Here is a 223,309-nt window from a genome sequence, read left to right as displayed (position 1 = left end):
GGTCGCGGGAGATCACGACCAGTCCCTGCTGTCCGTCCGGGGACCCGACTGGTTCACCGACGCGTACTTCATGAGCCCGGGCGGCAAAAGCCTGCTCACACTGTTCGGTGCGGAGCACTCGCTCGGCGGGATCTCCGGATACACCGTCACGGAGACGACGGACGAGAACCCCGAACGGGTCGCGCTGCTTCAGCGGCTCACGTGGGCCTACCTCCGCGACGCGCTGGGTCTTGACAATGTCGCCTGGTCGGTGGCGCGCGCGGCTCTGGCGCAGGGCGCCGATCCCCTGGGCCGGCTCGAATCCCGATAGCCGGATGGCGGCGTCCAAGTAACTTGCATTAGCTAAGTTAGCATGTTAAGTTACAGGCATGGAGCGAAACCTAAGCCTCAACCTGCACGTGCTCATCGCCCGGCTGGACCGGGCGGCCGACCGGATCCTGCGGGCCGAGCACAACATCTCCTACAGCCGCTTCCTGGCGCTGACCCTGGTGGGCGAGCTGGGTGCCTCGACGCAGCGGACCCTGGCCGAATACCTCGGCGTGACCGAGCCGTCGGTGAGCCGCATGACCGGAATCCTCGCCGCCGACGGCCTTCTCGACGTCCAGCCCGACCCCGCCGGAGGGAACCGCCGGCAGCTGAGCCTCACCGGCGAGGGAAAGCGGGTGGTGAGCTCGATCCGGCAGGAGTTCGAAGACCGGCTGGCCACGGTCGTGGCCGAGAGCGGCGTGCCGTACGCCGAATACGCCGAGCACACCGCCCGGCTGCTGACGACGTTCGACCGGCTGGAGCGGGAGGCGGGCAAGTGAACCAGGACATCCAGACCACGCCGTTACGCGAGAACACGGCCGTGTCCGCCGACGGCACGGTGATCGGCTACCAGACGCTGGGCGCGGGACCCGACCTCATCGTGGTCGGCGGCAACCTCAAGACCTCCGACGACTATCTGCCACTGGCCCGGCTGCTGGCCCGCTCCTTCACGGTGCACGTCGTCGACCGGCGCGGCCGGGGCGCCAGCGGCCCCCAGGGGCCCGAGTACTCCCTGGCCAAGGAAGTGGAGGACCTGCGCGCCGTCCAGGCCGCGACCCAGGCGCGGCTGGCGTTCGGGCACAGCTACGGCGGGCTGGTCGTCCTGGAGACCGCGCGATCCTTCCCGCTGTTCGACCGCATCGCGGTCTTCGAGCCGGGGGTGCCCGTCGCCCCCGTCCCCACCGCTTGGATGGAGCCCTTCCGGGAACGGCTGGCCGCGGGCGACCACTACGGGGCGTTCATCCACTTCATCCAGGGATCGGGCGGTGCACCGGACTTCATGAACAAGCTGCCGCACTGGTATCTGCGCACGGTCTTCCGCATCGCCTTCCGCGGGCCCTCCTGGCAGCGGATGCGGCCCCTGCTGGGCGCCTGCCTGGCCGAACACGAGCAGCTCGCCGCCCAGTACGGCCGCCTCCCCGAGTTCGCCGGCGTCACCGCCCCCGTGCTGCTCCTGGTGGGCGCCCGCTCCAAGCCCCACCACCGGGAAGAGTTCGCGACACTGGCCGACACCCTTCCCAACGCCGTGCTCCGGACCGTGGACGGCCTCAACCACATGGGCCCCTCGGAGCGGAAGGCCGCCCCGGTCGTGGCCGAGCAGGCGCTGCCGTTCCTTCTGTGACGATGCGGGCCGTCGGCTCCCGCTCCACGGCGCGGCGGCCGCACGACGAGGTGCGGCCCCGGCCGGCTCCGGCTGGCTCCGGGGCCGCGCGGGCGGCGGGGCGCTAGCCTGGTGCGGGTCACGGAAAGGGGACGACCGGAATGGTGCTGGAGGGGACGGCCCGCGCGCTGCTACGCAGGCTGGCGGCCGAGCAGGCGGAGTCACGGGTGCCGTCGCTGGTGGCGGCGATCGTACGGGACGGCGAGATCGCCTGGTTCGGGGCGCGCGGCCGGATCGGCGAGGAGCAGCCCACCCGGGACACCCAGTACCGCATCGGCTCCATCACCAAGACCTTCGTGGCGACCGCCGTCATGCGGCTGCGCGACGAGGGCCGGCTCGACCTGCTGGACCCCCTGGACAAGCACGTGCCCGGCACGCCGCTGGGCGACGTCACGGTCGCCCAGCTGATGTCCCACAGCGGCGGGCTGACCGCCGAGTCGCCCGGCCAGTGGTGGGAGCGCACCCCGGGCGTGCCGGTGGGCGACCTGATCGCCGCGCTCGGCCCCGAGTCCGCCCGGCACCGGCCCGGCCGCCGCTACCACTATTCCAACCTCGGGTTCGCCCTGCTCGGTGAGTTGATCGCGCGCAAGCGGTCGGCGCCGTGGGACGAAGTCGTACGCGAGGAGATCCTGGAGCCGCTCGGCATGCGCGACACCACGCCCCGCCCCCGGGCGCCGCATGCCACCGGCTACGCCGTGCACCCGTGGGCCGACGTGCTGCTGCCCGAGCCGGAAAACGACCACGGCGCGATGGCCCCCGCGGGGCAGATGTGGTCCACCGCCGCCGACCTGGCCCGCTGGGCGGCCTTCATGGGCGGCGACACCGGCGAGGTGCTGCGCCCGGCCACGGTCGCGGAGATGCGCGAACCGGCCGTGGTGGACGACGGCGACATCTGGACCCGCGGTTACGGCCTCGGTCTCCAGCTGGCCCGGCACATCGGGCCCGGCGGCCCGCGGCGGCTGGCCGGCCACACCGGGTCGATGCCCGGATTCCTCGCCACCGTGTGGGCCGACCCCGCCGACGGCGTGGCCGTGCTGTGGATGGCCAACACCACCTCGGGCATGCGCAACCTCGACACCGCCCTGCTGGACATCCTGGCCGAGCACGAGCCGCCGCTGCCGGCCGAGTGGTCGCCCTCCCCGGTGGACGAGGACCTGCTCGCGCTGACCGGGCCGTGGTACTGGGGGCCGACGCCGTACGTGCTGCGGGTCCTGCCGCATGACGGCCTGTCGCTGACCCCCGTGAGCGGGCAGGGCCGCGCCTCCCGATTCGTCCGCCAGGCCGACGGCACCTGGCTCGGGCTCGACGGCTACTACGCGGGGGAGACCCTGCGGGTGGTGCGCTCCCCCGGCGGGGTGACCCACCTCGACCTCAACACGTTCGTCTTCACGCGTGAGCCGTACGACCCGGCGGCCCCGGTGCCGGGCGGCGTCGACCCGGCCGGCTGGCGGTGACCGGCCGGGTCGCCGGTCAGGTGGTGGCCAGCGCGACCGTCGGCGACAGGCGGGCCGCGCGCATCGCCGGGTAGAGACCCGCGAGGGTGCCGATGACGAGCGTGGCGCCGACGGCGCCCGCGAAGGCCCAGGCCGGCACCACCGGCGGCCAGTCGCGCGACAGCGCGTAGCCGACGGTGGCCAGGCCGCCCAGCGCCGCCCCCGCGATCCCGCCGAGCGCCGACAGCAGCAGCGACTCCGCGAGGAACTGCAGACGGACCTGTCCCCGGGTGGCGCCCAGCGAGCGGCGCAGGCCGATCTCCTTGCGCCGTTCCAGCACCGAGATCACCATCGTGTTGGCCACGCCGACCCCGCCGACCAGCAGCGCGACCGCGCCGAGGCCGAGCAGCAGGTTGGTGAACGCGCTCGCGGCCGCCGCCCGGGCCGTCAGTGCGTCCGAGGGTCTGCTGACCGTGACCTCCTCGGGGTTCTCCGGGTTGACCGTGCGCGGCAGCACGGCCCGCACGGCCTCCACCGCCTCCTCTGCGGATCGTTCGTAGATGGTCGTCGGGTGGCCGTCGAAGCCCAGGTACTTCTCCGCGGCCGGGAACCCGACGAGCGCCGAACGCTCGATCTCCGGGGCGAGCGGCATCGGGCCGAGGACGCCGACGACCGTGAACCACCGCTCGCCCATCCAGACCTGCGCGCCGGTTCTGTTGATGCCGAGCCGTTCCGCCGCCTTGGCACCCAGCACGACGGCGGGCCGCGCCTCGGTGACGGCGTTCAGCCAGGCGCCCGTGACGACCCGGCCCTCCAGGGTGGTGAGCAGGCCCGCGGTGGCGGCCTGGACGGCGATGCCGCCGGTCACGGCCTTGGGGATGCGATCGGTGCGCCGGATCGTGGTGTCGACCGATCCGGTGGCCGAGGCCGTGCGGACCGGCCCGATGCGCCGGACCATGCCGAGCGCCTCCTTGGGCAGCTGGGCCTCCCCGCCGAACACCGTCTGCCCCGGCGAGACGGTGAGCAGGTTGGTGCCGAGCCGGTCGAGCTGGCGCAGCAACTGCTCACGGGAGGAGGCCGAGATCCCCAGCACCGCGATCATCGTGGCGATGCCGATGGCGATGCCGAGCGCGGACAGCACCACCCGGGCCGGGCGGGTGCGCAGCCCGGCCGCGCCGGTCCGCAGGACGTCGGACGGCCCGAGCCTGGCAGGAGCCATGTGCTGCCGGATCATCGCGCCCCTTCCCCGGTCTCCCGAACCAGGTCGCGCCCGGTGCCGGTGGGGCACGCCGGTTCATCCGTCCGCGCCTTGGGATCGGGCCCGGGAGGCCGGCGTCCGGTGCCGTGCCCGGTGTCGGCGACGACCCGGCCGTCGCGTACGCGCACCTGCCGGGGGCACCACTCGGCGATCTCGGGGTCGTGCGTGATGACCGCGATCGTGGTGCCGGAGGCGTGCAGGTCGCGCAGGATTGCCAGCACCTCGGCGCCGGCCGCCGAGTCCAGGTTGCCGGTCGGTTCGTCGGCCAGCAGCAGCGGCGGGTCGCCCGCCACGGCGCGGGCCACCGCCACCCGCTGCTGTTCACCGCCGGACAGCTGGTTGGGGCGGTGGCCCAGCCGGTGGCCGAGGCCCACCCGCTCCAGCGCGGCGGCGGCGCGTTCCCGCCGCGCCCGCAACGGCGTGCCGGTGTAGAGCAGGCCGTCGGCGACGTTGTCCAGCGCGCTCACCCCGGGCGCGAGGTGGAACTGCTGGAAGACGAAGCCCAGGTGCCGGGCGCGCAACGCGGACAGCTCGCGGTCGCGAAGCCCGGCCACGTCGTGCCCGGCGATTCGCACGGTGCCCGTGGTGGGCCGGTCCAGTGTGCCGATCAGGTGCAGCAGGGTCGACTTGCCCGAGCCGGACGGCCCGGCGACGGCCACCAGCTCGCCGTGTTCGATGAGCAGGTCCACCCCGCGCAGGGCCCGCACGCCGCCGTAGACCTTGGTCACCTCGCGCAGCTCCACCACGTACGGCTGCTCGGACTGCGGGAGGTTCATGGGGCGGGCACCCCGACCTTCATGCCCTCGGCGAGGCCGGCGCCGGTGATCTCGACCATGCCGCTGCCGAAGGCGCCGAGCTCGACCGGGACCACGCGGGTGGAGGCGCCCTCGACCACCTCGACGCCGAAGCCGCCCTCCCGCAGGGCCAGCAGCGCCTCCACGGGCACGGCCAGCACGTTCTCCCGCCGCTCGCTGACCAGCTCCACCTCGACGGGGGCCTTGTCGAGGCGGGTCTTCGGGGTCGTGCCCAAGGTGATGTCGACGTCGACGGTGCTGCCCTCGTCCTGTCCCTGCCCGGAAGGGACGGACTCGGCCACCGTGCCGACCGAGGTGATCCTCCCGGTGACCCGCTCGCCACCGGGCAGTTCCACGGTGACCTTGGCGCCCTTCCTGGCCAGCGTCTGGTCGTCGGTGGACAGGTCCACGTGCACCAGCCGTCGTACGCCCGACACGGTGAGGGCCGGGCGTCCGGGCGTGGTCCTGTCGCCGACGTCGACCTTGGCGTCCGTCACCCGGGCGGCGGCAGGCAGGAAGACCACCTGGGAGGCGTCCACCTGCCCGGTCTCGGGCAGCCCGGCGTCGTCCTGCCACTGCTTGACGGCCAGATAGGTGGCGTAGCTGAAGTGGTCGTCCACGGTCAGGTCGTCTCCGTAGCCCAGGACCTTGAGGTTGCGTTCGAGCTGCTCGACGTCCGGGCCGTCGTCGACGCCCTGCCGCAGCGGGCGGTACATCGGCAGCGAGCCGTACATGAGGACCACCGGCCTGCGGTCGACCCTGAGCAGCGGGCGGCCGCGCCGGACGATCGCCCCCTCGGCGGGCACCCAGGTCACGATGCCGGTGGCGTCGGTGCTCACCTGCCGCTCGCCGGAGTAGGTCAGCGCCCCCTCCACGGTCTTGGTGTCGACCACGTCCTGCCGGCTGATCGACACGGTGGCGGGAACCCCGGTGGCGGGGACCGGGGGTGCGGTAGGCCCGGCCGCGCCGGCCCCGTCGCCGCCCGACAGGACCACTGCGGTTCCCGCGGCGGCCAGGGCGAGGACGCCGGCGCCCGCGATCACCAGGCCCTTCCTCACTGCCTGCTCCCCGGCGCGAGCTCCTCGCAGGCCTTCTGCGCCTCTTCCATCGCCTTCTCCTGGCCCGGCTTGAGCTTGAACTGGATCCCCTGTCCGGGCGCCGGGTCGGGGATGTCGATGCCGTGCTCACGCATGCACTGGGCGAACTTGACCATGCGGTCGCGCACCTGGGGGTCGTCGCCGCCGAGCTTGTCGCCGACCGCGTCCTTCATGAAGTGCTCGCAGGCCTGCATGGCCTTGCGCATCACGGCCTCCTCGCCCTTTTTGCCCATGATGCGGACGCGGCCGTCGGGGCCGGGGTCGGGCATGTCCACGCCGTGCTCGCGCATGCACTGGGCGAACTTGAGCTGGGCCTCCTGCCGGTCGACGGTGCCCGGTGACGGCTTCGTCGTCGCGCCCGTCGCGGTGCCGGTGGTGGCGCCGGGAGTGGCGCCGGGAGTGGCGCCGGGAGTGGCGCCGGGAGTGGCGCCGCCCGCACTGGCGATCCCGTCGTCCGCGGGGGCCGCGCCGCAGGCGGCCAGTGCCAGCGCGAGCCCGAATGCCGGGCCCAGGGCGCGCAGCGGTCGTAAGCGCATGGGTCGCTCCTTCTTTCCCGGGGCGTTCGCCCGGGACGGGGCCCAACTTCAGCGGAGGCGGTGCTAAACGCGGATAAGCGAGATCCGTTTATCCGCGGCTAACACCTCCTGCGCCAGTCTCGGAGCCGAGCGGGAGGTTGGAATGCGGGTGCTCGTGGTCGAGGACGAGGAACAGCTGGCCCACGCGGTCGCCCGCGGGCTGCGGCTGCACGCGATCGCGGTGGACGTGGCCTGCGACGGCCGGGAGGCGCTGGAGCTGGCCGCCTACGTCGACTACGACGTGGTCGTGCTCGACCGCGACCTGCCCGAGGTGCACGGAGACGAGGTGTGCCGGGAGCTGGTCGGCGCCGGCGGGGCGAGCCGCATCCTCATGCTGACGGCGGCCGGGCGGGTGCGGGACCGGGTCGGGGGCCTGTCCCTGGGCGCCGACGACTACCTGGTCAAGCCGTTCGCGTTCGCCGAGCTGGTGGCCCGGATCCGGGCGCTGGCCCGGCGCACGCCCCGGGCGGTGCCGCCGGCGATCGAGCGGGCCGGGATCCGGCTCGACCCCGCCCGCCGCACGGTCGTGCGGGACGGGCGGCAGGTGGCGCTGGGGCGTAAGGAGTTCGACGTGCTGCACGAGCTGATGAGCGCGGGCGGCGGGCTGGTCACCCCGGCCCGGCTGCGCGCGAAGGTGTGGGACGAGCACGCCGGCGCCGGTACCGGCGTGCTGCGCGTCACGATCACCTCGCTGCGCCGCAAGCTGGGCGAGCCGCCGGTGATCGAGAACGTGCCGGGCCGGGGGTACCGGCTGTGACCCGCGTCCTGTCCTTGTGGGGCGGGCTCGGTCTGCGGATGCGGCTCACCCTCCTGTACGGCGGGCTGTTCCTCCTGGCGGGGTCGGTGCTGCTGTGGTTCACCCACCTGCTGACCGCGCGGGCACTCAACCAGCGGTTCGTGGTGGCGGTGGCGTCGAAGGTGACCGGCGCGGGCGCCCCCGATGCCGTCCCCGGCGGCAGGCTGCCCGACGGCGACCTGCTCGCGCAGCGGGTGCGGACCAATGTCGAGCAGGGGGCGGCGGACGTGCTGAGCGACGTGCTCAGGTCGACGGTGATCGTCATGATCCTGGTCGGGGCCGTCGCGGTGGTGCTGGGCTACCTGGTGGCCGACCGCGCTCTGCGCCCGCTCGACCGCGTGACCGAGACCGCGCAGCGGCTGTCGGAGAGCACGCTGCACGAGCGGATCGCCCTGCGCGGCCCGCAGGACGAGGTCAAACGGCTCGCCGACACCTTCGACGCGATGCTCGACCGGCTGCACCGGGTGTTCGACGCCCAGCGCCGGTTCATCGCCAACGCCTCCCATGAGCTGCGCACCCCGCTGGCGGTCAACCGTACGGTCCTTGAGGTGTCGCTGGAGGAACCGGCCGCGTCGGAGGACCTCAAGGCGCTGGCCCGCGCGCTGCTGGGCACGAACGCGAGGTATGAGCGGCTGATCGAGGGCCTGCTCATGCTGGCCCAGTCGGAGCAGGAGGTGACCTGCCGCAGGCCGGTCGACCTGCGGCAGGTCGTCCGCACGGTGATGGAGCAGATCGACCTGCAGCCGCGACGCGGGAAGGTGGTCGTCCACGAGGACCTGCGCCCGGCGGTCGCGCAGGGTGATCCGCTCTTCCTCGAGCGCTGCCTGTTCAACCTGCTGGAGAACGCGATCAAGTACAACGTGCGCGACGGAGAGGTCTGGGTCCGGCTGCGGGAGGACGAGGCCGGGGTGAGCGTGACGGTGGAGAACACCGGGCCCCTCGTCCCGCCGTACGAGGTGGACGACATGTTCGAGCCGTTCCGCCGGCTCGGCGGCGACCGCGTGCGTTCCGCCCGGGGGGCGGGGCTGGGCCTGTCCATCGTCCGGGCCATCGCCGTGGCACACGGCGGCACGGCGGAGGCGCTGGCCCGGCCGGAAGGCGGCCTGGCGGTGACCGTGCGCCTGCCCGGGTGATCACGGGTTGCGCGCGCCACGGCGCGCCCCTGATGATCACGTGGCGCGGCCTGCTACCCACCCCGCCCGACTTGCCGCACTAAGCACCGTAAAATCTGACTTGGTCTAACTTGACCGGTTTGACCTGGTCTATTACCTTTTAGGCATCTCAGGGCGCACTTGCTCATCTCAATGGTCAAGAAGCCCTCCTCAGACCGACGCGGCCGGCCGATACCGGCCTGCCGCCCGGCCGCCGAGTCCGCGTCCGCGGAGCCGGGGACCCACCTCTCCTGGGGTGAATCGGCATGCCTGCCGTAGGGCGACTTCCAGCCCGAACCCGTCAGCTAACCCGGTAGGCGGCATGGAAGTAAGGGAGTTCGCCCCACCATGCACGTCCTCAACACCTGTATGCGCGCTGCCCTCGCGGGCGGGGCCCTCGCCGCCACCGTGCTGGTCGCGTCGCCGGCGGCGCACGCCGACAACCCGCACGCCGGCAAGGGCCCGGCGGCCTCGCAGTCCATGGCCGAGATCGCCTCCACGCTGCCCAAGATCAGCGCCGCGGACGTGCTGACCCTGGCCAGGAGCCAGGTCGGGATCAGCGAGAACGCGGCCGGCGGCGGAACCAAGTTCCAGCAGTGGTACATGTCCTCGCCCCGCGCCCGTGAGACCCTCGCCCGCGACGGAGGCACCCTGAAGGGCTACCTCAACGCCGCCTGGTGCGACATGTTCGTCTCCTGGGTCGGCGACCAGCTCGGCATCGGGCCCGTCATGGGCTCCGACGCCTACACGGTCGAGCACGCCCGCTGGTTCGCCGACCACGGCCGCTGGGGTCAGACGCCCAAGCCGGGCGCGGTGGTGTTCTTCAACTGGAACGGCAGCAAGGACATCGACGACATCGTGCATGTCGGCTTCGTCGTCAAGGACAACGGCGACGGCACCATCCGGACCATCGAGGGCAACACGGGCGACGGCGGCGCCGTCGAGACCCGCACCCGCCCCACCTCGCAGGTGGTCGGGTACGGCTACCCGATGTATCCCGCGGACGCCTCCACCACCGCCTCCGCCTGACGGGCCGGCGGTCCGGCACGGACCCCGAAGCGCGCCGGCGATCCCGGCGCGCTTCGCCGTCCACGCGAAGGACCGGAGTGCCGCCCGCTATCGCTGTGCATGCGCACGCCGCGATCCGCGACGGGTTCCCGAGCGGGGCCGTCCGGCCGGGTCGATCGGGGCAAGGATCGAGCCTCCAACAGACCCAGTGATCCTAGAAGGACAGGCGTTCCTGGTGGGGTCCGACTCGATCAAACCGGAGCGCGTCAGGTGGCCTCGCCCAACTGTTCGGCCAGCCGCTCCAGGCCGCCCCTGATGAGCCGCCCGTACTCGTCGTCGCCGAGTTCGCCGATCAAGGCCCGCGCCTGCTGGAGATGCTCACGGGCGCGGCCTGAGTCGCCCAGCTTGCGATAGCACTCACTCAGGTTCAGGTGCAAGGACGGATACAGGCCGGCCACGGAAAGTGGCACCCCGGCCTGGGCCACCCGCTCGTCGGTGACGAGATCGGCGGCGGCAAGCGCACGCAGATCCCACATCAGCTCCTGGTGCACGTCGTCCTGTACGTCGGCCATCGAGTGGGCGAGGACGCAAACATGCAGCGGGTCGCCCTGTTCACCGCCGATGTCGTCCCAGATCTGCGCGAACAGGTCGCGCGCGGCCTCACGCCGGCCCTGGTGGTGATGCAACTCCACCCCCTGACCGATCCGGGTCATCGTCGGGTCGGTGGTCATGATCATCTCCTTTTGCCGACGCAGGCGATCGCGGTCACCCTAGTGCCTGACGTGTCCTGACGACATGTTCCTGCGGGGGGCCGTCGCGGTGCCCGCGACGGCCCCGACGGCCCCGGTCAGGCGCCGACGTAGGCCGCGAGATGCTCGCCGGTGAGGGTGGAGCGGGCGGCGACGAGATCGGCCGGAGTGCCCTCGAAGACGATCCGGCCGCCGTCGTGACCGGCGCCCGGACCGAGATCGACGATCCAGTCCGCGTGCGCCATGACGGCCTGGTGATGCTCGATCACGATGACCGACTTGCCGGAGTCGACCAGCCGGTCCAGCAGGCCGAGCAGCTGCTCGACGTCGGCGAGGTGGAGGCCGGTGGTCGGCTCGTCCAGGACGTAGACACCCCCCTTGTCGCCCATGTGGGTGGCCAGCTTGAGCCGCTGCCGCTCGCCGCCGGACAGCGTGGTGAGCGGCTGGCCGAGCGTGAGGTAGCCGAGCCCGACGTCGGCGAGCCGGTCGAGGATGGCGCGCGCGGCCGGCGTGCGCGCCTCGCCGGAGCCGAAGAACTCCTGGGCCTCCTCCACCGGCATCGCGAGCACCTCGCTGATGTCGCGCCCGCCGAGCTTGTGCTCCAGCACCGCCGCCTGGAACCGCTTCCCCTCGCACTCCTCGCAGGTGGTGGAGACCCCGGCCATCATCGCCAGATCCATGTAGATGACGCCGGCGCCGTTGCAGGTGGGGCAGGCGCCCTCGGAGTTGGCGCTGAACAGCGCCGGCTTCACGCCGTTGGCCTTCGCGAACGCCTTGCGGATCGGGTCGAGCAGCCCTGTGTACGTCGCCGGGTTGCTCCGCCGCGAGCCGCGGATGCCGCCCTGGTCGACCGACACGACACCCGCGCCGGCGGGGATCGACCCGTGGATGAGCGAACTCTTGCCCGATCCGGCCACTCCGGTGACGACGACGAGCACTCCGAGCGGGATGTCGACGTCGACGTCGCGCAGGTTGTTCGCCGTCGCGCCGCGGATCTCCAGCGTGCCGGTGGGCGTGCGCACCGACTTCTTGAGGCCGGCCCGGTCGTCGATGTGGCGGCCGGTGACGGTGCCGCCGGCCCGCAGCCCCTCGACCGTGCCCTCGAAGCAGACCATGCCGCCCGCCGTGCCGGCGCCGGGGCCGAGGTCGACGACGTGATCGGCGATCGCGATCATCTCCGGCTTGTGCTCCACGACCAGCACCGTGTTGCCCTTGTCCCGCAGCCGCAGCAGCAAACCGTTCATCCGCTGGATGTCATGGGGGTGCAGGCCCGTCGTGGGCTCGTCGAAGACGTAGGTGACATCGGTGAGCGAGGAGCCGAGGTGGCGGATCATCTTGACGCGCTGCGCCTCGCCGCCCGACAGCGTGCCCGACGCCCGGTCGAGGGACAGATAGCCCAGTCCGATCTCCACGAACGAGTCGAGGAGCTGCTGCAACGTGGTGAGCAGCGGCGCGACCGACGGCTCGTCCAGGCCGCGGACCCAGTCGGCCAGGTCGCTTATCTGCATCGCGCAGGCGTCGGCGATGCTGACCCCCTCGATCTTGGACGACCGGGCCGCCTCGCTGAGCCGGGTGCCGCCGCACTCGGGGCAGGTCATGAACTTCACCGCCCGCTCCACGAACGCCCGGACGTGCGGCTGCAATGCCTCCTTGTCCTTGGACAGCATCGACTTCTGGATCCGCGGGATCAGGCCCTCGTAAGTGAGGTTGATGTTGTCGACCTTGATCTTGGTCGGCTCCCTGTGGAGCAGGTCGTGGAGTTCCTTCTTGGTGAAGTCGCGGATCGGCTTGTCCGGGTCGAAGAAACCGGAGCCGCTGAAGATGCGGCCGTACCAGCCGTCGACGCTGTAGCCGGGGATCGTGAGCGCGCCCTCGTTGAGCGACTTGGAGTCGTCGTACAGCTGGGACAGGTCGATGTCGGAGGTCCGGCCCATGCCCTCACAGCGCGGGCACATGCCGCCGGTGACGTTGAACTCGCGCCGCTCCTTCACGGTCTTGCCGCCGCGCTCGAATTTGACCGCGCCCGCGCCGCTGATCGAGGCGACGTTGAAGGAGAACGCCTGGGGCGAGCCGATGTGCGGCCGGCCGAGCCGGCTGAACAGGATGCGCAGCATCGCGTTGGCGTCGGTGACGGTGCCGACCGTGGAACGGGGGTTGGGGCCCATCCGCTCCTGGTCGACGACGATCGCGGTCGTCAGCCCGTCGAGCACGTCGACCTCGGGCCGGGACAGCGTCGGCATGAAGCCCTGCACGAACGCGGAGTAGGTCTCGTTGATCAGCCGCTGCGATTCGGCCGCGATCGTGCTGAACACCAGCGAGCTCTTGCCCGAGCCGGAGACGCCGGTGAACACCGTGAGCCGGCGTTTCGGGATCTCGACGCTGACGTCTTTGAGGTTGTTCTCACGCGCGCCGTACACGCGAATCAGGTCGTGGGTGTCGGCGACGTGCGGCGTGGCCGACCGCGTGTCCGTCCTCGGGGCCATGGTCATCGTGTCTCCATATAAGTTTCAGGCGGAGCCGTCCTCGCGACCCGCGCCGGCGTCGCCTGACTGATTCAACCAGCTTCGAGCGGTACGCCCGGTTCTGCGCGCCCTGCGCGGGCCGCCGCGGAACCGGCGATGCGGTAGGGCCGCCTCAGCGCAGCTCGTTGACGCGGATCATGTTGCCCGCGGGATCGCGGAAGGCGCAGTCGCGAACCCCGTACGGCTGCTCGACGGGCTCCTGAACGACCTCGGCGCCGCCGGCCCGCAGCCGTTCGAAGAGGCCGTCGAGGTCCTCGGCGGCCAGGGTGATCATGGCGTAGGTGCCCTTGGCCATCATCTCGGCGATGGTGCGGCGCTCGTCGTCGGTGACGCCGGGGTTGCCGGCCGGCGGGTACAGGACGATGGACGTGCCGGGCCGGCCGGGAGGACCGACCGTGATCCAGCGCATCCCGCCGTAACCGACGTCGCCCCGGACCTCGAAACCGAGGGTGTCGCGGTAGAAGGCCAGGGCCGCGTCCGGGTCGTCGTGCGGGAGGAAGACCGAGTGAATCCTGACGTCCATGGCCGTCACGCTAGCCGCGGCTCGGCGAGTGGCGCTTCTCGATTCCTGACCGGCCTGGTCACCTGTTTCGCCACACAGGGCGGCATGCCCGCGGTCGCGTCCGCCGCCTGGCGTCGGTAGGTGCTGGGCGGCACGCCGACCAGCTCGGTGAAGCGGGTGCTGAAGGTGCCCAGAGACGAGCAGCCCACCGCGAAGCAGACCTCGGTCACGCTGAGGTCGCCACGGCGCAGCAACGCCATCGCGCGTTCGATGCGCCGCGTCATCAGATAGCTGTACGGCGATTCGCCGTAGGCGAGCCGGAACTGGCGGCTGAGGTGCCCGGCCGACATGTTCACACCATGGGCGAGCGCCTCGACGTCCAGCGGCTGTGCGTACTCCCGGTCGATGCGGTCACGGACTCGGCGCAGCAGCGCGAGATCGCGCAGGTGCTGCGGCGAGGCGGTTCTGCTGGTCACCTGGGGATAGTACGTCGCGCCACCGACACTTTCGCGCGGCCACCGCCCGCCGGCATGGCCGTTTTCCGCCATGCCGGCGGGCGGTTGATGTCCGGCCCGCGCATCCGCGGGATGGCCGCCGCTCAGGTGAGATCAGTCGGCGGGCCTGCCGAACCAGCGGGAGAGGTGGTCGTCCAGGTCCTGCTGATCGTCGCCGATCCAGGCGACGTGGCCGTCAGGGCGTAGCAGGACGCACGGAACATCCAGCGCCGCAGCGGGATCCGCGAGGTGATCGACCCGGTCCGACCAGCCGCCGACGGTCAGGCGTTCGGTCCGGTCCAGCAGCAGGCCGCGGCCGCGATGCAGCAGGCTGTAGAGGTTGCCCTGTTTCACGTCGATGTCGGGCAGGCGGCTGCCGAGCAGGTCGGGCCCTTCGCCGAAGTCGTAGCGGATGCCGATGGCGGTGATCTTCTCGATCAGATGGCGGTTCACCTCGTCGAAGTCCATCAGCTCGGAGAGCAGCCGGCGCACGGCCTGGGCGCCCGGTTCGGCGGACAGCAGTTCCATCTGGGCGCGGGTGTTGTCCAGCACGTCCTCGGCGACCGGTCGGCGTTCGGCCTGGTAGGTGTCCAGCAGTGTCTCCGGCGCCCAGCCGCGGATCTGTGCGGCCAGTTTCCAGCCGAGGTTGAACGCGTCCTGGACGCCCAGGTTGAGGCCCTGTCCGCCGATGGGCGGGTGGATGTGTGCCGCGTCCCCGGCCAGCAGCACCCGCCCGACCCGGTAACGTTCGGCCAGCCGGGTGGCATCCCCGAAGCGGGACATCCAACGCGGGGAGTGCACACCGAAATCGGTTCCGGCGATGGCGCGCAGCGCCTGTTTGAAATCCTCGAGGGTGGGCGGCTTCGCGCGATCACCGACTCCCAGGGCGGGGACGACGACGCTGTAGACCCCTCCGCCGAAGGGCCGGAGCCAGAATCGCTGATGGGTCTCGCGGAGTTCGGCCACCTTGGCGGCGATCTCCTCCTGCGGCACACCCACTTCCATCTCGCCCATCAGCGTGTCGTTGCGTGAGGGCTCGCCGGGGAAGCCGACACCGAGCAGTTTGCGCACCGTGCTGCGCCCGCCGTCACAGCCGACGAGATAGCGCGAACGCAGCTGTTCCCCGTCGGCCAGCTCGACGGTCACGCCCTCGTCGTCCTGCTCGAGACCGGCGACCGCGCAACCACGCCGGACCTGCGCGCCCAGTGCGGTCGCGTGTTCTTCCAGGAGGCGTTCCACGACCGGCTGCGGGATGCCCAGCAGATAGGCGTACGCGGAATCCAGGCCCGCGGGCGCGGGTTTGGGGATGGCGGCGAAGAAACCGCCGGCCGGACGCCGTCTTCCATGCGGGAGAACGCGATCCAGCAGTCCGCGCATCGCCATCAGCTCGAGACTGCGAATGTGCAGACCGACGATGCGGACGAACGACTTGGGCTCGGTTTCCTTCTCCAGAACGAGCACCCGCACATCGTGCAGCCGCAGTTCGGCGGCCAGCATCGCGCCGGTCGGCCCGCACCCGGCGATGATCACGTCGAACGGAAGGGGTGCGTGATCGGCGCCGGAGGCCGGCGACCGGGGCCCCGGGACGTCGCCCACGGTGGCGTCGCGCCCGGCCCTGTCGTTCGACGACGGCCCGGCGGTGAACTGAGAGTCCATAGGTGTTGCCTTTCGGGAGTGCCTTGTTGGTGAGGCGCTCCCGGCGACACCTACGTCGATCGCCCGGCCGTGACGGGAAGGGGGAGCACCCACATCGATACAGCGTTCATGGGTCTCACCTCCTCGGGCGGCGTCACGGTCAGCTGCAAGCTACAAGTCCGAGCATCGGCCCGTCCAATCCTTTTCCCGCCACGGCCGAGGTGCCGCCGGCGTGTGCGGCGGGAGGGTCTCAGCTGGTGGGGCCCCAGGTGAGAGACAGGCCGGTGGCGGCGCGTTCGGTGCGGATCTCCATCATGCTGCCGAGGATGGTGGCGTGGTCGGACACCACGGGCGTGGCGTCGAGGGTGTAGGTGATCCGGGTGCTGAGGAGCACCGGGCCGCCCTGCGGCTCGTGCAGGTGGCGGGCGGCGGCGGGGCCGAGCAGACCGGGCCGGACCACCTCCGACGCCCGGGCGACCGCCACCCCCGCGTCGGCGAGGGCCGTGTAGAGGGAGACGGCGGTGAAGTCGCGGTCGCGGATCTGGTCGGCCACCGGCCGCCGGACCCAGGACACCTGGTGCACGGCGGGACGTCCCGCGAACTCGCGGACCCGCTCCAGCCGCAGGGCGGTGTCGCCGGGACGCAGCCGCAGCTCCGCGGCGATCGGGGCGGGGGCCCGGCGCACCGCCCGCCCGACCACCGCGGTGCGCACGTCGTGGCCCTGTTTACGCAGGTCGTCGACCAGGCTGCGGAGCGAGTCGAGCTGGTACGACAGGTGGGGCGGGGCGACGAACGTGCCCCTGCCGGGCTGCTGCACGATCAGCCTCTCGTCGCTGAGCTCCCGCAACGCCTGCCGCAGCGTCATGAGGGTCACCCCGTAGGAGGCGCTCAGCTCCCGTTGCGGCGGCAGGGCCTCCCCGGGGGCGTAGTGTCCCGACCGGATCTTCGCGGCGAGGTCGGCGGCGATGGCGCGGTATCTCGCCTCGTGCCCGGCGTCGGGGGTCATCGTGGTCGGTCACACTCCTGGTCGAGGGCTCGCCGCAGGGCCGCGAGGAAGGTCCGAAGGTCGTCCGGCCCGGCCCCGTCGAGCACCCGCCGCATGACGGCGGCGCCGACCACCACGCCGTCGGCGTGCCGGCGGGCTTCGCGTGCCTGGTCCGGGGTGGAAACGCCAAATCCTAGCAAGACCGGCCGGTCGGTCACGCGCCTGATCCGCTCGGTGAGCTCCGCCGCCGACGCGGCGAGGGCGGCCCGCTCACCGGTGGTGCCCATCAGGGACACCGCGTAGACGAATCCGCGGCTGCGGCACGCGATCTCCGCCAGCCGTGGCTGCGGCGTCGCCGGCGACGCCAGCAGGGCCGGCTCGATCCCGGCGGCGGCGGCCACGTCCATCAGCTCGTCCGCCTCGTGCACCGGCAGGTCGGGCACGATCAGGCCGTCGACGCCGGCCCCGCGCAGCGCGGCACAGAACGCCGCGGGGCCGTCGTGCAGCACCAGGTTGTAGTAGGTGCTGGCGACCAACGGCACTCCCAGGTCCGGCATGGCGGACAGGTCGGCGAGGATCCGGCGGGTGCTCGCCCCCCGCGCCAGTGCCGTGTCGCCTGCCTGCTGGATGGTGACGCCGTCCAGCGTGGGGTCGGAGAAGGGCAGGCCGACCTCGATCGCGTCCGCTCCCGCGGCGGCGAACGCCCGCAGGTAGTCCGTCCAGCCGGGCGTGATCCCGCCGGTGACGTACGGCATGAGCAGGCCGCGGCCGGCGTCCCGGCGGGCACGCAGGTGGCGCTCGACCGCGCCCGGGGCCAGGGTGGAGTTCGTCACAGCAGCTCCTTCAGGGTTGACACGTCCTTGTCGCCCCGGCCGGACAACGTCATCATCACCGTCGATCCCGCGGGCAACTCGCCGTCGCCCGCCGCGCGGATCACCCAGGCGAGGGCGTGCGCCGATTCGAGCGCCGGGACGATGCCTTCGGCACGCGCCAGCCGTACCGCCGCGCCGACGGCCTCGTCGTCGGTCACCGTGACGTAGCGGGCCCGGCCCAGATCGCGCAGGTGGGCGTGCTCCGGGCCGACTCCCGGGTAGTCGAGCCCGGCGGCGATGGAGTGCGCCTGGACGATCTGCCCGTCGTCGTCCTGCAGGAACAGCGAGCGGCAGCCGTGCAGGACGCCCAGCCGGCCGCGGGTCGCCCCCGCGCCGCCGTCGGCCTCGACACCGACCAGGCGCGCCGGGGTGTCGGCGAATCCGGCGAACGTGCCGGCCGCGTTGGAGCCGCCGCCGACGCACGCGACCACGTAGTCCGGCACGCCGGTCCGCAGCTCGGCGGCGCACTGCCCGCGGGCCTCGTCGCCGATGACCCGCTGGAACTCCCTGACCATCCACGGGTAGGGATCCGGCCCGAGGACCGAGCCGATGCAGTAGTGGGAGTCGCCGGTCGCGCCCACCCAGTGCCGCATGGCCTCGCTCGTCGCGTCCTTGAGGGTGCGGCTGCCCGTTGTCACCGGGACCACCTCGGCGCCCAGCATGCGCATCCGGAAGACGTTCAGCGCCTGCCGCTCGATGTCGCGCTCGCCCATGAACACCGTGGCCTCCAGCCCGAGCAGCGCGGCGGCGGTCGCGGTGGCCACCCCGTGCTGGCCCGCCCCCGTCTCGGCGATCAGCCTGCGCCGTCCCATCCGGGTGGCCAGCAGGGCCTGGCCCAGCACATTGTTGATCTTGTGGGATCCGGTGTGGGTGAGATCCTCGCGTTTGAGATACAGCCGCACGCCCAGCGTCTCCGACAGCCGGTGGGCCGGTGTGAGCGGGGTCGGCCGCCCGGCGTGCACGGCGAGCAGCCGCGCCAGGGCGCCGCGGAACCCCGGATCCACCCAGGCCTCCCGGAACGCCCCCTCCACCTCGCGGCACGCCTCCACCAGGGACTCCGGCGCGTACCGTCCGCCGTACTCGCCGAATCGGCCCCGTGTCTGAGGCTCGCCCATCGTCCCGTCCAGCGGGACCGGCTCACTCCACGGCAGCACATCTCGCATGCCATCCCCCAATCGTTCTATAACTCTACAAAGAGTTCTATAACAGTGAGTGTCGCATGGGCGGCACCGGCGCGCTACCACGGGTGCGCTACTCGTGTTTGACTAGCCGGCGCTAGTCGTGTTTGACGGACCTGCCGTCCGGGGTGCGGGCGGTGGGCGGTGACCTGGGCGAGCCGGCGTCGCTGGCGCCGGTGTTGACCGGCGTGGAAGCGGTGTATCTGTTCTCCGCCGGCCGGGCGGCCGGCGGGTTCGCCGCGGCCGCCGCGCGTGCCGGGGTCAAGCGGATCGTGGTGGTGTCCGGACTCGACGACGACCCGGCCGGCGTGGAGCGGCCGCTCGCCGACGCCGGGCTGGAGTGGACTCATCTGCGGCCCAACGCGTACGCCTCCAACGCCCTGCGGCACTGGGGCGGCATGATCCGGCACCAGGGCGCGGTGCGTGCCCCGTATCCGGACGCGGCGACCGCACCCGTGCACGAGGCCGACCTCGCCGCCGTCGCCGCGATCGCGCTGAGGGGCGGCCACGCGGGCCGGCGATACTCGCTCACCGGGCCGCAGTCGCTCACCTTCCGCGAGCAGGTCGCCATCCTCGCCCGCGCGCTGGGCCGTGAGCTCTCCTTCGTCGAGGAGACGCCGGAGCAGGCCCGCGAACGGATGGCCCGCTACGGCATGCCGCGTTCCGTCGTCGACGAGCTCCTGGCCATGTGGGCCGCCTCCGTGGGAGTGCCCGCCACCGTGTCACCTGCCGTCGAGCGGCTCACCGGGCTGCCCGCCCGGGGGTTCGCGCAGTGGGCCGACGAGCACGCAGACGACTTCCGCTGAGTGCCGTCATGCTGCGCAACCGCATCTTCGCCTGGCATCGGGAGTTGCAGGACGTGCACCACCGCCTGGAAAAGGCGCTGGAGGACGCCCGCAGGGCCATCCGCTGACTCAACGGCCTCCGGCGCTGGCGTACAGGACCTCCCGCATGCCGGGGAGGGCCTCGCGGTCGGCCCGCCACACCAGGCGCAGGCTCAGACCGCGGACATCGAGCGCGAGCCGGGCGAGAGCACCGGCGGCGACCCGATCGGCGACCGCGAACCACGGCAGCAAAGTGATCCCGAGGCCACGCTCGGCCCAGGCCCGCATGACGGGCACTCCCCCCGCCCGCACCCGCTCCACCCGGTCGCCCAGCAGGCGCTCCCCCGCCAGCCACAACGAGCAGGCGGGCACGTTGACCAGCAGCCGCTGGCCGTACAGGTCCTCCTCGCGCAGCCGCGACGCGGCGGCCAGCGGATGATCGGGTGCGGCGACCAGCGCGAGCGGCACGGGATCGAGGTCGAGGAAGGCAAGCGGCGTGTCCGGCGCGCCGAAGCCGAGCCCGCCGACGTCTTCTCCGGTGTCCAGCAGCAGCGCCGCGTCGAGGTCCGCGGCGGCGACCGCGTTCAGGAGTCGGTCGCGGACGCCGTCCGACCGCACCTCGACCACGAGGTCGGGCCGGCGCTCGGCCAGCCGGGACAGAACCTCGGGCACGTGCACGGCCGCGATCGTCTCCAGGGCGCCCAGCCGCAGCACCGGGCGCGTCCCGGCCACGTCGCGTCTGGCCTGGTCGGCCTGCTCGAGCAGGCGGCGCGCCCAGCCGCGCAGCCGCTCGCCCGCCGCGGTCAGGCGCATCCCCCGGGGTCCCCGGTCGAACAGCGCGACCCCGAGGTCCCGTTCCAGCGTCCTGATCTGCTCCGACACCGACGACGGCGCCAGATCCAGGGCGACGGCGGCGTCGGTGACCGTGCGATGAGTCACAACCGCCTCGAAGGTGCGCAACTGCCGCAGTTCCATGCCGCAGCGAACAGGCCGGGAGCGTTCGGTTATTCCGAACGCTCCCTGCGGCCGGGCCGGTGGAGCTCGTACGGCGGCCGGCTCCACAGTGAGGCCCAGGTTGATTCACCTTCCTGGAGATTCTCATGACGATCACCGCCTCTCCCCCGGACACGCCGGCCCGGGCTCGCGCGCTGACCGGGATCGCGCTCGGCTATTTCATGGTGCTGCTCGACACCACCGTCGTGTCGGTCGCCGAGCCCGATCTCGCGCGTTCCTTCGGCGGAGCGGGCGTCGCGGGGCTGCAGTGGGCCGTGACCGGCTACACCCTCGTGTTCGGCGCGGCGCTGCTGACCGCCGGGTCGGTGGCCGACCGGTACGGCGCGCACCGCGTGTTCCGGGCGGCGGTCACCGCATTCGGTCTGGGCAGCCTGCTGACCGCGCTCGCACCGTCGCTGTGGGCGCTGGTCGGGCTGCGGGCGCTGCTCGGCCTGGCCGCCGCGGGCTGCGTCCCCGCGTCCATGGCCATGATCGCCCGGCTGTATCCGGTGCCCGCAGAACGAACCCGGGCCGTGGCCGTCTGGGCGGCGACCAGCGGCGCCGCGCTCGTCGCCGGCCCGGTGGCCGGCGGGGCGCTGACCGATCTGGCGGGCTGGCGGGCGATTTTCCTGATCAACGTGCCGCTCGCCGCCGTCACCCTCGTGCTCACCGCCGTGCCCGCCGTGCGCTGCCCGCGCGGCGACCGGCGGATCGACTGGGCCGGCCAGATCCTGGCCTGCGCCGCGGTGGCGCTGCTGACCGACACGCTGATCGCCCTCGGCGCCCGGTCCCTCGTCCACGCCGCCTGGTCGGCGGGCGCGACGGTGCCGTCGGTGTGCGCCTTCGCCGTACGGGAGCGGCGCGGCCACGCGCCGGTTCTGGCGCCCGCCGTGCTCCGCGCGCCCGGTATGCCCGCCGCGCTGCTGGCGGGCGCTGCGGTCAACTTCGCGATGAGCGGGGTGCTGTTCGTGCTGCCGCTGCTGTTCCAGCAGGCGCTCGGCCTGACTCCGGGGCGGATCGGAGCGGCGCTCCTGCCCATGACGCTGCCCTTCGCCGTCAATCCGCTGCTCACCGGCAGGCTCGTGGCCAGGTCAGGGCCGCGGCCGCCGGTGCTGGCGGGGCTCGGCCTGCTCACTGCGGGCGGCGTCGCGTTCGGCGCGGCCGTCCGGGCGGGCGCCTCCTACCCGTTCCTGCTGGCCGGTCTGGTCGCCACCGGCTTCGGTGTGTCGTTCGCGCTGCCCGCGCTGGCCACCCTGGTCGTGACCGCGGCTCCCGAGGGCGCCGCCGGCGCGGCCGGTGGGCTGCTCAACGCGGCCCGGCAGTGCGGCGCCACGATCGGCGTCGCCGTGACGGGGGCGTTCGTCGCCCTCGGCGTTCCCGATCAGGGACACCGCGGCGCGGCGTACGCGCTGATCGTGCCGGGGGTGGTGTGCGCCGCGGCGGCCGTCGCCGTCGCACGGACGTCCCGGAGGGCCCGGCCGCCCGCCGGTTGAGGCGGTGGGCCCCTGCTCAGCTCCTGCCGAGGGTGACGGTTATCGGCGGCCGCCCGGCTCTGCGGGCCGGCCGCCGGGGAGCACGGCAACCGGCCGGATCCCGCGCCGGGCATGCGCGATCATGACCGGATGGACACTCGTTTCCTCGGCATCGCCGAGCTGGCCGAAGCCCCGTCCGCGGCGGTCGTGGTCGACGTCATGCGCGCCTTCACCGTGGCTGCCTGGGCCTTCGCCCGGGGGGCGGAGAAAATCGTCCTCGCCGAGTCGCTGGACGAAGCCCTGGCGCTCAAGGCACGCCACCCGGATTGGGTGGCGATCAAGGACGGTCCGCCGGCGACCGGGTTCGACGCCGTCAACTCGCCGGGCCTGCTGCGGTCTGCCGACCTGGGCGGGCGGACCGTTGTGCAGAAGACCACCGCAGGGACGGTCGGCGCCCTCGCGGTCAAGGAGGCGTCGTTCGTGCTGTGCGCCGGCTTCGTGGTGGCGGAGGCGACGGCTCGGCTTCTGCGCGCACGCGAGTGCGGCAGTGTCACGTTCGTGGTCACCGGCGACGACGGGCGCGCCGATGAGGATCTGGCGTGCGCTCAGTACATCGCGCGCAGGGCCACCGGGGCCGGGGCGGATGCGTCCGAGTTCCTCCGCCGAGCCGGCGAGTCGCGCGCGGCCGCCGAGTTGGCGGAGGGCGTGCGCCAAGGAGCCCATCCTGACGACGTCGCACTCTGTCTTGAACTCGACCGGTTCCCCTTCGCCATGGTGGCGGCCGTGGAGGGCTCGTCCATGGTCCTCCGCCCGTGCGCCGTGCCCCCGCCGACCGGCGAGGCTTCGACCTGATCGCCGGTGCGGCCCGCCGTACGAGACGGTGGACGGTCCTCGTGATGGCTGCCGGCGTCTTCATCTGCTTTTCCGTCACCCCTTCGGCGGCGGCCCCCGGTGACAGGCCGCCTCATGGGCATAGGAGACGACACGGCCGCCGGACGCGCGGCCGGGAGTCTTGCGGACTGCGGGGGCCGGAAGACAAGGTGCGGGAAAGGCACCGTGGTCATGAGGTCAGAGATCGACTATGAAGCGGTGTTCCGGGCCGGTCAGGCCCCGTCGGCGGTGCTGACCCCCGCTTTCGTCCTGGTCGACGTGAACGACGGTTTCCTGAAGACGCACGGGCGCGATCGCGACGCCTTCGTCGGCCGCGGCCTCTTCGACGTCTTCCCGCCCAATCCCGCCGCGCCGGAGGACTCCGAGCAGCAGGGGGCGCCGACACTGCGAGCCGCCCTGGAGCAGGTGCTGACCACCGGGCGCCGCGACTTCGTTCCGCTGCAGAGGTACGACGTCGAGGCGGCGGACCGGCCCGGGGCGTTCGAGGAGCGGTATTGGAGCACGGTCCTCACTCCCGTTCCCGGTCCGTACGGCCAGGTCAGATGGATCGTCCTCAGCACCGAGGAGGTCACCGACCTCGTCCGCGCGCTGCGCCGCTCCGGCGCGGACGAAGACAAGGAGGGCGGGAACGACTCCCTGACCCTGCAGTTGCGGACCCTCAACGACCAGCTCAGGCAGGCGCACCGGGAACAGCGCGAGACGACCTCGGCGCTGCGCGAGGCCATCGAACGGCAGCGACGGCTGGTCTACGACGCCTCCCACGACCTGCGCAACCCCATCACCGGCCTGCTGACGGAGCTGGAGGTCGCGCTGTCCGAACCCGGTTGCGACCTGCACCGGCTCCTGCGCAAGCTGCTGCGCGACGCCGAGCGGCTCAACGACATCGTGGCCGACCTGCTCGACCTGGCCCGGCTGGACAACCGGCCCCCCGAGGACAACCGCCTGATCGACCTCGCCGACTTCGTCACCGAGGAACTGGACCGCCGCACCCCCTCCGCGGCCGTCATCACCCGCCTCGATACGCACGTGTGCGTGCGTGCGTCGGCGATCCGCCTGGCCCGGCTGCTGAGCAACCTGATGACCAACGCCGAGCGGCACAGTCACACCAAGATCGAGGTGGTCGTCACCTCCGACCCGCCCGACGCCGTCCTGGAGGTCGTCGACGACGGCCCCGGCATCCCGCCGGAGGACCGCGAACGCGTCTTCGAACGCCGTTACCGGCGAGAGGATGCACGCCTACGGGATCCCGGCGGGTCAGGGCTCGGCCTGTCCATCGCGCGGGAGATCGCCCAGGAGCACGGGGGCCGGTTGTACGCCGCCGAGCAGAACGGCGGTGCCCGTCTCGTCCTGCGTCTGCCCCTCGCCGCCGAGCCCCGCACGTGACGGACTTCTCTTGGGGTCATCGAGGACGTCTTCAGCGTGGCGGCGTGACGAGTCCCGTCTCGTAGGCGGTGATCACGAGCTGGACCCTGTCCCGGGCGCCCAGTTTGGTGAGCAGCCGTGACACGTGCGCTTTGGCGGTGGCCACCGTGATGAAGAGGTCCTGCGCGATCTCGGTGTTCGACCGGCCGCGTCCGACCAGGGTCAGCACTTCCCGTTCCCGTTCGGTGATGCCGCCGAGCGGCCGCCGTGCGGGGCGTTGCGGGGCGGCCGCGGGGTTCCCGGCGAAGTCCGCGATCAGGCGGCGGGTCACACTCGGCGCGATCAGTGCGTCGCCGGCGGCGACCACCCGGATCGCCGCGAGGATGTCGTCCAGCGCCATGTCCTTGACCACGAAGCCGCTCGCGCCGGCCCGGAGCGCGCCGTAGACGTGGTCGTCCTCGTCAAAGGTGGTCAGGACCAGGACGCGGGCCGCCGACGGGCCGGCCGTGATCCGGCGAGTGGCCTCGATCCCGTCCATGCCGGGCATCCTGATGTCCATCACCACGACATCGGGGCAGAGGTCGCCGACGAGCCGGACCGCTTCGGCGCCCGTGGCGGCCTCACCGGCGACCTCCAGGTCGGGATGGTCGGCTATGAGCACCCGCAGCCCGGACCGCACCAGCGGCTGGTCGTCGGCGAGCAGGATCCGGACGGTCATCGGGCGTCCACCGCGACACCGGCGGGTTCGGGCAGCGGCAGCCGGGCCGCCACCCGGAAGCCCCCCTCGGGGCGCGGACCGGCGCTGAGGTGACCGTTGAGCAGGCCGGCCCGCTCCCGCATGCCCACGATGCCGAAGCCCTGCGCCGATCCGTTCCAGGGAGCGCCGCGCCCGTCGTCGACGACCTCCACGGACAGCTCCTCATCGCCGAAGTCGATGGCCACCCGGCAACAGCCGGTGTCCGCGTGGCGGACCACGTTGGTCAGCGCCTCCTGCACAATGCGGTAGGCGGCCAGATCGATGTCGGCGGGCAAAGGACGTCGCTCCCCGGTGCGGCGCACCTCGACGCGTACTCCCGCGTCCGCGGTCGCCGCCGCCAGTCGTTCGACGTCCGCCAGGCCCGGCGAGGGTTCGAGCGGTGACCGCTGCGAGGCGAGCGCACCCCGGTCGGCCTGGCGGAGCGCCACAAGCGTCCGGCGAAGGCTCGACAGGGTCTGTCTGCTGGTGGCCTCGATGGTGCGCAACGCCTCGCGGGCCTCCGCCGGCTGGGTCTGGATGACCCGGCTCCCCACACCGGCCTGGATGGCGATGATGCCGATGCTGTGGGCGACCATGTCGTGCAACTCCCGCGCGAGCCGCAGCCGTTCCGCGGTCACGGCCTCGGCCACCTCCTGCGATCGCAGCGCCGCCGCGTGCTCACGGCGCTGCCGAATCAGCAGACCGGCCATGCACGATGCGGCCATCGCCAGAAGGGCGAGCACCCCGTTGACGATCAGGTCGTTCCCGTACGAGAAGCTGCCCATCACCAGCAGTTGCACAACGAATGACACGGCCACGGCGCCGATCGAAGTCCGGCGTGCGCGGGTGGCGACGACGGCACCAAGGACGAGGTCCACGGCCAGGTACGACAGGAACCGGCCCTGATCCGACCCGTGGGTGGCGCTCGGCATGCCGGCCGCCACGGCGGTGGATCCGACCAGCGCCATCGCCAGAGCCAGGAGCGGCATCCGCCGCACCACACCGGCGAGCATACTCACGGCGAGCAGGGAACCGAGCCCGTGCACCATGCCCGGCGCCCGCGCCGTGCCCGCGACCAGCAGGCCCATCATGAGGAGGTAGAAGGCACCCCCGGCCCAGGCCACAGCCTTCGATCTCGTCATCGGCGGTGTGCCCTCCGGGTAACGAGGTCGCGGTAGGCGACGGGCGCAGTCGTCACGGGGTCCATGCCGCGAGACTAATCGCCCGCTGCCCCCGCGGCATCGGCCCGGAGACGTACGCCCACAGGCCAAGGCGGCGCCGGCATATCGCGAAGACCATTCAGAGCCTGGCTGCGGGGATGCCGGGCGCCGCGTACGCGCGGCAGCAGGCTACTGACCGTCAGCGCCGCGAGGGCCCAGCCAGCCGTAGGAACTTGGTGTCACCGCGGACGGTCTGGCCCTGGCAGTTCGGGAACTGCAGACCGCGCTTACTTGTCCGGGCGTTGATCGTGTCGGCCGCACCGGGGGTGCTTTCGTCGATCGTCAGGTGTGCGGAGGGGCCGCCCAGGTCGGTGCAAGGCGCGGGAGAACCTGCGGCGGCTGAGGGAGGCCTGGAGCCCTCTGCTCGCGGGAACCGTCACCGATGCCAACGAGATCGCCGCCGTGGTCTCGACGCTGCAGCGTATCGAGGCTCAGCTCGTCCAGAACCCGGACCCGCCTCGGCGAGCTCCGATAGCGCCGACACGGCCATTCCGAGACCGGCGGCGGAGGTGGTGAAGCTGTGGCGGCAGGCCGATGGTGCATGCCCCGAAGGCCGGCAGCGCGACCACCGAGGTGTCCCGCTGCTCACAACGGTGACGCCCTCGTCTCCCGTGCATCTGCGATGGCCCGGATGAACGGATAGTCGCCGGAAGCGGCCTCTTGCCGCCAGGGGTTGCGGGTGAGATGGGCCGCGCGCCGTGGGTGTTCGGCGACCGCGTCGAACGACGGCGGATCCGTCCTGGGGCGTGTCCACAGTTCTGCCGGCTGCGGTGGTTTGGCGGGCTGGGCCGAGTGCGAACCCGGCCCAGCCCGGACTGAACAAGGAAGTGGTCCGCCGCTTTTACCGTCGTCACAGCCCGGGCGGGGGTTCTGGCGCCTCCTGGCGCAGCCGCAGCTCGGCGGCGACCGCGCGTTCGCGCAGCTGGGCCGCCTCGGACCGGGCCACGTCGAGCTGCGCACGCAGGTCGGCCAGCCGGGCCCGTTCCAGCGCCAGCTCCGCCTGGACGCGCTCCCGCTCCGCTGCGGCGTCCCGGGCGTGCTGCTCGGCCCGTCCCGCCGCCGCGTCCGCCGCTCCGGCGCGCGCCTCGGCCTGCGCCGCCTCCGCGCGCACCCGGGCGGCCTCCGCGACGGCCTGCTCGCGAGCGGTCTCCGCCGCCTCGGCCCGGGCCAGCGCCCGGTCACGCTCGTCATGGGCCTGCGCCACGGCCCGGTCGCGTTCGGCCTCGGCCCGCGCGACCGCGCGGTCGCGTTCGGCCTCGGCCGCCTGGGCGCGGGCGAGGGCGGCGGCGCTGGACTGCTCGGCCTCACGGTGCGCACGGCGGGCCAGCTCCGCCTCCGCACGCGCCGCCCGCGCGTCGGCCTGCGCCGCGTCACGTTCCCGCACGGCCTGGTCGGCCTGGTCCCGCGCCAGTCCGACCTCGGCCGCGGCCCGGTCCACCCGCTCGGCCAGTTCTCGTACGGCCTGCTCGCGGGCGGTCTCGGCGACCTCGGCGCGGCGGGTGGCCTGGTCGGCCTCCTGCCTGGCGCGGCGTTCGGTGCTCGCCGCCTCCCGCAGGGCGGCCAGCGCCTGCTCGCGGGCGGTCTCCGCGTCGGCGAAGGCCGTGTCGCGCTCGGCGTAGGCCTCCTCCATCCGGCGGCGGGCATTCTCCGCTTCCCCGCGGGCCTCCTCGGCGGCCTCGCGGGCCAGCCGCACCTGCTCCAGCGCCTGCTCACGCTCGGCGCGGGCGATGGCGACGCTCGTGTGCGCCTCGGCCTGGATCGCGCTCAGTTTCGCCTCGACCCCCGCGGGGCTGAGCTCCTGGGCGAGCACCGTTGCGAGCGGCTCGATCGCCGCCGCCAGGCCTTTCTCCATGCGCTCGTACAGGTCCTCCACCCGTGCGAGCGCGCCCTCCAGGCCCGGTGTGGCACGGCGCAGCTCCCGCTCCCTCTTGGCCGCCGCCTGGCAGTCGCCGTCCGGGCAGTATTCCCGCGGCCTGCCCCGCCGTACCGGCTGCTCTATGGGGGCGCCGCAGTGCTTGCACGCGGTGATCGTCACGGAGCTCGTCACGGCGGCTCAGCATAGCCAATTTCTGATTTTCTGGAAATAGAAAATAGAAAATACTCATCCGTTGCGTGCTGGCGTCGTCCGGATAACTTGGGAGATGGGTAATTCTCGCAAGCTATCCGAACGCCTCGGGTTCCCGCCGCCGTGATCGGCTTTGAGAGCGTCGGCACCAACGGCCCTTCGGGGCCGCGAGCACGTGCTGGGCACCCGGCCACCGGCCCGACAAGGCCCTGCGCGAGCCGGTTCAGCTCTTACGCGCTCACCTGGGGGTGGCGGTCTTCTGGGGTTTTCTCCTCGCCCGCCGACGTGGAGAGCTTGTTCCGCGGACCGCGGACGGCGATGTAGACGAACAAGACGCCCATGACGACGACTCCTGCCCACATGGCCTGCTGCCAGCCGTGGACGAAGGACTGACGGGCGGCGTCGACCAGCGCCCGCGCGTGGGAGCCGGCAGTGCCCGCGGCCTCGATGGCGTTGGCGACGCCCTGGCGTGCGGCGTCCGCCGCGCCTTGAGGGATGCCGCCGAGCCTGTCCTCGATGGCACTGCGGTAACCACTCGCCAGGAGGGCGCCGAGCAGGGCGACGCCGAGTGCGGTGCCGAACTCGCGGGTGATGTCGTTGAGCGCGGAGGCGACACCCTGCTTCTCTCGCGACAGGGCACTGGTTATTGCCTCGGTGGAGGGGGCCATCGACAGGCCCATGCCGATGCCCATGGCGAGCATGCCGGGCAGGATGGACAGATAGCCGCCGTCGACGGAAACGATGCCGGCGATGAGGGCCAGACCGGCGCCGAACAACGCGATTCCCGCCGCCATGGTCGAGCGGGCGCCCACACGCGCGGCCAGCTTGTGCGCCGAGCCGGAGGTCATCATCATCAGCACGGCCATGGGCATCATCGCCAAAGTGGACAGCAGTCCCGACCAGCCGAGGACGGCTTGCAGGAACGGGAAGAGGACCACGAAGACACCGGCCTGGACACCGAAGACCACCAGCAGTGTGACGGAGCCGCCGGCCAGGCCGCGCTCGCGGAAGAGGCGCACGTCCAGCAGGGATGCGTCCCCGCGGCGCAACTCCCAGGCCACGAAGAAGATCAGGGCCACCAGACCGGCGACGAGACTGATCAGAGTGACAGGGTCGCTCCAGCCGCGCTCCGGGCCTTCCTGCAGGACGAAGATGAGGCCCACCACAGCGACGACGGAGGCCAGTGCGCCCATGGTGTCGAAGGAGTGCCCGGAGCGCTCGCGAGAGTCGGGCACGGACCGCATCATGCCGAGCGAGACGACGACAAGGACGACGGGCAGCACGAACAGCCACCGCCAGTCCGCCACGTCCACGAGCAGGGCGGAGAGGAACATGCCGATGATGCCGCCGCCTCCGGCGACGCCGGTCCACACGCCGATCGCCTTTCCACGCTGCTCGTCCGGGAAGGTCGAGGTGATCACAGCGAGGGTGATCGGCATGATCACCGCAGCGCCCACACCGCTGAGCACGCGGGCGGCGATCATGACCTCGGACGACGGGGCCAGGCCCGCCAACGCGCTGGCGATTCCGAAGATGCTCAGCCCGGTGATCAGCATGGGCTTGCGGCCCAGCCGGTCACCGATCGCGCCGAGCGGAAGCAGCAGCGCGGCCAGGGTGAGGGTGTAGATGTTGATGATCCACAGGATCATGGTCTGTGAGGCGCCGAATTCGACGGCCATGGCTGGCTGGGCGACGTTCAACCCGGTCACCGAGGCGATGACCGCCATCAACGCGACACAGACGGCGATCAGGATGGTGCACAGTCGGCGCGCGTCCGGCGCACCCCTGCCGCTTGCCTCGGCGGTTGCCCCCTGTACGGATTGGTTGGTGCTCATGAATTCCTCTCGAAAAGGCAGGTCAAAGGGCAGGTGAGGTCCGCGCCACGATGATGAGCCGGGGAAGGCGCCCGCGTGCCGGACGCGCCAGGAAGACGGCGTCCTCGGCGACACAGGCCGATCGGGCTGCGGACGTCGGCCCTACCGGATCAGGGCCGTCTACGTGCGACGATATCCGCGCCTTGCATCAACGGCATAGGCTGTTGCCTATGAAGCAAGAAGATGAGGGTCTGGACAGCCTCGTACGCAAGCGCATCCGCGCCCTGCGGGTCGCCCAGGGTTGGTCGCTGGAAGAGCTGGCCACCCGTGCCCGGCTCAGCCAGTCCTCGCTGAGCCGCATCGAGAACGGCCAGCGCCGTCTCGCGCTGGATCAGCTGGTCACCCTCGCCCGCGCCCTCGACACCTCCCTCGACCAGTTGGTCGAGACCGCCGCCGACGACGTCGTCACCAGCCCGATGATCGATGGCACTCACGGCGTGATGCGCTGGCCGATCAAGAGTGACCCCGGCATGACCGTGATGCGTCAGCGCATGACCGAGCCCCCGCCCGACAACCCCGCCCGCATGCGCGCCCACCCGGGCCGGGAATGGCTTGTCGTCCTGTCCGGCACGGCGATCCTCATGCTGGGCCACCGCCGCTTCCGCCTCGAGGCCAATCAGGCCGCCGAGTTCCCCACGATGATGCCGCACGCCATCGGCGCCGAAGGCGGGCCGTGCGAGATCCTGGGCATCTTCGACCGCGACGCGCGGCGCGGCCACCAGCGCGAGGACGGCGGCCGGGATGCCCGAGAGGGCGGTGACTGATGGCGCGACAGATGCCCGGTGCTGCTGGACGGTGCTGCTGGACGGTGCTGCTGGACGGTGCACGGATGCGCTTTGCGCACCCGGCAGCGTCGGCGGCTATTTTCTTGCGTCATACGAAAGGTGTTATGCCGCCAACGCATAGACTTCGTAATGTGACGTCATGACCCGAACACACCTGCACACCGGCCACGACCACAAGCAGGGCGCCGGCGGCCAGGAGGAGATCCTCGACCTGGACGCGGAAGTCCTCGCCGAGCACCTCGCCGCCATCACCGAGTGGCTGCCCCTGACCGCCGGCCCGCGTCATATCGTGGACGTGGGCTGCGGCACCGGAGCGGGCACCTTCGCACTCCTCGAACGCTTCCCGGAGGCACACGTCACAGCCGTCGACACCGCCCCCGGGCACCTGCAGCGCCTGCAGGAGAAGGCGTGCGCCCGTGACATGAGTGACCGCGTGCACGTCGTGCAGGCCGACCTCGACGACGCCGACTGGCCCGACCTCGGCACGCCCGACCTCGTATGGGCGTCGGCCTCGATGCACCACATGGCCGACCCCGAGCGTGTCATACGCAACGTCCACGACCTGCTCGCGCCCGGCGGCCTGTTCGCCGTCGTCGAACTGGCCGGCTTCCCCCGCTTCCTGCCCGCCGGCGCACCCGAGGACCGGCCCGGCCTGGAAGAGCGCTGCCACGCCGCGACCGGCCACCTTCACGCCGAACACATGCCCCACCGCGGCGCCGACTGGGGGCCGATGCTGACCGGCGCCGGATTCGCCCTCGATGGCACACGCACCATCACCGTGCACATCGAGGGCTCCCGCAGCGAGGCGATCGGCCGCTACGCCCTCAGCGCCCTGCGGCGCATCCGTGGCGCCGCCGTCCAGGCGCTCTCGCCCGAAGACCTCGCCGCGCTCGACCGGCTGCTCGACACCGGCAGCCCGCACAGCATCCTGCGCCGCGGCGACCTCGCCGTACGCACCGAACGCACCGTCTGGGCCGCCCGCCGCACCTGAGCTCTCCGAGTGCGCAGACGCGCATCGTCTAGTCTCCGGCCATCACGGTGAAGGTGAAGCCGGTGCTCCTCGGACGGCGCAGCGAGATGTCGCACTTGATCCGGCGCAGCACTTCGTTCCTGCTGAAGCCGAGACCTTCCGCGATGAGCCGTTCCGGGCGCACCGGTACCGGATCCTCGAAGACGACCTCCACCTGCACCGGCCACGCCTCGTCGAGCCATGGCGACGGGGTGTCCAGCCGCCAGGCCGCCGTCCAGTCCAGGGTGAAGCGGTTGCGCCGGGCGAGCAGCGGATCCAGCAGCCTGGACGCCACCAGTTCCGGATCGTTGACGCGGTAGCCGTGAAGTTCGGCAGGGTCGAAGGATCTGACCGGCGCCCGCTCGTGCACGGTGAGCTTGCTCGTCCGATCGCAGGACACGCAGCGGACCAGCAGCCACACGTCCAGCGACTTGCCGTTGGCGTTGACGCGGAACCTGCCCTCGCCGGTGGTGGCCGACTCCGACCGGCAGTCCACGCACCGCAGCGACAACAGAGGCAGCCGGGTCCGGCGGACGACCCAGGGCAGCACAGTATGAGGTTGTGAAGACATGATCTCTCTAGACCTGACACGAGGCCGATTGCGCGCGGCCTCAAACGCCGCATGACCGGGCGCGCACGGGCAGCCCGGCAGAGCCGACGGAACGGTCGGCTGGTGAATGAGCGGAAGAAGGTGTCAGATCTGAAGAGCAGGCGGGGTCACGCGGTCTTGTCCTCTGTCCTCACTACGACGGGCAGCAGGCAACGTACGGGAAGCGGAAGTAAGGTTCAACCGGTTTACCGGCCGCAGCGTCGTCAGTGCGACCGCGATGCAGTGGCGAAGGTGACGCCGTCGGCGAAGCTCCGCCGGTCGCCGTCGCCGGTGCCCACGACGAGGAACGGCAGGGGCTTCGCGTTCAGAGCGGGGTGAGGACGCAGAACTCGTTGCCTTCGGGGTCGGCGAGGACGACCCACGGGACGTCGCCCTGGCCGACGTCGGCGGGCGTCGCGCCGAGGGTCTGCAGCCGGGCCGCCTCCGCCGCCTGGTCGTCACCGGGGTACGGCCGCAGATCGAGGTGGACGCGGTTCCACACGGTCTTCACGTCGGGCGTGCGGAGGAACTCCAGATACGGCCCGACGCCCTTGGCCGAGCGCAGCACCGCGTGGTCGTCGGTCACCTCGTGCAGGGTCCAGTCCATCGCCTCGCCCCAGAACCTGGCCATGGCCCGCGGGTCGGCGCAGTCGACCACCACCGCGGCGATCGGACCGGTGTCCCGGTAGATCTCCCGGGGCTCCAGCACGCAGAACTCGTTGCCCTCCGGGTCGGCGAGAACGACCCACGGCACGTCGCCCTGGCCCACGTCGGCGGGTGTCGCGCCGAGTCCCCGGAGGCGTGCGACGAGGTCGGCCTGGTGGGCCGCGGAGGTGGCGGCGAGGTCGACGTGCACACGGTTCTTCACCGTCTTGGGTTTCGGATCGCGGACGACGTCGATGCAGACGGCGGCGGGGTCGGGATAGACGAAGCCCTCGGGTTCGAGGTTGGTCACGCCGGGCCCCTCGCTGGAGATGCCCCAGCCGAGTGCCTGCGCCCAGAACCGGCCGACCGCGGCATCGTCCCCGGCTTTCATGTGAATCTGCACGAGCCTCGTTGCCATCCGCCGATCCTATGCCCGCGGCCGTTCGCGGAGATCGCGGTCCCCGTGCCGCGGGGATGGACGACCAGCAGCAGCCGCTCGGCCGCTGTATCGGCCCAGTACAGCCAGCAGACACACCATGACCACACCGACGGCCGCCAGGCCGGCGCGGTCGGCCGCCGTGTCGGTGTTGGAGATCAGGCCGAAGGCGGTGTGGGCGACCAGGGCGCCGGAGGCCAGGGCAAGGCTGTGCCGGTCCGTCCACAGGCCGCCGGCTGTCCAGCGGCGCAGGAGCCACGCGGCGGCCACCGCCAGGGCGGCGGCGGCCGCCATGGGCACGACCACCCACCCGCCGTGAGTGAAGGCGGGCTGGGTCGCGCCGCCGAAGGGGAACAGCGCCGCCAGGTATACGAAGGCGGCCACGGCGCCGAACACCCCGGCCGCCGCGGGTGCGGGCGGCGTGATCGAGGGCCTTCCCGCAGGGGCCTTCAGCCGCAGCCCCGCCGCCACCAGCAGGGCCACGGCGGTCGCGCAGCCCGCGAGGATCGCCGGTGGCGCCTGGTAGCCGGGGTCGATGGAGGTTACCACCGTCACTCGCAGCAGCAACGCGCCGAGGACGAAGACCGTCCCGGCCAGCCAGGTGCCGAGCCTGCCCAGGTGGGGCCGGTCGCGCAGGGAGGGGACGATCAGGTCGGTCAGGAGGATCGGGATCGCGGCGCTGAAGACCGCGTGGTAGGGGATCTGCAGCTCGGTGTACGCGCTGTTCAGGCCCATCATCCGGGGTGCCCACCCGGCGGCGCCGTAGATCGTGGGGCTGCTCAGCGCCTGCAGCGCCAGACCTTCCTCGACGATGCCGTAGGCGGCGCCGAGCAGCAGCACCCCGGTCCAGCCCGTCCCGGCCCGCCGCACCAGCTCGCGCACCAGGACGACGCCGGCGCCGTATATCGGGATCCACAGCAGCAGGAGCCAGGCCATGCGCAGCGGCGGGTTGCCGAGGGTGAACTCGGCCACGAGCGGTGTGATCACCGCGAGCAGCAGTGCGGCCCGGCGGCCGCGCGTCTTGTTCGCTGTCATGGGGGCAGCGTGTGCCGCGCACCCCGCCCGCGTCTGCCGCCCCGGGTCCTGCCCGTGGCAACCCAGGTGACAATCCGGCGTCGACTTTGGGCGCTGCCGCCGGTGGGCCCGCCGTCGTTACGCTGGGCGTCCGTGACGGCAGACGTACGGCCGGGCCCTGTGAGGACCCGGCGGGACCGGGCGATCCGGGCGGGGGGTGTCGCCTGCGCGCTGGCCGCGGCGGCGGTCGTCGTGCGAGGCGACCTCGGCGCGGCTCCCGGCTGGTATCTGGTCGCGGACGTGTCCTGCGGCGCGGCGGCGTGCGCGGCGCTGTGGGTGTCACGCCGGTGGCCGGCCACCACCGCGCTGGCGGCCGTGGCGCTGGCGGTGCCCGCGGCCTCGGCGTCGGTCGCGGCCGGCATCGCCACCCTGATGACCGCCCTCTACCGGCGCTCGGCCGTCGCGATCGGGGTGGGCGCCACCTGGGTGGCGGCGATGCTGGCCCGGTTCTGGCTGCGGCCGCCCGGGCTGGCGCCGTACCCGGTGTGGGCGCTGGTCGCGGTGCTGTTCGGGGTGGCGCTGACCGGATGGGGGATGCTGGCGCGGGCCCGCCGCCAGCTGGTGCTGTCACTGGCGGAGCGGCTGCGCCGGGCCGAGGAGGAGCAGCGGCGACGCGTCGAGCAGGCCCGCCACGCCGAACGCCTGGCCATCGCCCGCGAGATGCACGACGTGCTGGCGCACCGGCTGTCGCTGCTGGCACTGCACGCCGGGGCGCTGGCGTTCAACGCGCGTGCCGACCCCGCCGAGGTGGTCGAGGCGGCCGCGGTGATGCGCACCAACGCGCACCAGGCGTTGCAAGAGCTGCGTCAGGTCATCTCGGTCCTGCGCGAGGCGCCCGTCCTGGCCGCACTCGACCTGCCGGCCCTGCTCGATGAGGTACGGCAGGCGGGGGTGCGGGTCGAGATGTACGACGGCGGCGTGCGGCTGTCCGATCTGCCGGGTGCGACGGCGCGGGCCGCCTACCGGATCGTCCAGGAAGGTCTCACCAACGCCCGCAAACACGCCCCCGGCCTACCGGTGACCGTACGCCTCGACGGCGGCCCCGGCCGGGGGCTGGCCATCGAGGTGCGCAACCCGGTCGCGGCGTCCGCCGCCGGTGCGGCGGCGGACTTCCTCGCGGGAGAGGGCGCCGGCCTGGCGGGTATACGGGAACGCGCCGAGCTGGCGGGCGGCCGGGTGGAGCAGGCCGGAGTGGAAAAGGGCACGGCGGAAAAGGGCACAGTGGAGAAAGACACGGTGGAGAAAGACACGGTGGAGCAGGCCAGAGTGGAGCAGGCCGGGGCGGAGAAGAGTGAGTTCCGCCTGGCGGTCTGGCTACCATGGCCGGGGTGAGCGCCATACGCGTGCTGGTCGTGGACGACGATCCGCTCGTCAGGGCGGGTCTGACGCTGATGCTCAGGGGCGCCGACGAGCTCGTCGTGGTGGGCGGCGTGGCCGACGGCGCCGACGTCGCAGCCGCGGTCGACGCGCACGCGCCCGATGTGGTGCTCATGGACATCCGGATGCCGGGCCTGAACGGGATCGACGCCACCCGGCTGCTGCGGCGGCGCCCCGCCCCTCCCCACGTCATCATGCTGACCACGTTCGACGCCGACGAGCACGTCTTCGGCGCGCTGCGCGCCGGGGCCAGCGGGTTCCTGCTCAAGGACACCCCGCCGGAGGGCATCGTGGAGGCGGTCCTCCGGGTCGCCGCGGGTGAACCGATCCTGTCCCCCGGCGTGACCCGGCGCCTGATCGCCCACCTGGCGCCCGAGGCGGAGGACCGCCGCCGCGACGAGGCGCGCAGGCTGCTGTCCAGGCTCAGCGACCGCGAGCGCGAGGTCGCCGCCGCGGTCGGCCGGGGCAGGTCCAACGCGGACATCGCGGCCGAGCTCCACATGAGCGTCGGCACGGTGAAGAGTTACATCTCGCGCATCCTCGCCAAGACCGATCTGGACAATCGCGTCCAGCTCGCCCTCATCGCCCACGACAATCGGCTCTAGCCAGGCGCGTCAGGGCCCGCGGCGCCCCGCGCACGGGTCCTCGCGGGCAGACAGCGGTGATCAGGCGGTCACCTTCTGGAGGAAGTCGCGCACGTTGGCCACGGTCCTGCTGATCTTCTCTTCGAGCGTGAGCGACTCGGGCATCCGCCCGCCGGGCCCGACGTCCTTCTTGCCGCGCAGATAAAGGGAGCAGGCCAGGTCGGTGCAGACGTAGACGCCGACGGAGTTGCCGCTGCCGGCGGCACGCCGGGCGGTCATCAGCGAGACGCCGTCGCCGGTGTGCGTGGTCAGGCAGAGCGAACACATGCTGCGCCGCACATGCCCGGCATTGGAAGTGGCCCGGCGTAGCGCCACCCCGACCAACCGGTCGCCCTGATCGGCGACCAGGTACGCCCGGCCCGGCGACGCGAGATCCTGCCAGCCCAGGAAGTCGAGGTCGTCCCAGGGGCGCGCGTCCAGGTCCCTCGGTACGGCGAGGCGTTTGGCCTCACCCTTGGTGCAGTTGACGAACGAGGCGCGAATGTCGCGCTCGGCGATCGGTTTCATAGGAACGAAGCTATCCCCTATCGATTTCAGTCGCAATTAATTAAGCTTCTGCCTAGGACCTCTAGGAAGCGGAAGGGCAATCGATGGCACGTGCGGGGGTGACGGCCGAACGGCTGATCGAGGCGGCGGCGGACCTGGCCGACGAGGTGGGGCTGGAGAACCTGACGATCTCAGAGCTGGCGCGCAGGTTCGGCGTCAAGGACGCCAGCCTCTACTCCCACATCAGAAACGCGCACGAGCTGCGGGTCCGGGTGGCCGGGCTGGCCCTGGCCGAGCTCGCCGACCGGGCCGCGGCGTCGCTGGCCGGGCGGGCGGGCAAGGACGCGCTGGTCGCCTTCGCCGGCACCTACCGCGACTACGCCAGAAAACACCCGGGCAGATACACGGCGATGCAGACCGACCTCGACCCGCAGAGCCCGGAGGCGAGCGCGGCCCGGCGGCACTCGGACATGACGCGGGCGATCCTGCGCGGCTACGCACTCGCGGAGCCCGACCAGACCGATGCGGTCCGCATGCTGGGCAGCGTTTTCCACGGGTTCGTCAGCCTGGAGATGGCAGGGGGCTTCCGCCATCATTCACGAGCCGCCGACGAGTCCTGGAGCAGGATGCTCGACACGATCGACGTCGCCCTGCGCAACTGGCCGGCGCCGCGCGCGTAGTCAGGTTCGAGCCGCGAAGCCTGACCGCGCGTCGCGACGCCGGCGTGCGAGCGGTCGCGGGTCGTTTCCGGCCTCAGCGGCTCAGCACGGTCTCCCGCTCCACATGCGAAAGCTTCTCGGGATTGCGTACGAAGTAGAGCCCGGTGACGAGACCGGTCTCGACCCGCATCGCCAGGACACCGTCGATCTCGCCGTCGATCCGCAGGAGGAGACCCGGCCAGCCGTTGACCTGCACCGGCTCGACCGACACCCCGGCGCCGAACTTGACCACGCCGGCCGCCAGCAGGCGGGCCACCTTGCAGGCCCCCGCGACGGGCCGCGGCACGGCGCGCTTGAGTCCGCCTCCGTCCGTCAGGAGGACGACGTCGGGGGCGAGGACGTCGAGCAGGCCCTGCAGGTCGCCGGTCTCGACCGCCCGCTGGAACGCCTGGAGGGCGTCGCGGGTCTCGGCCGGGGTGACGACGTCGCGCGGCCGGCGGGCGGCGACGTGTGACCGCGCCCGGTGGGCGATCTGACGGACCGCGGCCGGGCTCTTGCCCACGGCGTCGGCGATCTCGTCGTACCCGAGATCGAACACCTCCCGCAGCACGAACACCGCCCGTTCGGTCGGGTGCAGAGTCTCCAGCACCAGCAGCATCGCCATCGAGACGCTGTCGGCCAGCTCGACGTCCTCGGACACGTCGGGTGTCGTCAGCAGCGGCTCGGGCAACCAGGGCCCGACGTAGGACTCCCTGCGCCGGCCGAGCGTACGCAGCCGGCTCAGCGCCTGGCGTGTGGTGATCCGCACGAGGTACGCACGCCGATCCCCCACCGTGTCCAGGTCGACCCCCGCCCATCGCAGCCAGGTCTCCTGCAGGACGTCCTCGGCGTCGGCGGCCGAGCCGAGCATCTCGTAGGCCACGGTGAACAGCAGGTTGCGATGGGCGACGAACGTCTCGGTGGCGGAGTCCGTCCGGCCGCCCTCCCCGAGCGGCACAGCCGTGCCTGTGGTCCGCTCGCCGCACTCGGTCATCGCCGGCTCCCCCGTCATCGCTACCGACTGTGTCACACGCACAAGACGCCGTACCCCCCGGCCGTGTGACACCCGCGACCCGTGACATGCCTCACACGACCGTGCTGTCACAAGGAGCCGGTCGCCGGCGTCTCCATGGCAGTCAAGACGCCGCGCGGACGCACCGCGCGGCATGCGACTCCACGATGGAGGATTCGATGACGAACGCGGAACAGACCTCGGTGCTGATCACCGGAGGCAACAAGGGCCTCGGCCTCGAAACGGCCCGGCGCCTCGGGGAACGGGGCTGGACGATCTTTCTCGGCTCGCGCGACGAAGCCCGGGGACGAGCGGCCGCCGGTGAACTGACCGCCGGTGGCGCGAATGTGGTCCCGGTCCCGCTGGACGTGACCTCCGACGACTCCGTGGCCGGCGCGGTGCGGCTCGTCCGCGAGCACACCGACCGCCTGGACGTGCTGGTCAACAACGCCGGCGTACCGGGAAGAGTCGTCGCGCCCGCGGACGCGACGGCCGGCGAGATCCATTCCGTCTACGACACCAACGTGTACGGGCCGATCAGGGTCACGCACGCGTTCCTCCCCCTGCTGCGGGCGGCGGACAACCCGCGCGTGGTGATGGTGTCCAGCGCCGGCGGCTCCTTCGCGGTCGTGACCGATCCGGAGCAGGCCGTCTCGAAGATGCACGAGCTCGCCTACAGCTCGTCGAAGGCTGCGTTGAACATGATCACAGTCCGGTACGCGCAGGCGCTCCCGGAGATCAGGTTCAACGTCGTCACTCCCGGAGAGGTCGCCAACCACAAGTTCACCGCCACCGACATGAACAACCACACCGGCCAGCTGACGGTCACCGAGGGCACCGACCCGATCGTCGAACTCGCGACGCTCGGCGCCGACGGACCGACGGGGATCTTCATCGATCGCCTCGGCCCCGTCGCGTGGTGACCGCCGCACCCCCACCCCACCTGATCGCGGCGAAGGTGATCCGGCCGGGGCCGGTGAGCGTGGTGAAGCAGGTTGCCCACGCCTCTCCCACGCGGCACGCTCTACTGCGTCCACCGCGGCTGACCACATGCTCAGGCAATGAGGTGCGCCGCATCCAGCAGACGGCGCAGGTGCAGAGTGTTCGGGGCCAGAGCGGTGATCAGGATGGCGGGGCCGGCCAGCGGGGTCAGTACGGCCTGGCCGGTTGCCGGGTCGTCGCCGAACAGTCGGGTGTGGGGCGGTTGCCGGTCCAGGGCGGGGTCGACGATGAGGATCTGGCCGACGGCGCGGTGGCAGGCCACGACGGCGGGGCCGTCCCAGCCGGACGCTTCGGGGCCGTACCTGGTCTGCTGCTCCAGCAGGGGGTGCCCGTCGCGGCGGACGGTGAGGTGGGTGGACAGCCGGCCCGGCCCTTCGCCGGAGCGGCCGAGCACGATTTCTTCGCGAAGCAGAAGCCGGGCAGTCGGGGCCAGGTCGACGGTGCAGCTTTGACGCAGGTTGCTGCGTGCCGCCGAGATCAGGGGCTGGGGCACCCAGAGCAGGCTGGCGTGCTCGGCGACGTTCAGGTGCACATCGTAGGTGGCGTGGGCGGTGGTGGGGCCGCGCAGGGCGATGGTGGCGGCGGCGGTGGTGACGTGCAGGTGGGCGTTGCGGTCGGCGGTGGCCTCGATGCGCAACCGGTCGCCGCCGAGGGGGGCGCTCATGACGCCGAGGATGCACACCCGTGCCTGGTCGCCGTGCGGGCGGGCACGGCGCAGGTCGAAGGGGCCGTCACCGGCGAGCACGGGTAGGCCGGTGCCGCCTCCCATGCGGACCGCCCTGATGCGGGCGGTGGCGTGGACGCCCGGCCCGGCGCGCTCGGCCGGCGTTGGGGCGGGAGTGGGGGGCGGTGTGGGTGGCAGGGCCGCTCGGCTCATGCGGGGCCCGCGGTCCAGGCGGCCAGGCGCTCGCGGATCCAGCCGGCCACGGGCGTGATGCCTCCCGTGGTCTTGACCGCGGTCAGGACGGTGGGCAGGTCGCCGCGCTGGGCTTTGGCGTCGCGGGCCATGGCCTCCAGGTCGGCGCCGACGTGGAGGGCGAGGTCGGTCTTGTTGATGACGAGCAGGTCGGAGGTGGTGACGCCGGGGCCGCCCTTGCGGGGGATGTCGTCGCCGCCGGCGACGTCGATGACGAAGATCTGGGCATCGACGAGGCCTTTGGAGAAGGTGGCGGTGAGGTTGTCGCCGCCGGATTCGATGAGGATCACATCGAGCGGGGCAAAACGGTCCTCGAGGTCTTCGACGGCTTCGAGGTTGGCGGAGATGTCGTCGCGGATGGCGGTGTGCGGGCAGGCGCCGGTCTGCACGGCGGTGATGCGCCCGGCGGGCAGGACGGCCTCGCGCACCAGGAACTCGGCGTCTTCGCGGGTGTAGATGTCGTTGGTCACGACCGCTATGGACAGCTGCTCGCGCAGCGTGCGGCACAGGGCGGCGACAGTGGCGGTCTTGCCGGAGCCGACCGGTCCGCCCAGCCCGATGCGCAGGGCGCGATGACCGCCGCCGGGACGCTCGCGAGAAGAACCGCCGGGGCCGTGAGGGGAACCTTCGGGGAAGGTGTCGTCGTGATGGAGGTGCATGGCTGCTCCAGGCAAGGGGTCGAAGGAATGGTCAGGAGGCGAACAGGCGGGCCGGGCGGGTGACGTGCTGTTCGGCGGTGATGTCGAGCAGCGGCGCTGAGGCGGCCGGCAGCGCCGCGACTCCGTCGGTGCGGACACGCTGCGCGGCTTCGGCCGCCTGGGCGGCGACGTGGTCGATGTCGGCGGCCAAGCGCGCCAGGACGGCGGTGGCGTCGAAGGGGTCCAGCCTGAGCAGGCGGACGGTCGCGGTGACCGGGCCGCCGATGCTCTCGTACGCCGCCGCGTAGGCGGCGTCCATCGGCGCCAGTCCTGCGCAACGGGCGGTCAGGCCGAGCACCACGCTCTGGTGGGCGCCGCGCGGGCGGGCGGCGGCCAGGGCGTCGAGCTCGGCGCACGGCCAGGCGGCCCGGGCGGCGCGCATCAGTTGGCGGCCGAGCCGCCGCGAGGTGTGCCGCAGGGCGGGGGCGATGGTGCGGGCGTCGGCCGCCTCCTCCAGCAACAGCGGGTCGCACCCGGCGGCGGCCGCGGCCGCGAGCCCTGCCGCGACCAGGCCGGCCGTGTGCAGCCGGCCACGGCAGAACTCCTGCAGGCTCGCCACATTGCGCACCCGTCCGGCCGCGACGGCCTCCTCGGCCCCGCCGGAGTGGGCGTGCCCGCCTGCGGGGAATCGGCCGTCGGCCAGAACGAGTAGGGCGGCACTGTTCATCGTGCGCGGCTCACCTTCCGATCGAGTCCTTCATGGTGCGCTGGTCAGAAGAGGAAGTAGCGCTGAGCCATGGGCAGCGTCTCGGCGAACCGCCGGCCGTCCACAAGCTGATCGTCGATCTCCGTCTTGACGTCCTTGGCCTCCGCTCCGCCGATCACCACCTCGAAGGTGTCGGGATCGATGCTGATGTCGGGGCAGGCGTTGTTCTCCCGCATGTCGGCCTTGAACACCTTGCGGGTGTTGCGGATGGCCTTGAACGGCTTGCCCACGTTGACCCGTTCGGTCAGGCCGGCCTGGATGGCGTGTTCGGTGACGAAGTTGACCGCGTTGGCGGTCGGCGCCCGGCCCGTCGCTCCCCACATCGGCCGGGGCAGGATCGGCTGCGGGGTGGTGATGGAGGCGTTGGCGTCGCCGACTTGCGCGTAGGCGATCTGGCCGCCCTTGATGACCCGGTGTGGCTTGACGCCGAAGAACTTCGGCTCCCACAGCACCAGGTCGGCGAGCTTGCCCACCTCGACCGAGCCGACCTCGTGGTCGATGCCGTGCGCGATGGCCGGATTGATGGTGTATTTGGCGACATAGCGGCGGGCGCGGTGATTGTCGGCCCCGCCGTCGCCCGCCCGGTCGCCTTCCAGCGGACCCCGCCTGTCCTTCATGACGTGCGCGGTCTGCCAGGTCCGTATGATCATCTCGCCGATGCGGCCCATGGCCTGGGCGTCCGACGACATGATCGAGATGGCGCCGAGGTCGTGCAGGATGTCTTCGGCGGCCATCGTGGAGGGCCGGATCCGTGACTCGGCGAAGGCCCGGTCCTCGTCCACCAGCGGGTTGAGGTGGTGGCAGACCATCACCATGTCGATGTGTTCCTTGACCGTGTTGACGGTGAAGGGCCGGGTGGGGTTGGTGGAGGCGGGCAGCACGTTCGGCAGGCTCGCCATGGTGAGCATGTCGGGGGCGTGGCCGCCGCCGGCGCCCTCGATGTGAAAGATGTGGATCGGATGATCGCCGATGGCCTCGATGGTGTCGGCGACGGTGCCCGCCTCGTTCAGTGAGTCGGCGTGCAGGGCCAGCTGGACGCCGGTCGCCCGGCACACCTCCAGGCACCGGCGCAGCACGGCCGGCGTGGCGCCCCAGTCCTCGTGGATCTTGAACCCGAGAACGCCGGCCTCTACCTGGTTGTACAGGGATTCGGTGGACATGGTGCTGCCCTTGCCGAGCAGCCCGATGTTGACCGGGAAGGCGTCCAGCGCCTCGAACAGCCGGGCGATGTGCCAAGCGCCGGGCGTGACGGTGGTGGCGGTGGTGCCCTCGGCGGGGCCCGTGCCGCCGCCGATCAAAGTGGTGACCCCGGCGGCGAGCGCCTCGTGCACCTGCTCGGGGCAGATGAAGTGCACGTGCGTGTCGATGCCGCCCGCGGTGAGGATCTTGCCGTTGCCCGCGATGACCTCGGTCTCCGGGCCGATCAGGAAATCGGTGGCCCGCTCGTGCCCGTCGTGCAGCCGGTCCATGGTCTCGTCGTTGTAGGCCTTGCCGAGCGCGACGATCCGACCGTCGCGCAGGGCCACGTCGGCCTTGACCACGCCCCAGTGGTCGAGGATGACCGCGCCGGTGATGACCGTGTCGGGCGGCTGCGGGGCGCCGAACGTGGCGGAGTCGCGCGGTGCGCAGGACTGCCCCATCGACTCGCGGATCACCTTGCCGCCGCCGAAGATGACCTCGTTGCCGCTGCGTCCCGGGCCGCCGGCCCAGTCCTCGGTGATCTCGATGCGCAGGTTGGTGTCGGCCAGCCGGATGCGGTCGCCGGCCGTTGGGCCGTACCGGTCGGCGTACTGGACACGGGTCAGCGGCAGATCGATCGTCAGGATCTCCATATCGGACGCGGGCTCCCGCGGCGGTGTGTCCGCCACCAGCTCGGCGAGCGCGCCTGGCGCCTGGTCTGCTGCAGTGTCGGCCGATGCGTCCGGGGCTTCATCCATCGAGTCGCCCTCCGACCTGGCCGCGCAGGCCGGCGACGACGCGCTTGCCCTCGATGGGCACGAGCTTCACCCTCCGGGTGCACTGGGGTTCGAACCGGACCGAGCTGCCGGCGGGGATGTGCAGGCGCTTGCCGTAGGCGGCGGAGCGATCGAAGTCGAGAAGGGGGTTGGCCTCGTAGAAGTGGTAGTGCGAGCCCACCTGGATGGGACGGTCGTCGGTGTTGGTGACCGTCACCGTCGTGATCTCGCGACCTTCGTTGAAGGGCACCTGCGTGGCGCCCTCCGGATGGTCGATCTTCCCCGGATGAATCAGCGACTGCGTCCGCGCTTCCTTTGCGTCCTTCTCCCCGTCTCCCTCGTCGTCCGCGAAGGGGTTGCGGATGGTGACCAGCTTGGTGCCATCAGGGAACGTGGCCTCGATCTGGAGGTCGGAGATCATCTCCGCGACGCCCGGCATGAGGTCGTCCCGGGAGAGGATTTCGTTGCCGGTGGACATGAGCTCGTGGACGGACTTGCCTTCCCGGGCCGCCTCCAGCACGTGCGCCGTGATCAGCGCGACCGCTTCCGGGTAGTTGAGGGGAACCTCCCGCTCCTTGCGTCTACGGGCTACGTCCGCGGCCACATGGATCATCAGGCGTTCCTGTTCATGCGGGGTCAGATGCACCCGCCACCTCGCCTTCGCTCTGCCCCGAGGCGTATTCCCCGGGGGGGGGTCGTCAACGGCGGATCGCCTGGCCTGACCGGCCTACGATCACGTCGCCGCCCGCTGTTCGGCCAAGCGATGACCTCCCGTACCCAACGCCCCAAGTACGGTGACCACCACCTTGTCGCCCTACTGAAAGTAATTGGATGAACACCGAGAGTGATGTGACGCGCGAGTGAGGCATGCGTCACCTGTGACCTCGAAATCGCATCAGCTGCCGGACATAGTCCGGCCATGTCCCGTCCGGCTCACCGCTCGCCCCCGCCGGGCCGACTCGGCGGTGTTACCTGTCACATCACCCTGCGGAAAGAGCGTGAATAGACAGGTTTATTGACAGCTCGGGGTTCGTGCGCCGTTTTTACTCAACAAGCGCTCCCTCTATTTGCGCAAAAGTCATTCCTTCTCCGCCCGGGCGACACGGCGGGCGAGCCGGGGCCTACCGCATCACACGAGGAGACACATCATGGCCAGAAGGAGAGTCCGGGCGCCCTCACTGGCCCTGGCCGTCGTGGCGGCCCTCACCGTGGTGACACCGGCCGCGGCGAACCCGGCCCAGGCGAGGTCGTCCGCGCTGGTGCAGTGCCAGGGGACCGAGTCCGACGCCTACGACCCCGGGGTGATCTTCCAGCCCCGCACCTTCGAGATCACGACCACCGGCCGATTCACCTCCTGCCTGGGCGGAGGCGAGGTGACGGGCGGATCGTACGACGAGCAGTTCAGCATGTCCGCCGGCTGCAACGACCTGCTCGACGGCTTCCAGGGCGCGCGGACCGTCACCTGGAACACCGGGCAGGCCAGCGTCATCGAGGGCACCGGCAGCAGCACCGCCGTGGCCGGGCAGGTCGTCACCACGTTCACCGGCACGGTCACCTCGGGTCCGTTCGCCGGCCGGTCGGTGGTGCAGCTCATCACCCTCCCCCAGCCGGGGCTGCTGAAGTGCCTCACCACCGGCTTCACCGGTGCGACAGGGGTGACCACGCTGACCATCACCTGACCACGCACCGCGAGGTGACGGGGAGCGCGTCGCCCGGAGGTGGGAGCGCGCCGGTCGGCCGGGAACACCGGCCGGCCTGGCGGCATCGAAGCAGGCGTGGCAGCGGGTGGTGGTGCGGCCGACCGATGGGTCCTGCACCCTGTCTCCTGCGGCCCTCGGGAATCCCGGGCCATTTTGATCAGGTGCGGGTGATGCGCAGTCCCGCGGTCAGGGAGGTGAGCTCGCTGATCCGGAGAAGGCGGGCGATCAATGCATAAAGACAGGCGCCGACGGCTGTCGCGGCGCAGACAACGGCGAGCGAACCGCCCGGTCCCGCACCCACGGCCCGGCCGAGACCCGAGGCGACGATCGCGGCGGTGAGCCCGGCGACGACCGCAGCCGCCAGCATCCGCGAGTGAGAGCCGAGCAGGCGATGGCCGTCGATGCGGCCGATTCGACGCCGCAGCAGCTGTGCGGTGATCACGAATCCCAAGGCGTAGGCGATGGCCGTGCATCCGGCGAGGGCGATGACCATATCCGTGCCCGGGTGAAGCCGCGCAGCGGCCAAGCTGCTGACGAGGAGAGCGGCGGAGACCGCGACGCTGATCAGGGCCGGCGTGCGCGTGTCACCGAGGGCGTAGTAGACGCGCAACATGATCTGGTAGCCGGCGAACGGAACCAGCGCCAGCCCGTAGGCGGCCAGCACGACGCCGGTGAGATGGGCCGCGCCGGGTGAGGCGTTCCCGTGCGCGAACAGCAAGGTGGTCAGATGCGGGCCGAGCACGACGAGCGCGGCGGCCGCGGGAAGCAGCACCACGCCGGTCAGCCGCAGGCTCTGGGACAGGTCGGCGGTGACCTGGGACAGGTCGCGTTCGCTTGCCGCCCGGCTCATGCGAGGCAGCATGCCGGTGATCACGGTCACCGCGATGACCGCGTACGGCAGCTGGAACAAGGTGTACGCGTTGGAGAAGACACTGACCGCGCCCGGCCCCGCCTGCGACGCGAGACGGTTGACGACGATCAGCGCGATCTGTGCGGCGGTCACCGACGCGACGGTCCATCCGGCCATCGCCGCGATCCTGCGCACCGCGATGCCGCGGGGGTTGGCGCGCAGCCGCAGGGGGACACCGGCCCGTCGGGTGACCACCGCCAGGACGGCCATCTGGGCGCCGACTCCGGCGCTGGTGCCGATCGACAGCAGCAGCATCTGGCCCTGAGTCAGCGTTTCCATCCGGCCGGTCCCGCCGACCAGCAGGAACGTTCCGGCGGTGGCGATGACGACCAGGTTGTTGGCCACCGGAGCCCACATCGGAGCGGCGAACCGGCCACGGGCGTTCAGGATCGAAGCAAGCGTCGCGCTGATGCCGTAGAAGAGTATCTGAGGCAGGAAGATCCGGGTGAAATCGACGGCCAGCTCACGCTGGGCGAGGCTGAACCCGGGAACGGTCAAATTCACGATGAGCGGAGCAGCGACGATCGTCACCATGACGACCGCTGAGAGCCCGTAAAGCACCAGGGACAGCAGCCGCTGCGCGAACAGGTCCGCGTCGATGTCGTCGTCAGCCGCGCTGCGAACCAGCAGCGGGACCAGCACACTCGCGGCCGCCCCGCCCATCACCAGTTCATAGATGCTGTTGGGAGTGACGTTGGCGGCGGAGTAGGCGTCGAGCAGTCGGGTGCCGAGTCCGAGGGCGGCGACCAGCGCCAGCGTACGGAGAAATCCGGTGATCCGGGAAACCAGGGTGGCCGCCGCCATTGCCCGGCCGGCCCGTAAGAAGCTTTGCCGGTCCGCCATAAAGCATGCCTCTCCTCTTCAATGATCAACGGGTCGATTATTTCCGTTGACCACGTTTCGGAGAAATTCCACACAAACGCAGCAGGGCCTAATGTGGGGACTCCCACCTCGAACTCCAGGTAAATCGGCTGTGCCCAGAGGTGCGGTGCCGGGCTCTCAGGAGCCCGGCACGGTGCGGAGATACCGGGCGGTGGCGCCGATGAGTCCGGACACGCCGTCCGTCAGGCGGGGGTTTCGGCGGTGGCGGTCAGGACGGCGCGGCCGAGGGTGTGGCCGGACATGGTGAAGCCGAGGAGGGCCGGGGTGGCGTCGGCCGGCACGCCGATGTGCTCGACGTCGAGGGCGTGCACCACGACGAAGTAGCGGTGCGGGCCGTGCCCGGCCGGCGGCGCGGCGCCGATGAAGCGGGCCGCGCGGACGTCGTTGGGCAGTTGGAAGGCGCCCTCGGGCAGGCCCGAACCCGTGTCGTCGCCGGCGCCCTCGGGCAGCTCGGTGACGGTGGCGGGGATGTCGGCGACCGCCCAGTGCCAGAACCCGGAGCCGGTGGGAGCGTCGGGGTCGTAGACGGTGACGGCGTAGCTCTTGGTGCCTTCCGGCGCGCCGCTCCAGGACAGCTGCGGGGAGATGTCCTTCCCGCCGGGAACTCCCGAGGAGAACTGCTCGGGCGGCCAGGGGGCACCGTCGCTGACGGTGGTGCTGGTGACGGTGAAGGAGGCCGCCTCGGGGAGGCGGGCGAAGGGGTCGTTGGCGCTCATCGCGTCGTTCCTTTCAGGCCCTGGTGTGGGTGGCGGTGATGCGGCCGACGCAGCCTCGCGCAGAGGCACTGCCGAGCCTTCCTCGGCCGCGCATCGACTATAGCAGCAATAATCGATTATTTGTCGAATCGTCTATGCTGTCCGCATGACCCAGACGGCCCCTCTCCCGGTTACGCCGGGAAAGCAGATGCTCTCCGAGCAGGTCTACGCACACTTGCGGGAGGCGATCATGCGCGGGGACCACGCCCCCGGCGACGCCCTCAAACCCCAGGACCTCGCCAAGGAACAGGGCGTGAGCCTGGCTGTGGTGCGCGAGGCGCTGGTGCGGGTGGTCGGCGAGGGCCTCGCCGACCGGCTGCCCAACCGCGGTTTCGCCGTCCCGGCCTTCTCCGACCGCCGCTGGCAGGAGATCGCGGAGGCCCGCCGGACCATCGAACCGGTCGTGCTGCGCATGTCCGTCGAGCGCGGCGACATCGACTGGGAGGCTCGCGTGCGAGCCGCCCACCACCGCCTGGCCCGCACCCCCGTCTTCACGCCGGAGGAAGGCGAGCACTACAGCGACGCATGGGCCGAAGCCCACCGGGTCTTCCACCGCACGCTGCTGGAGGGTTGCGGCAATCCCGTCCTGCTGGAGACCTGCGACCGGCTGTGGACCGCCAGTGAGCTGGCCCGCCGCTTTTCGGCGCGCCGCACCCCCGGCCGGGACCACGTCGGCGAGCACCGCCGGCTGGAGGAGGCGGCGCTGGCCCGCGACGCCGACACCGCGGCCGAGGCACTGGCCCGGCACCTCACACAGACCGCGGCCGGACTGACCGGCCGCGCCCACCACGAACCCCCGAAGGAAACCTGATGCGTCTCGCCGACCCGGCCCGTCACTGAAGGGGAGCCCGCCGAGCGGGCCGGCCATCGCCGGCGCGACGCCCCGGGCGCCGTATGGATGAGGACCGGCCGGAGACGGCGTCACCCCTGGTGTCCCGGAGCGACACCAGGCCCGGAAAAACACCGGTGCGGACCCCCGGCACCCGCTGGAAGACTGCCGGCATGACCACACCGGGACCGAAGACGGATCTGCACCGCTATCTGCAAGCCGCCCGCGACGCTGTGCTCTGGAAGCTCGACGGACTCACCGAATATGACATCCGCCGCCCACTGACCCCGACGGGCACCAATCTCCTGGGGCTCGTCAAACACCTCGCCGGGGTGGAGGAGGGCTACTTCGGCGAGACGTTCGGGCGGCCGTACGGCGAAGCCCTGCCGTGGATGGCCGACGACGCCGAAGACAACGCGGACATGTGGGCGACCGCGGACGAGTCGCGCGACGACATCGTCGCGCTCTACCGGCGGGTATGGCAGCACTCGGACGCCACGATCGCCGCACTGGCCCTCGAAGCGACCGGTCGCGTGCGGTGGTGGCCGGACGAGCGGAGCGAGGTGACCCTGCACCAGATCCTGGTGCACGTTATCGCGGAGACCAACCGGCACGCCGGTCACGCCGACATCGTCAGGGAACTCGTCGACGGGGTGGCCGGGTTGCGGGACGGGAACCCCAACATGCCCTCCGGGGACCGGGCGTGGTGGGAAAGCTACCGGAACCGGCTGGAGCGTACGGCGCGGGAAGCCGGGCGCGACTGATCCTGCCCCGCCGCCCGTCTCGCGGCCCACCTCGACCGGCTGATCACCGAGTTGGTGGCCGCCCACGACCCACCACGCAGATGCTGGTGATCCGGCTCAGCGCCGGCGACGAGCCCGGGTTCTCTGCAGGCTAGGGCGTCGGGCGGCGGCGCCTGCCCGCGGCGGCGAGCGCCGCTGCCACGAACGAGGCGACGAGTGGGCGGCGGTCCGGCTCCGCCCAGGCGAGGACGATCCGGCTGGCGGGGGCGTCGGCCACCGGAACGCACACGAGTCCCGGCGGCACGGGCTCCACGAGCGAGCGCGGGAGTATCGCGATCGTGCGTCCGAGCGCGATCATCTGGATCATCTGGGGCACGTCCACCAGCTCCGGCCCGGTACCGCCGCCCGGCACGCCCTTCCAGCGCGGCAAGGTCTCCCCCTCGAGATCGGCCAGCCGCAGTTCGTCGCGCGCAGCCAGTCGGTGATCGGTGGGGAGAATCGCGACGCGGTCCTCGACGTGGAGCGTCTCGTACGCCAACCGCGTGAGATCGTCGAACGGCGCGTACAGAAGTGCCACGTCGGCCCTGCCGTCGCGCAGGTAGTCGGCGCGGTCGGTGGCGCCGCCGAAAAGAATGTCGACCCGGCGCGCGTCAGGCTGCTGGGCGTACGCGGTGAGGATCCCCGACAACAGGTTCGCGTCGCCACCCGGTTTGATCACCAGCCGCAGATGCGCGTCGGCGTCACCGGCCTGCCGCGCCTTCTGCGCCGCGGCGCTGACCGCGTTCAGCGCATGGCGGCCGTGATGCAGCAAGGCCTCCCCCGCTGCCGTGAGCGAGACGTGTCGGCTCGAACGCGCGAGCAGCCTCACACCGAGCCGGGACTCGACGCGCCGGATCGCTTTCGACAGCGCGGGCTGCGCGATCGACAGGCGCACCGCGGCGCGGCCGAAGTGCAGCTCTTCCGCGACCGCGACGAAGTACTCGAGCTCGCGCGTCTCCAGCTCAACCATTCCCGTAGGTTATCGCCCGGTGCCCAGTCGGTCTTGGACTCCGCACCGACTGCGCTGTTTGGATGGGTTCATGCTCAACCACACGATGATTGTCTCCTTCGACCAGCCCATCCCTGATGCCGAGCTCGATCAATACCTGAAAGACATCGAAAACCTGATGCTGGGGTCCGGCCACGTCCAGACGTTGTCGGCCCGGCGCCACATCCGCGTGCCGGCAGACGACCACAGTCCCGTCTTCGTTGCCAGCGCGATCGTGCAACTCGGGCTTGCCGACCTGGACGCACTGAACGCGGTCTTCACGGTGCCCGGCGCCGAGGAGCTCATCCGGCGCTGGCAGTCGCGGTACCCCTACAAGGTCGTCTGGACCAATCACGAGGCCCTGTCGTGACGGACTTCGCGGGAAAGGTCGCACTGGTCCCCGGCGCCGGCAGCGGAATCGGCCGCGCGAGTGCGCTCGAATTCGCCTTCGACAACGCGGGCGTTCCGTCCACCAGCCGTCAGCTCACCGCCATGACGTGCGACGAGTGGGACCGGGTCATCCGCGTCAACGCCCTCTGCCCCGCCCCGACCCGCACCGAGATGTACGGAAGTGTCGCGACGCTTCTCACCTGAGCGTGCGCTGCCTGACCTGTCCCACCCGGTTGCCCCCGGTTCGTCCGACGCCAAGGTGTCCGACGAGGGATCACGTGGCGGAGGTCGGGGCCGGCGAGGTAGTCGCAGGCGACGATGGTGCGCACGGCGGCGGTCCATGCGTTCGCTCCGGCACCGCACGAGCAGGGCTTCCCGCAGCCGGTCCTCCGTCGGCTCCGGCAGTGCCTAGTAGGCGAGTTCTCCGATGCCTCCATCGACGCGCAGGACGGTGCCGGCGGTGTAGGCGGACTCGTCAGAGGCCAGGTAGACCGCCGCCTTCGCCAGCTCGGTGGCGGTGCCGATGCGATGGAGGGGCACGGTCTGCCGGAGTTCGTCGTAGATGGCGGCCTGTCGCTCGGGACCGAGCGACTTGAACGTGTCCGTCAGGGTCGGCCCAGGGCTCAGCCCGTTGACCCGGATGCCCCGGTCCTTCAGCTCATAGGTCAGCCCACGAGAAAAGGACAGCAGGCCTGCCTTGGCGGCACCGTAGACTGCCGCGTTCTCATGCCCGATGAAAGCGGAGACAGAGCCGACAAGGATGACCGAGGCTTGCCGTGAAAAGAGCGGCAGCAAGGCCTTGACCAGGAAGAACGGCCCCTTGAGGTTGGTGGCGACGAGCCTGTCGAATGCCTCCTCTGTCCATGCCTCGATCGGGAGATGGGTGACATCGGCGGCGTTGCTCATCACGATGTCGAGCCGCGGCCACTCCTCCTGCAGCCGCGCCGCGAGTGCCGCCTGGCCGGGCACATCGCCGGCGTCGCTGAGGATGGGCAGCAGCGGGCCGTCCAGCTGCCGGGCGGCCTCATCCAGCCGTTCCCGCGAGCGGCCGGTGATCGCGACAGTCGCTCCCTCGGCGAGGAACTCGCGGGCGGTCTCAAGCCCGATGCCGCTCGTCCCGCCCGTGATCAGTGCGTACTTTCCCTCAAGACGACCCATTGAACTCATTCCCCTCACTCACGCCTAGGGCGTGTGGCTCTGGTAACGGTGGTTCCGGCAACGATGACGGGCCATCCCCGCCATCACGGGGCACCCGCCAGGGGCCGGCCTCCTCACTGCGGACGTGGCCCCTGGCAGGCGCGTCCGGGGTTAGATGGCGGTCCGGCCTCCGTCGGCGGCCACCACGGCACCGGTCACGTAGCTTGCCTGGTCACTGGCGACGAAGGCGATGACCTGGGCGACCTCGGCGGGGTCGGCGGTGCGCCTGAGCGCGGTCGTCAGTCCCATGCCGCCGAGGTCCGGTCCCATGGCCGCCACCACCTTGGAGGTGGTCATCGGGCCGGGCGACACGGCGTTGACGCGCACGTTCGAGGCGGCGAACTCGGCCGCCCAGGTGCGTGTCAGGGACTCAAGCGCTGCCTTGGTGGCACCGTAGACCGCCATCGGAGGCATGCCCAGGCCGGCGGCGGTGGAGCTGACGTTGACGATGCTGCCGCCCCCGCGGGCGGCCATCTTCGGTGCGAGCCGGGCGACCAGGGCGAACGGCGCGCGCACGTTGACCGCGAAGGCGGCGTCGTAGGCGGCGATGTCCTGGTCGGCGGTCGCGCTGAAGGGGACGACGCCCGCGTTGTTGACGAGGATGTCCACCGCTCCGGCGTCCTCGGCCAGCCGCTGCACGGCCTGCGGGTCGGCCAGGTCGGCGGGAACGAAGCGCACGGTGCCGGTCGCGCTCCTCCGCACGTCGTCCACGACCTGGGCGCCGCGGTCCGGGTCGGTGCCGGTGACGATCACGTTGGCCCCGCCGGCGGCGAGGATCCTCGCTGTCGCGTGTCCGAGCCCGCCGATGGCGCCCGATCCGGTGATCAGTGCCGTCTTTCCCTCGAAGTCCACGTGGTCCTGCCTCTCGTCCGGCGGCACGCTCGCGCCGCCGACTTCCGTGTGGTCGTTCAATAAGTCGGTCAGCCCTCACCGTACGGTTTTTTGTGCAGGCGGTCAAAAAGTCCTAGCCTGGGGGTGTGGCACGGACAGGACGCCCCCGCGCATTCGACAAAGACCAGGCCCTGGAGCGCGCGCTCCTCCTGTTCTGGTCGCGGGGCTACGGAGCGACCTCCGTTCAGGACCTCGTCGACACGCTGGCCCTGGAGCGGGGCAGCCTGTACGGCGCTTTCGGCGACAAGCGGCAGTTCTACCTGGCCGCGGTCCAGTTGTACTGGGACACCTACGAGCGCCAGCTGGTCACGGCACTGGAGGCCGGACCGGTGCTGCCGGCGCTGCGCGAGGTGCTCGCCAATCCGGCCCGGGCGCAGGAGTACGCCTCGGAGGCCGGCGTTCCGCAAGGGTGCATGATCGGCAACACCACCGCCGAACTTGTGCCGCAGGATGCCGAGGCCCGCGAAATCGTCGCCCGCTCGCACGCCCGCTTCACCCAGATCGTCGCCGACGCCCTGCGGCGCGCGCAGGCCGACGGCGAGGTCACCCAGGCCGCCGCCCCCGAGGCCCAGGCGCAGCTACTGCTGTTCACCGTCCAGGGCCTTTCCCTGGTCTCCCGCGCGGGACTCGACACGGCCGCCGCGCTCGCCGCCGTTGATGCCCTGATCGACGCCCTTCGCGCTTGAAGAGTTGAATGCCGGCCCACTCCTCTCCCCCGCCTCCGCCCCGTCACGTCGCCCGCAGCGACAGCGGCAGCGGCGCCCCGCCGCGCTGCCGCTGCGGGCGACCCGCACGGCAGCGCCCTCAGCCCGCCCGGGGCGCCGTCCATCGGACGAGGAACGCCTCCGCCCCCGCGACCCGTACGCGCTGCAAGTGCACAGGCGTGAGGCCGTGACGGATGCCGAGCGGCAGCTCGGCGACGCCCGGGAGCAGGACCACGGCGGTCCCGCCGGGCACGAGCACCCGGCGCACCTCGGCCCACCATCGTCCGGCGGACGCGGCGAGCAGGCCTCCGGGGGCGACCTGGCCACCCCAGGGCGGATTGGCCAGCACGCGGTCGGCGACGCCGTCCGGCACCGGCAGACGGCCTGCGTCGGCCCGGGCGACGGCGACGGGCAGCCCCGCGGCGTTCTCCCGCGCGGCCGTCACCGCCTCCCAGGCCAGATCGAACCCCAGCAGACGAGCCGTGGGCCGCTGCCGGGCCGCCTCGATCAGCGGCGTCCCCGCGCCGCAGCAGGGATCGACGACCGTGTCCCCGGGCTCGACGCCGGCCATGGCCACCATGGCGGCGGCGAGCGGAGGATGCAGGGTCCCCGGGACGGACCGCCGCTTGTACGCCCGCCGGTGCAGGGGGCGCTCGCCGATCCGCAGCAGCAGCGTGGCCCGCTCGCCGTCGAGAGTGACCCGCCAGCCGCTGTGCCCCGGCGGCGGCGCGCCGCCGCCGCGCCGCGAGTGGTAGCCGACCCCCAGGCGGGCGGCCAGGGCGTGCCCGACCGCGTCCTCCACGTCGTACCTCGTGAAGGTGCGCCTGCCGAGGAACGACGCCGACACCTCGACGCCGGTGAGCGCGCCGGGACCGCCGTGGTCGTGGCGCAGCCGCTCCAGCGCGGCGAGGTCGGCGGCGTCCGCGAGGCCGGCGAGCGCGGCGGCCCCCTTCCGCGACGTGCCGGCGTCGGGGCCCTGCGCGGCCAGCAGGAACACGTCGTCCGCCGTGCGCAGACCCAGTGCGAGGCCGCGCGGCGCGGGGGACCGCGACGCGCGGAAGTGCACCTCGCGATGCCCGATATGAGTGATCGTGCCGAGCCGGAGCCGCAGTATCTCGGCGGCGACCGTCGGCTCCAGCCCGTGGACGCACCGCGCCACCAGGCTCACCGCCGTCATGGGACGGCGGGAGCACTGGGACGCGGAGCGGTGAGAGTGACAGCGCGTGCGCGCATCGTGATCGTTCTTCTCCCGCGTCAGCCCGGGACGGCACCCCGCCGTCCCGCCTCGTCGGCGACGGGCGGATCCTCGCTTCGCCGACGGCGGCTAGCGGAGGTGGAAGAAGAACGTGAACGTCACGGGCGTGATCCTAGGGCCCGCACGTAGGCCCGATCAATCTCCACGCTCCCGGCCAGCACGCGCACCGCGGCGAACGCGTCGGCGAGAGACCGATCGCCCAGCTCACGGAAGCGGGCCAGCTCGGGGACGTCCCCCGCGCGGGTCATCTCGGCCTGCACGACGTGCAGGTTCTCCTCGGCCACTCCCAGGTTCCGCAGGTACGCGCGCAGGTAGGGCGTCTGGAAATCGAAGCCCTCCCGCGGGGTGCCGGGGCCGTAGGCGCCGCCCCGGGCGGTGACCACGATCACGGTCGTGCCGCGCAGGCGGCTGTCTCCGGTGGCGGGATCGACGTACGCCCCCGGGAACGTCACCCGGTCGATCCACGCCTTGAGCGCGGCGGGCACCGTGAAGTTGTACATCGGGCAGCCGATCAGCACGGTGCGCGCCGCCAGCAGTTCGTCGATCAGCGGCAGCGTCAGTGCCCATTCGCGTTCCTCGGCCGGGTCGGCGGTCATCGCGGCCACCCGCGCCGGCGGGACGAGGCCGTGCCGCTCCACCCGGCGGCCGAGCGTCGTGTAGGCGTGGGACACCAGCGGCACGGGGTCGGCCGCCAGATCCCGGTACCGGTACCCGCCCCTGCCGTGCCGCCGGCACCAGGCCTCGGCGAACGACGCCGTCAGCCGCCGGGTGACCGAATCCCCCGGAAGACTCGCGCTGGAATCGACATGCAGCAGTGAAAACACCTGTCACTTCTCCTTCCTCGTGTACGTCATGGAGATGACGAGACGGCACGGGGGAAAGGTGACCGATGGGCGAGCACGACATGGCGGAGCTGTTCGAGACCTACCGTCCTCATCTGCGCGCGGTCGCCCACCGCATGCTGGGCGTCGCGGGTGAGGCCGACGACGCCGTCCAGGAGACCTGGCTGCGGCTGAGCCGCTCCGACGTCGGCGAGGTGGCGAACCTCGGCGGATGGCTGACCACGGTCGTCCCCCGCGTGTCCCTCGACATGCTCCGCGCCCGCGCCGCGCGCCGGGAGGAGGCCGAGCCGTGGCCGTACGACCAGGTGTGGGGCGACCGGACGGCGGACGACGCGGGCGACCCCGAGCAGGAGGCGGTGCTGGCCGACGCCGTGGGCCGGGCGCTGCTCGTGGTGCTGGACACGCTGACTCCCGCCGAACGGATCGCGTTCGTGCTCCACGACGTGTTCGCCGTGCCGTTCGACCAGATCGGTCCCATCGTCGGGCGGTCGCCCGTGGCCGCCAAGAAGCTCGCCAGCCGGGCACGTCACCGGCTGCGCGGCAGGACCGGGACCGTCGGCGCGCGGGCCGCGCGGCACCGGCGCGTCGTGGACGCCTTTCTCACCGCCTCACGCGAGGGCGACTTGGAGGCGCTGATGGCGGTGCTGGCGCCCGGAGTGGTGCGCCGGGCCGACGCGGCCGCGGTGCCCGCGGGCACGCCGACGGTGGTGCGCGGGGCGCGGGCCGTCGCGCGGGAGACCGTCGTCCTCGGCCGGCGGGCCCGGTTCGCCGAGCCGGCGCTCGTCAACGGCGCCGTCGGCATCGTGGTGGCGCCGCGCGGCCGGCTGCTGCTCGCTCTCCGCGTGAAGGTCGAGGGCGAGCGGATCGCCGAGATCGATGTGATCGCCGACCCCGCGCGCCTGCGCACCCTCGACCTCGCTCTCATCGACGCCACCCCGTGCGGGTGAACGGGCGCTCTGGTGTAGGGTGCCGATCACGGCGGCGACGACGCGAGGAGGTGAGCCCCATTACCGCTGAACAGGTCGGGTGCTCCCCTCATCCCGTGCGTACGGTCGCGTAGAGGCAAGGCGACCGCGGGAGCGCCCTCGGCACACCGAAAGGCTCTCCCCTTGTCACTGTCCTTCTCCCCCGCTCTTCCCCCGATCGTGGCCCGGCTGCGGGCCGCCGGATGCGTGTTCGCCGAAGACGAGGCCCGTCTTCTGGCCTCCGCCGCGCGTACCCCCGCCGAGCTCGACGACATGGTGAACCGGCGCGCCGCCGGCTTGCCCCTGGAACACGTCCTCGGGTGGGCGGAGTTCTGCGGGCTGCGGCTGGCCGTCGGCCCGGGGGTCTTCGTGCCCCGGCCGCGCACCGAGTTCCTGGTCCGCCAGGCCGCCGCGCTCGCCGGGCCGGGCGCCGTCGTCGTCGACATGTGCTGCGGCTCGGGTGCGATGGGCGCGGCGCTGGCGGCCGTCGCCGGGCCGATCGAGCTGCACGCCGTGGACGTCGACCCCGCCGCCGTACGCTGTGCCCGCCGCAACCTCGCCCCGGCGGGCGGTGCGGCGGTGGGCACCGTGTACGAAGGCGACCTGTACGCGGCCCTGCCTGCCGCCCTTCGCGGCCGGGTGGACGTCATCGTCGCCAGCCCGCCGTACGTGCCCACCGACGCGATCGGGCTGCTGCCGCCGGAAGCACGCGTACACGAGCCGCAGGTCGCGCTCGACGGCGGCGCGGACGGGCTCGACGTCGTACGGCGGGTCGTCGCCGAGGCGGGCGGCTGGCTCGCGCCGGGCGGACACCTGCTGGTGGAGACGAGCGGAGGCCAGGCGGAGCGGACCGCCGAGGCCGTCGCCCGCGCCGGGTTGGCCGCCCGCCTGACGCGCGACGACGAGCTGGACGCGACCGCCGTGATCGGAACCAGGCCGGCCGGTGCGCGCGGGCCCGGTGGCGGCCCGCGCGAAGAACCGGTTGATCGGCTCCGGGTGCCCACGTCCGGGCCCGGGGCGACCGAAGGAGCACATCCGTGACAGACGCGACGTCGTTCCTGCTGGAACGCCTGCACGCGGCCGGCCTGACCGACGTCGTCGCGGTCGAGCCGGCCACTGGAGGCCTCGCCGCGACCGCGGGGCTCGCGCGCCGCGGTGACGGCACGTCGGTGTTCGTCAAGGCGTTCGGCGAGCCGCCGTCGGACGACGCCTTCGCCGCGGAGGCCGAAGGGCTCACCGTGCTGCGCGAGGCGGGCGGCATCGCCACGCCCGAGATCATCGACGTGGACCGCGACCTGCTCGTGCTGTCCGTGCTGCGGCCCCGGCCGGACACCGGGGCTTTCTGGGAGCGGTTCGCGCATGCGCTCGCCCACCTGCACACCACCACGCGATACCCCCGATTCGGGTGGCACCGGGACAACTGGCTGGGCCGCCGCCGGCAGGTCAACACCTGGGATGACGACGGGTTCGAGTTCTTCGCCCAGCACCGTCTGCTGCGCTGGCTCGGCGAGCCTCGCGTCCGGGAGGCGCTCGACACCGCGGACCGGACGGCGCTGGAGCGGCTGTGCGACCGGCTGCCCGAGCTGTTGCCGGTCAGGCCCCCGTGCCTGACGCACGGCGATCTGTGGGCGCTGAACGTCATGGCCACCCCCGACGGGCGTCCCGCGCTGATCGACCCGGCCGTGTCGTACATGTGGGCCGAGGTCGATCTGGCCCACCTGTGGACGACGGCGCCGCCGCCCGAGGCGCAGGTGTTCTTCGATGTGTACGCCGAGCTGACCGGGCTCGACCGCGACTGGCGCGAACGCATGCCGATCCTCCAGCTACGCCAGCACCTGGCCGTGATCGCCCAGTTCGATCCCGACTGGGGCGCCGCCGACCTCGCGCGCGTCACGCTCGCCCCGTTCCGGCGGCGGCCGTGAGCTCGGCCGTGAGGTCGGCTTAGGGCCCGGGGCGGCGGCGGCCGCCGGAGACAAACCGGTTGATCGGCTCCCTGCGCTCTCGTCTGTCGTCGGGTCGTGCTTTCCCACGTGCGGCTGCCGTCGGCCGAGACCCAGGAGCAGTTCATGGCCGTCCGGCGGGACGAGTCCCGTCTCGGCCCGGCCGTCTCCGCCCTGGTAAGCGGTCTCGGGCTCGGCGGCGAACGCGTCGAGCGCTTCGCCGCCGGGTCGCTGCCGGTCTACGCGGTGGGTGACCGGCATGTGCTCAAGCTCTGCCCCGAGGTCTGCCTGCCCCAGGCGTACGACACGGAGCTGACCGTCCTGCGGGCCGTCGAGGGGCACCTGCCTGGTCGCGACGCCGCCGTGGGCGAGGCACGCGGGAGTACGAGTTCGCCTCGGTGGGGTTGTTCTTCTCCTGCGGCGAGGGCGAGATCCTGCGCCGGCTGCTCCTCGCGTACGGCTACCGCGACCGCGACCTGGGCGAGCAGCTGCGCCCAGCGCCTGCCGTACTTCTTGCCCAGGCCCCGGGTGCGCAGGACGGCGCCCACGCGATGTCCTCCTGTGAGGCGGCCCGGAAGGTGGTCATGAACAGGGCCTCGATGCTCTCGTCGTCGAGACCGGCCAGACGGGCCTTGGCCAGCCGGCGGCGCAGGTCCTGACGCAGGCGTCCGTGCGCGGCCAGGGAGGCGTCGGTCAGCGTCCGGGTGACGAACGTCCCCACCCCCGGGCGGGCGGCCGCCAGGCCCTCGTGCTCGAGTTCCCGGTACGCCTTGAGCACCGTGTTCGGATTGATCGCCAGCCGGGCCACCACGTCCTTGACGGTCGGCAACGATCACTGGTGGCCGAGGCCGCGATTCCTCAGGCGGCCTTGCGCAGGGCGTACACGGCGGCGCCCGCGGCGAGCACGGCTGCCCCGGAGACCACCGAGGACGGCGGCAGGGCGAAGGCGAGGATCAGGCACCCGGCCAGGCCGAGGGCGGGCACGGCCCGCGGGGGGCGTCCCTCGGCCGCGGTGAGGGTCCAGGCACTGGCGTTGGCGATGGCGTAGTAGACCAGCACGCCGAAGGAGGAGAACCCGATCACGCCGCGCAGGTCCGCGGTGGCGGCCAGGACCGCCACCACCGCGCCGACGGCCAGCTCGGCCCGGTGCGGCACCGCGAAGCGGGGGTGGACGGCGGCCAGCGCGTGCGGCAGGTGCCGGTCACGGGCCATGGCCAGCGTCGTGCGGGACACCCCGAGGATCAGCGCCAGCAGCGAACCGAGCGCGGCCAGCGCGGCGCCCGCGCGTACGACCGGGGCCAGGCCGGGATGCCCGGCCTCCCGCACGACGGCGGCGAGGGGGGCGGCCGCGTTCCCGAGGCCCGCGCCGCCCAGCACGGCGAGCGCGGACACCGCGACGGCCGCGTAGACGACCAGGGTGACCGCCAACGCGATCGGGATCGCCCGGGGGATGGTCCGCGCCGGATCCCGGACCTCCTCGCCGAGGGTGGCGATACGGGCGTATCCGGCGAAGGCGAAGAAGAGCAGACCCGCCGCCCGCAGCACCCCGCCGGGAGTTGCGCCGGCTCCGGCGCCCAGCCGCGCGGGGTCCGCGGCGGCGTAGGTCAGGCCCGCGACGACCACGGCGGCCAGCACCGCGAGGACCACCCCGACGATGACCCGGGTGAGCCAGGCGCTCTTGTGGATCCCCACGTAGTCGACCGCGGTCAGCGTCACCACGGCCGCCACCGCCACCGCGTGGGCCTGCTCCGGCCACACGTAGGAACCGACGGTCAGCGCCATCGCCGCGCAGGAGGCGATCTTGCCGACCACGAACGCCCACCCCGCCAGATAGCCCCAGAACTCCCCCAGCCGCTCCCGCCCGTACACATACGTGCCGCCGGAGGCGGGGTAGCGCGCGGCCAGCCGGGCCGAGGAGGTCGCGTTGCAGTAGGCGACCACCGCCGCCGCCCCCAGCCCGAGCAGCAGCCCGGACCCGGCCACGCGCGCCGCCGGGGCGAAAGCGGCGAAGACTCCGGCGCCGATCATCGAACCCAGCCCGATGACCACGGCGTCGGCCGGGCCCAGCCGCCGCTTCAGCGGCCCCTGCCCGGGGCGGGACGGCGTGCCCGCCATGGCGACCTCCAGTGACGAGGGGTTCCGGCAGTCTCAGGGCCACAGGCGGTGCCGCGCCCAGCCGGACTCCTGGCGCGTGTAGCGCAGACGGGTGTGGCGGCGGTCGCGGTCCGCCTGCCAGAACTCCACGTCGTCGGCGCGGACGCCGTACAGGGTCCATCCCGGCGCGACCACCCCGGGGTCGGCCTCGATCTCGGCGTGCGCCGTGCGGAGCGCGTCGTCGAGGTCGGACGGGTCGTCCAGGACCTGCGACTGGCGGCCGGTCAGGGCGTCGGCACGGGCGCCCGGGGACCGGGCGAGGAAGTCGGCGGCGGAGCGCTCGGCGCCCGCCGGGACCACCACGCCCCGCACCCGGACCTGACGGCCCTGCTCGGGCCAGTGGAAGCACAGGGCGGCGTACGGATTGCGGGCGAGCTCGCGGCCTTTGCGGCTGCCCGCGCTCGTCGCGAAGAACCAGGTGCCGTCCGCTTCGAGGTCCTTGCAGATCAGCACGCGGGAGGAAGGCCGTCCGGCGGCGTCGGCCGTCGCCAGCGACATGGCGTGCGGTTCGCGCACCCCGGCCTTCACGGCCGAAGTCAGCCATTCCACGAAAAGGGCGACCGGATCGGACGGCGCGGCGTCGACGTCGAACTCCGGCAGTTCGGTGTCGAAGACCGCGAGGCTCCGCAGCAGATCACGGATCGACCTCGCCGGACCGTTGTCCCCCACGATCACTCCTCCACTTCGAGTCTCGATGATGACCGGTCGCCACCATGCTTCACCACCGCCAGCCCGCCGCCCGCTCCGCGTACGCCGCGAGTGCGGCCCGGCATGACCCCTCGGCAGTATTCCAGCACCGGAAACACCGCCCGCTCACCGATCGCCGAAGCTCTGCCGCGCCATCACACCGCGCCATCACGCCGCCGGCCTCGTCACCGTGGCCGGCGCCGGCAGCCGGCCCGGACCACGAGTTCACCCGCACGCCGTACGGGTGCTGCGCGAGCGCTACGGCATCGACATCGCCGACCGGCGGCCCCGCCGGCCGGTCGCGTGACACGGATGGCCGGGCGAAGCGTTTACCCGCGCCGCCGCGTGGCGTCCGGCCGTGCGGGGGAGTCTCCGATCGCGTACGAGAACGCGGGCGGCGCCCGACGACCGGGCGAGGACGGAGACGGCGTGGACGATCGTGGTTCACCGGCGGTGCGCCGCCGCGACCTGCTCGGCCTGCCCGCCGCCCTCGCGGGGGCGGTGACCGTCGCGGCCCCCGCGGCGGCGGCCGCGCCGCGAGCCCCCGAACGGGAGGCGGAGGTGACGCCGCCCGAGGACCTCATGCGCGAGCACGGCGTGCTGAAGCGTCTCCTGCTCGTCTACCGGGAGGGCATCCGGCGGGCCGAGGGCGGCGAACGGGTGCCCGCGCAGCCGCTGAACGCCGCCGCCCGCATCATCCGCGGCTTCATCGAGGACTACCACGAGCAGCTGGAGGAGAAGTACGTATTCCCCCGGCTGCGCGAGGCCGGCAGGCTCACCGGCACCGTCTCGGTCCTGCAGCTGCAACACCGACGAGGACGCGAGCTGACCGGGCGCATCCTCACCGCCACCCGGCGTACCAGGGGGGCCAGGGCCGCCCACACCCTGGTCGCCGACATGGCGGCGTTCGTCCGCATGTACGAGCCGCACGAGGCGCGGGAGGACACGGTGGTGTTCCCCGCCTTCCGTCAGGTCGTGCCCTCCAAGGAGTTCCTCCGCCTGGCCGAGGTCTTCGAGGACGAAGAGCACCGGCGTTTCGGGCCGCGCGGCTTCGAAGGCGTGGTCGACCAGGTCGCCGACATCGAGAAGGCGCTCGGCATCTACGACCTGTCCCGCTTCACCCCCGCCGGATGACGGATCGCCCCAACCGTCAGGGGTCGTCGTCGAGACGGGCGGCGCGGGCGTTGAGGTAGCGCCGGCGCGGCAGGCTCGCCGCCCGCCGGGCCGCCGCCAGGTAGGCCTCCCGCGCCGCCGCCCGCTCCCCCGCCAGCTCCAGAAGGTGCGCGCGAACCGCGGGCAGGCGGTGGTCGCGGGCGAGCCGTTCGTCGCCCTCCAGGCCGCCGAGCAGGTCCAGCCCCGCCCGCGGGCCCCGGCTCATCGCCACCGCGACCGCGTGGTTCAGCGCCGTCACGGGGTTGTCCGACATCCCCGACAGCACCGCGTACAGCGCGGCGATCTGCGGCCAGTCGGTCGCCTCCGCGCTCGGCGCCTCGTCGTGCAGGGCGGCGATCGCCGCCTGGATCTGATACGGCCCGGGCGCTCCCCGCGACAGCGCCGCGTCGACCAGCGCCACGCCCTCGGCGATGCGGGCGGCGTCCCACAGGGCGCGGTCCTGCTCGGCCATCGGGATCGGCGTGCCGTCAGGGGCGGTGCGCGCGGCGCGGCGGGCCTCGGTGAGGAGCATGAGCGCGAGCAGCCCGGCCGCCTCGCCGTCGTCCGGCAGCAGCCGGTGGACGATGCGGGCCAGGCGGATCGCCTCGGTCGTCAGGTCCTCACGGAGGGGCCAGGTCTCCCCCGCGTACCCCTCGGTGAAGACCAGGTAGAGCACGTGGAGGACCGCGCGCAGCCGCGCGGCGCGGTCGGCACTCGCGGGCATGCCGAACGGGACACCGCTGTCCCTGATGCGCTGCTTGGCCCGGGTGATGCGCCGGGTCATGGTCGCTTCCGGCGCCAGGAACGCCCGCGCGATCTGCGCGGTGGTCAGGCCGCCGACCGCACGGAGAGTGAGGGCGATCTGCGAGGCGGGCGGCAGCGCGGGATGGCAGCACAAGAACAGCAGGATCAGCGTGTCGTCGGCCCCGGCCGCGGACAGGTCCGCCGCGGGCGCGAGCCGCCACTCGGCAATCGCCCGTCTGCCGGCGACGTCCTCCCGGCCGCGCCGGGCCTGCTCGGCGCGCAGCAGGTCGGTGAGCCTGCGGCCGGCGACGGTGACCAGCCACCCCAGCGGGTTGTCCGGCAGGCCGTCCCGCGGCCAGCGGCCGGCGGCGGCGAGCAGCGCCTCCTGCACGGCGTCCTCGGCGGTGTCGAAGTGGCCGTATCGGCGCACGACCGCGCCGAGGACCCGCGGCGCCAGCCGGCGTAGCAGGTCCTCGGTCTGTTCTCCCGGCGTCGTCACAGTTCCAGCTCGGCCGGCGAGCCGGCGATCGGGCGCACGTCCACGTACCACTCGTGCGCCTGCGCCGCGCCCTGCGGATGCGGGGTGCGGGCCAGGCGTGCGGCGATCTCCGTGGCCCGGTCGAAACCGTCGCACTCCACGATCGTGTAGCCGGCCAGGACCTCCTCCGTCTCGGCGTACGGGCCGTCGGTGACGACGGGCACGCCCTCACGCAGCCGGATCCTGCGGGCGTGGACGGGGGCGGTCAGTCCCTGGGCGTCGACGAACTCGCCGGACTTCACCAGGTCGTCGTTCCACTCCGCCATGAACGCGTGCATCGCCGCGACGTCGTCGGCCGACCACACGGGCCCGCCGCCCGGCCGTCCCGCCAGGACGTCGTAGTCCTGCTGCGAGCCGTACAGCATGATCATGTATTTCACGGTCTGTTCCTCTCCGCCGGGCGCCTTCGTCGCGCCGCTCCACCATGGACGTCGGAGCCGGCCGCCCGATCCGGACACACTCGGTGAACACGAGAGACGTCCCGCCCGCTCGCTGTGCAGGAGACTGTGCCGGAGCGGGCGCGGTCCTGTCACGCCGGCGGCATGGGCGAAAGTTTCACGCGCGAGCGCCGGGGTCCGTGCCCCGGAGCAGCACGCACTCCCCCCGCCGTGCGGTACGCGGAGGCCGGCCGCTGGCGCGAGCGCCTGCAGTTGATCAGTGTGTGCGGCATGGCGTACTGGGCAGGCGCGTCGCGGCTCGCGGCGATCGCGGCGACCACTGTGGCATCGGCCGTGCTGTTCTCGCCGGTGGCGGCGGCCCCGGCGACGGCGCGAGTGCAGAGCGTGGAGGGCGTGGAGGGCGCCGCGGACTTCGCACCACAGCCGGATCCGCGCGAGGATCCACGGCAGGACCCGCGGCGACATCCCGGGCGGCCGAGAGGGCAGGACCTGCGCTGGGGTGACTGCGCGGGGGTCGACGACCCCGCCCTGCGCTGCGCGGAGGTCACCGTGCCGCTGGATCACCGCCGTCCGCACGCGCGGACGATCACGATCGCGATCTCACGGCTGCCCGCGACCGATCCGGCCCGCCGCAGGGGCGTGCTGCTCACCACCGGAGGCGGCCCCGGCGGGCCGGGTGTGCCACTGCCGTCGAGCCTGGCGCCCCAGCTGTCCCCCGAGGTGCGGGCGCGCTACGACCTGATCGGCTTCGACATCCGCTTCGTCGAGCGGAGCACGCCCATCGGCTGCGGGCAGAGCGTGGAGGAGCCCGGCGGCTACTGGGTGCGCACCGCCGCTCCCGGGAGCTTCGCCGCCGACACCGCCGAAGCCCGCGCGTACGCCCGCGACTGCGTGCGCGCCGCCGGGTGGGCCCTGCCCCACGCAACGACGGCCAACGCGGCCCGCGACATGGACGTCATCCGGGCCGCGCTCGGCGAGGAGAAGATCTCCTACCTCGGCGGGTCGTACGCGGGAATGCTCGGGGCGACCTACAGCACCCTGTTCCCCGGCCGGGTGGACCGGTTCGTGCTGGACAGCCCGCCCTACGGCGACACCGCGTGGCGGCCGTACGAGCTGGCGCGCACCCCCGCGTTCGAGGCCGGGGCCGCCTCCTTCGCCGCCTGGACGGCCGAGCGGAACGCCGGCTACGGCCTCGGCGCCACCGCGCAGGAGGTCACCGACGCGGTCACCGGGCTCATCCGCCGCGCCGCGACGAGCCCCCTCGTCGTCGCGGGACACGCCTGGACCGGCGGCGAACTGGGGTCGCTGCTCGTCGCCGGCATCTACGACGAGCGTACCTTCGGGCTGGTCGCGGCGGCCTTCGCCGACCTCTCCGCCGGGCGGGAGCCGTACGTGCCGTTCCCCCTCCGGCCGCTGCCGCCCGCCGGGGTGCCGGGCGTCCCCGCCGACAACCACACGGCGACCAACATGGCCTACCGGTGCGGGGACGGCCCCTGGCCGCGCGACCCCCGCGACTACCTGCGCGACCTCGCCTCCTACGGCGCGCGGTATCCGTTGTTCGGGCCGGCCAACGCCAACATCACGCCGTGCGCCTTCTGGCCCCGGATCAAGGACGAGCCGGTGCGGCTGTCGGCCAACCGCGCGCCCGGGGTCCTGGTGACGGCCGCCCTGCGGGATGTGGCGGTGCCGATCGCCAACAGCCGCGCCGTCGCCGCGCACATCCCCGGCTCGCGGCTGGTGACCATCGACGCCCACACCCACGCGCCGTACCCCGCGTTCGGCGACGCCTGCCTCAACGGCGCCGTCGACGACTTCCTCACCACCGGGACGCTGCCGCCCACCGACGTCGCCTGTCGACACGCGCGGGCCATGGAGTGAACCTCACGCGACGCGTTCACCGGCTGGAGGTTCGGGACCTGCCCGATCCGGCTGAACGGTCAGCGGGTGAGAAGGGCCCGCAGCGCCCCGGCGACGCCGGCCGGGTCCTCCTCGGCCATGAAGTGCCCGGATTTGACCGTCGTGTGCACCAGGTCGGGGGCCCAGGCGCCCCACAGCGCCACGGCGTCGTACCCGAGCGCGGCCCCCCAATCCTGCTGCAGCACGGTCACCGGCATCCGCAGCCGGTTCCCGGCCTCCCGGTCCGCCCGGTCGTGGTCCACGTCGATCCCCGCCGACGCACGGTAGTCGGCCACGATCGAGGGCACCGCCGCCCGGCAGGCCTCCAGGTAGGCGGCGCGTACGTCGGCGGGGATCGCCCCACGGTCGCGGGTCCAGACGTCGAGGAAATGACCGAAGAAGGCGTCGGCGCTCGCATCGATCATCCGCTCGGGCAGGCCGGGCGGCTGAGCCATCAGATACAGGTGGAACCCGACGGCGGCGCCCACGCCGTGCATCACCTCCCACATGTCCAGCGTGGGCAGCACGTCGAGGCAGGCCAGGTGAGTGATCGCCGCCGGATGGTCGAGCCCGGCGCGGAAGGCGACCAGCGCGCCGCGGTCGTGCCCGGCCAGCGCGAACCGCTCATGTCCCAGCGCGCGGGCCAGGGCGACGACGTCGGCGGCCATCGTGCGCTTGGAATAGGTCTCCCGACCGGCCTCGGCCGGCTTGTCGCTGGCGCCGTAGCCACGCAGGTCGGGGCAGATCACGGTGTGGCCGGCGGCCAGGTCGGCGGCGACGTGCCGCCACATCAGGTGAGTCTGGGGGAAGCCGTGCAGCAGCACGATCGGGCTCCCCGACCCGGCGACGGCGACGTTCAGCGCGACACCGTCGGCCACCGGCACGCGGAGGTAGTCGAAACCGGGAAGGACAGGCGCCATGGTGCGCCCCTTTCTGTGCGGGATCAGATGCCTTCAGGCTGCCGGGCGTGAATGAGCATCCGATGAGCGCGCTACCGTGACGTGAGGCCAGGTGGGGAGGGGGGCCGCGGGTGGGGGTCGCGTTCGGGGTGCTGGGGCCGGTGACGGCCTGGGACGGCTCCGGCGGCGCCATCGCCCTGAAGGGGCCACGGCACCGCGCGGTGCTGGCCCGGCTGATCGTCGCCCGAGGCCGCGTCGTCCCGGTCACCCGCCTCGTCGACGACCTGTGGGAGGAACCCCCGGCAGGCGCGGTCGGGGCCGTACGGACGTTCGTGGCGGCGCTGCGCCGGGCGCTGGAACCCGACCGGCCGCCCCGCGCCCCCGCGCGGCTGCTGGTCACCGAGGGACCGGGGTACGCGCTGCGGGCCGGCGCCGACGCGGTGGACGCCTGGCGCTTCGAGCACGCGGTGACCGCCGCAGCGGCGCTGCCCCCGCACTACGGGCTCGCACGGCTGGAGGAGGCGCTGGGATGGTGGCGCGGCCCCGCGTACGCGGAGTTCGCCGACCAGGACTGGGTCCGCGCCGAGCGCTCCCGCCTGGCCGAGCTGCGGCTGCACGCGGCCGAGCGCCGGGCCGAGGCGCTGCTGGCCCTGGGACGGGCGGCGGAGGTGGTGCCCGACCTGGACGCGCACGCCGCCGGGCACCCGTGGCGGGAGGATGCCTGGCGGTTGCTCGCGCTCGCGCTGTACCGCAGCGGACGGCAGGGCGACGCGCTGGCCGTGCTGCGCCGGGCGCGGACGCTGCTGGTGGACGAGCTGGGAGTGGACCCCGGCCCGGCACTGCGCCGGCTGGAGACCGACATCCTGCGCCAGGCCGATCACCTCGACTCACCGGTGCGCGGCTCGGCCGAACGGGTCTGGGCCGAGGCGACCGCCGCCTACGACCGCGCGGTCGCCTCCGGGGCGCGGGCCCGCCTGGAGTCCACGACAGGCCTGCTGCGCGATCTCGCGGTGACCGGGGGCGGGGGCCCGCGGGCGGCCGGCGAGCACCGCGTGGCCGCGGTAGAGGCGGCCGAAGAGCTGGGCGACGCGGAGCTGACCGCCCGGGTGATCGGCGCCTTCGACGTCCCGGCCATCTGGACCAGGTCCGACGACCCCGGGCAGGCGGCGCGGATCGTCGCGGCGGCCGGGCGCACCCTGGCGGCGCTGGCCCCCGATCACGCGACCGCCGGTCACCCTGCCGCCGGCCACGAGGCGGCCCGGGCCCGCCTGCTGGCGACGATCGCGCTGGAGTCACGCGGCGACCGCTCCGGACACGGGCGGCGGGCGGCGCGGCAGGCCGAGGAGATCGCCCGCCGCCTGGGTGATCCCGCGCTGCTGGCGTTCGCGCTGAGCGGCCTGTTCATGCAGACCTTCCACCGCACGGGCCTGGCCGCCCGCCGCGACGAGATCGGCGCCGAGCTGGTGGAGCTGTCCGCCCGGCACGGCCTGGTCACCTTCGAAGTGCTCGGGCGTCTCATCCGGATGCAGGCCAGGTCGGCGCTCGCGGACTTCACGGCCGCCGACGCCCACGCCGCCGAGGCCGAGCACCTGGCCGTACGGCACGAGCGGCCCCTCGTGGGCGTGTTCACCACGTGGTATCGGGCGCTGCGCCTGGACGCGTCCGGGCGGGCGACGCTGGAGGAGACCGAGGCCGCCTACCGGCAGGCCGCCGCCCGGCTGGACGGCGCCGGCATGCCCGGCATGGAGCGCGGCCTGCTGCCGCTCGCGTTGCTGTGCCTGCGCCTGCGGCACGGACAGCCCCCGCCCGATGTCGGACATGCCGGCTGGGGGCCGTACGCGCCGTGGGCCAGGCCTGTGGTGCTGCTGGCGCGCGACCGCCGCGCGGAGGCGGCCGAGGCGCTGCGCGCCCTGCCAGAGCCGCCGCCCGACCTGCTGACGGAGGCCCTGTGGTGCCTGGCCGCCCGGGCGGCCCTCACGCTCGGGGACCGCACGACCATGGAACGCGCCCACGCCGCGCTGCTGCCCGCGGCGGGCGAGCTGGCCGGGGCGGGCAGCGGGGTGCTCACGCTCGGCCCGGTGTCCGCGCATCTGGACGACCTCGCCGCCGCTCTCAACCGGCCGACGGGGATCGCGCCGAGCCGGTCGTGACGCCTGTGCTCTCCCCCTCTGCGGGATCGCCGGTCAGCATGGCTGGAGGGAGGGGAAACGGCCCGCGAAGAAGGCGGCCGGAGGCACGCCCATCAGGGTGCGGAACTCGGCGGTCATGTGGGACTGGTCGTAGAAGCCTGCGGTCGCGGCGAGCTGCGCCCAGCGCGCGGTGCGGGCTCCGCCGCGGGCGAGCACCCGGCGGACGCGTTCGATGCGCTCGAGGCGCTTGGGCGGCACGCCGATGCCGTCGCGGACGAGATCACGCAGATGACGCTCGCTGACGGCCAGCCGCCGGGCGATGACGGCGATGGGCTCGCGCTGTTGCCCCGCCTGGTCACGCAAGGCTTGCGCGGTTGCGCGCACCAGCGCGCCGCGGGCCAGGTCCGCGTTGGACTGGGCGGTGATCCGCGCCGGCAACGCCGACTGAAGACGCCGGAGGACACGCCTCACGTCGTCTCCCGGCTCGGCGGTCAGCCCCGCTGCGCCGTCCCACAGCTCCTTGAGGTCGACGACCCGGTCGACCAGCTCGGTCATCGAAACTCCCAGCAGGAGCCGGGCGGCGCCGGGGCGCAGCCTGAGCCTGAGGCAGAGCGGGAAGTCCTCGCCCACATGGTAGGAGGCGCGGGTGCGGGGGCCGGCCACCAGCAAAGCGCTGCGCCGCGCCGATGTCGTCCGGAAGATCAGCGAGGTGTCGGCGTCGGGAACGTGGACGAGCGGCGTCCGCTCGGCCGGTACGCCTGCCCTCAGAGATGTGATCTCGCTGACCAGCCACCGCAACGGGACCGGCACGGACATCGGGACTTCGAGGGTCACGGCCTCACATTACCCAGCGGCGCCCGGCACGCCGACCGTGCCGAAAGTTCCTATAGCTCACCGCACCTGCACTGACATGGTGGCCACCATGATCCTCGTGACAGGTGCGACGGGCACCATCGGCAGAGAGACGCTCCGGTTGCTGGCGGCCATGGGTGCGCGAGTGCGGGCAATGACCAGAGACCCGGCAACGATCACGCCGCCACCGGGCGTGGAGGTCGTGCGGGGCGACTTCGGCGAGCCCGATTCCCTGGCGCGGGCGGCGGACAAGGCGGAGGCGCTCTTCCTGCTCAGCGCCCCCGGGCCACGGCTGCCCGAGCATGACGAGGCGATGCTGGCCGCCGCGTGTGCCGCCGGTGTCGGCAGGGTGGTGAAGGTGTCGGCCGTCGGCACGGGCCGGAACACCGAGGTCAAGGTCGGGGACTGGCATCTGCCGGGAGAGCGGGCCGTACGCGCGAGCGGCCTGCGATGGACGCTACTGCGCCCGTCCAGCTTCGCCTCCAACACGCTGCGCTGGGCCGGTCACATCCGCCGTGGAGAGCCGATCCCGAACACGACGGGGACCGGCAGGCAAGGCGTCGTCGACCCTCGTGACGTCGCCGAAGTCGCCGCGCGGGCGTTGACCTCCGACGATCACGCGGGCGGCGTGCTCACATTGACCGGGCCAGAACTGCTGAGCGTCCCCGACCAGGCCACGATCCTGGGCGAAACCATCGGACGCCGCATCACGGCCACCGACGTACCGCTGGATGTGTACGAGAAGCAGATGCTCGCCGCGGGCGTCGATCCCGCCTTCGCCGAGATCGCGGTCAACGGCTCAAGACTGGTCGCACAAGGCGGCAACGCCATCACCACCAAGGACGTGGAACGCGTGCTCGGCCGTCCGCCCCGTACGTTCTCCACCTGGGTATACGATCACCGCACCGCGTTCGCCTGAATGTCGCTGAATCCCGGGGCCGCCGGACCGCCCGGCTTCCGGCGTGTGCCGGCGGGCCCGGAGTGCTATCCGCGCCCGCGCCCGCGGCGGGGGCGCGGGCGGCGGGTGGAGGCCCGGCCCGCCGCGGCTGCCGGGGCCGGGTGGGCCGGCTGACCCGACCAGTGCGCCGGGCGGGTGAGGGCCGGCGGCAGCCTCGTGGCGTCGTCTCCCCTGGCCGCGTTCACCTGCACCTGGGTGAGGAAGACGCTTCCGGTGAGGTCGGCCCCGCGTAGATCCGCCCCGCGCAGGTCCGCCCCGATGAGGTCGGCTGCGCGCAGGTCGGCCCCGCGCAGGTCCGCGCCGATGAGATAGGCCCCCCTCAGATTGGCCCCGCGCAGGTCGGCCTTCCTCAGCCGGGCGCCGATGAGATCGGCTCCTCTGTGCTCGGGGGCCCGGCCCCCTGCCGACGCCCGCACCAGCTCACTCGTGCGCAGCAGCAGCACGTTGACCTTCTCGCGGTGGGCGGCGACGTCCACGCCGAGCAGGTCGTCGGGAGTGCCGGCGGTCAGGCGTTCGGTCTCCTCGAAAGCGCCGCGCAGCTCCGTGTGGATCGGGCGGGCGACCGGCAGGGACAGCGCCTCGTCCAGGTACCACAGCAGCTCGTGCAGGTGCCGCACGACCGGGAAGACCTCGAACATCCGGGCGGCGGCCGACGGATCGTCGCGCCAGCTGCGGCCGAAGGTGACCTGCGAGACCTGCTGCCCCGCGCCGAAGCAGTCGTAGACGGTGCAGCCGGAAAAACCGCTGTCCCGCAGGCGCGCGTGGATGCCGCATCGGAAGTCGGCCTGCAGGTTGGGGCACGGCCGCCCGGCGTCCTTGGTGATCGCGAAGTCGGCCGACGCGGCGAAGGGCAGCGCGACGCAGCACAGCCCGAAGCAGTTCGCGCAGTCGGCCCGCAGGCCGGTCCGCCGGCCGCCGGGGCCCGCGGGGGCGTCCGCCCGGGCGTCCCCGGAGTCGTGCGTATCGGGCAACGTGCCTGGTCTCCTCGTGGTCCATGGATGTCCGCGGGTAGGCCGGCTCGCCGCCGTCACGGCACCCAGCTAGAACGTATCCCATGCGGATCGCCCCGCTGACCGGCCGCACGGCCCCTTCCGTTCACACGACGACGTCGGCCGGGGCGCCCCTGGGCAGCCAGCGGAGGCTTTCACGGAGGGTGGACGAGCCGGCGGCGAGCTCCCGCTCGATGCCCTCCCGGTTTTCGCGGAAGTGCTGCCAGCCCTCGTAGTGAACGGGCAGCACGGTGCGCGGGCTGATCGCCTCGTGCAGGCGGACGGCCTGCCTGGCGGTCATCGTGTAGCGCAGGGGCCCGGTGATCGGGAAGCCGACGCCGCCCAGGTGGAGCAGGACCGTCCCGGGCCGCAGGCGGGCGGCCGTGTCGCGAAGCGCCCGGTGATACACGGTGTCTCCGGTGATCCACAGCGGTCCGTGTTCCTGCCCGGGCCAGGTGAGTGCGAAGCCGACGACCTCGCCCACGATCGGCCTGCTGAACGGGGGTCCGTGCCGGCAGGGCGTGGCGGTGATGTCGATGGGCGGGCGGCCGGAGTCCTGCAGACGGGTCGCCTGCCCGCCTCGCAGGCCACGGGCCGGGTACGGCAGGGAACGGGCACCCGAGGAGGTGGTCACGATCGTGCCGGCGTCCGGCAGCAGGGTCCGGCCGGTGTCGTCGAGGTTGTCGCCGTGCTGCTCGTGGGTGAGCAGGATCGCGTCGATGGGGGGCAGCTCGTCGAGCGCGACGGCGGGACCGGCGAGCTTTCGGGAGGAGGTTCCCCACCCGAAGGCGTAGGTCCGGCCGGGGGGATCGAAGGTCGGGTCGGTCAGCAGGCGCCAGCCGTCGACCTCGATGAGCACGGTCGGGCCCCCGATGTGGGTGAACCGGACCTTCGTCATGGGGACGCTCCCTTTCCGCGGGTTCGGGTCGGCGCCGGTGGCGGCCGGCGGTGATGGTGGCGAACCCTGTCACCCAGGTGCCGTCACCCGCGCGGCGGCGATCAGGCCGCGGCAGGTCTGCGCCGCGGTTCGCGCGGCCGGCCGGAGGGTCTGCACACCGCTCATGGCATCACAACGGCCGCGACGCGAGGGACCCCCGGGAAAAAATCTTGGAAGAAATCCGGGAGAGATGTCGATCCTGAGGCGTCCCGTTCGAGGAGTGGGTGAAGGGCCGGTGAGGGACCGGCCCACGGACGAAGGGACGACCCCCATGACCGCCACCACCGCTCACGCCCGCGCCGCCGCCCGCCCCTGCGACCGCGAGACCAGCCTTACCCGCAGCCTGCTGGGATACGGCGTGATCGCCGGTCCGGTCTACGTCGGGGTGTCGCTGACCGAGGCGCTGACCCGCGACGGGTTCGACCTGACCCGGCACGCCTGGAGCCTGCTCGCCAACGGCGACCTCGGCTGGATCCACATCACGAACCTCGTCCTGGCCGGGGCGATGACCATCGCCTTCGCCGTGGGACTGCGCCGGGCCCACGGCCGCGGCTGGGCTCCCCGCCTGCTGGCCGTCTACGGCCTGAGCCTGCTGGCGGCCGGGGCCTTCCGCGCCGACCCGGTTCAGGGTTTCCCCCGGGGCGTGCCCGGCGGTGAGACGACCTGGCACGGCGTCGCGCACCTCGCCTCCGGCGGCGTGGGATTCACCTGCCTGGTCGCGGCCTGTTTCGTCCTGGCCCGCCGCTTCGCCCGGCGCGGGCGGGCGGCCTGGGCGTGGAGTTCGCGGGCGACCGGCGCGCTGTTCGCCGCCGGTTTCCTGTCCATGGTCTCCGCCGCGGGCGCGGCCTGGTCCAATCTCGCCTTCACCGCCGCCGTGGTGCTCGGCTGGGCCTGGATCGGCGCTCTGGCCGCGCACGCGTACCGGAACGCCTGACACGTCCCACAAGCACCTGATAGATCAAGAACCGGAAGGAGACGGACGATGCGATACATGGTTCTGCTCAGGGCCGGCCAGCCCGCCACCCCGCCGCCCGCGGACCTCATGGAGGCGATCGCGAAGCTCGGTCAGGAGGCGGCCGTCGCGGGGGCCCTGCTCGACACCGCCGGCCTCGCCCCCAGCGCGTCCGGGGCGACCGTACGGCTCGCCGAGGGCGAGCTGAAGGTGACCGACGGCCCGTTCGCCGAGTCCAAGGAGCTGATCAGCTACGCGCTGTACGACGTGCGGACCAAGGAGGAGGCGGTCGAGTGGACCGCCCGCTTCATGCGCCTGCACCGTGACCTGTGGGAAGGCTGGGAGGGCGAGGCCGAAGTGGTCAAGGTGCTCGGCCCCGAGGACTTCGCCCCGCCGGCCTGAGCACCCCGATGACCGGCTCTCCGATGCCCGGCTCCCCGACGACGGGAACCGACGCGCTGCTCGCGGCGCACCGCGCGATCGAGGCGGTCTGGCGGATCGAATCCGCCAGGCTCGTCGCGGGGCTGGCCCGCCTCGTCGACGACGTCGGCCTGGCCGAGGAACTCGCCCAGGACGCGCTGCTCATCGCGCTGGAGCAGTGGCCGGAGGCGGGCGTGCCGGAGAACCCGGGCGCCTGGCTGATGGCCACCGCCAAGCACCGCGCGATCGACCACCTGCGGCGGCGCACCCGCTACGAGCGCAAGCTCCAGGAGATCGGGCGCGGCATCGAGAGCAGGCCGGAACCGGACCCGGACGCCGACATGGACGACCACATCCGCGACGACATGCTGCGGCTCATCTTCACCGCCTGTCACCCCGCGCTGACGACCGACGCCCGCGTCGCGCTCACCCTGCGCCTGCTCGGAGGCCTGAGCACCGGGGAGATCGCCAGGGCCTTCCTGGCCGGCGAGCCGACGGTGGCGCAGCGGATCGTCCGCGCCAAGCGCACCCTGGCCGCCAAGGGCGTCAGGTTCGAGATGCCGGCGCCGGCCGACCTGGCCGAGCGGCTGGCGTCCGTGCTGGAAGTCGTCTACCTGATCTTCAACGAGGGGTACTCGGCCACGGCCGGAAACGACTGGACCCGCCCTGACCTCTGCCACGAGGCGCTGCGCCTGGGCCGCCTCCTCGCGGGCCTGCTCCCCCGCGAAGCCGAGGTGCACGGCCTGGCCGCGCTGATGGAGCTGCAGGCCTCCCGTCTGCGCGCCCGCACCGGACCCGGCGGCGCGCCGGTCCTGCTCCCCGACCAGGACCGGCGGCTGTGGGACAGGCTCCTGATCCGCCGCGGCCTGCGGGCGCTGGAGCGGGCCGAGTCGCTCGGCGGCGCCTTCGGCCCCTACGCCCTGCAGGCCGCCATCGCCGCCTGCCATGCCCGCGCGCCCCGCCCCGAGGACACCGACTGGGAGCGCGTCGCCGCCCTCTACCGGGTGCTCGCCCACGTCTCACCCTCCCCCGTGGTGGAGCTGAACCGCGCCGTCGCGGTCGCGATGGCCGACGGCCCCGCCCGGGGGCTGGAGGTCGCCGACGCCGTCGCCGCCGACAAGGCCCTTCGGGGCTACCCGCAGTTGCCCGCCGTACGCGGAGACCTGCTGGCCCGGCTGGGCCGTACGGACGAGGCGCGGCGGGAGTTCGAGCGGGCGGCGGCCCTGACCGGCAACGAGCGGGAGCGGGCCCTGTTCCTCGCCCGCGCCGCCGACTGCCGGTAGAAAGCGGCCTTCACGGCCCATGGGCACCGGGCCCCGAGCTCGCTCGAAGCGTCATACCGGCGGCCGGGTGAGTTTGGCGGCCACGGCGTCGAGGACCCACTCCAGGCCGGTCGCGAAGGACGCCTCGGCGTCTACGTCCGTGCCGTCGTACACGGCCTTGGTCAGCGCCGGGAAGCGACCGGTGGCCAACATCCTTGTCAGCCGCGGGCCGGAGGCGCGCTGCCAGTTGTGCTTCGACAGGCCCGTGGCGCGCTCGGCCCGCAGGCTCGCGATCTCGCGCCTGATCGCCCCGGTGAAGTAGGCGCTGACAGTCTCCACCGCGCGCATGGCGGTGTCGATGTCGGCGAGGCTGTTCAGGGCGGCCAGCGTGACCTCGCCCACGGCGAGGGCGTTCGGGCCCAGGGCCGGGCGGCCGCCGAGCAGGTCGGCCAGCCATTCGTGCCGGAGAGCGGCGTGTCTGGTGCGGTGGGCGAGGGCACGCAGCGCCTCACGCCAGTCACCGGGCTGCTCCTGGGGGAGGATCTCGGCGTAGACCTCGTCCACCATGAGGTCGAACAGCTCCTGCTTGGTGGAGATGTATCCGTACAGCCGCATCGGGCCGACGTCGAGCCGGGCGGCGACCTTGCGCAACGACACCGCCTCCAGCCCGCCTTCGTCGGCCAGCGCGATGGCGGCGGCGACGATCCGCTCGCGATCGAGCGGGGCGGGTCGAGTCGGCGGCTCCGGCCGGTCCCACACGGTCATGGCTACATCGTACTGTTGCGATACATCGTATTAGGGAAATACGGTGTATCGACATGAGACACCGTATCGCCGTGGTCGGGAGCGGCCCGGCCGGCCTTACCTTCGCCCGCGTCATGCACCGCCACGGCTACCCCGTCGCCGTCCTCGAACGCGATCCCGCCCCCGATGCCCGCCCCCCGGGCGGCACGCTGGACCTGCACGAGGGGATGGGCCAGCTCGCGCTGAACAAGGCGGGGCTGCTGACAGAGTTCCAGGCGCTGTCCCGCCCCGAGGGGCAGGCCATGCGCATCCTGGACACGGACGGCACCGTCCTGCGCGACTGGCGGCCCCGTCCAGATGACCGGGCCAATCCCGAGATCGACCGCGGGCAACTCCGTGACCTGCTGCTCGGCCCTCTCGACGTCCAGTGGGGGCGGAGCGTGACGCGGGTGGTGCCGGGGACCCGGGAGGGCGTTGCAGTCCACTTCGCGGACGGGCGACAGGAGACGTTCGACCTCGTGGTCGGCGCGGACGGCGCCTGGTCCCGGACACGCCCGGCAGTCTCCTCGGTGACGCCGCACTACACCGGCGTCACCTACGTCGAAACCTCCCTCGACGACGTCGACACCCGCCACCCCGACCTCGCCCGGCTGATCGGCGACGGCTCCGTGGCCGTGTACGGCGTGAACCGAGGTCTCGTCGCCCAGCGCAACAGCGGCGGCCACGTCAAGGTGTACGCCCAGTTCCGCGCGCCGCTGGACTGGCACACGGACCTGGACCTGGCCGACGTCGAAGCCGTGCGATCGAGCCTGCTGGCGCTGTTCGACGGATGGGCCGCTCCCGTCCTCGACCTCCTCCGCCACGGCACCGCTTTCGTCCACCGCCCCCTCTACGTCCTGCCCGTGTCCCACACCTGGACCCACGTCCCCGGGGTGACGCTACTGGGCGACGCCGCCCATCTGATGCCCCCATTGGGGGCGGGCGCGAACCTCGCGATGCTGGAAGGCGCCGAACTCGCCGAGTCCATCGCCACCTGCCGTGGAGATCTGGACGAGGCCGTCCGCGCCTTCGAGGAACAGATGTGGGCACGGGCCGGCAGGTGGGCGAAGATCACGACCGCCGGTCTGGAACGCCTCGTGAGCCCGGACCCCGCCGACGCGCTTGCCCTCTTCGACCGAGTCCAGCCGTCCTGACCGCCAAGCGCGGGTGCACCAGCACCAACGGCTCACCATGCTTCACGGGACAGTACGGCACCACTACGCTGATCGGCCGTTACGCCGACGTCGCGCGCCCGGCGGCGTGACTCCGCGGCCGGGTCGCGGTCATGACGAGGCCGGTGCTGCCGCGCCGGACGCCAGAGCCGCCTGTACGATGCGGATCGCCTCGCCCGCGTCGATGCCGACGCTCGCGATCACGGCCGCGTAGTCGGCGGCGGCCCGGCGGGCCCGCTCCCGGCCCTCCTCCCCGGCGGCCGACACGAACGAGCCCGCCCGCCCGCGCGTTTCGATCAGCCCCGCCTCCTCCAGCTCCCGGTAGGCCCGGCCGACCGTGTTGACGGCCAGGCCGAGGTCGGCCGCGAGGTGGCGGATGGTCGGCAGCCGGGCACCCACGGCAAGCGTGCGGTCCTGGATCTGCCGGGCGAGCTGGGCCCGCAGCTGCTCGAACGGCGGCACCGGCGAGGCCGCGTCGATGACGATCATCGGACGCTCATGGCCCGCCGGGCCACCGTCGCGCTCGACGGCGTCTTGGCGTGGAGCGCGACGCACGCGACCAGGCCCAGGATCAGGTAGGCGACCGCAGCGGCGCTCCACCAGGCGGGCGCGGTGCCGAACAGCAGCACCATGGGCAGCGACCACTGCGCGCTCGGCACGGTGAGGTCGCGGGCGTCCTCGACGCGCATGATGACGTCGGCGGTCAGCGACTCCTCGTCCTCCGCCACGACCGGGCGCCTGAGCAGGTGGCGCAGCTGCATGGCGATGATGGCCGTCACGCCGAGCAGGCCGATCAGCAGGACGACGGCCAGCTGCCGCACGGTGGGGTCGGGAACGGCCAGGGCACTCCCGGCCAGCACCATCGCACCGGCGAACGTGGCGACCGCGAAGACGGCGTACGGCCGGCCGAGCACGGCCCGCCAGCCGGGCTGGATCAGATGGGCGGCCCTGCGGGACAGCGACGCGCCCGCCCGCTGGTCGACGCGTCGCACCCACCAGTCGAGCAGCGACTGCGCCAGCAGCAGCCCGGCCACCGACGCGGTCAGGGCCAGCAGCGGCAGCGGTCGATGCGGCTGGAAGCCGCCGAAGGCGGAACTGGCGAGCCGGTCGTAGGACGCGGCGAGCGCGCTCGCGATGATCAGCACGGCCAGGATGAGGTGGGCGGCGATACGGGCGCGTCTGCGGACCGCCAGCCGGTCGGCCAGCAGCGGGGTCGGGCGGGCGCCGGCCAGGTCGTGCCGGGCCAGCCACTCGCTCGCCAGTCGCAGATCGGCCGCACGCGCCGGCCGGTCGGCGTCCGATAACGATTCGTCGGTCATAGCGCCTCCTTTGTCTCAAGCTTTGTAGCAACATAGTGAGTCATACCTTGAGACAAAGTCAACGCTTCGCGGTCCCGGGCCGTCGGGCCTGCCACCCGGCGGCTTGCGCCCTCATTGAGAGGTGCGCAGGGCCGGCCGGGGCGCAGAACAGCATAGACGTCGCGGTGGATCAGCGACACGACCTCGCGCTGCTGACGGACGACCCGGCGAGCGGAGACCGGCCGTGGAAGGCCCGCCGATACTCCATGGGGGTCACGCCGACGGCCCTGGTGAAGTGGTGGCGCAGGTTGCCCGCTGTGCCCATGCCGCACAACCGGCTGATCCGCTCGACCGGCAGGTCGGTCGCCTCCAGCAGGTGCCGGGCGCGCGCGAGCCGCTGAGCGTGCAGCCAGCGCAGCGGCGTGGTGCCGGTGGCGTCGTGGAACCGCCGCACCAGGGTACGCGCGCTCACCCCGGCCCAGCAGGCCATCTGCGCGACGGTCAGCTGCTGATCCATGTGCTCGATGGCCCGCTGCAGCACCGGGGCCAGCCCGTCGCCGCCGGAGCGGGGCACCGGGGCCTCGATGTACTGCGCCTGCCCGCCGGGCCGATGGGCGGGCACGACCATGCGGCGGGCGACCTGGTTGGCGACCTCGGCGCCGAGGTCGGTCCGGACGAGATGCAGGCACAGATCGATCCCCGCGCTGCGGCCGGCGCTGGTCAGCACGTCACCCTCGTCCACGTAGAGGACGGCGGGATCGACCCGCACCCGAGGGTGGCGCGCGCCGAGGACGTCGGCGTACATCCAGTGCGTCGCGGCACGCCGGCCGTCGAGCAGCCCGGCCGCGGCCAGAACGAACGCGCCGGTGCACAACGAGACGATCCTGGCCCCGTTCGCGTGCGCCTCCCGCAACGCCCTCAGCAGCCGCGGGTCGACCGGCGCACCGGACAGCACGGCGTCGGCCGGCAACGCCGGGACCACCACCGTGCCGGCCGCGGCGAGCGCCTCCAGGTCGTAAGGGGTGTGCAGGACGAACCCGTTCTGCGTTCGCGTCCTTCCCGGCTCGGCGGCGCACAGCCGCAGCTCGTACCAGGGGTCGGCGAGGTCGCGGCGGTCGGTGCCGAAGATCTCGCAGGCGATGGACAGCTCGAACATCGGCATGTCCGCGGTGACGGCGAGGGCCACGACCCCCGTGCCGGCTCTCATGCCTCCACGGTAGCGGCAGGATCTTGATGTAGGCAGGCAGTTCTGCCACTGGCCGGGCGCCGGACGCCCGGCCAGGCTGATGAGCGTGAACAACGACACCTCCGCTGCTCCGCCCGCGAGGCGGCTGGGACCCCGGCCCGCGTTCGCGCTGACCGCAGGGGTCATCGGGCTCTGCCTCGCCGCATCGGCCCTGCCGTCCCCGCTGTACAGGCTCTACGCGGCCCAATGGCACCTGCAGACCTCCACCGTGACGCTCATCTACGCCACGTACTGCTTCGGAGTGCTGGTCTCGCTGCTGGCCTTCGGCCGGGTCTCCGACACCTGGGGCCGCCGGCCGGTCATCGTGGCCGGCCTGGCCGGCCTCCTCGTCTCGATGGCGGTGTTCATGTGCGCGCCCGGCGCGGGCTGGCTGTTCGCCGCCCGCGCCGTACAGGGCCTGGCCACCGGGATCGCCATCAGCGCGTCCGGCGCGGCCCTGCTGGAGTTGCACCAGGGCGGCGACCCCGGCAGGGCCGGCCGCTACAACGTCGTCGCCAGCGCCCTCGGCGTCGGGGTCGGCGGCCTGCTCGGCGCGGTGCTCGTGCAGTACGCGCCGGGACCGCTGGTGACCCCGTTCCTCGTGCTCGCCGTACTGATCGTCGTCCTGCTGCTCGGCATGCTCGGAGTTCCCGAGACCGTGACCGGCGAGTCCCGTACCGGGTTCCGGATCGCCGCCCCCGGCGTCCCACGGCAGATCATCGCCCCCTTCACGCTCGCCGGCCTCGGCATCGCCTGCACCTGGTCGATCATCGGCCTCTATCTGGGGCTCGTCGGGACGCTCGCCCCCGCTCTGCTGCACACCCAGAACCGGCTCGCGGCCGGCCTGGCCATCCTGGCCCTCGGCGGCGCCTCCGCGGTGCCGCCGCTGATCGCGCGGAGGCCGGCCCCGGCCGTCCAGATCGCCTGGGGGGCGCTCGCGCTCACCGCAGGCATCGCGCTGATGGCCTGGTCGCTGTCCGCCGGCAGCGCGGCCCTGTTCGTCGCGGCCAGCGTGGTGATCGGCGTCGGCGTCGGTTTCGGGATGTTCGGCTCGCTGCGCACCGTCGGCGCCGCCGCGCCGCCGGACCGGCGCGCTCAGGTCATGGCCGCCTTCTACATCGTCGCCTACGCCGCGATCTCACTGCCCGCCGTCGCCGCCGGGTTCGCCGTCCGTCGTCTGGGAGCGGTGCAGACCTTCCAGATCTTCGGCGCCGTCATCGTCGTCGTCTCCCTCGGCTCCCTGGTCCCGGCCGTGTCCCTGCACCGGGCCCGGGCCCGGTCGCGGGCGGCCGCGGCCGTCTCGGCGACGCCGACGCTATAGTGAGCCGCGCTGTGACAGCCGCGGCATGACAGTGAGCCGCACCGTCGCGCACGCACCCACCGGGAGGCGACCGTGGTGACCACCCAGGACGTGCGTCAGGTGGCGATGTCGTTGCCGCGCACCACCGAGCACCTGATCCGCGACCGCGTCAAGTTCCGTGTGGGGCGCATCGTCTACGTCTCGCTGTCCCGCGACGAGACGCTCATGGGTTTCGCCTTCCCCAAGGAGGAACGCGCGGCGCTGGTCGCCTCCGACCCCGGCAGGTTCCTCATGCCCCGGCCGTCGGACGAGCGGTACAACTGGGTGTGCGCACGCCTCGCCGCGCTCGACACCGCCGAACTCGCCGAGATCGTGACCGACGCCTGGCGCATGGTGGTGCCGAAGCGGGTCGCCGCGGCACACCTGGGAACCTGACCCCCGGCAGCCCCCGGCCCGCTCAGGAGCGGGGCCGATCGTTCCCGGGTCACCGCGGTGTGGGGCGGGCACGAAGATGCGCGCGCTCGCCCTGCCTGCCGAACAGGCTGAGGAACTCCACCGCCCGCGAGTCGGCGGCGCCGAACCAGTGCGGCAACCGCGTGTCGAACTCGGCCGCCTCCCCCGGTGACAACACCAGATCCTGCTCGCCGAGGACGACCCGCAGCCGCCCGTTGAGCACATAGAGCCACTCGTACCCCTCGTGGGTCTTCGGCTCCGGCTCCCTCCTGCCGCTGCCCGCCGCGATCACCAGCTTGTACGCCTGGATGCCCCCGGCCCTGCGGGTCAAAGGCAGCATCGTCATGCCGTTGCGCACGACCGGGCGCAGGTGGATGCGCGGATCCCCGGTCGGCGGGGCGTCCACGAGCTCGTCCAGCGTCACACCATGGGCCCGCGCCAGGGGCAGCAGCAGTTCGAGGGTCGGCCGGCGGGCGCCCGACTCCAGCCGTGACAACGTGCTCACCGAGATGCCGGTCGCCGCCGACAGGTCGGCCAGGGTCGTCTCGCGCTGCCGGCGCAGCGCGCGCAGCCGGGGCCCGACCGAAACGAGCGCGTGCTCGAGGTCGTCGTCCACGTCGCCAGCTTGCCATACCGGCAACAACACGTGCGAAGACGGCCCAAAGTGAGACCTCTGCCCGTGATTGGTAGGTTCACTGGACAAGTATTTACTTATCGAACGGAGGAGCAGCGCCGTGGATGTCGAGCAGACGGTGTTGCCGGGGATCGGGTTGCGGCACGAGTTCACCACGCGCTCGGGACGGCGAATAGGGGTCGTCTCCCACCGCACCGGGCGGCGCGACCTGGTGATCTACGACCCCGACGATCCCGACAGGGCCTGTGAGACGGTGAAACTCAACGACGAGGAGGCGGACGCGCTCGTCGAGCTGCTCGGCGCCCCCCGCATCGTCCAGCGGCTCAACGCCCTGCACCGCGAGGTCGAGGGACTGGTCAGCCTCCAGCTGCCGATAGCGCCCGGCTCCCCCTACGCCGACCGGCAGATGGGCGATGCGCAGGTGCGCACCCGCACCGGGGCCTCGATCGTGGCCGTCGTCCGCGCCGGGCGCGTCTTCGCCAGCCCCGCCCCCGACTTCGTCCTCGCCGAGGACGACGTCGTGGTCGTGGTGGGCAGTGAGGACAGCACCGCCGCCGTCGCCGACATCTTCGCGAGCGGCTGAGGGCAGCGCGTGCACAATACCGCCATACTTTTCCTGGAATTCGGCGCCGTCGTCCTCGGACTCGGCATCCTCGGAGCACTGGCGCTGCGCGTCGGCATCTCCCCCATCCCCCTCTACCTCATCGCCGGCCTGGCCTTCGGCACCGGTGGCATCCTCCCGCTGGCCACCAGCGAGGAGTTCACCGCCACCGGCGCCGAATTAGGCGTCATCCTGCTGCTGCTCACCCTCGGCCTGGAATACAACGCCGACGAACTGGTGACCAGCCTCAAGGGCAACGCCCGCGCCGGCCTGGTCGACCTCGTGCTCAACGCGACGCCCGGCGCCATCTGCGCATTGATCCTCGGCTGGGGACCGGTCGCCGCCGTCGCCATGGCCGGCGTCACCTACGCCACCTCCTCCGGCATCACCGCCAAGGTGTTGTCCGACCTGGGCTGGATCGGCAACCGGGAGACCCCCGTGGTGCTGTCGCTGCTGGTCTTCGAGGACCTCACGATGGCGGTCTACCTGCCGGTCCTGACCGCCATGCTGGCGGGCCTGAGCGCGGTCGCCGGAGCGGTCACCGTGGCCATCGCGCTCGCCGCGGTGAGCGTGGTATTGCTGGTCGCGCTGCGCTTCGGCCGCTACATCGAGGCGTTCGTGGCCAGCCCCAACTCCGAGGTGCTCGTGCTCAAGGTGGTCGGGCTGGCGCTGCTGGTGGCCGGGCTCGCCCAGCAACTGCAGGTGTCGGCCGCGGTCGGCGCGTTCCTCGTCGGCATCGCGCTGTCGGGCGAACTGGCCGAAGACGCTCAGGCGCTCCTCGCGCCGCTGCGCGACCTGTTCGCCGCGGTCTTCTTCGTCTTCTTCGGCCTGCAGACCGATCCCACCAAGATCCTTCCCGCCGCGGGCCTCGCCGTCTGCCTGGCCCTGGTGACGATGATCACCAAACTGCTCACAGGGATCTACGCAGCCCGCCGGGCCGGTATCGCCCGCGCCGGGCGGGTCCGCGCGGGCATCGCGCTCATCCCCCGCGGCGAGTTCAACATCGTCATCGCCGGGCTGGCGGTGGCCGCCGGCGCCCACCCCGACCTGGGCGCCCTCGCTGCGGCGTACGTCCTGATCCTGGCGGCCTTCGGCCCCCTGGCGGCGCGTCTCGTCCAGCCACTCCTCACGCGGATAGCCGCCCGCGCCTGAGAACCCTCCCCCCGTCGTCACCGGCCTGCCCCGCACCCGCGGTGGCAGGCCGGTGCGTTACTGCCGCCGCCCCATCGTCCACGGGCGGAGCTTGTCGGGGTTGCGTACCGCCCAGATGTGCGTGATCCGGTCGCCCGCCACCTCGAACGCGTACACCGACACGGTGACCCCGTCCTGCTGGGCGACCAGACCGGGGCGACCGTTGACCGTACGCTCCAGGAGCGTCAGGCCGCGCACCCTGTCCCAAAGACGGATCAAAGAGCGCACGATCCGCTCGGTGCCTTCGATCGGGTGGAGCGCGGTGCTGACCAGTCCGCCACCGTCGCTGATCGCCGTGACGCCGGGGGCCAGCAGGCCGATGAGGGCGTCGACGTCCCCGGCTTCCAACGCCTGCTTGAAGTCGCTGACGATCCGGGCCTGCCGGGCCGCCGGAGCCGAGGGAATGACGCCGAAGCCGCCCGGCCGCCCGATGATCCACTCCGTGGGTTCTGGCAGCGGCTCGGGGATCCACTCGCCCACATAGGTCTCTCGCCGCACCCTCGCCGAGGAGAGCACGTTGAGGCACAAACGACCGGCCACCTTGGTCAGCCACGCGCCGGGGGACGTGATGGCCCCCTGTTCCTCTCCGGACATCGCACACCAGCGGGCGTAGGTCTCCTGAACGACATCCTCGGCGTCGGCCAGGGAGCCGAGCAGCCGATACGCCAGATTCATCAGCTGACGCCGCTCGCCCGTGATCCCGCTCAGGCCGGGTTCGGCCCGGCCGCCGCCCGGCTCGGACTGGATGGTCATGGTTGTCGTCGGCTCCCTCTGTCGCGTCTTCCCCACCAGTCCGACAAGACAGCCCGGTGAACTGTGAGGCCGGCGCGTCGCCTCACATTCCGGGGCGCCGCGTTGTCGGACTGGTGAGAACCGTTCAGCGCACAGGCCTCAGCGCACAGGGCCACCCCCGTCGGGTCGCGAAGCCTCGAACCCGCGCTGCAGCCGAGAAGGGAACCCGTTCATGTCCACGCCCGGACACCACACACCCCACAAGGTCGTCGTCATCGGCGGCGGTTACGCCGGCACGCTCGCGGCCAACCGTCTACGGATGCGTCCCGACGTCGACGTCACTCTGGTCAATCCCCGCCCCGAGTTCGTCAACCGAATCCGGCTGCACCAGTTCGCGGCCGGCACCGGCGAGGCCACGGCCGACTACGGCACGCTGCTCGGTGAGGGCGTCCGGCTGGTCGTCGACAACGCCGCGCACATCGACGTCACCGCCCGCACCGTGCGGCTGGCGTCGGGCCGCGCGCTGGACTACGACCACGTCATCTACGCGGTCGGCAGCACCGGGGCGATACCGTCATCGGTGCCCGGCGCGGCCGAATTCGCCCTCGGCGTCGCTGAACTCGAATCCGCGCGGCGGCTGCGTACCAGGGTGCGGGAGCTGCCCCCCGACGCCGCGGTCACCGTGGTCGGCGGCGGGCTGACCGGTGTCGAGACGGCCGCCGAGCTGGCCGAGCAAGGGCGCAGGGTCACGCTGGTGTGTGGCGGGGCCCTGGCGCCGTCGCTGAGCGTGCCGGGGCGCCGTTCCGTGGCCAAGTGGCTGTCCCGGCACGGCGTCGTCGTGATCGAGGCCGCCGTGGTGAGCGAGGTCCGGCCGGATGCGGTCGTCCTCGCCGCCGGTTCCGCCGGCAGTGTGGTGCGCGCGAGCGCACTGACCATCTGGACGGCCGGTTTCGAGGTGCCGAAGCTGGCGGCCGCCAGTGGACTGCGCACCGACGCGCTCGGCCGGCTTCTCACCGACGAGACGCTGACCAGCATCGACGACGACCGCGTCGTCGCGGCCGGGGACGCCGCCGCACCGTCGGGCCGGCCGCTGCGGATGAGCTGCTACGCGGCCGGGCCGCTCGGGGCACAGGCCGCCGACACCGTGCTCAGCCGCATCGCGGGAACCGCTCCCGCGGTGATCGACCTGGCCTTCGCCGGGTCGTGCGTCAGCCTCGGCCGGCGTGCAGGCCTGCGGCAGTTCGCCCGCAAGGACGACAGCGCGACGAACGTCCACTTCGACGGCCGCATGGGCGCGGCGTACAAGGAGCTCACCTGCAAGTTCGCCCTGTTGAAGATCCGCCGTGAGGCTCGCAGGCCGGGTTCCCTCGCCTGGATCAAGGGCCGCCCGCGTACCGAGCAGCCGGCCACCGCCGCGCCTGTGGTCACCTCCCCGTAACCACCAGCGGTGAAATCGTTCGCGGACGCGGCCCATCGGCTACCCGCGGGCGAGGGCCCCGCGCCCGGGCCGGGGGCGGCGCTCTGGACGCCAGGTGGAGACGAGCGCGGCGGCGACAAGAAGCTCGGCGATGTCGCCGCCGTAGTACATGATCTCCGCGCCGCCCCGCACCTCGGGGATCGGGGCGTGGACGTCCACCCAGAAACCGCCGTACATCAGCTGCGCGGCGACGGCGTGCACGGCGATCGCGCAGCCGAGGTAGACCAGGCGCGCACGGACGCCAGGCCGGGCGGGCGCGGGGTCAGGACCCGCGATGACGTGCGCGAACAGGCATCCCGACAGCAGAAAATGGACGTGCAGCAGCCAGTGCCCGGCGGGCCGGGCCGTGACGGCGTCGTACAGCGGAGTGAAGTACAGCACCACGACGCCGCCGGTGGACAGCAGCAGGGCGATCGCCGGATGGGCCGCCAGCCGGGCGGGGCGGCTGTGCACGACGGCGGACAGCCGCCGCGCCCCCGCGACCGGCAGGGCACGCAGCAGCAGGGTCACCGGGGCGCCGAGCACCAGGGCGAGCGGAGCGTACATTCCGACGAGCAGGTGCTGGACCATATGCCCGCGGAAGTCGGCGTGGGCGAAGGGCGCGACAGGAGGTGACAGCGCCACGGCCGTCAGGGCGAGCCCGGTCCCGAAACTCGCCGTACGCCACCGGCTCCACCCGAGGACCGGGTTGCGGCGGCGTGCCCGGCCGGCCAGGTGCAGGTACGCGACGAGGGCGAGGACCGGCAGCAGCACACCGGACAACCCCGCGACATGCGCGCCGTGGCCCATCATGCGGGGCCCACCACACCGTGGCCCGTCATGCGGGGCTCATCATGCGGTGGGCCGTCATGCGGAGGTCTCGGCGGGATCGAAGGACCGGCCGCTGCGCGCGAGCAGGGAGCCCCCGGCGAGCAGCAGCGCGCCCAGGACGAGGAAGCCGATGTCCCACCACAGCTGGTGAGGGCCACCGCGGACGTGATGGATGCCCAGGATGTGGTGGTCCAGAACGCCTTCGACGAGGTTGAAGATTCCCCAGCCCGCCAGGATCCAGCCCCACAGCACCCGCGAGGTCCACACCCGGCGCCGGTCGCGGGTGACCCTGGAGTACAGGATCGCGAGCCCGATGAGGACCGCGAGCCAGCACACGGCGTGGAAGACGCCGTCCCAGACGGTGTTCATCTCCAGCCCGGAAACGGTGCGGGGGTTGTAGTACCTCACCCCGATGTGGTCGCTGTCGGTGCTGCTCAGCATGTGATGCCACTGCAGGATCTGGTGCAGCAGGATGCCGTCGACGAACCCGCCGAGTCCCACCCCGAGCACGATGCCCGGCAGGCGCAGACTGGCCGGCGCCGGACCGGCCCCACGCTCGCCCGCGGTGGTCGCCATCGCCCTGCCTCCGTCCCTCGGCACCGCCGTACGGATTCCCAGTACGGATCCCCTGAGCGTCTCCGCCTGGGCAGGTTCCCGGGACGAGGGGCCGTAGTCACGCAGGCACGCGCGGAGCCGCCGCGGGCCTACCGACTCTTTACAACGGTGTCCGGACCAGCGGACGTGGTCGAACCTCTGCGAGCGTCACCGGCCGAGCCGCTCGGACGCGGCACCAACCGCGCGCTCCTCACCCGGCCGTACGGGTCGCGACGAACGCCTCGATGCCGTCGAGCACGCGCTGCAGGCCGAACTCGAAGGCCTGGCCGGGGTCGTAGGCCGCGTTGTACGCCTCACCCGCCGCCGCGCCCACCCGGGCGGCCAGCGGGTAACGCCGGGGGTCCAGCACCGTGGCCAGGTAGGGCGCATGGGCGTACCACCACTGCTCGTCGGTGACGCCCGTGTCCCCCGGCGCCTGCGCCGCCTCCACCACGCCCCGCGCCGCGCCGCTCACATAGCCGTTCACCAGCGTGACGACCGAGTCCATCTCGAGGTCGTCCAGGCCGATGCCGTCGACCGCCCGCAACTCGTAGTCGTACTTCGCGATGAGGTTGGGACCCAGCGGCGGCCGGGTGACCGACGACACCTGCAGCATCCACGGATGCCGCCGGTACAGCGCCAGGTTCTCCCGCGCGATCAGCTCCAGTCTGCCCCGCCAGCCGCCCGGCACCTCTGCCGGCGCCGGCAGCTCGCCGTACGCCGTGTCGAGCATGACGTCGATCAGCTCGCCCTTGCCTGGCACGTAGGTGTACAGGGACATCGTCCCCACGCCGAGCCGCTCGGCGACCTTGCGCATGGACAGCGCGGCCAGACCCTCGGCGTCGGCGACCTCGATGGCCGCACGAACGATCCGGTCGACCCCGATCTCCGGCTTGCCCTTACGCCCGGTCCGCTCCCCCGTGCGCCACAGCAGGGCCAGACTCCGCGCCGGGTCTCCCTGCGAGCTGTACTCGGTCATCGCCGCGAATTCTATGCGCACCCCGGTTCCGTATGCCGTACGGTACGAGTCGCTGCGGGGGTGACGACGCCGGCGTGGCGGGTCGCGAAGGCCCGCGACGACACCACCAAGCGGTCGTACCGATCGCCGGCGGGGCGTCCCGTCGCGTTCGCTTCAGTGGGCCAGGCGCCGGAGTTGCCCTTCGTGCACGTCGCTCACCCACTCCCAGCCAGGCTTGGCCGACGGGCCGATCCGCGGGTCGGCGGGGACTCGGCCGTTCCGCAACGCGAGCACGTACGCCCGATCCTGGCTGATCCGTGCCTGCACCTGGTCGGATCCGCCGACGGACCCGTGGCCCGGGACGACGATGTCGACGCCGCCCGCCACGCCCTCAAGCAGCCGCAGCGCGGCGAGGTAGTCCTCGATGGGGTCAGCGGTGCCGTTCACGTCGAGCATCGGGATCAAGACATCGGAAAGCATGTCGCCGGCGACGAGAACCCCGCGTTCCGCGATCAACAGCGCCGCATGGCCCGGTGCGTGCGCGTGATGCTCGATGATCCGGACCTCGGGGCCATCCCAGGGAATCTGCGCGGTTTCGGCGGGCAGGCCGGTGATGAGGCCGAGCAGGTCCAGCGGCACCTGCCCGGCGATCTCCGTCTCCAGCAGGTGGGCGGCGATGCGGGCCTTCGCACCTGCGTCCGACAGCTGATCACGGACAGTGGCCGCGCAGCGCGCCGTGCCGTAACGGGGCGCCCCGCCGAGCCGGTCGTGCCAGAGCAGGTGGTCCCAATGCGGATGCGTCGAAAAGCCCGCCACAACGGGCCGGCCCAACTCGCGAAGGTCGTTCGCGAGGCAGTCGAGCTCGGACCCGGTCACCCCGGGGTCGATGAGCAACACACCGGCCCTGCCCTGCACCACAACGGCGTTGCTCTGCACGAACGCACTCTCGTGGACCAGCACGCCTTCGGCCACCTGCCTCAGCACGAGCTCGCCTCCTTCGCCCCCCGGATGGCGTGGCGACGCATCGTGACGCCCTGCCCGAACGATCGCTGCTCCAGCGGGTCGAAGCGGCCCATCAGTCCCTCTTCCCATGAGTGATTGCAACATGCAACTCCTATCGGCGGGACGAATCACCTGTCAAGGAGGAATCGTGGAACCACGGTCCGGGTGTCCGATCGACGCCGCCGTCGAGGCGCTCGGAGATCGCCGGTCAGATGCTCGTGCGGCGCCACGTCATCTCCGGCGGACCGCTGAAACCCCGCCCCGGCTGACACCCCGGCCGGTGCGCTAGCGTGATCGCCATGCTGCGCCGATGGATGCTGCCGATCCTCTTCCTGGCCCTCGGCCTCGCCGCGGCGGTGCGGCAGACCAACGAGGGAGCCACGGGCGGCGCCGTCACGATGCTCCTGATCTTCCTGCTGGCCGCCGTCCTGCTGTCGCCCCTGGTGTTCCCGAGGTCCCTGAGCGCGGCGGAGGCACAGCGCCGCAGCCGGGCCGACGGCCGCCCCGTCGTCTACTGGCGCCCCGGCTGCCGCTACTGCCTGCGACTGCGTACGCGGCTCGGCCGCCACGCGTACCGGATGCACTGGGTCGACATCTGGCGCGACCCCGAAGGCGCCGCAGCGGTCCGGGCGGCCACCGGCGGTGACGAGACGGTGCCGACCGTGGTGGTGGCGGGCACATCGCACGTCAACCCCGACCCGCGGTGGGTACGCGCGCAGCTGCCCTGACGAACCTCACCGGCGCGGCGCCCCGACCACACGCGCCGTCCAGACCGCGCAGCGCCCGCGCCGCCCCGGCGAGCAGTGCGGCACGCGGCAGGTCCCCGCCGCCCGCGCACCACTCCGCCACCGCCTCCAGCACCGCCGCCCGCACCGTCTCGTCGCCCGCACGCCCCGACAACTCCAGCGCCGACCGCAGCGACCGCCACGCCTGCTCACGGTCACCGCGATCCGCCCGCACCCGGGCCAGCTCCACCTGAACCGTGGCGAGGAACTGCGCCGGGGCGCCCACCTGCCCGTCGGCCAGCTCCAACGCCTCGACCAGCAGGCCCTCCGCCTCGGCGGGCTCCCCTCTCCGCCGCGCCACCTCCCCGGCCGCCTGCCGCACCCGTGCCAGCGCCACCCGGTCACCCGTACGGCCGGCCACCTCACCGGCCCCCGCCAGCTCCCGCTCCGCCCCCGCGAGATCACCCGTACGGCCCGCGCCTCGCCCGCCTCCTTCAGGCGCTCGGCCGCGTACACCCGGACGGTCTCCAGCAGCCGGTAACGCACCCGCCCGTCCCGGTCCGCGGGCCCGTCCGGCTCGGCCGCGACGACCAGCGACTTGTCCACCAGCGAGGCGACCGTCTCCAGATCGGCCCCGCACACCCGCCGCACCGCGTCCGTCGTCGCCCCGCCCGCGAACACCGACAACCGGCGCAACGCCACGCGCTCCTCCGGCGACAGCAGACCCCAGCTCCAGTCGATCACCGCCCGCAACGTCCGATGCCGCGACCCCGCCGTACGGCCGCCGCGCAGCGCGAGCCGCTCCCCCACCTCCCCCACCGCCGCCGCGAGCTGCCGCATGGTGAACGACCGCAACCGGGCCGCCGCCCGCTCCGCGAACAGCGCCACCGCCGGAGACTCCATCGCCCGCGCCGCGTCCGCCCCGTCCGCCGGCACCGCGAGCGGACGCACCGGATGAAGGTGCTCGCCCGGAATGTCCAGCCAGCGCGTCGAGCGGCGACGCGGCGGGCCGCCCGGCCGCCTCTCCGTCCGGCTCGGGCACGGCAGCGGGTATGGTCGCGCGCACGACCGCGGCCACGTCCGCCGGGTCCCCCGCAGAGGCCAGCTCGGCCAGCCACCCGCCCCCGGCCGGGGCGAGCCCGCCCGCGACCTCCACCGCCAGCCTGGTCTTGCCCGCGCCACCCGGACCGGCCAGCGTGACCAGCCGCACGGCCGCCAGCAGGCTCCGCACCCTGGCCACGTCTTCCTGCCTGCCGACGAGACTCGTCACCGGCGCCGGCACATTCCCCCGTACCGGCCGTGCCGGTACGGCCCGCGCCGGGGACGCGTCGCGCAGCGCCTCGAGGTGTGCCGCGCGCAGTTCCGGCCCGGGATCGACGCCCAGCTCGTCCGCCAGCCGCAGCCTGACGCGTTCGAACGCCTCCAGCGCGTCCCCGCGCCGCCCCGCCGCGCCGCCCCGCCGCGCACAGCGCCCGCATCAGCAGCGCGTGGAACGGCTCGCGCAGCGGGTGCGCGGTCACGACTTCCTCCAGCTCCGCCACCAGATCGCCGGCCGCCGTCATGTCCGTCACGACGAGATCGGCCGCCATCCGGGATTCCAGAGCCGAAAGGCGCAGCTCCTCCAGGCGTACCGCCGCCACCCGCGCGAACGGCAGGCCCGCCGCGTCGGCGAGCGCCGCGCCGCGCCAGGGCGGAACGCAGGCAAGCGGCGGCACGCCGGGGGGCACGCTCGGCCCGGCCCTCGCCCACCAGGCGTTCGAACTCCGCCGCGTCCACCTCGCGCGGTGGAACGTCGAGCAGGTAACCGGCCGGATGCGACACCACGCCACCCGGCAGTCCCCTGTGCAGCTCGCGGCGGAGCCGGGACACCAGGGAGTGCAGGGCGGCCACGGGGTTCGCCGGCGGCTCCTCCCAGAGGTCGTCGATCAGTCTCTCGGCGGTGACCACTCTGCCGGGCTCCAGAGCGAGCCGACGTCAGGAGCACACGCAGGCGTGCGCCTCTGACGTCGGCGTCCGTCACCCGCAGCAGCCCGAGAATCGCGATTCGCATGGTTCTCGCATTGTCGCGGGTGGTTTTGGTCGACGAGTTGAATGATCTTGTAACTGCCCACCGCCTTTACATTGTAGATTCATAGTAGGATCACGGTGATGAACACCCCCGCCGTCCCCGAGCCGAGCGCCCCCGCGCGACCCGGACGCGACCCCTACCAGGTGTATCTCGACGCGCTGCAGAGCCCCGAGTCCAAGCGCACGATGAAGGGCTGTCTCGACCGCATCGCCCGTCTCATCACCGGAGACCCGGAGGCGACCGGCGCCGGGCAGCCCTGGGAACTGCTCCGCTACGAGCACACGATCCGCCTGCGCACGCTCATGCGGGAGCAGGGCTGGTCGCCCTCACACGTCAACAAGCACCTGGTCGCCCTGCGCCGCGTGCTGAAGGAGGCGTGGCGGCTCGGGCTGATGAGCGGCGAGGACTACCAGCGCGCCGCCGACCTGCCCGCCTACACGCACACCCGCGTTCCGGCGGGACGACACGTCGAAGCCGAGGCGCTGGCCGCCGCGCTCGAGGTGTGCGACGGCGACCACTCCCCCGCGGGCCGTCGTGACGGCGCGATGCTGGCGGCGCTCTATTCCACCGGCTGCCGCCGGGCCGAGATCGCCGGGCTCACCCTGGCCGACTTCGATCCCCACGCCCGCTCTCTGCGGGTGCGCGGCAAGGGAGACAAGGAACGCCTGGTCTACCTGACCGCCGAGGCCGTCGAACGCCTCGACCTGTGGCTGGCCGTGCGCGGCCGGAGGACGGGCCCCCTGTTCTGCCCCGTCAACAAGGGCGGGCGGCTGCGGCTGGCCCACATGACCGGCCAGGCCATCGCCGACATCGTCTCCCGGCGCCTGGCCGCCGCCGGGGCGGCCCGCCGTACGCCGCACGACTTCCGCCGCACGTTCATCGGCGAACTACTCGACGCCGGGGTCGACCTCGCCACCGCCCAGGCCCTCGTGGGCCACGCCTCCCCCGCCACCACCGCGCGGTACGACCGGCGGCCCGAGCGGCGCCGCCGCGAAGCCGTCGACCGGCTCCGCGTCCCCGGCGCCGCCCGCTGACCGGGCCTGCCCTTCCGCAGATGTCCGCCCCGGCACTCGCCGTGGTCGGCAGCAACTCCCGCACGCGTGGTGCACGCCTCCCCCCGCCAGGATCCTGCCCGCCGTTTCGCCGCGCCGCGGTGTCCTCCTGTCCGTACTGGCGCTACCCGGGACTCACACCCGGCGTCGGGACCACGCGCTCGAGCTTGGTCCAGCCCGTCCAGCCTCGCTGCTTCAGCAGCTCGATCAGCCGGCGTGCCGGCGGCACAGTGTCGAACGCCAGTGTGTCCATCAGCGTGACAAGCGGCGCCTCGATGTCGATGTCGTCGACGTAGTCCTCGCCCCGCTCGTCGGCCATGCGCGTGATGTAGGCGGCCAGCTCGTCGGCCAGCTCGACCAGCCGCGGGTCGTCGTCGGGCCGGTCGAGAGCCCGGCTCAGGGTGAGAAAGAAGCCGACGAGCCGCGGATCGTCGATCTGCTCCCGCTTGCGGGCGACCCACTCCTGGACTCGCGCGGGTGAGTGCGTGACCAGCGGGATCCAGCCGTCACGCTCGGCCCGGACGATGCGCTCGTCGATCCCGAGCGCCCGCAGCCGGTCGAGATAGTCGACCACCTCCGGGGGCAGTGCCAGGCTGTCCCCGGAGGCGAGCCGGGCGATTCGCTCGCGGTGCCGCTGCCGCTCCCGGATCTCCGCCTGCAGCCGCCCGTCGATCTCCGCGACGGCCGCGGCGAACTCCTCCTCGCCGGCCCGCAGCAACTCCCGCACCCGCGCCAGCGGGACCCCGGCCTCGGCGAGGATCCGGATTCTGATCAGATCGATCACGGCCCCGGCGTCGTACCTGCGGTAGCCGGAGTGGTCCCGCTCGGGCTCCGGCAGCAGCCCCTTGGCGTGGTAGTGCCGCACCGCGCGCACCGTCACTCCGGCGTACGACGCCAGCTCACCGATGGTCAGCATCGGACCAGTCTCCAGGAGTCGCTCAAGAGGTCGCCCGGCCGGCTGGGCCTGAGGCGTTCCGGATGATCCGGGCGATGTCCTGGGCATGGGTGAAAGCCAGCTGGTGATCGGCGTCGAGCCAGGTGGTGTCGATGTGCGGCTGCTCGCGGACAAGCCGCTCGACGCCGGCACGCCAGTTGTGGTTGAACCGAGGCGCATGCCCTTCGCCGCTGTCACCGGCCATCGAGGTCGACATGATCATGCTTATGGGCCGGCCGATCTTCCGGTACCGGTCGAGGATCCCGGACCGGATCACATCGATCTCGACGTTCAGATCGAGGATCTCCTGCGCGGTGAGCACCACCTGACGCGCGGTGCCCCGCACGGCCTCGTGCTGCGTCGCCAGTTCCTCGCACATGGCGCGGAAGTCCGGCAGGACGGCCTCGGTGATGAACGGTTCGGGCACCGGGTTGGCCCCGTCGATGAGAACAAGCTCGGCGACGGCGTCCGGATGCTCGGAGGCGTAGTGCACAGCCAGGTCCGCGCCCAGCGAGTAGCCCACCAGCACGGGCGCCGCAGGCAGGCCGAGCTTTCGCAGCTCCGCCATCACTGCGGCGAGATCGCTCAGGAAGCCCTCGAAGGAGTACCGGCCGGCGGCCGAGGCGAGGCCATGGCCCCTCAGGTCGAAGGTCACCACGTCGTGGTCGCGTCGCAGCAGCCCGGCCAGCTCGTGCAGGTCCGCCTGTGTCGAGTTCAGCCCGGGGCATAGGACCAGTGGCCTTCCCCGCCCATCGCGGGACACCGGGATCGTGACGCCGTCGTGCCGGATCTCGAAGTGCCGCATCGTCCTGTCGCCTCTCTCCGCCCGCGCTCCGTCGTCGTCGCGCTCGCCGTACGACCCGCGCGGTCCGGCGACCTCGATCGCACTGGTTTCCGTGGTCATGCCGCCATGCTGGGAGATTGACCCTGCGTCAGGGTCAAACGGCGCGGCGACATGACCTCCGCACGTCCGCGATCGCCGGCTCCCGGCGTCAACCGTTCGCCGGGCTGCGCGCCCACTGTCAGATCCCGTAGGGAGAGGCGCCGGTGGAGGGGTGTACTGCCCCGGCGACCTCGGACTGATCGCCGCCGCGAGGAGCCGCCGGTCGCTGCCGGGCGACGATCGCTCTACCCGTCGCACGCATCTGCCCGGGCAGCCGGACGATCAGCCGAGGACGAACGGGAGTCTCGCGGCCAGCTCGCCCAGTTCCGCCCTTTCGGCGTCGGTCGGGGCACGCCGCCCCGTGCCGACCAGCAGCGCGTCCTCGTCCGAGAACGACGAAGGAAAGGCGCCCCCGGCGATTGTCTCCAGCATCTCGCGGGAGCGGGCGAGCCCCTCGGCGGGCGGTCGCGCCGCGTCCGGGAGATGCGCGACCAGGTCGAGGTGGTGCAACGTCCACTCCAGGACGTACGCCGAAAGGTAGTCACCGGCGGTGAGAACCTCGCCGCGGGTGCCGACCCGGAGTCCCGGGTCGGCGAGCCGGGCGGCGCGGCCGGCGGCGGACCCGACGTCGTCGAGGTGGAACTTCAGCAGCCGAGGCTCCTGATAGGCGGCGGCCAGCCGGACGATCAGGGCGTCCAGCGGGTCGTCACCGGTCGGTGACGTCGCGGAGACCTCCCAATAGGTCGCCGCGTCACGGGTCGGTTCCGTTTCCGCGGGTGTCACGAGGGTGATCAGGACGTCCTGCGCGTCGATCACCAGATGGCACACCAGATCCCGCACGAGCCAGCCGGCGCAGCCGGACGGCTGCGCGAAATCCTCGTCCGGGAGTTCGGCGACCGCCTTGCGCAATGCCGCCCACGAGCGCGCGAAGAGATCCATACTGGCACGGTAGTGCGGTGCCGCGATGGCGGACAGCCGACGGCTCAGGGCATGTCCCGTGATCTTTGGCGCCAGTCCGGTTTGAATCATCCGCGCGGATGAGGCGCGCCTGAAGCATCATGATCTAACGGATGGGGGGTGGGCACGGCTCGACCGTGATCGCTAAGAGCGAGCGCAACACCGTGGAGCGGTGAGTCGACAAGCTCCGCCAGTGTCGCGCCGTGGCTACCCGATATGACATGAGACAAGCCATCCACACGCTCGGCCGGCCATCCGGCCCCAGAGGTTAGTCCTTCGGGGTCGATTCGCAGTCGCGGAGGTAGGTCTCCATGGTGGTGCGGAGATTGTCGGCGGCACGGATGATCAGGGCGAGCTGTTCCGTGGTGAACTCACCCAGCGCCTGACCGAGCTGCAGATGCAGCGGTTCGAAGAAGGCGTCGGCAGCGGCGTTGATCGTCGTGGTCGCGCGCAGGGTCACGACCCGCCGGTCGGAGCCCTCCCGCGCGCGCTCGACATGCCCTGCTTTCTCCAGGCGTCCGAGAAGGATCGAGGTCGCACCCGGCGAGAGGCCCACGCGTTCGGCGAGGCGCGCCGGCGTCAGCGGCCGGCCACGCTGTTCCGCCTCGATGATCAGCACGATGGCGTCGGCGTCGGTGGTGTGCAGGCGCGCACTGCGGGCGAAGGCCCGTGCCAGTTCCTTCTGCGTGGCGGTGAAGGCCGTGAGGCTGCCCAGCACCTGCTCGTACTCATCACCCGGCTCAGTCTCTGTCATGACCTACCTTTCGACGCCCCCGGTACCTTACGACAATCCAATATAGTTATGTTGCATAATGATTTTGCGACATAAGGATACGGGATCGGGTCCACCAGGCCACCGGACTCACCCGGACCAGCAGTCGCCCGAGGCCCATCGAAGGAACTCAAGGAGTCATCACAGTGAACGGATCGATCACCATTGCCGGAGCCGGACTGGCCGGACTCGCCCTCGCCCGCGTCCTGCACGTCCACGGCATAGCCTCGACCGTCTACGAGGCGGAGGCATCGCCCAGCGGACGCACCCAGGGCGGCCAGCTCGATATCCACGACTTCAACGGCCAGGTCGCCCTCCAGCAGTGCCAGCTCATGGACGAGTTCCACTCGATCGTCAACATGGGCGCCGAGGCCATGCGATTCCTCAGCCCCGACGGAGAACTCGTCGGCGAGATCCCCGACGACGGGGAACTGAGCAACCCCGAAGTCCTGCGCGGCGAACTGCGCAGAATCTTGATCGAGTCACTGCCTCACGGCACGATCCAGTGGGGCCGCAAGATCGCCTCGGTCACCCCCGGAGACGGCCACCGACCGCACGTGATCGACTTCGCCGACGGCTCGTCGGTCTCAACCGAGGCGCTGATCGGCGCCGACGGGGCCTGGTCGCGGGTCCGGGCCTCCCTCAACGGCGCCATGCCCGAGTACCTGGGAACCCTGTGGGTCGAGACCTTCCTCCACGACGTCGAAAAGAACCACCCGCAGAGCGCCGCACTGGTCGGCAGCGGCGCGATGCTGGCGATGAAGCCGGGCAGGGGAATCTTCGGACACCGCGAGGCGAACGACGTGATCCACACCTACGTCGTACTGAAGAAGCCGCTCGAGTGGATGCAGTCGGTCGACTTCTCCGACCGCGAGCGCGCGCTGACGCTCGTCGCCGAGCAGCTGGGCCAGGGCTGGGCGCCTGAGCTGCTCGAACTGGTCACCCGGGGCGAGACCACGCCGGTCGCACGCCCGATCTGGGGACTGCCGCTGGAACACACCTGGGACCGCGTCCCGGGCATCATGCTCATCGGCGACGCCGCCCACCTCACCCCGCCGGACGGCGACGGCGCAAACTGGGCCCTCTACGATGGTGCCCAGCTCGCACAAGCCATCGCCGCCACACCAGCCGACATCGACACGGCGTTCAACACCTTCGCCGAACAGATGCTGCCCCGCAGCGCCGCGTCCTCGATCGAGGGCTACCAATCCTTCGAGCGAACCTTCGGCTACAACGCACCCGCGAACCTGCGCGACATGATGAACCGCACCAAGACCTACGGCCACCAACACCAGTGAGCGCCCAACACCTGCCCACCGACTCGTGAATCACCCACCCCCGCCGGCCTCGGCGGGGCATTTCACTCCCAGACCTGCCCACAGATCGTCCAGCGGCATCCCAGCAGGCCACGAGCCCCTCATTTGATCGAAATGCCTCACCTCACAGGTCACAGCCATCCGTTGATCGCGGCGATGAGGACGGTCGCCTCGAAGCGGACCGCGAGCTTGTCGAACCGGGTGGCCACCGCCCGGTTCCGCTTCAACCGGTTGATGCCGCACTCGACCGCGTGCCGGGCCTTGTAGTCCTCACGGTCGAAAGCCGGAGGCCGTCCGCCGACCGTGCCCCGGCGCTTGCGGTGGCCAGCCTGGTCGGCGGGTTCCGGAATCGTGCAGCGGATCCCACGCCGACGCAGGTAGGCACGGTTCGCACGTGATGAGTACGCCTTGTCGCCACGAACCCGCACCGGACGAACCCGTGGCCGGCCCATACCGAGGCGGGGGACCCGGATGGCTTCTAGCACGCTTGTGAACTGAGGGCTGTCTCCCCGCTGCCCTGCTGTGACCAGCGGCGACAACGGCTTCTGTCCTTGCTCGCAGGCCAGGTGAATTTTCGTGGCCCAGCCCCCGCGCGACCGGCCCAGGCTGTGATCGTCGGGTTCGTCCTGACGGCCACCCGGCGGTTCCTTCTGGGCTTGGCCGTCGCGCCGAGCACCGGCAGCGTGCTGATGAGCCCGGCAGATCGTGGAGTCGACGTTCACGTCCCAGGTGATCAGCCCTGCTGCGTCCGCCCGGGCCTGCAACCTGGTCAGGACCGTCGACCAGACACCATCACGTTGCCAGCGACGGAAGAGCCCGTAAACCGTCTGCCAGGGACCGTACTCCGTCGGCAGATCCCGCCACGGGGCACCGGTCCGAACCCGCCATCGAATCCCGTCGATCAACCGCCGTCGGCACCCAGACGGCCTGCCCAACACCGCGACCGGCAGCAACGGACCCAGCACCGCCCACTGATCATCGAAAAGATCCCCTCGCCCCACATAGAGATCATCACGGCACGAAGCGAGACACGGACCTCAGTTCCAAAACACGACCTACGCCCGCGTCTATGTCGACGACTTGGACACCACTCTGCCCACCTTCTAAGCCCTCACCGCCGCCCGGCCGGGGCTACGCTTCTCCTACCGGAACCTCGAACTGGCGACCATCGGCGACTACCTCCTGGTCCCAGGCACCCCAGAGGCGCTGGCGCCCTACCGCGACGTGCAGGCCACCGTCATCGTCGACAGTCTCGATGAGGTCTTCGCCATCGTCGAGCGCGAGGGAGGCAGCACCCTTGACGGCCCGAACGAAGTTCCCACCGGACGCAACCTGAAGATCCGCCACCCCGGCGGCGCGATCACCGAATACGTCGAGTTCGACTCCGCCAAGGTCCAAGCTCAATCGGCGCAGTAGAGAGTCCACGGCACAAGCCCTCTTGGCGCGCGTGATCGTCCGGCTGACGCGGCCGTCGGCGGCGTCCGTCGCCGAGGCGCGCGAACCCCGGCGTACGGGGGCCGACATAATCGCTTCATGGATCATGTCGCGGTGCGGGAGTTCGTGGACGGCTGGGTGGCGGCGTGGAACGCCCATGACGTGGACGCGGTGCTGGCTCACTTCGCGGAGGACGTGACGTTCCGTTCCCCGGTCGCGGCGCAGCTCGTCGGTGGCGATGGGACCATCCGGGGCAAGGCGGCGCTGCGCGCCTACTGGGCGGAAGGGCTGCGGCGCATCCCCGACCTGCGGTTCGAGGTCCTCGGCTCCTACGCCGGCGTCGATTGCCTGGTCATCAACTACCGCAACCAGAAGGGCGGGCTGGTCAACGAGGTGCTGATCTTCGACGGCCCGCTGGTGGTCGAAGGATATGGGACGTATCTCGGCGACGACGCGAACCCCGCCGGCGCGACGGCGAGCTGAACGCGCCCGTGGTCGTCACCCGGGATTCCCGGCGCCGATGACCGGGCCCGCACTCGGCGCGGGGATCTCGGTGATCACATCTCCGGTGCGATCCACAGGCGGGCCGCCAGGACGAGGCCGATCAGGGCGACCACCCAGCGCAGCAGCGCGGCCGGCAGGCGCCTGGTGACACGAGGGCCGAGTGTGGACCCCGCGAACAGGCCCGCGGCGAGAGGGGCGACGGCGGCCCAGTCCACGGGCCCGAAAAGGGCGAATCCGGCGGCGGAGACCAGCGCGCCCGCGCCGAGGAGCATGTTCTTCAGAGCGTTGGCGGCGGGCAGTCGCGGCTCGGCGGTCACCAGGAGAAGGGCGAGGATCATCACCCCCGACCCCGCGCCGAAGTATCCGTTGTAGACCGACAGGGCGATCAGCCCGAAGGGGAGAACCGCCTCCGGCGAACCGCTCCGCCCGTGACGTACGGCGAGCCACGGCTGCGCGAGCAGCGCCATCGAACCCGCGGCCACGAGAAACGGCACCACGCGGGCGAAGACACCGGGCGGGGTGGACAACAGCAACGCCGATCCCGCCGCCCCGCCCAGCGCCGACAGCGGCACCCAGCGCCGCAGCCACGGCCCCGTCCCGCGCAGTTCGGGCCGCGAGGCCAGGGCCGAGCCGGGCCAGCAGGCGACGAGCGCGACGATGTTGGCCACGTTCGCCGCGAGGGCGGGCAGGCCCGCCGCGAGCAGGGCCGGATAGGAGATGAGGGAGGTGATGCCGCCCGCGGTGCCGACCAGCCCGGCGAGCACTCCGGCGGCGGCCAGCAGCGCGGCGTCACCGATGCCGGTCAAGCCCCGGCGTCCGGCGCGGGTGTCTCGACCGGGAACAGGATCGGGCTGAGCAGGTGCCGCCTGCGGTCCTGCGCGGGGCCGTGCCGCATCCGCGCGACGATCACCGCGCGCAACTCCTCGATCATCTCGGCGCGTTCCCCGGGGCTCAGCCACAGCACGTGCTGCCGGTAGCCCACCTCGTCGGCCACCGGGTCGGCGCCGTCCAGCCCGAGATAGGCGTCGAACTCGGAGATCAGCGCGGCCATCGCCGTCGCGAAGGTGCGCCGGTGGTCGTCCGGCGACATCGCCGCCACGACTTCGGTGCCGATCACCACGCGCTCACGCAGCCGGTAGCGCCGTTCCACCGCGCCGCGTACGCGGTGCTCGCCGTCCACCTCCAGCACGCCGGCGTCGGCGAGCGCGCCGACGTGGCGGTAGACGGTCGCCTTGTGCACGTCCGATATGCGCTCGCACAGCTGCGCCGTCGTGAGAACCCGCCCACCGGCCAGGGCCTGCACGACGCGCAGCCGCACCGGATGCGCGAGCACCTCCATCACGTCCATGGCCCAAATGATCGCACGTGTGCTACCGTTCGCAGAAATGCGAATGATCATTGCGGAAGAGGGCGGAATGAGACGACCGTCATCGGAAACGACGACCCCGCCACTGGGGCGTCTCCACGAGGTCGGGGAACGGCGGCTGATGCTGCACCGCTCGGGCTCCGGCGGTCCGAGCGTGGTGTTCCTGCCCGGGGCGGGCCTGGTCGGGCTCGATTTCCTGAACGTGCATGAGGGGGCCGCGGCGTTCACCACGAGCGTGCTCTACGACCGCGCCGGCACGGGCTGGAGCACCCCCGTCCCCCTCCCCCGCGGCGCGGCCGACGTCGCCGCCGAACTGCGCGGTCTCCTGCGCGCCGCGGCGGTCTCCGGGCCGTTGATCCTGGCCGGTCACTCCCTTGGCGCCTTCTACGCGCGCCGCTACGCGCAGCTCTTCCCCCGCGAGGTCGCCGGTCTCCTCCTGATCGACCCCGGCCACGAGGACATCCTCGACCACATGCCGCCGCAGGCCGCCGAGCTGGCCGAGCGGATGCGGCCCGACCCGGCGCAGATGCCGGAGCTGACCGGCGAGCAGCAGCGGGCCGCCCGCGAGGCGTACGGCCGTCTGTACGCCGAGTGGCCCGCACCGGTGCGCGAGGCGCTGATCGACCATCACCTGGCGTCGTGGCGGACGAGCCTGCGGGAGACGGAGAACTTCGAGTCCGAGGTCTACGGCGAGCTGCGCGAGGGCGGACCGCTGCCCGACGTCCCGCTGATCGTGCTCACCGCCGGAGGTGTGAACCCCTATTGGGCGAAGTTCATGCCGGGAGAGGCGGTGCGCGAGGCACACGACGGGGTGCGCGCCCTGCACGCGGCGATCGCCCGCTCGGTGCCCAGAGGAGAGCAGCGCGTGATCGACGGCGCCTCGCACCAGTACCTGCATGTCGAGCGGGCCGAGGAGGTGCTGCGGGCGATCCGCGACCTGGCGGCCGCGGGCTGAGCCCCGGCGTCACCCGGCGTCACCCGGCGGCGCGGATCTCCTCGAGCAGGACCGCCGGGTCGTCCGTCATCGGGTCCCGCGCGCCGACCGCCGCCAGGCGTCGATGACGGCCCGCTCCTCGGCGGGATCGAGCCCGGGCGGGAACTCGGGGATCTCACCGGACCCGGTCAGCCACGCCCAGGTGTCGGCGACGGTCTCCACCACCGGACGGCACCGCAGCCCCGTGGCCAGGGCCCGGCCGACGCCGGTCCAGATGAGCCCGGCCTGCTCGGGACCTGGCGGGATCCAGCCCGGCAGCGCCGCCCACCGGTCGATCCCGGCGGCCTCGATGGCCTCGGGCTCGACCCAGACCGGCTCGGCGAGCCCGCCGGTGACCGCGACCGCGGACTCCAGCAGGTCGCGGGTCGTGGTGTGCCCCTCCGGGTTGACCAGGTTGACCGGGCCCCGCACGCCGCCCTCGGCCGCGTCGAGAAGCCAGGCGGCGAGGTCGCGCACGTCCACGAAGCGGAACGGCTGGCCGGCGGGGCCCGGGGCGAGCATCTCCCCGCCCCGCGCGGCCCGCAGCAGCCAATGCGGCAGCCGTCCCTGGTCCTCGTACGGCCCGAGGATCAGCCCGGCCCTGGCCAGCACGGCGCGGTCGCCGAAGGCCTCCTCCACGGCGATCTCGCCGCCCCGCTTGTTCGGGGCGTAGTCGGTGTCCCCGGCCTCCGCCGAGGCCTCGACCGTGGGCCAGTCCTCGGTCAGGCCGACCGGCGTCGGGGGCGCGTACACCGCCCTGCTGGAGACGTACACGTACCTGCCCGCGCATCCGGCCAGCGCGCGGGCGCTGTCGCGCACGACCCGGGGCGCGCCCGCCCAGGTGTCCACCACGGCGTCCCACCGGGCCTCGGCGAGCGGGGCCAGGTCGGCCGGACGCAGCCGGTCGCCGGTCACCGCCTCGGCTCCCGGGTGGGCCCACCCGGCGAACCCGCGGGTGAACGTGGTGACGTGCCAGCCGCGCTCCACGGCGGCCGTGACCACCCACCGGCCGACGAACGTCGTGCCGCCGAGCACCAGCAACCGCATGCCGCTCACGCCTGACGGCGGATCCGGTACAGCACGTGGCGGCGCAGCGGGTGCCCCTCAGGGAGCACCGGGTGGTCGAAGTCCCCGGCGGCATCGTGGGTCATCCCGATCCTGCGCATGACGGCCTGCGAGCGGACGTTCGGCACCGCCGTGAACGAGACGATCTCAGTCAGGCCGAGGCGGCCGAACCCGTCCTCCAGCGACGCCCGTGCCGCCTCCGATGCGTACCCCCGCCCCCAGGCGGAGCGGGCGAGCCGCCAGCCGATCTCCACGCACGGCGTGAAGTGGGCGGTGAACCTGGGGACCTGCAGTCCGGTGAAGCCGATGAACTCCCCGTCCGCCTCGACCGCCCACCAGCCGAACCCGCGCTCGTCGAACCCGGCGTCGGCGCGCTCGGCTAGCGCGTCGCTCTCCTCGCGGGAGAGCGTGGCCGGGAAATGCTCCATGACGGCCGGATCGGCGTTCAGCGCCGCGAAGGGCTCCTTGTCCTCCTCGCGCCAGCGCCGCAGCACGAGCCGTTCTGTTTTGATCGAAATCGTCACCCGCCGACGATAGTGCACGCAGGCTTGGGCCGCTGATGACGGAGCCCGATGCGGGGGGCGGGAGAAAGCAGAGGCGAAAGTCGGCTAGAGTCGTTCATGGCCGATGTGGTTTGTGTCCCCCGGGCCGCAATCACCGCCTTCACGGAATACCGTTCGGCTGGAGCCGTGTTGTGCATCTCGCCGAGGAGGCGACCGCCACATCGGCCCTCGGCGTGGGCGCCCCGCGAGACCTGTTCTCGCGGGGCGCCTTGTCTTCTCACCAGGCCCGGCCTTCGGGCAGGCTCGCCAGGCCGGGCTCGGACAGGTGCAGCACCTCGTAGCGTTCGGCGTCGCCGTGAACGCCGGGAACCTCCCGCTCCCACAGCGCGTACGTCAGCAGCGTCCAGTGATGAGGGTCCACGGCGAGGGCGGCGGTGTGCAGGCCGTCGGCGCCGGCGAGATCACGCAACTCGGCGAGGGCGCCCGCCACCTGCTCGGCCGGGTCGGCAGAGGCGGGCATCGGCGTCAGCCGCCGCGACGCCGCGAGAGGCGCCGCCCGCCGGGCCGGGCCGGCCTCGACGGCCAGGCCCGTCCAGTGCCGGACGACCGGGCGGCCGAAGTCGGCGACGATGCCCTGGAAGCCGCCCCCTCCGACCAGGAACTCGCCCATCCTCCCGGCGTCGTTCCAGAGGTAGAACGGCGCGTACTGGTTGACCGGCGACCCGGCGACGCCCCGCTCTCGGATCAGGTAGGCCTTGAGGCCGAGCCCGGCCCGGTCGTCGAGGGCGTGGCCGCGGGTCGCCACCCGCTCCCGGATGATCGTCATGTCGTAGCCGGCGGGCAGAGTGATCTCGTACTGCATCGCGTACACAGCGGGTTTCCTTGTCTCAAGCGCGGGACAGCAGGGCGAGCACCCCGTCGACGGCCTCGTGGAACGGCTCGGGCGAGCCCGCCGCGCGGGCCAGGACGTAGCCGCCCTGCAGCACCGCCACGATCGTCGCGGCGGTCCGCACGGGATCGAGAGCGGCGCCGAGCTCGCCCCGGTTCCGCCCCTCGGCCAGCACCGCCGCGAGCCGGTCGCGCAGCCACGCGAACGTCTCCTCCACCGGCCGCCGCAGCACCGGATCGGCCATCACGTCGGGGTCCTGGGTGAGTCGGCCGATCGGGCAGCCCCGCAGCACGTCCCGTTCGCGCCGGAGGTAGGCCGACACGCGCTCGACGGCCGTGCCAGGGCCGTCCAGGATCTCCTCGATCCCCGCGCGCATCACCTCGGCCGTACGGCCGATCGCCGCCAGCGCGAGATCGGGCTTGCCGGAGAAGTGGTGGTACATGCTGCCCTGCCCGGCTCGCGCCCGCTGCTGGATGGCCCGCGGGCTGGTCCCGACATAGCCGCGCTCCCACAGCAGTTCCCGGGTGCTCTCGATCAGGCGGTCCGGTGTGCTCATGCTGTACATACTAGTAGGTACAGCAGTGTGTTGGTGAAGCCGTACAAAACACGAGAGAGTGTGTTGCAGAGGGCGTACACCTGTGCGGGGGCCCGAGCGGCCTAGGGTATGTCCGTCAGACCGGAGAAGGAGAGGCCGTGCTCTACCCCGCCCTGAAGTTCATCAGCGTTCCCGTCATGCACGCGCTGTGGCGGCCGCGGCTGGAAGGACTCGAGCACGTCCCTGCGCACGGGCCCGCGATCCTCGCTTCCAACCACCTGTCCGTGCTCGACTCGTTCTTCATGCCGGCCGTGGTGCCGCGGATGGTGCGGTTCGTGGCGAAGAAGGAGTACTTCACCGGTAACCCCCTCGTCGCGGCGTGGATGCGCGCGATGGGCGCGATGGAAATCGACCGCGAGAACGTCTCCGCCGCCCAGGACATGCTCGACGCCGCGGTGGAGGTGCTCAAGGCGGGCGAGCTGTTCGGCATCTACCCCGAGGGCACCCGCTCCCCCGACGGTCGGCTGTACCGGGGGAAGATCGGTGTGGCCTGGCTCTCCCTGACCACCGGCGCCCCGATCGTGCCCGTCGCCATGCTCGGCACCGAGAAGGTGCTGCCGCCGGGCACGTCGGTGCCGCGTCTGCACAGCATCGGCGTGCGGTTCGGCGAGCCGATGACCTTCACCGGCGACCCGGGCAACGCGAGGGACCGGCGGCGGGTGACCGACGAGGTCATGGCGGCGATCCAGCGTCTGTCCGGGCAGGAGTACGTCCCCCGGTACGGCGCCAGCGTCAAGGGCGTCGGCGGAACAGAAGTGTAAATAACGATTTGACCCCGCTAGGCTCTGTTGCCGACCACAGGGCCGTCGATGGGGGTGCACGTGCCGCGAGGACGTACTGTCGCGATCTCGGCCGCCGTGGCCGTGGTGCTGGTGGGGGCGGCAGCAGGCGGGGCCTACTACGTGCTGCACACGCGCGGCACGCCGCAGGAGACCGCGTCGCGCTTCGCCGCGGCGTGGTCCCGGGGCGACCTCGCGGCGATGAAGGCCGAGCTCGCCTCCCCCGCCGCCGGCTTCGACGCGGCGTACGCCGAGCTCACCAAGAACCTCGCGGTGACGAAGGTCGTCGTCCGGGACCTGCGGACAGGCGCGGCGAAGGACGACAGGGCGACCGCCTCCTACACCGCCACCGCGACGGTGAAGAACGTCGGCGACTGGACCTACAAGGGGTCGCTGAAGCTGGTGGTCAAGGACCACTACTGGAAGGTCGACTGGTCGCCCGCCGCGGTCCACCCCGCGCTCGACGGGACCAGCCATCTGGCGCTGAAGACGTCGTGGCCGCAGCGGGCGGCGATCACCGGCGCCGACGGCCACCGCATCGACGGCGGCGACGTGGGCGGCTCGGTGCAGCAACTGGTCGGCTTCCTCGACAAGGCGACGGACAAGGACGTCGAGAGGCTGGGCGCCGCCTACAAGAAGGGCGACGCCGTGGGACGTGGCGGCCTGCAGGAGACGTTCCAGAAGCAGCTCGCCGGCACCCCCACCACCGAGATCCAGGTGGTGGGGCCGGCCACGAAGACCCTCCACTCCGTGAAGGGCTCCCCCGGCAAGGACCTGCGGACCAGTCTCGACCTGAAAGTGCAGAACGCCGCCGCCGACGCGGTGCGCGACCTGGACAAACCCGCCTCGCTCGTCGCCGTCAGGCCCTCGACGGGCGAGATCCTCGCCGTCGTCAACAACAGGGGCGGGTTCAACCGCGCGCTGGACGGCAGATATCCGCCCGGGTCCACGTTCAAGACGATCACCGCCGCGGGGCTGCTCGCCGAGGGACTGACCCCGTCCAGCCGGGTGACCTGCCCGAAGGAGGCGGTCGTCGGCGGGCTGAAGATCCGCAACTCCGACCACGAGGCGTTCGGATCGCTGTCGTTCCTCGACTCCTACGCCCACTCGTGCAACACGACGTTCGCCCCGCTCGCCGCGGACAAGCTGAACGCGGCCAAGCTGTACGACCTGGCGACCGATCTGGGCTTCAACCAGCCGCTGCGCATCGGCGTCCCGGCCACCGCGGGCAGCATGCCGAAGGCCACCAGCGCCGCCGACCTTGCCGCGGAGTCCTTCGGGCAGGGCAGGATCACCGCCAGTCCCCTGGTCATGGCGACCGTGGCCGCCGCCGTGGCGGACGGCTCCTGGCGGCCGCCCACACTGGTGCCCTCGATGAAGCAGAAGGCCGCTCCCAAGGAGCTGCCGCAGGACGTCGTCACGGGCCTGCGGTCGATGATGCGGGCGGTCGTCACCAAGGGCACCGCCCACGCCGCCGGACTTCCCGGGGGGACGGCAGGCAAGACCGGGACCGCCGAGTTCGGCACCGGCCCCGAACTCGACTCGCACGCCTGGTTCATGGGCTTCCGCGGCGACCTGGCCTTCGCCGTGGTCGTCGAGGGCGGCGGAATGGGCGGCGCCGTGGCGGCTCCGGTCGCCGCGCGCTTCCTCAAAGGCCTGTCCTGATCCCGCCGCCGAGGCGGGCGGCGCGCGCAGCGGGCGTGGGGTGACCGCGCTCGCCCGGGTGCCGGGAGGGCCGGATGACGCCCGAGCTACACGGGGAGAGCGGCGGCGTCGTGCCGCAGGGCCATGACCAGCAGGGTCGCGATCAACGTGGCGATGAGCAGCCAGCTCACCGCGATGATCACCGTCGAGCGGCCGGGCCGGCGGCGGCCGGCGCTCCGCCCCTGCCGCCCGCGCTCCGCACGGTGGTTGAACGACTCGAGCCTGGCCGCGAGCTTCGGGTCCTCGTCGGTGAGGTGCCGCTCGATCATCGCCAGCATCCGCTCTTCGTCCTGCGACCAGGCCATCGCGCAACTCTCCCAGAACGCAAGGTATGTGCCGACGTTCTGCCCAACGATGAAGATCGTTAGCCGTTTCCAGGGCCGCGATTTACCGCCCGTTGCACGTTGCGATCTCCATCGAACCTCTGTTCTAATCGGAAGGTGCGGTGGGATGGGCTGCGCCTCGACGTGGGCGTCGACACGGGTGACGGCGGGCACGATGACGGCGGCCAGGGCGGTGGGCAGGGCGGCGGACGTCATAGCGACGGACAGGGCGGGACGACGCCCCTGTTCGCCCGGTCGGCCGTGGCGAGGACCTTCGACACCCCCGAGTTCCGCGGCGTCACCTTCTACGAGATCCACGCGCGGTCGATCATCAACCGGGTGCCCTCGGCCAGCCGGGTCCCGTTCGAGTGGACCGTCAACCCCTATCGGGGCTGCACCCACGCGTGCACGTACTGCTTCGCCCGCAAGACGCACGAATACCTCGATCTGGACTCAGGACGGGACTTCGACTCGAAGATCGTCGTGAAGGTCAACGCCCCCGGCCTCGTGCGCAGGGAACTGGAGGCGCCCCGCTGGGGCGGGCACCCCATCGCGATGGGGACCAACGTCGACTGCTACCAGCGGGCCGAGGGCCGCTACCGGCTGATGCCGGGGATCCTCGCGGCCCTGCGGGACGCCCGCAACCCGTTCTCGATCCTGACCAAGGGTTCGCTCATCCTGCGCGACCTCGGCCTGCTCGCCGAGGCGGCGGAGGTGACCGACGTGAGCACCGCTGTCTCGATCGGGTTCACCGACGAGTCGCTGTGGCGGGCCGTCGAGCCCGGCACCCCGTCGCCGCGCAAGCGGCTGGAGGTGTGCGCCGCCCTCAACGGGCACGGGGTCCCGTGCGGCGTGCTCATGGCGCCGATCCTCCCCTATCTGTCCGACTCGCCCCGGACGCTGGAGACCACCGTCCGGCGCATCGCCGAGGCCGGCGCCACGCATGTCACACCGATCGTGCTCCACCTGCGGCCCGGCGCGCGTGAGTGGTTCATGGCCTGGCTGTCCCGCGAACACCCCCGGCTGGTCCCCCGCTACCTGGAGCTGTACGGCAGGGGCGCCTACGCCCCCAAGGCCTACCAGGAACGCATCGGCGAGATGGTGCGGGCGCTCGCCCGCGAGCACGGCATCGGCCGGTCGGCTCCACCCGGCGGCGAAGCAGGCGCGCGCGGCGGCCGAGCGGCAGAGGCACGCGGGGCCGGAACAGCGGGGACGCGCGGCGCCAGCGCCGGACAGCGCCCCGGCGAACGGTCGGCGCCGCCGCCCGCGCCCGCCGCGACGCCCGAACAGCTCACACTCCTTTAAGGCGGCCACCTTCGCCCGCGTGGAATTTCACTCTGGGCGGCGTGATCGTCCGATACGGGATCGACGGAGTGATCAGGTGTCGCCGGACGGCGGGGTCCCGTCGAAGGCGCCGGCGGATGCGGCGAGGGCGGCGGTTCTGGCCGCGCGGCCGGGTAGGCCCGGGTCGGCGGGCGTGCGCAGAAGCACCAGATGGTGGTAGACGGGCGCGGTGGCGGCGATGAGCAGTGGCCGGGCATCGGTGTGCGGGGGGAGCTCGCCGCGCCGGATCGCCCGGTGGACGATGGCCTCGCAGCGGGCGTAGCGGTCTTCCCAGAGCCGCCGTTGGGCGTGGTCGGCCTTGTCGGAGCGGAAGGAAGCGGCGATCAGGGCCCCCATGATGGGCGGCTGTGCGGTCAGCGCGTCCTGGATCTCATGGTTGAGTGCCGCCAGGTCACCTTCCAGAGAACCGGTGTCCGGGGGTTGCCAGGCGTCGTCGCCCGCCGCGTCCAGGACGTCGGCGAGCAGGCCTCCGACGTCTCCCCAGCGCCGGTACACCGTGGCGCGGTGCACCCCCGCACGGGTCGCGACGGCCTCCATGGTGAGCCCGTCGTAACCGCCCTCTCCGAGCTCCGCCAGGACCGCGTCGAGCACCTGCTCACGGATACGGGCGGTGCGGCCGCCGGGCCGGCGCCGGGACTGTGGCACGGGCTGAGCACCCTCCGGTGGCGGCGCTGAAGGAGTCATCGTTGGTGGCCCGTTTGCTCGATGGGACGGTGTCATGACAGCATCTTAATGCATCAACTGTCGCAATAGCGGGGTCATCGGTGGTCTTCTGACTTTCGCCCGGCCGCGGGCTTCTGGCGGCCGCCCCGCCCACGAACCTGCCCCCGAATGCCGTGAAGTGCCCGAATGCCCGCACAGGTCCTCAACGCCCGCCCCCGACGTCCGCGAGCTCCCTTGCGGAAAGGAAACGTTTTGATGGTGCCCGCCGACCCGACCGTGCTGCATCCGATGCCCGGGCAGCCTCGGGTGGTGCTGCTGAAACCGCTGATCACCTCACCGCTGATCGAGGTCGGCGAGTTCTCCTACTACGACGATCCGGATGACCCGACCGCCTTCGAGACGCGCAACGTGCTCTATCACTACGGGCCGGAGAAACTGGTCATCGGAAAGTTCTGCGCGCTGGGCGAGGGCGTGCGGTTCATCATGAACGGCGCCAACCACCGCATGGACGGCCCCTCGACGTTTCCCTTCCCGATCATGGGCGGTTCCTGGGCGGAGCACTTCGACCTCATCACCGGCCTGCCCGGACGGGGCGACACCGTGGTGGGCAACGACGTCTGGTTCGGCTACCGGGCCATGGTGATGCCCGGTGTCCGCATCGGCCACGGAGCGATCATCGCCTCCGGGTCCGTCGTCGTCGACGACGTTCCCGACTACGGCGTCGTCGGCGGCAACCCCGCCAGGCTCATCCGCCGCCGCTACAGCGACGCGGACATCGACCGCCTCCTCGCCGTCGCCTGGTGGGACTGGCCGATCCGGCACATCACCGAACACCTCCGCACGATCATGTCCGGAAGCATCGACGACCTGGAGACCGCGGCGGCCGCGCGCCCACACCGCTGATCCACTCGCGCTCCGGCCCTTCAGAGTCCCGGCCCTTAAACGTTTCAGCACTTCAGAGTTCCAGCACTTCGGAATCGAGCCATCGGCATGCCTGCTCCGTCCCGCCACACCCCGTTCGCCGGCTGGCTTCACAGCCGCGCCGTTCCGCTCACCCACCTCGACCCGGCCGCGCCACTCGATGACCTGGAGCCGCTGCGCGACATCGTCGGCGACGCGCGTCGTCGCGATCGGCGAGAACTCCCACTTCATCACCGAGTTCTCTCTCATGCGCCGGCGCATCCTGCGGTTCCTGGTCGAACGCTGCGGCTTCACCGTCCTGGCCTTCGAGTACGGCTTCAGCGAAGGCTTCCCCCTTGACGCCTGGGCCCAGGGGGAGGGCGCGGACCATGATCTGTCGGATCACCTCGCCGCGGCGATCCCGGTCGGCGTCGAGGAGCCGCTGCGCTGGATGCGCCGGCACAACGCCACGGCCGCAGCGCCGGTGCGTTTCGCCGGGATCGACATCCCGGCGGCCGGTGGTTCCCTGCTTCCCGCCCTGGCTCCGGTCGCCGACTACCTGCGCCAGGTCGATCCCGAAGCCCTACCGGTCGTCCAGGCGGCGATGCGGATCGCGGAATCGTTCGCCGGTGCCTCCGCGGCCGCGGCCGCGCCCGCGTGGACCCGTCTGACCAGCGCCGAGCAGGACGCCCTCAGCGCGATCCTGATGCGCCTGCTCCTCCGGTTCCGCGCCGTCGAGGTGCTGTACGTCTCCCGCGGCGATCGGGCCGGTTACGACATCGCCCTGCGCCGGCTCGAGGCCGCCTGCCACGCCGACTACGGCTTCCGCGCGATGGCCGGCCTGTACGCCGGCACCGGCCTGACCGCCGACACCTCGGCCCGCGACGTCTACATGGCCGGGTCGGTCCTGTGGCACCTGAAGCGGTTCGGCCCCGGAACCCGCATCGTGCTGGCGGCCCACAACGCCCACATCCAGAAGACGCCGGTCTCGTTCAACGGCCACCTCACCGGGCTCCCCATGGGACAGCATCTGCACGGCTCCCTGGGCGATGACTACGTCGCCCTCGCCCTGACCAGCGTCACCGGGCACACCGCCGACATGCGCCCCGACGAGGACGCGCGCTTCGGGTTCGCCATCGACGACACCGCCCTGCAGCCGCCCGAGCCGGGAAGCGTCGAAGCCGCCTTCGCCGACGCCGGTCTGGGGCTCAGCATCGCCGATCTCCGCCAGGCGCCCCACGGGCCCCCCGGCCCCGACCGCATCCGGATACAGAGCGCCTACGTGCACACCCCCGTCCTCGACGCGTTCGACGGCGTCCTCAGCACCCCGGCCTCCACCGTCGCCGACGACGTCCGGCTCCCGGGCGCGTAGCCCCGGACGTGCGGATACGATCGGCGGCCGTGGAGAACGACACAGAGAACGACACGGAGGACGACGTCGAAGATTTCGTCCGCGCGCACACCACGCTCGCGGCCGTGCCGTACGTGCCGGAGGTACGGCTGCACACGATCACACCGCTCGTCACCCGGGACGCGGGCGGAGACGACCGCGTGTACGAGCTGTGGGAGCGCGCCGGGCGGCTGCCCTTCTGGGCGTGCCCCTGGGCCGGCGGGCAGGCGCTGGCCCGGCACGTGCTCGACCACCCCGAGATCGTGCGGGGCCGTACCGTTCTCGACCTCGCCACCGGCTCGGGGCTCGTCGCGATCGCCGCGGCGCTCGCCGGAGCCGCCCTGGTCGTCGCCAACGACGTCGACCCGTACGCGCTGGCGGCCGTCAGGGTGAACGCACGCGCCAACGGCGTGGCGGTGCGCGTCGCCGGGGGCGACCTGCTCGACGGAACGCCGTCCCAGCAGGTCGTGCTGGCCGGCGACGTCTACTACGAGGAGCCGCTGGCCCGGCGGGTCACCCCGTTCCTGTCCCGGGCCGGAGGCGCTGTCCTTATCGGGGTGCCCGACCGCGCTTGCTCCTATCTCCCGGAAGGCGTGTTCGAGCAGGCCGGCGTGCATCGGGTGCCCGCCGCGCTGGAGAACACCCTCAGCAAACGGACGACCATATATCGGCTTTCAGGCACTATGTGATCTAGTTCACAACAACGGGACAACTGCCGGTTACGTCATAGGGAAAGGGGATCTTCATCTGACACGAACGGGGCGTGACTGTGCCTTCTCTTCATCGCAGGGTGGTCAGGAAGGTGGCCGGGAAAGCGGCCAGGACGGTGGTGCGGGCGCTGGAGGCCCGTGACCGGCAGCGGGCCCGCTCGGCGCCGCCACCCGACGCTCATGAGATCCGCATCCTGCTGCTGCACGCCAACGGCATGGGCGGCACGATCCGCACGGTCTTCAACCTCGCCGGATATCTGGCGCGCACCCACGACGTCGAGATCGTGAGCGTCGTACGGGAACGCGAGGAGCCCTTCTTCCCCATGCCTCCCGGAGTGCGCGTCCGCTACCTCGACGACCGGCTGCCCCGCCGCAAGGGCCTGCTGTCGCGCTTCCCGAGCAAACTCGTGCCGAAGGACGAGGCGGCCTACCACTGGTTCAGCCTGCGCACCGACCTCAAGCTGGTCCGCTACATCCGCTCCCGCCGCCGCGGCATCCTCATCGGTACCCGGCCCGGCCTGAACCTGATCGCCGCGCGCTTCGCGCCCCCGGAGATCATCACGGTCGCCCAGGAGCACGGGAACCTGGCCTCGCACCAGCCGCTGGTGCGCAAGCAGATCCCCCGCAGGTACGGCAGGCACGACGCGGTCGTCACCCTCACGCAGGCCGACCTGCGCGCCTACGAGCGGTCCTTCGAGAAGGCGCGCAAGGACCTCCCGGCCGTGCTGGCGCAGGTGCCCAACGCCACGCCCCGCCTGAACGGCGGGCTCTCGCCGCTCACCGCGAAGACCGTCGTCACCGCGGGCCGCCTGACCTGGGGCAAGGGCTACGACCTGCTCATCCGCGCGTGGGCCCACGTCGCGGCGCGGCATCCGGACTGGACGCTGCGGATCTACGGCGGCGGCCCCCGGCAGGACAAGCTCCAGGCGTCGATCGACAAGCGCGGCCTGTCCGAGCGGGTGTTCCTCGAAGGCCCGGCCGAGGACGTCGGCGCCGTCCTCGCCGAGGCCTCGATGTTCGTGCTGAGCTCCCGCCACGAGGGCATGGGGATGGTCATCCTGGAGGCGATGAGCAAGGGCGTCCCGGTCGTCAGCTACGACTGCCCGACCGGCCCCAGGGAGGTGATCACCCACGGCCACGACGGGCTGCTGGTGAAGCCGGAGAAGATCCATGCGATGGCCGACGCCATCTGCACGCTGATCGAGGACGAGGACCTGCGCCGTCACCTGGGCGCCAACGCGCTGGAGACGGCCGCCCGCTACGACCTCGACGTCATCGGCGCCCGGTGGGAGGACCTGCTGGCCGGCCTGGTGGACCGGCGGCGCGGCCTGCCGACCGGCGACGAGCCGCTCGGGCACGGGCAGGCCGGGACCGGCGAGCACGACGCCGGAGAACGGCCCGGCCCGCTCGACGCCGCCGCGCTCGACCTCGGCCGTACGCGGGACGTGACGGCACGCCTCAGCCAAAGTGCGTGAACCCCGGGCGGGCGGCCCCGTCAGGGACGCGGAGGAGGATCGCCGGCGGCTCCGGGGCAGCGGTCACAGGAAGATGCCGCCGGAGACCTCGACGCGCTGACCGGTTATCCAGCCGCTCCCGTCGGCGAGCAGGGCGGCGATCGCGCCCCCGACGTCGGCGGGCTCCCCCACCCGTCCCAGTGCGGTCTGCGACGCGAGCAGGGCGCGGAACCCCTCGTCGTCCCGCATGACGCCGCCCGCGAAGTCGGTGCCCACCGGACCGGGGGCGACGGTGTTGACCGTGATGCCGCGCGGCCCGAGCTCCTTGGCGAGGTATCGCGTCAGCACCTCCACCGCGCCCTTCACCGACGCGTACGCCGCCTGCCCCACGCTCGCGAACCTGGTCAGCCCGGTCGAGAGGTTGACGATCCGGCCGCCGTCCGCGATGAGGGGCAGCAGCTTCTGCGTGAGGAAGAAGACGCCCTTGAAGTGCACGTCGAGCAGGGCGTCGAAGTCGCTCTCGGTCGTGTCGGCGAACGCCGCGCTGACCGCGATGCCGGCGTTGTTGACGAGGTAGTCGAAATCGTCCCGGTGCCACCGCTCGCGCAGGGTGCGGCGCAACTCGTCCGCGAAGCCGTCGAACCCCGCCACCACCGCGGTGTCCAGCGGCAACGCCGCCGCGGTGCGGCCGAGCCCGGTCACGGACTCGACGACCTCCTCGGCCTGGTCCTTGCCGGCCCGATAGGTGACGACGACGTCGACGCCGCGCCCGGCGAGGGCGAGTGCCGTGGCACGCCCGAGGCCCCGGTTGCCACCGGTGATGAGGGCGATTCGCTGAGAGGTCATGATTGAAGCTCCTGGTCATCGGGACACGGACCCCTGGCGGGGCCGTCACGCCCAGTTCACCGGGTCGCGCGCCGGGCTGCCACGGCCCACATGTCCACGGCTCACGCAGCCGTGGCCCGCGCAACCGGGGCCCGCGCAACCGAGGCCCGCTTATCCGGGGATCGGCAGGCCGTGGATACGCGGTGACCGGCGCGGAAGGATGAGCGGGACGGGAGAAGGCGAGGAGGCCGAGGGTGGACCGCGAGGGACTGGCGGACTTCCTGCGCAAGCGCAGGGAAGCCCTGCAACCCGAGGATGTCGGGATGGTCCGCGGCCCACGCCGGCGCACCAGCGGGCTCCGCCGCGAAGAGGTGGCCGCCCTCTGTGGCATGTCGAGCGACTACTACAGCCGTCTGGAACGCCTGAGAGGACCGCAGCCCTCGGAGCAGATGCTCGCCGCGATCGCCCGCGGGCTGCGCCTGACCCTCGCCGAGCGCGACCACCTCTTCCGGCTCGCCGGGCACAGCGCACCTCAGCGAGCGCTGCGGGGCGACCACGTGAACCCGGGGATCATGCGTGTGCTCGACCGGCTCTGTGACACCCCCGCCCTGGTCACGACCGCACTCGGCGAGACGCTCCGGCAGACCCCGGCCGCCGTCGCCCTGTTCGGCGACCAGACCGTCTTCAGCGGGATGGCGCGCAGCCTGTTCTACCGGTGGTTCACCGACCGGGCCGAACGGAGCCTCTACCTGGAGGACGACCATCCCCTGTACGGACGCGTGTTCACCTCCCTGCTGCGGGAGGCCGCCACGCGCGAGGGGCCCCGCTCCCGCGCCGCCGCTCTCACCCGCGACCTCCTCGGCCGCAGCGCCGAGTTCGCCGCGCTCTGGGACAGGCACGAGGTCGGTCTCGGGCACCCGGACACCAAGCGGCTGCTGCACCCGGAGCTCGGCGTGCTGGAACTGCAGTGCCAGACGCTGCTCGACCCCGATCAGTCGCAGGCGCTGCTCGTTTACACGGCCACGCCGGGCACCGAGAGCCACGACAAGCTGCGCCTGCTCGCCGTCATCGGCAGTCAGGCTCTGGGGAACGGGAATCGGCTGTAGCCGGGACCGGACGGAAGGCAGGACGGTGGGCCGGGTGAGTCACCCGGTTTCTCCCATCGTCTGTCGTCGCCTGGTGCGGGTGGCTCCGTCACCGTCGTCACGTCATGCGGCGTGGCCCGCTGCAGGCCGTTACATGATCGACTGATCGGCGATCTTCGCGGTGATGCCATCGGCGCCCTCGCCGGAACGCGCTTCGACGCGGTCGACCATCTGCCGGCTCCACATATGGATGGCAGCGGCCTGCTCGGGCGTGAGCGTTTCGAAGAAGTACCGGCGGATGTTGTCCGCGTGCCCCAGGATGGCGTTCTCCACGGCGCTGCGGCCCTTGGCGGTCAGTCCGACGCCGATCCGGCGGCCGGACCGGTCCTCGGTCCTGTCCACGAGCTCGCGGTTCTCCATCCGTGTCAGCTGGTGCGCCACCCGGCTTTTCTCCCAGGCGAGTGACTCGGCGAGCTCACCCACGCGCATCCGGCCCTCGGCCGCCCGGTGAAGCGTCACGAGCACGCTGAACTCGGCCTTGGAGATGCCGTAGTCGCGCTGCAGATCGCGGTCCAGCTCACGGGCCAGGAGACGCTGCGCCTGCATCCAGCTGTTCCACAGCTCCCACTGCTCGGGTTCCAGTGTGCGGGGCTTCGCCATGACACCAGCATAACAATCCGAAGTTGACGTGACAACTTCCTCGAGCTTAAAGTTGTCACGTCAACTTCGGGTGGTGCCCTGCGCGGCCTTCCGTCATGGTACGCCGCGCATCGCCACCCAGCGGCGGCAATGCGCTGAGGAGCGAGAATGAATCACACAGTGGTGGTCGTCGGGGGAGGGTATGGAGGGTCGCTGGTCGCCAGGGAGCTGGACTCCGAGGCCGACGTCACGCTCATCGACCCCCGGGAGGCCTTCGTCAACGCGGCCGCGTCGCTGCGGGCACTGACTCGCCCGGACTGGGCGCACAACGCGTTCTTCTCGTTCGCGACGCTGCTCCAACGGGGGCGGGTGATCCGCGACAGGGCCGTCTCGGTGGACCCGAAGGGCGTCACGCTCGCTTCCGGCGAGCGAGTCGAGGCCGATTATCTGGTTCTGGCCACCGGTTCCAGCTACACATATCCGGCCAAACCGCGCCATGCGTCGACGAGCATCGCCCAGCAGCTGAACGATCTGCGCGAGACCCACGAGGAGTTGGCCGGCACCGGCCGCGTGCTGATCCTCGGCGCCGGCCCGGTCGGTCTGGAGCTCGCCGGGGAGATCAAGGACGTCTGGCCGGACAAGCATGTGGTCGTCCTCGACAGGGCCGATCAATTGCTCCCCGGCTTCCTTCCCGAGGTGCGGAACGCGCTACGCCACCAGCTGGACGAGCTCGGTATCGACGTGCGGACGGGTACCGGTCTGACCGCGTTGCCGGCGGTCGCGGCCGGTCGGGCCGGCCGTTTCGCGGTCACTACCGACAAGGGCGAACAGATCGTGGCAGACATCTGGTTCCAAGCCTTCGGAGTCGAGATCAACACCGGCTACCTGGCCGACGGATGCCTCTCGCCGCTGACCGGGCAGAAAACAATCCCGGTCACCGAGCGACTGAACGTCCAGGGCTACGAACACATCTACGCGATCGGGGACATCGTCGCTCTACCCGACCCCAAGATGGCCTCCTACGCGATGACCCATGCCGACATCGTGGTGCGGAACCTCAAAGCGCAGCTGGCCGGCGACCAGCCGGACGCCGTTCACACCCCGGCATCCGAACGGAGAATCCTGCTTCCGCTGGGAACGCGCGCGGGCATCGGCCAGCTCCCCACACCGGACGGTGTCGCCGCGGCCACGGCCGAGACGGTCTACCAACGCAAGGGCGCCGACCTGTTCACCGCACGGTTCGCCTCCCGGTTCGGCAGCACCTGACAGATCCGTCGATCCCAGCTCGTCCATCCGGGCGCCCCGGCATTCGCCCCCCAGCAGCTCGGGAACGACCGGTCCCGCTGCACCACACCACCCGGCCCTCCCTGACGGGACTCTTCGTACGCCCGCTACGTCAGCCCCTCGGAGCCCGGCCGGCCCACTCCTCCAGGCCACGGGCGAGCACGCGGACCTCCTCGCGCAGCTCGGGCGGGCCGACCACGGTGAACGGCACGCCGAGGCCGGCCAGCACCCGCGCCATGCCGTCCAGGCGTTCGGCACGGCCGGTCATCCGGACGCCGCCCTCCACGGGCGTGAGGGTCGCGACCGTCGGCGGAACGCGGCGCCGCGCCTCCTCCGGCGTCGTCTCCAGCACCACCTCGACCTCGTACCGGTACGGCACGGAGGCCAGCGAGCTCGTCACGTGGGCGACCGCGTCGAACTCCGCCGGTTGCGTGAACTCCTCCTCCGTGGGCGCCACCCGGCCGATCCGGTCGACACGGAACGTGCGCACCTCCCCGCGCCGGTGATCGTGGCCGGTCAGGTACCACCGGCCCGAGTGGAACACCAGCCCGTACGGATCGACCGTGCGCTCGCTGTCCTCCCCCGCGTACGAGCGGTAGACCAGCCGTACGCGGCGGCCGCGGCGGGCCGCGTCGGCCAGCGTCAGCAGCGTGGCGCCGCTCGGGCGGGAGGTCGCGGCCGAGCGGGAGGTCAGGCCGACCATGTCCTCGACGGCGCCGACCCGTTCGCGCAGGGCGGCGGGCAGCACGCGCCGGATCTTCGCGAGCGCACTCTCGGCCGCCCCCTCGCCCACCGTGAGGCCCGCGCGGCGCCCCGCGAGCAGGCCGAGCACCACGGCGGCGGCCTCGTCGTCGGTCAGCATGAGCGGCGGCAGCCGGTATCCCGGCATCAGCCGGTAGCCGCCGTAGCGTCCCCGCTCGGCCTCCACCGGAATGCCGAGGTCCTCCAGCCTGCGCACGTAGCGGCGCACGCTCCGCACGTCGACCTCCAGGCGCTCGGCGAGCTCGGGCCCGGTGAGTCCGGGCCGGGCCTGCAGCAGTTCCAGGAAGGCGAGGACGCGATTGGTCGACATATCAGGACCGATTCTGCCCTGATTCGGCTCTAGCGTCGACGCATGACGACATACGTACTGGTCCCTGGTTTCTGGCTCGGCGCGTGGGCGTGGCGGGACGTGACCGCCGCCCTCCGGGGCATGGGGCACGAGGTCCACCCCCTGACCCTCACCGGCCTCGCCGACCGCGCCCACCTCGCCTCCCCCGATCTCGATCTCGACACCCACATCCGCGACATCACCGGCCTCTTGGAGGCCGAGGACCTGCGCGACGTCGTGCTCGTCGGTCACAGCGGGAGCGCCGCCGCCGTCACCGGAGCCGCCGCACGCGCGGCCGGCCGGGTGAGCCGGGTCGTGTACGCCGAGAGCGGGCCGGTGCCGGACGGGATGGCCCAGATCGACCTGACCGGGCGGGAGTTCGTCGAAAAGCGCGTCGAGGACGGCTGGCGCTACCCCATGCCCTCCTTCGACGAACTGCAGGAGTCGGGCGCGAGCCTGGAGGGGCTGGGCGAGCGGGAGCGTGCGCTGATGGCCACCCGCGCCACCGGCCAGCCGGTCGGCACGATCACTCGGCCCCTCGCCCTGGGCGAGGACGCCGCCGCGTTCGCCGCGCTGCCGAAAACGCTCGTCAGCTGCTCGTTCCCGCTCACGCAGGTCAACGAGCTGATTGCGGCCGGGCACCCGGCGTTCGCGCCGCTGGGCGGGCCGGAGTGGGAGTTGCGTGAGCTGCCCACCGGTCACTGGCCGATGCTCTCTCGCGCCGGTGATCTGGCTCTGCTTCTTGCCGAGATGGCGTAACAAGCCGGCGCCTTTACATTGTAGATTCCCTGGGTGGGACATTTGTCCTGCCCGGGGCCGTATCGATCTCTCTACCTGGGCAGACGGCGCCCGCCTACCGTCGTCCTCATGACCACGAAAACCGCCGACGCCGTGTCCCTGACCTCGGCGACCAAGCGCTTCGGCCCCGTACGGGCCGTGGACGGGCTCACGCTCGCCATCCCCCGTGGCCAGACGGTGGCCCTCCTCGGCCCCAACGGCGCGGGCAAGTCGACCATCATCGCGCTGCTGCTCGGACTGCTGCCGCCCGACTCCGGGCGGGCCACGCTGTTCGGGCTCGACCCCGAGCAGGCCGTGCGGCAGGGCCTGGTGGGCGCGATGCCGCAGGAAGGCGGGCTGATCCCCCGGGTCACGGTCCGCGAGTTGCTGACCTTCGTGTCCGGGACCTACACCGCTCCCCTCCCCCTCGACCGGGTGCTCACGCTCGCCCGGATCGACGATCTGCGCGACCGCCGGGTGGACCGGTTGTCCGGCGGCCAGGCGCAGCGCGTGCGGTTCGCGATGGCGGTGTGCGGCGACCCCGATCTGATCGTCCTCGACGAGCCCACCGCCGCGCTCGACGTGGAGGCCCGGCGCGAGTTCTGGGACGGCATGCGCGGGCTGGCCAGCCAGGGCAAGACCATCCTGTTCAGCACCCACTATCTGGACGAGGCCGACGAGCACGCCGACCGCGTCGTCGTGCTAGGCCACGGCCGGGTGATCGCCGACGGCACCAGCGCGGAGATCAAGCGGGCGGCCGCGCTGACCACGGTGAGCGTGACCGCCGACGGCGAGTCGGCCTGGCTCTCGACCCTGCCTGGCGTGCGCCACATGGAGATCAGGGGCGGCCGGGTCCACCTGCGCAGCGGCGACTCCGACGCCACCGTCATGGCCCTGGCCCGCGCGGGCGCCGTCCGCGACCTGGAGGTCGTCCCGGCCGATCTGGAGGACGCCTTCGTGGCCCTCACGGCGAAGGAGAACGCGTGATGTGGGGATACGTACGGCTCGAATTGACCAGGTCCATGCGCGACGGCGGCTACGTGATCTTCGGGATCGTGATGCCGGTCGTCATGTACCTCGTCTTCACCAACCTCGGCCTGGCCCCCGGAAACCGGCATGACGCCGCGATCTACACGATGGTCAGCATGGCGGCGTACGGCGCGCTCGGCGGCGCGTTCAACAACGGCAGCGGCATCGCCGAGGACCGCGCGGCGGGGTGGCTGCGCCAGTTGCGGCTCACCCCGCTGACCCCGGCCCAGGTGGTGGCCGGGAAGGTTGTCACCGGAGTGGTCGCCGTCGTGCCGAGCATCGCGGCCGTGCTGCTGGCCGGCGTGCTGGTCAACCACGTCACGCTCCCCCCGCAGCGGTGGCTGGCGATCGTGGCGCTCCTGTGGGCGGGCACCGTGCCCTTCTCCCTGCTCGGCCTCGGCAACGGCTACCGCCTTTCGGGCCAGTCGGCGGCGATGGCCAACATCGCGACCATGCTGACTCTGGCCATCCTCGGCGGCCTGTGGGTGCCGGTCGAGAACTTCCCGTCCTGGCTGCGGGCGATCGCCGAGTGGACCCCGTCGAACAGCTACGCGGGCCTGTCCTGGCGGATCGCCTTCGGCGACGCCCCCACCCTCCGTCAGGTCGCCCTCCTGTCGGCCTGGCTGCTCGTCTTCGGCGTCTACGCCGTGCACGGCTACCGCCGTGCCGGACGCCGGGCCTGACCGCTAATGTGACGTTCCCGATGACGACAGAACGCGACACCTGGCTCGACCCGCTGCGCGAGGGCGAGCGCGGCCCCGACGCCAAGGGCATGTACATGTGGGTGGCCGTGACGGCGGCGCCCGTGTGGGACATCGCGCACGGCCGGTCCCATCCCCTCTGGCTGGCCTGGCCGGCCGCGCTGGCCACCGCCGGGCTCTACGTGGTCACCACGCACTTCGCCTTCGCCGACCGGCGGCGCGCCCTGCCGACGCTGGGGCTGCTCGCGGTGGTGGTCGTGGCGTCGGCCGCCGGGTTCCGGCACAACTGGCTTTACCTGATCATGATGCTGGCCGTCGCCACCGGGGTCACCGTGCGCGGCAAGATCCTGCCGGTGGTGCTGTTCGCGGAGTGCGGCGCCGCGCTGGCCGTGGCCGTGGTGGCCGACGCATCCCTCACCGGCGTCCTCTCCATGATGTGGGGCACGTTCACCGCGGGTCTCATTCCGGCGATCATCATCCGGCTGTGGGAGGCCATCCACGAGCTCAAGGCCACCCGCGAGGAGCTGGCCCTGGCCGCGGTGACCGAGGAGCGGCTGCGTTTCTCCCGCGACCTGCACGACCTGCTCGGACACACCCTCTCGATCATGGTCGTGAAGGCCGAGGCCGTACGCCGGCTGTCGCGGGTGGACGCGGACGCGGCGGCCGGGCAGGCGGCCGACATCGAGCAGATCGGGCGGCAGGCGCTGACCGAGGTGCGGGCCGCCGTCACGGGCTACCGGGGCAGGGGGCTCACGGCCGAACTCGACTCCGCCCGTGCCGCGCTCGCGGACGCCGGCATCGAGGCGACCGTCCGCACCTCCTCCGTACGGCCCGGTCCCGAGGCCGACGCCCTGCTCGGCTGGGCCGTGCGCGAAGGCGTGACCAACGTCGTGCGGCACAGCCGCGCGACGAGCTGCGCGATCGGCCTGCGCGACGACGCCGGGCTCCTGGTGCTGGAGATCCGCGACGACGGCCCGCCGAAGAAGGCCCAGGGGCACGGCAACGGGCTGATCGGCCTGCGCGAGCGGGTGAGGGCCGCCGGCGGCACCGTGGAGACCATGGCGCCGCAGGAGGGAGGCTTCCTGCTCCGGGTGGCCGTCCCGTACGCGAAGGAGAACGACGAGTGATCAGGGTGCTGCTGGCCGAGGACCAGGGCATGATGCGCGGTGCGCTGGCCCTGCTCCTCGGCCTGGAGGAGGACATCGAGGTCGTCGCCCAGGTCGGCCACGGCGACGAGGTGGTGGACACCGCGCTGCGCACCCGGCCCGACGTGGCCCTGCTCGACATCGAGATGCCGGGCCGCGGCGGGCTGGAGACCGCCGCCGACCTGCGCGAGCGGCTGCCCGACTGCGCCGTGCTCATCCTCACGACGTTCGGCCGGCCCGGCTACCTGCGGCGCGCCATGGAAGCCGGGGCGCGCGGGTTCCTGGTCAAGGACGGACCGGTCGAGGATCTCGCGGGCGCCGTCCGCCGCGTGCTGCGCGGCGAGCGGGTCATCGACCCCGCTCTCGCGGCGGCCGCGCTCGGCACCGGCCCGAGCCCGCTGACCGACCGGGAGCGGGACGTCCTCGGCGCGGCGGCCGACGGCTCGACGATCTCCGACATCGCCGCCCGCCTACACCTGTCGGAGAGCACGGTGCGCAACTACCTGTCGTCGGCCATCGGCAAGACCGGCACCAGGAACCGGATCGAGGCCGCGCGCCTGGCCCGCCACAACGGCTGGCTGTAGAGCACCTACTGCACGTCGAACTCGTTGCCCTCGGGGTCGGCCATGGTGACGTGGTGGGTCCCCGGCTCCCGCACGGTCCGCAGCACGGTCGCGCCGAGCGCCTTGAGCCGATGCACCTCGGCGTCCCTGCGCTCGGGGCCCGCGTGCAGATCGATGTGCAGGCGGTTCTTGCCGGCCTTCGGCTCGGGCACCGCCTGGAAGAGGATCCGGCGGCCGAGGCCGGTGCCGCTGTCCGGATCGACCGGATCGTCCGGGTGTCGTACCGCCCGCAGCGTCCGGAAGGCCGCGTGGTCGGGGGTCACCGCCTCCTCCCCCACGACGCCGGCGGCGAGGAGCCGGCCGACCACCGCGCTGTTGTCCTCCACTTCGTATCCCAGAGCCTCCGCCCAGAACGCGGCCTGCGCGTGCGGGTCGGCGGCATCGATGACGAGCTTCCATTCGAGAGTCATGTAACCCTTTATAGTGGTTACATGAGCCTGACGCTACACCCGCGTGACGGGGTCTCCTTCCGCTTCGATCCGGGTGCGCTCTGCCTGGAGTTCCTGGTGAGCGGCGGCGTGGGGGTGTACGCCCACTACGAGACGCTGCACGAGCCGGACGACCTGGCGCGGTGGGCCGGCGTGTCCCGGCTCGGCCTGGAGCGGCTGGACACGACGGCCGGCGACCTCATCCGTGCGAAAACCCTGCGCACCGCTCTGTGGGGACTGGCCGGCGACCACGTCAGCGGACGCACGCCGCGGCAGGCGGACGTGGACGCGGTCAACCACGCGGCCTCGGGGCCGCCGCTGACGCCCGTGATGACGGCCGGCGGCCTGAGATCCTGGGCCGTCCCGGCGACCGGCGCCCAGGTGGTCGCTACCGTCGCGAGGGACGCGATCGAGTTGTTCACCGGCCCGTACGCGGACCGTGTGCGGGAGTGCGCGGGAGACAACTGCGCCCTCGTCTTCGTCGACACCTCACGCCCGGGCAGCAGGCGCTGGTGCTCCATGGAGCGGTGCGGCAACCGCCACAAGGTCCGCGCCCACCGCTCCCGCGAAGGGTAGTGCGGTAGGCCCGTCCGACACCGTGCGGTTCGCGCGGGATCTCGCCCGGACCGCCCCCGGTGCCAGGGGACGGCTACGTGGTGAGCGAGTGGCTGACAGCGATGCCGGCCAGGATGAGCGCGATCCCGTCGAGGAACTGCTCGCGGTCGTCGTGCCCGCGCACCTGGTCCGCGACCGCCCGCGTGAACGGGTAGTCGCCGGGGTCGAGCTCCTTCCATGCCGCCGACACGGCGTCGAGGAGCACGGCACGGTCCACGCCGGGCCGCTCAGCGCCGGCACTCGCGGTGCTCGCGGCGTTCGCGGCGTTCTGGCCGGCGGCGGCGAGGAGTTCGGTCTTGCCCGTGACGTGCCAGTAGATCGCCCCGGGGCCGGTCGCGAGGCGCTCGGCCAGCGCGCGGAACGTGAGACCACCCTCGCCCACCGTGTCGAGCAGCTCGACGGCGGCGCCGACGATGCGCTCCCGCGAGAGCGGTTCCTGCCGTCGCTCCGGACCACGTGCCCTGGTTGCCATGCGCACACTCTCGACAGTGACACCGCGCCTGTCCTGCGCTTCATCAACACCCTGCCCAGCGGACACCGGTGGGATCGCGTTCCGGGGGTGACCCTGCTCGGCGACGCCGCCCACCTCATGCCCCCGTCCGGCGAAGGCGCCAACCTGGCCATGTACGACGGCGCCGAGCTCGGCAAGGCCATCGCCGCGCATCCCGGCGACGTCGAGGCCGCGCTCGTCGAATACGAGCGGGCCTGTTCCCCCGCAGCGCGGCGGAAGCCGCAGACGCCGCCCCCCTCCAAGAGCTCATGTTCGGCGACGACGCACCCCGTCGCCTGCTCGACATGTTCGCCGGGCACGAGTAGCGGGAGCGCCCGCGCGACACGGGCACGGCGGGCTCCCGGACCGGATGCCCGGCAGGCTTTCCCGGGACTACAGCCGGCGCAGCACCTGCATGGCGTCCTTCTCGATGCGCGAAAGATCGCGGAGGATGGCCTCGGCCTGCGCGAGGCATTCCGCGTCGCCGCTCTCTCCCGCCTTCGCGATCAGGGCGGACACGTGCGTCCACAGGACGGCGGCCTCGGCGTACAGCCGGTGACCGGCGCGGAGGTCGTCGTCGTCGATCAGCCGCGTGCACTCGTCGAGGAAGTCGCGATACAGGGCGCGAAACAGGGCGCCGCCGGTGCCGCCCTGCTCCATGAGGAGGGCGGCCCGCGGCAGGTCCTGCTCCGGCTCGCCGGCACGCAGCAGCCATCCGGGCACCTGCCTGCCGGCTTTCTCGATGCCGCGGTAACCCAGATTCGCGATGGGAGCGGCGAGGAACGCGTCGGCACAGTCCTTGACCGCGGGGATGATCTGGTCCTGCCAGGCGAGCGGGCGTGCCGGCAGGGTGACGGTGAAGGAGCGGTTCCTCGCGGTCATCGGGCCGCGTGCGGCCCGCGCCATGGCGAAACCGGCCCGGCTGGTGCGCACCGCTCCCCCCTGCTGGGCGGTGTCCACGAGGTGGACGTCGTGCTCGTCGTAGCCGTACATCGCGACGACATGACCGCCGAAATGCACCTTGGAGCGGAAATAGTCCAGGTGGTAGCTGTCGAGCTGGACGCCGACCGGCCGTCCGGCGTCGACGGGGGCGGCCACGTTCTCCCACGCCTTGCGCGGTGAGGTGGTCTCCTCGGTCGTCAACGTCAGCCCCAGCCTGGCGGCCAGGTTCCTGGTGAGGTCGAACGGCTTGACGCGGCCTCCGAGAAAGGGGAACGGCATGTCCTTGCTGTCCCAATAGACGAACGACAGGCCCGAGCCCAGCCCGAACAGCATGGGCTCGGACAGATCGAGTCCCTCGTGCCGCAACAGCACTCCCAGCGCCGTCGTCTCGCAGTGGTGCATTCCACGGGCCTCGACGTCCTTCACGATGGCCATGCTCGATCTCCTCACGCCGACGCGGCGAACGTCTCACCGCCCTCATCCCTGATCGCCGAAGTAGCGTCGGGCCTCCCACAGTGGGAGAGTCCACCGGGAGAACCCGCCCGGGCCGATTCGCGAGCCGGGCGTCCATCGTCCGCCAGGAGCAACCCAGTACCGAAGCCTGTCTGACAAACGGCGACAGCCGCCCCGTCCTTGGCCACCCAACCACTTTCTGCTCGCAGCTCAGCTCGACCGGATCTCATCTCTGTCGACCCTCGAGAACGTCTCGCTCGGCCTCCTCCCCCAGGACCGAACGGTTACGGCCCTCAGCTGGAATGCCTTCGTGATTCACAACGATGTGGAGGGCGGCTCACCGTTCGTGCAGGCGGAATTGGTCCACGGCATGACGGTTGTCGACCAGCCGGACGACGTGGCGACGTACTTCACGGTGAGGGAGCGGCTCAGGCGGGATGCGATCTACGACAACGACGCGCGTGCGTTCCGTGATTGACTCGCCCCTGAGGCCCGGCAAGCGGAATGAGGCGTCAGTCGGTCACGGGTCTCAGTCCTGACAGTCATGTCGACTGTGCGGCTGGCGAAGAGCACGTCTACGTAATCGGCGCGGCCAGGCTACGGCTGTTCCCGCTGTGCTGCCGGGCCGCGGGTCCCGCGATTGCATCCGATGAAGTATTCGTACATGACACGCGCGAATGGTTTCGGCGGTGGCGCGGGGGGACGACGCTGGGACCGAATAAAGCGCTGGGACTGCGTCATGGGCGTTGACCTGTCAGGATCCGCTTCGGCTGAGCAAACAGTATTCGGGTTTGGTTCTGATCGGTCAGAACTGTCACGTGTACCAGCTAGCAAGATCCTTGCTAGCGGGACAGTCCCGCCGCATTCCGATCGCACCCCTATGTGGCCCGATTTTTCAAGGCCTTGAAAAAACCAGTCAGGAAACGTAGCTATAGGAGAGTTGATTACCATTTCCGTCCCTTTCCCCTCGCGCACGCCGTCACGGGCGCGCCTTTGACCTGCATGAAGGACGACATGACCGACAAGATCATCGCTCCGTACGCCCAGGCCGCCGCACAGATCGCCAAGGACGGCACCCTCGAGCGGGCCAAAGGCATCACCTCGGTGCAGCGCACCGAGCCCGGCCGCTACACCATCAAGCTGGAGCCCCACATCAACGCCCTGCAGTCGGCACCGCAGGCCACGCTGAACAAGGCGGCCGACTGGCAAAGCGAGATCTACGTCAGCGTCCTCGACGCCTTTACCATCGTGGTGCTGACCGGCGTCAAGGGCACCGCCACCGACGAGCCGTTCTACTTCCTGCTGCCCTGAACGTTCTCCTCCTTGCGTAACCGCTCCCGGAGGTTCTCCGGGGGCGGATGCCAGGCACGAGGAGCACACCCCACAGGGGCATATCCGGAAAGCCCGTGCTACATCCTGTTCGGCGACAGCGATTGTGGCTGTTCCTGCACAGGACCGGACCGATCGGTGCGCACCTCGCCATGGCTGCGGCGGATCGCGGTGCCCTCGGTCGGGGCGAGGCCCCTGGTACTACCCCAGATCGGGGTGCGGCACGTAGCGGTCCAGGCGGACCGACCCGTACCCTCCAGATGGAGCAGCGGGCAGCGGGGGCGCATGCCGTTCCTGACGTACAGGCCGAGCGCGCACTCATCGTCTGTGGCACAGGTGATTTTCGGGCTGCCCTGCGGCAACAACTGGGCGAGGATCATGCGGCCCATACCCGATGACTGGTGTTCGGGCACCACGAACAGATCGTCAAGATGCGTCAACGTCCCCCGCCGCAGGGTGCCGCCGAAACCCACGACCCGGCCCTTGACCTCCCCGACCAGCAGGTTCCCGAACGCCCGCTGGGCGTCCAGGAAGTCGGGCGCTTCCGGGATATCCGGCCAGAAGCCGAAGAGTTCGAAGTACGCCCCAACACGACGCCGCAAAGTGGACATGTCCGCGTCTTCCGCGGGACGGATGATCGGCTTCGCCATCGCCGCACCTCCGTGCCGGACCCATCCAGCCGTTCCTCACCCTCTGTGTACGACCGCACACACGATTGGGTGGTCATGCGAAAGCGGGGTTGCCGTCGTGACGATCGCTCGAAGCGGCGGATCAGGCCGAGGCCCCGTACCTCCCGCACCCACGGATTTCCCCGTAGCGGGGCGAGCCGCTCGGCGATCTGCTCGCCGCGCCGCCGCACGTTGGCGAGCACGTCGTCCCGGCGGATGATGTGCACGGCCTCGGCGCCGGCGGCGAAGGCGAGCTGGTTTTCCCGGAAGGTGCCGATGTGCACGCCCGGGTGTCAGACGTCGAGCCGCCGGTCATGAAGGATCATCGCCACCGGGAGCCCGATCCCATTGAGGGCCTTGGATGCGACGATCACCTCGGGCTCGATGCCGTACTGCTCGAGGCGAACCAGGTCCCCGTCCGTCCGCATCCGGTCTGCACCTCGTCCACAACCAGCGGGATGTCCAACTCGCGGGGCCTCAATGCGACCACGCCTGTCGGCCGGCTGATCGGCCCGCGAGCGCAGCCGGTACCGGTCACGGCGGCGCCCCGGGCATACCGGAACGCCACTGCCTGAGCGTGCCGAAGCAGCGTTCGACCAGGTCGCGCGGCGAAGACGTCTGGTTTCGGTCAGTACATCCAGCTAGGGGCGGAGCACGATCTTGCCGTGGGTGTGCCCTCGTTCCAGCTCGCGGAACGCGTCCCGCACCCGCTCCAGCGGGTAGACGCGGGCGATCGGCACCTCGAGCTCCCCGCGCGCGGCGAGCCTGGCCAGCTCGCCGAGCACGACCGCGCACGCCGCCGCGCCTTCTCCGTAGGTCCGCGCACCGACCCTGGCCGCCGTCTGCCAGTCGCGGATCGTGTCGATCCGCTCGGGCCGCACGCCCAGCTCCACCGCCAGATCCACGTAGCCGTCGCCGAACGTGTCGATGAAGGCGTCGACCTTCCCGCCGCAGGCCTGCCGGATCCGCTCGGCCACGCCCTCCCCGTACTCGACCGGGACGACACCGCGATCCTGCAACCAGGCGTGGTTCGGCTCACTCGCCAGCCCGATCACCGTGGCGCCGCGCCGCCGAGCGAGCTGCACGGCGAGGGACCCGACGCCGCCCGCCGCACCGGACACGACGACCGTGTCCGCCGGTCCGGGGTCGACCGCGAACACGGTGGCGTACGCGGTCGTGCCGGCCACGTACAACGACCCGGCCACGTCCCAGGACAGCCCCTCCGGACGCAGGACCAGCGCCACGTCGTCGACCACGACGAACTCCGCGTGGCTCGCCCTGTTGTGGGTGAAGCCGAGGACCTCGTCGCCCACCGCGACGCCACGCACCTCCGGACCGGCCTCCACCACGACTCCGGCCAGATCGCTGCCCTGCCCCGAGGGGAACGTCGCCGGCCAGCGCCGGTGCCGGGCGCCCTGCCTGATCATCACCTCGCCGGGCTGGATCCCGGCCGCGCGGACCTCGACCAGCACCTGCCCGGGGCCGGGCACCGGCCGCTCCACCTCCTCCACCCGCAGCACATCGATCCCGCCGTACTCGTGGAACCGCACCGCCTTCATCGCCTGATCACCGCTCTCCCTCGTCCGGGTAGGTCTCCTCGACTATGCCTTCGCCGTCAGCGGCGCAGGAACGGAGCGGTTTCCCTAGGATCGACGGTCCCAGCATGTGTCCGACGAGTCAGCGAGCGCCGGACGAGTGCCGACGCCGCCGGGGACGATCCTCCGCTCGCGGCGCCCGGCTACCCTTGCGAGCGGTCACCCCGCTGCCCGGCCAGGGCGCGGTCGACGGCGGCGAGCACCGCCAGGACGAACGCCGTCACGGCGTCGGCGTCCTCACCGGCCCCCCAGGCGGGTGTGCCGCCGACGCGGCACCGGGCGTAGGCGACGGCGCCGCCCTCCGCCGGATGTCCGCCGCGTTCCAGCACTTCGACCGAGAGCCCGGCCGCGGCCAGGGCGGCGGCGAGGGCGTCCACCGGCTCCGCGCCGGCGCCCTCGCTTTCGCGCCCGTCCCGTCGGACCAGGCAGTGGAAGCCGTCGTCGCCGGCCGTCCACGACGACAGCGTGACCGGCCCGTCCTCCGCCATGTACGCGCCGCGGAACAGCTCCAGCAGCTCCTTCGGTGTGGCCTCCCGCCCGCTGCGGTCGGTCGCGTCCTGGACGACGCGGGAGAACTCGGCGCGCAGCGCCTTCGGCAGGTCGAGCCCGTGATGCGCCTGGAGGAGGTGGGCGATGCCGCCCTTGCCCGACTGGCTGTTGACCCGGATGACCGCCTCGTACGTGCGTCCGACGTCCGCGGGGTCGATCGGCAGGTACGGCACGGACCAGGGCGCCTCGCCCACCGGCACGCCCCGCTCGGCCGCCGTGCGCTCGTGGTGGGCCAGGCCCTTGCTGATCGCGTCCTGATGCGTTCCGGAGAAGGCCGTGTAGACCAGGTCTCCTCCGTACGGATGGCGTACGTGGACCGGCAGGCGGTTGCACTCCTCGACGGTCCTCCGGATGACGTCGATGTCGGAGAAGTCGACCATGGGGTCGACGCCCTGCGCGTACAGGTTGAGCGCGAGGGTGACGAGGTCGACGTTCCCGGTGCGCTCGCCGTTGCCGAACAGGCAGCCCTCGACGCGCTGCGCCCCGGCCAGCACGGCGAGCTCCGCGCATGCCACCCCGGTGCCCCTGTCGTTGTGCGGGTGGACCGAGAGGATGACCGCGTCACGCCGTTCCAGGTGACGGTGCATGTACTCGATCTGGTCGGCGTACAGGTTCGGCGTGGCGATCTCCACGGTGGCGGGCAGGTTGTGGATCACCGGCCGGTCGGGTGAGGCGTCCCACAACCGGGTCAGGCCGTTGCAGACCTCCAGGACGAAGTCGGGCTCGGTGCAGTTGAAGACCTCCGGGGAGAACTCGAACCGCACCGCCGTCCCCGGCATGGCGTCGGCGAGCCGTGCGACGTGCCCGGCGGCCTCCCGGATGAGCGCCTGGAGCCCCGCCCGGTCCTGCCCGAGCACCACGTCGCGCCAGACCGGCGCGGTCGCGGTGTAGAGGTGCACCACCGCCCTCGGCATGCCCTGGATGGAGGCGAAGGTCTGCTCGATGAGATCACGGCGGGCCGCGGTGAACACCACGGGGGTCACGTCGTCCGGCACCGCGCCGCTGTCCGCCAGGTGACGGACGAAGTTGAAGTCGGTCCGGCTCGACGACGGGTAGCCGACCTCGATCTCCTTGAATCCCATCGCGACGAGGAGGTCGAACATGCGGCGCTTGCGCGGCGTGTCCATGGGCTCGGCCAGCGCCTGGTTGCCGTCGCGCAGGTCGACGGGCACCCACAGCGGGGCGTGCTCGATCCTGTGCCCGGGCCAGGCGCGCGGGATCTCGCGGATCTCGACCCGCTCGTGCGCGGGCCGATAGCGGTGGTACGGCATGGCACTGCCCCGCTGCGGATTCCAGGCGGGAGCGCCGGCGGGCACCGGGCCGCGCGGGGTGCGGATCGTGGGGAAAGGCGTGCCGATCACGGGAGAGGAAGTGGAGACGGTGGTCACGATGGTGATCCTTCGGTCGGAGGACGACCGGCGGCACGGCACCCCGCGGCGGGGTGCCGGTCATCGGATCAGGCCCCGCCGCGGCGGCCGAGAAGCAGGCCGAAGGACTCGTGCGGCGTCATGCCGGTTAGACTAACCACACGACTACTCCTCAGACAACCTGAGATCAGACAACCTGAGAGGTGAAGCTTCGATGGCGCTCGGCGCGCTCCACCGCAGTCCCCTCGTCGACCAGGCCGTCGAGAGCCTGCGTGAGCAGATCGCGGAGGGCCGGTGGCCGGTCGGCACCCGGCTGCCCGGCGAGACGACCCTGGCCACGACCCTGGGAGTGGGCCGTTCCACCGTCCGCGAGGCCCTGCGCGCGCTGGCCGGAGCCGGGCTGGTCCAGGCGCGGCAGGGCGCGGGGGTGTTCGTCATCGCCACCAGGCCCGCCGAGGACTGGCCGGCCCGCCTGCGCCGGGCCGCCGTGGCGGACGTCTACGAGGTGCGCATGCTGGTCGAGGTGCAGGCCGCCCGGCTGGCGGCGCGGCGCCGTACGCCGGAGGACGTGACGGCGCTGCACGTGGCACTGGAGGCGCGGCGGGCCGCCGCGCGGGAGAGCGACACCGCCTTCGTCGACGCCGACATCGCCCTGCACGCGGCCGTCGTCGCCGCCGCGCACAACCCGGTGCTGACCGACCTGTTCGCCGAGTTCGTCCCCCGCCTGCGGGAAGGGTTGATCGCCCTGGTGGATCTGCTCGGCCTGCGCGCGGGCGACCCGAACCCGGGAGACGACACCCATGCGGCGTTCGTCGCCGCCGTCGAACGCGGCGACGCCGACGGCGCGGGCCGCGTCTTGGAGGACGAGCTGGAGCAGACCCTCGACCGCCTCCGCCGCGCGGACTGAACCGCCGGGATCAGGGCCCGGCGATACTCAGCGGTCAGGACAGGGGATCGGGCTCGGCGATCAGGGCTCGACGTCCGAGAAGACGTTCGCGTCGAAGGTGATCTTCGCGAGGGCCTTCTGCCCGTCGGCGTTGGGGTGGAAGTAGTCCCACCCGCTGACCTGCTTCAGCGTGAAGGGATAGGAGAAGACCGCTCCCCCGTCGTACCGGCACGCCGGGCCGTAGGTCTCGCACGCCTGCCTGAGCTGCTCGTTGTAGTCCATCACCCGCTCGCGCACCCGGTCGCGCCTGGCCTCGTCCTTCTTCGCGGTGGACTTCGGAGCGGCCAGCATCGACGGGCAGATGTGACCGACTCCCCAGAAGAGACGCGCCCACCCGTTGTCCTTGCCCACCCGCCACAAGCGCTTGACGTCCGGGATGCTCGCCACGAAGACCCGGGCGCCGGTGGGCCGCAGCACGTCGAAGGCCTCGTCGATGTTCCGCCGGAACGTCCGCACGGGGGTCATCTCCTTCTCGGAGCCCACGCAGGCGTCCTGCGCGCCGATCAGGACGGTGACGTACCCGGCGCCCGCCCGGGCCGCCTGCCGCGCCTGCCCGGAAAGGTCGGCGCTGGTCGCCCCCGGGACGGCGAAGTTCAGGTTGTGCCCCTTGATCTCGCTCCCCATCGCGAGCAGGCGCAGATAGTGGCTGTTCACCGAGGGGAAGTCGCCCGCGGACCACGAGCGGGACGTGCAGGCGACGTACCAGCCACAGGCGTTGAACCCCGCGCTGATCGAGTCGCCCAGCGCCGCCATCACGGCGGGCGTCGTACGGGCGTGGGCGCCGGTCGGCACGAACAGGACGGTCGCGGCCAGGACCGGTGTGATCTTCTTGATCATGGGCACCTCCGGGAGATCAAAGGTAGGGATCGCATGGAGGTGCGCTCTATCGCCACCAGGGAAGGCGAGCCTTCCATGACCAAGTTCCTATCGCGGCTTGACAGAGGGACCCCGGGGTCGCGTGGGGGGTCTCTTGTCGAACATGTTCAGATCCTGCGTAGAGTGAGTCGGGTGAGTGTCGCTCTTATCCGGCCCCTGGTGGTTCGCACGGTCGCGGTGAGCGACCCCGACGACCTGCTGGCGCGTCTGCCCGGCGCCGCGCCGTATGCCTGGATCAGACACGGCGAGGGACTCGTGGGCTGGGGGGAGGCGGCCCGGGCCACGGTGCCGCCCGGCCCCGGCCGGTTCGACTGGGCACGCGGCTGGCTCTCCTCCCTGTTCGCGGGGGCGCTCATCGAGGACGAGGTCGGCGTTCCCGGCTCCGGCCCGGTCGCCTTCGGCTCCTTCACCTTCGACCGCGACGTCCCGGGAACCGTGCTGATCGTCCCCCGTGTGGTGCTGGCCCGCCGGGACGGCCGCGCCTGGCTCACCACGATCGGCGACGACGCCTTCGACCTGGTCACCCCCCGAAGAGAGCCCGGCCGTATCCGGTACGGCGACGGTTCGCTGTCGGCGCCCCAATGGGAGCAGCGGGTCGCGCGCGCCGTACGGCGGATCAAGGACGGGACGCTGGACAAGGTCGTGCTCGCCCGCGACCTGACCGCCGTCGCCGAGCGTGACATCGACCCCCGCGTGCTGCTGGGACGGCTGGCCGAGCGCTACCCCGAGTGCTACACGTTCTCGGTCGACGGCCTGGTCGGCGCGACTCCTGAACTGCTGGTGAGGCACACCGGCCAGGCGGTGGAGTCGCTGGTCCTCGCGGGGACGACGGCGCGGGGCTCCGGCCCGGCCGACGACGCCGCCCGCGCCGCCGCGCTGTACGCGTCGGAGAAGGACCGCCACGAGCACGCGTGCGCGGTCGCCTCGGTCAGGGAGGCCCTCGCCCCCCTGTGCTCGGCGCTGCACGTCCCCGACGAGCCCGAACTCCTGGTGCTGCCCAACGTGCAGCACCTGGCCAGCCGCGTCACCGGCCGGCTGTCCGACGGCGCGTCGGTGCTCGACGTGGTGGCGGCGATGCACCCCACGGCCGCCGTCGGGGGGACGCCCACCGGCGCCGCGCTCCGCGTCATCCGCGAACTGGAGGGCATGGACCGCGCGGGCTACGCCGGGCCGGTCGGCTGGATCGACTCGCGCGGCGACGGCGAGTGGGGCATCGCGCTGCGCTGCGCGTACATATCGGGCAGGCGCGCCCGGCTGTTCGCCGGTTGCGGCATCATGGCCGGGTCCGACCCCGCCGCCGAGCTCGCCGAGGCGCAGGCCAAGCTCCGCGTGATGCAGTACGCCCTGGAGGGCTGACCCGGGCGCCGCAATCCCACGACCGCGGATGACACAGTGACCGGCTTCCCCGCCGGCATCAGGCTCGTCGGGCTCGGACCGGTCCTGCGGGAGTGGACGGCTGAGGACCTGCCCGTGATGGTGGAGCTGTTCGGCGACCTGCCCGCGACGTCCTGGCCGGCTCAGCGGGCGAGGTGAACCGTGCCGCCGAGCGCGGTCTCGGCCCGCCCGGCGGTGACCGCCGCGATCCACTCCTCGAAGACGGGCAGCCGGTCCTCGGCCACCGCCACCTCGAAGGCGACCCGCGCGCCGTAATCCACGCCGCGCAGCGCGTACGGCGACGCGCGCAGGTCGCTTTCCAGCCTTCCGGCCTGCGCGTGGCCGACCGACACGGTCACGACCGACGCGGGGACCATCTCGACCACCTCCGCCCGGTCGAGCGTCTCCCCCACCGCGCCGCCGTACGCGCGGGCGAGCCCGCCCGCGCCCAGCAGCACCCCGCCGAAGTACCGGGTGACGACGGCGGCCACGTCCGCGAAGCCGCGCCGGGTGAGCATCTCCAGCATCGGCGTGCCGGCCGTGCCGCCCGGCTCACCGTCGTCGTCCGCCCGGCGCACGCCTTCGCCGATGACGTACGCCGAGCAGTTGTGGGTCGCGTCGGCGTAGAGCCGCCTGCGCTCGGCGACGAACTCCCGCGCGTTCTGCTCCGACGCCGCCGGAGCGAGCGCGCAGATGAAGCGTGAACGGCGGATCTCGATTTCGTGCTCGACGATGTCCCTGATCGTCCGGTACGGCGCTGCCACGTGGTCAGTCTAGAGAGTGACGCCCTTTACCAAGTAAAACCACCGGCGGAACGCGGCGGCCTCAGAGCTTCCGCAGCTGGGCGCGGATCTCCTGCACGCTCGTCTCCTCCGCTTCGGGCACGCCGAGGTCGGTGAGGATCGCCAGCGCGCGCCGCCAGTGCTCGCGGGCCTCGTCTTGGCGGCCGAGGCTGCGACAGGCCCGGCCCAGGCCGTGCAGCGCGCGGGCCTGGTCGGCGCGGTGGCCGAGCGCACGGGCGATGGGCAGGGCGACCTGGTGGAACGCGAGGGCCCGTTCGGCCTGACCGGCGCCCTGGTACACCCGCCCGAGCCCGTGCAGGCCCTCGAACTGCGCGTTGCGGTCGCCGATCCGGAGGGCGATCTGCAGGGCGCGCCGGAACCGGTCCGCCGCCGAGGCGTGCCGGCCCAGCATCAGGTGAACCTCACCGAGACCGCACAGAGCGTTCAACTCGCCGTCGCGATAGCCGGCGGAACGGGCGATCCGCAGCGAGTGCTCCAGATATCGGGCCGCCGCCCCCGTCTTCCCCTGCGCCCGGCACACGTGGCCGAGTCCGCACAGGGCGTTGAGTTCGCCGACGGGATCGCCGGCGGCACGGGCGATCTCCAGGACCCGCCCGAAGTGCCCGGCCGCCTGGGTGAACTGGCCCAGCATCAAATGGAGGTCGGCGACGCCGCACAATGCGGCGACCCGGGTGTCTCCGGCCGGGTGCGGCACGTCCCCGTGCGTGGTGCGGGCGCAGGTGTGGTGCGCGCCGGTGTGGAGATGGCGGTGAAGCGCCGCCGACAGGCGCAGGGCGTGCCCCGGCCGGCCGTGACAGGCGGCGTACACGGCCGTCGCGAGCAGATTCGTCAGCTCCGTCTCCAGCCACCGCGCGGCATGCGCCCGGTCGCGGGTGTCCGGCGCGGTGGCCGCCCGGCGCCCGCGTCCGTGGTCGCCGGGCGGACGAGGGCAGGCCGGCGGATCGGCCCGCGGATGGGGCCGGGGGTGGGTCCGCGGATGGGCGGTGTCCACCGCGTCGGAGGCGGTGTCGGCGTAGTGGTCGAACAACCTGGTCAGCGCCGCGTCGCGGTCGGCGTCGGTGTCCTCGTCCGCCAGGGCGGCCGTGGCGTGCACGCGCAGGAGATCGTGGAAGCGGTATCGGCCGGGTACGGGCTCCTGCAGCAGATGGGCGTCGACCAGGTCGTCGATCAGCCGCCCGGCGTGCCGGGGCGTGGTCCCCGCGAGGGCGGCGGCCGCGTGCCGCTCGAAGTCGGGGCCGGGGTGCAGGCCGAGCAGCCGGTACATGTCCTGCCGCCCCCGGCCGAGGTGCCGGTACGACAGGTCCATCGCCGCCGTGACGCTGAGCCTGCCGACTTCGAGCTCCCCCAGGCGGTGCTGGTGGTCGCGCAGGCGTTCGGCCAGATGCGCCGGCGTCCAGCCGGAGCGCATCCGCAGGCGTGCGGCCGCGATGCGGATCGCCAGGGGCAGCCGGCCGCACAGCTCGACGATCTCCGCGGGCAGTTCGGGCGGCTGGCCGGCGAGGCGCTCCGGGCCCGCCGAGCGGGTGAAGAGCGTGACCGCGTCGTCCTGGGGGAGGACGTCGAGCGACAGCGGCCGGACGTCCTCCAGCCCGGCCAGCCGCCTGCGGCTGGTGATGAGGACCATGCAGGTGGGCGTGCCGGGCAGCAGGGATCTGACCTGGGCCTCCCCCGCCGCGTTGTCCAGCAGCACCAGCAGGTGTTTGCCGGCGAGGCGGGTGCGGTAGAGCGCCGCGCGGGCGTCGAGGTCCGGGGGGATCTGCTCGCCGGGCACACCGAGCGCGCACAGCATCTGGTCGAGGGCCTCGGCCGGGTCGACCGGCGACACTCCGTGGGTGAATCCGTGCAGGTCGACGAAGAGCTGCCCGTCGGCGAACGTGTCGGCCAGCCGGTGCGCGGCATGAACGGCGAGCGCGGTCTTGCCGACCCCGGCCATGCCGTCGATCACACTGATGACGGGAGCGGCGGGGCCGCCGGGCGGACGGGCCAGGGCACGCAGGCACGTCAGCTCCGCCGTCCTGCCGGTGAAGCTGACGATGTCCCTGGGCAGCTGGTGCGGCATGCCCGGGTCGCGGAGCCGCGCTCCGGCCGGTGCGGCCGCGCCCGCGCCGGCCAGATCCTCGTGACCGGTCAGAATCTGGCGGTGCAGCCGCCGCAGAGGCGGACTGGGCTCGACGCCGAGCTCCCGCACCAGCCGCAGGCGAAGCTCGCGGTAGGCCGCCAGGGCCTCCGCCTGCCGCCCCGACCGGTACAGCGCGAGCATCCACTGGGCGTGCAGCCGCTCCCGCAGCGGGTGCTCGATCACCATCGCCCCCAGCTCGGCCAGAAGGTCCCGGTGGTGGCCGAGGGCGAGCTGCGACTCGATCCAGGTCTCCTGCGCCGCGATCCTGCGTTCCTCGATGCGGATGAGGTCCGCCTCCATCCCGGGGTCGAGCGGCACGTCCTCGAACGGCCGGCCCCGCCAGAGCGCGAGCGCCCGGCGCAGCCGATCGCCGGCGAGGACCGGCAGCCCGTCGCTGAGCGCCTGCCGCCCCTGATCGGCCAGCTCCTGGAAGACCAGCAGATCGAGGTCGGCGGGCGAGACGGACAGCTGGTATCCGCCGGGAACCGTGGACAGCAGTGGCGGCTCCCCACCCTGCTGCCCGTCTCGGTCGGCGAGTCCCAGCACCTGGCGGAGCGCGGACACATAGGTGCGCAGCGCGACGACCGCGGTACGCGGGGGCCGCTGCGGCCACAACGCCTCCAGCAGCCGATCGATGGTGACGGGACGGTTGACGTTCAGGAGGAGAACGGCCAGGAGAGTGCGTTGCTTGGCGGCACCGAGACGGATGAGCCGATGGGCGCCGGAGCGGACCTCAAGTGCGCCCAGGACACGAAACCGCATGTCCCGGCCATATCACATATTTACCTCATATCAATATAAGCACGTAGATTCCTATTTGATTCGCCACAAACCAGGGGTTACTGACTGGCTTTTTCCGGCCCTTCCCCGGCGGACACCGGCTTTCCCCGACTTTCCCACCGAGACGCCTTTTCTCGGATCTCGAGACGCGCATCAAAGCTCGGCAACCGCCCCGGGGCTCTCTCATGTCAAGTTCCGCCTTTACCCGTCCTTGACGCGGCCCTTGCACTGTTGATCTCGCGCCCGGAACGGCATGGAACACCGCTTCGGCAACGACGGCGCGAAAACGGCCCGGATCGGGACGAGCGCCCGTGACAGGAAGCATCCGAGGACACGGAAGGGAGAACGCGCGTGTCCGGACTGATCAGTCTCGACGATTGTGAACGGCTCGGCGCGGAACAGGTACGCGACCTTTACCGCAGGCACGTGAGCCGGAGCCAGGTGTCGCTCATGACGTCCTTCGGTTTCGGCCGCGAGCTCGTCGAGCGCGCGGAGGGGGCGTGGATCTGGACCCGCGACGGCCGGCGGATCCTCGATTTCACCGGAGGGGTGGGGGTGCTGAACCACGGTCACAACCACCCGCGCATCCTCGCGGCCCGCCGGCGTTTCCAGGACGCACGGAGAATGGAGGTGCACAAAACCTACTTTTCGCCATACGTCGCCGCGCTCGGCCACAATCTCGCCGCGCTCCTGCCGGGCGACCTCACCATGTCGTTCCTGCCGAATTCCGGCGCGGAGGCCGTCGAGGGAGCGGTCAAGCTCGCCTACAAATATCACGGCGGGCGCAGGCAGCGGATTCTGCGCGCCGACATCGCCTTCCACGGCAAACTCCTGGGCTCGGGCAGCCTCACCGGGGGCGGTGACCGCTTCCGCTTCCCCGAAATCCCCGGAGTGGTGTCGTTCCCGTACGGCGACCTCGACGCGGTGGCCGCCGCGGTCGCCGCGGCGCGGACCACGCGCGGCGGCTGCGACGTCTACGCGATCATCGTCGAGCCGTTCAGCGCCTCGACGATGCGCAGCTGCTCGGAGGATTTCCTGCGCGGCCTGCGCGAGCTGTGCGACGCGGAGGACATCGTGCTGATCTTCGATGAGATCTACACGGGCTGGGGGAAGACCGGCAGCCTCTTCTACTTCATGCGCTACCCGGGGCTCGTCCCCGACGTGGTCACCACCTCGAAGTCGTTCGGCGGCGGCAAGTCCTCCATCTCGGCGTACGTCGCCAGGGAGCGGGTGTTCCGCAAGGCCTACGACAACCTCACCGACTCGCTGCTGCACAGCACGAGCACCACCTACTACGGCTTCGGGGAGGAGACCGCCACCGCCATCGAGGCGGTCAACATCGTCGTCGAGGACGACTACCCGCGGCGGGCACGGGAGATCGAGCGCGTGCTCGCGCCCGGACTCGAACGCGTCCGTAAGGCGCACCCCGACACGGTGGCCGAGGTGCGCGGAGCCGGCGCCCTGTACGGCGTGTTCCTGCGGGGCGGGCCGAAGATCCTCGACCTCGCCGCCAGGATCGCTCCCGTCGGACTCGTGCGCGACCCCAACTTCCGCGTCAAGCTCATCACCTGCTCGGTCGTCGACGCGCTCTACCGCGACCACGGCGTCTACACCTACTACACGCTGAACGGCGACAACCCGCTGGTCGCGGCGCCCCCGCTCGTCGCCGGGCCCGAGGAGGCCGACTACTTCCTCGACGCGCTGGAGGCGACCCTCGCGCAGGGGCTGCCCCGTCTGCTCACCAGGTTCGTACGGGAGAAGGTGGCGCCGCGATGGCCGTCCGAGTCGTAGTCACGGGTGCCTCCGGCATGCTCGGCGGCAATCTGGTCCGGCATCTCGCCGAGCGGGGACGCCCGGTGCTGGGCGTGGATCTGCGTCCCGGAACCGATCCCCATCCCCTCGCGCGGTACGCGACCGGCGACGTCCGCGACACGGCGCTGATGACCGGCCTGGTCGCGGACGCCGGCGCCGTGGTGCACTGCGCGTCGGCGCTGCCGAGTTACCCCGACGAGGAGATCCGCGACGTCATCGTCGGCGGCACCGGCAGCGTGCTGACGGCCGCCGCGCGGGCGGGGGTGCCACGCGTGGTGCACGTCTCCTCCACCGCGGTGTACGGCCTGCCCACGCGCGTGCCCACGCCCGAGGATCACCCCCGCGAACCGGTCGACGCCTACGGGCGGGCCAAGGCCGCCGCCGAGGAGATCGCGGAGAAGTTCCGGGCCGAGGGCATGTGCGTGCCGGTCCTGCGCCCCAAGACGTTCCTCGGGCCCGGGCGGATGGGCCTGTTCGCGATGCTCTTCGAATGGGCGCAGGAGGGCCGCGACTTCCCCATCCTGGGCCCCGGCGACGCCCGCATCCAGATGCTCGCGATCGAGGACCTGCTCGACGCCGTCACCCTGGCGCTCGACGCCCCGGCCGGCGTGGCGAACGACACCTACAACATCGCCGCCGCCGAGTTCGCCACCCTGCGGGAGGACTTCCAGGCGGTGCTCGACGCCGCCGGGCACGGCGGACGGGTCCGCTCGCTGCCTGCCAGGCCCGCCCTGGCCGTCCTGCGGCTCCTCGGGAGGGCCGGGGTCTCGCCGGTCTACGACCGCCTGCTGTACAAGCTGCTCGCCGACTCCTACGTGAGCATCGACAAGGCGCGTGAGCGGCTGGGCTTCGCCCCGCGGATGTCCAACCGCGACGCCATCCTGAGCGCCTACGACTCGTGGCGGCGGCATCCGCGGCCGCCGGCGGGCGCCGCCGGACGGACCAGCAGGGACGCCTGGCGGCAGGGTGCGCTCTCGCTGGCGAAGGTCTTCTTCTGATCCCCCGCTGGAGGAGCGCATGCGTGTCATCGAGTCGACCGGCAGGCTCCCCGGTGACTCCGGGGAGCCGCCCGCCCGCGCGCGGCCGGTCGCGGATCTCCTCGCCCTCGTCCGTCCGGCGCACGCCGCCAAAACCCTCCTGGTCGTGCCGGTGGTCCTCGCCGACGCGCCCGCCTGGACCCTGGACACCCTGGCCGGTCTGGCCTGGGCCGTCGGCGCGTTCATCCTCGCCGGTGCCTGCGTCTACATCGGCAACGACGTCGCCGACCGGCACCGCGACCGTTTTCATCCCGTCAAGCGGCACCGGCCCGTGGCCGCGGGCCGCGTCTCGGTCCGCACCGCCGGTCTCTGCTGCGTGGTGCTGCTCGCCCTGCTCGCGATGGTCGTCTCTACGGGGCCGGGCAGGCCCTACTGGCCCGTTCTGACCTACCTGGGACTGAACGTCGCCTACAGCCGTGTGCTCAAGCACATCCCGCTGATCGACGTCGGCACCATCGCGCTGGGCTTCGCGCTGCGCGTCCTGCAGGGCTACCTCGCCGTCGGGGCGCGCGTCGCCGAATGGCTGCTGGTCGCGGTGTTCTCGATGGCGCTGCTGCTCGCCATCGGCAAGCGCCGCCAGGAGCTGCTCGGCACCGGGGCCGCGCACCGGCCCGCGCTGCGCGGTTACACGGTGCAACTGGCCGATCAGCTCCTGTTGCTCACGTGCGTGCTCGCCACCGTCACGGGCCTCATGCACCTGCGAACCGACGCGCTTTTGGAGCCCTACGGGCAGACGGCGATGCTGCTGTGCACACCGCCGGCGCTGTTCGTCTTGTTCCGCTACCTGCAGGTCGTGCTGGTGGACGGCGGAGGCGGCGACCCCGTCCGTGAGCTTCTGGCCGACCGCGGCATCGCCGTCGCGGGGCTGGCACTGGCGGTCGTCCTCGGCGTGACGATCCTCCTCACCCGTTACCCGGTGCTCGCCACCGCGATCCCCCATTGAGACCAACCGTGAGAGGCGACCGACGTGTCCCGACTGTCTCCCCTCGTGTCGATCATCGTCCCGGCGCACAACGCGGCCAAGACACTGCGGGCCTGCCTGGCGTCGGCGCTGGCGCAGACCTACCCCGCCATCGAGGTCGTCGTGGTCGACGACGCCAGCACCGACGGCACCCACGCCATCGCCGGCGAGTTCCGGTGCGCGCTGGTGCGCCAGCCGTACAACATGGGCGTGTCGGCGGCGCGCAACGCCGGCGTGGCGGCGAGCCGCGGCGAGATCCTGTTCTTCCTCGACTCCGACGTCGCCCTGGAACCCGACGCGGTGGCCAACGCCGTGGCGTTGCTGCTCGACGACCCGGGGTGCGGCTGCGTCTACGGGGTCTACGCCAAGGAACCCCTCGTCGACGACGGCCCCGTTGAGATCTACCGCACGCTGCGGCTGCACCACGCCCTGGTCAGGGGGGCGGGCCCCACGGCGACCGCGATCTTCGCACTCGCCGCCGTGCCCCGGGCGGTGTTCGACGAGGCGGGACCGTTCGACGAGCGCCTGCGCAGCGCCGAGGACGACGAATACAGCGAGCGGCTGCTGACACGCCGTCACATCCACCTCAGCCCCGATGTGGTGGGCCGCCACGACGAGGCCGACCGGCTCCTGCCGATGCTCGCCGAGCAGTATCGGCGCTCGCGTTATCTGCGCTTTTCCGCCCGCAACCGGATGCGGCCGGGCGCCCTGCGGATCAACCGGATGCCCGGTCTGCTCGCCACGGCCCTCACCCTGGCCGCCGTCCCCGTCGCACTCGCCTGGCGGCCGGCGCTCCCGCTGCCGGGCGCGTTCCTCGCCCTGTTCGCGGTCTGCGACCCGCCGCTGTCCCGCTTCGTGCTCCGTGAGAAGGGCGCGGCCTTCCTGGCGTACTTCACCGCGGTGCACTTCCTGACGCACGCCGCGCAGCTCTGCGGAGCCGTGGACGGGCTGGTGCGCGCCACGCTCGACCCCTCCTTCGGGCCGTCGTACCGCACGGCCCCGCTCCACCGCGCCGACTCCTCGAAAGGCTGGTGAACCGTGCACTCCCCTATGCACTCCCCCACGCCGGACTCCCCTGCGCCCGACTCCTCAGCGCCGGACTCCCAGAAGCCGCTGGTCTCGGTCGTCATCCCCAACTACAACTACGGGGATGTGCTCGAGCTGTGCCTGAGGTCCGTCCTGGAGCAGACGTACTCCCCCATCGAGATCATCCTCGTGGACGACTGCAGCACCGATCACTCCGTGCGGGTCGCCCGGTCATTGGGCGTGCCGGTGCTCAGCACGCCGCGCAACAGCGGTGTGTGCGCCGCGCGCAACCTCGGCGTCTCCCATGCCCGGGGGGAGGTGCTGTTCTTCCTCGACTCCGACGTCGCGCTGGCTCCCGACGCCGTCGCGCGGGCCGTGGACATCCTCGGGTCCGATCCCCGGATCGGCGCCGTCTCCGGCAACTACGAGCCGATCCCCCTGCGGCGCGACAGCCTCGTCAAGGAATACCGCATCCTCTACCGGCACTACTGGTACCGCGTCGCCGAGGGCCCGATCACCGGCTTCCTGCCGGTCGCCATCATCGCCATCCCCGCGGCCGTGTGGGCCGAGGTGGGCCCGTGGACGAACGAGTTCGTCCAGTCGGAGGGCACCGACCTGGGTGAACGGCTGACCAGCCGATGGACCGTGCTGCTCACCTCCGCCGTGCGCGGCCGCCACGACGACGACGCCACGGTGCGCGTCGCGCTGTGGAAGGTGTTCACCCGGACCCGGATGCACGTGCCGTTCTTCCTGCAGCGCAGGTACGCCGCCGGGGTGGTGGGCTCGCCGGAGGCGGCCGCCAGCCTGGCCGCCGCGCTGACGGTCGCGGCCCTGCCCGCGCCGCTGCTGGGCGGCGCCGCCTGGGCCGCCGTGCCGGCCCTGCTGCTGGCCACCTGGCTGGCGATCGACCGGCGGTTGTACCGGTTCGTGTTCTCCACCCGGTCTCCGGCGTTCGGGCTGTTCTTCGTGGCCATGCACTTCCTCGTCAACCTCACCATCGCGGCGGGCGCGGGCGTCGGGATCCTGCAGTGGCTCACCTCGCGCTCGTTCCGCCGCATGTACGCCTCCCCGTCGCGCAGGGCGGCGACGTGACCGGGGACCACACGGCCCGCGGGAGGGTGTTCGCCGCGCTGCGCGCGGCGGCCTGCCTGCTCGTGCTGGCCTTCCTCGGCTACCAGCTCTGGCGGGTGCGCCACGGGCTGGGGACGAGCCTGGCCCGCGTGGGGTGGGGAGCCTGCGTGCTCGCGACGGCGCTCGCGATCGTGGGCGGAGTGCCCGGTTTCTTCGGCTGGCGGATGCTGCTGGCAGGGCTGGGCACCCGCCTGCCCCTGCCGGCCGCCGTGCGGGTGTTCTTCCTCGCGGGGCTCACCCGCTACCTGCCGGGCGGGGTGTGGCCGGCCGTGGCGCACGCCGCCATGGCCAGGCCGCTCGGCGAGCCCCCCGCCCGGCTGGCCGGAGCCTTCCTGGCCGGGCAGGGCCTCGGGGTGATCGCGGGGCTCGGGGTCGGGCTGGTGGCCCTGCCCCGGCTGGTGACGACCGGGCCGCTGTGGTGGGGCCTGGTGCCGCTGCTGGCCGCCGCCCTCGTGCCGCTCGCCGCGCCGCGGCTGCTGACCACGCTCCTCGGCGTCGCCCAGCGGGTGCTGCGCCGGGGCGGGCGGGCGCCCGTCCTGCCGGGACGCCGGACGCTGCTCGCGGTGACCGGGCTGATGGCGGCCGGCTGGCTGATCAGCGGCCTGCACGTCGCGGTGCTCGCGATCGCGCTCGGCGCGCCCCCCGCCGGGGCGCTCACCATCGGCATCGGCGGCTTCGCGCTGTCCACGGTCGCCGGCATCTTCACCGTGATCATGCCGTCCGGGCTGGGCGCGCGCGAGGCCGTGCTGGGTCTCACCATCGCCACCCTGCTGACCGGCCCCGATCTGGTCACCCTGGTCGCCCTCAGCCGGGTGCTGATCACCGCGGGTGATCTGATGTCCACCGCCGTCGTGCTGGGGGCGCTCACCTGGGCGGCCCGGCGGCGCGGGCTCTCGTCCCCCGTCACCGGCAAGCGTCCGGAAGGAGCCTCGCTGTCATGACCGGGCATCCGCCGGTGGTCCTCGCCGTGGCCGGCTGGCCGAGCGGGATGGTCTGGTGGCTCCTGCTGCCGCTGGGCTGCGCCGCGCCGGTCGTCGTGCTCGGAGCGGCGGCCGTGCTCGTGCTCCGGCGCACCGGGCTGTCCCGCGGGGAACGGGTGCTGGCCGGTCTGTGCGTGGCGGCCCTCCTGCTGGCCGTCCTGCGCGCGCTGCTCAGCGGGCGCACCTGGATCTGGGTGATCCCCGACCTCATGGTGCCGCCCCTGCTGCTGGCGCTCGTCCCCGCGGCGCTGCTCGCGGTCACGGCCGCCCTGGCGCCGTGGGTCCGCCTGTCATCCGCGGGACGGTGGTGGAGCCTGCTGCCCGCCGCGGCGGCACTGGCCCTCGGCCTGGGACAGGCCGGGCTGCACCTGCCGGGACGTGCGGGCGCCGACGGGCCCGCCCCGCGCGACGCGCTGCGCGTCGTCTCCTGGGACGCGCTGTGCTGGGACGAGGGCGACGACACCGCCGGCTTCTTCCGCTACCTGCGAAGGTGGCGGGCCGACGTCTACCTCCTGCAGGAGCACGCCGGATGCGCCCCCGGCGCGCTCGTGCCGCTGAAGGACGACGACCGGCTGCGACGCGAGTTCCCCGGCTACGGGTTCGCCACCGCCGACGGGCTGCTGACGATCTCCCGTCATCCGATCACCCGTGCGGTTCCGATCGGTTGGACGTCCAACCCGGCGGCCGGGAACTGGAACCGGGCGGCGCTGCGGACCGACCTGGACGTCGGCGGGCGCGTCCTGTCGGTCTACAACGTGCACCTCTACGACATGCTCTATCTCGACTTCGGTCCGTTCTCGCCGCGGTTCTACCGGACCGTGCGGACGCTCGACACGGCCAGGCGCAGCCAGCTCGACCGGCTCGCCGCGGACCTGCGCGGAAACTCCGGTCCGCTGCTCGCCTCCGGCGACTTCAACATGCTGCCCGGCACCGGGTTCGCCCGGCTGATGAGCGGCTGGAAGGACGCGAGCCGGGCCGGAGCGTCGCCCTATCCCGCCACGATGGCCTTCGCCGGCCTGCGGCTGTGGCGGATGGACTGGACCTTCACCTCGCCGGGGCTGCTCGTGCACCGCTACGACCTGCGCTCCCCCGAGGGCATGTCGAGCCACCAGCTCCAGGACATGGTCGTCTCCCTCCCCCGATCCGGCACCTGATCCCCAACCCGCCCGAATCCCACCCGAGGTCACCATGCGATCGGATCGCCCCCTGGTCACCGTCATCATCCCCAACTACAACGGCGCACGATTCCTCCCGCTGACGCTCAAGGCCGTGCGGGAGCAGACGTACGCGCCGCTGGAAATCCTCATGGTGGACGACCACAGCACCGACGACTCGGTGCGCATCGCCCGCTCGGCGGGCGTACCCGTGATCCGCACCGGCGCCAACGGCGGCGCCGCCGTCGCCCGGAACACGGGCGCGCGCCGGGCGAACGGCGAGATCCTGTTCTTCGTCGACTCCGACGTCTCCCTCGCCCCCGACGCGGTCGCCACCGCCGTGGCGATCCTGGAGTCCGACCCGGGGATCGGGGCGGCCTGCGGAATCGAGGACCCCGACCCCCTCATCCGTTCGAGCAGGGTGGAGGACTACCGTGCGTTGCAGCACCACTACTGGTCCGTCGCCTCCGAGGGCGAGGTCTCCTTCCTGTGGTCGGCGATGTTCGCCATCCGCGCCGCCGTCTTCGCCGAGACCGGCCCGTTCAACCCCCGGCTGAGGTACACAGAGGAGGTCGACTACGGGCATCGGCTGGGCCGGCGATATCGCATCCTCATCACCTCGGCCGTGCACGGCCGCATGGGCCACGACAGGGAGCTGATGACGCTGCTGCGCAAGCTGTTCCACCGCGGCCGGGCCCGCGTGCCCCTCTACGCCGCCAGGCGCAGCCTGGCACGCGGCTACGAGACCGCGGCCCGGGGATGGGGCGCGGTGTCGGCCGCACTCGCCGTCGTCACGCTGCCGCTCGTGATCCCGTACGGTCTCGCGGCGGCCGTCGTGCCCGCGCTCCTGTTCGGCGTGTCGCTCGCCTGCGACGCGGGCATGTACCGGTTCGTCCTCGCCCGGCGGTGCCCGCTGTTCTTCCTGTTCTTCGTGGCGGTGCACTTCCTGGTGAACCTCGTCATCGTCGGCGGACTGGCGGCCGGCGCGGCGCAGTGGCTGCTGTCGGGACGGTTCCGGGCGCTGTACGAGACGCCCGCCCCCGCCGCCTCCCGGGCCGGGGGGTGAGCGCGGGTGAGCACGCTGTCGGACCGGCTCGCCCCCGGCAGGCGGGACGCCGTACGCCGGGGAGGGAAACGGCGGGGCCGTCTCGTCGCCGCCGCCGCGACGGCCTGGCTGGTCTTCGTCGTCCTGCACCTGCTGCTGTCCGGCCGGTTCTGGCTGTGGCTGGTGCCCGATCTGGTGCCGCCGCTGGTCTACCTCGCCGTCCCGCTCCTGCTGGTGGCGGCCCTCCCGCTGACCCGCGGCCGGGCCCGGCTCTGGTGCGCGGGAGCCACGGCCGTCGCCTTCGCCCTGGGGGCGGGGCAGAGCGGGCTCGACCCCGCCGCGTTGCGAGCCGGCGGCGAGCCGCCCCCGCCGGGGTCGATCCGCCTGGTGTCGTGGAACACCGAGTACTGGGACCAGGACGACGATCCGGAACGGTTCTACGGACTGTTGAAGGCGCGGAACGCGGACGTGTACGTCCTTCAGGAGTATCTCAACTGGGTGGACGGCACTCCCCGGAGGGTCGACGAGCAGGCGAGGCTCCGCCGCGAGTTCCCCGGCTATCACATCGCCGTCCAGGGCGAGCTGGTGACGCTGTCCCGCTTCCCGATCGTGAGCACGGTCCCGGTGGGGCCGGCCCGCTCCCTCGGGCCACGGCCGCCGTGGGACTCCGCGTTCGCTCTGGGCAAGGTCCTGCGGACCGACCTGCGGATCGGCCCTTCGATCGTCTCGCTGTACAACGTGCACATCCCGACCCAGTACATGCTGGACGAGAATCCGTTCGCCTCACGGTTCTACACCGCGTTGCGCGGCCGGGCCGCCGCCAGGCAGGCGCAGTTCCGCGGGCTGGAGGAGGACCTCGCCGGCAACCACCGTCCCGTCGTGGTCGCGGGCGACTTCAACAGCACCGGTGCGATGGGCGAGATGCGCGGGCTCTTCGACCGGTTGTCGAGCGCCGACCGTGCCGGCGACTCCCTCATGCCCACCTCGTGGCCCGCGGACGGTCCTGCCCTGTGGCGGCTCGACTGGATCTTCACCGCGTCCTTGGCCGTCCACGACTATCGCCTTCTCGACCCTCGGGGCATGTCCGACCACCGGATGCAGGAGACGCGTCTGTCGGTGAAGGGGGGCGGCGGGGCGTGACCGGTACGGACGGCCAGCGGCCTTTACGAAGTAAGGAAACCGCGTTCTACGCGGCGGTGACCTTCTCGGCCTCCTGCTCCTCGTCCGCCGCCTTGGTGGCCTTGCGCTTGAGCCACACCGTGGTGCCCAGGCCGAACAGGAGAGCGATCACCAGCCCCACCCAGGAGAAGCCCTTCAGCCACTTGTCGGCCACCATGCCCAGGTAGTAGATCGCGGCCGTGGTCCCGCCGGCCCACGCCACGCCGCCGAGGACGTTGGCGACGAGGAAGCGCCAGTACGGCATGTGCAGCGCCCCGGCCAGCGGCCCGGCGAGAATGCGCAGCAAGGCGATGAAGCGGCCGAAGAACACCGCCCACATCCCGTGGCGGTTGAACATCTGCTCCGCCCTGGCGATGTGCGCCGGACCGAAGTGTTTGGGAAAACGCCGCCCCAGCCGGTCGAACAGCGGCCGCCCGCCCTTGCGGCCGATCAGGTAGCCGATGGAGTCCCCCAGGATCGCGCCGCCGCTCGCGCAGAGCCCGACGATCACCGGGTCCACGACCCCTCTGGCCGACAGCAGGGCGGCGCTCACCAGCACGATCTCACCCGGGAGCGGGATGCCCAGGCTCTCCAGCCCGATGACGGCGCCCACGAGCACGTAGACCCAGACGGATGGGATGGTCTGCAGCCACTCGTCGACGTGCATCTCACTCCTCAACGTGGAAACAGCACCCATTCTGCCGTCGCCGCGTGGGTGCGGCATCCGCCGGAAGGACCATGGCGGGTCCGCCGCGGGGACGACGGGCCTGCCCCGCCTCCCACCGGGAGAGGATCAGTCGCGCATCGCCGCGCGTATGGCGTCGCGCATCGCGGCGTGGACGGCCGCGTTGCCCCCCCGGTCGGTGCGCGCCTCCACGATCCGCAGGCCGTCCCCCTTGATCGCCCTGGACAGCTCCTCCGGATCCTCGAGCAGCGTGTACGGCAGGCCGCTCGCGGCGGCCAGGTAGCCGAAGTCCACCCCGTGAGGGGTGCCGAAGACCCGTTCGAACGGGTCCTCAAGCGCGGCCTGCGGCAGCAGCGAGAAGATCCCGCCGCCGTCGTTGTTCACCACCACCAGGCACAGATCGGGCCGGGGCTCACGCGGGCCGATGATGAGGCCGTTCTGGTCGTGCAGCAGCGTGAGGTCGCCGATCAGCGCGTACGCCGGGCCGTTGTGGGCGAGCGCGGCCCCGACGGCGGTGGAGACCAGGCCGTCGATGCCCGAGGCGCCCCGGTTGGCCATCAGCCGCAGTCCCCGCCGGGGGCGCATGGCCTGGTCGAGGTCGCGAATCGGCATGGACGACCCGCAGAACAGCAGCGAGCCGTTGGGCAGCACCTCGGCGAGGTCCCTGGCCAGCCGCGGCTCGGTCAGCCCGGAGGAGTCGAGCACGGCGTCGATCGCGTCGCGGGCCACGTGGTCGGCGTGCCGCCAGGCGCGCAGCCAGGCGTCCCCGCCGGCCGCGATGGGGATCTCCACGGCCTGGGCCACCTGGGTCGCCGAGCGGGTCGGGTCGGGCCACCGGGTCAGGTCGGAGGCCACCACGATGTGCTCCTCGGCCCGGCGCAGCCACGACAGCAGCGGGCGCGAAAGACCGGGGCGGCCGAGGGTGACCACCACGTCGGGCCGATGGGCGTCGGCCCACTCCTGGTCGCCCAGCAGGAAGTGGTAGGTCGAGATCGCGTGGTCGCCGTACCGGCCGCCGCCGTTCGGCTCGGACAGCACGGGCCAGCCCGCCATGCCCGCGGCGGCGACGTATCGCCGCACGTTGGCGGCGCCATCGCCGACGACCAGCACCCCGCGCCGGGTCGGCGGGATGTGCAGGGCGGCGGAGGGCGGCGCGACCCGCGCCCGGAACCACGCGCCGGAGGCGTCGCCGTCCAGCGGCTCGCACCAGCTCGCGTCGCCGTCGGGGATCAGCGGCTCGCGGAAGGCCACGTTGAGGTGGACGGGCCCGGGATCCGGGGGCCCGGCGGCGCGCTGGCAGGCCCGGCACACCAGGGACCGCCAGTAGGCCACCTGGCCCGGCCGCTCCTCCGGCACGCCGACTTCCGCGAACCAGCGCACGGCCGAGCCGTACAGCTTGACCTGGTCGATCGTCTGGTTGGCGCCGGTGCCGCGCAGCTCGGGCGGCCGGTCGGCGGTCAGCAGGAGCAGCGGCACCCCCGACTCCGACGCCTCGATCACGGCGGGGTGGAAGTTCGCCGCCGCCGTGCCGGAGGTGCAGATGAGGGCCACCGGCCGCTCGGACCGCTTGGCCAGGCCCAGCGCGAGGTAGGAGGCCGATCGCTCGTCGACGCGCACGTGCAGCCGCACCCGCGTATCGGCGTGCGCGGCGAGCGCCAGCGGCGCGGACCGGGAACCCGGGGCGAGCACCACGTCGGTGACCCCGCAGCGCACCAGTTCGTCGATCAGCACGGTCGAGAGGGCGGTCGCCGGGTTCACCGTCGCGCCTCCCGAACGCCCAGATTCAGAACGCCCAGACCGGCCCGGTTCCTGTCCACCCGCCCGTCTCCTCCCGTTCCAGCAGCCGCAAGCGTACGGCAAAACGGAGAGGCCGCCGTCATCACGCGGCCTTCTACGGGCGGCGGGGGAACTTCGAGAAGTCCGGCTTGCGCTTCTCCTTGAACGCGTCGCGGCCCTCCTGGGCCTCCTCGCTCATGTAGTAGATGAGCGTCGCGTCGCCGGCGAACTGCTGCATGCCTGCCGCGCCGTCGGTCACCGCGTTGAGCGCGCCCTTCAGCATGCGCAGCGCGAGGGGCGACTTCTCCAGCAGCTCGCGGGCCCACTGGACGGTCTCCTCCTCCAGGCGCTCCAGCGGCACGACCGCGTTGACCAGACCCCACTGGAGCGCGGTCTGGGCGTCGTACTGGCGGCACAGGTACCAGATCTCACGGGCCCGCTTCAGGCCCACGGTCTCGGCGAGCAGCCAGGAGCCGTAGCCGCCGTCGAACGAGCCCACCTTGGGGCCGGTCTGGCCGAACCTCGCGTTGTCGGCGGCGATCGTGAGGTCGCAGCACACGTGCAGCACGTGGCCGCCGCCGATGGCGTAGCCCGCCACCATCGCGATGACCGGCTTGGGGCAGCGCCGGATCTGCACCTGCAGGTCCAGGACGTTGAGCCGGCCGATGCCGTGGGTCTTGTCGTCCACGTAGCCGTCGTCGCCGCGGATCTTCTGGTCGCCGCCGGAGCAGAACGCCTTGTCGCCGGCGCCGGTGAAGATGATCACGCCGACCTCGGTGTCCTCCTGGGCCCGGTTGAAGGCGTCCCGGAGCTCGAACAAGGTGGTGGGGCGGAAGGCGTTGTGCCGCTCGGGGCGGTTGATCGTGATCTTCGCCATCCCCTCCGCGGTCTCGTAGATGATGTCCTCGTACTCGCCCGACCGCTTCCAGTCGACCCCGCTCGTCACACCCGCTCCTTCGTCAACACCAACCAGGCGCCGTCACCTGCCGGGCGGCCGCCTGCGGCCATCGCAGCCGGGACTAACCTTACGACCGTGCTCAGCCATCCCGGACACCGCCCAGGACAGCGACCCGTGCACGCTCTCGTCCTGCCTCCGGGGCCCGCTTTGTCCGAGGCCGTACGGCAGGCCCTGACCGGCGACGGGCCCACCGTGCTGCCGCTGTCCCCGGACCTGCCGCGGCCCTCGCTGGAGGCGACGCTCGCCGCGTTGCGCCCCACCCACGTCGTCACCGCCGACGGTGTGCGGCGCGAGCCGGACGGCCTGCCATCGGACGCCGCGCTGATCATCGCGACCTCCGGCTCCACCGGCGCCCCCAAGGGTGTGGAGCTGACGGCCGAGGCGCTGCTCGCCTCGGCCCGCGCCTCCCTCGCCCGGCTCAGGGCGGGTGAAGGCGACCGCTGGCTGTGCTGCCTGCCGCCGTCGCACATCTCGGGCGCGCAGGTGCTCGTGCGGTCGCTGCTGTGCGGCACCGAGCCGATCGTCCACACGCGCTTCTCCCCCGCCGCGGTCGCCGCGAGCGGGGCCGACCACGTGTCGCTGGTCCCCACCCAGCTGCGGCGGATGCTGGACGCGGGGGCGGACGTCGCGGCCTTCGGCACGATCCTGCTCGGCGGGGCGGCCGCTCCCGCAGGCCTGCTCGCCGAGGCCCGCGCGGCGGGGGCCCGGATCGTCACCACGTACGGCATGAGCGAGACGAGCGGCGGGTGCGTGTACGACGGCGTTCCGCTGGACGGCGTCGACGTCAAGATCGGCGGCGACGGGCGGGTGCGCATCTCGGGCCCCGTGTTGTTCTCGGGCTACCGCCTGCGCGAGGAGCGGCCCTTCGACGGCGGCTGGTTCGTCACCTCCGACCTCGGCTCGTTGGAGGACGGGCGGCTCACCGTGCTCGGCCGGGCCGACGACGTGATCAACACCGGCGGCCGTAAAGTCGTGGCCGGCGTGGTCGCCGAGGTCCTTTCCGGGCACCCGGCCGTACGCGACGTCGTGGTGGTGGGCAGGCCCGACCCCGAGTGGGGGGAGATCGTGGTCGCCGTCGTCGTCCCCGGGGACGCCGGCGAGGTCACGCTCGACCGGCTGCGGGCTTTCGCCAAGGAGCGGCTGCCCGCCTACGCCGCACCACGCGCCGTCGAGCTGGTGTCCCGAATCCCGCTCCTGCCGAACGGCAAACCGGATATGGTCGCACTCAAGAACCCAGAACCGAAGAACCGGAACTGACGAACGGGAACCGCGGATGACCGTCGTGCGTCCATGAGAGCGGGGGAAGGGAACGTCCTATGCAGCCGATCCGCCTCACGCCGGCCCACAAGATGATGGCCTCCGCCGTGCTCGTCGGCGTCGTCATCGTGGGTGGAGCGTCGGTCACCGCCGCCGCCTTCGCCGGCCGTCTGGACGACGTCGCGAAGGTGGGCGACGCCCCCGCCGCCAAGTTCGGCCCCGCGACGGGCCGCCACGGAGGATCGGTCGAGGTCTCCCCCGACGATTCCGGCCGCGACGGCCTCACCGGGCCGCGGTCCACGCCTGAGGTCGACCCCGACGTGGTGTTCAAGGAGTTCGCGGACGACCCTGACGGGGTCGCCGGCTACTGGACGCCCGAGCGCATCCGGGGCGCGAGCCCCATGCCGATGCCCGAGGTCACCGTCTCCATCATCCCCGACTGACCCGGTCCTCCCGCGCGAGCCGAACACCCTCCCCCGCGGGGTGAGGGAACAAACCAGGCGTGAGAGCGTTATTGATACTGGTGCGCTGAGCCGCCGGACGCCGCGCCCCGATCGCAAGCATTCGAAACTTCGAACCTTCCATGAACTCCGCAAGGAGGAGGTGTCCTCATGCCCCGGACCGCCGTGGCGGCCTCGCCCGAGCGCGAGGTGACCCCGACGACGCTCGACCTGCTACTGGAGCGAGGCCGCGCACAGGGTCGCCTTTCGCTGTCGGAGCTGCGCGAGGCCTTCGCGAAGGCCGGTGTCGGCCCCGCCGAGGGCCGCTCGATCCTGCGCGAGCTCACCGAGGCGGGCGTGAACCTGGCCACCGACAACCGCACGGACAACGGCACCGGCACCGGTGCGGAGGACGCGCCGGGCGGCACCACCCCCGCCGGCACGCAGAAGGACAAGGCTCCGGCCAGGAAGTCCCGCCGGGCCGCCCAGGCCGAGGCGCAGGCCGCCAAGAAGGCGCAGCCCGCCAAGCCCAGGAGCGCCGCGAAGAAGACGGCCAAGGCCGACGACGAGGAGCCGTACGACGAGGAGCTCCAGGCCGACGAGCCCGAGGCGGAGGAGAGCGAGACGCTCGACCTCGACGACACCTCCTCGGTCATGGGCGACTCGGTGCACACCTACCTGAAGTCCATCGGGCGCCGCACCCTGCTCACCGCCGCTCAGGAGGTGGAGCTGGCCAAGCGCATCGAGGCCGGGCTGTACGCCGAGTACAAGCTGGAGACCGCCGTGGAGAACGGCGAGCGCCTCGCGCCCGGCGTCCGCGAGGATCTCGAGTGGGTCATCGAGGACGGCAGGCGGGCCAAGGACCACATGCTGGAGGCCAACCTCCGCCTGGTCGTGTCGGTGGCCAAGAAGTACACCGACCGCGGCATGGCCCTGCTCGACGTGGTGCAGGAGGGCAACCTCGGCCTGATCCGCGCCGTCGAGAAGTTCGACTACACCAAGGGCTACAAGTTCTCGACGTACGCCATGTGGTGGATCCGGCAGGCCATCCAGCGCGGCTTCGCCGACTCGGCCCGCACGATCCGGCTGCCCGTGCACGTCCTGGAGATGCTGTCGAAGCTGTCGCGCGTCGAGCGCGACATGCACCAGCGCCTCGGCCGGGAGCCCACGCCGGAGGAGCTGGCGGTCGAGCTGGACAAGACCCCGGACCAGATCGAGGAGCTGCTGCGCACGAGCCGGCAGCCGATCAGCCTCGACTCGACCATCGGCGAGGACGGCGAGACCCGCATCGGCGACCTCATCGAGGACGTCGACTCCCCCGAGGCGTCCGAGGTCGTGGACCGGCAGCTGCTGGCCGAGCAGCTCAAGGGCGTGCTGAGCAACCTGTCGCCGCGCGAGGCCAAGATCATGAGCCTGCGCTTCGGCCTGGCCGACGGCAAGCCCCACACGCTGGACGAGATCGGCAAGCACCTGGGCCTGACCCGGGAGCGGATCCGCCAGCTCGAGAAGGAGTCGCTGTCGAAGCTGCGCCACCCGAGCAACACCCGCCCGCTGCTCGACTGGGCCAGCTGAGATTCGAGCCGGCTGAGATTCGGGCCGGCTGACATCAGGGCGAGCTGAAATCACGGCGAGCCCGGTCCTGTCCGTACGGCCCGCGTCCCCGCTTGGGGCGCGGGCCGTACGGCTTTCACGCGATCGGCCGATCGTCCCGCCGACCGCCGCGGAGCCTGCGCAGGAAGGTCCACAGCGACGAACGGCCGGGCCGCCGGTCGCCGTCCGCGGGAATGTCCGGCGGCCGCTGTCCGCCCTCGCCGGGGCCCGCCTCACCACCCACGCCGTGCCCGGGACGCGGCACGAAGCCCTGGCGGACCTCGTACTGCACGGGCAGGGAACGCAGCGCCCGCATGAGGAGAGACGGGCGCCAGGGCAGCTGGTCGGGCGGCAGCGCGAGTTTCAGCGCCGAGAACCGCTCGAGCAGCCGGCGCACGGCGATCGTCGTGATCTGGGTGGCCAGCCGCCGGCTCGGGCATCGGTGCGGGCCCGCGCCCCATGACAGGTGCGCGCGGGTGCTGCGTACGGTGTCGTCGGCTTGGCGGCGAACAGGTAGGAGGGGACGTCCTCTCCGGGCATTCGCCGCTTGGCCGTCACGAGCTCGAGGAAGGTGCGGTGGAGCCGCTGGAAGGCCCCGGCGGAGTCCGGGCCGTCCAGCATGCGCCACAGATCCATCACCATGTCGTCGCCGCGGTCGATGCCGATCCCGAAGAGACGGCCCGCGACCAGCAGCGGCAGCGGCCGCCCGTACTGCGCCGACAGGTCCGCGAGCCCGACCGGCGTGCCCTCCGTGATGACGTCGATGAGATCGTCGCAGTACCGCAGGATGGCACGTTCCATAGCTTGGGCCTGCCGATGAGCGGGGTCCTGGTAGGGGCGCAGCGCCGCGTCCCAGGCCACCCGGCCCCTGCGGTGCGTGTCGCCGTCCTGGAACCCGGTGTTGTCCGCCGCGAGCAGGGTCAGCGGCGGCCGGCCGGCGGGAACCCCGCCCTCGGCGTACGCCCGCCAGTTGGCCGCATGCCGACAGGCCCGCCGGGGCGAGCCCGGCGGGCCTGCGGGGCAGGCCAGCGCGGACCCGCCTCGGAGTCAGTGGCGCGCGGCGGCCAGGCCCTTGCGCACGTCGCGCGGGGTCAGAGCGGCGGCGTCGCCCGTCTTGGAGGCGCGGGGCACCCGGGGAATGCCGCTGAGGCGGTGCGCCTCGCGCAGCGTGCGCAGGCGGTTCACCTCGTCGGTCCACAGCGCGCCGTCGGGCGTCGCCTTCGCCTTGCGCCGGGCGATCCTGCTGTCGTAGGACTTCACGCCGTAGGTGGCGCGCTGCCCCGCCTCGGCGGCGCGCAGGGCCTGGGTCAGCGCGGCGTCGAGGCCCAGAGCCGCCTCACGCAGCTCGGGGAGCGCGGCCCCGGCCGCCTTCGCCTCCTGGAACCGCCGCTGCGCCACCCGGAGCTTCTCCAGCACGTCGCCGAAGTCTTTCCGGATCTCCAGATCCGCGTGGTAGCGGACCTCCGCCTCCCGGCTCACCCGCGGACGGAAAAACGCCATCGTCAGCCCCTTCGGTATCGAACTCGCGTCGCAATCGGTAGCGTACGCGCTTCTCGAAGGGCGCTGTACCGCAGGGTGCACCGCCCTTTACCAAGTAAGGCCAGGTGTGGCAGCATGCTCGCGTGCCTGCCAAGCGACCACCCGTTCCCCTGTCCCGAGAGCGGATCATCGACGCCGCCCTGCACATCGCCGACGGCCAGGGCCTGCGCCGGCTGACCATGCGCCGGCTCGGCGACGCCCTCCAGGTGGAGGCCATGGCCATCTACCATCACCTGCCGCGGGGAAAGGAGGCGCTGATGGACGCTCTTGCCGAGCACGTGACGGCCGTGACGGTCGATCCGGCCGCCGCCACCACCTGGCAGGACAGGGCCCGCGCCTGGGCCCGCGCGAGCCGTGCCGCGCTGCTGGAACACCCGGGCGTGCTGTCGCTGGCCCTGACCAAGCCGCCGAAGGGCTCCGCCCTCATCGCGATCGGCGAGCATACGGAGCAGCTGCGCGAGGCGGGAGCCGGCGACCCGGCCGGGGCGGTCCGGGCGCTGCGGGCCTACGTGTTCGGCAGCGTGGCGGTGGAGGTGCAGCAGTCGGGATGGGCCGACCCCGACGCCGAGGTGCGCGACGCTCGTACCGCCGAGGGTGAGCGCGACTTCGAGCACGGCCTCGACGCGCTGATCGCCGGCCTCGGCGGCTGAGACGCGCGTTCCGGGCCGCCCGGATCCCGTCGCGCAGGAGGCCGGAACCTGTGATCTCCTGGTTATCGGACCGTCGGCGTGTCGAGGTCGGACCGTTGCCCCCAATGGGGCATTCTTGTGTACTAGGTCACATCAGTGTGCGCGAGCCTGCTCGGGGTGCGGCCGGGGCCCCTGCCCGACCGGCGGAAATGCTCCGAACTGACTATGTCGTACGCATGCGGCCAGGCCGCAGACTGGTGGAGTCCAGTGTGGTGTTCGTCATACCGGGGCCCTCGCCGCCTGAACGAGGACGCCGGTGACGGCGCCCCTGGACGACCGGAAGACAAAACGAGCGAACGATAAACACGGAGCCCCGGCGATGTGCCCTCATGAACCGGCCTGTCCCACCGCGGACGCGAAGGACCGAGAAGCCGCCCGCACGATAGCCTGTCACCCCGAGCAGGGCTGGAGCCTGCTCTGCAACGGAGTCGTGCTGTTCGAGGACACCGGCGAGTTGCTGCCCGACGGCGGCGTCATCGCCCCGCACCGCCCCACCGACATGGCCATCAGCGCGGCCTAGCCCTCCACCGGCAAAGGGGGGAACAGCCACCGCGCCACCGCCTCGCCCACCCGGGCGGGGTCCTTCTTGAACTCGTGCCCCTCCCCCGGGAGGACCACGAGACGTGCGGCGTCCTTCTCGTCCGGCACACCGAACGGATCCCGATCTCCGTTGACCACGAGCACGGGGACTCCCGCCTGCCGCAGTTCTTCCGCCCGCGAGCGTTCCGGCTTGCCCGGCGGGTGCAGCGGGAACGCGAGCGCCACCACCGCCTCGGCGCCGGCGGCGCGCGCGGTGCGGCAGGCGACCCGCGCGCCGTTGCTCCGCCCGCCCTGGACGAGCGGCAGGCCCCGGTGGCGCCCGCGGAGTCCGGCGACGATCGACAGCCACGCCTCGTCCTGCTTCACCGCCGAGCCCGGCGCCCGCGCGCCCCGCAGCCGGAACGGCTGCACCACCCGGGCGACCGTCCCCCCGGCGGCCAGCACCGCGTCCCGTACGGCGAGCAGATCGGGGGCGTCAACACCTCCCCCGGACCCGTGGGTCAGGACCAGCAGCAGCCGGGGATCGGCCGCCTCGTCCACCTCGGCCAGGGCGCGGCCGTGCGGGGTCTCGATCTCCATGCCGGTGACGGTAGCGGGTCCGACCGGAGCAGGAGGCGGCGACCCTCCCATCGGAGGATGGCGGATCCCCTCGGAAGCGGCGAGAATGCCATGGTGCCGGACATCGCATCGCAGCAACCGCCCGCGACCGGGCGTCCCGTCCCCCCGCCGCCGGCGGCCTCCTCGACTCGCGAGGACCTGCGCGCCGTCATGGCGGCCCGCCGTGACCTCGGCCCGGAATACGAGGACGCGCTGGTCGACTCGTTCCTCGACAAGCTCGACGTGGAGATCGCCGCGCGGGTACGCAACGAGGTGGCGGCCCAGCTGCACCACCGGCCGCCGGGGCCTCCGGTCAAGCAGAAGGACAGCGCCGTGGGCGTGGTCATGGGGTCGCTGGCCCTGGGCATCCCGCTGACCGGGATCGCGGTGGGGAACGCCGGCCTGCCGGGCCTGTTCCTGTCGTGGGGCGGAATCATCGCCGTCAACTTCGCCTACGCCATCAGCCGCCGCTCCCAGCGCTGAGCCCGGCCTGCGCCGAGATCGTCATGCCCTGAGATCGGCCTGCCTGGGACCGGCCTGCGCTGGGACCGGTCCGCCGGATCAGGCCTCCACGCCCTCCACGACCTCCTCCATGGCGGGACGCACGTCCCGTCCGAGGCGGAGCCGCACCTGCTCGGCCAGCGCCTCGTCGGGGTGATCAAGGCCGTACCGCCACACGGTCTCCGCGTCGGCGTCGCGGCCGCGCAGCGGCAGCGTACGGGCCAGCAGTTCGATCGCGAGCGCGCCGGTGCCGGCGTCGGCCCCCTCCTGACGGCTGTCCTCCACGGCCCCGGCGAACTGCGCGCACGCCATCTCCAGGTGCGCCATGCCGAGCAGCACCCGCAGGCGCGCCGGATCCCCCACGGTGCTCACCGACAGCGCCTCCAGCAGGACGTCGGCGGCCCGCTCGGGCTCGCCGTCCTCCAGCAGCCGCTCGGCCATGCGCTCCACCACGACGGACAGGCCTTCGCCTGCCTCGCCGCGTTCCGGCGCGGCCTCGTCCGCGGCGAGTTCGGCGAAGATCGCGGCAGCGCCGTCGAGGTCGCCGCCTTCGGCGAGCCGGCGCGCGTGGTCGAGCCGGTCGGACCGCCGCCCGGAATCGATGGCCGTCATACAGGGGCCTCGCATGGTCGCAGGTGATGAGGAACGATCACCGCGATCTTAACGAGACCGGCCGCCGGGCGGGGCCGACATGCCCAACCGATCAATCCTCGTACGCCTCGAGGGGCGGGCAGGAGCAGACGAGGTTGCGGTCGCCGTACGCCTGGTCGATGCGGCGCACCGGCGACCAGTACTTGTCGTCTCGCAGGCCGGGCACGGGGTAGGCCGCGACCGCCCGCGAGTACGGGTGGGTCCACTCGTCGGCGGTGAGGCACTCGGCCGTGTGCGGGGCGTTGCGCAGCGGGTTGTCGGTCTTGTCGAACTCGCCCGACGCCACCTTGGCGATCTCGCCCCGGATGGCGATCAACGCGTCGGCGAAACGGTCGAGCTCGGCCAGGTCCTCGCTCTCGGTCGGCTCGATCATGAGCGTCCCGGCGACGGGGAACGACATCGTGGGCGCGTGGAAGCCGTAGTCGATCAGCCGCTTGGCCACGTCGTCGACCGTGACGCCGGTCTCCTTGGTGATCTGCCGCAGGTCGACGATGCACTCGTGCGCGACCAGGCCGCCCCTGCCGGTGTACAACACCGGGTAGTGCGGCGCGAGGCGCCGGGCCAGGTAGTTGGCCGACAGGATCGCCTGCTCGGTGGCCTGCCGCAGCCCGTCGCCGCCCATCATCCTGACGTACGCCCAGGAGATCGGCAGGATGCCCGCCGAGCCGTACGGCGCGGCCGACACGTGCGCCGGCAGGTGCTCGGCGAGGTGGGCCTTGACGGCCACCGGGCCGACGCCCGGCCCGCCGCCGCCGTGCGGGATGCAGAAGGTCTTGTGCAGGTTGAGGTGGGAGACGTCCGCACCGAACTCGCCCAGCTTGGCCAGGCCCACCAGCGCGTTGAGGTTGGCTCCGTCGACGTAGACCTGCCCGCCGGCCTCGTGCACCCGCTCGCAGATCTCGACGATCGTCTCCTCGTACACGCCGTGCGTGGACGGGTAGGTCACCATGATCGCGGCGAGCGCGTCGCGGTGCTTGTCGATCTTGGCGGCGAGGTCGGCGAGGTCGACGTTCCCGTGCGCGTCACAGGCCACCACGACCACGCGCATGCCCGCCATGACGGCGCTGGCGGCGTTGGTGCCGTGCGCGGACGACGGGATGAGGCAGACGTCGCGGCCGCCCTCGCCCCTCGACCGGTGGTAGGACCTGATGGCCAGCAGCCCGGCGAACTCGCCCTGCGAGCCCGCGTTCGGCTGGATCGACACCCGGTCGTAGCCGGTGACCTCGGCCAGCCAGCCCTCCAGCGTCGCGATCAGCTCGGCGTACCCCTCGGCCTGCTCCGCGGGCGCGAACGGGTGCACCGAGGCGAACTCCGGCCAGGTGATCGGCTCCATCTCGGTGGTCGCGTTGAGCTTCATCGTGCAGGAGCCCAGCGGGATCATCGAGCGGTCGAGCGCGATGTCCTTGTCCTGCAGGCGCCGCAGGTAGCGCAGCATGGCCGTCTCGGACCTGTGGGCGTGGAACACCGGGTGGGTGAGGAAGTCCGAGGTCCGCTGCAGGTCGGCCGGGAGCGCGTCGGAGGTGACCCGGTCGAGATCCTCGAGCACCACGTCGGCGACCCCGAAGGCCGCCCAGACGGCCCGCAGATGGCCGGTGGTGGTCTTCTCGTCGCAGGCGACGCCGACGTGGTCGGCGCCGGCCTGGCGCAGGTTCACGCCCCGCTCGGCGGCGGCGGCCACGACCTGGGCGGCCCGCCCGGGCACGTGGGCGAGCACGGTGTCGAAGAACTCGTCGTGGACGACCTCCACGCCGCCCTCGCGCAGCCCGGCGGCGAGGACGGCCGCGTGCCGGTGCACCCGCTGGGCGATCCTCCTGAGGCCCTCCGGGCCGTGGTAGACGGCGTACATCGACGCCATCACCGCGAGCAGGACCTGCGCGGTGCAGATGTTGCTGGTGGCCTTCTCCCGCCGGATGTGCTGCTCGCGGGTCTGCAGGGCCAGGCGGTAGGCGGGGCGTCCGTCGGCGTCCACCGAGACGCCCACGAGACGGCCCGGCATCTGCCGCTGCAGGCCCTCGCGGACCGCCATGTACGCCGCGTGGGGCCCGCCGTAGCCCAGGGGGACACCGAAGCGCTGGGAGGAGCCGACGGCGATGTCGGCGCCCTGCTCACCCGGGGAATCCAGCAGGGTCAGCGCCAGCAGGTCGGCCGCGGCCACCAGGAGCGCGCCCCGCGCGTGCGCCCGCTCGGCGATGGCGCGGAAGGACGCCACCCGGCCGCTCGCGCCCGGATACTGGACGAGGACCCCGAAGCATTCGGGCAGTTCACCGGCGAGGTCCGACTCCACCAGTGTGATGCCGAGCGGCTCGGCACGGGTCGCCAGCACGGCCTTGGTCTGCGGCAGCGCGTCGGCGTCCACCACGAACACGTCGGTCTTCGCCTTGCTCGCCCGCCGGGCCAGCGTCATCGCCTCGGCCACGGCCGTCGCCTCGTCGAGCAGGGACGCGCCGGCGACGCCGAGGCCGGTGAGGTCCGACACGACCGTCTGGAAGTTCAGCAGCGCCTCCAGCCGTCCCTGCGAGATCTCCGGCTGGTACGGGGTGTACGCGGTGTACCAGCCCGGGTTCTCCAGCACGTTGCGGAGGACGACGCCGGGGGTGATCGTGTCGTGGTAGCCGAGGCCGATCATGGGAGTCAGCACCCGGTTGCGGCCGGCGAGGGCGCGCAGTTCGGCCAGGGCCTCGGCCTCCCCCACCGCCTCCGGCAGGTTCAGCGGACCGCGCGTGCGGATCGCCTCGGGCACGGCGACGGCGAGCAGGTCGGCGATCGACTCGTAGCCGACGGCCTCCAGCATGCGGGAGCGGTCGGCATCGGAGGGGCCGATGTGACGGGTCGCGAAGGGCGGGGCGGAAAGATCGCGAAGAGTGGAGCGATCGGTCATGACGAGGGCCTCCTGGGCGGGTCGAGACCTGCGGCGACCGCCCCGCGCCCGTGGGGCGCGGCCGGTCGTGAAGCGGTCTCCCCCTCTGTCATCGGACCTGAGAGCTTCACCGGGCCGTCGAGCCCGGTTTTCCCCTTCGGTGAGGCACCGCCTGGCCGGCGGGCCTGCTTTTCAGAGTCGCCTCGTCCGTGCGGTACGGATGCCTGAGAGATTCCGGGGAGGTTGCTCCTTCGGCGCCCCTGAACGATCAGGGGTCTCTCCCGCACGAGGTCGTCGGCCGTGTTCCACTCTACCGGCTACCCGTTATCGGAGATGACTACCCTCCTGCCCGATTGATCTCAGCCGGTCCTGCGGGCCTTTCTGCGGCGGGCCAGCTCGTCCGCCGGATGGTCCCCCTCCGCATCCGGGGCGGGCTCCGCGCGCTCACCCGGAAGCTCGGCGAGCGATCCCTCGACCTCCCGCCAGACCCGCCCGAGCGCGATGCCGAACACACCCTGGCCGCCCTGCAGCAGGTCGATCACCTCGTCGGCGCTCGTGCACTCGTAGACGCTCACGCCGTCGCTCATCAAGGTGATCTGCGCCAGGTCGTTGACGCCGCGGTCGCGCAGGTGCCGTACGGCGGTGCGTATCTGCTGGAGGGAGACCCCCGTGTCGAGAAGACGTTTGACGACCTTCAGGACGAGGATGTCGCGGAAGCTGTACAGTCGCTGGGACCCGGATCCCTGAGCGGCTCTTATCGTCGGGAGCACCAGTTCGGTCCGGGCCCAGTAGTCGAGCTGCCGGTAGGTGATCCCGGCGGCCGCGCACGCCGTCGGCCCGCGGTATCCGATGCCCTGGGGCAGCGCCGTCGGCTGCTCGTCGAACAGCAGGCCCTGTTCGCCGGCGCGCTCGCGCGCCGCCTGCCGAACCGGGTCGTGCTGGCCGGCCGACTTACCCTCGCCGCTGCTGACCGCCACTGCGGACCTCCGGCTTTCTCTCATCCCACGGTCTGATCTGGGGGTTCGTGAATTACAACCGTGGTTTCCCTTGCACCGTAGGACCGGGGCCATCGTCAGTCAACGACCCCGTCCGGCGCGTCGTGAAGCGTAATCTCCCGAAATCGTCCGGCACGTCAGCCCGCCCGGCCGAAGTCTTCCGGCGTGATTTTGTCCAGGAACTCGCGGAACTTCTCCACTTCGTCCTCCTGGTCGTCGGGCATGCTCACGCCCGCCTCCTGGATCACGTCCTCACTCGCGTAGATCGTCGCCCCCGTACGCAACGCCAGCGCGATCGAGTCCGAAGGACGCGCGCTGACCTCCACGCCGTTGGAGAAGACCAGGTCGGCGAAGAAGATTCCATCGCGGAGCGCGACGATGTTGACGGTGCGCAACCGCACCCCCAAGGCCTCAAGAACGTCACGGAACAAGTCGTGGGTCAGCGGCCGGGGCGGCGGCTCCTCCGCCTGGGCCAGCGCAATAGCGGTCGCCTCGGTCATGCCTATCCAGATCGGCAGATACCGATCACCGCTCGTCTCCTTCAGGAGAACGATCGGCTGGTTGGTGGGCATCTCAACGCGAACCCCCACGACCTCCATCTGCAACACGGGCGGCTCCGTCTCAAGCGTCGCGGCATATCACCAGGCATTCAACGTAACACCCACGGAGGAGCGGATGTGCCGGTCACCGCCCTAGAACGCCGCGAACACTCCCACGCAGTAACGCATTGTGCAGTTCCTGGAGAAGTCCGGAGATTTCGCGGGCGGTCTCGTCCGCTTCCGCGATCGCTCCCGGCGCCTTGCGCTTCAGCAGCGGGGCCACCGCCTGCTCGATCAGGCCGGCCTCGCGCTCCACCGCCGCACGTACCGCCCTCAGGTGCCGCGCCTGCAGGCCGAACCGCGCCAGCGCCCCCACGCTGCGCGCGACTTCCAGGGCCTCCCCGTCGTACCGGCGCGCGACGGGAGCGACCAGGCCGAAGCTCTCCATCTCGGCCAGGGTCTCCTCGTCGATGCCGGCGGCCTCGATCAGCTCCTCCCGGCTGAGGCGCACGGGCGGGGCGCCGTCGGACACGGCGTGCGGGCGGGCCGCCTGCTCGTCCAGCTGATCCTTGATCACCCGGAGCGGCAGGTACTGGTCACGCTGCGCCCGCAGGATGTACCGCAGGCGCTCGACGTCGTTGAAGGTGAACTTGCGGTACCCGGACGGGCTCCGCTGGGGCTCGATCAGCCCCTCACCCTCCAAAAACCGGATCTTGGAGACGGTCACGTCCGGGAACTCGCCCTGCAGCAGGCCGAGCACCTCCCCGATGCTCATGAACGCCCGTACGGCCTGTGCGCTCATGACTCCTCCTCCTCACCGATCACAACCCTCCCGGACCACGCGTGAGGAACACCAGCCGGAACTTGCCGATCTGCACCTCGTCGCCGCCCTGCAACGGGGACTCCTCGATGCGCTCACGGTTGACGTAGGTGCCGTTGAGGCTGCCGACGTCACGCACGGTGAACTGGCCGCCGCGCCGGTAGAACTCCACGTGCCTTCTGGACACGGTCACATCGTCCAGGAAAATGTCGCTTTCCGGGTGACGACCCGCCGTAGTGAGGTCACTGTCGAGCAGAAACCGGCTGCCCGCGTTCGGGCCCCGCATGACCACCAGAAGAGCCGTGCCGGGGGGCAGCTGTTCGACCGCCGCTCTGTCCGGCAGAAGCGTCTGGCCCGCCTCCGCCTCGAGCGCCTCGAGTGAGATCGTCGAGGTCGTGTCGGCTGCGACGGGCGCCGGAGCGCTCAGCGGCGAACCGCATCGTGAACAGAAACGGGCATCCTCGGGGTTGGCATGACCGCACTGCGTGCAGTAGACGCTGGGCATCGAACGGCTCGGCCTCTCTCACGACTTGCTCTAGGACTAGCTCAAACTGCGAATGCCGCAACTTACGCTGATCAGGCACAAAGGTCAAGACCGCGCATGGGCGCGGACTGACCAACGCTACAGCCCACGGCGGTTCAAGGTCCATCCCGACACATGCATCCGTCCACCCTCGGCACCGCCTCTCCCCCCACCGATCCCCTACCCCTCACCCGTGATCTTGCGATTGGTGGCAGAGATGCCCCAGGCCTGGGCTTTCATTCTTCATGATCTTGCATCATTTCGCACATCGGCCGCTCGACCGGGATTCATCCGATCAGTGATCTTTCAAGAGCAGTGAAACCGCAGGTCAGCGGGAGCCTGCGGCGTGTTCGACGACGTGGGCCCAGCGCTCCAGGAGGGCCTGCGCGGTGTCCATGTCGTGGCCCTCGGCCCACAGGTGGGTGACGGCCTCGGCGGGGTCGGGCAGGACGAGGGCCCAGCTTCCGTCGTCCTCCACCACGCGGACGCCGTCGGTGGTGTCCAGGCGGTGACCCTCGGCCGCCTCGACGACCGAGCGCATCACGGCGCCCTTGTGCGCCCAGGGTGTGGGGACGGTCCGTTTGAGCAGCTTGGCCTCAGGGATGCGGGCGTCGATCTGGCTCAGCGACAGCCGGGTGCGCGCGACCAGGCCGAGCAGGCGCAGGAACACCGCCAGGCCGTCCACGGTGGGCGCGAACTCCGGGACGATGAAGCCGCCCTTCCCGTCCCCGGCGAAGATCGTGTCGGGATGCCGCGCCGCCCTCGTCAGCGTGTCGAGGCTCGTGGCCGTCCAGTCGACCTGCACGCCGTGGAAGCGGCACACCATCTCCGCGACCCTCGTCGTGGTGACCGGCAGGGCGACCCTGCCGCCCCGGCGCTCGGCCGCCACCAGGTCGAGCACGACGAGCAGCGCCCGCTCCTCGCTGATCAGCTGGCCCATCTCGTCCACCAGTGAGACGCGCTCCCCCACCGGGTCGAACCGCACGCCGAAGGCGGCTCTTGCCGAGGCCACCAGCTCCGCCAGGCGCTGCAGATCGCGGCGGCGCTCGGCGAGCGTCTCGGTCGGCGAGGCGTCGTCGAGGCGGTTGTTCACGGTCAGCACGTCGACCCCGGCGCGGCCCAGCAGGTTCGGCAGCACGAGTGAGGAGGTGCCGCCCGCGCAGTCGACCACGACCTTCATCTCCGTGTCCTTCACCCCGGACATGTCGATGCAGGACAGCAACTCCCGGGCGTAGGTGTCGACGGCACGCGCCGGGAAGGTCAGCTCGGCGATCTCACCGGGGAACGCGCGCCGGTACTCCTGCCGGGAGAAGACCCGCTCCAGCTTGCGCTGGGCCGCCTGGGACAGGTCGGCCCCCGTCTCGTCCATGAACACGATGTCGACGCTCTGGGGGTCGCCCGCCGTCGTGCGCACGGCGATGCCGCCCCGCACGTTCTCCCGCGAGGTGTTGAAGCGGGCGACCGGCAGGGCGGAGGCCTCCAGGTCGACCACGTTGATCGCACTGGAGTTCAGCGCGCTGATCACCGCGCGCTTGAGCGCGCGCGCCGCGCGCGAGGCGTCGCGGGAGGTGACCACCGTGTCGCCCTTGCGCAGCGTCGTGGCGTACGCGCTGGCCAGTCGTACGCACAGCTCCGGGGTGATCTCCACGTTGACCAGCCCGGAGACCCCGCGGGGGCCGAACAGGCTGCGCTGGCCGCGCGACTCCCAGATGACGCTGGTGTTGACGACGGTGCCCGCCTCGATCGTCTTGAACGGGTAGATCTTCACGCCGGAGGAGACGTACGTCTCGGCCTCGATGACGCACTCGTCTCCGACGACCGCGTTCTCCTCGATCCTGGCGCCGGTCATCACGTCGGTGTTCTTGCCGATCACGCAGCCGCGCAGGTGGGCGGCCGGGCCGACGTACACGTTGTCGCTGACCACGGCGCGGTGCAGGAAGGCGCCCTCCTTGACGACGGCGTTGCTGCCGAGCACGGTGTATTCCCGCAGTTCGGCGCCGGCCTCGACCTTGGCGTAGTCGCCGATGTAGAGAGGGCCCTTGAGCACGGCCTCTGGGTCCACCGATGCGCCCTCTGCGGCCCACACGCCCGGAGCCAGCTCGAACGCGTCGAAGTCGACCTTGACCTTGCCCTCCAGCACGTCGGCCTGGGCCTTGAGGTAGCTCTCGTGCGTGCCGACGTCCTCCCAGTAGCCCTCGGCCACGTAGCCGAACAGCCGGCAGCCCCCCTCCAGGAGCCTTGGGAAGATGTCGGACGACCAGTCGACGGACTGGCCGGGGGCGATCTCGTCGAGGACCGACGGTTCCATGATGTAGATGCCGGTGTTGACCGTGTCGGAGAACACCTGGCCCCAGGTGGGCTTCTCCAGGAAACGCTGGATGCGGCCGCTGTCGTCCACGATGATGATCCCGAACTCCAGCGGGTTGGGCACGCGCTTGAGGCCGATGGTGACCAGCGCCCGGTTCTCACGATGGAAACGGAGCATGTCGGTCAGGTCGATGTCGGTGAGCGCGTCGCCGGAGATCACCAGGAAGCGGTCGTCGCGGAGCTTGTCGGCGGCGTTCTTCACGCTGCCGGCCGTGCCGAGCGGCACCTCCTCGGTGGCGTAGTGGAGGGTCATGCCCAGCTCGTCGCCGTCGCCGAAGTAGTTGCGGATCAGGGCGGCCAGGAACTGCACCGTCACCACGGTCTCGGTGAACCCGTGCCGCTTCAGCAGCCGCAGCACGTGCTCCATGATCGGCCGGTTGATGATGGGCAGCAGGGGTTTGGGCTGGTTCGCGGTCATCGGCCGCAGCCGTGTCCCCTCCCCGCCCGCCATGACGACGGCCTTCACGGGTCACCCCTTCGTTAGCTGGCGCACCTGTACGACATACAACACCCCCGCCCACCAATACAGACCAGTTCCCCAGATGGCGAAGGCCCATCCGAAGATCGCGGCAATCTCGGCGTACCACCCCTCGTGCGAGGCGAGGAAGAGCAGCGGGAACGCGTACATCAGGGCGGCGGTGCCCGCCTTGCCGAGGAAGTGGACGGGCAGGGCCGGGCCGTACCCGTGCCGGCGCAGCAGGGGCGGCATCCACAGCAGCAGCACGTCGCGCAGCGGCACCGCGATCGCCAGCCACCAGGGGACGACGCCGCGCAGGACCAGGCCCACCAGGGTGGCGAGGATGTAGAGCCGGTCGGCGAGCGGGTCGATGAGCCGGCCCAGCCTGCTGATCTGGTTCCAGGCGCGGGCGAGCTTGCCGTCGAGCCAGTCGCTGAAGCCCGCGAGCGCCAGCAGCGCGATGGCCCATCCGTCGGCGTGGGGACCCAGCACGAGCCAGAGGAAGACGGGGACGCCGAGCAGCCGCAGGGCGCTCAGCAGGTTGGGCACCGTCCAGATCCGGTCCTCGGCAGCGTTCACGCCCCAGACCCTACATGCCGCTCTCCCCGCCGCTCCGCCCAGGAGTCACCGGGTTGAACCCGGTGTCGACCAATCCGAACCGGTGCGCCATCACCGCCGCCTGCGTGCGGTTGCGCAGCCCCAGCTTGTCGATGATCGCGGCGACGTGACTCTTGACCGTCGTGACCCCCACGTGCAGCCGTCCGGCGATCTCGGCGTTGGACAGGCCCATCCCGACCAGGGTGAGCACCTGGGCCTCGCGCCCGGTGAGGCCGGGCGGCAGCGGCACCGCCTGCCGCTCGGCCGCCAGGGCCCGTTCGACGACGCGCCGCAGCACGGACGGCGCGAGCGGAGCCTCCCCCGTCGCGGCCCGCCGTACCGACTCGACCATCCGCGCGGGCGGGTCGTCCTTGACCAGGAACCCGAGCGCGCCCGCGCCCAGTGCGGCGTAGAGGTTCTCGTCCTCGGCGAACGTGGTGAGCACGACGATCCGGGCGGACGGCTGGGCCGCGAGGATCCTGCGGGTGGCCTCCAGGCCGTCGACACGCGGCATCCGCAGGTCCATGAGCACCACGTCGGGGCGGTGCCGCTCGGCCAGCCGTATGGCCTCGGCCCCGTCGGCCGCCTCTCCGCACACCTCGACGTCCCCGGCCGCCTCCAGCATCATCCGTACGCCCGCCCGCACCAGGGCCTGGTCGTCGGCGACCACGACGCGGATCACGCGGGCCTCCCCGCCACCCGGCAGTGCGGCCCGCCGCCCGGAACGGGCAGCGAGGCGGTGAGCCGCCAGCCGCCGCCCTCCGCCGGGCCCGCGGTGACGTGCCCGCCGAAGGCGCGGGTCCGTTCCCGCATGCCCGCGATGCCCTGGCCGTGGGACGGCAGCGCCTCCGGGGGACGGGACGTGCCGGGGCCGTTGCGCACCTCCACGGTGAGCGCGTCCGGGCGCATCTTCACGTCGACCTCCGCGTGGGCCCCCGGCCCCGCGTGTTTGAGCACGTTCGTCAGCCCCTCCTGGACGATCCTCGCGGCCGACGCCCGCACCACCAGCGGGGCGTGCTCCGCCTCGGCCGAAACGCGCAGGTCCACCCGCAGACCGGCCGCCGACATCCGGGCCACGGCGTCGCGCAGCACGTCGCCGGGGTCGGCGAGCATGTTCGCGAGCGCGAGGTCCGCGCCCAGATCCGGTCCCAGGGTCTCGTCCGGGTCGCGCAGCACGGCCAGCAGGCCGCGCAGGTCCTCCAGCACGCGGTGCCCGGTGTCCCTGATGTCGGCGAGCGCCTCGGCGGCCGGTCCGCTCGCTCCCGCGTACTGCGCGGCGCTCGCCCGCAGCACCATGGCGCCCACGTGGTGGGCCACGATGTCGTGGACCTCGCGGGCGATCCGCTCCCGTTCGGCCAGCCGGGCGGCCCGGCCGCGTTCGGCCGTGAGCTCCGCCGCGTGCCGGGCCTGCGCCTGCCGTACGCCCAGGTAGCGGCCGATCGCCACCGGCGCGGTCACCATCGTCATCAGTGCGACCACCCGGAACGGGGTGACGTCGGCGGGATCGTCCACGACCACGATCGCGGCGACCGAGCAGGTCAGGGAGTACGCCGCGGCGACCCACGGCCAGGCGGCGCGGGTCGCGAAGACGCCGAGGGCCACCAGGGCGAGCAGTTGCAGGCTGTTGCCGGTCCTCGGGGCGTACTGGTCGGCCACGACCAGCGCGAGGCTCTCCAGCAGCAGGACCGCGCCGGGCAGGTGCCGCACGACGCCCAGCGCGAGCCCCGCGAGCATCACCCCGAGCGCGACCGCCCACACCGGCAGCTCCCCACCGTGCCAGTACGGCCAGGTGGTCAGCACCGACAGCGCCACCCCGCCGCCGGCGAGCAGCAGGTCGAGCAGCGGCGCGGGGTCCTCCTTGCGGCGCCCCTCCTGACCGCGCAGGTAACGGCCGATCAGCACCGGCGCCGCGATCAGACCGACGGAGTAGAACCAGGTGTTGCTCGTGACAGCGATGCCGGGGTCGGCGAGGTTGACGGCCGTCGCGGCGGAGGCGAGCACGGCGGCCGGCGCCGTCCAGCCCCAGCCGTGCGACCGGGCCAGCACGCCCATGGAGATCGGCAGCAGGACCTGCAGGGTGTTGACGGTGAACGCGCCGAGCTGGTCGCAGATCACCAGCAGCACGGACAGGTAGACGGCCACGGGGCCGGGCCGTCGGCGCAGCAGGCCCATCGGCAGCCCGGCCAGCAGGGCGAAGCCCGTTCCCACCCACGCCGGGGCCGGGCCGGGGCCGCTCCAGGAACCCGCGCTGACGAGCACGTCGAGCCCGGTCCCGCACGCCGCCAGGCCGATGTCGAGAACCGTGCCGCGCGAGAGCCTGAAGGGCCTGCCGGTGAGGATCCGGCGTGTCGGGGGCCACCGCATGAGGGAACGCTATCGCCCGCCCGCGCGGAACCCGGTCCTCCGGTGGGAGGACGGCCTCTCCTCCTTCTGGCCGGTCCCGTCCGCCGAACGGCCGTACGCGGTGATCCACCGGGCCGCCAGGTCGGTCCGGACGGCGGGCGGCCCGGGCGGGATCACGGCCCTAGCGTCGCCGCATGGCCAACGAATCAGCGATCTTCTTCGGGCAGTTCCTGCGCTCTCCCGCCGCGACGGGGGCGGTCGCGCCCAGCTCGCGCCGGTTGTCGGAGGCGGTGTGCGTGCCCGTCCCCGAGCGCGGCGACCCCGTCGTGGTCGAGCTCGGACCGGGCACCGGTCCTTTCACCGCCGAGATCCAGCGCCGCCTCGGGGGGCGCGGACGGCACCTGGCGATCGAGATCAACCCACGACTGGCCGGCCGTCTCGGCGCCCGCTACCCGGGCGTCGAGCTCGTCGTCGACAGCGCCGCGCGGCTGCCCGAGCTGCTCGCCGGCCGGGGCGTGGCCGCAGCCGACGTGATCGTGAGCGGGCTGCCCTGGGCGGCCTTTCCCCCCGCCCACCAGGCGGACCTGTTGCGTGCGGTGGTGACCTCGCTCGCGCCGGGGGGTGCGTTCACCACGTTCTCCTACGTCCACGCCCGCGTCCTGCCCGCGGCGCTGCGGTTTCGCCGCGGGCTGGGCGAGGCGTTCGAGGAGGTGGTGGCGGGCCGCACGGTCTGGCGGAACCTGCCGCCCGCCTTCGTCCACCACGCCCGGCGGCCTCGCCGGTGATCTCGCAACGCACCGAATCGCGTTCTAGAGTTGCGGCATGGACTTCACGCTGCCGGAGAGCGCGCAGGCGGTGCGGCGGGGCATCGCGGACATCTGCTCGCGATACGACATGGACTACTGGCAGCGCTGCGAATCGGACAAACGCTGGCCAGAGGAGGTGTGGGCGGAGCTCGCCAAGGGCGGCTGGCTCGGCCTGGCCGTCCCCGAGGAGTACGGCGGGGCCGGACAGGGCCTGCTCGAACTGGCCGTGGCCACCGAGACCCTGTCGGCCTCCGGCTCGGCGGGAGGTTCGGCGTTCATGTACGTGCTGACGCCGGGGTTCGGGGCGCTCACGCTGGCCAGGCACGGCTCGGCCGAGCAGAAGGCCGCCCTGCTGCCGAAGCTGGCGACGGGAGAGATCGAGACCTGCTTCGCCCTGACCGAGCCGGACGCCGGGTCCAACTCCCTCGCGATCTCGACCTTCGCCCGCGGGGACGGCGACGACTTCGTCGTCAACGGCCAGAAAATCTGGATCACCGGTGTCCAGCGGGCCGCCTGGATGCTGCTCGTCACCCGGACGATCCCGGCGGCGCGGGCCACGCCGCGCACCCACGGGCTGACGGTGTTCCTGGTTAACGTGCCGGAGGCCGTGGCGGCGGGGCGGCTGTCCTACCGGCCGATCCCCAAGATGGGCGCGAACACCACGCCGTCCAACATGGTCTTCATCGACGAGCTGCGGCTGCCCGCCTCCAGCGTGCTCGGCGAAGTGGACAAGGGCGTGGCCGTGCTGTGGGACGTGCTGAACCCCGAGCGGATCCTGCTGGCGGCCAGTGCCCTGGGCGGCGCCGAGGTGGCGCTGCGGGTGGGCGTCGACTACGCCAGGCAGCGGGAGGTCTTCGGCCGGCCCATCGGGGCCAACCAGGCCATCGCGTTCCCGCTGGCGCAGGTCAAGGCCAAGATCGAGCTGGCCAGGCTGATGCTGTACAAGGCCGCCTGGTCGTTCGACAACCGGCTGCCCTGCGGCACCGAGGCCAACATCGCCAAGCTGACGGCCTCGCAGGCCGCGTGGGAGGCGGCCGACGCGGCGTTCCAGACCCACGGGGGCATGGCGTATTCGCTGGAGTATCCCGTCGCGCGGCTGCTCGCCGACGCCAGGATCGGCCGGATCGCGCCGGTCACCGAGGAGCTGCTGCTCAATCATCTGGCCACTCAGGTGCTCGGCCTGCCCAGAAGCTTCTGACCGCTTCCGATCGCTTGCGCGCCGCCTGTGCGGGGCACCTACTTGGGGCAGCGGAAGGAGCCGCACATGCGTGGTCCGTACGCCAGCACGGTGATCAGCGCGGACGCCGGGGACGTCTGGGCGTGTCCGCGTGAGTTCGGCAACCTCCACGAGTGGCTCCCGGCCGTGTCCACCTGTGAGACTTCTCCTCACGACCGCGGCCCGAACCGGGGCGGGCGCTTGTCCCGCAGGGCCAGCACGCCCTCGGCGGCGTCGGGGCCGGTGAAGCCGAGGAACTCCATGGCCAGCGAGGCGTCGAACGACGGCCCGGCCATGCGCAGCCAGTTGTTCAGCGCGTACTTGGTCAGCCGGATCGCTTCGGCCGACCCGGCGGCCAGCCGCGTCGCGACGTCCAGCGCCGTGTCGTGGACCTGGTCGTCGTCGACGCACAGGCTCACCAGCCCCATGGCCTCGGCCTGCTGTCCGGTGACCGGCTCGCACAGCAGGAGGTGATACTTGGCCTTGGCCATCCCGCACAGCAGCGGCCAGACGATCGCCGCGTGGTCGCCCGCCGCGACGCCCAGCCGGGTGTGCCCGTCGATGATGCGGGCCGTCCGCCCGGCCACCGAGATGTCGGCCAGCAGCGCGACGGCCAGCCCCGCCCCCACCGCCGGGCCCTGGATCGCAGAGACGACGGGCTTGGCGCAGTTGAGCACGTTGTAGACGATGTCGCGGGCCTCGGCGAAGACCTCCAGGCGCGTGGCGTGGTCGCGGGTCATCTCCTCGATCATCGACAGGTCGCCGCCCGCCGAGAACGCCTCGCCCTCCCCGCGCACGATCACCGCCCTGACGTCGTCGTCGCGGTCCACGTCGCGCCAGATCTCGGCCAGCTCGCGGTGACCGGTGCGGTCCACGGCGTTACGCCGGGACGGCTCGCTGATCACGACGCGCAGGACGCCGTCGGCCGCCCAGCCGACCTTCAGCTTCTCGTACTCCCTCACGACGCGACTTCCAGGGACTCCCTGAGCCTGGCGGCGAGGAACTCGCGGCCCTCCAGCGCCTGGTCGAAGAACCCGGGCAGGCCGAGGAAGCCGTGCAGCGCGCCCTCGAAGCAGCGATGCTCCACGGGGACGCCCGCCTCGGCGAGCGCCCGCGCGTAGTCGGCGCCCTCGTCACGCAGCGGGTCGCACTCCGCTGTGATCACCGTCGCGGGCGCCAGGCCCGACTTGTCCGGCAGGTGAATAGGGGCGAGACGCGGGTCGCGGGGGTCGGCGCCGCCGGCGTACTGCTCGATGAACCACCGCATCTCCGCCGCGTCGAGCCCGAACCCCTTCGCGTACGTCCCGTAGCTGCGGGTGTCGGCCGCGACGTCGATGACCGGGCAGATCAGCGCCTGGTGGGCGAGCCGGAGCCCGGCGTCCCTGGCCAGCCAGGCCGCCACCGCCGCGAGGTTGCCGCCGGCGCTGTCGCCGACGACCGCCACCCTGCGCGCGTCCGCGCCGTAGAACGCGGGACGGGCGTGCACGTCGCGGACCACGCCGATGGCGTCCTCGGCGGCCGCGGGGAACGGATGCTCGGGCGCGAGGCGGTAGTCCACCGAGACGACGACCGCCCCGGTCCTGTGGGCGAAGTCGCGGCCCAGGGCGTCGTTGCGCTCGACGCTGCCGAAGACCCAGCCGCCGCCGTGGAAGTAGACGAGCACCGGCAGCGGATGCTCGCCCGGCTGCGGGCGATAGATCCTTATCGGCACCCCGGCCGCCGTCTCGTCCCTGACCACCGGCAGGTCGATCCTCGGCCCGCGCTGCTCGGCCATCCCGTCCAGGGACCGCAACCGGGCGATCTGCTCGCGGGTGAGGGAGGCGAGGTCGACGCCGAGATCCGAGGGGAACAGCTTGAGGTAGGCCTCCGCCTGGGGATGCAACGCCATGCCCCGCACAGTAACAGCGCCCGCCGACACGACCGCGCAGGCGGCAGCGGCGTCGGGTGAGGCTCACCTGCCCGGCCGCGGTCGCAGGTGGTGGCCCGGCGCTGCGCCGACGGCACGGCCGGCCCGTGCCGCCTCCGCCGCCGGGGCACCGCCCCCGTACGGGTCAGGGGCGGGCCGCGTCCACCAGGGCCTCGACCAGGCGGTTGTCCGCGCCGCGCTCGGGGTGCCACTGGACGCCGACCGCGAATCGGTGGCCCTGCAGTTCGATCGCCTCGACGATCTGGTCGTCGGCCCAGGCCACCGCGATCAGGCCGGCGCCGAGCCGCCGGACGGCACGGTGGTGCGCGCCGGTCACCTCCGCGCGGTCGCCCACGGCCTTGCCGAGCTTGCTGGTCACGCTCACCGTGACCACATGCCCGGCCGTCTCGTGGCGGTCGTGGCCCACCGACTCCCGCAGGGAGGTGATCAGCGTGCCGCCCTGGGCGACGTTGAGGACGTGCATACCCCGCGAGATCGCGAGCAGCGGCACGTCCGCCTCCACCGCCGCCTGCGCCAGCGCCGTCTCGAACCGGTCACGCTGGGGCTGCGGCCCGCCGAGCCCGTCGTCGTCCGGCTCGCCCGGCGCGACCTCGCCGTACAGCGCGGGATCCACATCGACGCCCCCGGCGAGGACGACCGCGTCCAGGCGGCGCACGTAGTCGCCGGCGGACACGGGGCTCAGCGGCGGCAGCAGGACGGGCGCGCCGCCCGCCTTCTCCACCGCGCGCGCGTACGCCTGGGGCGAGAGCGCCGCCTCACGGACCCACGTGCCCCAGCGCGCGGCCTCGAGGTAAGTGGTGATGCCGACGATGGGACGCGCCATGGGCCATCTCCTGGGGTGTGCGAGCAGGCAGGCTCATCATGGCGCAGATCTTTCCTCTATTTGGCCGAAATTCGCATCAGTCACACCCGTCACATCGCGGACGTCACGAAAAATAACGAAGTGTTCACAGTCGGTTGCCTTGCGGGGAATCGGTTGTTACCGCTGAGAGCGAGTGGAACACTCGCGATTGAGCGATCGGTCGAGCCGGGGCCGCCGGCGCTCGTCACCCGGAGCCGTCAGGGAGGTGGATCGACAGACCGGAGCACGATTCCGGTCCCTAGGGTGGGACACAACTGATGTCGCTGAATCCGCGCCTCGTCAAGGAAAGCTTCTCGGCCGTCGAACCCGTCGCCGGGAAGGCGGCGGCCTACTTCTACGGACGACTGTTCACGCAGTGCCCGCACATGCGGGGCATGTTCCCGCCGGGCATGTCGGTGCAGCGCGACCGGCTCTTCGATGCGCTCACCAGAGTCGTCTGGATGCTCGACAGCCCGGAAGGGCTGGCGTCCTATCTCGCCCAGCTCGGGCGCGACCATCGTAAGTACGGCGTGTCTCCCGAGCACTACACGGCGGTGGGAAGCGCCCTTCTCGCCACCATGAGGCACTTCGCCGCCGAGATCTGGACCGGCGAGATCGAGACCGCGTGGACCGAGGCGTACGCCATGGCGACGAAGATCATGATCGAGGCCGCCGCCTCGGAGTCCACGCCCCCCTGGTGGCTGGCCGAGGTGATCGACCACGAGACGCGCACCCGGGACATCGCGGTGCTCACGCTGCGCCCCTCGCAGCGCATGGACTTCGTCCCCGGACAGTACGTCACGGTCCAGACGGCCAGGTGGCCGCGGGTGTGGCGGCGGTTCTCCATCGCCAACGCGCCCCGCGCGGACGGCACGCTGCGCCTGCACGTGCGCGCCGTTCCCGGCGGCTGGGTGAGCACGGCGCTGGTCCGCCACACACGCATCGGCGACCAGCTCCTGCTCGGCCCGCCGGTGGGCACGATGACGCCGCCCAGGTCCGACCGCGACCTGCTGTGCGTCGCCGGGGGCACCGGCCTCGCGCCGCTCAAGGCCGTCATCGAGCACGTCATCGCCTCCGGCGACCGCCCGAACATCCACCTGCTGTTCGGCGTCCGGCACGCGCGCGACCTGTACGACATGCCGGACCTGGCGAGGATGGAGGCGGCCTTCCCCTGGCTGCGGGTGATCCCGGTGGTCTCCGACGACCTGGCTTACGACGGGATGCGCGGCCGGCTTCCCAACGTGGTCGAGAGGTTCCACTCGTGGGCCGACCACGAGGCGTACGTCTGCGGCCCGCCCGCGATGGTGAACGAGACCGTACGGCGCCTGCGGCACTCGGGCGTGCCGCTCTCCCGGATCCACCGCGACCCCGTCCAGTGCGACACGGCACAGAGAGACACGGCACAGAGAGACACGGCACAGAGAGACACGGCACAGAGAGGGGCTTGACCGGAACGGCGGGCGTACAGCAGGGCTTCCTGGCAGGATCGAATCGAAAACACAATCGAAATCGGTACACGGGAGGACCAATGACCGCACTGCTCGCCATCGGCACCCGAAAGGGACTGTTCCTCGCACGCGCCTCGGGAGCCTGGAGGTTCGAGGTCGAGCCCGTGCGGTTCTCCACCATCGGGATCCACTCGGTCGCGATCGACACCCGCGGGAGCACGCCCCGCCTTCTCGCGGGGATCGAGTACGGCCACTTCGGCCCGTCGGTGATGTGGTCCGACGATCTCGGCGCGACCTGGGAGGAGGCGACGGCCCCGCCGGTCGCCTTCCCCGAACGCACCGGGGCCGCGCTGGCCCGGGTGTGGCAGCTCCAGCCGTCGCCCGCCGAGCGGGATGTGGTCTGGGCGGGCGCCGAACCCGCCGCGCTGTTCCGGTCGGAGGACCGCGGGGCCACCTACACCCTGGTCGACGGGCTGTGGGACCACCCCACCCGGGCGCGGTGGCAGCCCGGCGGCGGCGGCCTGTGCCTGCACACCGTGATTCCGCATCCCACCGACCCGCGACGTCTGGGGATCGCCGCCTCCGCCGTCGGGTTCTTCCGCAGCGACGACGCGGGGGCCACCTGGCGGCCGTCCAACAAGAACATCCGCGCCCCCTTCTTTCCGGAGGGCGCACAGTATCCAGAGTTCGGCCAGTGTGTGCACAAGGTGGCGCAGCATCCGGCGATGCCCGAGCGGCTCTACCTGCAACACCACTTCGGGGTCTACCGGTCCGACGACTTCGGCGACTCCTGGACCGAGATCGGGACCGGCCTGCCCTCCGACTTCGGGTTCCCGATCGCGGTCGACCCGGACGACCCGGACAGGCTGTACGTCTTCCCGCTGCGCGGGGACGTCGACCGGACGCCGCTCGGCCACCGCTATCAGGTGTTCCGCAGCGACGACGCCGGGGCCACGTGGAAGGGCTTCTCCTCCGGGCTGCCCGAGGGCCCGGTGCACGCCTCGGTGCTCAGGGACGCCATGTCCGCCGGGCCTGCCGGGGTGTTCTTCGGCACCCGGGACGGCGAGGTGTACGGCTCGGCCGACGCCGGCGAGACCTGGTCGTTGATCGCCCGTCACCTGCCCGACGTGCTGTGCGTGCGGGCCGCCGTCCTCTGACCGCGACCACTCCGCCTCCGCCGCCACGCGGTCGCCCCCTCCGGCGGCCACGTGGCGGTTGCGGCTTCAGATCCTGAAGCTCGGGCCTTGACTCAGACCTTGCGGTAGCCGGGCACCCAGGCGCCGTCCTCGACGACGTAGTCGCCGAACAGCGCCGGGGCCTCCTCCCGCATGACCTCCCCGATGCGGTTGAAGATGACGCGGATCTCCTCCTCGGCGCCCGCGGCCGTACGAGCCTCGATCGTGTGCCGCAGGGTGCGCACGTTGGCCGTCCAGACCAGGCCCGTCGCGACGCCCTCGGGCGCGAAACGACGCATGAACGAGGTGCGGTGCTTCTTCTCCGCGAACGGCACGCCGTCCTCGTCCAGCCCGAAGTGGGCCGCCATCCAGTTCTGGAACTCCTCCATCCGGTCGAGCATCTCGGTCGCCCGCTTCATCAGCTCGGCGTCCTCGCGCGCCCACTCGGGGAACCAGAACGGGATGTCGCTCAGCCGGACGTACCGCAGCGACTCCTGCGAGATCGCCACGCCGGGCCGGTGCCGCACCAGCTCGTGGGTGAGCACCCGCGAGACGTTGTGCAGCACGAAGCTGAAGCTGAGGTGCTCGAGCACGCTGCCGTGCGCCGACGCCAGAATGTTCGTCAGGTACGCGTCCTGGTCGGTGCGCACCCTCGTGACGTTCGGGTTCAGGCCCGGCTCGAACGACCGGTAGCACAGCCGCCCGGCGAACTCGGCCAGGTTCTGGGCGTCGAACTCGCCGCGCTCCAGCCGCTCCAGCCAGGACTCCCCGCCGACCTCCTGGAGGTAGCGGGCCAGCTCGTCGTAGTCGACAGAAGGTTTGGCGACGAGGAAGACCTCGGGCTCAACGCTGCGCATTCACATTCCCCGTGACGTTCGGTGCCGGTTGTGACCGTCCAAGCAAACCAGCTCCGGCCCCTCGATCGCGACTCGCCCCCGGGCGTGGACGGTCAGGTGATGTCACGGCGGACGGTGGTGGCGGTGGCCACGGCCGCGAACAGCAGGCCGTAGCCGATCAGGACGAGGGCTCCCGCCCAGGCGGGCAGCCATTCGGGGGCGCCCAGACCGGCGACGTCCAGGTCGATGCTCAGCAGCGCCTGCGCGGCGCCGCCGGGCAGCCACTTGCCCACGCTCTGCAGCGCCGGGATCCCGATGAAGATGTTCTCGATCACGTACGCCCACACGATCGCCCCGATGATCCCGGCGATCTGGTTGCGGACCAGCGCCCCCAGCCCGATGCCGAACACCGCGTACAACGCGAGGGTCATCAGGATGCCGAGGCTGATCTGCGGGATGCGCGAGGCGGACAGGGAGAACTCGCCCCCGGACAGCGTCACGGCGGGGATCACCGTGACCGCCTGGAAGACCAGCACGGCCAGGCTGAACAACGCGCCCACGAGCAGTCCGGTCACCAGCTTGGCGACGATCACCCGGTTGCGCCGCGGGGTGGCGAGGAAGGTGCCGGTGATCGTCTGGTAGCGGTACTCCGAGGTCACGAGGACGACGCCGAGGATCATCGCGAAGATCCCGCCGGCGGCCCCGGCCGACCACGCGGTCTCGGCCCACTGCGCGCTGTCCCGCGCGGGCAGCGCGGCGCCGTTCTGCTCCACTCCCGCGAACGCGATGAGGAACCCGAGGCGCAACGCGGCCAGCAGCAGCATGACGAGCAGCATGATCCACCACAGCCGGGTGGTGAACAGCTTGCGCAACTCGGCCTTTACCAGCCCGCTCATCGCCCCTCCGTCAGGTCGAGGAAGACCTTGTGCAGTCCTGACCGCTCCTGTGCCACCTCGGTGAGCACGATCCGCCGGTCCAGCGCGATCCTGCCGACGGCCTCCGTGTCCAGCCCGCGCACGCGCAGCAGGCCGTCGCCGGCCTGTTCGACCACGCCGCCCGCCGCCTCCAGAGCCGGCGCCAGGTCGGCGGTCTCCGCGGCACGCACCCGGACCACGTCCGCGCCGTCGCTCGTGAGCTCGGCCAGGCTCCCCTGACGCACCAGCCGGCCCTTGGCGATGATCACGACGTCGTCGACGGTCTGCTCGACCTCGGCCAGGACGTGGCTGGAGACGAGCACCGCCGCGCCCTGGTCATGGGCGAGGTGCCGCAGGAACCCGCGCAGCCACTCGATGCCCGCCGGGTCGAGGCCGTTGGCCGGTTCGTCGAAGATGTACACCCGGGGCCGGCCGAGCAGGGCGGAGGCGAGCGCGAGCCGCTGCCGCATGCCCAGCGAGAAGCCTCCCACGCGTTTGCCCGCGGCGTCCGCGAGGCCGACCTGCTCGAGCGCCTCGTCCGCGCGGGCGTCGGGCAGCCCGGCCGCCGTGCACAGGATGCGCAGGTGGTTGCGCGCGGTGCGGCCGGGGTGGAAGCTCGTGGCCTCGAGCACGGCGCCGACCTCGGACGTCGGCCGGGAGAGCGTGACGTAACGCTCGCCGTTCACCAGCGCCTCACCCGAGTCGGGCGTGACCAGGCCGAGCAGACAGCGGAGCGTGGTCGTCTTGCCGGCTCCGTTGGGGCCGAGATATCCGGTGACGGATCCGGCCTCCACACTGAACGAAACGCCGTCCACGGCCTTCACCGGCCCGAACGACTTCATGAGGTTTCTGATCTCTATCGCAGCCATCGGGCGCGATTATTCCGTCAAGTAAAGCGAAAATCATCCCCAAAACGAAGGATGGCTTTCGCCGGGAATATTTCCATAATTTAGGGGTAGCCGAATATCGTTCAAAGGCGGTAGACACGGCGTGCGTTGCCCGAGCCGATCATGTGGGCGATCCGGGCCGCGTCGGCCGGGCTCCACTCGCCCTCGGCGATCCGGTCGGCGAGCACGCGGGCCAGGCCGCGGCGGTGGCAGAGTGCGGCAAGGAAACACAGCTCGGCGGCGCCGTGGCAGCCGGAGCCGTACATCTGCTTGTGGAACGGGACGAGTTCGAGCAGCTCACGCAGAACGTGGGCGGAGCCGGCGACGGTGTGGGCGACGGCGGGCCCGGCGTCCACGTACACGTGCGGGAAGACGGCCGCCAGGCACGCCGCCTGGCGGTGGTAGGGGTAGCAGCCGAGCAGGACGACCGGCACTCCGAGCGGGGCGAGGGCGCGGACGAATCCGCCCAGCAGTGCGGGATCGGCCGGATGACCGGCGACCGCGGTGTCGCCCACGCAGGTGCCGCCGGGGCCCGTGACGCCCGTGCCGATGCCGGGCAGCCCGCAGCCGGACAGACCACAGCCGGACAAACCACAGTGGAACTGCAGCGGCAGGCCCCGCTCCCTGGCGACGTCCACCGCCGCCCAGAGCAGGTGCCGCACGAGGACGGGATCATCGAGACGGGTTTTGGGGTCGGCGAGCCTGCGGCCGGCCGCCGCGATCACGCTGCCGCGCGAGGGCCGTGAGGGGTCGAAGCCGAGACCGCAGCGGTGCGCCGCGACCGAGGTGAGCGCGGCGGCGCGCGACGCGCGGGCCGCGAGCTCGTCCCGCAGCATCCCGGCGTAGTCGGCGGCGAGCAGCCCGGCCTCGGCGATGTCCTGCTCGACCTGCTCCAGCCGGACGATCTCGTCGGCCGCGGCCGCGCCGAGACGTCCCATCTCGGCGGGCGACAGCAGCGCGGGCACGTCGGCCCCGGTGTCGACCAGGAAGGCCGACACCCCGGTGCCGCGCAGCAGCCGCCGGTTGACCTCGGCCGCGCCGAGCTCGGCACGGCGCGACAGGTAGACGGTGGCCGAGGCGTGCGGCTCCAGGCCGAGCAGCGGCGCGCACCAGCGGCGGATCGCCGCACCGGCCGGGGTGTCGAAGTGCGTGGTCCCGGGCGGGGCGGGCGCGCCTCCTTCGGAGATGAGCTGCTCGAAGCCGGATCTGGTGGTGTCGTCGCGGCGCACCCCGTGACAGTGCTGGTCGATCAACGGCGCCAGCAGGGCCGCCCGCACCGCGTCGGGAAGGGGTACGGGCAGCATGTCGCTCGGTCTCGTCTGGGGTCTCGGCTCCGGCACGGCAGTGGACTCTACGGCTCCCCCACCGCGCCGGCGCCGCCCTAAACGGCCTCTTTACTCATCCATGACGTGTGCACAGCCGCAGGACGTTGGCGATGATCCTCGCCCCCGCGCCGCCCTGCGTGGTGAGGATCGACTCGGGATGGAACTGCACCGCGAAGCGCAGGTTCTCGGCGTCCTCGATCGCCATGGCCGCGCCGTCCGGCGTGTACGCCGTGATCCGGAAGCCCTTGACCCCCGGCTCCTTGGCGTGCACGGAGTGGTAGCGCGCCGCGACGAACTCGCCGGGCAGGCCGTCGAGCAGCGCGCTGTCGCCCTCGCGGCGGACCAGGCCGCGCTTGCCGTGCTCCGGGTACGGCAGCAGTTCGAGCGTGCCGCCCGCGTGCTCGACCATGGCCTGCAGACCAAGGCACACCCCGAACACCGGGAGCCTCCGGGCGTACAGCGCCTCGATCAGGGCCGAGCAGCCGAAGTCGGACGGCCAGCCGGGGCCGGGCGACAGCACGACGAGCGTGGGCGCGATCTCCTCCAGCTTCTCCGGCGGGAAACCGTGCCGCAGCGTGACCACCGACGCGCCCTGCTGCCGAAAGTAGTCGGCGAGCGTGTTGACGAAGGAGTCCTCGTGGTCCACGAGCAGCACCCGATGGCCCTCGCCCGGCAGGTCGGCCGGGGGCTCGATCCGCACCTGGTCCTGCGGGCGGGCGGAGGCGGCGAGCGCGCCGAGCAGGGCGCTGGCCTTGAGCTCGGTCTCCCGCTCCTCCGCCTCGGGGTCGGAGTCGTACAGCAGCGTGGCCCCGGCGCGCACGGCGGCGACGCCGTCGCGGATCTGCGCGGTGCGCAGGGTCAGGCCGGTGTTCATCGAGCCGTCGAAGCCGATGAAGCCGACCGCGCCGCCGTACCAGCGCCGCGTGGTCTCCTCGTTGTCCTCGATGAACTGCATGGCCCACGTCTTGGGGGCGCCGGTGACGGTGACGGCCCACATGTGGGTGAGGAACGCGTCGAGTGCGTCGAACTCGGGGCGCAGGCGGCCCTCGATGTGGTCGACGGTGTGGATCAGCCGGGAGTACATCTCGATCTGCCGCCGGCCGATCACCCGGACGCTGCCCGGGACGCAGACCCGCGACTTGTCGTTGCGGTCCACGTCCGTGCACATGGTCAGCTCCGACTCCTCCTTCACGCTGGACAGGAGCGTGCGGATGGCCTCGGCGTCCTCGACGGGGTTGGCCCCGCGGGCGATGGTGCCGGAGATCGGGCAGGTCTCGACGCGGTCGCCGGTCACCCGGACGTACATCTCGGGCGAGGCTCCGACCAGGTGCTCGCCGTCGCCGAGGTTGAGCAGGAACTCGTACGGCGCGGGGTTCTCGGTGCGCAGCGAGCGGTAGAAGGCGGACGGGTCGGCGCAGGCACCGTGGAAGACCTGGCCGGGGACGACCTCGAACAGGTCACCGCGCTGGAACTTCTCCTTGGCCTTGGCGACGACCTCGGCGTAGGTGCCCCGCACCGGGTCCGGCGGGATCTCGCGAGGCGTGACCAGGGGGATCGTCTCGCCGGCGCGCGCAAGGCCGCTGGTGGACACGCCGTCCACGGTGAACTCGTAGCAGTGCTCGACGCTGGTCTCGCGGACCCGGTCGATCACGACGAGCCGGTCGGGCAGGTGCAGCACCAGGTCACGCTGGTCACCGGGCCGGGTCAGTCGGTAGCGGATCGGTTCGAACTGGAAGGCGAGGTCGTAGCCGAAGGCGCCGTACAGGCCGAGGTGCGGGTCGTCGGACCGGAACGCCGCGATGATCTCGCGGATGGCGGTGAAGACCGTGGGCCTGCGGCTGCGCATCTCCTCGGGCAGCAGATCCTCGGACTCGGGGACGTGCACCTCGACATAGCCCTGGGTCGGCTCGGACACCGGCTTGCCCGCGGCCAGCAGGCAGGAGGCGACGACCGGCAGCACGACCTGTCCACGCTCGTTGAGCGCGCGGGCGGAGATCCGCCGCCCCCGCGCCACGATCTCCAGACAGGGATCGACATAACCGAACGCCCACCTGCTGTAACGGCCCGGGTAGTCCATGCCGGACGAGAAGGCCCCGCCGCGCCGCTCCCCCAGCGACGTGACGATCTCCTCCAGCGCCTCCTCGGGCACCTCGCGCACCCGGCGCTCGACCGCGATGCCGCCGGCCGTGGTATATCCGCTGATCTCCACTGTCCACGCCCCTTTTTTCGTATGCCCCCGGGGCGGACATACAGAAGGCCGCCACACACGGGGCGGCCGGTCACTTCGACGCGAATGCGAAAACGCCGCCTGTCAGCGGCGCCACCAGGAGGGTGCATGAGTTCGCATGGGTCAAAGGGTAGCGGCGGAAACCGCGATCATGCAACGCGGCATGACTGGAAGGGGGAACAGCGGATAGATATTCTGTTACTGGTCGGGAAACCTCACTCCCGGCGCGGGGCGATGCGCCCGCCGCCGTGGAAGGAGGGGCCGGGAAGGAGGGGGCATGGTCCGTGTGCCGGCCCACCTGCCGGTGTACCGCCGCGGTCCTCGATCGCCGGGCGAGCTGAGCCGTACGAACGGGGGTGCGAGCGGGCCGCAGGGCCGCCGGGTCCGGGTCCGTCGCGACGTGCCCGTGCCGATGCCGGACGGCGTGACCCTCCTCGCCGATCACTACGCGCCCGTCGGCGCCGACCGGCCGCCGACGATCCTGATCCGCACGCCGTACGGCAGGGGCGGGGTGGTCGGCTGGATGTACGGCTGGACCTTCGCCCGGCACGGGTTCCAGGTGCTGCTGCAGAGCTGCAGGGGCGGCTTCGGCTCCGGCGGCCGGCTCGATCCCCTGGTCCACGAGCAGGAGGACGGCCTGGCGACGGTCGAGTGGATGCGGGCGCAGTCGTGGTACGGCGGCAGCTTCGCCATGCACGGGCCCTCCTACCTCGGCTACACCCAGTGGGCGATCGCGGCGGAGACCCCCGATCTGCGGGCGATGGCCGTCCAGGTGACCGCCTCGTGCTTCCGCGACGCGGCGTACGTCGGAGGGTCGTTCGCGCTGGAGTCGACGCTGATCTGGACGACGCTCACCGCCCACCTGGAGGGCAGGCTGGGCGGCGTGGCCGCGTTCACCGCGCCCCGGCGCACCCGGCGGGCCGTGCTGTCGGGCCTGTCGGGCCACCCGCTGTCCGAGCTCGACCTGCTGTCGGCGGGCCGGCCGCTGCCGTTCTTCCGCGAGCTGCTGGCCCATCACGGCGAGGCTCCCTGCACGTACTGGGAAAAGAGGGACTTCTCCGCGTCAGTGGGACAGGTCGGCGCGGAGATCACGATGACCGGCGGCTGGTACGACGTGTTCCTGCCCTGGCAGCTCAAGGACTACGCGGCGCTGCGGGCGGCAGGGAGGCGACCCTACCTGACGATCGGGCCGTGGTATCACGCCGACATCCGCCACGGGCGAGCGGCCAACGCCGACGCCCTGGCCTGGTTCCGCGCCCACCTGCTCGGCGACCCGTCGGGGCTGCGCCCCTCCCCCGTCCGGCTGTACGTCACCGGGGCGGGCGCGTGGCGCGACGAGCCGGACTGGCCGCCGCCCGGCATGCGACGCGAGCGCTGGCACCTGCAGCCGGGCTTCGCCCTGTCGCGGGACAACCCGGCCGGCGGCGAGCCCGACCGCTACCGCTACGACCCCGAGCACCCCACGCCGGTCGTCGGCGGCCCGGTGCTGATCGGCAACTCCGAGCCGAGGGACAACCGGCGCCTGGAGGCCCGGCGTGACGTGCTCGTCTACACCTCGGACGCGTTCGACCGGGACACCGACATGATCGGCCCGGTGAGCGCCGAGCTGTTCGTGCGCACCGGCAGGGAGCACACCGACTTCGTCGTACGGGTGTGCGACGTGCATCCCGACGGCGCGTCGATGAACGTCTGCGAGGGCGTGCGACGGCTGACCCCGCAGGTGCGGGCGGACGATGACGGCGTGCGCCGGGTGGAGATCGACCTGTGGCCGATGGGCCATCGGTTCCGCCGCGGCCACCGCGTCCGCGTGCAGGTGGCGAGCGGCGCCTACCCCCGCATCGCGCGCAACCCCGGCACCGGCGCGCCGCTGACCTCGGGCACCCCGATGGTCGCCTCCGACCAGGAGATCCTGCACGACTCCCGGCATCCCTCGGCCGTGATCCTCCCCGCACTCCCCTGAGCCGGCCCAGGGCCGCTACGTGAGGGCGTGATCTGGAGAAGGCTCATCGATAGTACGGAAGAATCCGAAGGAATCGGATCGCCCAAATAATCGAGAAAATTCCGTAGACGATCCAGGTGGTCTTGTATCGCCGCTGGATCAGAGCCGATCCCGTTGCGAGAATCGCGGCGAAGACCAGGACCACCAGAAGTGCTACCGCCATGTCGGGGTCGACCTCGGCACTGTCGCCCGAGCCCCAGTCGTCTTCGAAGACACTGAAGAGATAGCTCTGCGCCGTCAGGAACAACGCCACGAAGGCCAGGAGACCGGAAGCCAACACCTTGACCACTGCGAGGTGGTTCCTCAAGCCGGTCCGGGCACGGCCGGGGTCTGCGTCCAATGGCACGACAGGAGTCCTTTCGGCATCTTGCGGTTCTCCATGAAGGGCTCGAACGAGGACCGATCATCGATGAGGTCGCCGGACGATGCGACGAGATGATCTACCAATGGCGGCGGCCCCGGCGCGGATCATTCCACATCATCGGGATCTCGACCCCCGTGCGGGCTCGGGGAGACGGCGGGAGCTCGTGCGGTGACGCGTGAGCCCGCGGCCGGGCGCCTCCCCCGGAAGCGGTGAGAAGTGCGTTACGGCGGATGAACGTGTCCGTGACGAAGCGGAAACGGCGGGCCCGTACATATCTGTCAACCGACAGAAATCCCTCCAGCGCTCGGAGCCCCGATGGCCGTCACCGCCCCTTCCTCGCCCCCCGACGAGAGCGCCCTGCAGACGTTCGGCTACCGCCAGGAGCTGCATCGCAGCATGGGAAGGTACGCCTCCTTCGCCGCCGGCTTCTCCTTCATCTCCGTGCTGACCACGGTCTTCCAGTTCTTCGCCTTCGGGTACGCCTTCGGCGGCCCGGCCTTCTTCTGGACCTGGCCCGCCGTGCTGGCCGGGCAGATCCTGGTCGCCCTGTGCTTCGCCGAGCTGGCCGCCCGCTACCCGATCTCCGGCGCCATCTACCAGTGGTCCACGCGGCTCAGCACGGCGGCGTTCGGCTGGTTCGCCGGGTGGATCATGATCCTCGGGCAGATCGTCGTGATCGCCGCGGCGGCGCTCGCCCTGCAGGTGGTGCTGCCCGCGATCTGGCCGGGCTTCCAGCTCGTCGGCGGCGATCCCGCGCCCACCACCGCCACGGGAGCGGCCAACGCGGCGATTCTCGGCCTGGTCCTGCTCGCGCTCACCACCACCGTGAACGTCGTCGACAATCGGGTTCTCGCCCGGATCAACAGCATCGGCGTCACCGCCGAGATCGCCGGCGCGGTGCTCATCGTCGTGCTGCTGCTCACCCACGCCGAGCACGGTCCCGGCGTAACGCTCAGCACCGGCGGACAGGGGGGAGCCGTCGGCGCGCTGCTGGTCGGCTCGTTCACCGCCGCCTACGTCCTCATCGGGTTCGACAGCGCGGGCGAGCTGAGCGAGGAGACCCACAGCCCCCGGCGGGTCGCCCCGCGTACCATCCTGACCGCGCTCACGGCGGCCGGGGTGCTCGGCGGGCTCATCCTGTTCGCCGGTCTGCTCGCCGCTCCCAGCCTGACCGACGGGAGGCTGGCCGCCGAGGGGCTGTCCTACGTGCTGACCAGCAGCCTTGGCGACTGGGTGGGCAAGCTGCTACTGGCCGACGTGGTGCTGGCGATCACCGTGGCGACCATGGCGATCCAGACCGCCGCCACGCGGATGTTGTTCTCCATGGCACGCGACACGGTGATGCCCTTTTCTGCAGCACTGTCCAGGGTCTCGCCCCGCACCGGGATGCCGGCCGGGCCCGCGCTGGTCACCGGGGTGGCCGCGGCGGCCATCCTGCTGCTCAACTTCGCCTCTCCCGAGGCGTTCCTGGCCATCGGCACCACCTGCATCGTGCTGCTCTACCTGGCGTACGCGATGGTGACGGGCCCCCTGCTCTTCCAGCGCCTGCGCGGCGGCTGGAGGGGCGGGGCGCCGGCCGGGTTCGCCGAGGACGGCAGCCGGCTGTTCAGCATGGGCCGCTGGGGCCTGCCGGTCAACGCGCTGGCCTTCTGCTACGGCCTGGCGATGGCGGTCAACCTGGCCTGGCCGAGGGCCGAGGTCTACGCCCCGATCACCGGCCACTGGTTCTTCCAGTGGTTCACCCTGATCTTCCTGGCGGCGGTCGTGGCTCTGGGCGCGCTCTACCGGCGGCTACGCCGGCCCTCGGCCCTTCTTCCGCAGGCCGGGCAGATCCCCGTCGGGAACCCCGGCCAGGCGTAGCGCCGCGTCGGCCGTGGCGGCCGCCAGCGTCTCCAGGACGTCGGCGGCCATCTCGCCCGGGGTGTCCCTGCGGATCAGGATGACGCCTTCGATCAGCGCGAACAGCAGGTCGGTGCGCAGCGCCCGGTCGGCGGGCGTCAGCGCCGCACCGGCGGGGGTGGCCGCCAGCAGCCGCGCGTAGGTGTCCTTGAGCTCGCCGCGCATGCGCCGGAAGGCGGCGAACCGCTCGGTGCGCACCTCGGGCAGGAGGTAGAGCGCGCCCAGATTGTGCGGGCCCGAGCAGAGCAGCCTGGCATCGCAGTGGCACAGCTCCCACAGCCGCTCTTCCGGCGTGCCGCCGGTCAGGGCGCGGGCGGTCTCCAACGAGGGCCGCACCGTGCTCTCCAGCAGTTCGGCGAGGATGTCCTCCTTGCCGTCGAAATAGTGGTAGATCGACGCCTGCCTGATCCCGGCCCGCTCGGCCATCGCCCTCGTCGAGGTCGCGGCATAGCCGTGTGCCGTGAACAACTCCGCCGCCGCCGTCAGGATCTCCTCCCGCGGGCTCAGCTCGCTTCGCGGCCGGGCGACGGCTCGCGGCCTGCCGACTCTCCGCACGCCGGAACCGAGCTCACCGGGACCCGGCTCACCGGAACCGGGCCCATTGGAACCCGGCCCTCTGGAACCGGGTCCGCCGGGACTGGAGGACACGGTGGAACGGGCGCTCACCGCACGATCCTCGCACACCTCCACGCGACCGCCCCGGCTGTGCGCTTCCGGTAACAGGCGGGAAACCCCGCGGCGCGTGAGAGGAAACATCCGCCGCCTAATTTCTGTCGTGCGATAGAAATTCCCCCCCGAACCCCCCGCAGAGGAGAACGCGTCATGGCGACCAGCACGACGTACGGCGCGCGAGAGCACGCCCGAGCACAGGAAGGCGTCAGAAGCGACACCATGCCGGTGCTCCCGGCCTCGGACTGGCCCACCCCGCCCGACGGCGTCGACCCCGCCGCCCTCGTGTGGGCCGAGACCGTCGCCGGGGGCGGCTACACCCATCGGGTGCTGGCCCGGGGCACCGAGCTGCGGCTCACCGACCTGGCCGGAGACGCCTGCGCGCACCTGCTGCTGTACGTCGAGGGCCGCCCCTGGGAACGGCTCAACGTCGCCGACACCGTCAAGGTGCTGTGGAACGCCTACCTCGGCGAGGGCCACCTGCTGCTGTCGGACCAGGGCCGGGTGCTTGCCTCCGTGGTCGCCGACACCTCCGGCCGCCACGACACCGTGTGCGGGACCTCCACCCTGCGGCGCAACACCGAGCGGTACGGCGACGGCTCTCCGCACGGCCCCGCCCCCGCCGGGCGCGAGCTGTTCAAACTGGCCGCCGCCAAGCACGGGCTCCAGCCGCGCGATCTGCCCCCGTCCGTCTCCTTCTTCCAGGGAGTCAGGGTCGGCCCCGACGGCGGCCTGACCTTCACCGGCTCCGCCGGGCCCGGCGCGTCCGTCACCCTGCGGGCCGAGATGCCGCTGACCGTGCTCATCGCCAACACCGCGCACCCCCTCGACCCCAGGCCCGCCTACACCTGCACCCCGCTGGAGGTCCTGGCCTGGCGTGCCCGGCCCACCGCCCCCGGCGACCCCCTGTGGCAGGCGAGCCCCGAAGGCCGCCGCGCCTTCCTCAACACCGCCGCCGAGGTGACCCGATGACCCTGCCCGACACAGCCGCACCCGGCACGACCGTGCGTGATGTGCCCGTGCTCGACGTCACCGTGCCCGCCCGCGCTCCCTGGTCGGCGATCATCCGCGCCGGGCAGGAGCTGACCATCACCGACCTCGGCGGCAACCAGGCCGTCGACTGCCTGCTGTACGACGCGCACGACACCGCCGTCCGCTACAGCGCCCCCGACACCGTCCACGCCCAGGGCGGCATCTTCCTCACCACCGGCAGCGTGCTGCTGTCCAACGAGCACACCCCGCTGATGACCGTCGTCGCCGACACCTGCGGCCGCCACGACACCGTCGGCGGCGCCTGCTCCAAGGAGTCCAACACGCTGCGGTACGGACACCACACCTACTCCCAGCACGCCTGCGTGGAGAACTTCCTCATCGAGGGCAGCCGTCACGGGCTCGGCAAGCGCGATCTGGTCGGCAACATCAACTGGTTCATGAACGTCCCGGTCGAACCCGACGGCACGCTCGGCATCGTGGACGGCATCTCCGCCCCCGGCCTCGCCGTCACCCTGCGGGCCGAGACCGACGTGCTGGTCCTGGTCTCCAACTGCCCGCAGATCAACAACCCGTGCAACGGCTTCGACCCCACCCCCGTGCGGATGACGGTGCGATGAACACCCTCCTCATCGCCAACCGGGGCGAGATCGCCGTCCGCGTCATCGCCACCGCCCGCCGCCTGGGCCTGCGTACGGTCGCCGTCTACTCCGACGCCGACCGCGGCGCCGCCCACGTCCGCCTGGCCGACCACGCCGTACGGCTCGGCCCGGCCCCCGCCCGGGAGAGCTACCTGGACGCCGGCCGCGTGCTTCGGGCCGCCCTGGACAGCGGCGCGGACGCCGTCCACCCCGGCTACGGCTTCCTGTCCGAAGACGCCGCCTTCGCCCGCCGGGTCGAAGCCGCCGGGCTGGCCTTCGTCGGTCCCACCCCCGGGCAGCTCGACCTGTTCGGCTCCAAGCACACCGCCCGCGCCGCCGCCGAGCGGGCCGGGGTGCCCCTGCTCCCCGGCACCGGCCTGCTCCCCGACCTGGACGCGGCCCTGAGCGCCGCGCGGGACATCGGCTACCCGGTCATGCTCAAGGCCACCGGCGGAGGCGGCGGCATCGGCATGCGCGCCTGCCGCGACGCCGATGACCTGGCCGAGGCGTGGGACAGCGTCCAGCGTACGGCCGCCGCCAGCTTCGCCTCGGCCGGACTGTTCCTGGAACGCCTGGTCGAGGGCGGCCGGCATGTCGAGGTCCAGGTGTTCGGCGACGGCACGGGCGGCGTCGTCACGTTCGGCGACCGCGACTGCTCGCTGCAGCGGCGTCACCAGAAGGTGCTGGAGGAGGCCCCCGCCCCCGGCCTGCCGCCGCTGGTGCGGGCCAGGCTCGCCGACAGCGCCGCCGGCCTGTGCGCATCGGTGCGCTACCGGTCGGCGGGCACGGTCGAGTTCATCTACGACCCGGCGCGCGCCGAGCCGTACTTCCTGGAGGTCAACACCCGCCTGCAGGTGGAGCACCCCGTCACCGAGGCGATCTACGGCGTCGACCTCGTCGAATGGATGCTGCGCCTGGCCCAGGGCGACGTGAGCCACGTGCACGCCGCCCTGCGAAACCCGCCCGCTGCCGCCGGCCACGCCGTCGAGGCCCGCGTCTACGCCGAGGACCCGAGCCGCGACCACCGGCCCAGCGCGGGCCTGCTCACCCGCGTCGCGTTCCCCGGGGACGTGCGGGTCGACGGCTGGGTGGAGACGGGCACCCAGGTGAGCAGCGCCTACGATCCGCTGCTCGCCAAGGTCGTCGCGCACGGCGCCGACCGGGACCAGGCCCTGGACCGGCTGGCCGCGGCGCTGGCCGAGACCAGGATCGACGGCGTCGAGACCAACCTCGGGCTGCTCCGCGCCGCCGTGGGCGATCCCCGCGTGCGGGCGGCCACGCACGGCACCGCCACCCTGGCCGGGCTCGCCGACGGCTCCCGCCGCATCGAGGTGGTGCGGCCCGGCACCCTCACCACCGTGCAGGACTGGCCGGGACGGACCGGCTACTGGCAGGTGGGCGTGCCGCCGTCGGGACCGATGGACGACCGCTCCTTCAGACACGGCAACACCGCTCTCGGCAACGACCCCGGCGCGCCCGGACTGGAGTGCACGTTGCGCGGCCCGGCGCTGCGCTTCAGCCACGCCACCACCGTCTGCGTCACCGGCGCGCCCGCGCCCGTCACCGTCGACGGCACGCCCGTCCCCCAGTGGGAGCCGGTCACCGTGCCCGCCGGCGGCGTGCTGGACGTCGGCGCGGCCGAAGGGCCGGGACTGCGGGTCTACCTGCTGGTGGCGGGCGGGTTCGACGTTCCCGCCTACCTGGGCAGCGCCGCGACGTTCACGCTCGGCGGGTTCGGCGGTCACGGCGGCCGGGCCCTGCGCGCCGGGGACGTCCTCCATGGCGGGCGCCTCGCCGAGGGCGGCGCCGATCCCGGTGAGCGGCCCGAGTTCGGCCACGCCTGGCGGATCGGCGTGGCCGAGGGCCCGCACGCCGACGCCGAGTTCTTCACCGGCGACGACATCAGCGATTTCTACGCCGCCCGGTGGAAGGTCCATCACAACTCCGCCCGCACCGGCGTCCGCCTGATCGGTCCCAAACCGCGCTGGGCACGCCTCGACGGAGGCGAGGCGGGACTGCACCCCTCCAACATCCACGACACGCCCTACTCCGTGGGCGCCGTGGACTACACCGGTGACATGCCGGTCGTGCTCGGCCCCGACGGCCCCTCACTCGGCGGGTTCGTCTGCCCGGCCACCGTCGTCACCTCCGAACGCTGGAAACTCGGCCAGCTCCGGCCCGGAGACACCGTCACCTTCGTCCCCGTGCCCTCCGCGATCGGCGCCCCCGGCGACGGCGGCGTGCTCCACCGCCTCCCCGAGACCGGCGAGCGGCCCCGCGTCACCTACCGGCGCAGCGGAGACGACAACATCCTCGTCGAGTACGGGCCCATGGAGCTCGACCTGGGCCTGCGCATGCGCGTGCACGCCCTGTCGGAAGCCCTGTCGGAGGCGCTCGCCGCCCGGGACCTGCCCGGCGTCGTCGATCTCACCCCCGGCATCCGCTCGCTGCAGATCCATCTCGACCCGGCCGTGCTCTCCCAGCGCGACCTGCTGGCCGAGCTGCTCCGCGTGGAGGCCGTCCTGCCGCCCACCGGAGAGCTGGAGGTGCCCAGCCGCGTCGTCCACCTCCCCCTGTCCTGGGACGACCCCGCCACCCGTGAGGCCATCGCCCGCTACACGGCCGGAGTGCGCGACGACGCGCCCTGGTGCCCGTCGAACATCGAGTTCATCCGCCGGGTGAACGGCCTGGAGGATGTGGCCGAGGTCCACCGCATCGTCTTCGACGCCGAATATCTCGTGCTCGGACTCGGCGACGTCTATCTCGGCGCTCCCGTGGCCACCCCGCTCGACCCCCGGCACCGTCTGGTCACCACCAAGTACAACCCCGCCCGCACCTGGACCGCCGAGAACTCCGTCGGCATCGGCGGCGCCTACCTGTGCGTCTACGGCATGGAAGGACCGGGCGGCTACCAGTTCGTGGGCCGTACGACCCAGGTGTGGTCGAGCTGGCAGCAGCGCGGCGCGTTCCAGACCGGCTCTCCCTGGCTGTTGCGTTTCTTCGACCGCATCCGCTGGTACCCGGTGACGGCGGAAGAGCTGCTCGACCTGCGTGCCGACCTCGCGGCGGGGCGGTTCGAACCCAAGATCGAGGAAGGGGTGTTCCGGCTCGCCGGCTACCGCCGCTTCCTGGCCGAGCACGCCGAGTCCATCGCGGCCTTCCGCGAACGGCAGGCCGCCGCCTTCGCCGCCGAACGCGCGGCCTGGCAGGCGTCGGGCGAGTTCGACCGGGCGGAGCAGCCCCAGGGCCCGGCCGAGACCGAGCTGGAAGTCCCACCGGGCTGCCAGGTCGTGGAGGCGGAGTTCGCCGCGAGCGTCTGGCAGATCGGCGTCGCCCCCGGCCGGCGGATCGCCGCAGGGCAGCCGCTGATCGTGCTGGAGGCGATGAAGATGGAGTCCGCCGTCCCGGCCCCCGCCGACGGCGTGGTCGAACGAGTCCTGGTCCGCCCCGGCGACCAGGTGGAGGCGGGCGCCCCGCTGGTGGTGCTGAGGAGCGATCATGCCTGAGACGACAGCTGAGACGGCACTGGAACGGGTCCGCAGGGCCTACACCCGGATCGCCGAGACGGACCGTCCGGAGATCTGGATCGACCTGCGGCCGCAGGCCGAGGTGGAGGCCGAGGCCGCCGCCGTGGACGCCCGGGTGACGGGCGGCGAAGACCTCCCTCTCGCGGGCCGCCTGCTGGCCGTCAAGGGCAACATCGACGTGGCCGGCCTGCCGACCACCGCCGGCTGCCCGTCCTACGCCTACCGGCCCGAGGCCGACGCCCCCGCCGTGGCCCGGCTCCGCGCGGCCGGCGCGATCGTGCTCGGCACCACCAACATGGACCAGTTCGCCACCGGGCTGGTCGGCACCCGCAGCCCCTACGGCGCGGTGCGGGCCGCCACCGACCCGGCCCGGATCTCCGGGGGATCCAGCTCGGGCTCGGCGGTCGCCGTCGCGCTCGGGCCGGCCGACCTCGCGCTCGGCACCGACACCGCCGGCTCAGGCCGGGTTCCCGCCGCCTTCAACGGCATCGTCGGGATCAAACCCACCCGCGGCCTGATCCCCGCGGGAGGCGTGGTCCCGGCCTGCCGGAGCCTGGACTGCGTCAGCGTCTTCGCCCGCACGCTTCCCGAGGCCCAGCAGGCCGTCGCCCTCATGACCGGCCCTTCCTCCGCAGCGCCCCGCCCGGCCCGCCGCCCCGGGCCCTGGCGGCTGGCCGTGCCCCCCACCGCAGGCCTCGGCACGCTGGCCCCGGGCTGGGCCGAGGCGTACGAGACCACGGCCGCCCGGCTCGCCTCGGCGGGGGTGGAGATCGGCCCGATCGACCCCGGCCCCTTCCTGGAGGCCGCCGCACTCCTCTACCAGGGGGCGTTCGTCGCCGAGCGGTACGCCGCCGTCGGCGCGTTCGTGGACGCGCTGGCCGGCAGGGGCGGCCCAGACCTGGACCCCACCGTCGCCTCCATCGTCACCGCGGCCCGCGACCTGCCCGCCCACCGCCTGTTCGCCGACCGGGAACGGCTCGCGGCGCTGCGCGAGCGGGCCCTGGCCCTGCTCGGCGACCGCGACGCCCTGCTGCTGCCGGTCACCCCCCGCCACCCGACCCTGGCGGAGGTCGCGGCCGACCCCGTCGGCGTCAACAGCGAACTCGGCCGCTTCACCAACTTCGTCAACCTCTTCGACATGTGCGCGCTCGCCGTACCCGCCGGACAGGTGGACGGCCTGCCGTACGGGGTCATGCTGGTCGGCCGGGCGCACGCGGACGACGACCTGGCCGCGATCGCCCGGCTGCTCCAGCCGGCCGTCCGGCTGGCGGTGGTCGGCGCGCACCTGTCGGGACAACCGCTCAGCCACGAGCTCACCACGCGCGGCGCCCGCCTGCTTGCCACCACCACGACCGCCGCGCGCTACCGGCTGCACGCCCTGACCACCGACCCGCCCAAACCCGGGCTCGTACGGGTCGCGGAGAACGGCGCGGCCGTCGAGTGCGAGGTGTGGGAACTGCCCGCAGGAGGGCTGGGCGAGCTGCTCGCGGCCCTTCCCCGCCCGATGACGCTGGGCCGGGTCGAGCTGGCCGACGGCACGGACGCACCCGGCTTCCTCTGCGCTCCGGAAGGGCTGCGGGACGCGCCCGACATCACCGCGCACGGGGGGTGGCGCGCCTACCTCCGGTCCCTGGCGCGGCCGCTCTGACCCGCTTCCCTCTTTCGCGCCCGGGAGCGACCGTTCGCGCCCGGGAGCGACCGGAAGCGCTGGGGGCGTTGCTACCCTCGCGATCATGGCGATCAGGAACTCGCACTGTTCTTTCTGCGGAACGGCCTACGCGCCCGGCCTGCCGTGGCCGAGGACCTGCCGGGAGTGCGGAAACACCGGCTATCTCAACCCGCTGCCGGTCGCGGTCATGGTGCTTTCGGTGGACGACGGCCTTCTCGTGGTCCGCCGGGACGTCGAGCCGCACCGCGGCCTGCTCGCCCTCCCCGGCGGCTTCATCGATCTCGGCGAGTCCTGGCAGCAGGCCGCCGTACGGGAGCTCCGCGAGGAGACGGGCGTCGTCGTCGACGCGGCCGGCGTGCGGCTGTTCGACACGGTCAGCGCGCCCGACGGCACCGTGCTGATCTTCGGTCTCGGGCCGCGGACGACCGCGGACGCCCTCCCGCCGGTCGCGCGCACCGCGGAGACCAGCGAATGGCTGGTGATCGACGGCCCTCAGGAGCTGGCGTTCCCGCTGCACACGCAGGTCGTGACCCGCTATTTCGGCTCCGGCGGATCGCAGCGGGCGTGAAGGCGGGCGAGAGGACCCGTGGCCCGGCCCTTGGACAATGTCCGGAACGGAAATCAGCGATGCGAACCGCGACGGCCGTGAACCTGCAGCGCGTCACCGAGGTCGCTCTCGTCAGCCTGCGGTGGCGGAGGGCGGCTCCTTCATCCAGTCCGGGATGTCCCGGCCGGTGACGACGCGGAACTCGTCGGCGACAGCGGTGGTGTCTCCCGCATAGGCGAGACGCAGCAGTTCGGCGACCGAGCCGATGATGTCCTCGGCGACGTGTTCTGGCGGTTCCCGCGACGCCAGCAACGCCTCGATCAGCGGGATGACGGCGGCAGCGAGTTGGGAGTTCTCGATCCTCACATACCCCCGGGTCGCGAGGCTTCTGACATATTGAGGCAGGTAGGCGTCCGGGTTGAGTTCGGCCAGATCACCGTAGAGACGAACGGCCTCCTCGCTGAAGGGAACCGCCTCGGCCCGCCGCCCGACCTCCCCCAGTTGCAGAGCATGATTGTGCGGCGGCTTTGCCCTCGTCGTAACCGAGCCGGCCGGTCAGCGTCGCGGTGTAGACGACCTGCCCCATCGCCTCCGGCGAGGTCGCAGTGGCCTGTCCCGGCGCGGGGACGCCATCGCCTCCCAGTGATCCCGCTCACGCGCCAGCAGGAACTCCGACACCCGCGCCGGATCGACGGGCGCCGCCTGGCCACGCTCGGCGGCCAGCACCGCGGCCAGCGCGGCCATGTGCACGGTCAGCACCAGCTGATAGGCCTCGTGCCGCTCGAGCGCCGGCGGCGCCGCCACCGGGCCGGCCTCGGGCACCTGCAGCAACTCGGCGAACCGATCGCGGGCCGCGGCGAACAGCCCCGCCCGAGTGATCCCGCTCTCCCGCTCCAGCGGCGCCAGCTCCCACCTGCTGGGCACCAGGCCCAGATCGCGCTGCATCCGCCCCTTCAGGCTGTCCCACCAGACGCCGGCCGGGCGGGCCAGCAACAACACCCGCACCGGCAGCCGCCCGGGTAGATGCGCATCACGCAGCAGGGTGAGCAGATCGGCGGTGTCCCACCGCTCGGCATAGTCCACCACCACCAGCACCCCGGCCGCCTCGTCGAAGGCGGGGACCTCGAAGTCCGCCGCGGTGGAGCGATCACGCCGGTGGTGGGCCGCCAGCACCATCCATCCCTGCCGCCGCCACAGGTGCGCCGCGTGCCCGGCCAGCCGGGTCTTGCCCTGCCCGCCCGGTCCATGGATCAGACGCACCGCCATGTCCTGCCCGGTGCCGGCATCCCGCCAGGTCGCCAGCTCCGCCAGCGGATCGCGGCGGCCGGTGAAGCCGATCAGTGCGCGAGAGGCCCGCAGCAGCGCACTCGGCTGCGCCCGCGCCTCGCCCGTCGTCGGTAGCTGCTCCGGTGCAGGCCACAGGGCCCACCGGTACGGCTCCTCGCCTCCATACACGATCAGGTCTCCGGCCGCCTGGTAGATCCGGGCCAGCCCCGAACCCTCCGCATGCTGGGTCACCTTGCGTGACCCGCGTGCCGGCTTCACCGCTTGCCGATGTCGCGGCCGGCCTGATCCACCTGGCCGTCCTCGATGGCCGTGGCCTGCTGCCACACCGGAGGCGCTGCACCGGCGGCGGCGCCACCCCATACCGGTCCCCATCCGCGCATACCGGCATCATCGACGACCCCTCAAGATCACGCGATGTGATTGATCACAAGCACATCGCACCTCTCGCGCTTTCAGGCTTCGTGAATGCGGCCGGCCTCGGCGACGACGCGGCGCGTGGTGTGCACGGCCTGCAACATGCGCCGGTCGTGGGTGACGAGCAGCAGGGTCCCGGTGTACGAGGCGAGCGCGGCCTCCAGCTGTTCGATCGCCGGAAGGTCGAGATGGTTGGTGGGCTCGTCCAGGACGAGCAGGTTGACCCCGCGGGCCTGAAGGAGGGCGAGGGCCGCTCTCGTGCGCTCGCCCGGTGACAGCGTCGCCGCCGGGCGGAGCACGTGGCCGGCGCGCAGGCCGAACTTGGCCAGCACCGTGCGGACGTCGGCGGGCGGCAGCCCGGCGAGCACGCCGAACGCGTCGAGCAGCGGCTCGTCGCCTTCGAAGAGGGCGCGGGCCTGGTCGACCTCGCCGACGACCACACCGGGGCCGAGCGCCGCCGTCCCCTCGTCGAGGGGGATCCGGCCGAGCAGCACGCCGAGCAGGGTGCTCTTGCCCGAGCCGTTCGCGCCGGTGATCGCGACCCGGTCCGCCCAGTCGATCTGCAGGTCGACGGGCCCGAGCGTGAAGGCGCCACGCCGTGCCACCGCGCCGCGCAGCGTCGCGACCACGGCTCCGGAGCGAGGCGCGGCGGCGATCTCCATCCGCAGCTCCCACTCCTTGCGCGGCTCGTCGACGACCTCGAGCCGCTCGATCATCCTCTCGGTCTGCCGGGCCTTGGCCGCCTGCTTCTCCGTCGCCTCGGTGCGGAACTTCCGCCCGAGCTTGTCGCCGTCGGGGGCCTTGCGGCGCGCGTTCTTGACACCCTTCTCCATCCAGGCGCGCTGGGATCGGGCGCGGGCCTCCAAGGACGCCCTGGTGTCGGCGTACTCCTCGTACTGCTCGCGTGCGTGCCTGCGGGCGACCTCGCGCTCCTCCAGATAGGCGTCGTAACCGCCGCCGTACGCGCGGACCTGCTGCTGGGCCAGGTCGAGCTCGACCACCCTGTTCACCGTACGGGCGAGGAACTCGCGGTCGTGACTGACGACCACGGTCCCGGCGCGCAGTGTCGTCACGAAGCGTTCGAGCCGGTCCAGGCCGTCGAGGTCGAGGTCGTTGGTGGGCTCGTCGAGCAGGAACACGTCGTAACGGCTGAGCAGCAGCGAGGCCAGCCCCACCCGGGCCGCCTGGCCGCCCGACAGCGACGCCATCTCCTGCTCCAGGCCGACGGTGAGCCCGAGGTCGGCGGCCACCTCGGCGGCCCGCTCCTCCAGGTCGGCGCCGCCGAGGGCGAGCCAGCGCTCGAGCGCCTCGGCGTACGCGTCGCCGGGATCGCCGCTCACGAGCGCCTCGGTGGCCGCGTCGAGCGCCCGTTGCGCGGCGGCGACCCCGGTCCGGCGGGCGAGGAAGGCGGCGACGGTCTCACCGGGCCGCCGTTCCGGCTCCTGCGGCAGATGGCCGACGTTGGCGGTGGGCGGGCTGAGCCGTACACCGCCGCGCTCGGGGGTGTCGAGGCCGGCCAGCAGGCGCAGCAGCGTCGACTTGCCCGCGCCGTTCACCCCCACCAGCCCCACGACGTCTCCGGGGGCGACGACCAGATCGAGATCCGCGAACAGCACGCGCTCGCCGTGCCCGGCGGTGAGTTCCTTCGCGACAAGAGTTGCGCTCATCAGGACACCGACCTTACTGCGTCCGGTCTGATCAGAGGTCCTCGGCGAGCGCGAGCAGGCGGGTGACGGTGTTCCAGTTGCGCATGGTGGCCGGGCCGGTCGAATACCTCTCCATGAGAGGCGGCAGCTTGGGACGCCGCAGCCCGTCGGGGAAGTAGACGTAGAGCTCCCGTTCCCCTATCCACATCTCTTCGGGCGCGTACGCCGCCGGGTCGATGCTCGCCAGCCCCTCCCGGTCCGGCGGCCGGGCCAGGAAGACCACGGCGAACCGGGCGGGGTCGCGGACCTCCAGGGGGTTGCGCTCCACCACGCCGCGAAGCTGCCCGGCCGTACGGACGATCACCGCGACGGACAGGCCGAGCTCTTCACCGAGTCCGCGCTCGATCGCGGCGGCGGTCGACTCGGCATCCCCGTCCGCGGTGAACAGGGCGTTCCCGCTGCGCAGGTGCGTGCGCACGTTTCCGTACCCGAGCCGGCCCAGCAACGCCCGGAGATCGGCCATCGCCAGCGTGGTGGCGGGGTTGACGTTGATGCCGCGCAGCAGCGCCACGTATCGCATCGCATCGCCTCCTTCCGCCCGGAGGCTATCGCCCGTTCCTGTCAGGAAGCGTCAGGTACATGACGCCGCCGCATCGGCCGCCGATCGTCGCTGGGCGCGCCAACATGACCGTTCGCCGATTGGTGATCTCTCTGTTACCTGAAGGTCCTTACGCTGCCGCCGAGTAACCGTCCCGCTGGTCCGCGTGACGGCCCGTCACGCGGAGCTGCCGGGCACGCCTGGTCCGTGTCCGATTGGAGAACGTGTGACGACCCCCCGCGCCGACCGCGGCCGAAACCCGGACCGCAGTCCGCTCAACTGGCTGCTTCTGCTGCCGATCGCGATTCCTCTTATCCCGGCTCTGTTCAACGCCGACGAGCCGCGACTGCTCGGCATTCCCTTGTTCTACTGGCTGCAACTCGCCTTCATCATCCTCGGCGTGACCTCCACCACCCTCGTCTACCGCGCCACGAGGAGGAACCGGTGAAGACCACCGAGATCGTCATCTTCACGCTCCTGTTCCTGGTCGTCAGCGGGCTGGGCTTCGTCGCCGCCCGGTGGCGCCGTCCGAACGACCTCGCCACGCTGGACGAGTGGGGTCTCGGCGGGCGCAGCTTCGGGAGCTGGATCACCTGGTTCCTGATCGGCGGCGACCTCTACACGGCCTACACGTTCGTGGCCGTGCCCGCTCTGATCTTCGGCGCGGGCGCCATGGGCTTCTACGCCGTGCCGTACACCGTGATCGTCTACCCGATGGTGATGCTCGTGCTGGTCCGGCTGTGGTCGGTCTCGCACGTGCACAACCTCGTCACGCCGGCCGACTTCGTCCGCGTGCGCTTCGGCTCCCCCACACTGGCGCTGCTCGTGGCGATCACCGGCATCGTCGCGACCATGCCGTACATCGCCCTGCAGCTCGTCGGCATCGAGGCCGTGCTGAAGACGATGGGGCTGACGGGCGACCTGCCGCTGATCATCGCGTTCGCGATCCTCGCGGCCTACACCTACCAGTCCGGGCTGCGCGCCCCCGCGCTGATCGCGTTCGTCAAGGACTCGCTGATCTACCTGGTGATCCTGGTCGCGATCATCTACATCCCGGCCAAGCTCGGCGGCATGGGCTCGATCTTCGACGCCGCGAAGGCGAAGTTCGACGCCGCCGGCAGTGGCGGCATCACGCTCAACGCGAACAACCAGCTCCAGTACGTCACGCTCGCGTTCGGTTCGGCGCTGGCGCTGTTCCTCTACCCGCACAGCGTGACCGGGATCCTCGCCTCGCGGAACCGGAACGTCATCAAGCGGAACATGTCGGCCCTGCCGGCCTACAGCCTGCTGCTCGGCCTGATCGCGCTGCTCGGCTACATGGCGATCGCGGCCGGGATCAAGCCGATCGGCAAGGACTCGAACACGATCGTGCCGCAACTGTTCGACAAGCTGTTCCCCGACTGGTTCACCGGAGTGGCGTTCGCCGCCATCGGCATCGGCGCGCTCGTGCCGGCCGCGATCATGTCGATCGCGGCGGCCAACCTGTTCGCCCGCAACATCTACCGGGAGTACTTCAACCGGAACGCCAGTGCGGCCCAGGAGGCCACGGCCAGCAAGATCGCGTCGCTCGTCGTGAAGATCGGCGCGGTGCTGTGCATCCTGCTCATCGACCCGCAGTTCTCGATCGACCTCCAGCTCATCGGCGGCGTGATCATCCTGCAGACGCTCCCGTCGGTGGGTCTCGGCCTCTACACCCGGTGGTTCCACCGGGGTGGGCTCATCGCGGGCTGGGCCGCCGGCATGGCGGCCGGGATGCTGCTGCTGTACAACATCGCCAACCCGGCCACCAAGCACGACCACTTCGGCGGCTCGGCCTTCCCGCTGTCGCAGCTCGGGTTCGACACCAAGATCACGGTGTACGCCGGGTTCCTCGCACTGATCGTCAACCTGGTCGTCGCCGTGCTCGGGACCTTCGTGGCCCGAGCCCTGAAGAGCGCCGACGGCCCGGACCGCACCCGGCCGGAGGACTACTTCGCCGACCAGGGCGACCCGCGCGTCCACGAGCTGGAGACGGCGGCGCCCGCTTCCTGACCTCCTGCGGCCACGGCCGCCTGACCTCCGTACCGACTTGTGGCCGGCTTGACGCGGTGACGTCTTCCGCGTGAAGTCGGCCACAAGCGTGCGGTGGGACAAAGAGGCATCACCTCGAACAGCGAAGGAGCATCAGATGCCTCTCAGCCACGATCTGGTCGTCACCGGCGGTCACGTGCTCGGCATGGACCCGGCCGTCCCGGACGGCCCCGCCGACGTCGTCGTCCGCGACGGCGTGATCGTCTCGGTCGGCCCCGCCGCCGAGCCCCCCTCGGGCGCCACCGTCGTGGACGCCTCGGGCTGCCTGGTGATGCCGGGCCTGGTCGACACCCACCGCCACACCTGGCAGTCCGCGCTGCGTCACATCGGGCTCGACTGGAGCCTGATGGACTACCTCGGGGCGGCGTTCCTTCAGCTCGGGCCGAACTTCCGGCCCGAGGACGTCTACGCGGGCACCCTGCTCGGCGCGCTCGGCGCGCTTGAGGCCGGGATCACCACGCTGGTCGATTGGTCCCACATCCAGAACACCCCCGGGCACAGCGACGCCGCCGTGGCCGCGCTGCGCGACAGCGGCATCCGGGGCGTCTTCGCCTACGGCTGGCCCCAGGTGGATCCGCTGGCGTGGGTGGGCGACCACAGCGACGCGGAGCTTCCCGCCGACGTCCGCCGGGTCAGGGACGTGCTCCACGATGACGCCGCCCGCGTGACGATGGCCCTGGCGGCGCGCGGGCCCGAGATGTCGGCCCCCGCCGCCGCCCGGCGCGACCTGCTGCTCGCCCGTGAGCTCGGCCTGCGGGCCACCATGCACGTCGGCTCCGCCGACAAGGTGGGCAGCGTCGGATGGCTGCACGACGAGGGCCTGCTCGACGAGACCGTCACCCTCGTGCACGCGAGCGCGACCGGCGACGACGAGCTGAAGGCCGCCGCCGACGCGGGCGCGACCGCGAGCGTGGCGCCGTTCATCGAGATGACGATGCCCGGGCTCGGCACGCCGGCGACCGGCCGCCTCCTGCGGGCGGGTCTGGTGACCGGTCTCAGCGCCGACACCGAGGTCGCCACCTCGGGAGACATGTTCACGCAGATGCGCGCCGCCCTGGCCCACCACCGCTTCACCCAGGACCCGGTGCCGCTGACCGCCGGCGACCTGCTGCGGATGGTCACCGCCGACGGCGCCGCGGTGGCCGGGCTGGCGGGCGTCACCGGCAGTCTCACGCCCGGCAAGCGTGCCGACCTGATCGTGGTCGCGGCCGACACCCCCGCCGTGGCGCCGGTGCTCGATCCCCGCGCGGCCGTCGTCCTCGCCGGTCACCCGGGGCTCGTCCGCACGGTCGTCTGCGACGGCGCGATCGTCAAGCGGGACGGCGTGCTCACCGGGCCCGTCCGGCGGGCCATGGACGCCGCCGCGGAGAGCCTGGCCCACCTGCGCCGCGCCGTCCCCGGGATGCTCACCGCCTAGGGCGGCGAAACCGGCAGATGATCGTGGCACAATCCCGGCATGGCGGTCATGTTCCGGGTGCTCGGCCCGATCGAGGCGTACGTCGACGGCGTTCCCGTCGACCTCGGTGGGCCCCGGCCCCGGCTGCTGGTGGCCCGGCTGCTGATCGCCAGGGGCGCGACCGTCTCGGTGGACGCGATCCTCGACGACCTCTACGACGGCACGCCGCCGCCGCGTGCCCACAACACGCTGCACAGCTACATCTCCAACCTGCGCCGGGTGCTCGAACCCGGCCGCGCTCCCCGCACGCCCTCGTCCGTGCTGCTCAGCCGCCCTCCCGGGTACGCGCTCGGGCCGCACGAGGTGGACGCGGCGGAGTTCGTCCGCCTGGCCCAGGCCGGCGAGCCCGAACGCGCGCTGGCCCTGTGGCGCGGCATGCCGTACGAGGAGTTCGGCGACGTGCCCTGGCTCCGGCCGGAGATCGAGCGGCTCGCCGAGGCCCACCTCGTGACGCGCGAACGGCTGCTGGCCGGGCGGGTGGGCGACCCGCACGTGGTGGGCGAGCTGGAGGCCCTGGTGGCCGCGCATCCTCTGCGCGAAGGGCTGTGGGAGCTGCTCGCCCGCACGCTCTACGCGCTGGGGCGGCAGGCGGACGCCTTGGAGGCGCTGCGCACGGCCCGGGTTCGCCTGGCCGAGGAGCTCGGCCTCGATCCCGGCCCGGCGCTGCGGCGGCTCGAGGAGGCGATCCTTGCCCAGGACCCGGCTCTCGACCGCCCCGGCGGCGCACGGCGGGGCCCGGACGCACCGGCCGCACCGGTGGTGGCGGCGCGAGCGGACCGGCCGGAACGCCGGGCCGTCGGCCGGGGCACCCAGCTGGACCGGCTCGCGGAGCTGGCCCGAGACGTGGCCGGTGGGAGGCCGAGGATCGCGGTGATCTCCGGTGAGCCGGGGATCGGCAAGACGTGGCTGGCGGAGGCGTTCGCGGAGCGGCGGGCGGCCGAGGGCTGGCCGGTCGCGTGGGGCAGGTGCCACGAAACCTCAGGGGCGCCCGCCCTGTGGCCCTGGCAGCAGGTCGTCCGGGACCTCGCGGGCCGGGTGCCCCCGTCCCCGGCGCAGGCCGCCGCCCTGCGAGTGCTGCTCGGCGATCCCGTGCTGGACGAGACCACGCGAGACGGCATCGCGCTGGGCGACCCCGTGTTGGGCGGCACCGTGTTGGGCGGCACCGGGCGAGACGGCACCGTGTTGGGCGGCGCCGGGCGAGACGGCACCGCTTCGAGAGCCGGAACGGCCTCGCCGGGCGATCGGCCGGCCGAGGCGGGCGAGGCCCGGTTCCGGCTGCACCAGGCCACCGCGGCATACCTGGACGCGGCCGCCGCCGACCGGCCGCTGCTCGTGCTGATCGACGACCTTCAGTGGGCGGACACGGCGTCGCTCAATCTGCTGTCCGACCTTCCGATGCTGCTGCGCGGCGGGGTCGCGGTCGTGGTGACCGTACGGGCCGGAGAGGGCACCGCCGCGGTCCACGACGCGCTCGGCCTGCTCGGGCGGCACGACGCCCTCCGCCTGCCGCTGGCCGGGCTCGATCCCGCCGCTGTCGCTGAGCTGTCGGGGCTGAGCGACGCCGCGACCGTGGCGGCGCTCGCCGAGCGCACCCGGGGCAATCCGCTGTTCATTCGCGAGACCCTCCGCCTCGCCGAGGACCAGGGCGTCGAGAGGGCGCTCACCGGGGTGCCCGAGGGCCTGGCCGACGTGCTGCGCCGCCGCCTGCTCGGCCTGCCCGCGCCGCACCGTCCCGCCATCGACGCGGCGGCCGTGCTCGGCACCGGCGCGGACCGGCGGCTGGTGGCCGAGGTCGTCGGGGACACCGGGGACGTCCCGGGCGTGGACGTGGACGAGGCGCTCGACGCGGCGACCGCCATCCGCGTCCTCGACGAGGACCTGCGCTTCACGCACGACCTGATGCGGGAGACGGTCTACGCCGACATCCCGCCCCGCCGCCGGGCCGGGCTGCACCTGGCCGCGCTGCGGGCGCTCCGGCTACGGCCGGGCGCCGACCTGGCGGTCCTCGCCCGGCACGCGCTGGCCGCAGGTCCGGGCGCCGCGGCCGACGCGGTGCGATGGGCCTCGTCCACCGCCCGGCAGGCGGCCGGCCGGCACGCCTACGAGGACGCCGCCCAGTGGTGGCGGCGGGCGGTCGAGGCGCACGGGACGCTGCCCGGGGCGGACCCGGCCGGGCACGTGGAGCTGCTGCTGGAACTGGTCCGCGCGCAGCTCGCCGCCGGCGACGGCGTCTCGGCCCGGCGGACCAGGGTGGAGGCGGTGTTCGCCGCCGACGGGCCGGGCGATCCTCTGCTCGCCGCCCGCGCGCTGACCAGCCTCGACGCTCCCGCGCTGTGGAAGATGTACGCGTACGGCGACATGGAGCTGCAGGTGGTGCGGCGGCTCGAGGACGCCCTGGCCGCCCTGCCCGAGGGGGACTCCGAGCTGCGCTGCCGGCTGCTCGGCTGCCTGGGGATGGAACGTTACGACGGGTCGGCCGATCCGCGGTGCGACACGGTCACCGCCGAGGCGCTGGCGATGGCCCGCCGCCTGGTGGCCCGTGGCGAGGCGGGCGAGGAGCTGCTCGGGTTCACCCTCAACGCGCGCTACCTCGGCGTGCAGCTGCCGGAGCACATACCGGAGCTCGACGCCATCGGTGAGGAGCTCACCCGGCTCGGATCGCCCGGGTTCGAGCTGCTCGGCCACATGATCCGGGAACGTTCCCGGATGGAGCTGTTCGACGTCGCCGGGGCGGACCGGGCCGCCGAACGGGCCGCCGTGCTGGTCGAGCGGCTCGACCTGCCCTGGCCGCGGTTCCAGCACCTCATCTGGACGGGCGCCCGGCGCCTGCTCGACGCCGACTTCGACGGCGCGGGCGACGCCTACGCCGCGGCGGCCGAGGCGGGCGAGCGGCTCAACCTCTGGTACACGAGCACCGCGCTCGCCTCCGCGCTGCTCGCGCGGCACATCGCGATGCGCGAGACCGACGGCGTCGAGGAGTTGATGGAACAGTACTCCCCCTTCCCCGCCCACCGTCAGGTGATGGACGTGCTCTTCGCGAACTGGAGGGGCGACCGGGCGCCGGCCGAGGCGGCGCGCGAGCAGGGCTGGCACCCGCTGCCGCGCGACTTCGGCGAGCTGCCGGGGGTGTGCCTGCAGGGCGAGGCCCAGATCGTCGCGGACGACCACGAGGGGTGCGCGCGGACCTATCGCAGGCTCCTGCCGTACGAGGACAGGATCGCCTTCGGGGCGGGGACGTTCTGCGCCGGGCCGGTCGGCTACTTCCTGGGGCGGCTGGCCCACCTGGGCCGGGCCGCCGGGCCGCAGAAGGCGCGAGCGCACCTGGAGGCGGCCGAAAAGCGCTGCGCGACGGCCGGGCTGAGTTGGTGGGCCGCCCGGATCGCCCGCGAACGCGAGGCAGTACGCGGGTGACGACCGGCCGGGAAGAGGGCCGCAAGTGGGCGTTGAGTGGCGGTGAAGGAGGGTCCCGCATCGTGGGGCCATGACAACACCGACGCAGACCCGGCGCCGACCGGGTGAACCCGCTCCCGACCTCGTCATGTTCCTCGTCTTCCACGCCGGCCTGCGGCGCGAGTTCGGCCGGCTGGCCGAGGTCCTCGACCGCTGCGACCCCCGCGACGAGCGGCGCCGCGCCGTCGTCGACGAGCACCTCGCGCTGCTGCTGCGCGCCCTGCACCACCACCACACCGAGGAGGACGAGAGCATCTGGCCGCTGCTGCGCGGCCTCGTCCCGGAGGCCGCCGCGACGCTCGACCGGCTGGAGGCCGACCACCAGGAGATGGACGCCGTCATCGGCAGGCTTTCCGGCGGTGGCCGGCCGGCCGGCGAGGTCGCGGCGGACCTGCGCGCGCTCGACCGGCTGCTGAACGGCCACCTCGACCTGGAGGAGTCCGAGGTCGTCCCGCTGATCAGGGAGCACGTCAGCGCGGCCTGGTGGGAGGAGTCGGGCAAGAAGGTCAGTAAGAGTCACGGTCGCGACCTGCCGATGCTCGCCGCCTGGCTGGTCGACGTCGCCACTCCCGCCGACCGCGAGCACATCTTCGGGACCGCTCCGGCCATCATGCGGATCCTCTACCGGCTCTCCTGGCGCCGGGCGTACGAGCGCCGGGTCTCCCAGGTCTACGGGTGACAGGTCCACGGGTGACCGGGCCGGCGGCCTCCGCGACGGCGGTGCGGAGGCCGCGCCCGTTCCCGGCGTCCTCGCCGTGCAGCGCGCAGGCGGGCGTCGCCGCGCACCAGTCGGTGAAGCGGCCGAACATCCGCTCCAGGCCCCGGTAGGCCAGCAGGTTCTGGTTCGCCCGGCCGGCGGTCTGGTCGATCACGCCGTCCATGCACATCGCGCGGACGTGTTCCGGGAACAGCCGGAGGCAGGCGGCGGCCGGCACGGCACCCCGCCGTAAGAGCCGGCCCTGATGGTGAGCCGCGGCTCGCCCAGGGCCGCGCGGATCGCCTCCATGTCGCGGGCCGCCGACGGCGAGTCGAGCCCGCCGTACAACCCGCTGCGGTCCTCGGCCCGGCATCCGCGGACGGCCGCGGCGATCGCGCGTGCCTGGGCGTCGTACGCGGCCCGATTTCAGGGGCGCGGTCAGGGCCGGCACCGCCGGCCGTGCGCAGGACTCGGGGAGCTCGGCGGCGAGCCTCGCGTTGCGCGGGTCGTAGGCGACGAGGTCGAAGCGCTCCCGGAGCCCGGCGAGGTCGCCCGCCGCCCGCTTGACGTCCTCGAATTCGCTGGAACCGGGGCCGCCGGGGATGTCGCAACCGGACCGGCCGTAACCCCGAATTGTGACTATGCCGGGATATGGAACGCTCCCTATGCTCTGCTGGAAATGGTGCGTTTATGGGTTCTCGGCCAGTTCCGGGCCGAGGTGGGCGGGCGTCCGGCCGATCTGGGACCGCCGCTCCAGCGGGCGGTGCTGGCGCGGCTGGTCTGCGCCGGCGGGCATGTGGTCTCGACCGACCGGTTCATCGACGACCTGTGGCAGGGCCAGCCCCCGCCGAAGGCGCTCGGCGCGCTCCAGGTCTACATCTCCAACCTGCGCCGCCTCCTCGAACCCGGCCGCGCGCCACGCACTCCGGCGAAGGTCCTGATGACCGCCCCGCCCGGATACCTGCTGCGGCTCGGCCCCGACGCCGTCGACGCGTGGCGGTTCCGCACACTCATGGACTCGGCCGTCGCCCTGCTCGACCGGGGCGAGCCCGCCGAGGCGTCGCGCACGATCGACGAGGCCCTGTCGCTGTGGCAGGGGCCGGCCCTCGCCGAGTTCGCCGACGAGGACTGGGCGGGTCCCGAGGCGGCGCAGCTGGAGGAGCTGCGGATCCTGGCCGTGGAGTGCCGCGCGGAGGCGAAGCTCGCGCTCGGCCGTCACGCCGAGATCGTGCCGCAGCTGGAGCGCCACGTCGCCGCCCACCCGCTGCGCGAGGACGCCGTACGGCTCCTGGCCGTCGCCTACTACCGCTCGGGACGGCAGGCGGACGCGCTGGCGGCCCTGCGCAGGACCAGGGACAAGCTCGCGGAGGAGCTGGGTATGGACCCCGGCCCCGCCCTGCGGGCTCTCGAGACCGACATCCTGACGCACAGCGACGCCCTCGACATACCGAAGACCGCCGCCGTGCCCGCGCGACTCGCCCCATCACCGACCGCTCTGTCACCCGCCGCGCTGTCACCGGCCGGTTCGTCGCCGGCGGCCTCGTCACCGGCCGCTCCGGCGCCCCGGGTGATCGGCCGTACGGCGGAGCTCGCCCGTCTGGTCGCCGCCGCGGGGCAGGCCGGGCAGGGGTTCCGCGTGGCCTGGCTCGGCGGGGACCCCGGCGCGGGCAAGAGCACGCTGGCCGACGCCCTGCTCCGGCGTCTCACCGACGAGGGCTGGCGGGTCGCGGTCGGCAGGTGCCCGGAGACGCTCGGCGGGGTGCCCCCCGCGTGGGCGTGGACCGAGGTCCTGCGGACCCTGTTCGCCGTCCATCCCCCGGAACCCGGGACGGAGGCCCGGCTCGCGCCCCTGCTGGAGGAGGACTCCCCAGGCGCCGGCCAGTTCTGGCTGGCCCAGGCGGTGGGCGACTACCTGGAGAGCGTGCCGGGGCCGCTGCTGCTCGTTCTGGAGGACGTGCACCGTGCCGACGACGCGACTCTCGAGATGCTGCGTCACCTGGCGGCCAGGCTGACCGGCACCCCGGTCCTGGTGGTCCTGACGCACCGTCCCTCCGAGGCGGGCGACGACCTGATGGCGGCCGGGGCCGCCCTGGCCGTGCAGACGGCCGAGAACGTCACCCTGCAGGGGCTCGGGGAGGACGACGTACGCCGCCTGCTGGCGGAGCGCTCCGGCCTGGACGTCGACGCCGCCATCGCCCGTACGGTCGCGGAAAGGACCGGGGGAAATCCGCTGTTCGTGGCCGAGACCGCCCGGCTGCTGGCGACCGACGGCACGTCAGCGGCGCACTCGCTGCCGCCCGGAGTCCGCGACCTCATCCGCAGGCGGATCGCCCGCCTCCCCGCGACGGCCCAGACGACCCTGCGCAACGCCGCCGTCATGGGCAGGGACGCCGACGTCGACGTGCTGGTCGCCGTTCAGGACGCCGACGAGGAGACCGTGCTCGGCGGCCTGGAGGCGGGAGTGCTCGCCGGGCTCCTCACCGAGCCGGCTCCGGGGAGGGTCCGCTTCACCCACGTCCTGGTCCGCGAGACTCTCTACGAGGACATTCCCCGGCTGCGTCGTACCCGGCTGCACGCGAAGGTGCTCACCGCGCTGGAGCGGGTGCACCCTGGCGACGTCGGCGCGCTCGGCTATCACGCGCTGGCCGCCGCCACGCCGGCCACCGCGCGCGAGGCCGCGGAGTACGCGCGCCGGGCGGCCGGGCAGGCGTCCGGCGTGTACGCGCACAAGGAGGCGGCGACCCTGCTGGAGGGCGCCCTCGGGGCCCTGGATCTCGCCACCGAGCCCGCGGACGACATCCGGCTGGACCTGGTGTGCCGCCTGGTCTCGGCGCGGGCGAGCGCGGGCGACATCATCCGGGCCACGGCCACCCGCGGACGCGCCCTGGCGCTGGCCAGACGACTCGGCGACGTCGGGGCCCTCGCCCGCGCGGCGGTCGCCCTCGACGCCCCCATGATCTGGCAGAACGACAACGAGCTCGACGTCGACATCGTGGAGACCATCCACACCTGCCTGCCCACCGCGACAGGCGAGCTGAGGTGCCGGCTGCTCGCCGCCCTGGCGCAGGAGATGGGCGGCCACGACGAGGAGATCGTCGACAGCGCGAGCGCCGAGGCCCTCGAGATCGCCCGCGACCTCGGTGATCCCCGGCTGCTGTGCCTGGCGCTCGCCGCACGCTACTGGGCGACCTTCGTGCCCGGCCGTCGCGACGAACTGGAGCCGGTCGGGCACGAGCTGCTGGAGGTCTCCGCCCGCGAAGGGCTGCTCGGCCACCAGACGCTCGGCCACCACGCGCTGTGCATGGTCGCGCTGGGCCGCAACGACTGGGCAACGGCCGAACGGCACGCCGGGCGGGCGGTGGAATACTCCACGAGCGGCCAGCTGGGCCTCGTCCTGGCCATCATCGCGTTCCTCGACGCCCTCCGCCTCCTGGTGAAAGGGGAGTTCGAGCAGGCCGAGGCCGCCTACACGGTCCTGTCCGACCGGATGGGAGAGGCCGGAGGGCCCAACGCCGCCTCCTTCCGCAGCCTGGCCCGGTTCGTGGTACGCCTCGCCTGCGGGCGGGCGCATGAGTCGGTGGCCGAACTCGCCGCCGCCCGCGCCCGGATTCCCCAAGAGATCGACGAGTTCTACGTCAGCGCGCTGGTCGCCGCCGGGCGTCTGGAGGAGGCCCGGTCCGCCTGGCCGGTGGACCGCCGGCCGACGCGGTGGGTCTACCACACGATCAACGTGGCGCTACGCGCGGGCAACGCGATGGCCCTCGGCGCCCGGGAGGTGGCCGGTGAGTGCTACTGCCTTCTCCTTCCGTTCCGAAAGGAGATGGTCGGCCTGCACACGGTGGCGATCACACTCGGTCCGGCCGGTCTCGTGCTGGGGAGGCTGGCGGAGTTCCTGGGCGACCCCGCCGCCGCGGCGGAGCACTACGCCACGGCCGTCGAGGTCGCCGAGCAGCTCGGTTCGCCGCACTGGCGCGCCGATGCCCTCCGCGCGCTCGCCGCGGTGAGTCCGAGTCCGGCGTAGGCGCCTCCGGCGCGAGCGGAGGGCGCGCAAGCCAAGCACGCAAGCCAAGCACGCAGGCCCGGCGCGCGAGACAGGGAGCGCAATGCAGGAGGCGCGAGACAGGGAGCGCAAGGCAGGAGGCGTGGAAGCCTGGGCGTGATGCCGCCAAGTGGCCGCCAAACAGGCGTTTAGCGACCAGGGCCACCGTGGTTCCGAGACCGATTCGGACATCATGGAGGCTCATCGTGGACACCCCTGACCTCACCGGGATCCGCATCATCCACCGCGCCATGCGCGGCGACCTGCACCGGCTCCACGCCCTGACGGAGGACCTCGACGCGGGACTCCATCGGGCGGACCCCGCCCGTGCCGCGGCGATCGCCCGCTACACGCAGGACGTCTGCGCGGCGATCCATCACCACCACACCAGGGAGGACGAGGTCGTCTGGCCGGTGATCGAACGGTCGGCGGGCGCCGCCGTGGACCTCACCGACCTCTCCGACGACCACTCCGAACTCGACCCCCTGCTCGACCGGGTCCGGGTGACCGCGCGGGCGTTCGCGGATGGACGGGGCGTCCACGAGCTGGCGGCCGCGCTGCGCACGCTCTCAGAGCTCATCGACGAGCACATCGAGGAGGAGGAGCGCAGGATCTTCCCGGTCATCGAGAAGTACGTCTCGGCGGCCGACTGGAAGGAGATGGAGAAGTCGCTCAGGGGCGGTGACCCGCGTTTCGAACTCGCCTGGGTCGACCGGTATTCGAGCCCGGACGAGATGGCGCACATCCGCAAGATCGCCGGACCGGTCCTCAGCCTGCTGCTGATACTCCTCCGCCCCGGGCACCGTCGCCGCCGGCGCCTCGTCTTCGGGAGCTGAGCGACATGGCACGCCGCTCCCGCCTGTTCAACAGGTTCATCCGGCACGTCTGCGACCGGCAGGTGCGCACCTATCGCGAAACCGGCGGGCGCAAGCCCGCCACCATGCGTGGAATCCCCGTCCTGCTCCTCACCACCCGGGGGCGCAGGACCGGCCTGCTGCGGACCCGGCCGGTCGGGTACGGCAGGGACGGCCGGCGGTTCATCGTGATCGCCTCGAACGGAGGCGACGACGCCACTCCCGCCTGGTGGCTCAACCTGCGGGACGCCCCCGTCGCCGAGATCGAGGTGGGCGGCCCCGGCGGCCTCACCGTGCTCAAGGTGCGCGCCGCCGAGGCCACGGGCGAAGAGTACGAACGCCTGTGGCGGATGATGAGCCGGCGGCACCCCGTCTATCTGAAGTACAAGAAGATGACGCGGCGCCGCATCCCCGTCGTGGTGCTGGACCCCCTCACCGCGTGATCCCGGCCGCCGGAACGTCCGCGGGTGTGCGTGCACCGTCCGCCGCCGCCCACGCTCGTCCGTAGGTGCTCATGTGTCCCTGGTGGCACGGGGGGCGTCGAACTCCTCGTCCGGGACGACCAGCTCGCTGCCCGCCAGGCCGGCCTCGCCGGCAACCGCGGCGAGCTCGGAGCCGAGCGACTCGTGGGCGGCGGCGCGGTGCCGGCGGCCGACGCGGTCGGTCAGCAGCGACGACAGGGCGGCCACCAGGCACGCGGCCACGGCGAACCAGAAGGCGATGACCAGGCCCTGGTGGAAGGGACCCGCGATGAGGTGCGGGAAGAACTCCTTGCTCGTCAGGTGGGCGCCGCCGTCGGGCAGCCGGTCCAGGACGCCACCGAGGAGCTGCCGGAATGGGTTGTATCCGAGAAACGCCGCGAACAGCACGGCGATCGGCGGCAGCTGGGCGATTCCATCGGCCTGCGCTGCGGGCACGCCCTGCGCCACCAGCTCGTCGTGCATGGTGTGCGGCAGCGACTGCGACAGGCCCGCGATCATCAGGCTGAAGAACACGCCGATGGACAGGACCATCGAGGAGTTCTGGAAAGTGGCGGTCATGCCCGCGCCGACGCCGCGGGACTCCGCCGGGACCGCGTTCATGATCTCCGCCCGGTTGGGCGAGGAGAACAGGCCGGACCCGAGGCCGTTGATCAGGATGAGCAGCGCGAAGACGCCGTAGCCGAAGTCCGTCGGCAGGGTCATCAGGGCGAAGAAGCTCGCCGCGGTGACCAGGGTGCCGCCGACCGTGAACATCCGTGGCCCGAAGCGGTCCGACAGCCAGCCGGAGACCGGCGCCGACAGCAGGAAGCCCACGGTCAGCGGGATCATGTAGATGCCCGCCCACAGGGGCGTCTCCTCGAAGCTGTAGCCGTGCAGGGGCAACCAGATGCCCTGCAGCCAGATGATCAGCATGAACTGCAGGCCGCCGCGCCCGAGGGCGGTGAGCAGGCTGGCGATGTTGCCCGCGAGGAACGCGCGGCTGCGGAACAGCGTCAGCCGGAACAGCGGTTCGGCCACCCTCGTCTCGACCCACGCGAACAGCGCGAGCAGCAGAACGCCCCCGGCGAGCGCGGCGATCACCCACGGGTTGCCCCACCCCATCACGCCGGTCCCGTACGGCTGGATGCCGTAGGTGATGCCGACCAGCACCGCGATGAGACCGACGGCGAAGGTCGCGTTGCCCCACCAGTCCATCCGGGCCCGGCGGCGCACGCCGTTGTCGCGCAGCTTGAGGTACGCCCAGATCGTACCGAAGACGCCGAACGGCACGGAGACCAGGAAGATCGCCTTCCAGTCGACCGGGGCCAGGACCCCGCCGATGACCAGGCCCAGGAAGGAGCCCGCGATGCCGGCGATCGAGTTGATGCCGAGCGCCGTGCCGCGCTGGCGCACGGGAAAGGCGTCGGTCAGGATCGCGGTCGAGTTGGCGAACAGCAGCGCCCCGCCGATCCCCTGCACGATCCGCCAGCCGATCAGCCACATGGCACCGGCGTCACCGTCCATCCAGGTCAGCGACAGCATGATCGAGCACAGGCTGAAGACCGCGAACCCGAGGTTGTACATGCGGACCCGGCCGAACATGTCGCCCAGGCGGCCGAACATCACCACCAGCACGGCCGTGACGACCATGAAGCCCATCATCATCCACAGCAGGTAGCCCGTGTTGCCGGGGTCGAGCGGGTTCAGGTGGATGCCCCGGAAGACGTCCGGAAGGGCGATCAGCACGATGGACTGGTTGATCGTCACCATCAGGACGCCGAGGGTGGTGTTGGACAGCGCGATCCATTTGTACCGCGAGGGCGGCGCCGCCTGCGGCGACGCCCCCGCCAGGGACTGGTTCGCTACGGCCACGGAGTGGTTCCCCTCCTCTTGGTCCGCACAGCGCGCAGCCTGTTTCCGCGCAGCGCGCGACGGACGGACAGTTAGTTAGCGCAACTAAATTACCCCGATCGGGTGACATCGATGTTTCACGGCATGCGCGATAAAGGCCTTCATGGGGCCCTTAATCACATTTGTGCGTTATCTGACCTGATTTAGGGCGCCAAATGGGACGGCGTCAGGGCTTGAGCACCCCGGCGATCACATCGACCAGGCTGTCCACGACCGTGTCGCGGTCGAGCCCGTGGTTGTCCAGCCACCAGTCCCCGATCGCCTGCACCATGCCGACGAACGCGTGGCCGAGCACCTGGGCGCGTACCGGGTCGGCGACGCCCTCCTGCGTGAGCACCGCGCCCAGCTCCTCGCCGACGCTGCGCACGATCGCGGCCATCTGCGTACGGGTGCGGCTGTCCTCCGCGCTGGCCCGGTGGAACAGGAAGCGGTAGAGGTTGGGGTTGGCCGAGATCGTGTCCAGATAGGCCTCGACGGTGGCCCTGGCGCGTACCCGGGGGTCGGCGACGGCCCTGGCGAACTCGGGGCGCAGCAGGTCGATCACGACGCGGGCGTGGCGTTCCGCGAGAGCCTGGTACAGGCCGCTCTTGTCGCCGAAGTGACGGTAGAGAATCGGCTTGGTGATCCCGGCCTCCGCCGCGATCGCGGCCATCGACGCCTGCGGGCCCTCCCTGCGGATCACCCGGTCGGCCGCGTCGAGCAGGTCCCTGCGCCGCTCCGGGCTCCGGCCGCGCTCCCCTGTGCCGCCCGTCGTGAGCCCCGTCATGAGCACAGCATAGGGTCCGTCTCCGCCGATGGCCGGACGCTCATATCGAGGGAAGCACCGCGGAAGGCACGGCGGACCCGATCCATGGCGGCCGGAAGAGGACCGCGCGAATCTCATCGAACGCATCGAGAGCACCGTGCTCACCATGGGCGTGCTCGTAGGCTGGATCTCGCCCGTGACGGACAGGAGGCTGAGGTGGCCGAGGCGACGCCGACCGAGACGACGGTGGCCGAGGTGATGGCCGAGCTGGCCGCGCTCGACGACCCGAAGGCACGCGAGGTCAACGAGAAACACGGTGACGACCACGGTGTGAACCTCGGCAGGCTGCGCGCGCTCGCGAAGCGGTTGAAGACGCAGCAGGAACTCGCGTGCCGGCTCTGGGAGACGGACGACACGGCGGCGAGACTGCTGGCGATCCTGATCTGCCGTCCGAAGGCGTTCGAGCGCGACGAGCTCGACGTCATGTTGCGCGAGGCACGCGCACCCAAGGTGCACGACTGGCTCGTGAACTACGTGGTGAAGAAGAACCCGCACGCCGAGGAGCTGCGTCTGGCCTGGTCCGTCGATCCGGATCCGGTCGTCGCGAGCGCCGGCTGGGCGCTGACCACCGAACGCGTGACCAGGAAGCCCGAAGGCCTCGACCTCGCAGGACTGCTCGACGTCATCGAGGCGGAGATGAAAGACGCCCCGGAGCGCCTGCAGTGGGCGATGAACCACTGCCTGGCCCAGATCGGCATCGAGCACGCCGGGCACCGCGCCCGGGCGATCGGCATCGGTGAACGCCTGGAGGTGCTCAAGGACTACCCCACCTCCCCGGGCTGCACGTCTCCGTTCGCGCCCATCTGGATCACCGAGATGGTGCGCCGGCAGCACGACACGTAGGAAGGTGCACGCTCACGCCCGTGCCGCGGTTCCCTTCTCGTGCCGCCTGAGCCCCCGCCGCGCTCCGCGCAGATGGGGGGCCGATGGGCGATCACTCCGGTAATGTGCCGGACACGGGATTTGTGATCGCGGTTCCGCCGAGTCGGAGGTGCGGGGTGGGCGAGGCGGGCGGGCCGCTGGTGCCGGGCTACGAGGTGCTCGGCGTCCTGGGCCAGGGCGGCTTCGGGGTCGTGTACCGCGCCAGGCAGCTCGCCGTGGGCCGGGAGGTCGCGCTCAAGATCGACAACCGGGTGCTCGTCTCCGACCGCGACCGGCGCAGGTTCATGCGCGAGGTGACGTCCGCCGGCGCCCTGTCCGGCCACCCGCACGTGGCCGACGTCTACGACGCGGGCGTGCTCGCGGACAGCCGGCCGTACATGGTGCTGGAGCTGTGCCCCAACGGGTCGCTGGCCGACCGGCTGCGCGACGGCGGCCCGCTCCGTCCACGTGAGGTGCGCGACATCGGCATCAAGATCGCCGACGCGCTGGCCGCCGCCCACGCCCTGGGGGTCCTCCACCGCGACGTCAAGCCCGCCAACATCCTGGTCAACTCCTACGGCATGGTCGCCCTGTCGGACTTCGGGCTGGCCACCATGCCGGGGCAGGGCGGCACCGCGCGGGGCGAGGTGTCGGTGACGCGCGAATCGCTCACACCCGCCTACGCCCCGCCCGAGGCGTTCGACCTCACCGAGCCCACGGCCGCCGGGGACGTGTACGCGCTCTCGGCCACGTTGTACGCCCTGTTGCAGGGCAGGCCGCCGCGCTTCCCGGAGAGCGGCGTGGTGAACATCGCGGCCATCATGGCGCTGCACCGGCTGCCGATCCCCGACGTCCCCGGCGTGCCCGCCGCGCTCACCGCCGTCCTGCGCCACGGCATGGCGACCGATCCGGCCCAGCGGATCCGGAAGGCCGCCGGGCTGCGGGACGCGCTCGCCGCCCTGGCCGAGGACGGCTCCGCGCCGGGAGGTGGCGCGCGGTCCGCCGCGGCGCGGCCGTCCGCGGCCGGAAGGCCGGCCGGCGATCCGGGGTGGGGCGCCGCATCACCCTCAGGCCCCATTGCGTCCCCCTCCGGGCCCGCCCCTTCCCTCTCCGGCCCCATTGCGTCCTCCTCCGGAACCGGCCCTTCCGCCCTCGGGCCCGCCGCGCGCGGACGAACCCCCGGGGAGGGATGGCCCGCCGAACCGGGCCACTCGCTCACCGGCCCGGCCGGAAACCTGGCAGGAGACGGTCAGGACGTGCGCCGGGCGGCGACCACGCCGAACGCGGTGCCGGCCCCCCGGCCCCCCGATCATCGGCTCCCCGCCCACCGGTCACCCCACCCCCTGCCACCCCATCACCGGCCACCCGGCCGGCCGCTGCAGGGCTCCCCGCAGGGGGCCGCTCCCACGCTCCCGCCGCGCACGGGCATGTCCCGGCAGTCGATCGTGTTCGGCGTGGTCACCGCCGTCTTCGCGCTCCTGCTGACGGCCGGGATCGCCGTCCTGATCATGGAGAACCGCGACACCGGCCCCACGCCGTCCGCCACCTCCACCGCCGCCCGGTGACGAACGGCCGGCGACGAGCCGGTGACGAACGGCCGCCGGCAGGGAAGATCGCGGCCCTCCTCTCCGGCCGGAATCAGGTCGTGGGCGGCTCTCCGGCTCTCTTGCGGCGGGCCGGGCTCGCCGGTTCTCCGGCCGTACGGGCCCGCGCCGGCCGCTCCGCCTTCTGCCGTCGCCGGGGCTCGGGCGGGCCGGACAGAGCGCCGTACTCGGCCAGCGAGTCCCGGAGGTAGTCGATGAGGTCCCACACGTCGGGCACCATGTCGCGATCCGTGACGATCCCGAAGCCGAGCTTGCCGTCGTAGGAGAACACGGTGATGTTGATCCCACCGCTGACGTCCGTGATCACCGACATCGGATAGAGCGCGGTGACCCGCGCCCCGCACACGTAGAGCGGCGTCTGAGGCCCGGGCACGTTGGAGACCAGCAGATTCATGGCGGGGGCCGCACGCGAGGCGATCCGGAAGGCGGACCTGGCCGCCAGCGCGCTCAGCGCGGCCGGCATCGCCTGGCTGAACTCCAGGAGCCAGGCCGCCGGTGCCGCGGCGAGTCGTTCCTTGATCAGTCGCATCGAGCGGTTCACCGACAGCAGCCGGTCGCGCGGGTCGGCCACGTCGGTCGGCAGGGTCGTCATGGTCAGCATGACCTCGTTGGCGGCCGTGCCGTTGGCGGCCTGCCCCCGGGTGGAGACCGGGATCCCGGCGACCAGCGGCTGACGGGGCAGTTCGTCGCGCTTGGCCAGCCACCGCCGCAGCGCCGTGGCGCACATCGCCATGACGACGTCGTTCACGGTGACGCCGGAGGCGTTCTTGATCCGCTTGACCTCGTCCAGGGGCAACTGACCGAACGCGAACCGGCGGTGCCGCGAGATCGGCCCGGAGAACGGCGTACGCGGCACCACCATGCGGGGCAGTTCGGGCAGGGGCTCACCGTCGCCGCCGCCGACGCCCCGGACGAACCGCGAGACCAGTCCCGCCCCCGGGAGCTGCGCCACGAACGGCACCTCGTCCAGCCGCGGCACCGCCTCGGCGATGAAGCGCAGCAGGGCGAACGGGTTGTCCAGCACCCGCGCGACGCCCCTGATCACCATCTCCACCGTGTCGGGGGCCCGCTGCGGCTCGGCCTCGGCCTCCGGGACGGCGGCCGGCTCGGGCTCGAAGTCCATCACGGCGGCCAGCACCTCGGCCCCGGTGACGCCGTCGACGGCGGCGTGGTGGACCTTCGTGTAGATCGCCACCCGGCCCCCCGCCAGGCCGTGGATGAGGTAGATCTCCCACAGCGGCCGCCCCCGGTCGAGCCGTGCCGCGTGCAGCCGGGCGACCTGCTCGGCGAGCTTGTGGTCGTCGCCGGGAAGAGGCAGCGCCAGATCCCGTACGTGGTAGTCGAAGTCGACCTCGCGATCCTCCGCCCAGTAGGGGTGGTCGAGCCCGAAGGGCACCTCGACCAGCCGCCTGCGCAAGGGCGGCGCGAGATGGAGCCGCCGCTTGAGCAACGCGACGAGGTCTTCGCGGGTCAGCGCGCCGCCGGGCCTGCCGGAGGGGTCGAGAATCGTGAGCGCCGCGATGTGCGCGAGATTGGTGCTCGTCTCGAAGTTGAGAAACTGCGCGTCGAAGGCGCTGACTTGCTGTGCCATGCCTACTCACGTGCCCCGAAACGCCCGGGTCGGACCGCCCGCGCCGCCCCGGAACCATCCCGCGCCCGGCCCCTCCGCCCGGCGGCCGGCTCACGCCGCTCCGGATCGGCTTCGCCTAGCCGTCGATCGCCTGCCATCGTCCGGGGTCACGCCTAGCGAATCTCCCATCGCCGTCCTTCATGTTGAAGACTCCGCCTACGTACATTCCGGCGAACTGTGTGAACAGCCCCGGGGCGCGCGAGTTCTCTTTCAGGCCGCACACCCGGAACGGGCGGCCGCCGTCGTCCAGCACCTGGCGGACCAGCCGATCCTTATCCGCCACGACGAGCACGATGCGGAACGCGCAGTAGCCGGTGTCCGTCACTG

The 223,309-nt window shown here is 72.2% G+C and carries 218 protein-coding genes, 5 pseudogenes and 2 riboswitches (2 of these 225 only partly in view); of the genes and pseudogenes, 103 read left to right on the top strand and 120 right to left on the bottom strand.

Annotated elements, in window-relative coordinates; translation table 11 throughout:
- The 4 genes from AB0O28_RS08885 to AB0O28_RS08870 form a co-directional block, all read left to right on the top strand.
- Window positions 1–310, top strand: partial view of a chlorophyllase gene (locus tag AB0O28_RS08885; RefSeq protein WP_363637888.1) — the end only. It extends 635 nt beyond the left edge of the window; only the last 310 of its 945 coding nucleotides appear in the window; the start codon falls outside the window, past its left edge; its stop codon occupies window positions 308–310.
- 58 nt (window positions 311–368) lie between these two features.
- Complete coding sequence (locus tag AB0O28_RS08880) at window positions 369–806, top strand: MarR family transcriptional regulator (protein ID WP_363637886.1); 438 nt, start codon at window positions 369–371, stop codon at window positions 804–806.
- Window positions 803–1,648: an alpha/beta hydrolase gene (locus tag AB0O28_RS08875; protein ID WP_363637885.1), complete on the top strand. Its 846-nt coding sequence runs from the start codon at window positions 803–805 to the stop codon at window positions 1,646–1,648. The genes AB0O28_RS08880 and AB0O28_RS08875 overlap by 4 nt, the downstream gene beginning before the upstream one ends.
- A gap of 140 nt (window positions 1,649–1,788) precedes the next feature.
- On the top strand, window positions 1,789–3,141 hold the full coding sequence (locus AB0O28_RS08870) for a serine hydrolase domain-containing protein (protein WP_363637883.1): 1,353 nt from the start codon (window positions 1,789–1,791) through the stop codon (window positions 3,139–3,141).
- Between the two features lie 16 nt (window positions 3,142–3,157).
- On the opposite strand, the gene AB0O28_RS08865 is transcribed toward AB0O28_RS08870, so the two are convergent.
- From AB0O28_RS08865 to AB0O28_RS08850, 4 genes are read right to left on the bottom strand one after another with little or no spacing between them, the layout of a single operon-like run.
- On the bottom strand, window positions 3,158–4,354 hold the full coding sequence (locus AB0O28_RS08865) for an FtsX-like permease family protein (protein ID WP_363637881.1): 1,197 nt from the start codon (window positions 4,352–4,354) through the stop codon (window positions 3,158–3,160).
- Window positions 4,351–5,154: an ABC transporter ATP-binding protein gene (locus tag AB0O28_RS08860; RefSeq protein WP_363637879.1), complete on the bottom strand. Its 804-nt coding sequence runs from the start codon at window positions 5,152–5,154 to the stop codon at window positions 4,351–4,353. The genes AB0O28_RS08865 and AB0O28_RS08860 overlap by 4 nt, the downstream gene beginning before the upstream one ends.
- A complete protein-coding gene (locus AB0O28_RS08855) occupies window positions 5,151–6,230 on the bottom strand; it encodes a peptidoglycan-binding protein (RefSeq protein ID WP_363637877.1) in 1,080 nt (359 codons plus the stop codon). Before AB0O28_RS08855 ends, AB0O28_RS08860 begins: the two co-directional genes overlap by 4 nt.
- Window positions 6,227–6,805 carry a hypothetical protein gene (locus tag AB0O28_RS08850; RefSeq protein ID WP_363637875.1) on the bottom strand — a complete coding sequence of 193 codons (579 nt, stop codon included), beginning with the start codon at window positions 6,803–6,805 and terminating at the stop codon, window positions 6,227–6,229. The genes AB0O28_RS08855 and AB0O28_RS08850 overlap by 4 nt, the downstream gene beginning before the upstream one ends.
- Before the next feature lie 142 nt (window positions 6,806–6,947).
- Here AB0O28_RS08850 and AB0O28_RS08845 point away from each other — a divergent pair, with 142 nt between their 5' ends.
- From AB0O28_RS08845 to AB0O28_RS08835, 3 genes are all read left to right on the top strand, one after another.
- Window positions 6,948–7,601: a response regulator transcription factor gene (locus tag AB0O28_RS08845; RefSeq protein WP_363637873.1), complete on the top strand. Its 654-nt coding sequence runs from the start codon at window positions 6,948–6,950 to the stop codon at window positions 7,599–7,601.
- Window positions 7,598–8,773, top strand: a complete 1,176-nt coding sequence (locus AB0O28_RS08840) for a HAMP domain-containing sensor histidine kinase (protein ID WP_363637871.1) — start codon at window positions 7,598–7,600, stop codon at window positions 8,771–8,773. The genes AB0O28_RS08845 and AB0O28_RS08840 overlap by 4 nt, the downstream gene beginning before the upstream one ends.
- A gap of 220 nt (window positions 8,774–8,993) precedes the next feature.
- Window positions 8,994–9,125: riboswitch (cyclic di-AMP (ydaO/yuaA leader) on the top strand.
- Window positions 9,126–9,139: 14 nt separating this feature from the next.
- The gene (locus AB0O28_RS08835) at window positions 9,140–9,820 is read left to right on the top strand and encodes a CHAP domain-containing protein (RefSeq protein ID WP_363637869.1); all 681 of its coding nucleotides are present in this window, start codon (window positions 9,140–9,142) and stop codon (window positions 9,818–9,820) included.
- A 245-nt stretch (window positions 9,821–10,065) separates the two neighbouring features.
- Here the strand turns inward: AB0O28_RS08835 and AB0O28_RS08830 are convergent, their stop codons facing one another.
- From AB0O28_RS08830 to trpB, 8 genes are all read right to left on the bottom strand, one after another.
- Complete coding sequence (locus AB0O28_RS08830) at window positions 10,066–10,530, bottom strand: hypothetical protein (RefSeq protein WP_363637866.1); 465 nt, start codon at window positions 10,528–10,530, stop codon at window positions 10,066–10,068.
- A 116-nt stretch (window positions 10,531–10,646) separates the two neighbouring features.
- Entirely contained in the window at window positions 10,647–13,037 is a 2,391-nt protein-coding gene (locus AB0O28_RS08825; RefSeq protein WP_363637864.1) for an excinuclease ABC subunit UvrA, read from the bottom strand.
- Window positions 13,038–13,182: 145 nt separating this feature from the next.
- The gene (locus tag AB0O28_RS08820; RefSeq protein WP_363637862.1) at window positions 13,183–13,593 is read right to left on the bottom strand and encodes a VOC family protein; all 411 of its coding nucleotides are present in this window, start codon (window positions 13,591–13,593) and stop codon (window positions 13,183–13,185) included.
- Between the two features lie 5 nt (window positions 13,594–13,598).
- Complete coding sequence (locus AB0O28_RS08815; RefSeq protein WP_363637860.1) at window positions 13,599–14,048, bottom strand: helix-turn-helix transcriptional regulator; 450 nt, start codon at window positions 14,046–14,048, stop codon at window positions 13,599–13,601.
- 132 nt (window positions 14,049–14,180) lie between these two features.
- On the bottom strand, window positions 14,181–15,722 hold the full coding sequence (rox, locus tag AB0O28_RS08810; protein ID WP_363637858.1) for a rifampin monooxygenase: 1,542 nt from the start codon (window positions 15,720–15,722) through the stop codon (window positions 14,181–14,183).
- 229 nt (window positions 15,723–15,951) lie between these two features.
- Window positions 15,952–16,707: a GntR family transcriptional regulator gene (locus AB0O28_RS08805; RefSeq protein WP_363637855.1), complete on the bottom strand. Its 756-nt coding sequence runs from the start codon at window positions 16,705–16,707 to the stop codon at window positions 15,952–15,954.
- On the bottom strand, window positions 16,704–17,519 hold the full coding sequence (gene trpA / locus AB0O28_RS08800) for a tryptophan synthase subunit alpha (protein WP_363637852.1): 816 nt from the start codon (window positions 17,517–17,519) through the stop codon (window positions 16,704–16,706). Before trpA ends, AB0O28_RS08805 begins: the two co-directional genes overlap by 4 nt.
- On the bottom strand, window positions 17,516–18,673 hold the full coding sequence (trpB, locus tag AB0O28_RS08795; protein WP_363638396.1) for a tryptophan synthase subunit beta: 1,158 nt from the start codon (window positions 18,671–18,673) through the stop codon (window positions 17,516–17,518). The genes trpA and trpB overlap by 4 nt, the downstream gene beginning before the upstream one ends.
- Window positions 18,674–18,843: 170 nt before the next feature.
- On the opposite strand from trpB, the gene AB0O28_RS08790 reads away from it, so the two are divergent.
- Window positions 18,844–19,542, top strand: a complete 699-nt coding sequence (locus AB0O28_RS08790) for an NAD(P)H-binding protein (RefSeq protein ID WP_363637850.1) — start codon at window positions 18,844–18,846, stop codon at window positions 19,540–19,542.
- Between the two features lie 108 nt (window positions 19,543–19,650).
- Here the strand turns inward: AB0O28_RS08790 and AB0O28_RS08785 are convergent, their stop codons facing one another.
- Window positions 19,651–20,535 (bottom strand): LysR family transcriptional regulator, encoded by an 885-nt coding sequence (locus tag AB0O28_RS08785; RefSeq protein WP_363637848.1) that lies wholly within the window; start codon window positions 20,533–20,535, stop codon window positions 19,651–19,653.
- A 125-nt stretch (window positions 20,536–20,660) separates the two neighbouring features.
- On the opposite strand from AB0O28_RS08785, the gene AB0O28_RS08780 reads away from it, so the two are divergent.
- From AB0O28_RS08780 to AB0O28_RS08770, 3 genes are all read left to right on the top strand, one after another.
- Window positions 20,661–22,046, top strand: a complete 1,386-nt coding sequence (locus AB0O28_RS08780) for an MFS transporter (protein WP_363637846.1) — start codon at window positions 20,661–20,663, stop codon at window positions 22,044–22,046.
- A 129-nt stretch (window positions 22,047–22,175) separates the two neighbouring features.
- Window positions 22,176–22,877, top strand: a complete 702-nt coding sequence (locus AB0O28_RS08775) for a 2-phosphosulfolactate phosphatase (RefSeq protein WP_363637844.1) — start codon at window positions 22,176–22,178, stop codon at window positions 22,875–22,877.
- Window positions 22,878–23,087: 210 nt separating this feature from the next.
- A complete protein-coding gene (locus AB0O28_RS08770; protein WP_363637842.1) occupies window positions 23,088–24,299 on the top strand; it encodes an ATP-binding protein in 1,212 nt (403 codons plus the stop codon).
- A gap of 31 nt (window positions 24,300–24,330) precedes the next feature.
- On the opposite strand, the gene AB0O28_RS08765 is transcribed toward AB0O28_RS08770, so the two are convergent.
- From AB0O28_RS08765 to AB0O28_RS08750, 4 genes are all read right to left on the bottom strand, one after another.
- Window positions 24,331–24,996: a response regulator transcription factor gene (locus AB0O28_RS08765; protein ID WP_363637840.1), complete on the bottom strand. Its 666-nt coding sequence runs from the start codon at window positions 24,994–24,996 to the stop codon at window positions 24,331–24,333.
- Window positions 24,993–26,156, bottom strand: a complete 1,164-nt coding sequence (locus AB0O28_RS08760) for a sensor histidine kinase (protein ID WP_363637838.1) — start codon at window positions 26,154–26,156, stop codon at window positions 24,993–24,995. The genes AB0O28_RS08765 and AB0O28_RS08760 overlap by 4 nt, the downstream gene beginning before the upstream one ends.
- A 928-nt stretch (window positions 26,157–27,084) precedes the next feature.
- Window positions 27,085–28,281: a hypothetical protein gene (locus AB0O28_RS08755; RefSeq protein WP_363637836.1), complete on the bottom strand. Its 1,197-nt coding sequence runs from the start codon at window positions 28,279–28,281 to the stop codon at window positions 27,085–27,087.
- Between the two features lie 248 nt (window positions 28,282–28,529).
- On the bottom strand, window positions 28,530–30,134 hold the full coding sequence (locus AB0O28_RS08750; RefSeq protein ID WP_363637833.1) for an MFS transporter: 1,605 nt from the start codon (window positions 30,132–30,134) through the stop codon (window positions 28,530–28,532).
- Window positions 30,135–30,343: 209 nt separating this feature from the next.
- Here AB0O28_RS08750 and AB0O28_RS08745 point away from each other — a divergent pair, with 209 nt between their 5' ends.
- Window positions 30,344–30,937, top strand: a complete 594-nt coding sequence (locus AB0O28_RS08745) for an XRE family transcriptional regulator (protein WP_363637830.1) — start codon at window positions 30,344–30,346, stop codon at window positions 30,935–30,937.
- 160 nt (window positions 30,938–31,097) lie between these two features.
- Window positions 31,098–31,949, top strand: a complete 852-nt coding sequence (locus AB0O28_RS08740; protein WP_363637828.1) for a class I SAM-dependent methyltransferase — start codon at window positions 31,098–31,100, stop codon at window positions 31,947–31,949.
- Between the two features lie 28 nt (window positions 31,950–31,977).
- On the opposite strand, the gene AB0O28_RS08735 is transcribed toward AB0O28_RS08740, so the two are convergent.
- From AB0O28_RS08735 to AB0O28_RS08725, 3 genes are all read right to left on the bottom strand, one after another.
- Entirely contained in the window at window positions 31,978–32,517 is a 540-nt protein-coding gene (locus AB0O28_RS08735) for a DUF1062 domain-containing protein (protein WP_363637826.1), read from the bottom strand.
- Window positions 32,518–32,881: 364 nt separating this feature from the next.
- Complete coding sequence (locus AB0O28_RS08730; protein WP_363637824.1) at window positions 32,882–33,619, bottom strand: VOC family protein; 738 nt, start codon at window positions 33,617–33,619, stop codon at window positions 32,882–32,884.
- Between the two features lie 9 nt (window positions 33,620–33,628).
- Entirely contained in the window at window positions 33,629–34,672 is a 1,044-nt protein-coding gene (locus tag AB0O28_RS08725; RefSeq protein WP_363637822.1) for a hypothetical protein, read from the bottom strand.
- Between the two features lie 132 nt (window positions 34,673–34,804).
- On the opposite strand from AB0O28_RS08725, the gene AB0O28_RS08720 reads away from it, so the two are divergent.
- Together AB0O28_RS08720 and AB0O28_RS08715 are read left to right on the top strand one after the other, a co-directional pair.
- Complete coding sequence (locus tag AB0O28_RS08720) at window positions 34,805–36,043, top strand: histidine kinase (protein WP_363637820.1); 1,239 nt, start codon at window positions 34,805–34,807, stop codon at window positions 36,041–36,043.
- A complete protein-coding gene (locus AB0O28_RS08715; protein ID WP_363637818.1) occupies window positions 36,031–36,693 on the top strand; it encodes a response regulator transcription factor in 663 nt (220 codons plus the stop codon). Before AB0O28_RS08720 ends, AB0O28_RS08715 begins: the two co-directional genes overlap by 13 nt.
- 60 nt (window positions 36,694–36,753) lie before the next feature.
- Here the strand turns inward: AB0O28_RS08715 and AB0O28_RS08710 are convergent, their stop codons facing one another.
- Complete coding sequence (locus AB0O28_RS08710; RefSeq protein ID WP_363637816.1) at window positions 36,754–37,239, bottom strand: FBP domain-containing protein; 486 nt, start codon at window positions 37,237–37,239, stop codon at window positions 36,754–36,756.
- A gap of 83 nt (window positions 37,240–37,322) precedes the next feature.
- Between AB0O28_RS08710 and AB0O28_RS08705 the strand changes: the two genes are divergently transcribed.
- Window positions 37,323–37,898 carry a WHG domain-containing protein gene (locus AB0O28_RS08705; RefSeq protein ID WP_363637813.1) on the top strand — a complete coding sequence of 192 codons (576 nt, stop codon included), beginning with the start codon at window positions 37,323–37,325 and terminating at the stop codon, window positions 37,896–37,898.
- Window positions 37,899–37,971: 73 nt separating this feature from the next.
- Here the strand turns inward: AB0O28_RS08705 and AB0O28_RS08700 are convergent, their stop codons facing one another.
- Window positions 37,972–38,928: an RNA polymerase sigma-70 factor gene (locus AB0O28_RS08700; protein WP_363637811.1), complete on the bottom strand. Its 957-nt coding sequence runs from the start codon at window positions 38,926–38,928 to the stop codon at window positions 37,972–37,974.
- Window positions 38,929–39,107: 179 nt separating this feature from the next.
- On the opposite strand from AB0O28_RS08700, the gene AB0O28_RS08695 reads away from it, so the two are divergent.
- Window positions 39,108–39,851, top strand: a complete 744-nt coding sequence (locus AB0O28_RS08695) for an SDR family NAD(P)-dependent oxidoreductase (RefSeq protein ID WP_363637809.1) — start codon at window positions 39,108–39,110, stop codon at window positions 39,849–39,851.
- Between the two features lie 131 nt (window positions 39,852–39,982).
- Here the strand turns inward: AB0O28_RS08695 and AB0O28_RS08690 are convergent, their stop codons facing one another.
- From AB0O28_RS08690 to AB0O28_RS08670, 5 genes are all read right to left on the bottom strand, one after another.
- Entirely contained in the window at window positions 39,983–40,807 is an 825-nt protein-coding gene (locus AB0O28_RS08690) for an urease accessory protein UreD (protein WP_363637807.1), read from the bottom strand.
- Entirely contained in the window at window positions 40,804–41,505 is a 702-nt protein-coding gene (ureG, locus tag AB0O28_RS08685; protein WP_363637805.1) for an urease accessory protein UreG, read from the bottom strand. Before ureG ends, AB0O28_RS08690 begins: the two co-directional genes overlap by 4 nt.
- 31 nt (window positions 41,506–41,536) lie before the next feature.
- Window positions 41,537–42,211 carry an urease accessory UreF family protein gene (locus AB0O28_RS08680; protein WP_363637803.1) on the bottom strand — a complete coding sequence of 225 codons (675 nt, stop codon included), beginning with the start codon at window positions 42,209–42,211 and terminating at the stop codon, window positions 41,537–41,539.
- 44 nt (window positions 42,212–42,255) lie between these two features.
- Entirely contained in the window at window positions 42,256–44,082 is a 1,827-nt protein-coding gene (locus tag AB0O28_RS08675) for an urease subunit alpha (protein WP_363638394.1), read from the bottom strand.
- Window positions 44,083–44,179: 97 nt separating this feature from the next.
- Window positions 44,180–44,851, bottom strand: a complete 672-nt coding sequence (locus AB0O28_RS08670) for an urease subunit gamma (protein WP_363637801.1) — start codon at window positions 44,849–44,851, stop codon at window positions 44,180–44,182.
- A 502-nt stretch (window positions 44,852–45,353) separates the two neighbouring features.
- On the opposite strand from AB0O28_RS08670, the gene AB0O28_RS08665 reads away from it, so the two are divergent.
- A complete protein-coding gene (locus tag AB0O28_RS08665; protein ID WP_363637799.1) occupies window positions 45,354–45,884 on the top strand; it encodes a hypothetical protein in 531 nt (176 codons plus the stop codon).
- Window positions 45,885–46,062: 178 nt separating this feature from the next.
- Here the strand turns inward: AB0O28_RS08665 and murJ are convergent, their stop codons facing one another.
- Together murJ and AB0O28_RS08655 are read right to left on the bottom strand one after the other, a co-directional pair.
- A complete protein-coding gene (murJ, locus tag AB0O28_RS08660) occupies window positions 46,063–47,658 on the bottom strand; it encodes a murein biosynthesis integral membrane protein MurJ (protein WP_363637797.1) in 1,596 nt (531 codons plus the stop codon).
- A 221-nt stretch (window positions 47,659–47,879) separates the two neighbouring features.
- Complete coding sequence (locus AB0O28_RS08655; protein WP_363637795.1) at window positions 47,880–48,413, bottom strand: YbhB/YbcL family Raf kinase inhibitor-like protein; 534 nt, start codon at window positions 48,411–48,413, stop codon at window positions 47,880–47,882.
- Window positions 48,414–48,558: 145 nt separating this feature from the next.
- Here AB0O28_RS08655 and AB0O28_RS08650 point away from each other — a divergent pair, with 145 nt between their 5' ends.
- Both AB0O28_RS08650 and AB0O28_RS08645 read left to right on the top strand, forming a co-directional pair.
- Window positions 48,559–49,263: a GntR family transcriptional regulator gene (locus AB0O28_RS08650; RefSeq protein WP_363637793.1), complete on the top strand. Its 705-nt coding sequence runs from the start codon at window positions 48,559–48,561 to the stop codon at window positions 49,261–49,263.
- 191 nt (window positions 49,264–49,454) lie between these two features.
- Window positions 49,455–50,045: a DinB family protein gene (locus tag AB0O28_RS08645; RefSeq protein WP_363637792.1), complete on the top strand. Its 591-nt coding sequence runs from the start codon at window positions 49,455–49,457 to the stop codon at window positions 50,043–50,045.
- Between the two features lie 130 nt (window positions 50,046–50,175).
- Here AB0O28_RS08645 and AB0O28_RS08640 read toward each other — a convergent pair whose 3' ends face one another.
- Window positions 50,176–51,033 (bottom strand): LysR family transcriptional regulator, encoded by an 858-nt coding sequence (locus AB0O28_RS08640; RefSeq protein WP_363637790.1) that lies wholly within the window; start codon window positions 51,031–51,033, stop codon window positions 50,176–50,178.
- Between the two features lie 70 nt (window positions 51,034–51,103).
- Here AB0O28_RS08640 and AB0O28_RS08635 point away from each other — a divergent pair, with 70 nt between their 5' ends.
- Entirely contained in the window at window positions 51,104–51,421 is a 318-nt protein-coding gene (locus AB0O28_RS08635) for a hypothetical protein (RefSeq protein ID WP_363637788.1), read from the top strand.
- Window positions 51,418–51,645, top strand: a complete 228-nt coding sequence (locus AB0O28_RS08630) for a hypothetical protein (RefSeq protein ID WP_363637786.1) — start codon at window positions 51,418–51,420, stop codon at window positions 51,643–51,645. The genes AB0O28_RS08635 and AB0O28_RS08630 overlap by 4 nt, the downstream gene beginning before the upstream one ends.
- Window positions 51,646–51,849: 204 nt before the next feature.
- On the opposite strand, the gene AB0O28_RS08625 is transcribed toward AB0O28_RS08630, so the two are convergent.
- Together AB0O28_RS08625 and AB0O28_RS08620 are read right to left on the bottom strand one after the other, a co-directional pair.
- Window positions 51,850–52,599 (bottom strand): SDR family oxidoreductase, encoded by a 750-nt coding sequence (locus AB0O28_RS08625; RefSeq protein ID WP_363637784.1) that lies wholly within the window; start codon window positions 52,597–52,599, stop codon window positions 51,850–51,852.
- A gap of 150 nt (window positions 52,600–52,749) precedes the next feature.
- Window positions 52,750–53,550, bottom strand: coding sequence for an SDR family oxidoreductase (locus AB0O28_RS08620; protein WP_363637782.1), 801 nt, complete (start codon window positions 53,548–53,550; stop codon window positions 52,750–52,752).
- Window positions 53,551–53,615: 65 nt separating this feature from the next.
- Between AB0O28_RS08620 and AB0O28_RS08615 the strand changes: the two genes are divergently transcribed.
- Window positions 53,616–54,215: a TetR/AcrR family transcriptional regulator gene (locus AB0O28_RS08615; protein ID WP_363637780.1), complete on the top strand. Its 600-nt coding sequence runs from the start codon at window positions 53,616–53,618 to the stop codon at window positions 54,213–54,215.
- A 118-nt stretch (window positions 54,216–54,333) separates the two neighbouring features.
- On the opposite strand, the gene AB0O28_RS08610 is transcribed toward AB0O28_RS08615, so the two are convergent.
- Together AB0O28_RS08610 and AB0O28_RS08605 are read right to left on the bottom strand one after the other, a co-directional pair.
- Window positions 54,334–55,410 (bottom strand): methyltransferase domain-containing protein, encoded by a 1,077-nt coding sequence (locus tag AB0O28_RS08610; RefSeq protein ID WP_363637778.1) that lies wholly within the window; start codon window positions 55,408–55,410, stop codon window positions 54,334–54,336.
- 176 nt (window positions 55,411–55,586) lie between these two features.
- Window positions 55,587–56,312: an NAD(P)H-dependent oxidoreductase gene (locus AB0O28_RS08605; protein ID WP_363637776.1), complete on the bottom strand. Its 726-nt coding sequence runs from the start codon at window positions 56,310–56,312 to the stop codon at window positions 55,587–55,589.
- A 65-nt stretch (window positions 56,313–56,377) separates the two neighbouring features.
- Between AB0O28_RS08605 and AB0O28_RS08600 the strand changes: the two genes are divergently transcribed.
- From AB0O28_RS08600 to AB0O28_RS08590, 3 genes are all read left to right on the top strand, one after another.
- Complete coding sequence (locus AB0O28_RS08600) at window positions 56,378–57,277, top strand: sigma-70 family RNA polymerase sigma factor (protein ID WP_363637774.1); 900 nt, start codon at window positions 56,378–56,380, stop codon at window positions 57,275–57,277.
- 162 nt (window positions 57,278–57,439) lie between these two features.
- Complete coding sequence (locus tag AB0O28_RS08595; protein WP_363637772.1) at window positions 57,440–58,336, top strand: putative protein N(5)-glutamine methyltransferase; 897 nt, start codon at window positions 57,440–57,442, stop codon at window positions 58,334–58,336.
- The gene (locus AB0O28_RS08590) at window positions 58,333–59,217 is read left to right on the top strand and encodes a fructosamine kinase family protein (RefSeq protein WP_363637770.1); all 885 of its coding nucleotides are present in this window, start codon (window positions 58,333–58,335) and stop codon (window positions 59,215–59,217) included. Before AB0O28_RS08595 ends, AB0O28_RS08590 begins: the two co-directional genes overlap by 4 nt.
- A gap of 478 nt (window positions 59,218–59,695) precedes the next feature.
- Here AB0O28_RS08590 and AB0O28_RS08585 read toward each other — a convergent pair whose 3' ends face one another.
- From AB0O28_RS08585 to AB0O28_RS08575, 3 genes are read right to left on the bottom strand one after another with little or no spacing between them, the layout of a single operon-like run.
- Window positions 59,696–60,064, bottom strand: a complete 369-nt coding sequence (locus AB0O28_RS08585) for a GntR family transcriptional regulator (RefSeq protein ID WP_363637768.1) — start codon at window positions 60,062–60,064, stop codon at window positions 59,696–59,698.
- A gap of 29 nt (window positions 60,065–60,093) precedes the next feature.
- A complete protein-coding gene (locus AB0O28_RS08580; protein ID WP_363637766.1) occupies window positions 60,094–61,350 on the bottom strand; it encodes an APC family permease in 1,257 nt (418 codons plus the stop codon).
- 33 nt (window positions 61,351–61,383) lie between these two features.
- Window positions 61,384–62,058 (bottom strand): pyridoxal 5'-phosphate synthase, encoded by a 675-nt coding sequence (locus AB0O28_RS08575; protein ID WP_363637764.1) that lies wholly within the window; start codon window positions 62,056–62,058, stop codon window positions 61,384–61,386.
- Window positions 62,059–62,505: 447 nt separating this feature from the next.
- On the opposite strand from AB0O28_RS08575, the gene AB0O28_RS08570 reads away from it, so the two are divergent.
- Complete coding sequence (locus AB0O28_RS08570) at window positions 62,506–63,210, top strand: hemerythrin domain-containing protein (protein ID WP_363637762.1); 705 nt, start codon at window positions 62,506–62,508, stop codon at window positions 63,208–63,210.
- Window positions 63,211–63,226: 16 nt separating this feature from the next.
- Here the strand turns inward: AB0O28_RS08570 and AB0O28_RS08565 are convergent, their stop codons facing one another.
- Window positions 63,227–64,471 (bottom strand): DUF6596 domain-containing protein, encoded by a 1,245-nt coding sequence (locus AB0O28_RS08565; RefSeq protein ID WP_363637760.1) that lies wholly within the window; start codon window positions 64,469–64,471, stop codon window positions 63,227–63,229.
- Window positions 64,468–64,881: a YciI family protein gene (locus tag AB0O28_RS08560; RefSeq protein WP_363638392.1), complete on the bottom strand. Its 414-nt coding sequence runs from the start codon at window positions 64,879–64,881 to the stop codon at window positions 64,468–64,470. Before AB0O28_RS08560 ends, AB0O28_RS08565 begins: the two co-directional genes overlap by 4 nt.
- Before the next feature lie 297 nt (window positions 64,882–65,178).
- On the opposite strand from AB0O28_RS08560, the gene AB0O28_RS08555 reads away from it, so the two are divergent.
- Window positions 65,179–66,786: an alpha/beta fold hydrolase gene (locus AB0O28_RS08555; protein ID WP_363637758.1), complete on the top strand. Its 1,608-nt coding sequence runs from the start codon at window positions 65,179–65,181 to the stop codon at window positions 66,784–66,786.
- A gap of 59 nt (window positions 66,787–66,845) precedes the next feature.
- On the opposite strand, the gene AB0O28_RS08550 is transcribed toward AB0O28_RS08555, so the two are convergent.
- Window positions 66,846–67,724, bottom strand: a complete 879-nt coding sequence (locus tag AB0O28_RS08550) for an alpha/beta hydrolase (protein WP_363637756.1) — start codon at window positions 67,722–67,724, stop codon at window positions 66,846–66,848.
- Window positions 67,725–67,834: 110 nt separating this feature from the next.
- On the opposite strand from AB0O28_RS08550, the gene AB0O28_RS08545 reads away from it, so the two are divergent.
- Window positions 67,835–69,853, top strand: coding sequence for a BTAD domain-containing putative transcriptional regulator (locus AB0O28_RS08545; protein ID WP_363637754.1), 2,019 nt, complete (start codon window positions 67,835–67,837; stop codon window positions 69,851–69,853).
- 33 nt (window positions 69,854–69,886) lie between these two features.
- On the opposite strand, the gene AB0O28_RS08540 is transcribed toward AB0O28_RS08545, so the two are convergent.
- Entirely contained in the window at window positions 69,887–70,666 is a 780-nt protein-coding gene (locus AB0O28_RS08540) for a helix-turn-helix domain-containing protein (protein ID WP_363637752.1), read from the bottom strand.
- Between the two features lie 88 nt (window positions 70,667–70,754).
- Between AB0O28_RS08540 and AB0O28_RS08535 the strand changes: the two genes are divergently transcribed.
- Window positions 70,755–71,603, top strand: a complete 849-nt coding sequence (locus tag AB0O28_RS08535; RefSeq protein WP_363637750.1) for an SDR family oxidoreductase — start codon at window positions 70,755–70,757, stop codon at window positions 71,601–71,603.
- Window positions 71,604–71,668: 65 nt separating this feature from the next.
- Here AB0O28_RS08535 and AB0O28_RS08530 read toward each other — a convergent pair whose 3' ends face one another.
- Together AB0O28_RS08530 and AB0O28_RS08525 are read right to left on the bottom strand one after the other, a co-directional pair.
- Complete coding sequence (locus AB0O28_RS08530) at window positions 71,669–72,541, bottom strand: pentapeptide repeat-containing protein (protein ID WP_363638390.1); 873 nt, start codon at window positions 72,539–72,541, stop codon at window positions 71,669–71,671.
- A 196-nt stretch (window positions 72,542–72,737) separates the two neighbouring features.
- On the bottom strand, window positions 72,738–73,529 hold the full coding sequence (locus AB0O28_RS08525; protein WP_363637748.1) for an MBL fold metallo-hydrolase: 792 nt from the start codon (window positions 73,527–73,529) through the stop codon (window positions 72,738–72,740).
- 310 nt (window positions 73,530–73,839) lie between these two features.
- Between AB0O28_RS08525 and AB0O28_RS08520 the strand changes: the two genes are divergently transcribed.
- Genes AB0O28_RS08520 through AB0O28_RS08510 form a run of 3 tightly spaced genes read left to right on the top strand, consistent with a single transcriptional unit; the run spans window position 73,840 to window position 76,223 of the window.
- Window positions 73,840–74,502, top strand: coding sequence for a DUF998 domain-containing protein (locus tag AB0O28_RS08520; protein ID WP_363637746.1), 663 nt, complete (start codon window positions 73,840–73,842; stop codon window positions 74,500–74,502).
- Window positions 74,503–74,550: 48 nt separating this feature from the next.
- Window positions 74,551–74,922, top strand: coding sequence for a YciI family protein (locus tag AB0O28_RS08515; protein WP_363637744.1), 372 nt, complete (start codon window positions 74,551–74,553; stop codon window positions 74,920–74,922).
- A gap of 23 nt (window positions 74,923–74,945) precedes the next feature.
- Window positions 74,946–76,223, top strand: a complete 1,278-nt coding sequence (locus AB0O28_RS08510; protein WP_363638388.1) for an RNA polymerase sigma factor — start codon at window positions 74,946–74,948, stop codon at window positions 76,221–76,223.
- Between the two features lie 51 nt (window positions 76,224–76,274).
- Here AB0O28_RS08510 and AB0O28_RS08505 read toward each other — a convergent pair whose 3' ends face one another.
- Entirely contained in the window at window positions 76,275–76,967 is a 693-nt protein-coding gene (locus AB0O28_RS08505; RefSeq protein WP_363637742.1) for a TetR/AcrR family transcriptional regulator C-terminal domain-containing protein, read from the bottom strand.
- A gap of 53 nt (window positions 76,968–77,020) precedes the next feature.
- Here AB0O28_RS08505 and AB0O28_RS08500 point away from each other — a divergent pair, with 53 nt between their 5' ends.
- A complete protein-coding gene (locus AB0O28_RS08500) occupies window positions 77,021–78,139 on the top strand; it encodes an NAD(P)/FAD-dependent oxidoreductase (RefSeq protein ID WP_363637740.1) in 1,119 nt (372 codons plus the stop codon).
- 129 nt (window positions 78,140–78,268) lie between these two features.
- On the opposite strand, the gene AB0O28_RS08495 is transcribed toward AB0O28_RS08500, so the two are convergent.
- The 3 genes from AB0O28_RS08495 to AB0O28_RS08485 all read right to left on the bottom strand — a co-directional run bounded on the left by AB0O28_RS08495 (window position 78,269) and on the right by AB0O28_RS08485 (window position 80,662).
- Window positions 78,269–78,646 (bottom strand): GntR family transcriptional regulator, encoded by a 378-nt coding sequence (locus tag AB0O28_RS08495; RefSeq protein ID WP_363637738.1) that lies wholly within the window; start codon window positions 78,644–78,646, stop codon window positions 78,269–78,271.
- A complete protein-coding gene (locus AB0O28_RS08490) occupies window positions 78,643–79,476 on the bottom strand; it encodes a hypothetical protein (RefSeq protein ID WP_363637736.1) in 834 nt (277 codons plus the stop codon). The genes AB0O28_RS08495 and AB0O28_RS08490 overlap by 4 nt, the downstream gene beginning before the upstream one ends.
- Before the next feature lie 169 nt (window positions 79,477–79,645).
- Window positions 79,646–80,662 carry a helix-turn-helix domain-containing protein gene (locus tag AB0O28_RS08485; RefSeq protein WP_363637734.1) on the bottom strand — a complete coding sequence of 339 codons (1,017 nt, stop codon included), beginning with the start codon at window positions 80,660–80,662 and terminating at the stop codon, window positions 79,646–79,648.
- Window positions 80,663–80,747: 85 nt separating this feature from the next.
- Here AB0O28_RS08485 and AB0O28_RS08480 point away from each other — a divergent pair, with 85 nt between their 5' ends.
- Together AB0O28_RS08480 and AB0O28_RS08475 are read left to right on the top strand one after the other, a co-directional pair.
- Window positions 80,748–82,001 (top strand): MFS transporter, encoded by a 1,254-nt coding sequence (locus AB0O28_RS08480; protein ID WP_363637732.1) that lies wholly within the window; start codon window positions 80,748–80,750, stop codon window positions 81,999–82,001.
- Between the two features lie 72 nt (window positions 82,002–82,073).
- Window positions 82,074–82,415 (top strand): MmcQ/YjbR family DNA-binding protein, encoded by a 342-nt coding sequence (locus tag AB0O28_RS08475; RefSeq protein ID WP_363637730.1) that lies wholly within the window; start codon window positions 82,074–82,076, stop codon window positions 82,413–82,415.
- Window positions 82,416–82,464: 49 nt separating this feature from the next.
- Here the strand turns inward: AB0O28_RS08475 and AB0O28_RS08470 are convergent, their stop codons facing one another.
- A complete protein-coding gene (locus AB0O28_RS08470) occupies window positions 82,465–83,049 on the bottom strand; it encodes an XRE family transcriptional regulator (protein WP_363637728.1) in 585 nt (194 codons plus the stop codon).
- A gap of 118 nt (window positions 83,050–83,167) precedes the next feature.
- Here AB0O28_RS08470 and AB0O28_RS08465 point away from each other — a divergent pair, with 118 nt between their 5' ends.
- Together AB0O28_RS08465 and AB0O28_RS08460 are read left to right on the top strand one after the other, a co-directional pair.
- Window positions 83,168–83,650: a cation:proton antiporter regulatory subunit gene (locus AB0O28_RS08465; protein ID WP_363637726.1), complete on the top strand. Its 483-nt coding sequence runs from the start codon at window positions 83,168–83,170 to the stop codon at window positions 83,648–83,650.
- 9 nt (window positions 83,651–83,659) lie between these two features.
- A complete protein-coding gene (locus AB0O28_RS08460) occupies window positions 83,660–84,820 on the top strand; it encodes a cation:proton antiporter (RefSeq protein ID WP_363637724.1) in 1,161 nt (386 codons plus the stop codon).
- Between the two features lie 57 nt (window positions 84,821–84,877).
- On the opposite strand, the gene AB0O28_RS08455 is transcribed toward AB0O28_RS08460, so the two are convergent.
- Window positions 84,878–85,612 carry a sigma factor gene (locus AB0O28_RS08455; RefSeq protein WP_363637722.1) on the bottom strand — a complete coding sequence of 245 codons (735 nt, stop codon included), beginning with the start codon at window positions 85,610–85,612 and terminating at the stop codon, window positions 84,878–84,880.
- A gap of 211 nt (window positions 85,613–85,823) precedes the next feature.
- Here AB0O28_RS08455 and AB0O28_RS08450 point away from each other — a divergent pair, with 211 nt between their 5' ends.
- Complete coding sequence (locus AB0O28_RS08450; protein ID WP_363637720.1) at window positions 85,824–87,029, top strand: FAD-dependent oxidoreductase; 1,206 nt, start codon at window positions 85,824–85,826, stop codon at window positions 87,027–87,029.
- 39 nt (window positions 87,030–87,068) lie between these two features.
- Here AB0O28_RS08450 and AB0O28_RS08445 read toward each other — a convergent pair whose 3' ends face one another.
- From AB0O28_RS08445 to AB0O28_RS08430, 4 genes are all read right to left on the bottom strand, one after another.
- The gene (locus AB0O28_RS08445) at window positions 87,069–87,860 is read right to left on the bottom strand and encodes a cytochrome c oxidase assembly protein (RefSeq protein ID WP_363637718.1); all 792 of its coding nucleotides are present in this window, start codon (window positions 87,858–87,860) and stop codon (window positions 87,069–87,071) included.
- A gap of 54 nt (window positions 87,861–87,914) precedes the next feature.
- The gene (locus AB0O28_RS08440; protein WP_363637716.1) at window positions 87,915–88,454 is read right to left on the bottom strand and encodes a DUF2243 domain-containing protein; all 540 of its coding nucleotides are present in this window, start codon (window positions 88,452–88,454) and stop codon (window positions 87,915–87,917) included.
- A gap of 229 nt (window positions 88,455–88,683) precedes the next feature.
- Window positions 88,684–89,451 (bottom strand): TetR/AcrR family transcriptional regulator, encoded by a 768-nt coding sequence (locus tag AB0O28_RS08435; RefSeq protein WP_363637714.1) that lies wholly within the window; start codon window positions 89,449–89,451, stop codon window positions 88,684–88,686.
- A gap of 153 nt (window positions 89,452–89,604) precedes the next feature.
- The gene (locus AB0O28_RS08430; RefSeq protein ID WP_363637712.1) at window positions 89,605–90,402 is read right to left on the bottom strand and encodes an MBL fold metallo-hydrolase; all 798 of its coding nucleotides are present in this window, start codon (window positions 90,400–90,402) and stop codon (window positions 89,605–89,607) included.
- A 329-nt stretch (window positions 90,403–90,731) separates the two neighbouring features.
- Here AB0O28_RS08430 and AB0O28_RS08425 point away from each other — a divergent pair, with 329 nt between their 5' ends.
- Window positions 90,732–91,160, top strand: a complete 429-nt coding sequence (locus AB0O28_RS08425; RefSeq protein WP_363637710.1) for a glutaredoxin domain-containing protein — start codon at window positions 90,732–90,734, stop codon at window positions 91,158–91,160.
- Here the strand turns inward: AB0O28_RS08425 and AB0O28_RS08420 are convergent.
- The gene (locus AB0O28_RS08420; protein ID WP_363637708.1) at window positions 91,120–91,578 is read right to left on the bottom strand and encodes a tetratricopeptide repeat protein; all 459 of its coding nucleotides are present in this window, start codon (window positions 91,576–91,578) and stop codon (window positions 91,120–91,122) included. The genes AB0O28_RS08425 and AB0O28_RS08420 overlap by 41 nt on opposite strands.
- 177 nt (window positions 91,579–91,755) lie before the next feature.
- Here AB0O28_RS08420 and AB0O28_RS08415 point away from each other — a divergent pair, with 177 nt between their 5' ends.
- The gene (locus tag AB0O28_RS08415; RefSeq protein ID WP_363637706.1) at window positions 91,756–92,115 is read left to right on the top strand and encodes a hypothetical protein; all 360 of its coding nucleotides are present in this window, start codon (window positions 91,756–91,758) and stop codon (window positions 92,113–92,115) included.
- Window positions 92,116–92,508: 393 nt separating this feature from the next.
- On the opposite strand, the pseudogene AB0O28_RS08410 reads toward AB0O28_RS08415, so the two are convergent.
- From AB0O28_RS08410 to AB0O28_RS08400, 3 pseudogenes are all read right to left on the bottom strand, one after another.
- Window positions 92,509–92,592: pseudogene (locus tag AB0O28_RS08410) on the bottom strand (BTAD domain-containing putative transcriptional regulator); the annotation flags it as partial.
- 85 nt (window positions 92,593–92,677) lie between these two features.
- Window positions 92,678–92,797, bottom strand: a pseudogene (locus tag AB0O28_RS08405) (hypothetical protein); the annotation flags it as partial.
- 259 nt (window positions 92,798–93,056) lie between these two features.
- Window positions 93,057–93,104 (bottom strand): annotated as a pseudogene (locus tag AB0O28_RS08400) (hypothetical protein); the annotation flags it as partial.
- 201 nt (window positions 93,105–93,305) lie between these two features.
- On the opposite strand from AB0O28_RS08400, the gene AB0O28_RS08395 reads away from it, so the two are divergent.
- The gene (locus tag AB0O28_RS08395) at window positions 93,306–94,259 is read left to right on the top strand and encodes a tyrosine-type recombinase/integrase (RefSeq protein ID WP_363637704.1); all 954 of its coding nucleotides are present in this window, start codon (window positions 93,306–93,308) and stop codon (window positions 94,257–94,259) included.
- A gap of 142 nt (window positions 94,260–94,401) precedes the next feature.
- Here the strand turns inward: AB0O28_RS08395 and AB0O28_RS08390 are convergent, their stop codons facing one another.
- The 4 genes from AB0O28_RS08390 to AB0O28_RS08375 form a co-directional block, all read right to left on the bottom strand.
- Window positions 94,402–95,193 carry a MerR family transcriptional regulator gene (locus AB0O28_RS08390; RefSeq protein WP_363637702.1) on the bottom strand — a complete coding sequence of 264 codons (792 nt, stop codon included), beginning with the start codon at window positions 95,191–95,193 and terminating at the stop codon, window positions 94,402–94,404.
- Between the two features lie 22 nt (window positions 95,194–95,215).
- Complete coding sequence (locus AB0O28_RS08385; protein WP_363637700.1) at window positions 95,216–96,115, bottom strand: alpha/beta hydrolase; 900 nt, start codon at window positions 96,113–96,115, stop codon at window positions 95,216–95,218.
- Window positions 96,116–96,376: 261 nt separating this feature from the next.
- Window positions 96,377–97,033, bottom strand: a complete 657-nt coding sequence (locus AB0O28_RS08380; protein ID WP_363637698.1) for a maleylpyruvate isomerase N-terminal domain-containing protein — start codon at window positions 97,031–97,033, stop codon at window positions 96,377–96,379.
- 286 nt (window positions 97,034–97,319) lie between these two features.
- Entirely contained in the window at window positions 97,320–97,769 is a 450-nt protein-coding gene (locus AB0O28_RS08375; RefSeq protein ID WP_363637696.1) for a MarR family transcriptional regulator, read from the bottom strand.
- 200 nt (window positions 97,770–97,969) lie between these two features.
- Between AB0O28_RS08375 and AB0O28_RS08370 the strand changes: the two genes are divergently transcribed.
- Window positions 97,970–99,121 carry an FAD-dependent monooxygenase gene (locus AB0O28_RS08370; RefSeq protein ID WP_363637694.1) on the top strand — a complete coding sequence of 384 codons (1,152 nt, stop codon included), beginning with the start codon at window positions 97,970–97,972 and terminating at the stop codon, window positions 99,119–99,121.
- A gap of 149 nt (window positions 99,122–99,270) precedes the next feature.
- On the opposite strand, the gene AB0O28_RS08365 is transcribed toward AB0O28_RS08370, so the two are convergent.
- Complete coding sequence (locus tag AB0O28_RS08365) at window positions 99,271–100,140, bottom strand: IS5 family transposase (RefSeq protein ID WP_363637692.1); 870 nt, start codon at window positions 100,138–100,140, stop codon at window positions 99,271–99,273.
- 223 nt (window positions 100,141–100,363) lie between these two features.
- On the opposite strand from AB0O28_RS08365, the gene AB0O28_RS08360 reads away from it, so the two are divergent.
- A complete protein-coding gene (locus AB0O28_RS08360; protein ID WP_363637690.1) occupies window positions 100,364–100,555 on the top strand; it encodes a hypothetical protein in 192 nt (63 codons plus the stop codon).
- Window positions 100,556–100,672: 117 nt separating this feature from the next.
- The gene (locus AB0O28_RS08355; RefSeq protein WP_363637688.1) at window positions 100,673–101,056 is read left to right on the top strand and encodes a nuclear transport factor 2 family protein; all 384 of its coding nucleotides are present in this window, start codon (window positions 100,673–100,675) and stop codon (window positions 101,054–101,056) included.
- A 74-nt stretch (window positions 101,057–101,130) separates the two neighbouring features.
- On the opposite strand, the gene AB0O28_RS08350 is transcribed toward AB0O28_RS08355, so the two are convergent.
- Together AB0O28_RS08350 and AB0O28_RS08345 are read right to left on the bottom strand one after the other, a co-directional pair.
- Window positions 101,131–101,883: a sulfite exporter TauE/SafE family protein gene (locus AB0O28_RS08350; protein WP_363637686.1), complete on the bottom strand. Its 753-nt coding sequence runs from the start codon at window positions 101,881–101,883 to the stop codon at window positions 101,131–101,133.
- On the bottom strand, window positions 101,880–102,425 hold the full coding sequence (locus AB0O28_RS08345) for a helix-turn-helix domain-containing protein (RefSeq protein WP_363637683.1): 546 nt from the start codon (window positions 102,423–102,425) through the stop codon (window positions 101,880–101,882). The genes AB0O28_RS08350 and AB0O28_RS08345 overlap by 4 nt, the downstream gene beginning before the upstream one ends.
- Window positions 102,426–102,492: 67 nt before the next feature.
- On the opposite strand from AB0O28_RS08345, the gene AB0O28_RS08340 reads away from it, so the two are divergent.
- Entirely contained in the window at window positions 102,493–103,398 is a 906-nt protein-coding gene (locus AB0O28_RS08340; RefSeq protein WP_363637681.1) for an alpha/beta hydrolase, read from the top strand.
- A gap of 66 nt (window positions 103,399–103,464) precedes the next feature.
- On the opposite strand, the gene AB0O28_RS08335 is transcribed toward AB0O28_RS08340, so the two are convergent.
- The 4 genes from AB0O28_RS08335 to AB0O28_RS08320 form a co-directional block, all read right to left on the bottom strand.
- The gene (locus AB0O28_RS08335) at window positions 103,465–104,463 is read right to left on the bottom strand and encodes an NAD-dependent epimerase/dehydratase family protein (protein WP_363637679.1); all 999 of its coding nucleotides are present in this window, start codon (window positions 104,461–104,463) and stop codon (window positions 103,465–103,467) included.
- A gap of 5 nt (window positions 104,464–104,468) precedes the next feature.
- The gene (locus AB0O28_RS08330) at window positions 104,469–105,005 is read right to left on the bottom strand and encodes a GNAT family N-acetyltransferase (protein ID WP_363637677.1); all 537 of its coding nucleotides are present in this window, start codon (window positions 105,003–105,005) and stop codon (window positions 104,469–104,471) included.
- Window positions 105,006–105,261: 256 nt separating this feature from the next.
- Window positions 105,262–105,846, bottom strand: coding sequence for a DUF4865 family protein (locus AB0O28_RS08325; protein WP_363638386.1), 585 nt, complete (start codon window positions 105,844–105,846; stop codon window positions 105,262–105,264).
- A 25-nt stretch (window positions 105,847–105,871) separates the two neighbouring features.
- Window positions 105,872–106,429 carry a TetR/AcrR family transcriptional regulator gene (locus AB0O28_RS08320; protein WP_363637675.1) on the bottom strand — a complete coding sequence of 186 codons (558 nt, stop codon included), beginning with the start codon at window positions 106,427–106,429 and terminating at the stop codon, window positions 105,872–105,874.
- A gap of 176 nt (window positions 106,430–106,605) precedes the next feature.
- Between AB0O28_RS08320 and AB0O28_RS08315 the strand changes: the two genes are divergently transcribed.
- The gene (locus AB0O28_RS08315) at window positions 106,606–107,229 is read left to right on the top strand and encodes a lysophospholipid acyltransferase family protein (protein WP_363638384.1); all 624 of its coding nucleotides are present in this window, start codon (window positions 106,606–106,608) and stop codon (window positions 107,227–107,229) included.
- Between the two features lie 60 nt (window positions 107,230–107,289).
- Window positions 107,290–108,912 carry a penicillin-binding transpeptidase domain-containing protein gene (locus AB0O28_RS08310; RefSeq protein WP_363637673.1) on the top strand — a complete coding sequence of 541 codons (1,623 nt, stop codon included), beginning with the start codon at window positions 107,290–107,292 and terminating at the stop codon, window positions 108,910–108,912.
- A gap of 86 nt (window positions 108,913–108,998) precedes the next feature.
- Here AB0O28_RS08310 and AB0O28_RS08305 read toward each other — a convergent pair whose 3' ends face one another.
- Entirely contained in the window at window positions 108,999–109,256 is a 258-nt protein-coding gene (locus AB0O28_RS08305; protein ID WP_363637671.1) for a DUF3040 domain-containing protein, read from the bottom strand.
- Window positions 109,257–109,391: 135 nt separating this feature from the next.
- On the opposite strand from AB0O28_RS08305, the gene AB0O28_RS08300 reads away from it, so the two are divergent.
- On the top strand, window positions 109,392–110,579 hold the full coding sequence (locus tag AB0O28_RS08300; protein ID WP_363637669.1) for an Rv2578c family radical SAM protein: 1,188 nt from the start codon (window positions 109,392–109,394) through the stop codon (window positions 110,577–110,579).
- 72 nt (window positions 110,580–110,651) lie between these two features.
- Here the strand turns inward: AB0O28_RS08300 and AB0O28_RS08295 are convergent, their stop codons facing one another.
- Window positions 110,652–111,263, bottom strand: coding sequence for a TetR/AcrR family transcriptional regulator (locus tag AB0O28_RS08295; protein WP_363637667.1), 612 nt, complete (start codon window positions 111,261–111,263; stop codon window positions 110,652–110,654).
- A 273-nt stretch (window positions 111,264–111,536) separates the two neighbouring features.
- Between AB0O28_RS08295 and AB0O28_RS08290 the strand changes: the two genes are divergently transcribed.
- The 4 genes from AB0O28_RS08290 (at window position 111,537) to AB0O28_RS08275 (ending at window position 115,756) form a co-directional block, all read left to right on the top strand.
- The gene (locus AB0O28_RS08290) at window positions 111,537–112,184 is read left to right on the top strand and encodes a CatB-related O-acetyltransferase (protein WP_363637665.1); all 648 of its coding nucleotides are present in this window, start codon (window positions 111,537–111,539) and stop codon (window positions 112,182–112,184) included.
- Window positions 112,185–112,362: 178 nt separating this feature from the next.
- Entirely contained in the window at window positions 112,363–113,553 is a 1,191-nt protein-coding gene (locus tag AB0O28_RS08285; RefSeq protein ID WP_363637663.1) for an erythromycin esterase family protein, read from the top strand.
- A gap of 29 nt (window positions 113,554–113,582) precedes the next feature.
- Entirely contained in the window at window positions 113,583–114,260 is a 678-nt protein-coding gene (locus AB0O28_RS08280) for a 50S ribosomal protein L11 methyltransferase (protein ID WP_363637661.1), read from the top strand.
- A gap of 74 nt (window positions 114,261–114,334) precedes the next feature.
- Entirely contained in the window at window positions 114,335–115,756 is a 1,422-nt protein-coding gene (locus AB0O28_RS08275) for a glycosyltransferase family 4 protein (protein WP_363637659.1), read from the top strand.
- A gap of 63 nt (window positions 115,757–115,819) precedes the next feature.
- On the opposite strand, the gene AB0O28_RS08270 is transcribed toward AB0O28_RS08275, so the two are convergent.
- A complete protein-coding gene (locus AB0O28_RS08270) occupies window positions 115,820–116,581 on the bottom strand; it encodes an SDR family oxidoreductase (protein ID WP_363637657.1) in 762 nt (253 codons plus the stop codon).
- A gap of 233 nt (window positions 116,582–116,814) precedes the next feature.
- Between AB0O28_RS08270 and AB0O28_RS08265 the strand changes: the two genes are divergently transcribed.
- Entirely contained in the window at window positions 116,815–117,666 is an 852-nt protein-coding gene (locus AB0O28_RS08265) for a helix-turn-helix transcriptional regulator (RefSeq protein WP_363637655.1), read from the top strand.
- A 129-nt stretch (window positions 117,667–117,795) separates the two neighbouring features.
- Here AB0O28_RS08265 and AB0O28_RS08260 read toward each other — a convergent pair whose 3' ends face one another.
- Complete coding sequence (locus AB0O28_RS08260) at window positions 117,796–118,305, bottom strand: MarR family transcriptional regulator (protein ID WP_363637653.1); 510 nt, start codon at window positions 118,303–118,305, stop codon at window positions 117,796–117,798.
- A gap of 147 nt (window positions 118,306–118,452) precedes the next feature.
- Here AB0O28_RS08260 and AB0O28_RS08255 point away from each other — a divergent pair, with 147 nt between their 5' ends.
- Window positions 118,453–119,550, top strand: a complete 1,098-nt coding sequence (locus AB0O28_RS08255; RefSeq protein WP_363637651.1) for an FAD-dependent oxidoreductase — start codon at window positions 118,453–118,455, stop codon at window positions 119,548–119,550.
- A gap of 130 nt (window positions 119,551–119,680) precedes the next feature.
- Here the strand turns inward: AB0O28_RS08255 and AB0O28_RS08250 are convergent, their stop codons facing one another.
- Complete coding sequence (locus tag AB0O28_RS08250; RefSeq protein WP_363637649.1) at window positions 119,681–120,640, bottom strand: YafY family protein; 960 nt, start codon at window positions 120,638–120,640, stop codon at window positions 119,681–119,683.
- A 42-nt stretch (window positions 120,641–120,682) separates the two neighbouring features.
- Here AB0O28_RS08250 and AB0O28_RS08245 point away from each other — a divergent pair, with 42 nt between their 5' ends.
- The 5 genes from AB0O28_RS08245 to AB0O28_RS08225 all read left to right on the top strand — a co-directional run bounded on the left by AB0O28_RS08245 (window position 120,683) and on the right by AB0O28_RS08225 (window position 124,894).
- Window positions 120,683–121,417, top strand: coding sequence for an alpha/beta fold hydrolase (locus tag AB0O28_RS08245; RefSeq protein WP_363637647.1), 735 nt, complete (start codon window positions 120,683–120,685; stop codon window positions 121,415–121,417).
- Window positions 121,418–121,525: 108 nt separating this feature from the next.
- On the top strand, window positions 121,526–122,422 hold the full coding sequence (locus tag AB0O28_RS08240) for an ABC transporter ATP-binding protein (protein WP_363637645.1): 897 nt from the start codon (window positions 121,526–121,528) through the stop codon (window positions 122,420–122,422).
- Entirely contained in the window at window positions 122,422–123,147 is a 726-nt protein-coding gene (locus AB0O28_RS08235; RefSeq protein ID WP_363638382.1) for an ABC transporter permease, read from the top strand. The genes AB0O28_RS08240 and AB0O28_RS08235 overlap by 1 nt, the downstream gene beginning before the upstream one ends.
- A gap of 20 nt (window positions 123,148–123,167) precedes the next feature.
- Entirely contained in the window at window positions 123,168–124,292 is a 1,125-nt protein-coding gene (locus AB0O28_RS08230) for a histidine kinase (RefSeq protein ID WP_363637643.1), read from the top strand.
- Entirely contained in the window at window positions 124,289–124,894 is a 606-nt protein-coding gene (locus AB0O28_RS08225; RefSeq protein ID WP_363637641.1) for a response regulator transcription factor, read from the top strand. Before AB0O28_RS08230 ends, AB0O28_RS08225 begins: the two co-directional genes overlap by 4 nt.
- Before the next feature lie 5 nt (window positions 124,895–124,899).
- On the opposite strand, the gene AB0O28_RS08220 is transcribed toward AB0O28_RS08225, so the two are convergent.
- The gene (locus AB0O28_RS08220) at window positions 124,900–125,343 is read right to left on the bottom strand and encodes a VOC family protein (protein WP_363637639.1); all 444 of its coding nucleotides are present in this window, start codon (window positions 125,341–125,343) and stop codon (window positions 124,900–124,902) included.
- A 21-nt stretch (window positions 125,344–125,364) separates the two neighbouring features.
- On the opposite strand from AB0O28_RS08220, the gene AB0O28_RS08215 reads away from it, so the two are divergent.
- Entirely contained in the window at window positions 125,365–125,937 is a 573-nt protein-coding gene (locus AB0O28_RS08215) for an ABATE domain-containing protein (protein WP_363637637.1), read from the top strand.
- A gap of 73 nt (window positions 125,938–126,010) precedes the next feature.
- On the opposite strand, the gene AB0O28_RS08210 is transcribed toward AB0O28_RS08215, so the two are convergent.
- Complete coding sequence (locus AB0O28_RS08210) at window positions 126,011–126,448, bottom strand: TetR family transcriptional regulator (protein ID WP_363637635.1); 438 nt, start codon at window positions 126,446–126,448, stop codon at window positions 126,011–126,013.
- A gap of 117 nt (window positions 126,449–126,565) precedes the next feature.
- Between AB0O28_RS08210 and AB0O28_RS08205 the strand changes: the two are divergent.
- Window positions 126,566–126,643, top strand: a pseudogene (locus tag AB0O28_RS08205) (hypothetical protein); the annotation flags it as partial.
- Window positions 126,644–126,859: 216 nt separating this feature from the next.
- Here AB0O28_RS08205 and AB0O28_RS08200 read toward each other — a convergent pair.
- Window positions 126,860–127,843: a BtrH N-terminal domain-containing protein gene (locus tag AB0O28_RS08200; RefSeq protein WP_363637633.1), complete on the bottom strand. Its 984-nt coding sequence runs from the start codon at window positions 127,841–127,843 to the stop codon at window positions 126,860–126,862.
- A 115-nt stretch (window positions 127,844–127,958) separates the two neighbouring features.
- Between AB0O28_RS08200 and AB0O28_RS08195 the strand changes: the two genes are divergently transcribed.
- Together AB0O28_RS08195 and AB0O28_RS08190 are read left to right on the top strand one after the other, a co-directional pair.
- On the top strand, window positions 127,959–128,339 hold the full coding sequence (locus tag AB0O28_RS08195) for a Scr1 family TA system antitoxin-like transcriptional regulator (RefSeq protein ID WP_363638380.1): 381 nt from the start codon (window positions 127,959–127,961) through the stop codon (window positions 128,337–128,339).
- A 536-nt stretch (window positions 128,340–128,875) separates the two neighbouring features.
- Window positions 128,876–129,172: a hypothetical protein gene (locus AB0O28_RS08190; RefSeq protein WP_363637631.1), complete on the top strand. Its 297-nt coding sequence runs from the start codon at window positions 128,876–128,878 to the stop codon at window positions 129,170–129,172.
- A 98-nt stretch (window positions 129,173–129,270) separates the two neighbouring features.
- Here the strand turns inward: AB0O28_RS08190 and AB0O28_RS08185 are convergent, their stop codons facing one another.
- The 5 genes and pseudogenes from AB0O28_RS08185 to AB0O28_RS08165 all read right to left on the bottom strand — a co-directional run bounded on the left by AB0O28_RS08185 (window position 129,271) and on the right by AB0O28_RS08165 (window position 133,390).
- Window positions 129,271–129,840, bottom strand: a complete 570-nt coding sequence (locus AB0O28_RS08185) for a GNAT family N-acetyltransferase (RefSeq protein ID WP_363637629.1) — start codon at window positions 129,838–129,840, stop codon at window positions 129,271–129,273.
- Window positions 129,841–129,989: 149 nt separating this feature from the next.
- Window positions 129,990–130,142 (bottom strand): annotated as a pseudogene (locus AB0O28_RS08180) (diaminobutyrate--2-oxoglutarate transaminase); the annotation flags it as partial.
- A gap of 9 nt (window positions 130,143–130,151) precedes the next feature.
- Complete coding sequence (locus tag AB0O28_RS08175) at window positions 130,152–130,286, bottom strand: hypothetical protein (RefSeq protein ID WP_363637627.1); 135 nt, start codon at window positions 130,284–130,286, stop codon at window positions 130,152–130,154.
- A 213-nt stretch (window positions 130,287–130,499) separates the two neighbouring features.
- Window positions 130,500–131,417, bottom strand: coding sequence for an NADP-dependent oxidoreductase (locus AB0O28_RS08170; RefSeq protein WP_363637625.1), 918 nt, complete (start codon window positions 131,415–131,417; stop codon window positions 130,500–130,502).
- A gap of 179 nt (window positions 131,418–131,596) precedes the next feature.
- A complete protein-coding gene (locus AB0O28_RS08165; protein ID WP_363637623.1) occupies window positions 131,597–133,390 on the bottom strand; it encodes a 2-isopropylmalate synthase in 1,794 nt (597 codons plus the stop codon).
- A gap of 193 nt (window positions 133,391–133,583) precedes the next feature.
- Here AB0O28_RS08165 and AB0O28_RS08160 point away from each other — a divergent pair, with 193 nt between their 5' ends.
- Complete coding sequence (locus tag AB0O28_RS08160) at window positions 133,584–134,276, top strand: FCD domain-containing protein (protein WP_363637621.1); 693 nt, start codon at window positions 133,584–133,586, stop codon at window positions 134,274–134,276.
- A 60-nt stretch (window positions 134,277–134,336) separates the two neighbouring features.
- Here the strand turns inward: AB0O28_RS08160 and AB0O28_RS08155 are convergent, their stop codons facing one another.
- Window positions 134,337–135,152 (bottom strand): SGNH/GDSL hydrolase family protein, encoded by an 816-nt coding sequence (locus AB0O28_RS08155; RefSeq protein ID WP_363637619.1) that lies wholly within the window; start codon window positions 135,150–135,152, stop codon window positions 134,337–134,339.
- 171 nt (window positions 135,153–135,323) lie between these two features.
- Between AB0O28_RS08155 and AB0O28_RS08150 the strand changes: the two genes are divergently transcribed.
- Entirely contained in the window at window positions 135,324–136,547 is a 1,224-nt protein-coding gene (locus tag AB0O28_RS08150) for an isochorismate synthase (RefSeq protein WP_363637617.1), read from the top strand.
- 36 nt (window positions 136,548–136,583) lie between these two features.
- Window positions 136,584–136,724, top strand: coding sequence for a hypothetical protein (locus AB0O28_RS08145; protein ID WP_363637615.1), 141 nt, complete (start codon window positions 136,584–136,586; stop codon window positions 136,722–136,724).
- Here AB0O28_RS08145 and AB0O28_RS08140 read toward each other — a convergent pair.
- Both AB0O28_RS08140 and AB0O28_RS08135 read right to left on the bottom strand, forming a co-directional pair.
- Window positions 136,709–137,329: a YigZ family protein gene (locus tag AB0O28_RS08140; protein ID WP_363637613.1), complete on the bottom strand. Its 621-nt coding sequence runs from the start codon at window positions 137,327–137,329 to the stop codon at window positions 136,709–136,711. The two genes, AB0O28_RS08145 and AB0O28_RS08140, sit on opposite strands and share 16 nt — an antisense overlap.
- A 61-nt stretch (window positions 137,330–137,390) precedes the next feature.
- Complete coding sequence (locus tag AB0O28_RS08135; RefSeq protein ID WP_363637611.1) at window positions 137,391–140,249, bottom strand: BTAD domain-containing putative transcriptional regulator; 2,859 nt, start codon at window positions 140,247–140,249, stop codon at window positions 137,391–137,393.
- Between the two features lie 369 nt (window positions 140,250–140,618).
- On the opposite strand from AB0O28_RS08135, the gene AB0O28_RS08130 reads away from it, so the two are divergent.
- The 9 genes from AB0O28_RS08130 to AB0O28_RS08090 are packed head-to-tail and all read left to right on the top strand — an operon-like array spanning window position 140,619 to window position 150,553.
- A complete protein-coding gene (locus AB0O28_RS08130; protein ID WP_363637609.1) occupies window positions 140,619–142,058 on the top strand; it encodes an aminotransferase class III-fold pyridoxal phosphate-dependent enzyme in 1,440 nt (479 codons plus the stop codon).
- Window positions 142,040–143,077: an NAD-dependent epimerase/dehydratase family protein gene (locus AB0O28_RS08125; RefSeq protein WP_363637607.1), complete on the top strand. Its 1,038-nt coding sequence runs from the start codon at window positions 142,040–142,042 to the stop codon at window positions 143,075–143,077. Before AB0O28_RS08130 ends, AB0O28_RS08125 begins: the two co-directional genes overlap by 19 nt.
- Before the next feature lie 19 nt (window positions 143,078–143,096).
- On the top strand, window positions 143,097–144,059 hold the full coding sequence (locus AB0O28_RS08120) for a UbiA prenyltransferase family protein (RefSeq protein ID WP_363637605.1): 963 nt from the start codon (window positions 143,097–143,099) through the stop codon (window positions 144,057–144,059).
- A 24-nt stretch (window positions 144,060–144,083) separates the two neighbouring features.
- Complete coding sequence (locus tag AB0O28_RS08115; RefSeq protein ID WP_363637603.1) at window positions 144,084–145,112, top strand: glycosyltransferase family A protein; 1,029 nt, start codon at window positions 144,084–144,086, stop codon at window positions 145,110–145,112.
- A gap of 15 nt (window positions 145,113–145,127) precedes the next feature.
- Window positions 145,128–146,195, top strand: coding sequence for a glycosyltransferase (locus AB0O28_RS08110; RefSeq protein ID WP_363637601.1), 1,068 nt, complete (start codon window positions 145,128–145,130; stop codon window positions 146,193–146,195).
- Window positions 146,192–147,175 (top strand): hypothetical protein, encoded by a 984-nt coding sequence (locus AB0O28_RS08105; RefSeq protein ID WP_363637599.1) that lies wholly within the window; start codon window positions 146,192–146,194, stop codon window positions 147,173–147,175. Before AB0O28_RS08110 ends, AB0O28_RS08105 begins: the two co-directional genes overlap by 4 nt.
- Window positions 147,172–148,368 carry an endonuclease/exonuclease/phosphatase family protein gene (locus tag AB0O28_RS08100; RefSeq protein WP_363637597.1) on the top strand — a complete coding sequence of 399 codons (1,197 nt, stop codon included), beginning with the start codon at window positions 147,172–147,174 and terminating at the stop codon, window positions 148,366–148,368. The genes AB0O28_RS08105 and AB0O28_RS08100 overlap by 4 nt, the downstream gene beginning before the upstream one ends.
- Before the next feature lie 34 nt (window positions 148,369–148,402).
- The gene (locus AB0O28_RS08095) at window positions 148,403–149,434 is read left to right on the top strand and encodes a glycosyltransferase (RefSeq protein WP_363637595.1); all 1,032 of its coding nucleotides are present in this window, start codon (window positions 148,403–148,405) and stop codon (window positions 149,432–149,434) included.
- 6 nt (window positions 149,435–149,440) lie between these two features.
- On the top strand, window positions 149,441–150,553 hold the full coding sequence (locus AB0O28_RS08090) for an endonuclease/exonuclease/phosphatase family protein (protein ID WP_363637593.1): 1,113 nt from the start codon (window positions 149,441–149,443) through the stop codon (window positions 150,551–150,553).
- Window positions 150,554–150,599: 46 nt separating this feature from the next.
- Here the strand turns inward: AB0O28_RS08090 and AB0O28_RS08085 are convergent, their stop codons facing one another.
- The 3 genes from AB0O28_RS08085 to menB all read right to left on the bottom strand — a co-directional run bounded on the left by AB0O28_RS08085 (window position 150,600) and on the right by menB (window position 153,978).
- Entirely contained in the window at window positions 150,600–151,238 is a 639-nt protein-coding gene (locus tag AB0O28_RS08085) for a DedA family protein (protein WP_363637591.1), read from the bottom strand.
- A gap of 126 nt (window positions 151,239–151,364) precedes the next feature.
- The gene (gene menD / locus AB0O28_RS08080) at window positions 151,365–153,014 is read right to left on the bottom strand and encodes a 2-succinyl-5-enolpyruvyl-6-hydroxy-3-cyclohexene-1-carboxylic-acid synthase (RefSeq protein WP_363637589.1); all 1,650 of its coding nucleotides are present in this window, start codon (window positions 153,012–153,014) and stop codon (window positions 151,365–151,367) included.
- 133 nt (window positions 153,015–153,147) lie between these two features.
- On the bottom strand, window positions 153,148–153,978 hold the full coding sequence (gene menB, locus AB0O28_RS08075) for a 1,4-dihydroxy-2-naphthoyl-CoA synthase (RefSeq protein ID WP_363637587.1): 831 nt from the start codon (window positions 153,976–153,978) through the stop codon (window positions 153,148–153,150).
- 126 nt (window positions 153,979–154,104) lie between these two features.
- On the opposite strand from menB, the gene AB0O28_RS08070 reads away from it, so the two are divergent.
- The 3 genes from AB0O28_RS08070 to AB0O28_RS08060 all read left to right on the top strand — a co-directional run bounded on the left by AB0O28_RS08070 (window position 154,105) and on the right by AB0O28_RS08060 (window position 157,259).
- On the top strand, window positions 154,105–155,247 hold the full coding sequence (locus AB0O28_RS08070; protein ID WP_363637585.1) for an AMP-binding protein: 1,143 nt from the start codon (window positions 154,105–154,107) through the stop codon (window positions 155,245–155,247).
- 59 nt (window positions 155,248–155,306) lie between these two features.
- A complete protein-coding gene (locus AB0O28_RS08065) occupies window positions 155,307–155,690 on the top strand; it encodes a hypothetical protein (protein WP_363637583.1) in 384 nt (127 codons plus the stop codon).
- Window positions 155,691–155,858: 168 nt separating this feature from the next.
- Window positions 155,859–157,259, top strand: coding sequence for an RNA polymerase sigma factor (locus AB0O28_RS08060; protein WP_363637581.1), 1,401 nt, complete (start codon window positions 155,859–155,861; stop codon window positions 157,257–157,259).
- A 115-nt stretch (window positions 157,260–157,374) separates the two neighbouring features.
- Here AB0O28_RS08060 and AB0O28_RS08055 read toward each other — a convergent pair whose 3' ends face one another.
- From AB0O28_RS08055 to AB0O28_RS08045, 3 genes are all read right to left on the bottom strand, one after another.
- On the bottom strand, window positions 157,375–157,674 hold the full coding sequence (locus AB0O28_RS08055; protein WP_363637579.1) for a hypothetical protein: 300 nt from the start codon (window positions 157,672–157,674) through the stop codon (window positions 157,375–157,377).
- The gene (locus AB0O28_RS08050; RefSeq protein ID WP_363637577.1) at window positions 157,641–158,078 is read right to left on the bottom strand and encodes a hypothetical protein; all 438 of its coding nucleotides are present in this window, start codon (window positions 158,076–158,078) and stop codon (window positions 157,641–157,643) included. The genes AB0O28_RS08055 and AB0O28_RS08050 overlap by 34 nt, the downstream gene beginning before the upstream one ends.
- Window positions 158,079–158,324: 246 nt before the next feature.
- The gene (locus AB0O28_RS08045; protein WP_363637575.1) at window positions 158,325–158,777 is read right to left on the bottom strand and encodes a hypothetical protein; all 453 of its coding nucleotides are present in this window, start codon (window positions 158,775–158,777) and stop codon (window positions 158,325–158,327) included.
- Between the two features lie 122 nt (window positions 158,778–158,899).
- Between AB0O28_RS08045 and AB0O28_RS08040 the strand changes: the two genes are divergently transcribed.
- Complete coding sequence (locus AB0O28_RS08040) at window positions 158,900–159,466, top strand: TetR/AcrR family transcriptional regulator C-terminal domain-containing protein (RefSeq protein WP_363637573.1); 567 nt, start codon at window positions 158,900–158,902, stop codon at window positions 159,464–159,466.
- A gap of 358 nt (window positions 159,467–159,824) precedes the next feature.
- On the top strand, window positions 159,825–160,025 hold the full coding sequence (locus AB0O28_RS08035; RefSeq protein WP_169952435.1) for a DUF5999 family protein: 201 nt from the start codon (window positions 159,825–159,827) through the stop codon (window positions 160,023–160,025).
- On the opposite strand, the gene AB0O28_RS08030 is transcribed toward AB0O28_RS08035, so the two are convergent.
- The gene (locus tag AB0O28_RS08030; protein ID WP_363637571.1) at window positions 160,022–160,624 is read right to left on the bottom strand and encodes an alpha/beta family hydrolase; all 603 of its coding nucleotides are present in this window, start codon (window positions 160,622–160,624) and stop codon (window positions 160,022–160,024) included. The genes AB0O28_RS08035 and AB0O28_RS08030 overlap by 4 nt on opposite strands.
- A gap of 57 nt (window positions 160,625–160,681) precedes the next feature.
- Here AB0O28_RS08030 and AB0O28_RS08025 point away from each other — a divergent pair, with 57 nt between their 5' ends.
- Entirely contained in the window at window positions 160,682–161,125 is a 444-nt protein-coding gene (locus AB0O28_RS08025; RefSeq protein WP_363637569.1) for a hypothetical protein, read from the top strand.
- Window positions 161,126–161,203: 78 nt separating this feature from the next.
- Here AB0O28_RS08025 and AB0O28_RS08020 read toward each other — a convergent pair whose 3' ends face one another.
- The 10 genes from AB0O28_RS08020 to AB0O28_RS07975 all read right to left on the bottom strand — a co-directional run bounded on the left by AB0O28_RS08020 (window position 161,204) and on the right by AB0O28_RS07975 (window position 173,313).
- Complete coding sequence (locus AB0O28_RS08020; protein ID WP_363637567.1) at window positions 161,204–161,755, bottom strand: hypothetical protein; 552 nt, start codon at window positions 161,753–161,755, stop codon at window positions 161,204–161,206.
- A gap of 91 nt (window positions 161,756–161,846) precedes the next feature.
- Complete coding sequence (gene gcvP / locus AB0O28_RS08015) at window positions 161,847–164,672, bottom strand: aminomethyl-transferring glycine dehydrogenase (protein WP_363637565.1); 2,826 nt, start codon at window positions 164,670–164,672, stop codon at window positions 161,847–161,849.
- A 181-nt stretch (window positions 164,673–164,853) separates the two neighbouring features.
- Window positions 164,854–164,945, bottom strand: a riboswitch (glycine riboswitch).
- A gap of 65 nt (window positions 164,946–165,010) precedes the next feature.
- Window positions 165,011–165,628, bottom strand: coding sequence for a MerR family transcriptional regulator (locus tag AB0O28_RS08010; RefSeq protein WP_182907002.1), 618 nt, complete (start codon window positions 165,626–165,628; stop codon window positions 165,011–165,013).
- A 155-nt stretch (window positions 165,629–165,783) separates the two neighbouring features.
- A complete protein-coding gene (locus AB0O28_RS08005; RefSeq protein WP_139577972.1) occupies window positions 165,784–166,254 on the bottom strand; it encodes a bifunctional nuclease family protein in 471 nt (156 codons plus the stop codon).
- Window positions 166,255–166,330: 76 nt separating this feature from the next.
- Window positions 166,331–166,987 carry a MerR family transcriptional regulator gene (locus AB0O28_RS08000; RefSeq protein ID WP_363637562.1) on the bottom strand — a complete coding sequence of 219 codons (657 nt, stop codon included), beginning with the start codon at window positions 166,985–166,987 and terminating at the stop codon, window positions 166,331–166,333.
- Window positions 166,988–167,006: 19 nt separating this feature from the next.
- Entirely contained in the window at window positions 167,007–167,510 is a 504-nt protein-coding gene (locus tag AB0O28_RS07995; protein WP_363637560.1) for an FHA domain-containing protein, read from the bottom strand.
- Window positions 167,511–167,856: 346 nt separating this feature from the next.
- Window positions 167,857–170,361: a mannose-1-phosphate guanyltransferase gene (locus tag AB0O28_RS07990; RefSeq protein WP_363637558.1), complete on the bottom strand. Its 2,505-nt coding sequence runs from the start codon at window positions 170,359–170,361 to the stop codon at window positions 167,857–167,859.
- Window positions 170,362–170,364: 3 nt separating this feature from the next.
- Window positions 170,365–170,931: a CDP-alcohol phosphatidyltransferase family protein gene (locus tag AB0O28_RS07985; RefSeq protein ID WP_363637556.1), complete on the bottom strand. Its 567-nt coding sequence runs from the start codon at window positions 170,929–170,931 to the stop codon at window positions 170,365–170,367.
- A gap of 10 nt (window positions 170,932–170,941) precedes the next feature.
- Window positions 170,942–171,631 (bottom strand): response regulator transcription factor, encoded by a 690-nt coding sequence (locus AB0O28_RS07980; protein ID WP_363637554.1) that lies wholly within the window; start codon window positions 171,629–171,631, stop codon window positions 170,942–170,944.
- Complete coding sequence (locus tag AB0O28_RS07975) at window positions 171,628–173,313, bottom strand: histidine kinase (RefSeq protein ID WP_363637552.1); 1,686 nt, start codon at window positions 173,311–173,313, stop codon at window positions 171,628–171,630. Before AB0O28_RS07975 ends, AB0O28_RS07980 begins: the two co-directional genes overlap by 4 nt.
- 173 nt (window positions 173,314–173,486) lie before the next feature.
- Between AB0O28_RS07975 and AB0O28_RS07970 the strand changes: the two genes are divergently transcribed.
- Window positions 173,487–174,077 (top strand): methyltransferase domain-containing protein, encoded by a 591-nt coding sequence (locus tag AB0O28_RS07970; RefSeq protein ID WP_363637550.1) that lies wholly within the window; start codon window positions 173,487–173,489, stop codon window positions 174,075–174,077.
- A gap of 37 nt (window positions 174,078–174,114) precedes the next feature.
- Window positions 174,115–175,296 carry an acyl-CoA dehydrogenase family protein gene (locus AB0O28_RS07965; protein ID WP_363637548.1) on the top strand — a complete coding sequence of 394 codons (1,182 nt, stop codon included), beginning with the start codon at window positions 174,115–174,117 and terminating at the stop codon, window positions 175,294–175,296.
- Window positions 175,297–175,484: 188 nt separating this feature from the next.
- On the opposite strand, the gene AB0O28_RS07960 is transcribed toward AB0O28_RS07965, so the two are convergent.
- The 3 genes from AB0O28_RS07960 to AB0O28_RS07950 all read right to left on the bottom strand — a co-directional run bounded on the left by AB0O28_RS07960 (window position 175,485) and on the right by AB0O28_RS07950 (window position 178,064).
- Window positions 175,485–176,276, bottom strand: coding sequence for an enoyl-CoA hydratase/isomerase family protein (locus AB0O28_RS07960; protein WP_363637546.1), 792 nt, complete (start codon window positions 176,274–176,276; stop codon window positions 175,485–175,487).
- Window positions 176,273–177,202 carry an alpha/beta hydrolase gene (locus tag AB0O28_RS07955; RefSeq protein ID WP_363637545.1) on the bottom strand — a complete coding sequence of 310 codons (930 nt, stop codon included), beginning with the start codon at window positions 177,200–177,202 and terminating at the stop codon, window positions 176,273–176,275. Before AB0O28_RS07955 ends, AB0O28_RS07960 begins: the two co-directional genes overlap by 4 nt.
- Before the next feature lie 163 nt (window positions 177,203–177,365).
- Window positions 177,366–178,064, bottom strand: a complete 699-nt coding sequence (locus AB0O28_RS07950; RefSeq protein WP_363637543.1) for a gamma-glutamyl-gamma-aminobutyrate hydrolase family protein — start codon at window positions 178,062–178,064, stop codon at window positions 177,366–177,368.
- Between the two features lie 296 nt (window positions 178,065–178,360).
- Here AB0O28_RS07950 and AB0O28_RS07945 point away from each other — a divergent pair, with 296 nt between their 5' ends.
- Together AB0O28_RS07945 and AB0O28_RS07940 are read left to right on the top strand one after the other, a co-directional pair.
- Entirely contained in the window at window positions 178,361–179,530 is a 1,170-nt protein-coding gene (locus AB0O28_RS07945; RefSeq protein WP_363637541.1) for a globin domain-containing protein, read from the top strand.
- An 80-nt stretch (window positions 179,531–179,610) separates the two neighbouring features.
- A complete protein-coding gene (locus AB0O28_RS07940; RefSeq protein WP_363637539.1) occupies window positions 179,611–180,687 on the top strand; it encodes an exo-alpha-sialidase in 1,077 nt (358 codons plus the stop codon).
- A gap of 92 nt (window positions 180,688–180,779) precedes the next feature.
- Here the strand turns inward: AB0O28_RS07940 and thyX are convergent, their stop codons facing one another.
- From thyX to AB0O28_RS07915, 5 genes are all read right to left on the bottom strand, one after another.
- Window positions 180,780–181,562, bottom strand: coding sequence for an FAD-dependent thymidylate synthase (thyX, locus tag AB0O28_RS07935; RefSeq protein ID WP_363637537.1), 783 nt, complete (start codon window positions 181,560–181,562; stop codon window positions 180,780–180,782).
- 92 nt (window positions 181,563–181,654) lie between these two features.
- The gene (locus AB0O28_RS07930; protein WP_363637535.1) at window positions 181,655–182,437 is read right to left on the bottom strand and encodes an ABC transporter permease; all 783 of its coding nucleotides are present in this window, start codon (window positions 182,435–182,437) and stop codon (window positions 181,655–181,657) included.
- On the bottom strand, window positions 182,434–183,324 hold the full coding sequence (locus AB0O28_RS07925; RefSeq protein ID WP_363637533.1) for an ATP-binding cassette domain-containing protein: 891 nt from the start codon (window positions 183,322–183,324) through the stop codon (window positions 182,434–182,436). Before AB0O28_RS07925 ends, AB0O28_RS07930 begins: the two co-directional genes overlap by 4 nt.
- 101 nt (window positions 183,325–183,425) lie before the next feature.
- Window positions 183,426–184,646, bottom strand: a complete 1,221-nt coding sequence (locus tag AB0O28_RS07920) for an amidohydrolase family protein (protein ID WP_363637531.1) — start codon at window positions 184,644–184,646, stop codon at window positions 183,426–183,428.
- A gap of 94 nt (window positions 184,647–184,740) precedes the next feature.
- On the bottom strand, window positions 184,741–186,876 hold the full coding sequence (locus AB0O28_RS07915; RefSeq protein WP_363637529.1) for an anthranilate synthase component I: 2,136 nt from the start codon (window positions 186,874–186,876) through the stop codon (window positions 184,741–184,743).
- A 295-nt stretch (window positions 186,877–187,171) separates the two neighbouring features.
- Here AB0O28_RS07915 and AB0O28_RS07910 point away from each other — a divergent pair, with 295 nt between their 5' ends.
- The gene (locus AB0O28_RS07910) at window positions 187,172–188,854 is read left to right on the top strand and encodes a CocE/NonD family hydrolase (protein ID WP_363637527.1); all 1,683 of its coding nucleotides are present in this window, start codon (window positions 187,172–187,174) and stop codon (window positions 188,852–188,854) included.
- A 43-nt stretch (window positions 188,855–188,897) separates the two neighbouring features.
- Here AB0O28_RS07910 and AB0O28_RS07905 read toward each other — a convergent pair whose 3' ends face one another.
- Window positions 188,898–189,182: a hypothetical protein gene (locus tag AB0O28_RS07905; RefSeq protein ID WP_363637525.1), complete on the bottom strand. Its 285-nt coding sequence runs from the start codon at window positions 189,180–189,182 to the stop codon at window positions 188,898–188,900.
- Window positions 189,183–189,572: 390 nt separating this feature from the next.
- On the opposite strand from AB0O28_RS07905, the gene AB0O28_RS07900 reads away from it, so the two are divergent.
- Complete coding sequence (locus AB0O28_RS07900; RefSeq protein ID WP_363637523.1) at window positions 189,573–191,117, top strand: amino acid permease; 1,545 nt, start codon at window positions 189,573–189,575, stop codon at window positions 191,115–191,117.
- Here AB0O28_RS07900 and AB0O28_RS07895 read toward each other — a convergent pair.
- Entirely contained in the window at window positions 191,049–191,711 is a 663-nt protein-coding gene (locus AB0O28_RS07895) for a TetR/AcrR family transcriptional regulator (protein WP_363637521.1), read from the bottom strand. The genes AB0O28_RS07900 and AB0O28_RS07895 overlap by 69 nt on opposite strands.
- A gap of 267 nt (window positions 191,712–191,978) precedes the next feature.
- Here AB0O28_RS07895 and AB0O28_RS07890 point away from each other — a divergent pair, with 267 nt between their 5' ends.
- The 5 genes from AB0O28_RS07890 to AB0O28_RS07870 all read left to right on the top strand — a co-directional run bounded on the left by AB0O28_RS07890 (window position 191,979) and on the right by AB0O28_RS07870 (window position 199,220).
- Entirely contained in the window at window positions 191,979–192,797 is an 819-nt protein-coding gene (locus AB0O28_RS07890) for an urea amidolyase associated protein UAAP1 (protein ID WP_363637519.1), read from the top strand.
- Window positions 192,794–193,435, top strand: a complete 642-nt coding sequence (locus AB0O28_RS07885; RefSeq protein WP_363637517.1) for an urea amidolyase associated protein UAAP2 — start codon at window positions 192,794–192,796, stop codon at window positions 193,433–193,435. The genes AB0O28_RS07890 and AB0O28_RS07885 overlap by 4 nt, the downstream gene beginning before the upstream one ends.
- Window positions 193,432–196,962, top strand: coding sequence for a 5-oxoprolinase/urea amidolyase family protein (locus AB0O28_RS07880; RefSeq protein WP_363637515.1), 3,531 nt, complete (start codon window positions 193,432–193,434; stop codon window positions 196,960–196,962). The genes AB0O28_RS07885 and AB0O28_RS07880 overlap by 4 nt, the downstream gene beginning before the upstream one ends.
- Window positions 196,955–198,631, top strand: a complete 1,677-nt coding sequence (gene atzF / locus AB0O28_RS07875; RefSeq protein ID WP_363637513.1) for an allophanate hydrolase — start codon at window positions 196,955–196,957, stop codon at window positions 198,629–198,631. The genes AB0O28_RS07880 and atzF overlap by 8 nt, the downstream gene beginning before the upstream one ends.
- A gap of 85 nt (window positions 198,632–198,716) precedes the next feature.
- Entirely contained in the window at window positions 198,717–199,220 is a 504-nt protein-coding gene (locus AB0O28_RS07870) for an NUDIX domain-containing protein (protein ID WP_363637511.1), read from the top strand.
- 111 nt (window positions 199,221–199,331) lie between these two features.
- Here AB0O28_RS07870 and AB0O28_RS07865 read toward each other — a convergent pair whose 3' ends face one another.
- The 5 genes from AB0O28_RS07865 to AB0O28_RS07845 form a co-directional block, all read right to left on the bottom strand.
- Complete coding sequence (locus tag AB0O28_RS07865; RefSeq protein WP_363637509.1) at window positions 199,332–199,565, bottom strand: hypothetical protein; 234 nt, start codon at window positions 199,563–199,565, stop codon at window positions 199,332–199,334.
- Between the two features lie 189 nt (window positions 199,566–199,754).
- The gene (locus AB0O28_RS07860; protein ID WP_363637507.1) at window positions 199,755–200,717 is read right to left on the bottom strand and encodes an ATP-binding protein; all 963 of its coding nucleotides are present in this window, start codon (window positions 200,715–200,717) and stop codon (window positions 199,755–199,757) included.
- Between the two features lie 23 nt (window positions 200,718–200,740).
- The gene (locus AB0O28_RS07855; RefSeq protein WP_363637505.1) at window positions 200,741–200,866 is read right to left on the bottom strand and encodes a hypothetical protein; all 126 of its coding nucleotides are present in this window, start codon (window positions 200,864–200,866) and stop codon (window positions 200,741–200,743) included.
- A 72-nt stretch (window positions 200,867–200,938) separates the two neighbouring features.
- Window positions 200,939–202,567 (bottom strand): ABC-F family ATP-binding cassette domain-containing protein, encoded by a 1,629-nt coding sequence (locus AB0O28_RS07850; protein WP_363637503.1) that lies wholly within the window; start codon window positions 202,565–202,567, stop codon window positions 200,939–200,941.
- A 31-nt stretch (window positions 202,568–202,598) separates the two neighbouring features.
- Window positions 202,599–203,126 (bottom strand): DUF1697 domain-containing protein, encoded by a 528-nt coding sequence (locus AB0O28_RS07845; protein WP_363637501.1) that lies wholly within the window; start codon window positions 203,124–203,126, stop codon window positions 202,599–202,601.
- A 244-nt stretch (window positions 203,127–203,370) separates the two neighbouring features.
- Here AB0O28_RS07845 and AB0O28_RS07840 point away from each other — a divergent pair, with 244 nt between their 5' ends.
- The 8 genes from AB0O28_RS07840 to AB0O28_RS07805 all read left to right on the top strand — a co-directional run bounded on the left by AB0O28_RS07840 (window position 203,371) and on the right by AB0O28_RS07805 (window position 216,153).
- Window positions 203,371–203,592 carry a DUF3311 domain-containing protein gene (locus AB0O28_RS07840; RefSeq protein WP_363637499.1) on the top strand — a complete coding sequence of 74 codons (222 nt, stop codon included), beginning with the start codon at window positions 203,371–203,373 and terminating at the stop codon, window positions 203,590–203,592.
- A complete protein-coding gene (gene mctP, locus AB0O28_RS07835) occupies window positions 203,589–205,175 on the top strand; it encodes a monocarboxylate uptake permease MctP (RefSeq protein ID WP_363637497.1) in 1,587 nt (528 codons plus the stop codon). The genes AB0O28_RS07840 and mctP overlap by 4 nt, the downstream gene beginning before the upstream one ends.
- Before the next feature lie 136 nt (window positions 205,176–205,311).
- On the top strand, window positions 205,312–206,631 hold the full coding sequence (locus AB0O28_RS07830; protein ID WP_363637495.1) for an amidohydrolase family protein: 1,320 nt from the start codon (window positions 205,312–205,314) through the stop codon (window positions 206,629–206,631).
- Window positions 206,632–206,670: 39 nt separating this feature from the next.
- Window positions 206,671–210,081: an AAA family ATPase gene (locus AB0O28_RS07825; RefSeq protein WP_363637493.1), complete on the top strand. Its 3,411-nt coding sequence runs from the start codon at window positions 206,671–206,673 to the stop codon at window positions 210,079–210,081.
- Between the two features lie 70 nt (window positions 210,082–210,151).
- Window positions 210,152–210,799 carry a hemerythrin domain-containing protein gene (locus AB0O28_RS07820; RefSeq protein ID WP_363637491.1) on the top strand — a complete coding sequence of 216 codons (648 nt, stop codon included), beginning with the start codon at window positions 210,152–210,154 and terminating at the stop codon, window positions 210,797–210,799.
- Window positions 210,800–211,496: 697 nt separating this feature from the next.
- On the top strand, window positions 211,497–214,838 hold the full coding sequence (locus tag AB0O28_RS07815; RefSeq protein WP_363637489.1) for a BTAD domain-containing putative transcriptional regulator: 3,342 nt from the start codon (window positions 211,497–211,499) through the stop codon (window positions 214,836–214,838).
- 224 nt (window positions 214,839–215,062) lie between these two features.
- Window positions 215,063–215,692, top strand: coding sequence for a hemerythrin domain-containing protein (locus tag AB0O28_RS07810; RefSeq protein ID WP_363637487.1), 630 nt, complete (start codon window positions 215,063–215,065; stop codon window positions 215,690–215,692).
- Window positions 215,693–215,697: 5 nt separating this feature from the next.
- Window positions 215,698–216,153 carry a nitroreductase/quinone reductase family protein gene (locus AB0O28_RS07805; protein WP_363637485.1) on the top strand — a complete coding sequence of 152 codons (456 nt, stop codon included), beginning with the start codon at window positions 215,698–215,700 and terminating at the stop codon, window positions 216,151–216,153.
- A gap of 69 nt (window positions 216,154–216,222) precedes the next feature.
- On the opposite strand, the gene AB0O28_RS07800 is transcribed toward AB0O28_RS07805, so the two are convergent.
- Together AB0O28_RS07800 and AB0O28_RS07795 are read right to left on the bottom strand one after the other, a co-directional pair.
- Window positions 216,223–218,043 carry an MFS transporter gene (locus AB0O28_RS07800; RefSeq protein ID WP_363637483.1) on the bottom strand — a complete coding sequence of 607 codons (1,821 nt, stop codon included), beginning with the start codon at window positions 218,041–218,043 and terminating at the stop codon, window positions 216,223–216,225.
- Window positions 218,044–218,248: 205 nt separating this feature from the next.
- The gene (locus AB0O28_RS07795) at window positions 218,249–218,848 is read right to left on the bottom strand and encodes a TetR family transcriptional regulator (protein ID WP_363637481.1); all 600 of its coding nucleotides are present in this window, start codon (window positions 218,846–218,848) and stop codon (window positions 218,249–218,251) included.
- A 237-nt stretch (window positions 218,849–219,085) separates the two neighbouring features.
- On the opposite strand from AB0O28_RS07795, the gene AB0O28_RS07790 reads away from it, so the two are divergent.
- Window positions 219,086–219,730 (top strand): DNA alkylation repair protein, encoded by a 645-nt coding sequence (locus AB0O28_RS07790; RefSeq protein ID WP_363638378.1) that lies wholly within the window; start codon window positions 219,086–219,088, stop codon window positions 219,728–219,730.
- Window positions 219,731–219,885: 155 nt separating this feature from the next.
- Window positions 219,886–221,313, top strand: coding sequence for a protein kinase (locus tag AB0O28_RS07785; RefSeq protein WP_363637479.1), 1,428 nt, complete (start codon window positions 219,886–219,888; stop codon window positions 221,311–221,313).
- Window positions 221,314–221,386: 73 nt separating this feature from the next.
- Here the strand turns inward: AB0O28_RS07785 and AB0O28_RS07780 are convergent, their stop codons facing one another.
- Together AB0O28_RS07780 and AB0O28_RS07775 are read right to left on the bottom strand one after the other, a co-directional pair.
- Window positions 221,387–222,943 carry a wax ester/triacylglycerol synthase family O-acyltransferase gene (locus AB0O28_RS07780; protein WP_363637477.1) on the bottom strand — a complete coding sequence of 519 codons (1,557 nt, stop codon included), beginning with the start codon at window positions 222,941–222,943 and terminating at the stop codon, window positions 221,387–221,389.
- Window positions 222,944–223,058: 115 nt separating this feature from the next.
- Window positions 223,059–223,309, bottom strand: the 3' end of a protein-coding gene (locus AB0O28_RS07775; RefSeq protein WP_363637475.1) for a hypothetical protein. The gene runs 433 nt beyond the window's last position; the window shows 251 of its 684 coding nt (coding positions 434–684); the start codon falls outside the window, past its right edge — the gene reads right to left on this strand; it ends in the stop codon at window positions 223,059–223,061.

The organism is Microbispora sp. NPDC088329 (assembly GCF_040685655.1).
In the GTDB taxonomy this organism is placed as follows: domain Bacteria; phylum Actinomycetota; class Actinomycetes; order Streptosporangiales; family Streptosporangiaceae; genus Microbispora.
Note: the sequence above shows the minus strand (reverse complement) of the source record. Positions and strands in the feature narration are given on the sequence as shown.

Excerpts from the sequence above, each read along its gene's own strand:
- AB0O28_RS08880 (WP_363637886.1), top strand. The coding sequence starts at position 369 with ATGGAGCGAAACCTAAGCCTCAACCTGCACGTGCTCATCGCCCGGCTG.
- AB0O28_RS08870 (WP_363637883.1), top strand. The coding sequence starts at position 1,789 with ATGGTGCTGGAGGGGACGGCCCGCGCGCTGCTACGCAGGCTGGCGGCC.
- AB0O28_RS08865 (WP_363637881.1), bottom strand. The coding sequence starts at position 4,354 with ATGATCCGGCAGCACATGGCTCCTGCCAGGCTCGGGCCGTCCGACGTC.
- AB0O28_RS08860 (WP_363637879.1), bottom strand. The coding sequence starts at position 5,154 with ATGAACCTCCCGCAGTCCGAGCAGCCGTACGTGGTGGAGCTGCGCGAG.
- AB0O28_RS08850 (WP_363637875.1), bottom strand. The coding sequence starts at position 6,805 with ATGCGCTTACGACCGCTGCGCGCCCTGGGCCCGGCATTCGGGCTCGCG.
- AB0O28_RS08845 (WP_363637873.1), top strand. The coding sequence starts at position 6,948 with ATGCGGGTGCTCGTGGTCGAGGACGAGGAACAGCTGGCCCACGCGGTC.
- AB0O28_RS08835 (WP_363637869.1), top strand. The coding sequence starts at position 9,140 with ATGCACGTCCTCAACACCTGTATGCGCGCTGCCCTCGCGGGCGGGGCC.
- AB0O28_RS08830 (WP_363637866.1), bottom strand. The coding sequence starts at position 10,530 with ATGACCACCGACCCGACGATGACCCGGATCGGTCAGGGGGTGGAGTTG.
- AB0O28_RS08825 (WP_363637864.1), bottom strand. The coding sequence starts at position 13,037 with ATGACCATGGCCCCGAGGACGGACACGCGGTCGGCCACGCCGCACGTC.
- AB0O28_RS08820 (WP_363637862.1), bottom strand. The coding sequence starts at position 13,593 with ATGGACGTCAGGATTCACTCGGTCTTCCTCCCGCACGACGACCCGGAC.
- rox (WP_363637858.1), bottom strand. The coding sequence starts at position 15,722 with ATGGACTCTCAGTTCACCGCCGGGCCGTCGTCGAACGACAGGGCCGGG.
- AB0O28_RS08805 (WP_363637855.1), bottom strand. The coding sequence starts at position 16,707 with ATGACCCCCGACGCCGGGCACGAGGCGAGATACCGCGCCATCGCCGCC.
- trpB (WP_363638396.1), bottom strand. The coding sequence starts at position 18,673 with ATGGGCGAGCCTCAGACACGGGGCCGATTCGGCGAGTACGGCGGACGG.
- AB0O28_RS08785 (WP_363637848.1), bottom strand. The coding sequence starts at position 20,535 with ATGGAACTGCGGCAGTTGCGCACCTTCGAGGCGGTTGTGACTCATCGC.
- AB0O28_RS08780 (WP_363637846.1), top strand. The coding sequence starts at position 20,661 with ATGACGATCACCGCCTCTCCCCCGGACACGCCGGCCCGGGCTCGCGCG.
- AB0O28_RS08775 (WP_363637844.1), top strand. The coding sequence starts at position 22,176 with ATGGACACTCGTTTCCTCGGCATCGCCGAGCTGGCCGAAGCCCCGTCC.
- AB0O28_RS08770 (WP_363637842.1), top strand. The coding sequence starts at position 23,088 with ATGAGGTCAGAGATCGACTATGAAGCGGTGTTCCGGGCCGGTCAGGCC.
- AB0O28_RS08765 (WP_363637840.1), bottom strand. The coding sequence starts at position 24,996 with ATGACCGTCCGGATCCTGCTCGCCGACGACCAGCCGCTGGTGCGGTCC.
- AB0O28_RS08760 (WP_363637838.1), bottom strand. The coding sequence starts at position 26,156 with ATGACGAGATCGAAGGCTGTGGCCTGGGCCGGGGGTGCCTTCTACCTC.
- AB0O28_RS08750 (WP_363637833.1), bottom strand. The coding sequence starts at position 30,134 with ATGAGCACCAACCAATCCGTACAGGGGGCAACCGCCGAGGCAAGCGGC.
- AB0O28_RS08745 (WP_363637830.1), top strand. The coding sequence starts at position 30,344 with ATGAAGCAAGAAGATGAGGGTCTGGACAGCCTCGTACGCAAGCGCATC.
- AB0O28_RS08740 (WP_363637828.1), top strand. The coding sequence starts at position 31,098 with ATGACCCGAACACACCTGCACACCGGCCACGACCACAAGCAGGGCGCC.
- AB0O28_RS08730 (WP_363637824.1), bottom strand. The coding sequence starts at position 33,619 with ATGGCAACGAGGCTCGTGCAGATTCACATGAAAGCCGGGGACGATGCC.
- AB0O28_RS08725 (WP_363637822.1), bottom strand. The coding sequence starts at position 34,672 with ATGACAGCGAACAAGACGCGCGGCCGCCGGGCCGCACTGCTGCTCGCG.
- AB0O28_RS08715 (WP_363637818.1), top strand. The coding sequence starts at position 36,031 with ATGGCCGGGGTGAGCGCCATACGCGTGCTGGTCGTGGACGACGATCCG.
- AB0O28_RS08710 (WP_363637816.1), bottom strand. The coding sequence starts at position 37,239 with ATGAAACCGATCGCCGAGCGCGACATTCGCGCCTCGTTCGTCAACTGC.
- AB0O28_RS08705 (WP_363637813.1), top strand. The coding sequence starts at position 37,323 with ATGGCACGTGCGGGGGTGACGGCCGAACGGCTGATCGAGGCGGCGGCG.
- AB0O28_RS08700 (WP_363637811.1), bottom strand. The coding sequence starts at position 38,928 with ATGACGGGGGAGCCGGCGATGACCGAGTGCGGCGAGCGGACCACAGGC.
- AB0O28_RS08695 (WP_363637809.1), top strand. The coding sequence starts at position 39,108 with ATGACGAACGCGGAACAGACCTCGGTGCTGATCACCGGAGGCAACAAG.
- AB0O28_RS08690 (WP_363637807.1), bottom strand. The coding sequence starts at position 40,807 with ATGAGCCGAGCGGCCCTGCCACCCACACCGCCCCCCACTCCCGCCCCA.
- ureG (WP_363637805.1), bottom strand. The coding sequence starts at position 41,505 with ATGCACCTCCATCACGACGACACCTTCCCCGAAGGTTCCCCTCACGGC.
- AB0O28_RS08680 (WP_363637803.1), bottom strand. The coding sequence starts at position 42,211 with ATGAACAGTGCCGCCCTACTCGTTCTGGCCGACGGCCGATTCCCCGCA.
- AB0O28_RS08675 (WP_363638394.1), bottom strand. The coding sequence starts at position 44,082 with ATGGAGATCCTGACGATCGATCTGCCGCTGACCCGTGTCCAGTACGCC.
- AB0O28_RS08665 (WP_363637799.1), top strand. The coding sequence starts at position 45,354 with ATGGCCAGAAGGAGAGTCCGGGCGCCCTCACTGGCCCTGGCCGTCGTG.
- murJ (WP_363637797.1), bottom strand. The coding sequence starts at position 47,658 with ATGGCGGACCGGCAAAGCTTCTTACGGGCCGGCCGGGCAATGGCGGCG.
- AB0O28_RS08655 (WP_363637795.1), bottom strand. The coding sequence starts at position 48,413 with ATGAGCGCCAACGACCCCTTCGCCCGCCTCCCCGAGGCGGCCTCCTTC.
- AB0O28_RS08650 (WP_363637793.1), top strand. The coding sequence starts at position 48,559 with ATGACCCAGACGGCCCCTCTCCCGGTTACGCCGGGAAAGCAGATGCTC.
- AB0O28_RS08645 (WP_363637792.1), top strand. The coding sequence starts at position 49,455 with ATGACCACACCGGGACCGAAGACGGATCTGCACCGCTATCTGCAAGCC.
- AB0O28_RS08640 (WP_363637790.1), bottom strand. The coding sequence starts at position 51,033 with ATGGTTGAGCTGGAGACGCGCGAGCTCGAGTACTTCGTCGCGGTCGCG.
- AB0O28_RS08635 (WP_363637788.1), top strand. The coding sequence starts at position 51,104 with ATGCTCAACCACACGATGATTGTCTCCTTCGACCAGCCCATCCCTGAT.
- AB0O28_RS08625 (WP_363637784.1), bottom strand. The coding sequence starts at position 52,599 with ATGGGTCGTCTTGAGGGAAAGTACGCACTGATCACGGGCGGGACGAGC.
- AB0O28_RS08610 (WP_363637778.1), bottom strand. The coding sequence starts at position 55,410 with ATGACGGCGGTGAGCCTGGTGGCGCGGTGCGTCCACGGGCTGGAGCCG.
- AB0O28_RS08600 (WP_363637774.1), top strand. The coding sequence starts at position 56,378 with ATGGGCGAGCACGACATGGCGGAGCTGTTCGAGACCTACCGTCCTCAT.
- AB0O28_RS08580 (WP_363637766.1), bottom strand. The coding sequence starts at position 61,350 with ATGGCGGGCACGCCGTCCCGCCCCGGGCAGGGGCCGCTGAAGCGGCGG.
- AB0O28_RS08560 (WP_363638392.1), bottom strand. The coding sequence starts at position 64,881 with ATGATCATGCTGTACGGCTCGCAGCAGGACTACGACGTCCTGGCGGGA.
- AB0O28_RS08555 (WP_363637758.1), top strand. The coding sequence starts at position 65,179 with ATGGCGTACTGGGCAGGCGCGTCGCGGCTCGCGGCGATCGCGGCGACC.
- AB0O28_RS08550 (WP_363637756.1), bottom strand. The coding sequence starts at position 67,724 with ATGGCGCCTGTCCTTCCCGGTTTCGACTACCTCCGCGTGCCGGTGGCC.
- AB0O28_RS08535 (WP_363637750.1), top strand. The coding sequence starts at position 70,755 with ATGATCCTCGTGACAGGTGCGACGGGCACCATCGGCAGAGAGACGCTC.
- AB0O28_RS08525 (WP_363637748.1), bottom strand. The coding sequence starts at position 73,529 with ATGACGAAGGTCCGGTTCACCCACATCGGGGGCCCGACCGTGCTCATC.
- AB0O28_RS08520 (WP_363637746.1), top strand. The coding sequence starts at position 73,840 with ATGACCGCCACCACCGCTCACGCCCGCGCCGCCGCCCGCCCCTGCGAC.
- AB0O28_RS08515 (WP_363637744.1), top strand. The coding sequence starts at position 74,551 with ATGCGATACATGGTTCTGCTCAGGGCCGGCCAGCCCGCCACCCCGCCG.
- AB0O28_RS08510 (WP_363638388.1), top strand. The coding sequence starts at position 74,946 with ATGCCCGGCTCCCCGACGACGGGAACCGACGCGCTGCTCGCGGCGCAC.
- AB0O28_RS08505 (WP_363637742.1), bottom strand. The coding sequence starts at position 76,967 with ATGACCGTGTGGGACCGGCCGGAGCCGCCGACTCGACCCGCCCCGCTC.
- AB0O28_RS08500 (WP_363637740.1), top strand. The coding sequence starts at position 77,021 with ATGAGACACCGTATCGCCGTGGTCGGGAGCGGCCCGGCCGGCCTTACC.
- AB0O28_RS08495 (WP_363637738.1), bottom strand. The coding sequence starts at position 78,646 with ATGATCGTCATCGACGCGGCCTCGCCGGTGCCGCCGTTCGAGCAGCTG.
- AB0O28_RS08490 (WP_363637736.1), bottom strand. The coding sequence starts at position 79,476 with ATGACCGACGAATCGTTATCGGACGCCGACCGGCCGGCGCGTGCGGCC.
- AB0O28_RS08485 (WP_363637734.1), bottom strand. The coding sequence starts at position 80,662 with ATGAGAGCCGGCACGGGGGTCGTGGCCCTCGCCGTCACCGCGGACATG.
- AB0O28_RS08455 (WP_363637722.1), bottom strand. The coding sequence starts at position 85,612 with ATGACCATCCAGTCCGAGCCGGGCGGCGGCCGGGCCGAACCCGGCCTG.
- AB0O28_RS08450 (WP_363637720.1), top strand. The coding sequence starts at position 85,824 with ATGTCCACGCCCGGACACCACACACCCCACAAGGTCGTCGTCATCGGC.
- AB0O28_RS08445 (WP_363637718.1), bottom strand. The coding sequence starts at position 87,860 with ATGATGGGCCACGGCGCGCATGTCGCGGGGTTGTCCGGTGTGCTGCTG.
- AB0O28_RS08440 (WP_363637716.1), bottom strand. The coding sequence starts at position 88,454 with ATGGCGACCACCGCGGGCGAGCGTGGGGCCGGTCCGGCGCCGGCCAGT.
- AB0O28_RS08435 (WP_363637714.1), bottom strand. The coding sequence starts at position 89,451 with ATGACCGAGTACAGCTCGCAGGGAGACCCGGCGCGGAGTCTGGCCCTG.
- AB0O28_RS08425 (WP_363637710.1), top strand. The coding sequence starts at position 90,732 with ATGCTGCGCCGATGGATGCTGCCGATCCTCTTCCTGGCCCTCGGCCTC.
- AB0O28_RS08395 (WP_363637704.1), top strand. The coding sequence starts at position 93,306 with ATGAACACCCCCGCCGTCCCCGAGCCGAGCGCCCCCGCGCGACCCGGA.
- AB0O28_RS08390 (WP_363637702.1), bottom strand. The coding sequence starts at position 95,193 with ATGCTGACCATCGGTGAGCTGGCGTCGTACGCCGGAGTGACGGTGCGC.
- AB0O28_RS08385 (WP_363637700.1), bottom strand. The coding sequence starts at position 96,115 with ATGACCACGGAAACCAGTGCGATCGAGGTCGCCGGACCGCGCGGGTCG.
- AB0O28_RS08380 (WP_363637698.1), bottom strand. The coding sequence starts at position 97,033 with ATGGATCTCTTCGCGCGCTCGTGGGCGGCATTGCGCAAGGCGGTCGCC.
- AB0O28_RS08355 (WP_363637688.1), top strand. The coding sequence starts at position 100,673 with ATGGATCATGTCGCGGTGCGGGAGTTCGTGGACGGCTGGGTGGCGGCG.
- AB0O28_RS08345 (WP_363637683.1), bottom strand. The coding sequence starts at position 102,425 with ATGGACGTGATGGAGGTGCTCGCGCATCCGGTGCGGCTGCGCGTCGTG.
- AB0O28_RS08340 (WP_363637681.1), top strand. The coding sequence starts at position 102,493 with ATGAGACGACCGTCATCGGAAACGACGACCCCGCCACTGGGGCGTCTC.
- AB0O28_RS08335 (WP_363637679.1), bottom strand. The coding sequence starts at position 104,463 with ATGCGGTTGCTGGTGCTCGGCGGCACGACGTTCGTCGGCCGGTGGGTG.
- AB0O28_RS08325 (WP_363638386.1), bottom strand. The coding sequence starts at position 105,846 with ATGCAGTACGAGATCACTCTGCCCGCCGGCTACGACATGACGATCATC.
- AB0O28_RS08320 (WP_363637675.1), bottom strand. The coding sequence starts at position 106,429 with ATGAGCACACCGGACCGCCTGATCGAGAGCACCCGGGAACTGCTGTGG.
- AB0O28_RS08315 (WP_363638384.1), top strand. The coding sequence starts at position 106,606 with ATGCACGCGCTGTGGCGGCCGCGGCTGGAAGGACTCGAGCACGTCCCT.
- AB0O28_RS08305 (WP_363637671.1), bottom strand. The coding sequence starts at position 109,256 with ATGGCCTGGTCGCAGGACGAAGAGCGGATGCTGGCGATGATCGAGCGG.
- AB0O28_RS08290 (WP_363637665.1), top strand. The coding sequence starts at position 111,537 with ATGGTGCCCGCCGACCCGACCGTGCTGCATCCGATGCCCGGGCAGCCT.
- AB0O28_RS08285 (WP_363637663.1), top strand. The coding sequence starts at position 112,363 with ATGACCTGGAGCCGCTGCGCGACATCGTCGGCGACGCGCGTCGTCGCG.
- AB0O28_RS08270 (WP_363637657.1), bottom strand. The coding sequence starts at position 116,581 with ATGACCTCTCAGCGAATCGCCCTCATCACCGGTGGCAACCGGGGCCTC.
- AB0O28_RS08260 (WP_363637653.1), bottom strand. The coding sequence starts at position 118,305 with ATGGCGAAGCCCCGCACACTGGAACCCGAGCAGTGGGAGCTGTGGAAC.
- AB0O28_RS08255 (WP_363637651.1), top strand. The coding sequence starts at position 118,453 with ATGAATCACACAGTGGTGGTCGTCGGGGGAGGGTATGGAGGGTCGCTG.
- AB0O28_RS08250 (WP_363637649.1), bottom strand. The coding sequence starts at position 120,640 with ATGTCGACCAATCGCGTCCTCGCCTTCCTGGAACTGCTGCAGGCCCGG.
- AB0O28_RS08245 (WP_363637647.1), top strand. The coding sequence starts at position 120,683 with ATGACGACATACGTACTGGTCCCTGGTTTCTGGCTCGGCGCGTGGGCG.
- AB0O28_RS08240 (WP_363637645.1), top strand. The coding sequence starts at position 121,526 with ATGACCACGAAAACCGCCGACGCCGTGTCCCTGACCTCGGCGACCAAG.
- AB0O28_RS08235 (WP_363638382.1), top strand. The coding sequence starts at position 122,422 with ATGTGGGGATACGTACGGCTCGAATTGACCAGGTCCATGCGCGACGGC.
- AB0O28_RS08230 (WP_363637643.1), top strand. The coding sequence starts at position 123,168 with ATGACGACAGAACGCGACACCTGGCTCGACCCGCTGCGCGAGGGCGAG.
- AB0O28_RS08220 (WP_363637639.1), bottom strand. The coding sequence starts at position 125,343 with ATGACTCTCGAATGGAAGCTCGTCATCGATGCCGCCGACCCGCACGCG.
- AB0O28_RS08215 (WP_363637637.1), top strand. The coding sequence starts at position 125,365 with ATGAGCCTGACGCTACACCCGCGTGACGGGGTCTCCTTCCGCTTCGAT.
- AB0O28_RS08210 (WP_363637635.1), bottom strand. The coding sequence starts at position 126,448 with ATGGCAACCAGGGCACGTGGTCCGGAGCGACGGCAGGAACCGCTCTCG.
- AB0O28_RS08200 (WP_363637633.1), bottom strand. The coding sequence starts at position 127,843 with ATGGCCATCGTGAAGGACGTCGAGGCCCGTGGAATGCACCACTGCGAG.
- AB0O28_RS08190 (WP_363637631.1), top strand. The coding sequence starts at position 128,876 with ATGACCGACAAGATCATCGCTCCGTACGCCCAGGCCGCCGCACAGATC.
- AB0O28_RS08185 (WP_363637629.1), bottom strand. The coding sequence starts at position 129,840 with ATGGCGAAGCCGATCATCCGTCCCGCGGAAGACGCGGACATGTCCACT.
- AB0O28_RS08175 (WP_363637627.1), bottom strand. The coding sequence starts at position 130,286 with ATGCGGACGGACGGGGACCTGGTTCGCCTCGAGCAGTACGGCATCGAG.
- AB0O28_RS08170 (WP_363637625.1), bottom strand. The coding sequence starts at position 131,417 with ATGAAGGCGGTGCGGTTCCACGAGTACGGCGGGATCGATGTGCTGCGG.
- AB0O28_RS08160 (WP_363637621.1), top strand. The coding sequence starts at position 133,584 with ATGGCGCTCGGCGCGCTCCACCGCAGTCCCCTCGTCGACCAGGCCGTC.
- AB0O28_RS08155 (WP_363637619.1), bottom strand. The coding sequence starts at position 135,152 with ATGATCAAGAAGATCACACCGGTCCTGGCCGCGACCGTCCTGTTCGTG.
- AB0O28_RS08135 (WP_363637611.1), bottom strand. The coding sequence starts at position 140,249 with ATGCGGTTTCGTGTCCTGGGCGCACTTGAGGTCCGCTCCGGCGCCCAT.
- AB0O28_RS08125 (WP_363637607.1), top strand. The coding sequence starts at position 142,040 with ATGGCCGTCCGAGTCGTAGTCACGGGTGCCTCCGGCATGCTCGGCGGC.
- AB0O28_RS08120 (WP_363637605.1), top strand. The coding sequence starts at position 143,097 with ATGCGTGTCATCGAGTCGACCGGCAGGCTCCCCGGTGACTCCGGGGAG.
- AB0O28_RS08110 (WP_363637601.1), top strand. The coding sequence starts at position 145,128 with ATGCACTCCCCCACGCCGGACTCCCCTGCGCCCGACTCCTCAGCGCCG.
- AB0O28_RS08100 (WP_363637597.1), top strand. The coding sequence starts at position 147,172 with ATGACCGGGCATCCGCCGGTGGTCCTCGCCGTGGCCGGCTGGCCGAGC.
- AB0O28_RS08095 (WP_363637595.1), top strand. The coding sequence starts at position 148,403 with ATGCGATCGGATCGCCCCCTGGTCACCGTCATCATCCCCAACTACAAC.
- AB0O28_RS08085 (WP_363637591.1), bottom strand. The coding sequence starts at position 151,238 with ATGCACGTCGACGAGTGGCTGCAGACCATCCCATCCGTCTGGGTCTAC.
- AB0O28_RS08065 (WP_363637583.1), top strand. The coding sequence starts at position 155,307 with ATGCAGCCGATCCGCCTCACGCCGGCCCACAAGATGATGGCCTCCGCC.
- AB0O28_RS08060 (WP_363637581.1), top strand. The coding sequence starts at position 155,859 with ATGCCCCGGACCGCCGTGGCGGCCTCGCCCGAGCGCGAGGTGACCCCG.
- AB0O28_RS08050 (WP_363637577.1), bottom strand. The coding sequence starts at position 158,078 with ATGGAACGTGCCATCCTGCGGTACTGCGACGATCTCATCGACGTCATC.
- AB0O28_RS08045 (WP_363637575.1), bottom strand. The coding sequence starts at position 158,777 with ATGGCGTTTTTCCGTCCGCGGGTGAGCCGGGAGGCGGAGGTCCGCTAC.
- AB0O28_RS08035 (WP_169952435.1), top strand. The coding sequence starts at position 159,825 with ATGTGCCCTCATGAACCGGCCTGTCCCACCGCGGACGCGAAGGACCGA.
- AB0O28_RS08030 (WP_363637571.1), bottom strand. The coding sequence starts at position 160,624 with ATGGAGATCGAGACCCCGCACGGCCGCGCCCTGGCCGAGGTGGACGAG.
- AB0O28_RS08025 (WP_363637569.1), top strand. The coding sequence starts at position 160,682 with ATGGCGGATCCCCTCGGAAGCGGCGAGAATGCCATGGTGCCGGACATC.
- AB0O28_RS08020 (WP_363637567.1), bottom strand. The coding sequence starts at position 161,755 with ATGACGGCCATCGATTCCGGGCGGCGGTCCGACCGGCTCGACCACGCG.
- gcvP (WP_363637565.1), bottom strand. The coding sequence starts at position 164,672 with ATGACCGATCGCTCCACTCTTCGCGATCTTTCCGCCCCGCCCTTCGCG.
- AB0O28_RS08000 (WP_363637562.1), bottom strand. The coding sequence starts at position 166,987 with ATGAGCGCACAGGCCGTACGGGCGTTCATGAGCATCGGGGAGGTGCTC.
- AB0O28_RS07995 (WP_363637560.1), bottom strand. The coding sequence starts at position 167,510 with ATGCCCAGCGTCTACTGCACGCAGTGCGGTCATGCCAACCCCGAGGAT.
- AB0O28_RS07975 (WP_363637552.1), bottom strand. The coding sequence starts at position 173,313 with ATGCGGTGGCCCCCGACACGCCGGATCCTCACCGGCAGGCCCTTCAGG.
- AB0O28_RS07970 (WP_363637550.1), top strand. The coding sequence starts at position 173,487 with ATGGCCAACGAATCAGCGATCTTCTTCGGGCAGTTCCTGCGCTCTCCC.
- AB0O28_RS07965 (WP_363637548.1), top strand. The coding sequence starts at position 174,115 with ATGGACTTCACGCTGCCGGAGAGCGCGCAGGCGGTGCGGCGGGGCATC.
- AB0O28_RS07955 (WP_363637545.1), bottom strand. The coding sequence starts at position 177,202 with ATGGCGTTGCATCCCCAGGCGGAGGCCTACCTCAAGCTGTTCCCCTCG.
- AB0O28_RS07950 (WP_363637543.1), bottom strand. The coding sequence starts at position 178,064 with ATGGCGCGTCCCATCGTCGGCATCACCACTTACCTCGAGGCCGCGCGC.
- AB0O28_RS07945 (WP_363637541.1), top strand. The coding sequence starts at position 178,361 with ATGTCGCTGAATCCGCGCCTCGTCAAGGAAAGCTTCTCGGCCGTCGAA.
- AB0O28_RS07940 (WP_363637539.1), top strand. The coding sequence starts at position 179,611 with ATGACCGCACTGCTCGCCATCGGCACCCGAAAGGGACTGTTCCTCGCA.
- thyX (WP_363637537.1), bottom strand. The coding sequence starts at position 181,562 with ATGCGCAGCGTTGAGCCCGAGGTCTTCCTCGTCGCCAAACCTTCTGTC.
- AB0O28_RS07930 (WP_363637535.1), bottom strand. The coding sequence starts at position 182,437 with ATGAGCGGGCTGGTAAAGGCCGAGTTGCGCAAGCTGTTCACCACCCGG.
- AB0O28_RS07925 (WP_363637533.1), bottom strand. The coding sequence starts at position 183,324 with ATGGCTGCGATAGAGATCAGAAACCTCATGAAGTCGTTCGGGCCGGTG.
- AB0O28_RS07920 (WP_363637531.1), bottom strand. The coding sequence starts at position 184,646 with ATGCTGCCCGTACCCCTTCCCGACGCGGTGCGGGCGGCCCTGCTGGCG.
- AB0O28_RS07910 (WP_363637527.1), top strand. The coding sequence starts at position 187,172 with ATGGTCCGTGTGCCGGCCCACCTGCCGGTGTACCGCCGCGGTCCTCGA.
- AB0O28_RS07900 (WP_363637523.1), top strand. The coding sequence starts at position 189,573 with ATGGCCGTCACCGCCCCTTCCTCGCCCCCCGACGAGAGCGCCCTGCAG.
- AB0O28_RS07890 (WP_363637519.1), top strand. The coding sequence starts at position 191,979 with ATGGCGACCAGCACGACGTACGGCGCGCGAGAGCACGCCCGAGCACAG.
- AB0O28_RS07885 (WP_363637517.1), top strand. The coding sequence starts at position 192,794 with ATGACCCTGCCCGACACAGCCGCACCCGGCACGACCGTGCGTGATGTG.
- AB0O28_RS07880 (WP_363637515.1), top strand. The coding sequence starts at position 193,432 with ATGAACACCCTCCTCATCGCCAACCGGGGCGAGATCGCCGTCCGCGTC.
- atzF (WP_363637513.1), top strand. The coding sequence starts at position 196,955 with ATGCCTGAGACGACAGCTGAGACGGCACTGGAACGGGTCCGCAGGGCC.
- AB0O28_RS07870 (WP_363637511.1), top strand. The coding sequence starts at position 198,717 with ATGGCGATCAGGAACTCGCACTGTTCTTTCTGCGGAACGGCCTACGCG.
- AB0O28_RS07855 (WP_363637505.1), bottom strand. The coding sequence starts at position 200,866 with ATGCGCGGATGGGGACCGGTATGGGGTGGCGCCGCCGCCGGTGCAGCG.
- AB0O28_RS07850 (WP_363637503.1), bottom strand. The coding sequence starts at position 202,567 with ATGAGCGCAACTCTTGTCGCGAAGGAACTCACCGCCGGGCACGGCGAG.
- AB0O28_RS07845 (WP_363637501.1), bottom strand. The coding sequence starts at position 203,126 with ATGCGATACGTGGCGCTGCTGCGCGGCATCAACGTCAACCCCGCCACC.
- AB0O28_RS07830 (WP_363637495.1), top strand. The coding sequence starts at position 205,312 with ATGCCTCTCAGCCACGATCTGGTCGTCACCGGCGGTCACGTGCTCGGC.
- AB0O28_RS07825 (WP_363637493.1), top strand. The coding sequence starts at position 206,671 with ATGGCGGTCATGTTCCGGGTGCTCGGCCCGATCGAGGCGTACGTCGAC.
- AB0O28_RS07820 (WP_363637491.1), top strand. The coding sequence starts at position 210,152 with ATGACAACACCGACGCAGACCCGGCGCCGACCGGGTGAACCCGCTCCC.
- AB0O28_RS07815 (WP_363637489.1), top strand. The coding sequence starts at position 211,497 with ATGGTGCGTTTATGGGTTCTCGGCCAGTTCCGGGCCGAGGTGGGCGGG.
- AB0O28_RS07805 (WP_363637485.1), top strand. The coding sequence starts at position 215,698 with ATGGCACGCCGCTCCCGCCTGTTCAACAGGTTCATCCGGCACGTCTGC.
- AB0O28_RS07795 (WP_363637481.1), bottom strand. The coding sequence starts at position 218,848 with ATGACGGGGCTCACGACGGGCGGCACAGGGGAGCGCGGCCGGAGCCCG.
- AB0O28_RS07790 (WP_363638378.1), top strand. The coding sequence starts at position 219,086 with ATGGCCGAGCTGGCCGCGCTCGACGACCCGAAGGCACGCGAGGTCAAC.
- AB0O28_RS07780 (WP_363637477.1), bottom strand. The coding sequence starts at position 222,943 with ATGGCACAGCAAGTCAGCGCCTTCGACGCGCAGTTTCTCAACTTCGAG.